Here is a 230,686-nt window from a genome sequence, read left to right on the forward strand (position 1 = left end):
GAATTCTTTCAGCCAAGGAATCCATTTCTAGTCAGATAACAATTAGTACTTTCTCCGTCAACATTTTACTATATGCAATTGATTATAAAAAACAAATGGGCTTGTGTCAATTGTCTGTGTCCATAAATTGATACGGAGTGACACCATTCATCCCTATTAGAGGGTCAACTACATGATAATTCTCTGCAGTTAAATAGGTCAAATCTGTTTGATTCTCTCTAGTTTCAGTATCACTTTTTAACTCTTTCTCTTCTGCGGGTTCTGCATCTTCTGTATGCGTTAAACGATCTTTTAATGTAGTCAATCGCTGAAGATCATCCGTTCGCTCTACTCCAAACTTAAATACTTCGGGGTCTCCACAAAGAATAAGGAAGTTTTTAGCGCGCGTAATTCCTGTATACAGTAAATTTCGTCTTAACATTTTCATATAGCTTCTCGTGATAGGCATAATAACCGTTTGAAATTCACTACCTTGTGACTTATGAACGGAGCAGCAATAAGCAAGTGTCAGCTGATTTAAATCATTTTTTTCATAGGTTACTTCATTACCATCAAATGACACAATTAGCATCTCTTTTTTCTCGACTGTTTCTGCAGCTTTAAATATACTAATAACTTCTCCCATATCGCCATTAAATACATGACTTTCTGGTTGATTGACGAGTTGAAGTACCTTATCCCCAATACGATAAATAGTTTCCCCAAAAATCATTTCTTTTCGTTTTCCATCCGTATTTGGGTTGACCATTTCTTGAATCATTTTATTAAGCGCGTCAATACCAGCAGGACCTCTATACATAGGAGCTAATACTTGCATATCTCGAATGGAAAGTCCTTTGGATAATGCGCTTTTCAGTACTTGCTCTACTACTTTTGGGATTTGCTCTGTAGAAGCCTTGATGAACGAACGATCCTTTGTTTTGTCTAATAAGGATGCAGGAACCGTCCCTTGTTTCATCTCATGAGCAAGTTCTATAATCGATGATCCTTCAGCCTGGCGATAAATATCCTTCAGTTCTACAGTAGGGATTCGATTGGAGGCAAGTAAATCCTTTAATACCTGACCTGGTCCTACTGGCGGAAGTTGATCTTGGTCTCCTACAAAAATAACTTGAGCATCTTTTGGAATTGCTTTTAAGAGCTGATGCCCTAACCATGTATCTAACATAGAAGTTTCATCAATAATAATTAGTTTGCCTTCGATTTCTTTTCCTTCCACATCCGAATCCTCTTGACCAGTAAAGCCTAATAGTCGGTGAATAGTCATGGCTGGCAAGTCTGTCGATTCACTTAGACGCTTGGCTGCTCTACCCGTAGGAGCGGCTAATACTACCGGAAATGGTTTCTTGTCTTTTAACCATTCTTTTGGATCCAGAGACAGTCCATGTAGTTCTGCATATAGTTCAACGATTCCTCGAACTACCGTAGTTTTACCCGTACCAGGACCTCCAGTAAGTAAGGTCATACTTGCATTTAATGCCGTTTCAATCGCATTGATCTGTGTTGGAGCATATTGGACACCTAGACGTTCTTCGATACCTCCAAGATGCTTTTTCATCTCGGCTAAAGGAAACTGATGATGTGTATCATTTTCGGCTAGTAGGGTTTCGATTTTGGATCCAATGCCAACTTCCGAATAATATAAAGACGGAATATAAAAACGATTCACTTCTCCGACGATCCGATTTTCTTCTGCAAGTTCAATGCAACATTTAGTAATTGCATCATAAGGAATTTCTTCATGTTGAGCATTTTCTAGTAGTTTTTTAACAGATTCCAATAATTGCTCTGCATAAAGAAATACATGACCTTCCCCTAAGGAAGCTGTTTGAAGCAAATGGTAGATTGCTGCTTTAATACGATCTGGATGGTTTCCTTTTATCCCTAATTTATAGCCAAGCTCATCTGCTCGAACAAAACCTACTCCCTCTACCTCTTCAATTAGACGGAATGGATTCTTCGTAAGCACAGCAAGTGTTTCTTCTCGATATGCTTGATATATTTTCATAGCAATCTGAGGACCAAATCCCCATTCATTGAGTTGAATCATTACTTTTTCCAAGCCTAAATTTTGTTCCAGAACTGCACGTAGCGTCACTTTTTTATCTTCTGAAAGGCGAGGCACTATATCTAAGGCCTGTGGGTCCTCTAATATTTTGTTAATGGCATTTGTGCCTAGCTTTTTCACAATTAGTTCAGCAGTTTTGCGTCCAATCCCTGTGAACATATCACTGGAAAGATAATGAATAATTCCTTGTTCTGTCGCTGGTACTTCTTTTTGGAATGTTTCCACTTGAAATTGCACGCCATATTTCGGATGATTTTTAATATAACCAATGAATTTGTATGGTTCTTCAAGTACTAACGGAGGGAAATAACCAGATACAATTACTTCTTTTTCTGTGTATGTAGTGTTAGTGGATTTTATTTTCAATTTGATGATAGAGAATAAGTTTTGAGGGTTATGAAAAATCGAAACGATAGGACGACCCGTAATAAATTGCTTTTCATTATTTATTTCGTTGGTCATACTACCGCCTCCAGAGTTTCATTAATTTCGTAGGGAAATCATGTCGTACACATAGCGTGCTTGATCATAATTGGGTTGTAAAGTAAAAGCTTCTTTTAAATGAGATAATGCCGCTTCAGTGTCAGAGGTTGAAACAGCATATAATACACCCAGATTATAGTGAGCATCTGCATTTTCAGCATCTAACTGGACTATTTCTTTAAAGACAGGTTCCGCTTGTTCGAACATCTCTAAACTAGCAAGGGCAATACCATAAGATAATTTAATTTGTATATCTTCAGGAGCTAGCTCCGAAGCTCTTTGTAAATATGGTAGCGAAAGCTTTGTTAGCCCTTCTTTTTCAAGACTTTTCCCAAGCATATAGTAGGCATCCGGTCCTTCAATTCCAGTCGCAATAGCTTTTTCATATAGCTTTGCAGCTTCCGCAAATCGCTCGGCATTGTAGTAAAGATTTGCAAGACTATAATAGGCTGTTGCTGCACCTTCATCTAAAGTAATTGCTTTTTGGAAAAACTTCTCTGCTCGTTCATCTTCGTTCATAGACGATAAAAGATTTCCAAAGTTAATATAACCAATTGCCTCATTTGGATTTTCTTCAATTGCTTTCGTAAAAAGCTCTACTGCTTTTTCATAATTTTCTTCTTGTATAGCTTGAATTCCTAATTCATTGTAATCCATAATATTACCTCCAGTTATCCGACATAATCCAGTTTAAGACCATCTTTGAATACTTCATCAATTGTAGCTCCACCTAGACATTCATCGCCTTGATAGAACACAACCGCTTGTCCTGGTGTTATTGCACGAACTGGCTCATCAAATATAACGCTCACTCGGTTATTATCTATCAATTCTACAAACACACCTATATCCTCTTGACGATAACGGAATTTCGCAGTTGCTTTAAAAGATTGTGGCTTTTCTAATGTAGTCGTAAAAGATAAATCAGTTGCAGTTAGGCTAGTAGAAAACAATGCGTCATTGTTAATGTTTTGTCCAACTAACAGGACATTTCTGTCCAAATCTTTTCCAATTACAAACCAGGGATCACCCGAACCACCGATTCCAAGACCATGACGTTGTCCAATTGTGTAATACATTAAACCATCATGTTGTCCCATTACTTTTCCATCCATCGTTTCCATAGCACCTTGTTGAGCAGGAAGATATTGGCTCAAAAATTCTTTGAAATTTCTTTCCCCGATAAAACAAATACCAGTGGAATCTTTTTTAGTCGCAGTAGCAAGACCTTGCTCTAATGCGATTTCACGGACTTTTTTCTTTTCTAAGTGACCAATTGGGAACATCACTTTTTCTAATTGTTCTTGATTTAATTGATTTAAGAAATAAGTTTGATCTTTATTGTTGTCTCTTCCACGTAGCATACGAGTTTGTCCATCACGAACCTCTACTTGCGCATAGTGACCTGTTGCTAAATAATCTGCTCCTAGAGCTAATGCATGCTCTAAGAACGCTTTAAATTTAATTTCTTTATTACACATTACATCTGGGTTGGGAGTTCGACCTGCTTTATATTCTTCTAAGAAGTAAGTGAAAACTTTATCCCAATATTGTTTTTCAAAGTTTACTGCATAATAAGGAATACCTATTTGATTGCAAACTTTTATCACGTCTTCATAATCTTCGGTTGCTGTACACATCCCGAATTCGTCGGTGTCATCCCAGTTTTTCATGAAAATGCCTATTACATCATAGCCTTGTTCTTTCAGTAAGTATGCTGCAACAGACGAGTCTACCCCGCCAGACATTCCAACTACTACTCGTGTATCTTCTATTTTTTTCATTGTATTCACTCATTTCGCTAAAATCTTTAACATCATGTAGTAATAGACAAACTCAAACTAAATGAAGTTAAACTTTTAGTTGGGTTTGTTCTATAATACTATCTTGCTTATTTTGTTTGCCGCTTCCAACACTTGTTCTTCCGTATTATTCAATCCAAAGCTAAAACGAACCGAATTTCGTAACTCGGGTGTACTTTCCCCATACATAGCAACTAGTACATGGGATGGATCGATAGAACCTGCTGTACAAGCCGATCCACTTGAAGCATCAATACCAGCTATATCTAATTGCACTAAAAAAGTTTCCACATCTGTATTAGGGATACTAATATTTAGCACATGAGGAAGCACTGATTCCTGAGAACCATTAACCTGAAAAGGAACTTTAAGTCTTTCCAATTCAGATAGAAAAACTTGTTTTAACTGATTATATTCTACGTTGCCATTTGTAAAAGTTGCTTGTTTCAATTGAACTGCCTTTGCAAATGCAACAATAGCCGGTACATTTTCGGTACCCGCCCGTTTTTTTCGTTCCTGCTGTCCTCCATAAAAAATAGGTTTTAACAAGATACCTTTTCTTTGATATAAGAAACCTATTCCTTTTGGTCCATTTATCTTATGGCTGGAAACACTCAATAAATCTATATGGGATGTAATCACGTCAATAGATAAACTACCATATGCTTGAACAGCATCTGTATGGAAATAGGCAGGATGATCTTTCAATAATTCACCAATTTCCACGATTGGTTGAATAACCCCTACCTCATTGTTTGCATACATAACGGAAACTAAAATAGTATCTTCTCTTAGTGAATTTTTCAAGTCATTGATACTGATCAATCCATTTTTATCGACTGGAAGATAAGTTACTTCAAAACCATCTTTTTCAAGCTGCTCACAAGCGTGAAGAACCGCATGATGCTCAATTTGAGTTGTAATTATATGCTTACCTTCGTTTTTTCTAGCGTAAGCAGTTCCAAAAACAGCGTAATTATCTGCTTCTGTGCCTCCACTAGTTATGGTAATTTCTGTTTCATGGGCTCCAATACTTTTAGCTAAAATTGTTCTTGCATCATCGACTTTTTTTCTGGCTTTTCTTCCAGTTTGATGAATACTAGATGGATTACCAAACACTTCTTTCATTTCAGCTGTATAGACTTCGATTACTTCCTCTGCCATTGGTGATGTGGCTGCATGATCCAAATATATTCTAGTCATTATAAACTCCTTATATATAAAACATATATCCAGGGTTCTCTGGATTTTCTTCCGTATATTTTGCTAAATCCTCTATTGTAGTTGTATCTAGCACATTTTTTACAGCGTCTCGAATACGCATCCATAACTCACGCTGCGGCGGGGCTTCCTCTTCAATTCCCTCAACGATTTGAATTGGTCCTTCCAGTACGCGAATAACATCTCCTGCAGTTATTTCACTAGGTGTTTTTGAAAGCATATAACCACCGTATGCCCCTCTTACACTCTTCACGATTCCTGCGTTTCTAAGAGGTGATACAATCTGCTCTAAATACGCTTCAGATAAATTATATTCAGCAGCAATTTGTCTAAGTGCAATCGGACCTTCTCCGTACTGCTTTCCTAGTGCTACTATAATTGTTAAACCGTATCTTCCTTTTGTTGAAAATTTCAATATAATTCACCTCATAAGATTAAAAAATTCTTTCCCTAGTATAGCATAATTACACACTATATCGACTTCAAAATGACTTTTTAGACAATCTTCTATATAATAAAAGAACAAACGTACGAAAAAGGAGAGATCATTTTGCAAAATGAACCTTTAGCATATCGGATGAGACCTCAAACTATTGATGAACTAGCTGGACAACAACATGTTATTGGAGAAAACACAGCTTTATATAAAATGATAAAAAACGGACATGTTCCCTCTATGCTTTTATACGGCGATCCTGGAGTTGGTAAAACATCTCTTGCATTTGCTATTGCAGGTACGACAAAATTGCCCTTTGTTGCGTTGAATGCCACTAAAGCTGGAAAAAAAGACGTGGAAGATGTAGTGGCTGATGCACGTATAAGCGGTAAAGTTATTTTGTTCTTAGACGAAATTCATCGTTTTAACAAGTTACAACAGGATACATTGCTTCCCCACGTGGAAAACGGATCGATTATTTTAATCGGTGCAACAACAGAAAATCCCTATCATGATGTAAACCCAGCGATCAGGTCACGTTGTGGAGAGATCAAACAACTCAAAAGACTAACAACCGATGATATAGATTTACTTTTAATGAGAGCTTTGGAAGATAACATAAAAGGACTTGGTCAACATAACATTCAAATAACAGAGCAACAAAGAAAACTAATAGCCGATTCAGCAAACGGAGATGCCAGAAAAGCTTTAACTCTTTTAGAATCTACTATTTTTGCAAGTTTTGAAGAAAATGGTGTAACCATTGTGGAGGATTCCACATTGAAAAGTCTTGTGGATCGTGTAGGAGTTTTTGGGGACAAAAAAGGTTCTCATTTTTACAACCTACTATCAGCTTTACAGAAATCTGTCCGTGGTAGTGATACTGATGCGGCACTATACTACTTAGCCCATCTATTGGAAAATGGTGATTTAGTAGCTGTATCCAGACGTTTACTCGTGATGAGTTATGAAGACATCGGCCTAGCTAATCCATCAGTAGGACCACAAGTATTAGCCGCTATTCAATCCGCTGAACGTTTAGGGTTACCAGAAGCAAGAATACCTTTAGCTAACGCAATAGTACTCATGTGTCTGTCGGAGAAATCCAATTCTGCATATTCTGCTTTAGATGCTGCAATAGCAAGCATTCATCAGGGGAAAACAGGTGATATTCCAAGTCATTTGAAAGATACACATTATGCAGGAGCTGCAGATTTAGGACATGCTGGATATATTTATCCGCATAATTATAAAATCGGGACGTTTGGGGGTTGGGTCAATCAAACCTATTTGCCAGACAATTTAGTAGGAAGTTCTTTCTATAAACCGATCGAGGCTGGTGAAGAAAAACGATTGGCTGCTATTTACAAGCGATTAGAGAATTTTAAAACAGAAAAAAAATGAGATAATCGGGCATAAAGGCGCCCAGTCCTTAAAAAATAAAAGCTTAGATAGGCCATTGATTGGAGCGAAGAGCGGACGCTTTCCGTGGGCACGGCTTCAGCCGCTTCCCTCGCTACGCTCAGTCCAGGGTCTTCAGCTCGCGCTGTTCCCACTGGAGTCGCCACACTGCGCTCCAATCAATTAGATCCACTCAATCTGATCGGAAAATTGGATATAAAACCGCCTAAATATATATGTTTCATCTTAAAATAAGTAAGGCTGAAAGGGACTCATATAAAAGAAAATCCATTTTCTACATTCTACGTTACAGAATAATCGCCCAATACTACGCAGACTGTTTAATCCCTAGATTAACTTTGACTACTCTTTTTATCCAAATGATAAGCTATGCTCTATCTTGTTGTTGAGTACTACCTACAGAATTGATTGAAGTGAAAGGTGGCGACTTCTGCGGGATGAGTGAGACAGATGAGATATCACAGCGACGCGCTAGCGACGGTGATAGCTCATCGCTCACCCCGCGAAACGCGCCCACCTGTAACGGAAATCACAGTATTCCCATTCTTTTAAGTCCAATTTTATATTCTTTCTTAATCTTTAAAAAATCCAGTCCCCTTAAGAAAGGGACTGGATTTTTTATGGATTAAACACCCATTTTGCGTCTTGTATTACTTACCTTTTTAGTTTGTTGGCTTTTCATTTTCTGATTTCCTGTAGAACCGTTAAGGGAAGTTTTACCACCTGCAGCTTGATTCTTTTTGTCTTCAAGTTTTTGCTTTACAGCTTCTTGAAGGGTCATTTTCTTTTTAGGTGTTTCTTGGTTATTTGTTTCAGTCATCGTATTTCCCTCCTTTATATATACATTAAGTATAAGTCATCAGGAAAAAACTTCAAGCAATTACTGTACGCGTGTAATATGAATATCTTTTGTAATGTCATTTATAACCCAGCTTGCACATATTAAACCTACTGTAGAAGGAACAAATGCATTGGAAGACGGTGGCATTTTTGCTTTTCTAATAGTTGCTTCTGGCTTACCAACCGTTTCTACTACGTCTTCTCTCACAACAATAGGACTCTCATCAGAAAACACAACTGGTATACCTTTTGTAATGCGGTCTTCTTTGCGTAACTTGGTACGTATCACTTTTGCAAGAGGGTCTGTATGAGTTTTAGAAATATCGACAATTTTAAAACGAGTAGGATCTGTTTTGTTAGCAGCACCCATACTTGAAATAATTTTGATATTACGTTTTAAACATTCTTTCATTAAATGAATTTTATATATAATTGTATCTGACGCATCAATAACATAATCTATATTCATCGCAAAAAATTGTTCAAACGTTTCTTCCGTATAAAACATATGCATATCGATTACTTCACATTCTGGATTAATGTCAGCAATACGCTCTTTCATCACTTCAGATTTTGAACGACCTATTGTTGATATGTAAGCTACTAATTGCCGGTTAATATTAGTAATGTCTACATTATCTTTATCTACTAAAATAATACGTCCAACACCACTTCTGGCGCATGCTTCTGCCGCGAAGGATCCAACTCCCCCTACACCTAAGATGGCTACTGTTGTATCTTTCAGTAATTCCACACCTTGCTTCCCTATCGCAAGTTCATTTCTAGAAAATTGATGTAACATAAAAACACTCCATATAAATCAGATTAGTAGGATTAAATCCCAAGAAAAAACCTCCAGCAAATGCGCCAGAGGATATTGAAAAAATGATACGAATCCCAATTGTGCCGACAAATAGAGCGTATCGTTTTGAACCCGCAAGATGCAGGTGGGTGTCCTCTTTATTAATCTTGGCGTCCCGATTAAGGGCATGTCATTCATAATAAAAGTTAGACTCCCAACGATAAAATTGTTCGGTCAAAACTGATTGGCAAATTGCGAACACATCAGGATTCGTGTTATTTAGATAATAGCATATGAAATATAAAACTTCAATCATTTTATCACCCTCTTTTCGGACTATTCTGAATAATAGGTAAATAGAATTATTAGTCTATCTTCTTCTCAAATTAAATTTTGCACCTTCAGTCGTAAGGTTAGTCCATCTCGAATATGATGCTTCATATAACAAAAATGGAGGACATGAATGAATTCCTTAAGTACATATTTCTTATTAGGGATATCCCTGGCAGCACCAATAGGACCTGTTAAAGCTACACTCTTAAATACTGGTATCAAAAACGGCTTTTTTCATGCATGGTTTTTTGGAATTGGTGCCATCGTAACCGACATAATTTATATGTTCATGGTTTATTTTGGTGTAGGTCAATTTATTGATTCCCCGTATATGCGAATATTTTTATGGAGCTTTGGTTTTTTTGTACTTATGTACACGGGCATCGAAAATTTGCTAACTATAAATAATATTTCTATGGATCCAAAATTCCGTAAAATTGTTCGTTTACGTCACTCACTACTGGCAGGAATACTAATGGCTTTTTTAAATCCGTTGACTATTTTATTTTGGTTAGGTATTTATGGATCTATTTTAGTTAGTGGCGGTGGTGAAATTTCTGGAATCGAAACGATTATAATTAGTATTGCTATTTTACTTGGTATCGCGCTAGTCGATTTCTTGATGGCCTTCTTTTCAAGTAGTTCACGAAACCTACTTTCCACTTCAGTATTAAAAGCTGTTTCATTCATTTCTTCTTTGTGTATGATAGGTTTCGGTATCTATTTTGGAATTCAAGCATTTCATGCACTATTTTAAAAAACTTTTGACGTATATTGTAACACGCAAAGGAAATCATACCTTAAAGATTATTAGTTGAGGTGTGGTGTGCAAATGATAAAGAATAACAATCAAACTGACAATGTAAGTATATGGTGTGTTATCAGTATGGCCTCTATTCCACTCGTCATGACTCTGGGTAATTCTATGCTCATACCGATTTTGCCTGTTTTAGAAAAGAAAGTAGGTATCAGTTCTTTTCAGTCAAGCATGATTATTACTAGTTATTCCATTGCAGCTATTTTTCTTATACCTGTAGCAGGTTATCTTTCCGATCGTTTTGGAAGAAAAATTGTCATCTTACCTAGCCTTATACTAGCTTTAATCGGGGGTCTTATCGCTGGTTTTGCTTCTTGGAAAATAGATGACCCGTTTTTTTGGATTATTATTGGAAGAATTCTTCAAGGTATAGGTGCGGCTGGTGCAATGCCAATCGTATTGCCACTCGTCGGAGATTTATATAAAGATGATGATGAAAAAACCAGTTCCTGTCTCGGCCTTATTGAAACCTCTAATACTTTTGGCAAAGTTTTAAGCCCAATTCTTGGATCTGTTTTAGCAGCAGTATTATGGTTTTTACCTTTCTTCTCCATTTCGGTCTTTAGTTTAATTTCTATTGTCATGATATTTTTCTTTGTAAAAGTACCAAAGGAAAAAGATGAACCAGTAAAGTTTAAAGACTTTCTAAGTAATACTAAAAAGACATTCAAGAAGGAAAGTAAATGGCTTTTTACTGTATTTATAAATGGTGCTTTTGTTATGCTTCTATTATTTGCCGTTTTGTTTTTCTTATCCGAAATGCTTGAAAAAACACATGATATAAAAGGAATAAAAAAAGGGTTTGTGATAGCTATTCCACTTCTGATGCTTTGTATTGCTTCATATATAACTGGCCGTAACATTAAGGGTAATGTTTCTACTATGAAAAAAATGACAATGATTTGTTTAGTTGTTATGTCAATCAGTGTAGCATTTATAGGATTTACTAAAGACAAACTAATTCTATTATTGATCGTTACGAGTATAATGGGTATTGCGATCGGCGCTTTGCTACCAGTGTTAGATGCACTCATAACGGAAAATATAAAAAAAGAAGAGCGTGGTACCATCTCTTCCTTCTATAGCTCAGCAAGATTCATCGGAGTTGCAGCTGGTCCACCAATCATGTCACTAGTTATGAAAAATTATCTCAATATTAGTTATATTATTGCTGGCACAATAGGAATTGTTCTTTTTTTCATAGCGTTGAAAATGATAAAAGTAGATGAAATTGAAGGGCAAAATCATAAGGCATAAATATAATGGACTGGGAAGCATTAAGCTAACCAGTCCATTTTTTAAATTCAATTTGATTTTAAACTATAAAGAATAAGTAATATCCCCGCAAATAAGCAGACCATTCTAGTTAAGGAAATTTTTTCAGATAAGCCTGTTAAACCAATTCCAGTTGTTACGATTAAAACGATCGGTCCTACTAAAGCTAGTAAGGAGTTAATATAAAATGCTTTTTCTAAATCATTAAATTTAATCATAAGCATTGCTGCAGATAACTCAATACTCCCAGAAAGTAACCTAAGTATTATAATAAATAATAACGCCTTCTCAATAATCAGTTCTTCTACTCCTCTTTACTAAAAGAATATGTACTATTGAGATTATATGTATACTGCTTAAATATTATATATATCAACTAAAATATATTCACAAGAAAATCCCAAGCCGCATTAATTTTAAACTTTTCCATATCTATGATCACCCTCTCTTTTCTCGATAACCTAATGGTGTTTGGCTGTGCATCACTAGACCACAACTTTTAGATGCAGGTTTTAAATGCTCTGTTAAAGGAAAAGTGATTACTCGCTAATGAGTATGTAGAACTTCTCCCCTCTATAAAGGTGAAAGTCATTACTTAGACGAACGAGGCAATTTAGTTACATAATGAAAAGTTGGAAACATCGATGTAAAGATATCTTTACATAGATGTTTTTTTATTTTATACTAAAGGTAAAGATATCTTTACATCATTCCAGAGAGGAAGTTAGTTGGATTTGAAAGTAAAAAACAGAATTAAAGAGATACGTCTAGCAAAAGGGATTAGCCAAATTCAAATGGCAGAAGATTTACAAATTACTAGACAAACGATAAACGCGGTAGAGAATCATAAGTATAATCCAAGCTTGGAGCTGGCACTCAAGTTGATAAAATATTTTGATATAACCTTAGATGAAATATTTACTTTAGAGGAGGAATAACATGAAAAAATTGCAAATCATCATAGTCTGTACACTGATTTTTTCAATGAGTATCGGTTTTTACTTGGGTAGTTTGATGGTCCCAGATTTACCTGTTGGAACGATGAGTGCAGGGATTATTGGTTCGGTTGTAGGTGTAGGTATTGTTCTTGGAACGATCAAATTTCGTGAAAGCCAAAAGAAACATAACATACCTGATATTGATGAAAGAACATGGATAAATATTAAAAATTTCTATGCAATATCATTGTATATAGTTCTATTTGGAAGCATGTTAATCGTTTGTTTACTAATTGCTCTTGGAACAGAAACAATTGAATTGGGTGCTTTAAGTATATATTTATTAATCCTATTTTTTTTATTAGTCATTGGAACACTAGTTGTTAGAAGACAATAAATGAGACAAGAACTATACTATGCAGTTTGAGTTTGCTATAGTAAAGAAAATTTGATTTGTGTTGGTTGTGAGTAGAACTGATCTAAACTTATTTCATTAACGGGTGCTTTACTTCACAAAGGAGTATGCCATTTTTTCTTATAGAAGTAACGAGCATTTTAGTAATAACAAGAAATGGGTGTTAAACATGAAAATAAAAACTTTGCCATTAAAAGTGGGACTCTTACTCTTGAGTATCTTTCAAGTCTATACAATTTTGACTAGATGGGGCGAGGACATCCAACAAATATTTTTTGCCAGCATGATTTTGGTAGGGTGTATATTATTGCTGATGACAGACAGGTTTTTTAAAAGAGACAATCGAAATAACCATTCAAAATAAAAAATTTTTTTTGAATGTATTTAAAGTCAACGTTAACGTTAAGTAAATTACTAAAATACAATTAGATGTAAATAGACTTAAAGAATTTAATTTTCCCAATAAAAAAGGTGAATATTAAATCGAAGTAAATCTCATTTCAAGTATTGGGACGGCTCAATATGTTGGAAGTATTCTAGTAGACTAATGGGGTTTCAACAATTGAAGTAATTTTAAAAGGGTGCTTAGTTAAAAGAGACAAGTAAAATGAACTTGGAAATAGATTTTCAAGTTCATTTTTTTATGAACATCTTTAAACAATCCTAATTTTAATATAGCCAAGATAAAAAAGGATTCCTCATGACTAGTGTCACGAGAAATCCTTTTGAAATTTACTTATTTTTTAATTTTAAGCTCAAGCTTAACTCATCTAACTGAGCCGTTGCTACTGCGCTAGGTGCTGATGTTAACAAATCACTTGCACTTGCTGTTTTCGGGAATGCAATTGTATCACGTAGATTTGTACTACCAGAAAGAAGCATTACCAATCTATCTAATCCAAATGCAACTCCGCCGTGTGGAGGTGTTCCATATTCGAAAGCATCCATTAGGAAGCCAAATTGAGCTCTAGCTTCTTCTTCTGAAAATCCAAGTATTTCGAACATTTTTTCTTGAACTTCTCTCGAATAAATACGTAGAGATCCTCCACCCAATTCATAACCATTTAACACTAAGTCATAAGCTTGCGCACGTACCTTACTTGGATCTGTATCCATTAATGCAAGGTCTTCATCAAAAGGTCTTGTGAAAGGATGATGTGCTGCATAGTAACGACCTTCTTTTTCGTCATATTCAAATAATGGCCAGTTCACAACCCATAAGAATTCATAGCGTGACTCATCGATTAAATCAAGTTCTTTTCCGAGTTTTAAACGTAAAGCTCCTAATGCATCTGCCACCACAGATGTTTGGTCTGCGACAAATACTAATAAATCTCCAGTTGTTGCCTCTAATGCTTGGATAAGGCTCGTTGCTGCTTCTCCTTCGAAAAACTTAGCAATAGGACCTTTCAATCCTTCTTCGTCCACTTTTAACCAAGCAAGTCCTTTGGCGCCGTAAACACCAACAAATTCTCCTAGAGCATCTATATCTTTACGAGAATAATTGGCTGCAGCACCTTTAACATTTATCGCTTTTACTTGTCCTCCTGTTTCCACGGCGGATGAGAACACTTTGAACGAACTATCTTTCACTATTTCCGAAAGATCTACTAGTTCTAGCCCAAAACGAACATCGGGTTTGTCTGATCCAAAGCGATTCATCGCCTCATCATAGTTCATCCGGTTGAACGGAATGGTAACATCAACGTTTTTAACGTCCTTCATGATTTTTTTCATCATACGTTCGTTCATTTCCAATATTTCATCCATTGATAGGAAACTCATCTCCATATCAATTTGTGTGAATTCTGGTTGACGATCCGCACGTAAATCCTCATCACGGAAACAGCGAGCAATTTGATAGTATTTTTCAAATCCACCAACCATTAATAGCTGTTTAAATAGCTGTGGCGATTGAGGAAGCGCGTAAAATTCTCCATCATGGACACGACTTGGTACTAAATAGTCACGTGCTCCTTCAGGGGTAGATTTAGTTAAAATTGGTGTTTCTACTTCTAAAAATCCTTCTTCGTCTAAGAAGCGTCTTACTGTTTTAGTAATATCTGAGCGCATTTTGAATGTATCATACATTACCGGTCTTCTTAAGTCTAAGTAGCGATATTTTAAACGGATATCTTCACCAACGTCCGTTTGGTTCTCTATCGCAAAAGGAGGGTTTTTTGATTCATTAATGATGCGAGCTTCCGTTGCATGTACTTCAATTGCCCCGGAAGAAATATTTTTGTTTACTTGATTGGCTGCTCTAGCAACTACTGTACCTGTAATTTCAACGATAAATTCATTACGCAATTTATCTGCAATTTGAATAGCTGATTCGGAAATCTCAGGATTGAAGACCACTTGCACTAGTCCTGTACGATCACGTAGATCCACAAATATTAATCCACCTAAATCTCTTCGTTTTTGTACCCATCCGATTAGTTGGACTGTTTCACCGATTTGTTGTTCGTTTAATTGCCCACTTGTATGTGTTCTTTTCATTATTCCTCTGCCTCCAACTGTGTTGAACTAGTTTTGATTTGATCTATTAATGAACTCAAAGGAACTAAGTTTTGAGTGCCAGTTGCCAGATCCTTTAACATAACACTTTCTTTTTCTAATTCATCATCACCAATTACAATTACATATTTTGCTCCTAAGCGATCAGCAGACTTCATTTGTGTTTTCATTTTACGATCTAAATAATCCATCTCAGCTGTGATTTTTTGCTGTCTTAGCTGATAAGTCAATTCGACTGCTTTTTTCTTAGCAGCTTCCCCTAATCCAATCACATATACGTCTAGAGTCGATTGTTCAGACCACTCATTGTTTTCTGCCTCAATAGCTAACAACAGTCTCTCAATACTCATAGCAAATCCGATGCCAGGAGCATTTGGTCCACCTAACTCTTCTACAAGTCCGTTGTATCTTCCGCCACCTGCTAGTGTAGTGATTGCCCCAAAACCTTCGGCCGCGCTCATAATTTCAAATGCCGTGTGGTTATAATAATCCAAACCACGTACCAAGTTAGGATCTATTTCAAATGGGATATTTAAGATTGATAAGTATTCCTTCACTTTATCGAAGTAAGCAGCAGATTCTTCATTTAGAAAATCTGCCAAAGATGGGGCTGTTTCCATTAACGGATGATTTCGATCTACTTTACAATCCAATATTCGAAGTGGATTTTTTTGTAATCTATTTTGACAATCTGAACAAAACTCTGCTATATGTGGCTCGAAGTGACTAACTAGTGCAGTTTTATGTGACACTCTGCTATCTGTATCTCCAAGTGAATTAATCACTAACTTAAGCTTTTTTAAACCTGCATTTTGATAGACAGACATTGCCAATGAAATAACTTCCGCATCAATTGCAGGATCTGCACTTCCTATTGCTTCTATTCCAAACTGTACAAATTGGCGATATCTTCCTGCCTGTTGTCGTTCATAACGGAACATTGGTCCCATATAGTAAAGTTTCACTGGCTGATCTGCGTAACCAAACATTTTATGTTCTACAAATGCTCTTACCGCAGACGCTGTACCTTCTGGTCGCAATGTAAGCGATCGATTCCCTCTGTCTTGGAATGTATACATTTCTTTTTGAACGATATCCGTTGTATCTCCAACACTTCTAGTAAATAATTCAGTATGTTCAAAAACAGGGGTTCTAATCTCTTTATACTGATACATTCTACATTGTTCTCTAATTAGTTCTTCAACTGCTTGCCACTTGCCTGTTTCTGATGGCAAGATGTCTTGTGTTCCTCTTGGTACTTTAATATCCATGGTAACTGCCCCTTTCAATAACATATAAAAAAGCCCTCATCCCCTGCTAAAAATAGCAAGGGACGAGAGCTTATATAAGCTTCCGCGGTTCCACCCTAGTTGGTCAAAAATATTGACCCTCTCAATTCTGGATAACGACCAGTTCCGTTTCTGCCTACTAAAGAAAAATCTCTTTCGACAAAAATCCTCTCGAATGTTGTTCACTGAATGCGTATGTAGGAAAGATTTCAGCCACGTCTTTCCTTCTCTTGTCATCCGTTTTAGACAGCTACTTTTTCGGTCATCGGTTTGTTTTAGTTTTTGATTATACTTTATCTTAATGACGTACGACAAATAAGTCAACCCTTTTGAAGAAAAGGTAGAATTTTTAGCTAAGACTATTTACAATGGGTATAGAGGTGATCCAATGAACACTAAAATAATACATAGAATAACTGTTATTTTTTTATCTACATTACTACTTCTACCATACGTACAAGCTGATGCACAGGAGAATGAAGTGACTGTTAATGTCGCATCCTTAAAAGTACGAACAGGTCCAGGTCTTACATATGACACGATTGGCGCTGTTACAAAAAACGACAAGTTAGACATAATAGGGAAAGAAAATGATTGGTTTCAAATTAATTTTGGAGGCACTACTGGATGGGTTGCTAGTTGGTACACAACGAAAGAATCGCTTAAATTAAGTAATAAGCAGATTGTGTCTAAAGTAAATCAATTGAATGTCCGTACCGAACCTACTACTTCTTCTGCAGTTATTGGTCAATTAAAAGAAGGTGATACTTCAACTGCATATCAATCTCAAGAGGATTGGGTAGAAATAGACTATCAGGGTCAAAAAGGTTGGGTCAATCAATCCTATATTACTGTTACGGAGCAAACGATAAAAGAAGATTCTCCCTTACCTTCTGGCAAAAACATATTTGAGGTTTCAGTCAATACCTTAAACGTTCGTTCAAAAGCAGATTTAACATCAAAAACAATTGGCCAGGTTAATAAAGGAGACCAATTTGCAGTTATTAACTCTGATCATAACTGGGTGCAAGTAGAACTGAAAAATGGCGATAAAGGTTGGTTGTATAGTTTTTATGGGACTTTCTCTAGTTCAGCAACAACTGGAACTGAGAAAGAAAATGGCACTATTACTATTCTCTATAACGGGACAAACCTTCGTTCTGATAGTACTACTAGTAGTGAGGTAGTCACCAGGGCCGATGCTGGCACGACATTTCCAGTAGCAGAAAAAACCAATGATTGGTATAAAGTTATGGTAGGTGATCAAACAGCGTATGTTGCAAGCTGGGTAGTTTCAGCGTCATCCACCACATCTAATGTGAAGAAGGATCCAGAAAACAAAGTCAAAACGGATAAAAAGAAAGCTGATCGTAAAAAAGGCACATTAAAAGGTCTGACTATTGTAGTCGATGCTGGCCATGGCGGGAATGACCGCGGGACAACCGGGGCACTTGGAACGGATGAAAAAGATATTACATTGATGACTTCAGAGTTATTATCATCCAAATTACAAGCAGCCGGCGCTAATGTAATTTTAACAAGGGAATCAGACGAATATGTAGATCTTCGAAAACGAGTATCAATTGGTCATCAAGTAGATGCAGATGCATTTATTAGCTTACACTATGATGCTATCGATAATAGTTCCATTAGGGGCTTCACGACCTATTATATGCATAGTTATCAGAAAGAATTGGCTACGTATGTCCATAATGGACTTGGTAATATGATTTCCTTAAAGGATAGAGGAACACAACCGGGTGACTATTTAGTATTACGAGAAAACAAACAAAAAGCTATATTAATAGAATTAGGTTATTTGAGTAACGCTTCTGAAGAACGGAATGTCACTACACAAAACTATAGAGAACAAGCGACACACGGCATTTATAATGGCATCATTAACTACTTTAATGCTCAGTTGGATTAACTCTTAGGTCATAAACTGTTTCTATCGTTTTAGATGAGCTTTGGACAGACGTTTTGCTATATGATTACCGAGTGATTTTAAAGTGCTATTGGTTGTGACGTTCGTTTGCCACAACCAATAGCACTTTTGTTCTGTAATCAGTTGAGCTATCACAACGACAAGTTAGTGACGGCGATAGCTCATCGCTCACCCCAGGAAAGCGTCACCTTTAGCCAGTAATCACAATGTTATTCAATATATACTTTCTAATTCTTAAAAAAAGTTGTACAAATTACTCCTAGTTAGAGTAATTTATACAACTTTTTTGTTTTTTAAGCTTCTAACATAATCGTTACTGGACCATCATTCGTAAACGTGACGTCCATCATTGCGCCAAATACGCCCGTTTCTACTTTTAGCCCTTTTGCTAGTAGTTTGTTATTGAAAAGTTCCCATAATGGTTTTGCCATTTCAGGTCGAGCTGCATCGGTAAAGCTTGGTCTTCTGCCTTTTCTTGTGTCCGCATATAAAGTGAACTGGGAAACTGACAAAATACTTCCTTGTACTTGTTCTATAGAGTGATTCATTTTACCTTCGGCATCCTCAAATAAACGGAGACCTACCACTTTCTCCACTAAATAATTTATTTCTTTTTCAGTATCTGTTGTAGTAATACCAACTAACAATAAATAACCGTTTTCTATCTTTCCAGTAACTTGTCCATCTACAGTCACACTTGCATTTTTGCAACGCTGCAACAATACCTTCATGAAAATAAACTCCCTTTAATTGATAATTCTTTGCACCGAATATATATCAGGCAATTGTTTTATACGATCGGCTACCCTATTTAAGTGGGCCGTATTGGAAATTAGGATGGTTAAATGAATAATTGCAATATCATTTTCTGATTTACCGTTCACTGCTGCAATATTCGTTTTAGATTCATTTACCACTTGTAATACCTCATTCAACAAGCCTGATCGGTCGTATGCCGACACTTCTATGTCCACTTGATACTCTTTTTTCGTTGGAGAGTCAGATTTTACCCATTCTACTTCAATGATACGGGAAACTGTGTCATCGTTGTGTACATTTGGACAATCCGCACGATGGACCGAAACCCCACGACCTTTCGTGATAAATCCGACGATATCATCACCTGGAACTGGGCTACAGCATCTGGATAAGCGAATGAGCATATTCTCAATTCCCTTAACAATCACACCTGATTCTGTTGTTTTGTTAACCGTTGGTGTTTGCATTTCAGTTGTTATTTTCTCTAAAGCTTCTTCTTGATCACGAATTTTCCGCATTTTTTCTGCTAGACGATTCACCACTTGCTGTGCAGTAATACCATTAAAGCCAACAGCTGCATATAAATCTTCTTCGCCAGCAAATGCGTATTTATCACATACACGCTTTATGTTTTCAGCTGTTAGTACTTCTTTTAGATCAAATTCTTGTGATTTAATCTCTTTCTCTACTTGTTCTTTTCCTTTAATAACATTCTCATCACGCAATTGTTTCTTAAAGAACTGCTTGATCTTATTTTTCGCTTGCGATGATTGAGCAATTTTAATCCAGTCTCTACTTGGACCAAAAGACTGTTTGGAAGTTAGAACTTCGATGATATCGCCTGTTTTTAGTTTCGTGTCTAGTGGCACCATTTTACCATTCACTTTTGCACCAATAGTTTTGTTTCCAACTTCTGAATGCACTCGATAAGCAAAATCTATTGGAACCGAACTAGCCGGAAGCTCTACTACGTCCCCTTTTGGTGTGAAAACATAGACCATATCAGAGAATAGGTCAAACTTTAAAGATTCCATAAATTCTTCTGCATTCGAAGATTCATGTTGATATTCTAAAATTTCTCTAAACCATGTTAATTGTGAATCAATTGTCTTTTTTTCAGCTTCTACTTTTTTACCTTCTTTATAAGCCCAGTGAGCAGCCACACCGAATTCTGCAATATTGTGCATTTCTTCTGTGCGGATTTGAACTTCTAAAGGCTCTCCGTTCGGGCCAATGACAGTCGTATGTAATGATTGATATAAATTTTGTTTAGGCATAGCAATATAGTCTTTAAAACGACCAGGCATTGGTTTCCACAGCGTATGAATAACTCCTAGAACAGCATAACAATCTTTAATACTATCTACGATAATACGCATAGCAAGTAAATCATATATTTCATTGAATTGTTTGTTTTGAACGACCATTTTCCGATAAATACTATAAATATGCTTTGGACGACCAGAAATATCAGCTTCCACTTCCATTTCAGCTAACTGTTTACTAATATCTTCCATGACATTACTTAAATAGGATTCCCGCTCAGTACGTTTTTTCTTCATAAAATTAACAATACGATAATATTGTTGAGGATTTAAATACCGTAAAGAAGTATCTTCTAGCTCCCATTTCACAGCGGAAATTCCCAATCTGTGCGCTAAAGGTGCAAAAATTTCTAAAGTTTCGTTGGAGATTCTACGTTGTTTTTCTTCTGGGAGATGTTTCAAAGTACGCATATTATGTAAACGATCCGCAAGCTTAATAAGAATAATACGAATGTCCTGTGCCATCGCAATGAACATTTTTCGATGATTTTCAGCTTGTTGTTCTTCTTTGGACATGTACTTAATCTTACCTAATTTAGTAACGCCCTCTACTAACAAAGCGACTTCTTCGTTAAATTGCTCCACAATATCATCACGTGTATATTCTGTATCTTCTACGACATCATGTAAAAAACCAGCAGCAACGGTTTCTGGATCCATTTGAAGATCAGCAAGAATACCAGCTACTTGAATAGGATGCAGAATATATGGTTCACCCGAATTTCGGAATTGTTCTCTATGGGCATGCTCTGCTAATTCGTATGCTTTCTTTACAAAGTTCACATGCTCTTCATTCATATAAGTAAAGAGTGTTTCAAACACATCTTCTGCTGTCTTCACTTGATCTTTTGCCATGCCAATTCACCTGATTTCGTTTTATATTTCTAAAATAGTTTATAAGCTATATTGTATAAAAAAAAAGAGGGACTTGTAAAGTCCACCCTAAATAAGCTTGCCTAATGCAAACATATATTCACAAAATGATCAATATTGCATCAATGTGCAAATATCATAATTCTCTAATTTGTTGCGACCTTCTAAGTATGTAAGTTCTATTAAAAATGCACAACCTACAACTAAACCGCCTAATTCTTCTACTAATCGAATTGTAGCATCTATTGTACCGCCTGTCGCTAATAAATCATCAACGATTAACACACGTTGTCCTGGTTTTACAGCGTCCTTATGCATAGTTAGAACATCTTTTCCATACTCTAAGCCATATTCTGCACGGATTACTTCACGAGGAAGCTTCCCCTCTTTACGAACAGGTGCAAACCCAACGCCAAGTGCATAAGCAACGGGACAGCCAGTGATAAATCCACGTGCTTCAGGTCCTACGATAACTTCAGCATTCACTTTTTTTGCATATTCAACAATTTGATCCGTTGCGTATTTATATGCCTCTCCATTATCCATAATTGAAGTAATATCTTTAAAACTAATACCTGGCTTCGGCCAATCTTCAACTGTTGTTACATACTGCTTCAAATCCATACTTGCTCCTCCTCAGGAACGGTTTGTACTGCTATTCGCTCTTCAAACCATTGTTTCAGCTCCACATATGGCGCATATAATAATTTTTGTTCTAGATCCATCTGTTTCTCACGCTGTTTGTATGAAGGTGCCTCTGATAAATCCTTTTTCACTGGACTTTCATTGAGCACTATCATCCCATTGTCTATTCTAACAAAACTAAGTTCAAAAAACACCCTCGACATAAAATTAAATGTATTTTGACTCCATCCAGTATGTTTAGACAATTCATGAATATGCTGTTTCAATGCAAATGTTTTTCTTTTTGTAAGGAAAGAAAAATACCATTTAAATTGATCTCTCGTCGGTAAGCCTTCAAAGTAAGAAGACTCGTTCGTAAAGAAGTGTGCATATATTCTTTTCCACGAATGAGATTGGATTAGTTTGACCAGTGATTCTTCCTCTTCCGGTAAATCTAGGAGCACTACATATTTCGCTTGTACCGGCTGTTCCAGTAGTTCACTCATCAGATATAATCTATGATCAATGATTGTACTAAAGTGCTTAATCGTATCCTCATTAAAAGCAACATATACGGTATCCTCTAAAGGAATTAGGGGTTGCCATCGAGTCACCTGGCGAATACCTCTAATATCAAAAAGCTGCCACTCATCTGTTTTTATATCCTGTATCATCAATTGCGCTTTTTTACGCCCATTCCATTCATTGATCTGTAAATCCCCAATAAAAGAAAGTTTAGTCGTTGGAGCTATTTCGTCCGCTAATTGCCCTTTTCCAAATCCAATTGCATCTAAAAGGATAGCCCCTTGTTTTAATTCCATTTTCAAATGATTTTGTGCTGAGCCTATTTTCCGCACAGTTGAAACTTCTACATTTTCTATGCAGTAGACTGGTTTTGCAAAACCCATTCCAAATGGAGCTAGTTTTTTTAGAGACTCAATGGATTCTGTCGATATTTCATCCATTTCTAATGGAACATCAATGGAAATAGTTGGTATTAATTGATCTTCCGATAAACTTACTTTCGCTTGTTCGTTTAATCTTAAACGAAACTCTTCCACATTTTCTAAAGGTAATGTCATACCGGCTGCCATTGGATGTCCACCAAAATGAGAAACAATATCTTGGTTTTTAGCAAGCTCTTTAAACATATGGAATCCTTCAATACTGCGTGCTGACCCTTTAGCAATCTTTTTATCTTCATCAAATCCTAGCACTATAGCAGGTCTATAATACTTCTCCACTAATTTGGAAGCAACAATACCTAAGACACCAGGATTCCATCCTATTTTCCCTACTACTATGACACTTGCCCCATCCAGAGGGGGAAATAGTTCAAGTTGCTCCATTGCTTCATCTGTAATTTGCTTGACGATTGCTTGACGTTCTTTATTTTTTTCATTGAGCATATTAGCCATCGCTAGTGCATGATTAGGATTTTCAGTTAAAAACATATCAACACCAGGTGCTGCTTCACCAAGTCGTCCTACTGCATTAATACGAGGCCCAAACATAAATCCGACTGTTTCTTCATCGATTGAACGAAGATCTACTCCACTTACATTCGCCAAAGCTTCAATGGCTACAGAGTCTGTATGTTGCATCTGTTTTAACCCTTGTTGAACTAAATAACGATTTTCTCCTGTCAATGAAACAAGGTCAGCTATTGTGCCAATGGCTACTAGATAATAGAATTCCTTTGGAATTTCCCCTAGTAAAGCATGAGCTACTTTAAAGGCTACACCTACTCCTGCTAAATGTGGGAAAGGATAAGTTGTCTCTTTTAAACTCGGATGGATTATAATATCTGCTATTGGCAAAATCTCCCCAGGTTCATGGTGATCAGTAACAATAACATCCATCCCTAATCCTTTTGCAAACTCAATAGGTTGTATACCTGAAATACCATTATCAACAGTAATGATTAGTTTTACACCTTCATCAAATGCTTCTTGGAACAAACGCTCACTCGGACCATAACCATCTATAAATCTATTTGGAATCTTATAGATGACATCTGCACCTAGCGACTCTAGTGCTTTAACCATGATCGTTGTGCTAGTAATACCGTCCGCATCATAATCACCATAGACCATTATACGTTCTTCTGTTTCCACTGATTGATGAACACGTGCTACTAACACTTCCATGCCTGGAAACAAAAATGGATTGTGTAATTGGTTTTCCGATACTTGTAAAAATGATTTTGCATCATCTATATTTTCAAACCCTCTAGAGGCTAATACTTTTGCACAAACACTCGGTATTGAAAGCTCTTTTTCTAACATTTCTACTACTTCTATATTAGGCCTTGAAACTTGCCATATTTTCTGAGATTCGATCATATTATTCACTTCCTTATAATCTATTATACCTCATCTGAGGTAGATACGTTGTGAAAAAGGTGTTTGCAAGGATCTAAATAAAAACCTTCTGACAGATGTCAAAAGGTTTTAGAGTTATATAGTTGAATTTTCATCTTTCACTGTCACTGGCTCTTCAAAAAACTCAATTGGCTTTTCTTTGTAAGCTACTACCTCATTTTGTAAAACACCGATGGTAGCATCTTTCTTTTCAATATCCTTCTCCAAGTGCTTCACTTTCCGCGATAATATGAACGACCGATAAATGGCAACGGACCCACTGAGTAACGCTCCTAATAATGCTGAGCCTAAAATCACTAGGATAAGAGGCCATTGTGCTGTTCCAAAAACATAGTTGACTGGAACAGTGTCGACATTATATATAGCAAATAAGGCAATAATAATAGCGAATATTAAACCGAATAATAATGACCATTGAAATTTCATATTGATCCTCCTCTTTTACTCATTTATAAAAAAATGGAACAGAGTATAGTAAAGTTATACCCTGCTCCATATTATACTAAAACATTAAACGACAGGCTCATCAGAACCCCATTTTTTCTCTTCTTTTTTCACTTCTATGCCGCCATTTTTACGCATTTCTTTCACTTTCAAATCAAACCAAATTTGCGCTGCAATGTAGATAGAAGAATACGTTCCAGCTAGTAAGCCGATTAATAGAGCGATTGAGAAATTACGAATTCCTTCCGCCCCGAATATCAATAGAGCTACTACAACTAAAATTACTGTAAGTACTGTATTTACAGAACGTCCAAGAGTTTGTCGTAGTGATTTATTTACAATCGTTGCAAGTTCGTCTTCTGAAGTAATCGTTTTACTACGATGCAAGTTTTCTCGAATACGATCAAATGTAACAATCGTATCATTTATTGAATAACCAACAATCGTTAATACTGCTGCGATAAATGTAATATCTACCTCTAATCGAAGGATACTAAATACAGCAACCATTAAGAATGCATCATGGAGCAACGAAACGATTGATGCTAGTCCCATTCTCCATTCGAAGCGGAAAGCAACATAAATAACTATTCCAAGAGCAGCAAACATTAATGCTTTTAATGCATTTTTGACAAGTTCTTTTCCAACAGTATCAGAAACCGTGCTTACACCAGGTTCAATACCGAATTGTTCGGTCATTTCTGTTTTTAATGTTTTTATTTCTTCTTGTGTAAAGTCATCTTTATATCTAACAACAGCGCTATCACCATTTTCTCCAGAAATTACAATATCATCTGATGGCATGCCTATGTTTTCGATTTTCTCAGTAACAATTTCTTGAGTTAGAGGTTGAGTAGAGTCAATTTGAACCCTTGTACCAGAAGAAAAATCTATACCCAGATTTAACTTGAACACACTCAAAATGATAATACCAGCAATAGTCAATGTTATAGAAGCAATATAGAAGATTTTACGACTATGAACAAAATCAAAACGATCAAATTTTGTTGTTAAGTCAAGTGTATCCACTTCTTCTTCTGGAGCATGTATTCTTTTCTTCGGAATACCAAACCAACCTGGTTTATTATCGAAGTAACCACTATGAACTAATAATCCAAGTAGAATACGGGAAGCCCATACTGCTGTGATGAAAATAACTAAAATACTAATTATTAACAGTGTAGCAAATCCTTTTACAGAACTTGTACCAAAGAAGAATAATACCGACGCTGCTAATAATGTAGTAATATTGGCATCGAAAATCGCGGTAAAGGATTCTTTTGCACCCGCATCAAATGCTTTCTTCACTGATTTACCAACACGTAATTCTTCTCTTACCCGCTCATAGGTTAGGATATTGGCATCTACCGCCATACCTACCCCTAGTACAATTGCCGCGATTCCTGGAAGTGTTAAAACACCATTAATCCAGTCAAAAATAACAAGGATTAAGAAAATGTATACTACTAAAGATATAACCGCAATAACACCAGGTAAACGATAATACCCAATCATGAAAATGAAGATTGCTGCAATACCAATAATACTAGCTAATATGGTACTTTTTAATGCTTCTTCTCCGAATTGTGCACCTACTGAAGTAGAGTAGATTTCTTCCAATTCAACCGGAAGAGCACCAGCATTTAAAATTCCCGATAAATGTTTTGTTTCATCAACTGTAAAAGCACCGGAAATTTCTACGCTATCTGAGCTGATACGTTGGGATACTCGTGGAGCTGAAGTGAATTTTTGTTCTTTTTCAGGCTTCAATGCTTCCGCTTTGTACGAGTCCACCCCTTCTTCAAAGTCTAACCAAATAACTAATACATTATCTGGTGCTGGCTTAGCAGCAATTTCTGAAGTAATTTCTGCAAATTTATTTGCATCTTTTAATTCTAGTGTAACAATAGGTTGTCCTTGCTGATCGAAAGCTGCCTTTGCTCCGCTTTCTTTCAAGTCCATCCCGTCTAGCATTATATTATCTTCGGAATCTCGGAACGTTAAATTCGCTTGTGTAGAAAGTAAATCTCTGGCTGAGTTTTGATCATCCACCCCAGCAAGTTGGACACGAATTCTGTTGCCATCTTCAATTTGAATACTAGGTTCACTTACACCTAATACATCAATACGACTTGTAAGTGCTGAAGCTGTATCTGCCACAACATCTTCCGTTATTTCTGTCCCGTCTTTTAATTCGTTTACTTGATAAAGAACTTCAAAACCACCCTGAAGATCTAAACCGAGTTTAATATTGTTCAAGACCCCTGTAACTGTTGGACTGATTGTACCTGCAAAAATAACAAGTAGTAATAAAAACGCAACTATGCGCCCTCTAGTTTTCATATGTAAATTTCCTCCTCAAAAAAAAAGCAACAACTTTATTATGAAACACGTTGCTCTTACTGTCAAATACCCGTCCATTTACTTTTCTTCAAAATCTGAATTTAATAACATTCGTAATTCATCTTGATTAATCTCAGCGAACCAATTAGAAGTGCGCTGATTATCAATTTGTTCAAATGTCATAAACTCTGCCGGAGAAATAGTTAGAATATCATTGATGATCTGATATAAAGGCAATAAAGATATATCCTTCTTCCTCCACTTCTTCGTCACACAATATTTCCAAATATCTTTTTCCGAAACTGTTTCGTATTGATACACGAAAAACTCATTTCTTTTACTTTCTATAGCTGGTAGTACGTGCGCAAATATTTCTTCATAATTATTTTCCATAATATCGCACCTCTTTTATAGAATAATGTACTAAGCAATAAGCATATTGTTATTGTATACGAAGTTCCTGTATTTGAGAAGGAAGTGTTTAATTGTCTACATTTTTAAAAGGTTCAATTTTGCTGATGATTTCCATTTTTTTGTCCAAGTTTTTAGGTTTTATTTATCGTATGCAGTTTGTTCGCTTAACTGGTGAAGAAACAGTTGGTATTTATATGACTGCATATCCAGCTTTTATTTTTTTCCTTTCTTTGGTACAACTTGGTATTCCGATTGCTATGGCTAAAATTATTGCAGAGCTCCGCGCAAGAAATGCCACAAAAGATTATTTCGCCGTTATGCGAACATCTGTTATTGTCACAGTAATTTCCATCTTAATATTCACACCATTATTTATTTTTGTCACTCCTTATATTTCGGGTAACTTATTAAAAAATGATGCAATTACGATGACATTATTCGTATCCATCGCAATAGTTCCGATTGCTGCCGCTGGCGGAATATTAAAAGGGTTTTTCCAAGGGATTGCTCGATTAGAAGAAACAGCTGTGGCCCAATTGATGGAGCAAATCGTTCGAATTATTTTAATCAGTTTTGCGCTTCCCTTCTTTTTAACTGCTGCTTCACCACAAGAAGCTTCTGCTTATGCAATGCTCTTAGCTCTAATCGCAGAACTTATCGCACTGCTCTATTTGAAATGGAAATATGACAGATGGAAATCTAAACAAAATACTACGAAATCTTCTAAAACGTATCCATTGTCTCCACTCTTTGCAATTGCCTTACCGTCTTCTGGTAGTCGACTATTCGGATCTTTCACATGGTTTTTAGAGCCAATTATTTTTATCAAAGCTTTAGCTATTACTGGAGTTACAGCAGTAGCCGCCACTACTCTTTACGGTGTCATTTCAGGTGTTTTAGTCCCTTTGCTATTGTTTCCTTCTTTCATCCCGTACGCACTATCTATTGTTCTTATACCAGCTGTTAGTGATGCATTTGCTCGGGGTAATTTTAAACTATTAAAAGAAAGAATTCATCTGTCCTTAAAGTTTTCTACTTTAACTGGCTGTTATGCAGCTACACTATTTTATCTACATGGTGGCGAGCTAGTAGAGGCCCTATTTCATGTTGAAAATGCTACTGTTTATATGAAAATTCTATCTCCAATTTTTTTCTTTTATTATATTCAAAGTCCTTTGTTTTCAATTTTGCAGGCATTAGACAATTCAAAGGCCGCATTTCTCAATTCTCTATATGGTGGTGTAGGGAAACTACTACTACTATTTTTTCTCGCTTCTCAAGTTGCTATTCAAGAAAAAGGCGCGATTGTTGCGATTGGATTTGGAGTATTAATTACTTCCTTTTTACATATCGCTTCTTTAAAAGAAAAAAAAGAAGCACAAATTGGCTTCTCATTTTTTGTCATTCCTTACGCTGTGTTTTTGTTAACGATCATTACCAGACCGTTAATATATTCTATTGGAAGTCGTCCTTTACTTATCGATTGCCTATTTACTATGCTATATTTAACAATCGCTTTAGTACTGTTTAGACAGATAAAACGCAAAGAGTTAAGTGTTATTTTCAAGATTGCCAAAAGTTCTAAAAATAGATTTTGATAAATCGCTATTTAAATGAAGTTTTAAGCTGAATATAGAGCTCTTCGTTTTCATAACTACAGTAAAATATTTTTTTATAACTCATAATTTGCTTTTGTTCTAGTTGGTGGATTAGCCATTTTTCATTTTTCCCAATATGCTCTAAATGTCTCTGTTGTATTTCGCCATCGATGATGAGAGGAAATACATATTGTTCCCCTTCTTTTTTAAAGACGGATAAGTTCCCTGATGACTCCAGAAATGCATAGGAGACAGACTGAATAGATCCAATTTGTTGTTCTCGTAATTGTTGAAGGAGATCATCCAAAGTATAGCGTTGTTTTCTCATTTCTTTTTCAACAATTATTCCCTCTCGTATAAGAATGGAAGGTTCACCTTCAATGACATCACGAAATTTTTTACTTTTTAATGAAAAGTAGGAAACGCCCATCTGAATGAAAAATAGCATAAGCACTGGAACAATTGCATTGATAAAACTACTTTGAGGATCATCCAATGAAAAGCCTGCAACCTCAGCTATTAATAGAAAAACAACCAAGTCAAAAATACTTAACTCACCCACTTCTCGTTTTCCCATTAAACGAAAAATCAGTAAAATAAACCAGTACAAAACAAATGTCCGAATTATTATTATGAGTATGTCCTGCACATAATCACCTCATTATTACCTTGCCCAAAGAAAAAGAACTTACTCATAAAATGAGCAAGTTCTTTTTTTATGTATTTTAGTAAAGATAAGCAATTAAGTATCTAAGCCTAGAATACTGCGAATTTATGTGGTCTGTCCAGGCATTTGAAGCATTTGTTTAGTGCTTCAGGATTTTGAGTAAACAAGGTACTCTTTTACTCAAAATCCTTCCAGTGCCTAACATAGACCCGTTCACTTTTTATTATACTTTCGACTCCGAAACTACTCGTCCTACTGCTACGCGCTCAAATTGTAAACGTGTTCCGTCTGCAACTGTAACGAAGATCGTTTGATCATCTACTGCATCAACTTTTGCGTGTAACCCACCTACTGTGATGATATCGTCTCCACGTTTAAGATTGTTTTGCATTTGTGAAGTTGTTTTTTGGCGCTTTTGTGCTGGACGAATGATGAAGAACCACATTACTGCGAACATAGCAATAATTGGCAACAAACCTACTAATGTATCCATGTATTTATTTCCCCCCTTTTAACTCTATCTTCTAGTATACAAGAATCAGAAGTTTTTTGCATTTGGTTTGTTATACCCATATTCTTCAAAAAATTCTTCTTTAAAATCTAGTAGACGATCCTCTCGTATTGCCTGTCTTACATTCTCCATTAATTTCATTAGGAAATGCAGGTTATGATACGATGCTAGACGCAATCCGAATGTTTCATCCGCTTTAAATAAATGGCGAATATAAGCACGCGAATAATTTTTACATGTGTAGCAATCGCATTTTTCATCGATTGGTCCAAAGTCGCGAGCGAACTTAGCACCTTTAATAACTAAACGACCTTGATGAGTAAAGAATGTACCGTTACGTGCAATACGAGTTGGCAGTACACAATCAAACATATCGACACCACGTATTGCTCCATCTATTAATGAGTCAGGTGAACCAACTCCCATTAAATAACGAGGTTTATTTTCAGGCATCATCGGTGTCGTAAAATCAAGGACACGGTTCATCACATCTTTTGGTTCTCCAACTGATAATCCACCAATTGCATATCCAGGGAAATCAAGAGAAACTAAGTCTTTTGCGGATTGACGACGTAATTCTTCAAATTCTCCACCTTGAATAATTCCAAATAGCCCTTGCTTATCTGTATTCGTATGCGCAGTTAAACAACGCTCTGCCCAGCGTGAAGTACGCTCCACTGATGCTTTCATATATTCAAACGATGCAGGATACGGTGGACATTCATCAAAGGCCATCATAATATCAGAACCTAAATCATTTTGAATTTCCATGGATTTTTCAGGACTCAAGAACAATTTGTCACCGTTCAGGTGATTGCGGAAATGAACGCCTTCCTCTTCAATTTTACGCATATCACTTAAACTAAATACCTGGAATCCACCGGAATCTGTAAGAATTGCACGGTCCCAGTTCATAAATTTATGAAGTCCGCCTGCCTCACGAATAATTTCGTTTCCTGGACGCAGCCATAGGTGATAGGTGTTACTTAGAATAATTCCAGCATTCATCTCTTTAATCTCTTCTGGAGCCATTGTTTTTACTGTTGCTTGTGTACCCACCGGCATAAATGCAGGAGTCTCAAATGATCCGTGAGGTGTGTGTACGACACCTAATCGAGCACCTGTTTGTTTGTCTTTTTTTATAAGTTCATACGTAACTGCTGTCATTTAATAATTCCTTCCTTTTATAAACATTGCATCTCCAAAACTGAAAAAGCGATACTTTAAGTCAACGGCTTCTTTATAGGCACTTAACATAAACTCTCTAGAAGTAAGTGCACTAACAAGCATGACTAAAGTAGATTTAGGTAAGTGAAAATTCGTAATCATCCCATCTATACATTTAAAGTCATAACCAGGATAAATGAAAATCGACGTCCAGCCACTATCAGCTTGAAGTTGTCCTTCAAATTTAGTTGCTACTGTTTCCAATGTTCTCGTCGAGGTAGTTCCGACTGCTACAATCTTTCCACCTGCGGCTTTCACTTGGTTAATAGTATCTGCTGTTTCTTGAGTAATTCGATAAAATTCCGAATGCATTTCATGATCATCGATTGAATCTACGCTAACTGGTCGGAAAGTTCCGAGACCAACATGTAATGTCACAAAGGCTATTTTAACACCTTTTGAGCGAATGTCATCCAATAATGCATCGGTAAAATGTAAGCCCGCAGTTGGAGCTGCAGCAGAACCTTGCTCTTTTGCATAGACCGTTTGATATCGATCCTTGTTTTCCAACTTTTCATGAATATACGGTGGAAGCGGCATTTCTCCTAATTGATCTAATACCTCAAAAAACACACCTGTATATTCAAAACGGAAAATTCGGCCACCATGATCTTTTATATCTGTACAAATCGCTTTTAACAATCCGTCACCGAAAGTGATTTCTGTTCCGACTTTTACCCGTTTAGCAGGTTTCACAAGTGTTTCCCAGTGATCGCCTTCTATTTGTGTTAATAATAGTACTTCTATATTGGCACCTGTTTCTTTTTTCATCCCCATCAGACGAGCAGGCATTACCTTCGTGTCATTTAACACGAGGCAATCACCTTCCTGTAATTCGTCTAATATGTCTTTAAAATGTGTATGTGTATATGACTGCTTTACGAAGTCTGCTATCAATAGCTTGCTACTTGTTCTGTCCAAAAGTGGTGTTTGGGCAATTAATTCTTCGGGCAATTCAAAATCAAAATCTTCTACTCTCATAATTAGGACATCCTTTTTTAGTCTTTTCTTTCTATTGGAAATGGAATTCCAAAATGTTCATAAGCAAGGGCTGTAACAATCCTTCCTCTTGGAGATCGTTGGATAAATCCAATTTGCAGTAGATATGGTTCATAGACATCTTCAATTGTCGTTGACTCTTCCCCAATACTTGCTGCAATAGTATCTAATCCAACAGGACCACCTCTAAAACGTTCGATCATGGACATAATTAGTTTATGGTCAATATGATCTAATCCACGAGGATCGACTTGTAGAAGCTCTAGAGCTTCTCTAGCAATTTCAAGTGAAATATAGCCATTCCCACGAACCTGCGCATAATCCCGTACTCTTTTTAACAATCGGTTCGCTATTCGCGGAGTTCCTCGAGATCTTCTAGCTATTTCTCCAGCAGACTCATGGTCAATGGAAGCATTAAATAAATCTGCACTGCGAACCACAATAGAAGTCAATGCATCTTCCTCATAATAATCCAGTCGCAATAATACTCCAAAACGATCACGTAATGGGGCCGATAATGCACCGGCTCTAGTAGTGGCGCCTATTAATGTAAATGGGGGCAAGTCAAGGCGCACACTTCTTGCAGCGGGTCCTTTTCCTACTACAATATCCAAGCAAAAGTCTTCCATTGCCGGATAAAGGACTTCCTCAATCGAACGATTCAATCGATGAATTTCATCTATAAATAATACATCTCCAGGTTCAAGTGAACTAACAATTGCCGCTAAGTCTCCTGGACGCTCAATAGCTGGTCCACTTGTCATTCGAATTTGTACATCCATTTCATTTGCAATTACAGCAGCAAGTGTTGTTTTACCAAGTCCAGGAGGTCCATATAATAGACAGTGATCTAAACTTTCACTTCTCATTTTGGCTGCTTCTATAAATATTTCTAAATTATGCTTAATCTTATCTTGCCCAATATATTGTTTAAGAAACTGAGGACGAAGTGATTGCTCGAAAGGTTCATCAAAATTTGAAATTTCGCTGGAAATAACACGTTCATCCATAGCAAGAACCTCCTTTCTTTTGTTTATTTACCTGAAAATAATAGCTGTAAGGCTTTTTTCATAAATTGATCGGTTGTTTGAAGTTCCGCTTCCGCTTTAAGGAGTGGGCGAATTTTAGCTAACTCTCTTTCGGAATATCCTAATGCTGTTAATGCTAGCATCGCTTCTTCTAGTTCGTGAGCAGCTTCTCCATTATCGAATAAGTTTGGCCCTTCATCCTCGTATTCTAGTTGTTCAAAATCTATTAAATCGTTTAGTTTTCCTTTTAAATCTAATATCATTTGACGAGCAGTTTTCTTTCCTACACCAGGAAATTTCACTAAGAAGGTTTCATCTTCTCGCTCGATTGCTTGAATAACATGAGTTGGCTCCCCACTAGCTAATATAGCCAAGGCACCCTTTGGTCCAATGCCCGAAACTAAAATAAGCTTACGAAATAATTCCCTCTGCGCTAGGCTAGGAAATCCCATTAGCTGTTGTGCATCTTCCCGAACATGAAAATGCGTATATACTTGGACCATTTCCTCACTTTTTCTGAAGGCAAACGGATTGGGAGTAAAGAGTTGGTAACCTATTCCCTGCTGTTCCACTACTACGTATTCTGGAGTAACTCGAGTTACTTGTCCTTTTATGTAATCATACATCCTTAAATCCCTCACAATTCATACTGTCCATTATAGCATAACAAACAAAGATGGCCGCTCAAATCTCGAGCGACCAACTCCTAAAAAGAACGATTAAAGTTTACTTAAAGTATAGCATAAATTGGGCCATTCTGTTAACGCTTTGTTCGTATAAGGTATTAACTGCTCGATAAATTTCTGTTTTCGCTCTTTCGGCAATGAGTACGCATATAACCACTCACGGTATAGTTCATTTGGATACATCATTGCTTCTTTATAGCGTCGAACTACTTTTTCAAGATGCGGAAATTCATGGATGAGCAACCGAATATCATAATTTATCTCTGGGAGGACCCGGTGCATCCATAGTATGTTTTCCATTTCCCTTGGACCAATCACTGCGAGATCAAAATCAATTATTTTGTAATCTGAGCTGTCTGATAAAAAATTATGATGAACAACATCCCCGTGTAACAAGGTGCGCTTTTCCATATTAAATGGTTTCATATTACGTAAAGCGATATCACCACAAAGCAAAAGAAATTTTGTCTGCTCCCAACCTAAATGTGACTCGATGAAAAAGGAGATTTCGTTCATCTTCCATTTCCGATTCTGCCATTTAGAAATAAGGTTAAAAGAATAAAATAGATTACTATCTTCCCAGTCAACCATTTTATTTGTCTCATGAATTTGACTTAGGAGTAAATGGACTGCTTTTCTGTCTTCCTTGAACCGATAGGAAACCGTATGATCCCCTTTATACCAGGGTTGAATAATAAAGTCTTCTTGGGTCGATTCTATAATAGGAAGTATAAAAGGTTTTTCCATGTATTCTAGTTCTTTATGAATTAGGCGAATTTTTTCTGCCTGCTCAACAGTCGGATATTTTTTTACAGAGAATATGCCGTTTTCATTTTTCCATTTCCATACATTTTTCTTGATTTGCCGTATATACGTACTCACGTTTTAATAATGTGGGTAGGGATATGGAGGACATGGATATACAGGAACGTAACATATCTGTACACAAGGATGCCCTCCGTACTCTGCTTGGTGGTGCATGTATGGATATGGCTGTACTGGTGGGCATGGATACATTACCGGGTATGATGGTGATGGTTCGAATGTTGGTGAAGCTTCTTGTGCTATTGGGCTTGTTAGCTGCGGTGTTGGTTGAATAGGTATTGGCTGGACAGGCTGCGGTGTTGGTTGTGCTTGCGGTGCTGTTTCCATCTCTATATCAAAATTTTGGATATGATTGTGTATATGAATAGATGTAGACTCCATTAATCTCCAACCTTGTGGAGACGGTGTCATATCAATATCTGGGACAGGCATCATATGGAATGGGAATGTATAAGCAGGTGGTTGCTGTGGCTGTTGTGGAAGCGGTTGTGGCATTTGTTGCTGCTTTGGTTGTTGTTTGGGTTGCTGCGGCATCTGATACGTAGGTGCAACGGGTTGAGTAGGCATTCTCGGTGGTGCAGGTTGCATTTTCGTTTTGTCCATAGGTTGCTGGATTTTCACTTCCTCCTTTTTCATCATTTCTTTATTCACCATTTCTTGCTTTACTGGTCGATTATCACTGTACGGATGAGTAGTCGATTCCATTTTTTTCGTGTTTGGTATAAATATTTTCATGCCAGGCACTATATATTCGGGATTGGCCAAATGCGCATTTACTTTCTTTAATTCCTCAAAAGAAACACCGTAATTTCTGGAGATTTTCCATAGAGTGTCCCCTTTTACAACAATATGAGTTTGCACAGTCTTCCTCCTTCCTTCTCCTTTAAATTATGTCTACCATCTTAAAATGGTCACAGATTTTAAACAAACAACCACCCCTTCATGATAAACTTATGAATAGCAACCAAGTCATTATGCAAGTTTGGAGGAGTTAATCGTGAAAAAGTTAAAAGGCGAGGAACGTAGGAATTGGATTTTCTCCTATTTAAAGGAACAACATGTACCCGTGACTGGCAATCAGTTAGCAAAGCTCGCTAATGTCAGCAGACAGGTTATTGTGAATGATATAACCTTATTAAAGGCAACGAATGCCGCTATTGTCTCTACTAGTCAAGGCTATATAGCTCTTCCGGATAAAGAAAGTACCCCTTATGTTCAGCAACGAGTTGCTTGCAATCATCAATCAATTCATTCCGAGGATGAACTCTTAGCTTTAGTTGATGCAGGAGTCACTGTAGAGAATGTTACGATTGAACATCCTGTATACGGAGAAATTACGTCATCCATTATGGTTTCAAATCGTCACGACGTTGAAATGTTTTTGAAGAAAGTGCGAGATACAGACGCTCCGTTTTTACTGGAGCTCACTGCGGGAATTCATTTGCATTTGTTATCCGCTCCAACCGAAGAAATTTTAAATAGAGGTATTCATGCAATTAGGGAAAAAGGTTATTTATTAGAAGGATAATTTCAAACATGGGGTTCGGGAAATGATGACATTCCGGTGATTTATCATTACTTTCTGGTGATTCCGGAGCTCATTCAGGTGATTCTCTCCTACATTCGAGTGTTTTTCTACACTTTTAAACAGTAGACATCAAAAAAACGAAGCGAATCCATTTATGAACGGATCGCTTCGTTTTTTGTTTCGTATGTATAATACGAGCCTAATGATTTTACGCCACAGCCTAGTGACTTTAACTCTTCTATAGCACCAATCATCATTGGCTTCTTTTCATCCTCAAGCACATCTATGATAAAGAAATATTGCCCTAAACCTGTTTTTAATGGTCGTGACTCAATTTTACTTAAATTGAGTTGTCTCCATGCAAAGACCGATAACACTTGATGCAATGCACCAGAGCGATCATCTTTAGGTAATGTAATCATAACAGTAGTTTTCACTTGATCGGTATGACCATCTCGGACAATACAATCATTCTTTTTAGAAATCACAAAAAATCTAGTGTGATTAAAATGAAAATCATGTATATTGTGCTCCACAATCTTTAATCCATATTCCGTTGCAGCTGAAGTATTTCCAATCGCAGCAATACATAAATCTTCGTTTTCCGAAACGTATTTAGCTGCTGCTGCAGTTGATGAAGATTGTTCTAATGGAACTTTCCCAAATCGATAATACAAATATTTATGGCATTGTGCTAAAGCATGTGGATGGGAGTACACTGTTGTCATTTCTTCCCATCGTCCCACATTACTTGGGTGAACCATTAAATGTTGTTCAATCGGAGATATTAGCTCAGCAGTCACGAACAGCTCTGCTTCATGGAACAAATAGTCGATTGTTAACGGAACTGTTCCCTCTAGTGCATTTTCTAGTGGAACGACCGCTATATCCACTTCTCCATTTGCAACTGCTTCAATACACTCGGGTATAGTCCGTATCGGTACTAATACATCCTCTTGAAATAATGATTTAGTTGCTAAATGTGTAAAAGAAGCTTCTGGTCCTAAAAAAGCAATTTGTTTGGTTGTCATTAGAAAAACCTCCTTATAGAGCACCAGAGCTAATCACTTCTGCAGATTCTACAAAATCAAGTCGTTTCATTTCATTCAAAAAATCTTCTAATTCCTTGTTCATCGCTGTTACATCAAGTGATAATGTTACACTTGCTCTTCCTTGAATCGGTATTGTTTGATGGATGGTCAACACATTACATGCGTAATTAGCCACCAATTGCAATAACCTAGCAAGTGTACCTTCTCTATCTTCTAATTGAAGAAAGACCGTTAAAATCCGTTCTTGAACAATCGAATGGAATGGAAAAACCGCATCACGATATTTATAAAAAGCACTGCGAGATAAATCTACTTCTTTTACGGCATCCCAAATCGAAGATGCCTTTCCAGATTGAAGGAGATGTTTTGCATCCAAGGTTTTTTGCATTGCCTCTGTTAGCACATCCTCCCGTACTAAAAAAAATCTCTGGCTTGTTACATCTTTCATGCGGTTCCCTACTTTCCTCTATTCGATAAATTCAAACTCAAATCTTAGTAATCGTACTATGTCGCCATCTTTAGCTCCGCGCTGACGTAGTGCATCATCAATACCCATCCCACGAAGTTGTCTAGAGAATCTACGAATAGAGTCTTCTCTACTGAAATCAGTCATTTTAAATAATCTTTCCACTGATCCGCCAGCAAGTACAAACGCTCCATCATCATCTCTAGTAACAGTAAAGTCGTCTTCTTTGGCTTGATATTTGTACATTACAGACGTTTCTGTTTCTTCTTCCACCAATTCTTCTAATGGGAATTCTGGTGCAACCTCTAACATGTCTGCTACTGCAAATAATAATTCTTGTAAACCTTGACGAGAAATAGCAGAAACAGGGAATACTTTCATATCTGCTCCAACTTTTTCTTTAAAGACTTTTAAATTATCTTCCGAGTCTGGCATGTCCATTTTATTGGCTACAATAATTTGTGGTCTTTCTGTTAAACGAAGATTGTATTGTTTTAATTCATCATTAATAGTCAAATAATCTTCGTAAGGATCGCGACCTTCCATTCCAGACATATCGATTACATGTACAATTACACGCGTACGTTCGATATGACGTAGGAACTGATGTCCTAGCCCTATTCCTTCATGAGCACCTTCAATTAGGCCCGGTAAATCGGCCATTGCAAAGCTGCGGTGATCTTCTGTTTCTACCATTCCTAAGTTCGGTACAATTGTTGTAAAGTGGTATGGAGCAATTTTAGGCTTAGCTGCTGATACAACCGATAATAATGTAGATTTCCCGACACTTGGGAACCCAACTAAACCAACATCTGCTAAAACTTTCAACTCTAACTCTACATTTAACTCAAAACCTGGCTCTCCTTTTTCAGAAAGCTCTGGAGCTGGATTTGCAGGTGTTGCAAAGCGAGAGTTACCTCTACCACCACGACCACCTCTTGCAATTACAGCTTGTTGTCCATGCTCTACTAAATCAGCAATTACTTCGCCAGTTTCTTCGTTTTTAACAACAGTTCCAGGTGGTACTTTAATGATTAAATCATCTGCATTGGCACCATGCATATTCTTACTACCACCATGAACTCCTCTAGTCGCTTTAAAAATGCGCTTATATCGGAAATCCATTAATGTACGAAGACCCTCTTCTACTTCGAAAATAACGTCTCCACCATTTCCTCCGTCCCCACCTGCAGGACCTCCTAAAGGAACATACTTCTCACGACGGAATCCAACCATACCATCTCCGCCGTCACCACCCTTGACATAAACTTTCACGTGATCTACAAACATTTACTTCACTCCAATCTTCCACTTGCAATTAGTTTTACTGTTATCGAATTGTTGGTTGCTTCTAATATTTCCAGCTGAAATAAATCTTCAATTAGTTCATCTCGCCATTTATTATTAGACCAATCTCCCCGAATATCTATTAGTATTTCCAAAAATTCATCTGAAATGATATGAAGTTTCAGGAACTGCTCTTGATATCCTCTAAAATGTGGGTATATAGCTTGTACGAATCTACTTAAATAATCTTTTAAGGCTTCATCGTACATACTTGCTTTTCTATTTAGAAGAGATGTTTGAACATCTAAAGTTAATTGATTATATTTAATACTAAATGTTTGTAGCCATTCATTTGTTTTATATAAACCAATATTATTTATATCAAAAAATTGGTTGCATTTTTGGGAATATTTTTTTATTAAAGCCTTAGCTTCCTCTGTTTTACCCATATCTAAGTTCATTTGCAAAAGATGCATATTATTTAAATAATCATGCATTGTATGACGAAGTATTTCATTTAAAGTAATCTCGTTATGATCCATGTAAGTTACACATCCCAACATTTACTATCCTCTACTAGTATAACAGGAATAGTTCTTTTATGCTCCCGGAGTATAGCTTACTTACACGAAATTTTTGAAATCAAAAAGGACTGCATAAATGCAGTCCTTTTATTATTCATTAAGCTTCTTGAGCTACAGGATATACACTTACTTTTTTCTTGTCGCGGCCGAAACGCTCAAAGCGCACTACACCGTCAACTTTCGCAAAAAGTGTGTCATCTCCACCACGTCCAACGTTTTCACCTGGATGAATTTTAGTCCCGCGTTGACGGTATAAAATTGATCCACCTGATACGAATTGTCCGTCAGCACGTTTAGCGCCTAGACGTTTCGATTGAGAGTCACGACCGTTACGAGTCGAACCTACTCCCTTTTTGGATGCGAAAAACTGAAGATTTAATTTTAACATATGTTCCACCTCCTACTTTTTGAAGGTTATTTTTATATACTTGGCATAATCTTGCTCAATCGTTTGTAAAGAGACAATCATCGCTTCCAAAATAAGCTGTATTTGAGCAGCTTTTTCTAGATTAGATATGCTTGGAACCTCGACGTATAAATAGCCTCCGTCCCCTTTTTGCGTAATTATAGGTGTGATTCCTGTAAGTGCGATCACCGCATTCACTGCACCAAATGATACAGCAGAAGCTCCTGCACACACTAAATCTTTTCCATGTTCCGCAAAATCAGCATGGCCTTTCATCTCGAAAGAATGTATATGACCGGATTGATCTTTTGTTATAATCACTTTAATCATCTTATAAACTAATAGATTCTACTACTAATTTAGTGTATGGCTGTCTGTGACCTTGTTTTTTGTGATAGTTCTTTTTCGCTTTGTATTTGAAGACTGTAATTTTTTTAGCTTTGCCATTTTTTACAACTTTCGCTGTAACTGTAGCACCTTCCACGAATGGAGCACCAACTTTTACATCTTCTCCACCTACGAATAAAACTTTTTCAAAAGTTACAACTTCATCAGCATTAGCATCTAATTTTTCAATGTAGATTTCTTGCCCTTGTTCAACTTTGATTTGTTTACCACCAGTTTCAATAATTGCGTACATACTTGCACCTCCTCTTAGACTAAGACTCGCCTTCCAAAAGGTGATTCAAAACTCGAATACTTATAACCTTTTCAGAGCGGTTGTAGCAACGGGTGCTGCTACAAATCATAACATTAAAATATTATCACATATATTATTCTTAGTCAAGCGCTTTTCGTTATCCAATCAAATGCAAGCTTATACTTACGAAATCTCCAATAAGAAAGATTTTGAAAAGCAAGAAATAAAAATATAATGGAGATAACCAAAGCCACAGGAAAATAAAACAAACTAACCACAAAAATAATAACACAAATACATCCCGAAAAGCCGATCAGCTCCTCATACAACTTCGGAAAAATAGAATGTATGATTCGCCCACCGTCTAACGGGAATATTGGTAATAGATTTAAGCTGAAAATTGATAATTGAATCATTATAAATATATTCGCTTGAGGAAAGTCTATAAGCATGCCAAATAAGAGCAAGAGAAGCGTACATAATGGTCCACCTAAGATTATACACACCTGTATCCTCTTAGGTTGCTTCGAGAATTGTTCCATCTTTATCTCTCCACCATAGGGCAAAATAGTACAAGATTGAACTTTAGCACCCATCCAAATCGCGACTAATAGATGACCTAACTCATGAACCAATAGCGATCCAAACACGAGTGCATACATAGCTATTTCTCCTGATAAATAAAAGAATAGAAAAAAAGGAATCATTATGGGGTGTACACGAAACAGTCGTTTATTCATAGAAGACGGCAAGCCACTCAATGAGCTCTTCGGTATCTAACATCTCTCCATCTTTTTCCACCTGGACATATAGCATGTCATTTTCAACAGAGGCAAATATATCTCCCGCGTTTACAGTCGTATATGGCAATTGATGAAAATCATCTACAAAACCGTATGTAGCAGTTTCTCCCGTATCATATAAAATAGATAACGTTTTACCAGTTTTCTTTCGATGACCAGTATAAATAATAAGACCATCTTCAGATGCATACAGGTCTTGGGATTTATCAATGGACAAAATTGCACCATCTTCTAAAGGCTGAATCGATTTATATTCGATTAAAGGAGGACTAGATACAGGTGCACTTACACTAATTAAGTCATCTGTTCGAGTAATCCAAGCAACTACATCCTCATAAATATCTGTTGGTTTTTGTGGTTCTAATAGTAGACTGGCATAATTGGTTGAGAGAGTACTATTACCCTCTAACTTTGCTAATAAAATAAATGAAAGTACAAATAGAAATGAAAGAACCCATTTTCTTTTTGAAAGCATAACATTCCCCCTAAGAAGAATATATGAAGGTTGAGGTTGTTTAATGAATTAGTTTTTGAAGTGTTGTAAGGAGTATAACTTGCTATCACGGAACCTATTAAGCCTTTTTTAAGTGAAACAAAAATAAACCGACTACCTCAAAACTGGGCAGTCGGTCTCCATTCTTATTTAGAAAAAATAGATTTGATTTTAGAGAAAACGCCAACTTTAGGAAGGTCCATGGACATTAATGGTACCGATTCTCCTAAAATACGTCTCGCAATGTTACGGTATCCAAGGGCCGCTCTGTTAGAAGGATCCATAACAACCGGTTCACCTTTATTAGATGAAGTTATAACACTTTCATCATCCGCGATAATTCCCAATAGATCAATAGATAAGTGAGTGGTAATCTCATTTATATCCAGTGCATCACCTTGGTTCATCAGATGCTGACGAATTCGGTTGATGATTAACTTAGGCGGATCTATTGTGCCTTCTTGCTCTAATAAGCCAATAATACGATCCGCATCACGTACAGCTGAAATTTCCGGTGTAGTAACTACTATTGCTTTATCTGCACCTGCAATGGCATTTTTATAGCCTTGTTCAATTCCAGCTGGGCAATCAATTAAGACATAATCATATTCGCGTTTTAACTCTAAAACAAGTTCTTTCATTTGTTCAGGATTAACAGCATTTTTGTCTACAGTTTGAGCTGCAGGAAGTAAATACAGTCTATCCTCGAAGCGTTTATCTTTCACAAGCGCTTGATGTATTTTACAACGTCCTTCGATAACATCTACTAAATCGTAGATAATTCTATTTTCCAGACCTAGCACTACATCCAAGTTACGTAAACCAATATCCGTATCCATTAAACAAACTTTTTTCCCTTGCAGGGCCAATGCAGTTCCAAGGTTAGCTGTTGTAGTCGTTTTACCGACCCCACCTTTACCTGAAGTTATAACGATTGCTTCTCCCACATTAGCTTCCTCCTTTAAATGTTGATAAATTTGGTCTTAACAGACGAAGATCTTGTAAACGATCAATTGCGATAGAACCATTTGTATGTAAATAAGCACATTCCATTTCAGGTTGCTCAGAAAGAACGGTCAACTCATCTGTCATCGTTTCAACCACACTATCGATGATTAAATGCGTTGCCTCTAGCCAAGATGCCGCTATAACTGCATCCTTGTTCCCAGATGAACCTGCATGAGCAATACCTTTAAGTCTTCCAAGGACAAAAATATTCCCACCTGCAACTACTCTACCATTGGGATTCACATCGCCAACAACTACTAAATCTCCCAAAGCAGTAATAACTTGTCCTGACCGAACAATACCTACATAAGTCTCTGACTGGTTTTCTAGTAATCTTCTATTACAATCTTCCACCGTCATAACTTCACTTTGAATTTTAGTCACACGCAGATGTTCTGTTTGCTGAACGCAAGAAATAATCTCTTTCGTCTGCTCATCGTTACAGTAACGATAACCTAAATGTAATAATACCTCCGCTTGACCTTCAAAACCTTCATCAGAAACCTTCTTCGCTAATTCATCTAAAAGCTCTGTATATGAACACTGATCGTCTAGGCGTAATACAAGGCCCTCTTTCGTTCCTTTGATAAATATTAACTGCTTCTTTGTCAATCAAGTCACCTCAGATTTACTGTTAAATCAACAAGCTATTTTTGAAGCAATAAAGCTTTTTGATTAAACCGATTTAGAAGAATATATTTAAATGCCCATCCGAACATCAATAAAAATACAGCATTTGCAATCATTGTAGGAATGAGATTATGTTGATAAAAATAAGTAAATGTCATCGTTTTAATACCGATGGACGTATAAAATAAGAATAATAACAACTCTACCCCTGCTACTAGAAGCAAGGTAAGAATAGTAGAAACCAACAGATGTTGGTGAATGTATTTAACCGTAAAGCTTGCGACTAAACACATGAGAGGATAAATAAAAGAATATAATCCAATAATATCAATGAAAAAGACATCATACAAGAGCCCAAAAAACAAACCATAAAGCATCGCTCGTTTTCTGTCATAATAAACGGCTACAAAAATTAGATATATAATGAGAAAACGTGGTACTAGTACATAAAAATCACTATTTAATTCAATTGGCGAAAAAAGACCAAAAATCGGTTCTAAATAGAATAATAGAACCGAAATGGCAATCACTAGAATACGAGTCATGAGCCGTCCCCTGCACCTTCTGTAAGATCAGCATCCGTATTTCCTCCGTCTGTACCATCTACATTAGTAATGGTGCGCTTAGAAACAATTACGTGATCTAAAATAGAGAAACTTGCAGCAGGTTTAACATACGCCAACTTAGTTAAGCCGTAGTCATCCGTTGTGACTTCCGTAACTTCACCGATTAATATACCTTTCGGGAAAATTCCACCTAAACCAGAAGTTGTTACTTTTTGACCTTTTTTCACTTCATACTCAGAATCAATTCTTTTTAGTATTAGTTCTTTACGTTTTTCATCATATCCTTCAATTAATCCAAAAACTTCTTTCCCTTCAGCAATTACAGCCGAAACTCGATAATTTGGATTTTGAGTAGACAAAAGTTCCACAGTAGATGTATAAGGTGTGGTCAAGGTTACTTTTCCAATTAACCCTTGAGCAGTCATCACAGCCATATTTACCTCTATCCCGTGAATCTCCCCTTTATCAATAATAATTTTTTCTTCCCATTGGTCGGGATTTCTAGCAATAACGGTTGCTTGGATAGGATTATACGCGCGAAGATCCTCTTCCTTATCAACAATTTTGCGTAGCTCATCATTTTCAAGACGTAGATCATTTACAGAAGCTTGAAGTGCTACATAATCTTCTAATCTTACTTTTAGTCGTTTATTTTCATCATATGTATTAAGTAAGGATTCTACATTATCAAATACACCCGTTATATATTGGGTCGGTTTGGAAAATATAGATTGTCCAAACCCGACCACATCTTTAATAACCTGTTCAGGTAAGGATGCATGATTTCGATCTCGCAAAGAAAAGCTGATGAGCGCCACAAGAAAAATCATCCCTACAAGCAGCAATATTAATCGCTTATTCGAAAAAAATTGTGGCATATCACACTTCTCCTTAGTGTTTTGTTTGTTGGCGTTTCAGTACATTCATATGATCTAACGCTTTCCCAGTACCAATTGCAACACAATCCAGTGGATTTTCTGCAATAAATACAGGTATATTCGTTTGATCGCTAATAACTTTGTCTAGATTTTTCAGTAATGCTCCACCGCCAGTTAACATGATTCCGCGCTCCATTACATCTGCAGATAATTCAGGTGGAGTTTGTTCTAATGTCTTCTTCACACCATCAATAATAGCGGAAATCGACTCACGTAATGCATTTGAAATTTCTTTAGAAGTAATTTCAATCGTTTTTGGCAGTCCTGTTACTAAATCACGTCCGCGAATATCCATTTTTTCTTCTTCATCAGATACTCTTGCAGAGCCAATCTCAATTTTAATTGCTTCTGCCGTACGTTCACCAATCGTTAAGTTATACGTTTTACGGATATATGCAGTAATGGCATGATCCATAGAATCTCCAGCAACGCGGACTGATTCACTTGTTACAATTCCACCAAGTGATATAACGGCAACCTCTGTCGTACCCCCACCTATATCAACGACCATACTACCAGTAGGTTCCCACACAGGTAAATTTGCTCCAATTGCAGCTGCAAAAGGCTCTTCTATTGTTAAAGCTTCTCGTGCACCAGCCTGCTTCGCAGCATCAATTACAGCACGTTGCTCCACAGAAGTAATACCAAATGGGACACAAATCATGACATTTGGTTTGCTCCATGACATTCCAGAAGCTTTCATCGCATTTTTCAAATAATACTCTATCATTGCAGAAGTTGTATCAAAATCCGCGATAACTCCATCCTTCATAGGACGAATTGCAACGATTGAACCAGGCGTACGACCGATCATATTTTTTGCATCGTTTCCTACTGCCACAATAGCTCCATTTTGTACATTTTTCGCTACAACCGATGGCTCTCTAAGTACAATACCTTTTCCTTTGATGAAAACTAGCGTATTTGCTGTTCCTAAATCTATTCCCAAATCTCTTGATCCAAATCCAAACACTATTATTTACTCCCTTTCTATCTCAAACAAGTTTTACTTCGTTGTCATAAAGTCATAACTCTCATTATAACTGATAGAACGGAAATTGCACAGTGTCACATATACCCTTTTTCTTTTAAGCTTATAAACTGGTGATCACCAATGATCACATGATCCAGGAGTTCTATGCCCATAAGTTGGCCTGCCTCAAATAGTCTTTTCGTCACATCAATATCTTCTGTGGACGGTGTTATTTGATATCAATAGTAAAGTGGGAGAAATATTATGAAAGCAATCTCTTGGCTTTGACTACATGTCTTCAGAGTTAGCATAACTAAATTATAAAATTACCTTTTTTATGAAAGAATTAGTCAAAAAAGATAAGAAAAACTGTTTAACTTTATGGGGGCACTTCAAATGAGTGGTCGCCTTTTTATTTCGTTTACCCCTGTAAATTTAGTTTTCGGTGGGGATCATGTCGTTTTGCCTTTATTAGAACAGGAACTTGTACCAACTGGATGGATAAACGAAGTCTGGTCGTTCGCTGTAAAGATACTTCGCACTAGGAATTGTTGATTAACTAATTAATTTAGGTATTAACGATAGAAAACTACATTTCTGTATTTTTAACTTAAAATGATTTGTAAATCAAAAGAACTGGAGGTATAATTCGATTATACATATTCAAACATTTGAATATGTATAATCGAATTTGTCAAAGGAGGAAAATTGATTGTGGACAGATATACAACAATTTAAAGCTGATTTTTTTAAAGCCTTGGCACATCCACTAAGAATACGGATTCTTGAATTACTGTCAGAAGGAGAAAAGAGCGTTACAGAAATTCAAAGCACTCTTAATAGTGAAGGTTCCGCAGTTTCCCAACAACTAAGTGTATTACGCTCTAAAAATATTGTAGTTGGTATCAAAAATGGTAAACGAGTTGTTTATTCACTTCGCGACCCATCCATTATAAAACTTTTAATAGTTACACGAGAAATCTTCAATAATCATTTAATTGATACCCTTTCTATGTTAGAAGAATTAGATGAAGAAGATACACTTTCTAAATCATAGAATCGGAGTAATCAATGGAAATTTAAATAGATATAACTCCCTAAACAATCAATAATATACAATCAATTTACTATTTTAATCATTCATAGAAAAAGAAGGGGTATAATGAAAAGCTTTTTTACAGGAAGATTTGATGACTATTCAATACGGCATTTCCAAAAAGATCTTCTTTCAGGCGTTATTGTAGGGGTAATTGCTATACCATTAGCTATGGCATTTGCTATTGCATCAGGTGTGAAACCAGAATACGGGATTTACACAGCATGTATTGCTGGTATCTTAATTTCTTTATTTGGTGGATCGAAATATCAAATTGGAGGACCTACTGGTGCTTTCGTACCTATTCTTTTTGGGATTGTCATAGCTTATGGATATACAGATTTATTACTTGCTGGTTTTTTAGCCGGTATTATCTTGTGTTTAATGGCGATTTTTAAAATAGGTTCTTTGATTAAATTCATCCCTCGTCCTGTCACAATTGGTTTTACTTCAGGGATTGCCATTATTATTTTCACAGGGCAAATTGAAAATTTCTTTGGACTGACAGGGCTTGAAAAACATGAGAAGTTCATTGACAACATGAAGGAAATTATCTTTCATATTGATACAATGAATTTTTATAGTATAGGAATTGCCATATTGTGTCTTTTCGTCATTTTACTCACACCGAAATTATTGCCGAAAGTTCCTGGATCACTAATTGGTTTAATCGTAACAACAATAATAGCAACAGTATTCTTTTCAGGCAATATTTCAACTATAGGCTCCACCTTTGGAGAAATTCCAAGCCAACTCCCTCATTTTCGCTTTCCCGATATAACATGGGAAAGAATACAGCGTTTAATAGTACCTGCATTTGTAATTGCTATATTGGGAGGAATTGAATCTCTCTTATCCGCTGTAGTAGCAGATGGGATGACGAATAGTAAACACAATAGTAATCGTGAATTAATGGGCCAAGGAATTGCAAATATCATTACTCCTTTATTTGGAGGAATTCCAGCTACAGGTGCAATTGCACGAACAGCGACAAATATTAAATCTGGTGCTACTTCTCCTATGTCAGGGATTATTCATGGGATTTTTGTTTTATTAACCCTCTTAATATTAGCACCCTATGCTTCACTTATTCCGTTAGCTAGTATGGCGCCTGTTTTAATGATAGTGGCTTGGAATATGAGTGAAAGAAAACAGTTTCTTCATGTGTTGAAAATGAAAAGTGGCGATTCTCTTATTTTATTGGTTACATTTCTTTTAACTGTCTTCACCAGTATTACGATAGCAGTTATGGTTGGTCTCATCTTAGCTGTCGTTTTATTCGCAAAACGCATGAGTAATATGTTGGTTGTTTCCAAAGTGTTACCAGACCACACTCATAAGAATGAAATTGTTCAATCCCATGTAGTTAACGAAGCTCATAACTGCCCACAAATTAGCATTTATACAATTGAAGGGCCACTTTTTTTTGGTGCTGCACAAGTGTTTGAACAACGCATAATGGATACAATTCATTATGAACCTACTGTCTTGATTTTACGTATGGGGAAAGTACCGTTCATCGATTCGACAGGTGAAGCGAATTTGAAGAATATTGTCAATTATTATAAAAAACAAGGTGGAATTCTTGTGCTTTCAGGTATAGTTGATGATTTGAAAAAGTCATTGAAAAAGTCTGGTCTTTATGATGAAATTGGTGAAAAGTATATATTTAGTCGTACAGGCGAAGCCATTGACTATTCCATCTCAGAAATTAACCATAATAAATGTTTAGGATGTAAGCATTTCGCTTTTCATGAATGCAATCAACTTTCACATACAGGAAATCTCGATAAAAAGGAGTCTAAATTACTAGAAATATAAAAAATAAAAGATAACTAAAAAGGATGGATATAAAATGGGACTAAACAACGCACTCAAATTACATTTTAATATAACACCTAGTCAACTAATAAAAATCGCTATCAAGCGTAAAGAGGTTCAACTTTCTTCTGGTGGCGCGATAGTAGCGAAAACAGGTAAATATACAGGCCGTTCACCTAAAGATAAATTTATTGTTAAAGAACTTGCCTCTGAACTTGCAATTGATTGGAAAACAAATCAACAAATGACGTCAGCAAATTTTGATCTTCTTTTAAAGGATGTTTCTAATTATCTAGAAGAAAAAGAACTATTTGTATTTGATGGGTTCGCTGGAGCCGATCAAGCATATCGTCTACCTATTCGAATCATTAACGAGTATGCTTGGCATAATTTATTTGCTCATCAATTATTTATTCGTCCAACAAAAGAAGAGTTAGCTGTACACAAAGAAGATTTCACTGTAATCTGCGTTCCTAATTTTGAAGCTACACCTTCCATTCATGGAACAAATTCCGAAACTTTTATTGTGATTAATTTCGATAAAAAAATCGTATTGATTGGAGGAACACAGTACGCAGGAGAGATTAAAAAATCGATTTTTACTATAATGAATTATCTTTTACCAATTAATGATGTTCTTTCTATGCATTGTTCTGCAAATAAAGGATTAAATGAAGATGTTGCTTTATTTTTTGGTTTATCAGGTACGGGAAAGACCACTCTCTCAGCAGATGCTAATCGTATGTTAATTGGTGATGATGAACATGGTTGGTCAGACAAAGGTGTATTTAATATTGAAGGTGGTTGTTACGCAAAATGCATCAACTTATCAGAGGAAAAAGAACCAGAAATATTTCGCGCGATTACTTATGGATCTGTTTTAGAAAATGTCATAATCGATCCTCATACACATTTGGCAGATTATAATGATTGTAGTTTAACAGAAAACACACGAGCAGCTTATCCGATCCATAACATTCCGCATGCTCTTAATCCGAGTACGGCAGGACATCCAAATGTTATTTTCTTTTTAACAGCAGATGCGTTCGGTGTTTTACCACCCATTTCTAAATTATCAAAAGAACATGCCATGTATTATTTTCTTTCAGGTTATACCAGTAAATTAGCTGGAACTGAAAGGGGCATAACAGAACCAGAAGCAACATTTTCAACCTGTTTTGGTGCACCATTCTTGCCATTATCACCTAGAGTTTATGCTGAAATGCTTCGAGAGAAAATTCGGAAACATGACGTGGATGTTTATTTAATTAATACAGGTTGGTCAGGAGGCCCTTATGGAATAGGCGAACGTATTTCCCTTTCCCATACTCGAGCGATGGTTACAGCAGCTATTGAAGGTCAATTAGCACATACAGAATTTGAAATGGAACGGAGTTTTGGTCTTAACATACCTAAAAGTTGTCCTAATGTACCATCTGAAATTCTTAACCCCCGCAATACATGGAAAGATAAAGAGGCTTATGATATCCAAGCAACAAAATTAACAAATCTATTTCGGGAAAATTTCGAGAAGTTTTTATAAAAATCATAAAATAAAGGGTAAGTGGAGAAAAACGAGTCGTTTTTCTCCACTTACTTTTGTATATTTTGATTTTTCCCCAAGGGAATGTTATCTATCCAGTAACATTAGCTGTAGTCTAACCATAGAAGATCTTCGGGAATGCCTTGCTCCATATTTAACAGAGTGCTTTTCTTGTTTTAATTTGCAATGTACTATTTTATCTTATTCAACAAGACCTCTAAAACAACTTGCCATGTAATTTTTGAACTTGATCCCTTAATTGTTTGTTTTCTTCTTCTAGTGCCTTTATTCGGATTTTTAATGTCTTAATTAAACTATCTTCTGAACGAAGGTTTTTACTCTGTTTACGGGGAACTAATTCACTTATTTGCATCCCTCTTAATGTCTCTATTCTAGTTCTAATGTCTTTTTGTTTGTACAGCCATGACTTTGAAACACTTGCTTTTTGTGCAACGGAATTAAAATTAATCTTCTCTTTTTTCAGTGCCATCTCTGAAATTGTCTTTTCAACCCTAATTCTTGTCTTCTCCGACTTTTCTTTGGATAGTTGAATTATGGCAGTTGTGTTACTCTTTCTAGTCATCTTAATTCGTCTCCTTTAACGAATGAATAATTTGCTCTAATCTATTTTTAACACGTTCGTTAGTTTCAACCTGACGCTGCCATTGGTTCTGTTTAGCCCTATTTAATATTTCTTTAGTTCGGTCTAAGTGCTCTTCATGTTCATTTAGAAATTGTTTACTTGTACAGAAGTTCGTACAATCTAAACAAGCATTTGCGTGAGGACACGGTCCCGCAATTACTGGTAAACGACAATAGCCATTAGGAAGTGCTTGTGCATTGATATTTTTTTTAAACCATTGAAGATCTGTATTGTCAGCTTCAGTATTTTCTTCGGTTAAATCCAGAATGCTACCGCTATTCGTCACCAAAGTTTCCTTAAACTTTATGAACTCTTTCTTTAGAGTTTCATCAAAAATATGGGCATATCTTGCAGTCATTTCTGGTGATTCATGCCCTAAGAATTTTTGAACAATATGCTGTGGCACTCCGTTGTTTATCATTCTAGTGCCAACTGTATGCCGAAAGGCATGAGCATGAAATCGGAAAATCTCTCCTTTATTATCCGTTATCTTTTCTTCATAAGCTAATTTATTTAATTTAACTCTAAAGGTATCTTGCTTCAATGGAGAACCATCTTTCCGTGGAAATACATATACACATCCATCGTCAAGTTCATAAGCCACTCTTTGCTCTTGAACCAATATCAATGCAGCAATTTCTTTAGAAATAGGAATGGTATGTTCTTTCTTCATTTTCCACTGATAATACTTTAAAAAGCAATCCCCTTCTTTATCTGTTATGACACTCCCTTTTTTCAATGTACAAAGTTCACCGATACGCATTCCGCATTCTTGAAGTACCATAACCATTGCAGCCATATAAGGTTCCAATTTATCCAATTTAACATTTAATTGTTCAAGGACATGTTCATCTATATAACGTGGTTGTGCCTTCGGCACTTTAGGATAATCTTCTCGAAAGATAAGGATTTGGGAAGGCGAATCCTTCCAATCAAACCTTTGAAGTGTAGAGAAAAAAACTTCTAAAGTAGATATTCGTCCAGTCGCAGTACTAGGTTTTAAACCTTTTAAATTAATTTCATTTAAATATTGCTCAACTTCATTCCTAGTTAATTGATGAATCCTTCGTATGCCTTCACAATTTGTATTTATAAAATTAAAAAACTCTCTTAATTTTGACGCCATATCAACTACATGGGAAAAGCTACGTGTATTTAACATTAACTTACAATATCGCTTGACGATTTCTTTAAAATAATCATTTTCAAAACCCTTGAAATTGATTGTATATTCGTAGGACGTTGGATTTATCTTATCTTCCGGCAATGAAAGTTTTCTTAGATCCCAAACATCTTTATCCCATTCTTCACCATCAAAATAGAAATCCTCATAGAACTCCATAAACTGTTTTAAATTAGTAACGTAGTAGGAGTTCGCTTGCACAGAAATTTTATTTTGATTTATATCAAGCTTGTAATTTTTAGTCGTAGATTTTATTCCTTGTTCTACTAAGTAAGTTCGGTATTCCGTCAAAGCTTTTACTATAGGTACTTCAGTTATAGAGGTAATATCGGGATATTTTAAATTTAAAAACCCCAACATTCGACTTATCACTGTTCCTTTTCTAATCCAAACAGTTTTTGCACTCCAAGTTCCATTATTTAAGAGAACATAATAAAAGTATTTTAATTCTGTTTTTAACCAGATGTTTTCTACTTTATCAAAATTTACCCAACGATTTCTTAACGAAGGATTCTTACTTAACTCTATCGCACTAGGATGTGGGCAAATTCTTATATCCCATCTATCTGCTGCCCAAAACCCTTGTAAGACACTAGTCATATCCGCTATTTTTTTATTAATCTCTGTGTTAGTGACGAGCTTTCGATTTGTTGCAACGCTTGGAAATTTCATTTTTTATGTTTCTCTCCCTTGGAGATACGCTTTATATTCATTTTTCATATCTTGATCAGAAAGATGAACGTATGTATCAAGTGTTGTTTGTACATGTGCATGACCTAACCTTTTTTGTACGTAAGCAGCATCCCATCCACTTCTAATGAGTTCTGTGGCATGCGTATGACGCAACATATGGGCAGTGAAGGTAATCCCTGTCCGTTTCACCAATCGCCTTATAAGATCTAATACACTTTGATATTTTAGAGGTTTCCCAAAATAAGATTCTTTGAGATTTATAAATATATAATCATGCTCCAAATCTTCCCCATATTCATGAACTAAATAATCGGTGTATAAAGCCATTAATTCCTTGCTAACATCGATTGTTCGTTCTTTTCTAAGCTTAATATAAGCCCCATTTTCGTTGTGATCTCTTGGCATGATATTAATCTGATTATCCCAAGTAGAAATATCTTCGATACGAAGGGATAATACCTCTCCTACCCGAAGTCCTCCTTCATACATAAGCATAATAAGTAACTTATCCCTTTTTGTATGACACGCATCGATTATTGCTTTAACTTGTTCGTGTTCTAATACTTGTACAAGTTTCTTTTTGACCCTAAGCTTTAAAATATTTTTTTGATAAGATTTACCTTTAGAAATATGGTGAAGAAACCCCTTGAAATTTCTTCCCCTCGCTTCTTTAGTCATATCTATAGCTTTAAAATCTCCTGTACGATTTAAATACTCTAAGAAACTAGTTACAGCATTAAGTATGGCATTAACAGATGTTTCTTCTCTTTTAGCCTTCTTTGGTTGTAAATCTATTACCTTTACCTCCCCCGTTGGATTTCTTAACCATCCCACAAAGTTTGACATTTCCTCGAATTTCAAATCTTCTAATCTAATTCCTCTTTGGCTCATAAATTCATAAAACAGCTTGAGATGATAACAATATGTTTTAATCGTATTTGGCGCTTTCCCCGTATTATCCAAGTACTTTATATATCTCTTAACCGGTTCTACCACTTCAAAATTTTTGTCTAATAGTATGTATAATGGATATGATTTTTCCTCAACAACTACTTTTTGAACTTTCATTTCTCCACCACCTTTAAATACCTTAACTCCTATAAATAATACCTATATTTATTCATTAGTTAAAGTATTGAATTAAAAAAATCCTAAACTTTAAGTACTTAGAGTACTCTAGTTTAGGATACTATGTTTATGGGATTACCGGAGGGATGATTATGTGCACAAATTATCGAGGCAGCTGAACGTTTTACAGCTTCGCGGAAGATTTCCCTCGGGTGCACAATAGAGGCATTAAGAGAGCCAATAAATATTGTTTGTTTATGAAGAATTTGATTTTTGACATTAAGGAAAAGTGTTACGAAATGCTCTTGGTTTAATGAGGTCATATCTGCCATTAAATAGGTAGCAGCGTCTTTCGGGGATCGTATAGTAAACTTGTCGTCTGTCTTTTGCTGAGATAGACGTTTACCAAGTTCGACTGCCGCAAGTAGTTGGACAGCTTTAGCTTGGCCAATACCTTTAACAGCAGTTATTTCTTCTATGGAAGCATTTTTTAATTCTTGGATTTGTTCAAAATAGTTGAGGACACGATTGGCGAGGTGAAGAACCGATTCCTGCTTCGTTCCGGTACGAAGCAGGATTGCGATCAATTCTTGGTTAGATAAACTGGAAGCGCCTTGTCTAACTAGTCTTTCTCTAGGACGATCAGATACATGAACATCGCGTATCATCAAAGAAGGTGGTAATTTAGTATTCATGTATTCACCACACGCTCCACTTCTATCAAGCTCAGTGACAATAACGCCCTAAACAAGCGACTGATCGGAAGTCCAATGACATTATTATAATCTCCCTGGATACTTTCAACGAACAATCCACCCATCGTTTGAATTCCATACCCCCCTGCTTTATCTAAAGAATCTCCCGTTGCCACATAAGCATCTATTTGATCTTCAGAGAGTTCAAAAAACTTTACAGAAGTAGTTTCAGCAAAGCTTACAGAAATATTCCCCCCATAAATAGCAACTCCTGTTGTCACTTGATGGGTATTTCCAGATAGTTTTTGAAGAAATGTTTTTGCTTCCGCATTATCTTTCGGTTTCATCAAAAACTCATTTTCAAAGCTTACAATTGTATCCGCAGCTATGACAATTGCGCTGGGATTCTCCTTTAGGATTGCAGTTGTTTTGCTAATGGCGATATTCCTAGCCACTTCTTCTACCGAAAGATTTTTTTCCACTATTTCCACCGCTCCTGAAGCTATCACTTCAAATGGAATACCGAATTTAGCAAAAAGCTCCTTTCTCCTAGGTGACTCACTAGCTAAAATAAAATGGTGATCAGATGTTAGTTTCATTTTATATTCCCCCTTTTCAATAGCATACAAAACTATTGAAAAAATGGAAATTGTGTATAAAAAACAGCAATTCAATTCTTCCCCCTAAAAAGGCATTAAAAATTCAATTTTATGCAATTGTTCGTCGAAGCATAATGGGAAAAAACATGCATTCTCAGAATAGATGGAGAGTCAGAAAACGCTGATATAGCTTGCACTATCTCCATTAAATCAGCTGGATAATCTTCTTTTTTAGCAATAGACTCAAAGAAATTTTTAGTCAAATTCTCTTGTTGTATTAAATCTATCACTTTTTTCACTTTAGGATCATCACACGTATTCGTTGAAACATACAAACTTTTCACAAAGGTAGGCAGCACCTCAGCTTCTTGCGTCGGTATCGTCGTAACATACAAATCACTCCACACAAAAAACTCATTCCCTACCTGAAAAACACTTGCTTTAGCAAGAGAGGGCTGAGAACCAATAAAGGACATCGCGCTATCTTTGGAAGTGAACATGCCATATTGTTTCGCTTGAAACGGAAGAGAGTTCCCCTCCACTTCACTTGTGGCTTCCACCTTATCTTTCTCATCGGTTGGAGTCGTAATTTTGATTTCTTCACTTTTTACTTTCTTATCATTCGCTAAGTTTAATATTAATCCGAACAATAGTACTCCAACAACGCCAATGATCAACCCTTGCACCCCTGCTAGTATTACTTTTTTTCGCGTATTACTGCGTCTACCAATTGGCATAGAATCACCTCTTTTTCATAACCTTATCACGAAGATTATAAAAAAAGACGAGACCCATGTCGGCTCGTCCAAAAAAGTTATCGAGTTAAAAAAACAAATTCACATACCAATCGACAAGCGACTCACCATAAAAATACACAATAATAGCGGCTATCGCTATCGATGGTCCAAATGGAATCGGTGTTTTTCTACCTTGTTTCGTTCGTCTCAAAGAAATAACACCAATAACCGTACCGATAATAGAAGCAAGGAATAGAGTTAGTAAAGTCGGAACCCATCCTAACACCAAGCCAATAACAAAGAATAACTTAATATCTCCTCCGCCCATGCCACCTTTAGACACAATCGCAATGAGGAATAAAACCCCAAACCCAACAACCGCGCCAACAATACTATCCCACCAAGTACTAAGTGGTTCAAATACGCGCAACACGATTAAAGGAATCAAAAAGAATAATAGAATTTTATCCGGAATAAGCATATACGCAATATCCGACACTGTAATAATAACTAAGAGAGAAATAAACAATAGCGCAACTACTAACTCCAATGTGAAGCCTAGCTGATAATAAGCAAAAGCAAATAATAGTCCAGTGGCTAGTTCCATTACCGGATACATCCAATGAATCTTCGTCCCACACCCACGGCACTTTCCTTTTAAAAATACATAGGAAAAGACAGGCACCAAGTCTTTAACCGTCAAATTACGATCACAAACCGTACAATGAGAAGGTGGCCGAACAATCGATTCTCCTTTCGGAACGCGTAAACCTACCACGTTAAAGAAAGAACCGAAAACTAGGCCGTATAGTAAAAATAGTACTGCATAGACAATTGTCATATTATTTCACCATCACAGTTCTTCATAGTAGTAGAAAGTAGTTACTTGAATTTCTGCTGCAATCGTTTCATCCGAGTCCATTTCGTAAAACTGTTCTTCCCCAGGCATCGAGAAACTTAATTGGTCTACTCGAACAATACGTTCCAATGCTTCTAGCTCTTCGATAAACAGTTTGAAATGATCATAGTCCTTTGTTAATACAGAAATATTAAAAGTAAGTAACCTTAACTGCGGTGGAAGGGCGATCCCTGCTACTGGGGAAACGGGAGTTTCGGTTTCAGTAGTTGCTTCGGTTTCTGTAGTATCAACTGTTGTTTCAGTCGTTTCTGTTGTTTCCACGCCTTCTTCTGTTTCTGTCGGTGCAAGTGCCGATTCAGCAACAACCCCATCATAATTATTAAAGTCGATGGACTCAACGATAGATTCACTCACTAGTTCTATTTCTTCAATCGAACGTAATAATTCATCCAAGCCTCGAGTAGGAGGAACTTTTTTCATCAAATCAAATGCATGCTCTTCCGGCTTGTCTTCCACTACAGGACCAACCAATTGTTCTTGTAGTACCGCAATCTCACTTTGAACGGTCAATACAGTAGATTCTTTGGCGTCTTTTTCTTCATTTAATGGGTATATATATAAATAATAAATCGCCCCAAGGATCAACGCTACGAATGCAGCTATTACTAAAGTAGCTGTCCTCTTATTACTCATTAAATCATTCATGGACGAGCACCCCCTGCACTCAAATAAGCTTGATCCATAATAAGTGTAAACGTTGCAGAATAGCGAGATTGCACATCAAAATTAGTCTTCGCACTATCCACAGTGTCTTCTGTGTTACCTGATGGTTCAAAAGTAGAAATTGATTGCACTTGGACATCTGTAAAATAGGTACTATTTAATAAGTTCTCTACAAATACGGAAAGATCATTCATCGTTTCGAAATCTACGACTAGATCCACAGCTGTTTCCCCAAACTGATAATCTCTTAAATAGGTGTTCTCTAGTATTAAACTATGTACTTCATCTATTAAAGGGCTTATGGGATAGGAAACACTCTCCACAAATGTTACTGAATTAGCAAGTGTGCCTTGCTCTTGTTGTGCAGAAGCAGATGAAGATACTTGGGCAACTAACCCTTCTCGTTGTGCTACTAACTGCGTTTCTTCCGAACTTAAAGTACTAATATCCTTTTTTAATGAAAATAACTGAATGCTTAAAAATAATAAAAGGACACCAAATAACACAACACCTAAAATAATGACAAGATTACTAGACTGCTTTCGTTCAATTTTAGGTAATAAATTAATTTCTGGAACCATTAATTGACCTCCTTATATACAAGACCAATAAGTGGAATATGTCTAGACTTCAACTGAGGATGTAGTGATTGAACTTCTTGATCTCCGAAATAAGTAATAGGAGTTTCATAGTTTGATCGTATTTCAGATAAAATATGATCAATTTCCGGTGAGTCTCCTAGAACGATTAATTCATCTACTGACTTTTCTCCTTTATAAAGAGAAAAACGATAGAAGTTTAGAATTCGGTCTATTTCCGCAATTTGATCGACTAATTGCATACGATATTCTGCTATTTCACCATCATAGGAAAACTGCACTTCCCCGTCATCTATTTGTTGACTTTGCCATTTATTCATCATCGTGTCGATCGTTTGATAACGCAGGAATTCTATCTTTCCAGGCGTATAAATACAAATCGAAACACCTGCAATCGACCAATCAGTAATTAAGTAACTCTTGAGATCTGCAAAAGTCTTCAGTGTTTCTAAATAGCGAATCGTCGATAACGTACGAACATCTGCGACAGTTGGATTTAAGGACACATCATCTAATAAACCAGCCAATTTACTCACTTCATCGGATGGAGCAGCAAAAAGCGTCGCTTCCCCGTCATCCGGTTTTTCATCATACACATCAATAAGGGGATTAGCAAAAGGCAAGTGAATCGTACGTCCAAGCTCCATCTCAACATAGGCTTTTAACTTAGCCGTTACGACATCAGCAGGATGTTCAAATGACTTCATCATCACCAAACTATCGGGCACAAAAAAACGCACATCATGTTGTTTAACACCCCATGCAGGTACAAGCTCTTTCAATTCCTCAAACAAAGCCATCTCATCTCGTATCGTATCGCCTTCAATGATTCCAGGTTTTAACGGATGTTCATACACAATGGCTTGTTTTATATCTGAGCTGTTCATCACAATTGCTCGGATGACATATTCATTCACTTCCAAAGCAACAAAACGATTCTTTTTACTTTTGAACATAGCCAGCACCCCCCTTAACTTTCTATCTATTTCTATTGTAGATTAGTTTCACGTTTCAGGAAACGAATTGTTCGTTTGCTCAAACGTGAAATTAAGAGAATACAGCAGACTTGGGTCTGCTGTATAATAAATTATTGATTCATAGCTTTATTAAGCGAAATTTCTGTAATAGTATCTTTAGCATTACCTGGCGTAAATCCAGGATCAGGGGTTGCTGCAGCAACTGTAAATTTACTAGTATTTTTTATATTCACTAAATTTGCGTATTTTACAGTCCAAATACCTTTAGTTGTAACCGGCGAAGTGCCAGTAGTAATAGTATCCACTGTTTTAGTTACTGCGTCATTTGTAGTTAATGTAATACCATCTACATATGGCTTAAGTTGGTCTGTAGTACACTTATAATCGCCAACTTTATCGGAGCCGGCTGCTGTTTTGATTTCGGTACAAGCACCATCCGCAACTGCTAATTTTGCTCCAGAAAGAATAGTTGAAGCATCAGCTAATATTGCTTTGTCTCTTGAGTTAGCAATTATATTCCCAATTGCAGGTGTAGCAATCGCAGCAACAATAGCAAGGATTACGATTACCGCTAGAAGCTCGATAAGTGTTAAACCTTTTTCATTTTTAAATATTTTCATGAATTTTTTCATTTTATTATTCCCCCTAGAATTTGTTGTTAAAATTTCGTTCGCTGTTTCATTCATCATTGTTTTCATGACTTATCACCTCCTTAAATTGAAAACAATGTATCAATTTTTCCTTGGCGTAATTGCGTCCAGATATTGAATCGTACTAGCACGATTCACTCCTTTCAAAATCTGTGAAATCCGCCGGAGGCTGTAACTCACTTCAGTATTTACTGAAGTAAGTTATATCTGTTCATACATACTAAACATCGGCAACATAATCGCCATAACAATCGTTCCTACTACTCCTGCTAAAATCACAATCATGAGTGGTTCGATGAGTGATTTTAACGAGTCTACTGTGCGGTCTACATCGTCTTCGTAAAACACTGCAATTCGTTCTAACATATAGTCAAGTGAACCTGTTTGCTCACCAATTGCAGTCATTTGGGTTACTAAAGGCGGAAAAATCCAACTTTTTTCTAATGGTGCTGTTAGGGTGCTTCCTTGCTCTAGGCTTGTCCGTGATTCACGCACTACTTTTGCAACTACTGGATTGCCGATCACTTTCTCCACGATTGTCAGTGCTTGTAAGATGGGCACTGAACTACTGAATAGAGAGGATAGTGTACGTGTCATTCGAGCGATTGCTGACTTTTGAAGCAATGTCCCGAATATAGGGATTCTCAACAGAATCATATTTATAGAGAAATTAAATGCTTCATTTTTTTTATAAAAATAGTTGAATACGACAACTAAGACTACAACTAGCGGAATGATAATATACCAAGAAGACTGAAGTATTTCACTAAAGCTCATGACTAATTTTGTAATCGTAGGTAGTTCGGCTCCCATTTCATCAAACATTGTCACAAATTGTGGGACAACCGTTAACATAAGAACACCAGCTACTACTACTGTCATAATGAGTAAAAAAATGGGATATACCATCATTGACTGTACTTTCTTTTTCAAGTTATATTGCTTTTCAAAGGAAAATGCTAATCTTTCTAAAGATTCATCCAAGTTCCCTGTCACTTCTCCTGCGCGAATCATATTAACAAATAGTGGTGGAAACACTTTCGGATACCTGGCTGATGCATCTGAGAATGACAATCCAGATTTTACATCTTCCGCCACTGATTGCAATGCTTTTTTTAAAGGTTTACTCGCCGTTTGGTCTGCTAGTATTCTAGTAGATTCTAATATAGAGACACCAGCTTTTATAAGTGTTGCAAACTGTCTACTATAAACAACGAAATCTTGGTTTTTCACCGATCCCCCAATAGAAAGCTCTTTGTGCAGAAGACTTTTCGACTCTTCCAGTTCCCTCGGGTTTATCCCTAGTCCACGAAGTTTCGTAATGGCAGCTTGTTTATTGATTGCATCTACCGTACCTTTTTTTACTGCTCCATCCGTAGTTCGACCGTTGTATTTAAAAACAACCATCAATACTCACCTACATTCATAAATGGTTTGGCAGATTCCAATGAAACTTTCCCTGTTGTTACCAAGTTTTGTATAGACGATTCAAGCGTATGCATTCCGAGCGCACGGCTTGTTTGCATGACGTTTTGAATTTGGTGTACTTTTTCATTGCGAATAAGGTTAGCTACAGATGGTGTTTGTACTAATATTTCCGTCGCAGCTACTCTACCTTTTGCATCGTGTCGAACAAATAACCGTTGTGAAATAATTCCTTGTAGCACATTCGCCAGTTGAATACGAATTTGCCCTTGTTGATGTGGTGGAAATACATCGATGATTCGGTCAATCGTTGTGGGAGCACTACTTGTATGCAGTGTCGCCATAACTAAGTGACCCGTTTCCGCTGCCGTAATCGCAGTGGAAATCGTTTCTAAATCTCGCATTTCCCCAACTAAAATCACATCTGGATCTTGCCTAAGTGCAGCACGTAAACCATTTGCGAAGCTTTGCGTATCCTCTCCTACTTCACGCTGATTGATCACCGATTTCTTATGCGAGTGTATATACTCAATTGGATCTTCTAGCGTAATAATATGCTTCGATGACGTTGAGTTAATGTAGTCGATCATCGCTGCAAGCGTCGTTGATTTCCCCGACCCTGTTGGACCTGTTACTAAGATGAGTCCTTGGGCTTTATCGGCAAGTGTTTTTAGTACATCCGGCATTCCTAATGTTTCAATCGCCGGTATTTTAGCATCTATCATACGAGCAGCAATTGCTATATATGTTTGTTGATGGTAGGCATTTATCCGAAAACGGCACAGACCTGGTAATTCATAACTAAAGTCCAATTCACCTTGTTCTTCAAATTCTTCCATTTTATGGTCAGGTAAAATTTCTTTTAGCATGGCTCTTGTATCAGCTTCATTTAATTTGACGTCACCAAAGTTTTGTAACACACCGTTTATTCGAAATACAGGGGGAAGTCCTACCGTGATATGCAGATCGGATGCTCGGTCATGATACGATTTTTGTAATAAGTCGATTATCGAAATTTCCATCCCATCCACCTCAATCAATTGTTGCAACACGAAGAATTTCTTCCGTTGTAGTTAATCCCTCTTGTACTTTTAATAGGCCATCTTCTAACAAATTATAATAACCATTTTCTTTCATATAGTCTCGAAGAGTTGCTGAGCTTTTCCCAGTTAAAATTGCATCTTTGACAAATTCATCCACAGCAAGTATTTCATGAATGGCTAAACGTCCTCTATAACCCGTATGACTACAAGCAGGACACCCTTTACCTCGTCGTACTTCCTTTATCTCCATACCGTGATCCATAAAAATAGCTTTTTCACGGTCATTTGGCATTTGCATGTCACTACAATCACGACAAACTTTTCGAACTAAACGTTGGGATAAAACTCCTACTAATGAAGAAGAAAGTAAGAATGGTTCTACTCCCATGTCTTTCAAGCGTGCAACTGATTCAACGGCACTATTTGTATGCAATGTACTAAGTACTAGATGCCCTGTTAAAGAAGCACGAACAGCAATTTGCGCCGTTTCTAAATCACGTATTTCCCCAACCATCACGATATCTGGATCTTGTCGCAAAATAGAACGTAGACCAGTTGCAAATGTCAATCCTACTTCTTCGCGAACTTGAATTTGGTTAACTCCGGCTAATTGATATTCCACAGGGTCTTCTACGGTAATAATATTGACATCTTCCCCGTTTAGTTCGTTTAGTCCTGCATACAAAGTAGAAGATTTACCCGAACCAGTTGGACCTGTGATTAAGACAATTCCATTCGGTTTTTTTATCATATTACTAAATGTTTGGTAATTTTTTTCATTGAATCCAAGTTTCGCTAGACTATTAAGCGCACTACTCAAGTCTAAAATACGCATAACTACTTTTTCCCCGTAAATGGTTGGTAACGTAGAAAGACGGATATCAATTGGTTTCATATTCACGTTAATTTTAATACGACCATCTTGTGGCAATCTGTTTTCTGTAATATTTAAATTACCTAAAATTTTAATACGAGCTAATATAACATTTTGCATATGTTTTGGTAGCGCACGTTCTGTTTTTAAGACACCATCTACGCGGTAACGTACTCGAAGTTCTGTTTCTTGTGGGTCAAAGTGAACGTCACTTGCACGTTGCGCGACACCGTTTGCGATAATCTGATTCACAAGTCGAACAATCGGCGAATCTTCATCCGTAATTTGTGTGTCATTTTCTATGTCTAGAGGAGTCAAATCCATCAATGCTTGATCCATGGACTCTTGCAGATCATAGTATTTCGAAATTGTGCGGAACAGGTCATCTTTCGCAGCGATACTTGTTTCAATTTGACATCCTGTTGCCATCCGAACTTCTTCAATGGCAAAATAGTCCATTGGATCGGCCATAGCAATCATTAATTTGTTTTTTTCCTTACGTATCGGCATAATATTCGCTCGTTTTGCCAATTCTTTCGGAACTAATTGAATAAGCTCGGGTTCAATCGCAAATTGGTTTAAACTAACGTGAGGAATCCCTAATTGAAACTCAAGTACTTCTATTAACTGTTGTTCGGTTAGTAGGTTTTCTCTAATGAGAAAGTCACCAAGTTTTTCGTTTCGACTTTTACTAGATAATGCATAGTCTAATTGTTCGTTACTTATAACAAATGATTCAACTAATAAGTCTCCTAAACGTTTCCTCGCGTTTGCTTTCATCTACGCTGCCCCCTTTCTTTGTTAATCATTTGTATTTGAATCGATAATATTTCCACCCTTGTCGTACTCAGTCCCAACAGGTAGTCCGGTCTCTTCGTCTATTTCTGGGTCTGTTTTTGTTCCTGTTGTTCCGTCTTTATTTGTGCCATCGACATTAGCTTTTGAATCCGTTTCTGTTGATGGTTTTGTAACTACATCTGGGAACCCGTCTCCATTAAGATCTATCGCTAAGTCTGGGTCTGTTACAGTCGGTGTTTCGGGTACTACAGATGACTTCATAATAACTTGATTGGTTGGCGGATAATAATCTGAACTTATTAACTCATCTTTTTCAAAAGGGCCTTTCTTTTCAGAGATAGTTCGGTATACAGAAACTCGCACCCCAGCTTTCCCTTCTTCTAAAAGTTTTTCTTGTCCTGCTTTTAACGTAGCAGAATACCGGTATATAGTGCGGGGCTTAATCTCTACTTTATCGACCACCCGGTAAGTCGCTTCCGTGTCTAATGGAACTGAGTAAATCTCTACTAATAGGTCAGTTCCTTTAAGCTGCATTTTCAAGACGATTGGAGCACTATTTGTATGGATAAATTTTAAATCTTTATTCGTATTTTTACGTATTTTCGCTTCTATACCCGGTTCCAGATAGTTTGGCATGATCCCTTGCGAATGTCGTTCCACTACTTCAACATTCGTTTGGAGTAATACACTATATAAAACCGAAGCAACGAAATCGACACTTTCTTTATTTGCATCTACATTTATTTCCTTCAAACCGTCTAACAAAGAAAATATTTCTCCACTTCTAATCACTCGTTCATTTAAAGCTGAGGCAATATTCGTTAACCCATTTGAATTAACCACTATATTTTCTAAACTAAAAGCTATACGTTCAGTTTGAAACATGGATAAATCAAGTGCAACAGTTTCAATAGGTTCCATTGATAGAACGCCAACTTGATTGTTTATATTGGCAATGGTTTCTTCTGTATTTAATTGAGCGGTTTCTTCTATTAATGTTATTAGTTCTGGATTCATCGTAAACTGTACAGGAATATGAATAGTTGGAGCAGATTTCCAAAAAGCAAACCAAGGTGTAGATACTTGATTTTCATACTGTTCGACAGTTGCTTCGACATTAAAGGTAAACCACTCTGGATCTAGCGAAATATCTGTATTATTTCCAGTTAATAGTATTGGATTTTGCTTCCACTCTACAATTTCCGCGTTTAATAAAGAAATTATTTCATCCTTTTCAAACGACTCAACTTCTTGCCCACCAATAGTAGAACCAGAAACCTCCCCTTCTGCTTTCACTTGCTGCTGTAAAGGAGCGAAATTACCGGACCACATATAAAAAAGAAACGATGTTAAGATTACTAAAGCAACTGTTTTCCAAATAATTTTCACTAGTTCACTTCCTTTTTAATATCTCTCACTATTATCATAGTATAACTTGCATAAATTAATCATTTAATAGGTATTAAGGATCTATTTTTGTAAAATTTAGTACTTTAAGACTATTATATATATATATACATTTGAATATATCGGAATTTAAATTGATTCTTTCTACTTATTTATATATGATTAAGGGACCAATTACAAGAGTATAAAAGAACAAATTACATTTTTTTATGATTCCCTATATGTTTTACAAGTAGATTATGAGTTTCCTCACTACAAGTATGATAAATATAGGCATTAAATAAAAGAAGATGCTAAATGAAGACAAATTTCGCATCTAAAAAGGAGGATTGCTTAATGTTCCATAATCTTAAAAATAACAGTGGGTTTACATTAATAGAAATACTAGCGTCTGTCGTGTTGCTAACCGTAGTACTCTCCATGTTTCTATCAATCTTCCCACAAATGGCGAACACGAATAATCGTACAGGGGATAACTTGGATGCGGCGAATGTGGGAAAAGAAGTTTTAGTGAAAATGAAAAAAATGAGTTATGAAAACATTACTTCAAAGACAAATTTACCAATTGATAATACAACTTACACTAACAGTACAAATAATATTCAAATCAAAGGAACTTATGTAACTAATGTTGAAAATTATAATGTTGAGATTAATATAAATAAAACACATGATGTAGAAATAAATAGCTCTACTACCAGACTTCGTAGATTTAGTATTAAAATATTAGATGATCAAAACAAAAATACTCTTACAACCACTTATGGATATTTACAAAAATGATACTCACATTGAGGTGAAAATAATGAAAGAAATTTACAGTGAAAGAGGAATAACCCTAGTAGAATTGCTAGCTGCTCTTGCATTGTTCGGTGTAATATCTGCACTTATATGGAATCTCTTTTTTCAAGCGTTGAATTTTAACGATAGAGCAGTTACACAAAATCAGTTGCAGCAAGAGGCGAACTTGATTGTAAATACTATTCAAAGTAAGCATACCAAGGACACTATCACTAAAATATCAATCTCTAATAATATTTTAACCATTACTTATAAGGAAAGTACTCAGGATGTTTTTGACAAAAAAAATATAATTTATGAAATAGAAATTGACGACTTAAAACGTAACGACCCATTTGTTAATGAAGCGAAACCACCTGTGCTAGAATTCGAGTTAAAAGTAATATTAACTTCCAAACTAGATGATACAGTAAATTTTGAGACTAAAACAACCTTTAGTAAATTAGTAGGAAAAAACCAATGAAAGGAGATGTTTCATGATGAAATCAATCCAAAATGAAAAAGGTTACACTCTTCTACTTACTATAGTAATCATTGCAATAATTGTAATTTTCTTTTCTTCATTTGCTTTAAGTGCAATGAATCAACAAAAACAAGTGGAAAAAACGGATGAGAATTATGAAGTTACGGCTATCGCTGAGATGGGTGTGGAATATTATACTGCAGAGATACTAAATTTAGTGAGTCTTTATGTAGAGAAGACTAAAAATGAAGTAGAATATATCAAATCTAAAAATGGACTTTCAGCTTCCGAAAAACATAATGAAATAATAGTTGTTAATGAAAATAATATGAATAAACTAAGATTAAAGGTTAAGGAGCTATATACTTCAACAGCCAGCTTAAAAACAACATTGGATAGTTCAAATTTCAAATATTTTAAACTTCAGACAATCCCATTGTTTACAGAACAAGATTTATCTGTATTAACAATAAAGGTGACAGGAAACCTTATGTCAGAAAGTAAAGTTTTATCAGCTATTTATAATTTTCCAACTAACTTAGTAATAATACCAGCTAATCTACCAGCTAATCCATCAGTGGTAAGTGGAATACAGTTGTTAACACCTCCGAACTTTTTAAATACTATACCTACTCCTTTTCCACCCTCAAATGTTAAGGAATGTACGGAAGTGCTAATAGATTCTGAGTGCTTTACTAAAAGTTTATATGAACTTAAAAAGACTGCATTTGACAAAGTTTATTATGTTAAATCTAAAACTCCAAACTTAGATGATAAAAAGTTAAATAATAACAACTATGATATCAATACAATCTATTCAGATGGCGGTATAGAAATGGGGAACTTAAATAATAAATCTAATGATAAGAAAAATTTTTATATAGATGGAACTATAAAGTTTGGAAATTTAAATAAAGCTAGCGATATGTATATACAAGGAACAGGAACTGGTGATTTCTCTTCGGGTATTGGAATAGAAAAAAATATTTCAATTTTTTTAAATGGTTATGGAACATTTAGCACAGTTGATTCAAACAATACACCTGATGGTGCACAGGGGTTAAATTTATACTCAAAAGGAGCTTCTTTTAAAAATATAAATGGTTTAAAGAATAGCATTTTCGAAATAGTTGGCAGCCTGACATTTACCGAACCCGCTTCCTTCAAGAACTCACAAATCCATAGCACTGGAGTAACGACTGGGAAACAAATTGACGGTGATAATTCTAGTAAATTTTACTTTGATAATGGCTTAATTCTCAGTTCATATTTAAATGCAAAAAATCTTTCTGAGGTTTATATAAAAGCAACAGATACCCCTGTAAGTGCAAATCAAATTGAAGTAGATAATTCTAAGCTATTTTTAGATGGACCAATAAATTGGATACAGAATGGTTTTAATATAGGAAATAATTCAACTGTTTGTTTAAAAAACACTACCATATCCAATTTGAGAATGAATATTAAAGATCAGAATAGTAAAGTTCATATTTTAGGAAATTCAAGTAGTGATTTTTATTATAATACTTCATACAAAACTGCTATTTTCTATACAGATGTTGCGGCGTTCAACAATGTTTGCAAATATACAACCAACTCATCAACAGGTGGAAATGTCCCATTACCTCCAAGTTACGATCCAAATCCTCCCCTCCAAAAAGGAGAGTTTATTAAATCCGTAAATTATGAATAAATTTGCACCAGATTTGAAGATGAGCCGAGAAAGCGTAGCATTAACTTTCTTGGTTCTTTTCTTCTTTTCAGAAAATCTGCTGGCTTCAGAAATCTAACGTTCTTTATTTCCAGCTAACTCCTTGGTGCGCTCCTACATGCAAATTTTTTGAGGATTGTTTGTGGAGCGCTTTCTTGTTTTAGCCACAAATTGAGGAACATTTGAGTCTAAAACAGGGGCGGGACAAAGTTTCTCCTATGGATAGATATACATCCACCTCTGCTACACTCTCTTGGTTCTTTCCTTCTCTTCAGAAAATCTGTTTGCTTTTATAAATACCAAATGAAACAGCGACCTTTCAGTGTTTCAGACTGAAAATGAGATTCGTTTAAATCGATATACGCCATAATTGTCATTATGTGCAAATGGGGACTATTCTCTTGTTTTTTCACTTAGTCTAAAATATGTCGTATGGTACTATTACGTATTTTAGAAATTGGAGACTTTTCTTTTGGTGGGTTGGTATTATGAGTGGCATTTCTGTATTAGCCGCAAATAGAATACAAGTATTCTTTATAATCAAAAAAGAAGTTATCTCACAATACACAATGAGACAACTTCTTTTTATTTCACATACTCCGCAACCCGATTTCTACCCGCCTGCTTCGCTCCAATATACAACGCCCTATCGGCATTACGAAGTAGAGACATTCCTTCGTCGCTGTCTTCTGGTGCTGTAGAGACCCCAATACTTGCAGTAATGAATATTATTTCATCTCTTGTTATTTCACCTAAATCGAGTGGTACGATAAATGGCGTTTGTTCGATTTTCCGACGTAGTTGCTCGGCAACATTCATCGCCTGTAATTTCGAATAATTTGGTAAGAGAACTACGAATTCTTCTCCTCCATACCTTCCTACCGTTCCGTTTGAACCTATTTCCTGTTTAATAATATTTGCAAATTCCTGTAGGATAATATTTCCGCTATGATGACCATACGTATCATTAACACCTTTAAACTTATCAATATCCATCATGATTAACGACACGGTCCTATATGCTCCACTATTTAACTTCGATATATCCGATTTTAATTGGCTATCTAAGTATCTATAATTATAAATCTTCGTTAATTCACAGATTTCACTTTTTTCAACTGCTTCTCTTACATATCTGGCTTTCTCTAAGGAAACGGCAAAATATGAGCACAGCAAGTGAATAATTTTAAGTTGATATGGCTCAAATGCAAACTTGTCCCTTGCAGCTAATATTAGAACTCCCTCAATTTTCTGATTTCTGTAGATAGGTACACACATTACACTCTCCATATCATCAGCTAAAAAAGGAGGTCGCATATGATTCCACTCAGTCTGCTTGTTATAGAGAATTGGTTCACCCTTTTCATATACTTTACCAGCTAAGCTATATTTTATATCTTCATGCCCAAATTCCAACTCTTTGTTTTGTCCATCTTCTCTAGCTCGTAGTACAAAAAAGTTATCTTCTATATTATCTACAATATATCCAGCGTTTAATGGGAACATATTAGATAATCTTTTCAAGAACATATCTAAAATTTCATTCGTCGTCATGCGATCCGCAAGTTGATGGCCAAACTCACTTGCCTCATTTAAATCGGCATTTACTTTTTCGGAATCACTATACATTCTTATCAACAATGTAATCGATAACAAAGGTAAACCTAATAACCACAAGGCAGTTGTGCCTGTTGTGTTTTCAAACAGATACAAACCTAAACCAAAAGGTAATGTTATAAACAGACATGCAAATTCCCAGTATAAATCCTTCGAGAAAAATATAGGGTTCATATCACATAAATATTCTCTCATAAAGAGGAAAAGATGATTAATAATTAAATAAGATATAGCAAAAATAGATCCATATACAATTACATCTTTTAACATAATACTACCAGTTTCATAGCCTAAATAAATAACTAAAGAACCACTTAAAACAGAAAGAGAAAAGAACATAAACGAATTATAAAAATACTTAAATAAGGTGTCTCTAGATATTTTCAAATGATAAACTAATGGAATCATACATATCTGCATAGAAATTAGCTCTGCTAAAATCCCATATTTTAAAAAGATGGCTATTTGAACCCATATTACTAAAATAAATGTAGTTCCTGCTATGAAAAACGGAAAAATACTCGATAATAACGCTAACAGTAAAAAAGCCCCGTAACCTTCCCAATCACCAGGCTTAGTGGGGGAATATAAATACACTAAGAGAGTTCCAGCTGGAACAAATAATAGCCACAAAGCAGACATAATTCTTTGTGCTTTTTTCGAAAAATTCATCTGACTATTAATCTCCTTTCCTACTAAATAACTACTACTAAGTTCTCATTATACTTAAATTATTATATCACTAATTACTCTGAATGTTTCAATTACTAAATTCCTGTTTTTTCTTTTAACTCAGCGATAAAATAAAAAGAACCAGTGACAATTGTAATAGAATCTTCAGAATTCTCATTAAAGTCCACTTCACTCGCATCTTTATTTATAACTTTCGAACTACTATTACATAAGTTATATAAAACAATTGCATCTAAAGCTCTCTCATGTTGGAAATTAACGAATTCAAAAGAACTACCAATTTCCTCTAACTTCCTTAACATAACACTATATTCCTTATCTTTCAATATACCTACGATAAAATGGATTTGCATATCTGGAAATCTCTCTTTTAACGTTTCTACTAGAGCATCCACACTTGCCCTATTATGAGCCCCATCCATATAAAGATTATCTCTAATTTTCTCCATTCTGCCTGCCAATCTTGCATTTTTCACAGCTACTTGGACTTGTGATTCTACTAGATCAAAACCACTTATAAGCAATGATGTTATAGCCAATGCCATATTTGATTGTTGGTGCTCCCCTATCATTTGGGGATTTAAATTTGCAAATGAATATTCTTTATATGTATACCGTTCTTTCACCACTCCAAAATCTTTGTCGTACTCTATTACAGTCGCATTTTTCTCTTCTGCTTCTTTGTACATGATTTTTTTCGCTGGTTCTAATAAGGACCCTATTACTAATTGGCTATTGGCCTTTAATATCCCTGCTTTATGCCAACTAATTTTTTCAATTGTATCTCCCAAGAAATTTGTATGGTCAATGGAAATGCTAGGTATAACAGCTATTGAGTTTTTCATGACGTTCGTACTATCGAGACGTCCTCCCATGCCTGCTTCAATGAATAAAACATCTAATTCCACCGTCTCAAATATTAAAAAGGCTGCCACTGTTAGCAATTCGAAATCCGTTAACATACCACTTATCCCTCTTTTTTTTATCAGGGCAAAAGCTTCGTCCATTTGTTTTTCTGTAACGGGTATACCGTTTATCTGAATTTGATCATGTACATCGACTATGCTTGGGCTTGTAAAGGATCCATAACTCAAGCCATGTTCGCTTGCTAATGCTGTCAAAAAAGCGATTGTAGAGCCTTTTCCATTTGTCCCAGCTACATGAATAACTTTATGCTTGTCCTGGGGATTGCCCAGTTTCTGCAGTGCGGCCTGGATCATTTCAAGGCCTGGTTTAATAATTGTTTCACTTTCTATATGCCATTTTGTTTTATATTTATTAAAATTTTTTATTTCCACGTAGTTCACCCTATTCCGTCTGATTAAATTTCGTGCTAAACTTCTTGTGAACACATTATAACACGTACTAGTGGAGGTCATTCATTATGCAAACATGTTGGATCGTATATAACGGTAGTCTTACACATGATAAATTTATCGATCAAGCTCTTCTGTTAAAGGAAGCGGCGGATAGACATGATATTCATGCCATTTTAGTGAAAAATTATGAAGTGCTGATGAATGTCCAGCAAAGGTTACATGCTAAACCAGATTTTGTCGTGTTTTTAGACAAAGATATTTTGCTTGCCCAGTATTTAAAAAATGAGGGTATTCCAGTATTTAATGATCCAAATGTTATTGAAATTTGTGATAATAAAGCAAGGCAATACATGATGTTGGCAAATGCCGGGGTGCCAATGCCTGTTACCATCGTTGCACCTAAAGTATATCCAGGATTTTCTATACAAGAATCAGGTTACTTCGAGCAAGTGTTGCAAGTAATTCCATTACCTATGATTATTAAAGAAGCACATGGCTCATTTGGTATGAAGGTGTATTTAATAGAAACTAGAGAACAATTCTTTGCAAAAATAGAGGAACTTGCAGGAATCGAATATGTCTTTCAACAATTTATCGCAAATAGTAGAGGTAGAGACATCCGTGTAAATGTAGTAGGCGGCCAAGTCGTTGCCTGTATGTTTCGCGAATCTCAAACAGATTTCCGTGCTAATATAACAAACGGCGGCTCCGCCTCCCCTATTATTCTCACGTCCCGACAAATGGAAGTGGCAATCCAAGCTGCAGAAGCTTTAGGTGCAGAGTTCGCAGGGGTAGATTTGTTGTTTGGGGATAATGAAGAACCACTAGTTTGCGAAGTAAATGGCGTTGCACATATTCGTAATATCTTTAATGTGACTGGCATAAATGTTGGGGATGCTATGATCGAATATATTCAATCTAAAATAGGAGCTGCTGTTATATGAATGGATTGCTCATTTACGAAAAAGCCGAAATAGAACGTAACCGAAGCTTCATTGATCGATTAATAAATGCTTCGAGTCAATATACATTAACGTTAAAAGTAGTAGATGATCAAAGTCCCATCCCAGAAGCAGACTTTATATTCTTTCGTTCCAGAAACCCACAACTTGCAAAACGATTAGAACAACGCAATATACCAATGTTCAATCGGGCAGAGGTAAATGTTATTGCCAATGACAAATTAAAAGCAATACAGCTTGTACAGCTTCTTGGTATTGCAACTGTTCCAACTAAAAAAATAGTAACTGATACTGAGATAAATGAATACCCAATTATACTAAAAACAATCGACGGGCACGGTGGGAAGCAAGTGGAATTAGTTAAAACCCAAAAAGAAGCCACTTCCTTCCTAAATACGTTTTCCGAAAACACTATTATCGCCCAGCAGTATATTGAAACAAATGCTACTGATGTACGTGTATTTATGCTTGGTGAAGAAGTAGTGGGTGCTGTAAAAAGAATTGGACCAACAGATAGTTTTAAATCTAATTTCACACTAGGTGGTAAAGTTGAAAAATACATGCTAGACTCACAACAACGTGCAGAAGTAGAGAAAATAGCTAAAGCGCTTAAAAGTGATTATATTGGTATTGATTTTCTTCTGTTACCGGACGAAACGTGGCTTTTCAATGAAATCGAGGATCCTGTTGGCGCAAGATCCTATTACGAAACAACTAAAGAAGATATTGCAGAGCCTATAATGGAATACATTCATAAGAAACTCACAAAAAAGGAGAGCGACGAGATTTAATCGTCCTCTCTCTTTTTTTGGCGTTTGAATGGAAACTCAGGAAAGTAGCGGAGAATCACCAGAATATGATGAAAAATCATTAGAATATTGACGAGAATCACTTGTATTTAAAGAAATATCCTCCGAATGTCACGAAAAATCACTGGAATCTGGAGAACTCTTCTCCGCAAAAAAGCATGCACCCAAATCATCGGGTGCACGCTCAAATTTTTAAAGATTATTTAATTCTTCCATACGCTTCAATACAGATGCGTGTTTCTCTAAATAGTCAGCTTCTTTTGCACGTTCTTCTGCAACTACTGCCTCTGGTGCTTTCGAAACAAAGCGTTCATTAGATAGTTTCCCTTGAACTAACTTCACTTCTTTAGCCCATTTTTCTAGCTCTTTTGTTAAACGAGCTTTCTCGGCATCAATATCGATTAACCCTTGTAGCGGAAGATATAAAACCGCTCCCGTAACTACAGCAGACATCGATTGACTAGGTGCTTCTAATTCTAATCCTATTACAAGCGGTTCTGGATTACAGAAACGCTCCAAATACTTAGCATTTGCTTCTAATACGGCTAATGTATTTGCATCCTTCGCGGAAACATATAAAGGAACTTTTTTGCTCATTGGCGTTTGTACTTCTGAACGAATATTACGAACCGAGCGGATAATTTCAGAAAGTAACTTCATATTGTCCGCTTCTTCTTTGTTTGAAAGTGCTTCGTTTACAGTCGGCCAAGCAGCAACTGTAATCGACTCGCCTTCATGCGGAAGGTTTTGCCAAATTTCTTCTGTAATGAATGGCATAAATGGATGTAATAGACGCATAGTATTGTCTAAAACATAAGCTAGTACGGACCGTGTCATTTTTTTCGCTTCTTCATCTTCCCCGTTAAGTGGAAGTTTTGCCATTTCAATATACCAGTCACAGAAATCATCCCAGATGAAGTTATAAAGCGCACGACCAACTTCACCAAATTCATAACGATCTGAAAGTCTTGTTACTTGCTCAATCGTTTCATTTAAACGTGTAAGAATCCATGCATCCGCTACCGATTTTTTACCATCTAAATTTATCTCTTCAAATTTCAAGCCATCCATATTCATTAATGCAAAACGAGATGCATTCCAAATTTTGTTGGCAAAGTTCCAAACTGCTTCTACTTTTTCTGTTGAGAAACGTAAATCTTGCCCAGGTGATGATCCAGTACTTAGGAAGTAACGTAGTGAATCTGCTCCGTATTGATCAATAATATCCATTGGATCAATACCATTTCCTAGCGATTTAGACATCTTACGACCGTCTTCCGCACGTACCAGACCGTGTATTAGAACATCATCAAAAGGACGAGTACCAGTAAATTCTATCCCTTGGAAAATCATACGAGAAACCCAGAAGAATATAATGTCATAACCAGTTACGAGCGCATTTGTAGGATAATACTTTTTGAACTCTTCATTTTCTGCATCTGGCCAACCTAATGTAGAAAACGGCCATAAAGCTGATGAGAACCAAGTATCTAAAACATCGTTATCCTGATTCCAGTTTTCTGGATCAGCTGGCGCTTCGTTCCCAACATATACTTCTCCAGTTTCTTTATGATACCAAGCTGGAATACGATGTCCCCACCATAATTGACGTGATATACACCAGTCATGAATATTTTCCATCCAACGCAAATACGTTTTTTCAAAACGATCTGGTACAAAATTCACTTTTCCTTCTGCTTCTTGAAGTTTAATAGCTTCTTTTGCAAGTGGTTGCATTTTAACAAACCATTGAGTCGATAGATATGGTTCTACTACTGCTCCACTTCGTTCAGAATGTCCTACTGAATGCGCATGTTCTTCAATTTTGAATAGAATTCCTGCATCTTGTAAATCTTTAACGATTTGTTTACGACATTCAAACCGGTCCATTCCATTATAAGTAGCTGCATTCCCATTCATCGTTCCGTCTTCATTCATCACTAAAATACGTTGTAAGTTGTGACGGTTCCCAATTTCAAAGTCATTCGGGTCATGTGCAGGTGTAATTTTCACTGCGCCACTTCCAAACTCCATATCAACATAATCATCTCCAACAATCGGTATTTCACGTCCAATAATCGGAAGTTTTACTGTTTTTCCGATTAAATGCTTATAACGATCATCTTCTGGATGTACTGCTACTGCGGTATCCCCAAGCATTGTTTCTGGTCTAGTAGTCGCAACGTCGATTGATCCAGTACCATCTGCAAGTGGGTAATGCATATGATAGAATGCACCCTGTACATCTTTGTGGATTACTTCAATATCGGAAAGTGCCGTTTTAGTTGCTGGATCCCAGTTGATAATGTATTCGCCGCGGTAGATTAATCCTTTGTTATACAGCTTTACGAATACTTCTTTCACTGCATTTGATAATCCTTCATCTAAAGTAAAGCGCTCACGCGAATAGTCTAAACCAAGTCCAAGTTTCGACCATTGTGCACGGATATGGCCAGCGTATTCTTCTTTCCACTTCCATGTTTCTTCGACAAACTTTTCGCGGCCCAAATCATATCTTGTAATATTATCAGCACGCAGTTTTTCTTCTACTTTTGCTTGTGTTGCGATACCTGCATGATCCATACCCGGAAGCCATAAAGCATCATATCCTTGCATACGTTTCATACGAACAATAATATCTTGTAGCGTAGTATCCCATGCGTGACCTAAATGTAGTTTACCGGTAACATTCGGTGGTGGAATTACGATTGTATAAGGTTCTTTATCGCTTTCTGGATGAGCTTCGAAGTATTTTCCTTCTAACCACCATTCATACCGTCCTTTTTCAATCGACTGCGGATCATACTTTGTGGACATCGTTGTTTCGTTTGTCATTGTCTGTTCCTCCTAAAAAAGAATATAAAAAAACTCCTATCGTCATTAAAGGACGAAGGAGTTTGTTCGCGGTACCACCTTTATTCGCGAATGCTAAAAAACGCATCACGCTCTCAATTCGATAACGGCTTCAAACCGGCATTTGCTACTTACGTTCACAAATACTGCTCGTGGGCTACCTTCAAATGGCGGTTAACAGAAACATTTCAGCAAATTGTTTCCTTTCTTTTGAGAACCAAATCATTCTACTCTTCCCATTCATTGCATCTCTATTCATTTGTTCCATTGTAAAGGATATTATTATATGCCGTCAAGTCTATATGGTGAAAGGAGAATTACAATGAGAAAAGGATATAACCCATATTTATTGCCCGATTGGTTACGTAAAACACGTTTCTATTGTAAGCATGTAAGTATTCCCATTTGTACTTTCCAATTAATACGAGTACTAATCGTGCCTACCACATGGGATTTCCTCTTATTGGTACTATTACTACTCATCTGTTTTTTGTTTTACAAGAACATTATTTGATGGGAATGTCAGCTTTGAATATCCATCATCCAAATCTAAAATGAATTGAAGCTCGAACTCCTCGCCTTGCGGTATTTTCACTTCCACTGGTTCAGCAGGGTTTGGTGCTTCTACTTCTGCAACTGGTTTAACTGGAACAGGTACAGGAGCTTCCTCGTATTCACAGTGTACAGTCCACCCAACTTCAATTGCCGCTTGCTCTGTTGGTTTCGAGTTAATATGGTTCACTTGAACTGTTGGCTTGGAACCTTCTTTTAATTTGTCCTTACCGAACTCAATACTCATTGGCACTGCATATTCAAAATAGCCGACCTCACCTTGCAGATCTAAGTCTTCAATCTCGGTGAATTCGCTCGTAGCATGATGCTCCTCTTCACCTTCCTCAAACTTAACGTGGCAGGTGATGTGGTATATACCTACTATTTGAATAATATTCTCCTTCTCAGTGACTTCGCATTGAGGAGTTACTGCAACATTTTTAATTTCTTTCGGAACCCCAAAGCTTGGTGGAAAACGAAATTGTTCTTTTACATCCCAGGTTTTTGTCGTCATAAGTCATCCTCCTTCTATAGGACAACTTATGAATAGAACAAAAGGGATAGAACATATTTCACTTAGAATTACTTTTTGTCGTTGTTTTTATCCACAATCTGCTTTAGTTCTAACCAATTTGTTAACCTTGGAATTGTAAGATGTTGGTTATACGATTGCGTTTTCACATAAACTTGTAATGTATCATCTGTTAATGTGTTTAATACGTCTGGCTTATCGTCGAAATAATAATCCAACTGTAAGTCCCGAATAATATTTACCTTTGCTTGGTCCTTCATGCCACAAAAGAATTTTTCTTCTGTGACTGGGAATCCTTGTTCCATTAACCAATTCATCGTTCTTTCACGATGTTCTGCTGGTCTAGCCGTAATATAGTATACCTCATGTCCCTGTTGTTGTAGATTTACTAACGTTTCTACAGCATCTGGGTATGCTGGACAATTAGTATAATATATTTGTTCCAATGTATCATTCCACATTTTAGAGCCGGCTTCATCGGACATTCCGAATAATTCATGTATTTCAACTCTATCTAACGCATGAAATTTATCTAATTCCACTTGTTGTCCTAACTTTTCGTTATAGATATGAAAAGCATGTTCTCTTAAATTGATCAATGTATCATCAATATCAAATCCAAATTTCATCTAATATGCCACATCCATTACATCTTATTTGTAAGTTGGATAACCAACAAACTTAAAGTCTTTCCCTATTTTTTGAATTTCCGTATCGATTAGCTCAACTGCATCACTCATTAAGTCAATACCGCTACCCTCCATAAAGGTCGGAGCATTTTTACCACCTATTAACTTAGGTGCAATATAAATAACTGCTTTATCAATTAATTTATTTTCCAAAAATGCTGCATTGATCGTCCCTCCACCTTCAATTAACAAAGAGGAGATAGACTTTTCACCTAATATTTGAACGACTTCTTGTACATCTACATGGGTAGTTCCAGTTGTATGGAACACTTGAACGCCTTGATTGATTAGCTTCTCTTTTTTATCATGGTCATAATTTACACTTGTAAAAATCCACGTCTGCGCTAATTGATCGGTTACAAGCTTGGCATCTAAAGGAATTTTCAATGTTGAGTCTAAAACGATACGAATCGGATTACGACCATTTTCAATACGAGTAGTTAGTTCGGGATTATCTTCCATAACAGTATTAACCCCGACTAAAATGGCCAAATGCTCATTCCTAAGATGATGAACATCCTCTCGTGCATCTGCAGACGTAATCCATTTACTATGAGCAGAGTGTGTGGCAATTTTACCGTCTAACGTTATCCCCGATTTTAATGTCACAAAAGGCTTCTCTGTTACGATAAACTTGTTGAATACTTCATTCATCCTTTTAGAGGCTTCCTCTTGAATACCGATAATCACATTTATCCCAGCATCCTCTAGAATTTTGACTCCTCGCCCTGATACGATTGGATTTGGGTCGAGCGTTGCAATGACAACGGTTTTAATACCAGCTGCAACAATTGCTTCAGCACAAGGACCGGTTCTTCCGTGATGGGAACATGGTTCCAGTGTGACATAAATCGTAGCACCTTTTGCATGCTCCCCAGCCATTCTAATAGCATGAATTTCTGCATGAGGCTCACCAGGTTTCATATGCGCACCAATTCCAACGATACGATTATTATTTACAATCACTGCTCCTACTAATGGATTCGGATCTGTTTGTCCTTTCATTGCTCTCGCATTTTGCAGGGCAAGATCCATATAAAATGCGTGATTAGTCATTTTGAAAAGTACCTTCTTCCTCCATATGACCTGAACGATTTATTTTCGTGTGTAAGTATTTTTCATTGTATTCCGAAACGTCCCCCCATAATGGAGTACGCCCCGCTACAGCCAAACCTGCGTCCTTTAATGCTTTTACTTTCTTTGGATTGTTCGTTATCAATGTAACAGGTTTCGAACGCAATACTTTTAAGACTTCGATCGCATCTCCATAATTTCTAGAATCGTCTACAAAGCCTAGTTTTTCATTAGCCTCTACCGTATCCGAACCATTTTCTTGTAGAATATAGGCCATTGCTTTACTAAATAGACCAATGCCTCTACCTTCATGATTTGCTAAATAAAATAAAGCACCAGCTCCGTTATTAACAATCATTTGCATAGACTGTTTTAATTGGAAACCACAATCACAACGCTTACTACCGAATATATCCCCTGTATGGCATATGGAGTGCATGCGGATTAGTGAATCCTCGGTCTCTTTAAAGTCTCCGTATACTAACACGCTAGACTGTTGGTATTCAGCTAAGTTAGAGGAGGATAAATTACTTATTATTTGATTGATATCTTCTGTGTATTCATCACTATTTAACCAGCTATACCACTGGAATATAACTGTATTACCATTTAAATTTACCGGCAGTCGAATTGGTCCGACTAGATAAATCGAACTTTCATCAGTCTTAATAACTTTAATTTTATCTTTTAATACATTTACTACATCATTAGATATTTCTTTCACATTTGGCATTCTATATCCTCATTTCTCCAAAACATAATAGTATCTCTATAGTATTCTTAGTAGATTACTTTTCGTAAGTAATTATATTTTAGTAATCAATATTTGTCAATTACATTAGACTAAAAGAGCCTTGCAACTAATGCAAGGCTCCAATTGCTATTTAGTTCATCGCAAGTTTTTCAAATACTGTATGGAATGCTTGAATTGTTTTTTCTATATGCTCTACAGTATGTGCACTGGAGAGGAATAATCCTTCAAACTGAGAAGGTGGTAAATAAATTCCTTCTTCTGCCATAAGACGGAAATACTTAGCGAATAATTCTAAATCAGACGTTTTCGCTGTATCAAAGTTTACCACATCTTCATTTGTTAAGAAGAAACCGATCATTGAACCTGCACGATTCACTGTATGCGGAATATTATATTTTGTCGCTGCTTCTCGGAACCCTTTTTCAAGTATATCCCCTAGCTCGATAAAATAATCATATGTTTGTTCATTTAAACGTGTTAATGTCTCGTAACCAGCTGTCATAGCTAAAGGATTACCTGATAATGTACCTGCTTGATAAACTGGCCCAGCTGGTGCAATCATTTCCATGATTTCACGTTTACCGCCAAATGCCCCTACAGGAAGTCCTCCACCTATTACCTTGCCTAAACAAGTTAAATCAGGTGTAATACCATAATAGCCTTGTGCACAGTTATACCCTACACGGAAACCGGTCATCACTTCATCAAAGATTAATACCGTTCCGTTTTTCTCCGTTAGTTCGCGTAATCCTTCTAAGAATCCTTCTACTGGAGGAACAACACCCATATTACCTGCTACAGGCTCTACGATTACAGCTGCCAAGTCGTCTCCAAAGTTTTCAAAGACATGACGAACGCTTTCTAAATCGTTAAAAGGTACGGCTATTGTATTTTTAGCCACTGACTCCGGAACACCAGGACTATCAGGTAAACCTAGTGTTGCAACACCAGATCCCGCTTTTATCAGTAAGCTATCTCCATGACCATGATAACTACCTTCAAATTTCAAAATTTTGTTGCGACCAGTAAAACCACGAGCTAAACGAAGTGCACTCATCGTTGCTTCCGTACCAGAAGAAACCATTCGAACCATCTCGATGGACGGAACACGATCCATTACTAGTTTAGCTAATTTATTTTCGATTAAGGTAGAAGCACCAAAGCTTGTCCCTGTTTCTGCAACCTGTTGAATTGCTTTCACAACATTTGGTTCCGTATGCCCTAAAATAAGTGGTCCCCATGATAAAACGTAGTCTATATATTCATTGCCATCGATATCTTTAATAATTGCACCTTTTCCACTCTCCATGAAAATAGGATCCATATCGACGGATTTAAACGCACGTACGGGGCTATTTACGCCACCGGGCATTAGTTCTTTTGCTTCTGTAAATGCCTGTTTAGACTGCTCATATGATTTTGTCATTATTTCCCCTCCAACCAACGGGCAACATCTTTAGCATGATAGGTTAAGATCATATCTGCTCCTGCACGTTTCATTCCTGTTAGTGTTTCAAGCACTGTTTCTTTTTCGTTGATCCAGCCATTAATTGCCGCTGCTTTTACCATTGCATATTCTCCAGATACATTGTAAGCAACAATCGGTGTAGCAAATGTATTTTTTACATCACGAATAATATCTAAGTATGCTAATGCTGGTTTTACAATTAGGAAATCTGCTCCCTCTTGTACGTCGGATGAAGCTTCACGTATTGCTTCCATACGATTAGAATAATCCATTTGATACGTTTTGCGGTCACCGAATTTTGGTGCTCCGTCTGCTGCTTCACGGAAGGGTCCGTAATATGCCGATGCATATTTTACCGCATAAGACATGATTGGTATATCCTTATACCCTGCTTCATCTAAACCAAGGCGAATTGCAGCTACAAAGCCGTCCATCATATTGGATGGAGCAATAATATCTGCGCCAGCTTCTGCTTGGCTTATAGCAGTTTTTGCTAACAAATCAAGCGAAGGATCATTTAAAATACGTTCGTTTTCATCTACTACTCCACAATGTCCGTGGTCTGTAAATTCACATAGGCAAGTATCTGCTATTACTATTAATTGCGGATGACGCGCTTTAATTTGACGAATTGCTTCTTGTACAATTCCGTGATTATGATAAGCCCCAGATCCAACTGCATCTTTTTCCGCAGGTAGCCCAAATAAAATAACAGATGGAATTCCTAAGTCTACTACTTCATCTACTTCCTCATTTAAACGGTCAAGAGAGAATTGGAAAACGCCTGGCATTGAAGATACTTCGTTTTTAATATTCTCGCCTTCCATTACGAATATAGGATAGATTAAATCTTCCTTATGTAAATAAGTTTCCTTAACCATTGCTCGAATTCCAGCTGATTGTCTTAAACGACGATGACGTTGAAAAAATAATTCAGTCATTGCACTCTTCCTTTCCATTCCGCTAATTTAACAATTACATCTTTTAAGGTATAAGTTTCTGGCATAACCTGCACAGTTACATTCATAGATTCTAAATAATTCTTGGTAATATGGCCAATTGCACATACAGTTGTATGATTATACCCAAAGGAAGCCCCAATACTGCGATGATACACTTCGGCGGTAGAAGGACTTGTGAAGATAATAGAACATTTTTCGCTGTTCTTTAATAGATTCTCCACTTTTTCTTTGTTTTCCTCTAACTCAACTGTTTCATAAATAGTCCATTCCTGTACATGATTGGACAGACCATTTTTTATTGTATCTTTCGCAAGATTTCCTTTAACAAATAAGCATCGCGCAGTGGAGGATACAACTTCCGGAAACTCCTGCACAAAAACATCTGCACTAAATATAGTAGGAGTAAAATTGACTGAAAGACCTAAGTCTTCAATGGCACTTGCAGTTTTTGTACCAACTACTGCAATTTTAGCTGTAAAAAAACTGGCATCTAGTTGGTATTTTACCATTTTCGAATGAAATGCCTTTACACTACTTTGACTAGTAAAGATAAGCCAATCATATAAGTTACAACTCTGTAAAAGGCTCAAATCATGAGAACTAACTATTTCCTTTGTAGCAATCATCGGAGCAATAACTGCATTCCCACCAAATCTTTTCACAAGATCTGATGCTTCCGTTGATCTAAGAATGCCCGTAAAAATGACATTCTCGCCTATCAAAGGAGTTTTATTAGACATTCAAATCGGCCTTCACTTGTTGGATTAAATCGTATGCTCCTTGTTCGGTCATAATACTTGCAAGTTCTTTCCCAAGTCTAGCTGCATCCATTCCAGTTAATACTTCTTTGAATACAACGGATGCATCCGGCGCTGCAATTAGTCCAGTCATCGTAATTTTACCATCACTAATTGTTGCATGGCCTGCGATTGGCACTTGACATCCACCGTCCATTGCAGATAAAAATGCACGCTCTGCTTCTATTGCAACCCATGTGTCACGGTCAGATAGTTTGCCAAGCTCATCGATTAATTCTTGATCATCTGCGCGACATTCAATACCTAGAGCCCCTTGTCCAACTGCTGGGATGCAATCCTCCGTAGTTAAGTATTCTGTAACGACCTCATCGCTCCAGCCTAAACGTTTTAAACCTGCTGCAGCTAAAATAATCGCATCATACTCGCCATCTTGCAATTTTTTCAAACGTGTCTCTACATTACCACGAATCCATTTAATCTCGATATCTGGTCTTAACAACAATAGCTGAGCACTTCTTCTCAAACTACTTGTTCCTACTACCGCTCCTGTTGGAAGATCAGCGAATTTCACATGTCCTGTAGATATAAAGGCATCCCGTTCGTCCACACGTTTTGGAATACATCCCATTACTAAACCTTCAGGTAATTCAGATGGCATATCTTTCATACTATGCACTGCAAAATCGATCTCTTTGTCGTAAAGAGCTTGTTCTATTTCTTTTACAAAAAGTCCCTTACCTCCAACTTTAGAAAGCGTAACATTTAAAATTTGGTCACCCTTTGTCACAATCTCTTTCACTTCAAACTCAAAAGGTGCCCCCATATCTTTCATCTGTTGAATGAACCAATTTGTTTGAGTTAATGCTAACTTACTTCGTCTAGATCCTACAATAATTTTACGCAAAAATGCCGCTTCCCTTCTTTAATACCAAATATGGAATTGTGATAATCGACTACCTAATAAGAAATTTATCAAAACAAATAGAAAGGCATAAATATGTATCCAAGCATAATTTGTCCCTATAATCTTTGCTGACTTTCTTATCAATAAAACAAGAATATAAATCACTAACACTATAAAAGAATTGACTATCTTTATATCATAAAGTGGAAAACCCTCTAATGATATATATGCCCATTCTAACCCAAGAACTAAACTTACAAACAATAATGGAATTCCTGTTAAAATGGACAGACTCATTCCGTTTGCAGCTTGTTGCAGTGAAGGCAATCGCGTGAATTGTTTTGTCCATTTTTTTTGTTTTAGCACTTTATATAAGATTAAGTATAATGTCGAAAAAACAAATGATAAAGCAAAAGCTGTATAAGCTAATAATCCAAACATAATATGGATGAATAATAATTCCGATTTAAGGTTATCTCCTACTAACGATTGAGACATCGGATTTGGTGCAAACGTATGTATCGTCATAAAAATAAACCCAATCAAATTCATAAAGAATGCTGGAAGGTCCAATCTAAATACTAACTGTAAAACAAGCGAAAGCATAATGATGAGCCAAGCATAAAAGTATATCCCTTCAAACAACGAAAGAATTGGAAAACGCTTCATCTCCACCATATACATAACTAAAAATATTGTTTGTAATGTACCAACCGCAAAAAGCAACCATACAGCTAACCGATGTGCTCGTTGATCCTTTTGTAAGTAATCTATAAAGTAAAAGACAAGGCTTATAGCTTGAAGAATGACCATAATCTCATGAAGCCTTGTCATCGTCAGATCAGTCATGTTATTCTCCTTTTACATAGTAAAAAGGCGTTTGTAATATCTATTTGTCTCCATACAGATATTAAAACGCCTCCTTTACTTAGTTATATAATAAATTCTCTTTTAAATTTTGCGAATCCATTAAAGTTTGCTTTAAATTGATTTTTGCTTTTTCTGCTTGCATAGCAACTTCCTTTTGTACATCTTCTTCTATACCAAAGATTTGTTGGAATAGTTGAAGCTGTGCAGCAGGATCTTTTGCTACTGATAATTCTTTTACTTGTAAAATTGGTTCTTTTAATAGCTGATTGACAATTGATTTAGTATGCTTATTTAATATTTTACGTTCACGATCCGTTAAATTAGGCATTTTGTTTTCAATTGACGCCATAGTTTCAGACTGAATCGTATTCGCTTTTTGACGTAAAGCAGAAATAATAGGTACTACTCCAAGCGTCGTTACCCAGTCATTAAACTGTTCAATTTCCGTTTCGATCATGAGATTAATCTGCTGAGCAGCACGTTCTCTTTCAGCTAAGTTAGCTTCCACGATTCCTTGTAAATCATCAATATCATACAAGAACACATTAGCAAGGTCGCCAATACGTGGATCTAAATCACGTGGTACAGCTATATCTACCATGAACAAAGGCTTCCCTTTACGAAGACGCTCTACAAATTGCATTAGTTCAAGATCAATTACAAATTCAGTTGAACCAGTTGAACTGATAAGGATATCAGCTTCTAATAATGCACATTGAAGCTCGTCCATCGGTTTAGCATTGCCGTCAAACTTAGAAGCAAGCTCCTTCGCTTTCTCAAAAGTACGATTAATCACCGTTACCTTTTCAGCTCCGCTACCATGAAGATTTTGGATCGCAAGCTCGCCCATTTTCCCAGCACCTAAAATTACGACGTGCTTATGATTTAGAGAACCAAATATTTTCTTCCCTAGCTCTACTGCTGCATAAGAAACGGAAACAGCGTTTTCTCCAATTGCAGTCTCTGCATGTGCACGTTTGGCAAACGTAACTGCCTGTTTAAATAATTGGTTGAAAACAGTTCCTGTAGTTCCGTTTTCTTGTCCATTTAGGAAGCTTTTCTTCACTTGTCCTAATATTTGTGTTTCCCCAAGTACCATCGAATCGATGCCCGCTGTAACGCGGAACAAATGATTATTCGCTTGGTCATCCTCGTGAACAAATAAATAGGTAGATAAACTTTCTAACGGAATATCAAACCAATTCGCTAAAAATTGCTTTACATAGTATTTACCCGTATGAAGTTGATCTACAGTAGCGTAGATTTCCGTACGGTTACAAGTAGATACGATGACATTTTCTAATATACTTTTTTGGTCTTGTAGTGCCTGCATCGCATTAGGTAACTCCGCTTCTACAAACGACAGTTTCTCCCGAATTTCGACAGGAGCAGTACGATAATTGACACCAACCACGATTGTATGCATGGAATAGGTCTCCCCTTCACGTTCAATTCATTAATCCAATTATATCATAGCTTCACGCTAGTTCCTTGCTTATTTGTGAACAACGTATGAAATCTTATTTAGAATTATTATAAATTAATAATAACAAACAATATTCGTCAATTCAAACATTCTGATTCAAATAATAAAAGTAGGACAATTCAAACAATATAAACGAATGTAAGCTTGGTATTCCCTGAATGGATAGTTTTTAATCTTTCATCTATGTACTTTCATAAAGAACTTAATAAGGTAGAAATTCCAATTAGGTAGATCTATGCCATTTAAGTTCTCTATCTTAATGTTAGGTGAAACAACCAAGGTATCTTTTGGTTGCTTTTAATGTCCTTAAAAAAGCAAGTCCTTGATCGACATATATCGCTCAAGAACTCACTCACTAAAATTCAATACTATTATTTATAAAGATAGTTACTATACTATCCATTAACCGGAAGTAGTCTTAGTCTAAAATTCTACTTTCAATCTCAGCCCAAGCTGCATCGAAACCTAAACCAGTGTCAGAAGAAAAAACAATTAATGGATCTGTTTTATCCATTTGCAGTTCATCTTTCACTATCTTTTTATGCTTATCCCATTTCCCTTTAGGAATTTTGTCAGCCTTTGTAGCAATAACAATACAAGGAATATTATAGTGCTTTAGGAAATCATACATCATGCAGTCATCACCTGTAGGTGGATGTCTTAAATCCACTATTAAAACAACTGCTTTTAAAATGTTGCGAGAGGTAAAATAAGTTTCAATCATTTTACCCCAAGCAGCACGTTCTGTTTTCGATACTTTAGCATAACCGTAACCAGGTACATCGACAAATATTAAAGACTCTTCCAATTTGTAAAAGTTCAATGTTTGTGTTTTACCTGGTTTAGATGAAATTCGGGCCATACTTTTTCGACCAATCATCTTATTGATAAAAGATGATTTCCCTACATTCGACCGTCCAGCTAAAGCTATTTCAGGTAAATCACCCTCTGGATATTGCGCTGGTCTTACTGCACTGATTAATAATTCTACATTATGAATTTTCATAATTATGCCTCCTCTAGAGCCAGTTGAAGCACCTCTTCAGCATCGGAAACAAAATGGAACGTCAATACTTCGCGAACACTTTCTGGTATATCTTCAATATCGCGCTCGTTGTCTGCCGGACAAATAATAGTCGTCAAACCTGCACGATGTGCACTTAGTGTCTTTTCTTTTAAACCGCCAATCGGTAATACTCTACCTCTAAGCGTTACTTCTCCTGTCATACCTACTTCACGTTTAATAGGTCGCTTAGACAATGCAGAAACAAGAGCTGTAACTATAGTAATTCCTGCTGAAGGTCCATCCTTCGGAACAGCACCCTCCGGAACGTGAATATGGATATCCTTGTTTTTATAAAATGTAGGATCAATTCCAAACTCTTCTGCTTTTGAACGTACATAAGATAATGCAGTCTGCGCAGATTCCTTCATCACATCACCTAGCTTACCAGTCAATTGGAGCTTGCCAGTTCCCGCAGATAACGAAACCTCAATTTGAAGAGTATCACCACCAACAGTAGTGTAAGCTAGCCCTGTTGCTACCCCTATTTGGTTCTCTGTTTCCGCTTGACCATACCTAAATTTGCGTTTACCGATAATGTTTTCAAGATTTTTCGTTGTAATGGAAACTCTCTTTTTATCACCTGAAACAATTTGAAGAGCAGCTTTACGACAGAGATTTGCAAGTACTCGCTCTAAACTACGGACTCCCGCTTCTCTTGTATAATGTCGGACTACATCTAGTAAAGCATCGTCTTTCAGTTGTAGTTGACCTTTTGTTAAACCATGCTCTTTTAACTGTTTAGGCAATAAATGATTCTTTGCGATAGAGAGCTTTTCTAACTCCGTGTAACCAGCAATGGAGATAATCTCCATACGATCACGTAAAGGCCCAGGAATAGTACTTAAATCATTTGCAGTAGCGATGAAAAGAACATTTGAAAGATCGTATGTCTCTTCGATATAATGATCACTAAATGAATTATTTTGTTCAGGATCTAATACTTCTAGCATCGCAGCGGAAGGATCTCCTCGGAAGTCATTCGACATTTTATCGATTTCATCCAGTAAAAACAGCGGGTTAATCGTTCCTGCTTTTTTCATCCCTTGAATAATGCGACCTGGCATTGAACCTACATAGGTTCTTCGATGTCCACGAATTTCCGATTCATCTCGAACACCACCAAGTGAGATACGTACAAAGTTACGCCCTAAAGACTCCGCAATGGATTTTGCCAAGGAAGTTTTACCAACACCTGGAGGACCTGCTAAACAAAGAATTGGACCTCTTAAAGATTTAGTTAACTGTCTAACAGCCAAATACTCTAACACACGCTCTTTGACAGATTCTAATCCATCGTGATCTCTATCCAATATTTTTTCAGAACGCTTTATATCTAACTGATCTTCCGTTGATTTAGACCAAGGAATAGAAACGATCCAATCGATATAGTTACGTATAACCCCACTTTCTGGAGCCTGCGTAGGAAGTTTTTCATAGCGATCTAATTCTTTTAACACATTCTTTTTTGTATCTTCAGGTAAACCTGCTGCTTCAATACGCTTTTTGAGTTCCGCTACTTCCCCGGTTTTACCTTCTTTATCGCCAAGTTCGGTTTGAATCGCTTTCATCTGTTCACGAAGATAGAACTCTTTTTGTGTTCTTTCCATCGCATTTTTGACTCGTGTATTAATCTTCTTTTCCAAGTCTAATATTTCTTGTTCATTGTATAAACGACTTATTAACCATTCTAAACGTTCTTTTACATCCATTATTTCTAATATTTCTTGTTTACCAGAAATTTTCAATGGCAGATGTGAAGCTACCATATCCGCCAAACGACCTGGTTCTTCAATATCAGTTACTGAATTGAACGTTTCTTCGGAGACACTCTTAGATGATTTTGAATACTTTTCAAAATTATGTACTAGCGTACGCATAAGTGCCTCGTCTTCTTGATCCACTTTTTTTGGCTCAATAAATGCAGTAACTGCAACTTCGTCGAATGTATCAAGATGATTAAAATCATCCCAAATACCACGTTGTAATCCTTCTACTAAAACCCGCATTGTACCGTTTGGCAATTTCACCATTTGTTTTACTTTTGCAATGATACCTACATCATACAGATCTTCCATATCAGGTTTTTCGATGGTCATATCTCTTTGAACAGATAGAAATAACTTTTCCTCTCGAATCATCGCCTCGTTGAGTGCAGCTATAGAACGTTCACGTCCTACGTCTATATGTAAAATCATCGTAGGATAAACAAGTAAGCCTCTAAGAGGCAACACTGGATAAAATACTTTATTTTCTTTAGTCATTTGGGTAGTCACCTCCAACTTATTCTGTCCGTAGTTTCATCAATAATGCTTGTTATAAAAAAAGTTCCTTTGAAGTTGAAAAAGCTGACATCCTTGCATGCGCTAAGCACGCGCAGATGGAAGCCAGCTTTTTCAATGGCTAATTAAGCCGATGTTTTTTCATTATCTTTATCTAATTCTGTACCATCCTCTAATAATAACTTAGGTTTGGCCTTATCTGTAATAGATTCTTTCGTTATGATACATTCGACAATGTCATCTCTAGATGGCAATTCAAACATTACATCTAGCATGATGTTTTCAATGATTGAACGTAGACCACGAGCACCAGTTTTACGTTCAATTGCCTCTTTAGCAATAGCTATCAATGCATCATCTTCAAATGTTAACTTCACATTATCCAACTCAATCATTTTTTGATATTGCTTAGCAAGAGCATTTTTTGGCTCTGTTAGAATTTGAACTAATGCGCTCACATCTAACTGCTCTAAGCTTGCAAGTACTGGCAGACGTCCGATGAATTCTGGTATTAAACCAAATTTCAATAGATCCTCTGGTATTAATTGCGAAAGTACTGAACCTTCAGCAACTTCTACTTTGTTCGGATCAGCTCCGAAACCAATAACTTTTTCACCTAAACGACGTTTGATAATTTGTTCGATGCCGTCAAAAGCTCCACCCACAACGAAAAGAATATTCGTTGTATCAATTTGTAAGAACTCTTGGTGCGGATGCTTACGGCCGCCTTGTGGTGGTACGCTTGCAACAGTACCCTCTAATATTTTTAGAAGTGCTTGTTGTACACCTTCACCAGAAACGTCTCGTGTAATAGAAGGATTCTCTGATTTACGAGCTACTTTATCAATTTCATCTATATATATAATTCCTTTTTCAGCACGTTCGATATCATAATCAGCTGATTGAATTAGTTTTAAAAGGATATTCTCAACATCTTCCCCTACATATCCTGCTTCTGTTAACGAAGTTGCATCTGCAATTGCAAATGGTACGTTAAGAATTCTTGCAAGTGTTTGGGCTAGCAATGTTTTACCACTACCAGTTGGACCTATTAATACTATATTTGATTTAGCTAATTCTACTTCGTCAATGACACTATTGGAATTAATGCGTTTGTAATGGTTATAAACTGCAACTGCAAGTGATTTTTTTGCTCGTTCTTGTCCAATTACATATTCATCTAATATAGCTAATATTTCTTTTGGTTTTGGAACTTCTTTAAACTCTACTTCTTCTTCAATTCCTAGCTCTTCTTCTACAATTTCAGAACAAAGGTCGATACATTCATCACAAATATATACGCCTGGTCCTGCTACTAGCTTACGAACTTGTTCTTGTGGTTTACCACAAAAAGAACATTTTAAGTTCCCTTTTTCATCATTGAATTTGAACAAAATATTCACCCCTATTCAAGCAATTATGTTACAAGATTCTCATCAAGTAATCAAATAATACGTTTAAGTATGTTTTTAATATTGAAAAATCTATGTATATGATAGAACAAGGCACAGTTCTGAATGCTGTACCTTGTTCTATTAGTATTAACAACGTATGAATTTAAAATTAAGAAATTTTAGCGTTTTCCACTAAGAATTCAACTGTTTTTTGGAAACGTAAGTCATTTGCAAGAACGTCTGTACCACCAAGTGCACGTTTAATATCTTCAAGCTTCATATTGAACTGTGCGCTCATTTTTTCTAGTTCTGCATCGATATCTTCTTCAGTTGCTTCAATTTTCTCTTCTTTAGCAATTGCTTCAAGTGTTAATGAAACTTTTACGCGACTTTTAGCATCTTCTGTCATTTGAGTACGTAATGCTTCTTCGTCTTGACCAGAGAATTGATAGTAAAGATCTAAGTTCATACCTTGTTGCTCTAAACGTTGACCAAATTCTTGTAACATGCGGTCCGTTTCAGATTTGATCATTGCTTCAGGAATATCAATTGTTGCATTTTCTGCAGCAGCTTCTACTAATGTATCACGTAGTGTTTGAGCAGCTAATTGTTTTTTCTCTTCAGCAGTTGCTTCTTTTAGTTTAGTACGTAAAGCGTCGATACCTTCTACTTCAGCATCTACTTCTTTAGCAAAGTCATCATTAAGTTCAGGTAATTCTTTACCTTTAACTTCTTTAACAGTTACTTTAAATGTAGCAGATTTCCCTGCTAACTCAGCAGCATGGTATTCTTCTGGGAATGTTACTTCAACATCTTTTGCATCTCCAGTTTTAGCACCAACTAATTGTTCTTCGAAACCAGGAATGAAAGAATTAGAACCGATTTCTAGTGGATAATCTGTTCCTGCTCCACCTTCAAAAGCTTCTCCATCAACGAATCCTTCGAAGTCGATTACTGCAGTATCGCCATCAACGATTGCATCTTCTTTTACTACTAATTCAGCTAAACGAGTTTGATTACTTTTTAATTGCTCGTCGATTTCTTCATCAGTAACAGTTTCTTCTAGTTTAGTTACTTCAAGACCTTTATAGTCTCCTAGAGTTACTTCTGGTTTTACAACAACTTTAGCAGTGAATACTAAAGGTTGTCCTTTTTCCATTGTTACGATATCGATTTCTGGTTGGTCTACTGGATCAATTCCAGCATCTTCAACAGCATGGCCATATGCATGTGGCAAGATAATATCTAAAGCTTCTTGGAATAATGATTCCACACCATACATTTTTTCGAACATTTGACGAGGCATTTTCCCTTTACGGAAACCTGGTACGTTAATTTGTTTAACTACTTTTTTAAAGGCTTGATCCAATCCTTTTGATACTTCTTGTGCAGTAACTTCTACAGTTAATAAACCATTATTACCTTCTTGTTTTTCCCATTTTACAGTCTGATCCATTGACATATATTCTACCTCCAAATAATAATTTACAATAATTTAGCACCCTGCATATACTTATACAGCGCAGTTTTTCACTAATTATATTGACAACTTGTATATTATAGCATAGATGAATAGAGTTTCAACATTATTCCTAACTCAAAACTTCTACTGATTTTTCCAGTTCAATGAGTAACTGAAAGAACTCATCAGGCTCCAATTCACTATTCCCAAATAATGCATCTATATATTCCATGTATTTATTGGCTACTGTTTCATTAGTATATCCTACCCAGTCAAACGGAAACAAGGTATATGCATGGCGATGAACCATTTCCAAGGTCATTTCAAGCTTAGTAGGATCTTTGGATAAGGAGTTCTCGATATATTGTTTGATAGATTCTACTCGATCAACCGCAGTGCTTTCTGGAGGTGCTGTCGGAATAACCGTTTCCTTAAACCCGAACTTTTCTACGGTAACCTCATTTTCTACTCCCGCTGCTCCAAGAAGTAAAAGAGCTAGTGATTTAATAGTAGGAATGATATCAGAGCTTTCGATGATTGTAATGATATCATTCGATATAACCATTACATCTGTTTGGAATGCCATTTGTAATAATTGTTCTTGTTGTCCATAAGGTAGTTCTTTAAAGTTCACTAATTTAAACTGGTCGTTGTCCATTTGAGTGTGGACCTCTTCATCTACTGAGAAGGTTGTGTCTGATAACATCTTGATGCTTAGTTCTTTAAGCTGTTTAAAATTTTTCTTCTGCTGAAAAGTATAGGTAGAATCCTTCATTAATCCATCTAATACTTCGTTTAACTGATTGTATTCTTTTAGGTCAAGTAATATTGTCAAATATAATTCTATAACCTGTTCAAAAAAAGGAGACTTTTTTTCATAAAGAGTTTCACATATTTTCTTGGCGTCTTTAGCTCTTCCTGTTTCTAGCAAAGATAAAATGTAGACACTTTGGACCATGTCACTCAGTTCCTTATATTTGTTAGCCTCGTCAAAACAAGAGACCGCTTCCATAAAGTTATTCTCTTCCGCAAATTTAAGTCCCTTTTCAACATAATTTTCTATCATTCCAGGGAATAAAATGACGTTTTCATCCTTCATAATGGGATGATTCTTTTTTTTCATTATAATTCGCCGCCTTCACTAGCTTATGTATGTACTCGATTATATACACTATATCATTTATTCTAGATACACCGATACAATCTTATAGAAATTTTGAATAGAACAAAGAAATGCGCCTAATCGGCAAGTGATCAGGAGCATCTCTTTTTAACACCTATATTATCGTCGTAAATTACTATCTTCTTGTGTACTAATTGTGTCTTCTTTGTAGTTTCCATCTTCTTGCTTTTCATGTTCTTTTTCTTTTCTTTTATCTATTTCTTCAATTTTGCTTGGCTGTTCTTGAGTAGTGTTTGGATCTTCATCGTTTCGTATTTTACGGTCTTGGTTAGTCATTTTTTATTCTCTCCTTTTTACAAAATTAATAAATGATTATATCTAGTAGATTCCCTGTATTTTGAGTTATAAACTTTTATTTAAATAATTGGCTTGCTAGTCTTTCACAGCTTCTTTGATCAAAATAATCTAAAAACCGTGTCCCCTCTTTGAAGTAGGGATTTGTTGAATGTCCATCTATTAGAATCAGATCCATATATTTTTTAACTTCCTCAGTCGTGTCGGCTTTATAGCCAAATAAGTCCTTGTCTAGATCGATATAAGAACCACGCATGTTCAAATACTCTTTTTGATCAAAAGTAAAAAAGATAATGGGTTTGTTCATATATAAAAAATCCCATGCAATACTAGAATAGTCAGTGAGAAGCATATCAGCTTCTTTCATTTCATTTCCAATGGAAATTTCATCGAAACTATAAAACTTAATATTTGTTGCAGGTGTTTGCATTTTAGTGAAATATTGTTCAAATTTTTTCATAAACGGGTGAAGGACTACTTTCACTTTTACTTGTCGATTTTCGAACAGAGCTAATAAATGATTATCAGAAAGAACTTCCACCGTTTTTTTAAAATAATCACTACTTAAAAAGTCTTCTTCTGAAAGATCGAATAACCATTCCCTCCATGTAAACATGATGAGAACATTTTCCACACGACTCGCTGGGCTATTATATTCATAATTATCAAATCGAGCCATTCCCGTTACTAAGAGTTTCTCCTCTGGTATCCCCCACTCCTTTAACTTAATGCCTTTCTCATACTCTGATACACAATTGAAATAATTGCATCGGGATAGTAAAGGTATATCTTCCTCTTGAATAAGTATTTTCTTAAACCCTTCAATACCATGACTAATATGAGTCATGATTGTTTTTCTGTTGAAAAATATGTATTTATCGATAGATGGTGCAATATCAAATGAAAGTGAATGTCCATGTATCGTATGGTCTGCTCTAAAAAATAGTAAGTAATTTTTTAGAGTTCCTAATTTAACAGCATTGGGTATATTTAGTTTGCGAACGTATGTAGTAGAAGGATCATACATCCAATGAATATCCAACTCCTTTTGATAGTTTTCTACTAGATATCGGTGAAAGACAGAAGCATTGTCTTCATATTTTTCTCCTAAATTTCCTCCTACAAGGACAATTTTTCTATCCGACTTTTTCCTTATTAATTTAGATAGACCAAACGCAAATACTACTTTTAGAAAAGTAGAGATATTTTCAAATCTTTCTTTCTTCTTAAGCTCCATCAATTATCTCCCCTTATTGTCATCTTTCTTTCTTAATCCCCAAAATATTTCTTTATTAAACAATTTAGATGTTTAAGTTATCAGAAAAAAAGGAATAGTAATCCACTAATCTATTAATTATTTAGTACTAGAAAGAAAGGGGAAATTCTAATGTTAAAAAAAATACTATTTATTTCTGATCACGGAGATCCATTAGCTCCTCTAGGCAGTGAACAAGCGGGGGGACAAAACAATTATGTTAAACAACTAGCATTGGCTCTTGAAAAACTTGGTAACCAAGTAGACGTTATAACACACTGGTCAAATCCAAAAAGTCCTCAAGTAGAGAAGTTTGGCCATTCTAGCAGAGTTATTCGTATTACAGCAGGTCATCGTAGGTATGTACCTAAAAATGAAATGTTCCAAATACTTCCTTCTTTTTATGAAGAAATAAAAGAGACTATCTCGATCTCTTCTTATGATATTTTACACACCCATTATTGGTTATCAGGTCTCCTAGGTTCTTATATTAAAGCAGAATATAATATCCCTTGGATTCATACAAATCATTCGCTAGGCATTGCCAAACAGCAAGCAACTGGAATTTTAGATACTATTCGCCTCTCTACGGAGAAAATGATCTTAACTTCGGCAGATGCTATAGTAGCTACTACAAAAAATGAAGAACAACTTATATCAAATTTCGTTAATAATCCTTCACCTATTTCTATAATTTCAATAGGAGTCCATCCTGCTTTTCACCCTAAAAGGTCGCAACTTCAAGGAACAACAGCACCATACTTCGCTTTTGCAGGCAGATTACAAACTACGAAAGGTATTTATACACTGATTAATTCGTTCAGAGCACTAGTAGAGTCTAACGATATAAACCCTTTAACGAAGCTAATAATTGCGGGAGGAGATTCTTCCAGTATTAGTACCTCAACCAAACTTCCGAAGGATTTAAAACTACGCAATGCAATTAAAGGGTTAGAAAACAAAATTGAATTTATTGGATCTAAAACACAAAACCAGCTTGCTACGCTTTTTCAGCATGCATCAGCAGTCGTAGTTCCTTCTTTTTATGAGTCATTCGGTATGGTAGCAGCCGAAGCACAAGCATGTGGGCGTCCAGTCATTGCTTCAAATGTAGGTGGTCTTTCTAACATAGTAAAAGATCGCGTAACCGGTCTTCATATTCAAAAAGCCAACGAAACTGATTTGACTAAAGCAATGACAACAATATTAACGAATAATTTATACACTGAAAAACTAGGTAAACAAGCAGCAATGTTTGCAAACAAAGAATTTAGTTGGGGATCAATTGTAAATAAGATGGAAAGATTATATGAGGTATTATTAGATGAAAAGAAAATTATATATGTTAGCAACAGATCTCGACGGTACACTAGTTGGGGATAAGGCAGCCCTGCAAAGGCTTTTGCATTACTATAACGAGTCATTTCAAGACATATCCTTAGTTTATATTACAGGTAGACATTTAAACTCTGCCCTTTCGCTAATTGCCTCGGAAGAGTTACCAACACCAGATATATTAATTACTGACTTAGGGACAGCTATTTATACATCCCCAATGCTTAAAATAGATAAAGATTGGCAGCAACAAATGCGTATTAATTGGCAACCAGATGAAATCCTTAAACTATCGGGGGATTTCCCCTCTCTAAAAAAGCAGGCACTGCCAAATACTGACCGAATTTCTTTTACAGTAAATAACGATTATGAAGTTGTTCAGAAATTCGAAGCAAGATTAAATGCGAAAAACATTCCACACAAGCTAGTCTATAGCTCGAATCGAGATGTAGATATCCTTCCTGAGAATAGCGGAAAAGGAAATGCCCTCATATATGTACTTAACAATTTCGCCTGCAAAGAAGTTCAAGTATTAGTCGCAGGTGATTCCGGTAATGATCTTGAGATGCTTTCCTTAGGTTATCCGTCAGTGGTAGTCGGCAACGCTCAACCAGAACTAGCAAATATAAAAAATCACAGCAAGCTATTTAAGGCAACCCAAAACTACGCGGCTGGCATCCAGGAAGCATGGGCACACTTTTATGAAACTAACGAAACAGAAAGTATTCTATAGCTAGCCGAGCAATTTTTAAAATATATGAAAAAAGGCAATCCCAAAACGATACTTAGGATTGCCTTTTAACTATGCAGTTTTTACGTCTTGGTTTTCTGACAGAATCTCGTATCGTTTTAAATCCGCTAAATATAACCTTTGATAAGTTGTTAAACTATGTTTCCTTACGTTACTTAAAGTAGAATGATCTACAAAATTAAAGTCTGCGTTAAGTCGTTCAGCATTCATCCACGCTGTCTCTTCAAATATAATATTCATCTCATGTTCTTCCATTAACATACTAAGTAATTCTCTATCGTTATAGATTTCACTCGCTAAATTACTATTTTTAGTTCGAAAGATTTCAATTGTCCGCTCCAATGATTCAAGTAGTGCAGCTCGATCCACTGCATGGCCTAATTCATGAATTGTTAATGTTTTTATATATGAATCCAAGGAAAGAGGCGCATCCATTTCTTCCCAGGCACTTATTAAGCGCGTAAAATCGACACCTATATAGTGTCCAATGAAATTGTAACTCATATTTATACCAGATTCGTCCGGTCTAATTTCCAGATTAATATTAGCCGTTGTCATAATGTATTGGATAATCTCTTTTATATAATCATTAGTGTATCTGTTTAACATATATCTTTTTAACTGCTCCTTGCTCTGTTTGGTTTTACTCTTTCAACAAGATACACTATAGAACAATAGGATTCTAATTTCAATTGAAAAGTTTAAGAAAATATAAAAATGCACAAAGCCAAATGGACTTTGTGCATCGCCTAAATTGTATTTTCAATTTCAATAATTATGATTATTAAAGGTTATATTTGTCTGCATCTCTTTGTTTGTTTTCTCTTTCAGCTTCTTCAAAAACACTATCATCAATCTCCATTGGTCTTTTCCGAGCTTCTCCGCCCTTACGACCTAATTCTTCATAAAACTTATAGTCTTGATTATTGGAGGTTGCTTCCCCGCCGTTATGTCCCGCATCATTAACTGACCAATTTGGATTACTGTTTTTGTTGCGATTGTCCTGGTTGTTTGGCATTTTTATAATTCCTCCTTTAATATTTTCGAGTTTTTTAGGCTCACTCTTTACATTCCCATATAGAAATGAATTAAACCTAAAATTCTTATTTTATTGGACATATCTTATGAAAGTTAAGGTTCTATCAATAGAGGTCTTTCTTCGGAGGCATTGTAGTCCCATTTTTTCCTCCATCCAATGATAATGCGGTAATTTACTACTTTTTTAAAAAATTACTTCCCTCAAAATGGTTTTGGTGATAAGATACGAAGGTAGGTAATTTCGGTGCGTAAATTAGTATGATCGAATCTTAAATACATAAGTACAATAATCATGTACCCTATTTGGGTAATACAGGTCTCAGTAGCTCAGCTGGATAGAGCAACGCCCTTCTAAGGCGTCGGTCGGGGGTTCGAATCCCTCCTGGGACATACAATAATAAATGCAATAACAAAAAAAGAAGTCCAAAATTGGACTTCTTTTTTTCTAACTAAATATATTCTTTAGATGCCACTTGAAATATGGCTTGTTCTCTTCATATCGAGCAATTTTCTTTTTAGGTGAGATATTGTATATGAAATAATCTTCTTCTGGAATGGAGGAGGATATATGTAATCTGCCTTGTCCATCGAATGCAATATATCCTTTACTATATAAAGCATCATGATTACAACAAAGGAGTATACCATTAAAAGGATTTATCCTTTCAATATGAGTACTATCTTTCCATGGTTTAGAGTGACTTGCTTGAAGTAAAATAGGTAATTCAATATCGCACAAAGCACATTTATTCGCCCATAATGGTAATAAGTCTTTCCTAAACTTTTCATGACCTTTTCGAATCATTAATTTAACTTCAGATTCCATTTCCGCAATCATAGGAATAAAGTTATTATGCTCGGTTCGACGTACAGTTCCAATGGCTAATTCCAGTTGCTCCACATCTACACGGTATATGTTCAGATCACTAATAAGTTCTAGTAATTTTATTACAAGTTGCTCATTACATGGATATAAATAGCCTGGGTTTCCATTACCATCTTGTTGAAAAGGTGAATACTTAATCGGAAGAAGTGGTGATATCTCACGGAAGTTTGATAGTACATTTAGAGGCTCTTCTAATTCATAGTAATCCAGCTCTACTAGATAGTCGTTATCAGACGTGTTCTTGTTCTTTTGACTTTCTATATCTAACGTTTTAGATATTACATGACAATCCGTTTTAGCCACACTAATTGCCACAATATAACCTTTGACATAATGAAAGATTCTGTCCCCGACGTCTATCTCCTTCATCCTTAGCCAAGAATGAGGTTCTTGGCCTCCACTATCTTTTTGTGGAGATGTGATAATACCTAGTTCTCTTTCCACTTGATATGTTTCTCCTTGCATGACAACAAAGCTTTGCATTTATTCTACACTCCCTATAATACAGTCCGATTCAAATCTCACAGTAAAACCCGTTATTATTCTTAATGTACATCATTTCATTTCAATAGATTCTTAATCCAATTATAGCATTTTGACTATGATTGAGTTACTTTTTATAAAATCTTAGAAATAAAAAAAGGGTTCAAGTCGCTTGGACCGAAGCCCTGACATAATCCCTTCCTAATAAACCAGTACTTCTTATATAATGTGCAACATTTTAATCGAGTACTTTTAACCCAGAAATAACTGGGCATTTTGTTCTATCGGAATATTAAAGCTACAGAGCTTATTGAGTAAAATCTGATATCTTCCTAATCTCATTCAGCTCTTCTAGTCGTGTGGAATCTTCTTCGAAATATTGAACAAGATTTTCAATTTTTATTATAGAACCCTTACTCATATGATGCTCGATTCCTTCAACATCCTTATATATATTTTCTTCATTAACCCCAATAATCCTTAAAAATCTTTCTAACAATTCGTGTAGGTGTACTAGACGTTTCCCCATATCGGTTCCTTTTAGAGTTAATATTAAGGGTTTATATTTTTCGTAGACTAAATATCCCCCTTTATCGAGTCTTTGAACCATTTTTGTGACTGATGAAGGATTAACCGACATAGCCTCGGCTATATCTGAAACTCGCGCGTGGCCCTTACTTTCGATGAGCAAATAAATTTCTTCAAGATAATCCTCCATGCTAGGTGTCGGCAATACAGGCCCTCCTTTACAATTGCACCATCAAAATTTCACTCTATTGTATGATTTCTTTTTGAAACTATAAATTAATTGTCCCTTGTACTGAAATCATATCAATATATTTTCATATGCTTATTTCTTATTTTTCTGTTAATCCACTTAAAATAATATCAATATTCCATTCCATCATTTTTATATAGGTGTCTCCGTCCTCCCCTGGTTTACCAATGGAGTCAGTAAAAATCTTCCCAAAAATCGGTACTCCGGTTTCATTAGAAACCATTTCCATGCTACGAGGGTCTAAACTTGTTTCAACAAATAAGACAGGGTTTGTTTTCGAACGGATAAAATCAACAACAGCCTTTACTTGCTCAGGTGACCCTTGGTTTTCTGCGTTAATTTCCCAAATGTAGGCAGCTTCAAAACCATATGCTTCAGAGAAATATTTAAATGCCCCTTCGCTTGTAATCAATAGTCGTTGCTCTTGGGGAATTTCACTAAAACGTTTAACAGCCTCCTGATGTAGTTTCTCCAGCTTCAAGATATATTCTTTCGCATTTTTTTCATAAACATCGGCATGTTCTGGGTCGACTTTTATCAACCCATTTTTCACATTCTGGGCATACTTAATACCATTACGAACATCTAACCATGCATGCGGATCTTCTTCTGATTCTTTTCCCTTGGATGTCAAATGTTTCGGCTCTACTCCTTCACTTAAACGAAATACCGGTGCCTCAATTCCCGTTTTACCTGCAGTAAGCAACAACTTTTCAAACCAGGAGTTCCCTCCTTCTAAATTTAGACCATTGTAAAAAACCGCATCTGCATCCGTTGTTAGTTGTACATCCTTTGGAAGTGGATCATATTCGTGTGGATTCGAACCAACTGGAGCCAAGGTATGAACTTCTACATGATTTCCACCAACATTCTTCACGATATCGTAGATAATTGAGTAAGTAGCAATAACGTGAATTTTATCATTTTTATCTTTCACTGAATTCACGGATTCTTTTCCACAGGCTGCAAGAAAGAAAACCAAGGCAAGACTCATAATAAATGGTAAAATTTTAAAAAATTTCATCTATATCCTCCATTTTATATTATTAACGAGATAGCATCTCTCTTTTTTTAATGTTCTTAATAACACGCCACACCAAGCCTTTTTTTGGCGAAAATACAAATGCAAGAATAAATAGTGCTGTGGCTGCAAGCACTATTGCGGCACCTGATGCTAAATTATAGGTATAGCTGAAATACAATCCTAATATGGACGATAACACTCCGATACCAGCCGAGAGGTAGAGCATAACCCAAAGACGATTTGTCAACAAGTATGCAGCCGCAGCTGGAGTGATGAGCATTGCTACAACAAGCACAATCCCAACTGTTTGGAGGGAAGCAACTGTCACCAATGTCAAAAGTGTCATTAAGAAATAATGAATAACTCTTGTTGGTAACCCATATGCCGCTGCCATAGTTGAATCGAACGAACTGACAAGCAGTTCTTTGTAAAAGGCATACACGCATACTAAAACAAAAATTCCGATAAGCAATGTTGACCACATTTCCGATGGTCGAACCGCAAGGACGTTTCCGAATAAAATATGATACAAATCCGTACTACTTTTCATAAGTGTAATCATAATAATCCCAGACGCAAATGCAGCAGTGAACATAATTCCAATAGAAACATCATTTTTAATCCGACTGTTCTGACCTATAAAACCAATACCAAGTGAGGTCAACACCCCGGTAAATACAGCTCCAAAAAAGAAGTTAATACCAAGCATATAGGACAACGCAACACCTGGTAGTACGGCATGAGAAATCGCATCTCCCATCAAAGCCATCCCTCTCAAAATAATAAAACAACCGATTACCCCGCAAATAACACCTACCATAATGGAGGTAGTAAGTGCTTTTTGTAAAAAGCCATAATACATAAGTGCATCAATAAAATTTATCATGCTTCCGCCTCCAGATTTGTCAAAGGGGAAAATTGAATGTTATAAGCCTTTTCTAGTACTTCTGGTCGAATAACTTTCTCAACCACTCCGAAGTCAATGAGTTCTTTGTTCAAAAGGATTAGTTCATTGAAATATTCCTTGGCTTTTCTTAAATCATGATGAACGACAACAACGGTTTTTCCTAGATCACGAAGTTGCTTCAATATCAATATAATCGTTTCTTCACTCGTAACATCGACACCAACAAATGGTTCATCAAGTAAATAGATTTCAGGCTCTTGTGCCAATGCTCTTGCAAGAAACACTCTTTGTTGTTGACCACCAGAGAGTTCTCCAATTTGCCGATTGCGAAATTCTGTCATTCCTACTTTTTCCAAACATTCATATACAAACGCTTTGTCTATTTTCTTCGGACGTTTAAATACACCTAATTTTGGATATGTGCCGAGTAGCACGGTATCAAAAACAGTAATAGGAAAATCCCAGTCAATGCTGCTTCGTTGTGGAACATAAGCTACTTTTGTCCTCATTTCCTTAATCGTCTTACCTAGAATAGCAACCTCACCTTTTTCCTTTTGAATAAGGTTTAATAACGCTTTTAATAATGTCGACTTTCCTGCACCATTTGGTCCAATAATACCTACTAACTTTCCTTCTTCAACTGTGAAACTGACATTTTTCAAAGCCTCGCTACCGAAGTAGGACACATATAATTCTTTTACAGCAATGGCTGTCTTCACAAATAACCCCTCCTACGCTAATGTTTAATACTCGAAATTTGCACAAGGGCAATTTTCTTTACGCAATATTCTTTCCCGAAGGAAACTTTTAAGCTAAAAAAAAGCAAACTATTTGTTAATGATGTTTGGAAAGTACATTTTTATCTTTTAAGTATATGAAGCTCAACTCATATTAGTTCCTCCAATACTAATATTAAAAAAATAATACACTATTTTAAGAAAATAATCGTCGTCCCATTTATTAAGCGTACGAATTTTTGTTTCCATAAAGAACTATTCCAGCTTAAATATTGTTACCAGTTACCAATTTTTCACTAATTATGACTACCGATGCTTTATCAATTATTCTTGAATTAACCCTCTGTATACCGTTTGATCGGGAAATAACATAATACTAGCTAAACCAATATTCACATCAAACGATCTTAATTTTTGTCATAACAAAAAAACCTCCATTCAATTGAATTGGAAGATAATATCATATTTTACTTAGCATAAAATAAGTGAGATAAAAAAAGGGATTAAGTCTGATGAACCGTAGTCCTGACTTAATCCCAAATTCTATTTACTATGTATTTCTACTCTAAACTATTATGTCCCAGGAGGGATTCGAACCCCCGACCGACGCCTTAGAAGGGCGTTGCTCTATCCAGCTGAGCTACTGAGACAAGTACTCCCCCACCTAAACTGATAGGAAAGACAAGATTTATTATATAATGAGAATGAAGTTAAGTCAATACTATTTCAAAAAAATTATAAAATAACTTTTTCAAGCAATTTATGTTCATCCGAATAAAACAAAACGGTCCAAATTTCCTCATTTCTCTCAGCAATTGCGTAGCTCTTTTCTTTCCGTCCACGGGGTTGCTGAAGACTACCTGGATTGATAAATAGAATACCTTGCTGCATTTCTGCTCCTAATAAATGCGAATGTCCAAAGCACACGACCGATGCTTGTACCTCTTGCGCTCGATAAAATAGTGGCATTAAAGTCGATTTCACATTGTATTTATGACCATGGACGACTAATACTTTAGCATCCTCAACCGGAAATAATTCCTCTAAAGGAAAACGATCGTCTATATCACAATTACCACGAACAATATGCACTGGGTTGTCAGCAAAATAATTCGCATTTAACTCGCTGTCTCCACAGTGGATAATTGCATCTACCTCGCCTTGATGGCGCTCAATAACCTGTTCCATTATTTTGGTAGCACTATGGGTATCGCTCATAATCAACAATTTCATTTTACTCACCTATCCTTCAGAAATTATATCTTCCAAAACGAAAGAAAGTTTTTTTATAGCAGTGCCTCGATGAGAAATAGCTCCTTTTTGTTCTGCTGTAAGTTCCGCCATCATTTTTTGTTCAGAAGGCACATAAAAAATTGGGTCGTACCCAAATCCATTTGTTCCTTTTCTTTCAGTCCCTATAAATCCTTCACACGTCCCTCTGACAGTGAAAGGTTCTTTGTTTGGGGAAGCAACAGCGATTGCACATACAAATCGGGCTGTTCTTTCCGATTCTTTGGTGCCTTCTAGCTCTTTTAGCGCTTTATCTATATTTGCTTCATCACTTTTCTCTTCACCCGCATAGCGAGCCGAATAGATCCCTGGGCGTCCATCTAGTGCATCAATTTCTAATCCACTATCATCTGCGATAACCATTGACTGCAAATGGTTTGCTAGCGAAGTAGCTTTTAATAGTGCATTTTCTTCAAAAGTGGTACCTGTTTCTTCTATATCCATTTCTTCCGCCACATCATGAAGTGTTTTAACTTCGTAACCAAGCGGGTTAAACAATGCTTCAAAGTCTTTGGCTTTTCCTCTGTTTTTTGTAGCTATAATAATCTGTTTCATATGATATCTCGTCCTTTTTTATAAATTTGTAAGCAGCTACCATTCTTGTAGTACGATATTAGCTTCTTTTGTATAACGCCCAATAAGCAAAAGAAGACCCCGCTATTCGAGGATTCTCAAGCTAACAGGGTCATTTAAATGAAATTGTTCGAATATCTACATTCGGTATTTCTAACCATTTTTCTACAATCGTCTTAAAAATAGGTACAGAACCAGTTGTGTAGAAAATTGGTGTTTCCTTTTGTTGATCCGGATTATTCAATTTATGATATTGTAAATACTCTTGAACATCATGCGCAGTTTCTTCTGCAGATGAAAGTACCTTCACATGTTCTCCAACTGCCTCTTCAATATGCTTTTGCAACAGCGGATAATGTGTACAACCTAAAATGACAGTATCAAACTGCTCTTTTTTTAATGGTGATAATGTTTCCATCACCATATTCCGAGCAAAATCACCTTCGTATTCATTACTTTCCACAAGCGGGACAAAAGTGGGACATGCGAGTGGAATCACTCTACTAGAGGAATTTAAATGCGCAATTGCCTCCTCATATGCACCACTTTTAATCGTACCGCTTGTACCTAGCACTACTATTTCATTACTTTTTGATGCTTTAATCGCCGCTCTAGCTCCTGGGAAAATTACACCTATTACAGGAAAAGGCATCTTCTTACTTAACGAATTAAGAGCTACTGCAGTTGCGGTATTGCATGCAATTACAAGCATTTTAATATTCATCTTCGCAAGAGCATTTGCCAATTGCCACGTAAATTTACGAACTTCTTCACTTGTTCTAGGTCCATACGGGCATCTAGCAGTATCACCAATATAAATTATTTTTTCATTTGGTAGTAGTTGCATAATTTCTTTTGCAACCGTTAATCCACCAACTCCAGAGTCTATAACACCAATTGGGGCTTTCACGTTAATTCCTCAGTTCTTCATCTCTTGATGTAATTTTTCTAATAATATTGCTAAATTTGCAACTTCAGCCTGATCGAATTGTTGAAGTACATCCTCTAAATACTGTTGTCGTTTATCTATAACCTCTTCTATGATTCGAGCGCCCTCTTCTAATAAATGTATACGAACAACACGACGGTCTTGTTCATCTCTTATACGCTTTACAAGTTCACTTTTTTCCATACGATCGATTAAATCCGTTGTTGTACTAAAAGCTAAATACATTTTATTGGATAAATCACCGATAGTCATATCACCCAACTCTAGTAACCATTGAAGCGCTACAAACTGTGGAGGCGTAATAGTATAAGTACTTAGTATTTCTCTACCCTTTTGTTTAATGATTCCAGATATATGTCGAAGCTCTTTTTCTAAAAAAGCAACTTGATCCTGGTCTAACATTGTCTTATTTATATCTTCTGCCATCTATTCCTTCACTCCTCAAAACAATAACCCTATTTCTATTATTGTGACGTGTTATGAGGAAAATGGCAAGGAATCATATCAATTTAACGATAGTTCACCTAATCGTAATAATTCTACAATCGCCTGTGACCTACCTGAAACGCCCAGTTTTTGTATTGTATTTGAAATATGGTTCCTTACTGTTTTTTCGCTTATCGTTAACAAAGTTGAAATTTCTTTCGTAGAATTATCTTCTACTAATAATTGAAAAATTTGACGTTCTCTACTTGTTAAAATCGAACGATGCTGTTTATTGTCGTACAATGCCATAGCCCCCTATCCACTCTCCTACTAACGTATGTAGCATGGGGATGGTAGGTGACGGCTAGTTAATACTCTTTTTAAAAACTTCTCGTTCCTCTTCAGACCACTTTGCTGCACGACCAGTTTTCTTCTCAATTTGAACAATAGAACCACGACCAATAAAGACAATTTCATCCTTATCGTTCTTGGCCATATAATGGATATCCACTGAAGAAGAGCCTATAGAATTTGCCTTCACATAAATGCGGAGCTTTTCGTCAAAGAATACTTGTTTTACATAATCACATTGCAAGTCAGCGACGACTGGTATTTTTTCTCCCTTTGGATTTAACCAATCATTCATAAGCTGTATATGCTTGAAGTATTCAATACGAGCATATTCAAAATAAGCAAAAGTCACCGTATTATTTAAATGACCATACATATCTGTTTCTGAAAAACGCACACTTACTTCCGAATAAAAATGGAAATCAGATTCCCATAACTCCATATCTTCTATGTATTTAGCTCTCATATAAATTACCTCTCCTTTAAAATGAATGAATATTCATTTATTGTAACAGAGATAGAAAAAATCTGCATAGAATAAAAATATTCTACACAGATTTCCTTATTTTATCTATTGTCTAGCTTCAGAGCCTTTCCCCTCGAGGTTAAATGGGAATCTTTTCCGTCCAAATAAGTTGGACTACAAATCTTCCCATTTACTTGTCGGAGGTCCGCAGGAAGCGGGTCATACAGTCGTTGCGACAGGATGTCGAGTACTTAGACTGTATACCTCTCAAAGGCGCTTACGCATTTCTATTAATCAACCATACGGTCGCTTCCGAAGAAGTCTTTGAACATTTGAACAGTTGTATCACGGTTCAAAGCAGCGATGGAAGTTGTTAGTGGAATACCTTTTGGACAAGCAACTACACAGTTTTGTGCGTTACCACAGTTTGCAAGACCACCGTCTCCCATAATTGTATTTAGACGCTCATCCTTGTTCATAGAACCAGTTGGATGTGCGTTAAATAAACGTACTTGTGAAAGTGGTGCTGGTCCCATAAAGTTAGAACCACTGTTTACGTTCGGACAAGCTTCTAGACATACACCACAAGTCATACATTTAGACAATTCATATGCCCATTGACGTTTGCGTTCTGGCATACGAGGTCCTTCTCCAAGATCGTATGAACCATCTATTGGAACCCATGCTTTTACTTTTTTCAAAGAATCAAACATGCGCGAACGGTCTACTTGTAAATCACGTATTACTGGGAATGTTTTCATTGGTGCCAATTGAATCGGTTGTGTCAGTTGATCGATTAAAGCCGAACAAGATTGACGTGGACGACCGTTTATAACCATTGAACATGCTCCACATACTTCTTCTAAACAGTTCATATCCCAAGTTACAGGACTAGTAGCTTTCCCATCTACATTTACCGGATTTTGACGTATTTCCATTAATGCAGAAATAACATTCATATTTGGACGGTAATTTACTTCAAATTTTTCAAAGTAAGGTGTAGATTCAGGTGTATCTTGACGTAAAATTTCAAATTTTACTTTTTTTGTTTCCGTTGCTGTAACCATTATTAATTATCCCCTTTCGCAGAATAATCGCGTTTACGAGGTGTAATCAGTGATACATCTACTTCTTCATAATGGAATACTGGAGCTCCTGTAGCTGGATCAAATTTAGCCATTGTTGTTTTCAAGAACTCTTCATCATTACGTTCCGGAAAATCAGGTTTGTAATGTGCTCCACGGCTTTCATTACGATTAAGCGCACCTAATGTAATAACGCGTGCTAAATATAACATATTTTTTAACTGACGTGTAAATGATGCGCCTTGGTTAGACCATTGTTGTGTATCATCCATATTAATATTTTCAAAACGTTCAAGAAGTTCTTGGATTTTCTTGTCTGTTGCTTCAAGTTTGTCGTTATAACGAACAACCGTTACGTTATCTGTCATCCACTCACCAAGCTCTTTATGAAGTAAGTACGCATTTTCCGTACCTTTCATAGACATAACCTTGTCCCACTTCTCTTGTTCTAATTTAAGTTCAGCTTCAAAGATAGAATCATCCATGTCAATAGCATGAGTTTTTAAATGACTCATATATTTAACTGCATTCGGTCCTGCAACACTTCCGCCGAATACTGCAGAAAGTAAAGAGTTAGCTCCTAAACGATTAGCTCCATGCTGTGAAAAATCACATTCACCTGCAGCAAATAATCCAGGAATATTAGTCATTTGATTATCATCTACCCACAGTCCACCCATAGAATAATGAACTGCTGGGAAGATTTTCATAGGTACTTTACGAGGGTCATCACCTGTGAATTTCTCGTAAATTTCAATGATACCACCAAGTTTAACATCTAGTTCATGTGGATCTTTATGTGAAAGATCTAGATAAACCATGTTTTCTCCGTTGATACCAAGTTTTTGGTTAACGCATACATCAAAGATTTCGCGTGTTGCAATATCACGAGGAACCAAGTTACCGTATGCAGGGTATTTTTCTTCTAAGAAGTACCAAGGTTTGCCGTCTTTATAAGTCCAAATACGACCACCTTCACCACGAGCAGATTCAGACATTAATCGTAATTTATCGTCACCAGGAATGGCAGTTGGATGAATTTGAATAAATTCTCCGTTCGCATAATATGCTCCTTGTTGATATACGATTGATGCAGCAGAACCAGTGTTGATAATAGAGTTAGTAGTTTTCCCGAAAATAATCCCAGGGCCACCAGTGGCCATAATTACAGCATCACCACGGAATGCTCGAATTTCCATAGTTAGAAGGTTTTGCGCTTTAATACCACGACATACGCCTTCGCTGTCTTTAATTATTCCAAGGAATTCCCATCCTTCGAATTTAGTTACTAAACCATCCACTTCAAAACGACGAACTTGTTCGTCCAGCGCATAAAGAAGTTGTTGACCAGTTGTTGCACCAGCAAATGCTGTACGGTGCATCATTGTCCCACCAAAACGGCGGAAATCTAATAATCCTTCAGGTGTACGGTTAAACATAACACCCATTCTATCAAACAAACTAATAATTCCAGGTGCTGCATCTGTCATCGCTTTAACTGGTTTTTGATTTGCTAAGAAATCTCCACCATATATAGTGTCATCTAAATGTACTGCAGGAGAATCACCTTCACCTTTAGTATTTACAGCTCCGTTAATACCACCTTGTGCACAAACAGAGTGTGAACGTTTTACTGGAACGATAGAAAATAGGTCTACGTGCGTGCCATCTTCGGCAGCTTTCATTGTTGCCATTAAGCCAGCTAATCCACCGCCGACAACAATCAGTTTACTTTTTGCCATGCTATTCTCACTCCTCAATTTAATAGTAGTTGAACGACTTTAAAGTTTCTTAAACGAATGCTAGAAGAGCTTGTACGCCAACTACAGATAACGCTAAGAAGATAATTAATGTTACATAAGTAACAATTTGTTGTGATCTTGCAGATTGTGTAATACCCCAGCTAACTAAGAATGACCAAATACCATTAGCTAAATGGAAAGTGGCTGAAACAACACCTACAATATAGAAACCTAACATCCATGGGTTAGATAAAATCTCTGCCATCATGTTAAAATTAACTTCTTTTGCTCCAATAGCAGCTTGGAAACGTGTTTCAAAAACATGCCAAGCGATAAATACAACTAAGAAAATGCCAGTAAATCTTTGTAATATAAATAAATAGTTTCTCAACGTTCCAAATTGCTTCGGATTATTTTTTGCAGTAAATGCAATGTAAATTCCGTAAAATGCATGGAACATTAATGGAATATAAATTACGAAGATTTCTAACATTAATCGAAATGGTAGACTCTCCATGAAGTGAGATGCACTATTAAATGCTTCTGCTCCTCTTGTAGCAAAGTGATTTACTACTAAATGCTGCGCTAAAAACAGACCTACCGGTATAATACCAAGTAAGGAATGCAGTCGACGCCAATAAAATTCGCGATCGTTCGACAAAACAATTACCCCCTCAAATTTCTGACTGAAAAGAATGAAAACTATCTCAAAAAAGCAAAAGTTCTCAAAAATTTCACATCATCAAGTTACGTATTTATGACATATCCATTGTACTCTCATCATTTTGGAGCGTCAAGGTATCTTTCCGTATTTTAAAATGGATTCCTTTACCTTTTTCGGATAATAAATTGTTAAATTAATCACAATCTAATCAAGTCCCCATTTGTAATTTTTTTATGATAAAATAAATAGGCAATATTGATTTTTGGAAAGAAGGGTTGCTACTTGAATGAAAAGGAACATTCACATGTAACTTCCTTTGGATATGAGTTACTAAGAGACCATGTGCTTACTTCTATTCTCGGAAAACATGAAAAAGATATATTATATTGGGCAGGGAAAGATTTAGCCCGCAAATTTCCCCTATATTCATTGGACGAAGCTATCACTTTTTTCAACGAAGCTGGCTGGGGCACTTTACATTTAGAAAAAACTACAAAAGACTCCGCTTTCTATACGCTAAGTACATATAATCTACCTCAGAGTGGTCAAAGTAGAAGTCATCGATTAGAAGCAGGCTTTTTAGCTGAACAACAACAAAAGATTACTGGTTTTTTAACCGAATGTTATGACGAAGAAGTAAAAAAGAATGGCCTTGTCTCTTTGCAAATAAAATGGGATTCTAAAACAAAAGGGTAACGGGATAGTCGCATACGACTTTTCCTGTTACCCCTCTTTAATAGTGAAACTATTGTGAAAACCTTTTTAACAGATTCAAATAGTTAATAGAAAATGAATTTTAACATAAAAATATTATACGGATTGATGAGTTAGTGCAAGTTCAAATTCATCATGTAAGGCATTTGCTGCTTCGATCATATTTTGTTGGGGTACAACGACTGACACTTTTATCTCTGAAGTACTTACCATTTTCACAGGAATATTTTCTTTTCTTAATCGATCAAACATTTGAGCTGCTACCCCGGGATTCGATACCATTCCCGAACCGACAATAGAAACCTTTGAAAGACCAACTTCAAAATCTGCGAAAGTAAAGCCTAGTGCTTGTTTGTGTGTCTCTAAAACTGTTATCGCTTCAGACAAGGATTCCTTTTTAATAGAAAAGGATACTGCAGGTTTCACTCCTTCTACGATTGACTGTACAATAATATCTACGTTTATATGATTTGCTGCTAAAGTCGTAAAAATAGAAGCGAGGGAACCATTAAAAGGTACTTCATATTCTATAGTCAATCGGACGATATCTGATTCAAATGCCACTCCACGAACCACTAAATTATTTTCCACATCTACTTCCTCCTTCAAAATCGTTCCTTCTCCATCTTTAAAGCTCGGGCGCACTCTTAATGGAACCTTATAATTTTTAGCAAATTCAACTGCACGTGGATGTAATACTCCCGCACCTAAATTAGCGAGTTCTAACATTTCGTCATATTCAAGCTGTTCCAGTTTACGCGCACTTTCAATATAGCGAGGATCAGACGTGTAAATACCGTCTACATCTGTATAAATATCGCAAATTTCCGCTTCAATAGAAGCAGCAATAGCTACAGCAGTTGTATCAGATCCTCCTCTGCCAAGTGTAGTAATCTCTCCTGCTTCAGATATTCCTTGAAAACCAGCTACAATAACTACTTTATTTGCTGCAAGTAATCCATCAATTTTTGAAGGATCCATTCTCATTACTTTTGCATTTCTATGTACACTATCTGTTATCAGACCTGCCTGGGCACCTGTGAGAGAAATGGCTTCTATACCAATTGCGTTTAACTTGAGAGAAAGTAATGCCATTGTAACTTGCTCCCCAGAAGATAAGAGCATGTCCATTTCACGTTTGGACGGCGAATCTGCTAATTCGAAAGCCAATTTTGATAATTCATCTGTCGCTTTACCCATTGCGGATACAACAACCACAATATCATGACCATTTTCTTTTTCACCTTTTACCCGATTAGCAACATTTGTAATCTTTTCAGTTGATTCAACCGAAGTACCGCCAAATTTCATTACAATTTTAGTCATGATCATCCGCTCCCTTATTAACTGAAAGGATTAAAAAATGCTTTTCACATATTGTGAAAAGCATTGTCTCATACACGGTCCAAAAAATCTGTCCATGTGAGATAGCCCTCCAGAATATCAAATTCTGACAATCCTACATCTATTAAATGCAGAACCAACAACAGAATAGGAAAAGCTATTCTATGTTTCGGCGAAAAACCCTTTCTTCAGCTATTCTAGGAACTTTTCTTCCTCCTGCTGAGTACTGATGTCTAATCGCACCTCTATCTTCACCTATAATAGTGAATATTAAATTGTTACAACCATAACATATGATTATTCAGAAGACAATACATTTTTCTGATAATGGTCAATTACTAAATCTGCTTGCTTACTCGGTAATCCTGCAGCCATTAATTCTTCTTTGCTAGCAGCTTGTATTTTCTTTAAAGAACCAAATTGTTTTAGTAATAATTTTTTCCTTTGAGGACCGATCCCTTCGATACCATCTAGCGAAGATGCAATTGTGTGCTTTCCACGCTGTTGTCTATGGAATGTTATAGCAAAACGATGGACTTCATCCTGAATTCGTTGAAGTAAATAAAAACCTTCGCTCGTCCGCTTCATCGGAATTATCTCCAAAGGGTCACCATAAATAAGTTGAGAAGTCTGATGCTTGCCGTCCTTTGCAAGTCCTGCAATCGGTATATCAAGTCCTAATTCATCCTCAATAATTTCACGCGCTGCCTCAATTTGCCCTTTTCCGCCATCAATGATTACTAAATCGGGTAGTGGTAAATTCTCTTTCAAGACTCTTGTATATCTTCGCCGAACAACTTCACGCATAGCACCATAATCATCATGTTTGGCAGCCGTTTTTGTCTTGTATTTACGATAATCTTTTTTGCTTGATCTTCCATCAATAAATACAACCATTGCAGATACAGCATCTGTACCATGAATATGCGAGTTATCGAAAGCTTCTATTCGCATTGGAGGTGCAATCCCCATGGAATCACCAAGCTGTTCAACCGCCCCAACAGTTCGCTCTTCTTGTCTTTCGATTAAATGAAATTTCTCCGTAAGAGCTATTTTTGCATTTTTTTCTGCTAACTCGACTAGATTTTTCTTTGTGCCTCGTTGTGGAACGAAAACTTTCATTTCTAGAAGATTTGAAGCTAAGTCAAGATCCGTAGTTAATGGAACATAAATTTCTTTTGGTTTAATATGCTCTGGCTTCGCATAGAACTGACCTAAAAATGTGATGAATTCCTCTTCTGGATCCCGGAAGATCGGAAACAATGACACATCTCTTTCGATAAGCTTTCCTTGTCGGATAAAAAATACTTGAACACACATCCAACCTTTATCAACATGGAAACCAAATATGTCTCTGCTCGTGAAATCATTCATCGTCATTTTTTGTTTTTCCATCACTTGTTCGATATGTGAAATCTGATCACGATACTCTTTTGCTCGTTCGAATTCAAGAGTCTCAGCAGCTGAATTCATCTTTTGAACCAATTCTTTTTTCACTTGCGTATGCCCACCATTTAAAAAGCTGGCTATTTCTTGAATAATTGTCTCATAAGTATTCTCTTCTACTTTTTTCACACAGGGGGCTAAACATTGTCCCATATGGTAGTATAGACAAACTCTATTCGGCATTTTTTGACATTTTCGAAGTGGATATAGACGATCTAGAAGTTTTTTTGTTTCATGTGCCGCATGAGAGTTGGGATATGGACCAAAGTATTTACCCTTATCTTTTTTCACCTGTCTTGTAATAATCAGACGAGGATCTTTTTCAGCAGTAATTTTAATGTATGGATACGTTTTATCATCTTTTAACATAATATTGTATTTTGGATCATGCTTTTTAATAAGGTGGAGCTCCAGTATTAAAGCTTCCAACTCAGATGATGTGACGATATATTCGAAGTCAACAATTTCTTGCACTAATCGGAGTGTTTTACCATCGTGTGCTCCTTTAAAATATGAGCGTACACGATTTTTTAATATTTTAGCTTTGCCGACGTATATAATAGTTCCTTGTCGGTCTTTCATCAAGTAACATCCTGGTTCATCCGGTAGGATGGAACATTTTTGTTCGATCAAATTATTCATATTATCACCTGTTTAAAAAAACCGGGTACTATGTAGCACCCGGTTTTAGATTATGCGTTTTTTTCTACAAGTTGTACTAATGCTTCTTTTGGTTGGAAACCTACTGCTTTATCAACAGGTTTTCCATCTTTAAATAATACTAATGTTGGAATTGACATAATACCGAATTGACTAGCAGTAGCTTGGTTTTCATCCACATCTACTTTTACGATTTTAACTTTATCGCTCATTTCAGCATCCATTTCTTCTAGTACAGGAGCAATCATTTTACAAGGTCCGCACCATGTTGCCCAAAAATCTACTAATACTAAACCTTCTTCTATATCTGTGTTAAATGTTTGATCTGTTCCATGAACAATTGCCATATTAAAATTCCTCCTTTATCTACTATGTAATGATTATAACAGACAGAAATACCAACATCTACATATTAGCTTGAAAGTAAATCTTAGCATACCATAAACATTCAAAGCATTGGAACAAAATTGAAACGACTATAGCTCCAGCGAATTGTGGAAGAGTTTTTATACAAGAGAAAATAAAATAAATATATAAACAATTTATAAAAAATTTCAACTTTGATCAATTACATGAACAAGCACAATATTTTAATCATTCTTACACAAAAAGGCTGCCCAAAAGTTTTTCTTTTGGACAGCCTCATCTATTATTATGCGTTTACTTTAAGTTTTTTGAACTCTTCAGTAAGCATTGGAATAACTTCGAATAAATCTCCTACGATCCCGTAGTCTGCAACTTTGAAAATGTTTGCTTCTGGATCTTTGTTGATCGCTACAATAATTTTCGAGTTAGACATACCAGCTAAATGCTGTATCGCTCCAGAAATACCTGCTGCAATATAAAGGTCCGGAGTAACTACTTTTCCAGTTTGACCGATTTGTAATGAATAATCACAATAATCCGCGTCACAAGCTCCACGAGAAGCTCCAACTGCTCCACCTAATACATCTGCAAGCTCTTTTAAAGGTGCAAAACCTTCTTCACTCTTTACACCACGACCACCAGCAATAACAACTTTTGCCTCAGATAAATCTACACCTTCAGTAGATTTACGAACTACTTCTTTAATAATCGTACGTAGGTTTGTAATGTCTACAGACATAGATGAAACGTCCGCTGACTTACTGTCATCTTTTGCAAGTGGAGCAATATTGTTAGGACGGATAGTGATAAATTCAATACCATCCTTCACTTTAACTTTTTCAAAGGCTTTACCAGAATAGATCGGGCGGATATATACAGCAGCATCGCCTTCACCCTCGATAGAAGTTACATCTGATACCAAACCAATTTGAAGCTTGCTTGCAATTTTAGGAGATAAATCTTTCCCAAGTGCTGTATGACCAAAAACAATTGCTTCTGGATTTTCTTGCTCAATCACCGCTAACAATGCTTGACCATAGCCATCTGAAGTATATTGTTTTAAATGTGGATGCTCCACAGTAATTACACGATCAGCGCCATATTTACCAAGCTCAGTAGCTAGTTCTCCCACTGAATCTCCTAATAGAACACTAACAACTTCTCCGCCGCTTGAAATTTGTTTAGCAGCAGCGATTGCTTCATATGATACATTACGAAGAGCACCTTCACGTGCTTCTCCTAATACTAATACTTTTTTAGACATGCTATTTTCCTCCTAATATTAAAATTAATTCGATTCAAATATGCCTTGGCATATCTTTTGTGTACAAAATAATCTCTTCTGAATAAGTTAAACGACTTTCGCTTCCGAGTGTAGTAAATGAACTAACTCTTTTACTTGATCAGCTAGCTCGCCTTCTAATACTTTTCCAGCTTCCTTTTTAGGAGGTAGGTAAATCTCAATTGTTTCTGTTTTTGCTTCTACATCATCTTCATCTATATCTAAGTCATCTAATTCCACTTCTTCTAAAGGCTTTTTCTTTGCCTTCATAATTCCTGGAAGAGATGGGTAACGAGGTTCATTTAGACCTTGTTGCGCAGTAACTAATAATGGTAAAGAAGTTTCTAATACTTCTGTATCTCCTTCAACATCACGTTTAATCGTAACAGTAGTACCATTAATCTCTAAGTTTGTGATAGTAGTTACATAGTTAATACCTAAACTTTCAGCAACACGTGGTCCTACTTGTCCAGACCCTCCATCAATCGCTACATTACCTGCTAATATTAAATCTGCATTTTTATCTTTTAAGTATTCCGAGATAATATGTGCAGCTGTAAATTGATCTAACTCTTCTACATCATCTTCAATATTTATAAGAACCGCTTTATCTGCGCCCATTGCTAATGCTGTACGAAGTTGCTTCTCAGCATCCTCTCCACCCATCGTAAGAACTGTTACTTCTCCACCTTGAGCGTCACGAACTTGAATTGCTTCTTCAATTGCATACTCATCGTATGGATTAATGATGAACTCGGCACCATCTTCTTGAATTTTCCCCCCGCTAACAACGATTTTCTCCTCAGTATCAAACGTACGCTTTACTAATACATAAATGTTCATTTAGATATCCTCCCAATGTAAAATATTATTTACCTTTAAATACAGGTTCTCTTTTTTCAATAAATGCAGAAATACCTTCTTTCGCATCTTCTGAAACAAATACAGTTCCAAAAGCATTTGCTTCTGCTTTCACACCTTCATAATAAGATGCTGGTTTAGCAAACTGAAGCATTTCTAATGCGTTTTTGACAGCAATAGGGCTCTTCTTCGCAATTTTCACTGCAAGCTTGCTTGCCTGCTCGAATAATTCTTCTTCTGGGTAAGCATGATTAGCAAGTCCTAACTGAGCTGCCTCTTTACCACTAATCGGATCACTTGTTAGCAACATTTCTGCTGCTTTCGCAAACCCAACATAGCGAGGTAGTCGTTGCGTTCCTGCAAAGCCTGGTATTAAGCCTAACTGTAACTCAGGTAATCCGAGCTTCGCATTATCAGCTACAAGTCGAATATGACAACTCATCGCAAGCTCCAGTCCTCCACCAAGTGCAGCACCATGAATTGCTGCGATTACAGGTTTCGAGAAAGTTTCCACTCTTTCGAAAATTGTTTGCCCACTTGCAGCAAGCTCAGAGAATGCAGCTCCTGATGTAATAGAAGTGAATTCTTTAATATCAGCACCTGCAGAGAAAAATCTGCCTTCCCCTTTGAGCAAGATTGCTCGAACGGCATCATCATTTTCTACTGCATCTAGCAGCTCATTTACTTCTAAAATAACCCCTCTTGCTAAAGCGTTTGCTGGCGGACGATTCAGAATGACGGTAGCTACGCCGTCTTCTATAGTCCATGATAGAAATTCCATCTTCCCACTCCCCTTCGTTAACCTTTCACACCATTTAACAATAGACGATGTACTTTACCGGTCAGATCAACTAAGTTGTATTTATGCTCGTTCATGACCCAAGTAGTAGTCGTCTCATCAATTGTACCAAAAACCATTTGTCTTGCTAAGCGAATATCAATCGTACGATCAAATTCGCCTTGCTCTATTCCTTCTTTTAAAATGGTATCTAACAATACTAAGTAATTTCTTAAAACTGCATTTATTCGTAATCTCAACGCTAAATTGGCTTGTCTCAATTCCAACTGGGTGACCGTCGCTAAATGATGATCACTTGATAACACTACGAAATGATTTTCAATCATTTTATATAGCTTTTCGGAGGAACTAATTTCCTGTTGAATAATTTCTTTTAAATTGTGTGCAAATATCTCCATTTTTTCTTCAAAAACCGAGACTAAAATTTCTTCTTTGTTTTTAAAATACAAGTAAATTGTCCCATCAGCTACTCCAGCTTGTTTAGCTATTTTAGAAACCTGTGACTGGTGATATCCATTTTCAGCGATAACAATAATTGCCGCGTCAATAATTTGCTTATACTTTGGTTTGTCCTTCTTCATTATGAATTCACCACCAATTGTTCAATTACCTCAAAGAATTATTCGTCTAGATTTTGAAATGTATAAGGTCTGCATATACAGTTAAATAGCTGTTGTCGTATGAATACGGTTCTCGCCCTTTTCCAATGACTCCAAAATCTCTGACATTCTTCAGAGGCTTTTACTTTATTTAGATAGTTTAATACCTTATTTAAATAAAATAAAAATATGAATGATGATTCATTCATATTTTTATATTATATTCAATTTTGTCGATTGTCAATAATCAATTAACTTTGTACCGTTACTTTTTGTTTCGCTTTCTCTTCTTCTATTAAAGTTCTTCTCAAAATCTTACCTACTGCAGTTTTCGGAAGTTCCGCTCTGAACTCGTAAATTCTTGGTACTTTAAACGCTGCCAAGTTTTCACGACAAAAAGTATTTAACTCTTCTTCTGTCACAGAAGCTCCCTCTTTAAGTACGATAAATGCTTTTACCGTTTCCCCTCTATATGGATCTGGCACTCCAGCAACAACACATTCTTGAATTGCAGAATGTTCATATAGAACTTCTTCAACATCCCTCGGATAGATATTATAACCACCCGCAATGATTAAATCTTTTTTGCGATCAACTACATAAAAGTAACCGCTTTCATCCATATACCCCAAATCACCAGTTAAGAACCAACCATCACGCAGAGTCATTGCAGTATCCTCTGGACGATTCCAGTATCCCTTCATCACTTGAGGCCCTTTAACTGCTATTTCTCCAATTTCCCCAAATGGTAATGGTGTTGTTGAATCGACTGCGAAAATCGCTGCTTCTGTATCTGGCCAAGGAATTCCTACTGAGCCTTTAATACGATCTTCTGCATAAATTAGGTTCGCATGTGTCACTGGAGAGGTTTCTGTTAAGCCATATCCCTCTACCAATCTACCACCAGTAACTTTTTCAAACTTTTCTTGTACCTCTAATGGTAAAGGAGCAGAGCCACTTAAACAAGCTACAATTGAAGATAAATCATATTTTTGTATATCTGGATGATTCAATAATCCAATATAAATCGTTGGAGCTCCTGGGAATATCGTTGGTTTTTGCTTATCAATTGTTTTTAGTGCAGTTTCTACATCAAATTTAGGTAACAATACCATTCTATTACCTAGCATAACAGAAAAGATTAATACAGTAGTCATTCCATATACATGGAAGAATGGAAGAACTCCTAATATACTTTCTTCGCCTTCTATTGCCTTGTAATTCCACGCCGTACACATAGTAGTATTTGTTACTAAGTTTTTATGCGTAAGCATAACTCCTTTTGGAAATCCTGTTGTACCACCAGTATATTGTAAAAGTGCTATATCCTCGTCAAAATCAAAAGACATACTGATCGGTTCAGCTTTTCCAACTTTCATAATTTCAGTGAATAGATGATTGATGCCTCGATGCTCTACCTTTACACTAAACCCATATTGTTTCTTCTGGATAAAGGGATAAACAAGATTTTTAGGAAATGGTAGGTAATCTTTAATACCAGTAACAATAATATTCTCTAGGCTCGTATCTTTTAAAACTTTTGTAACCCGTGGATATAATATATCCATAGCTAAAATAACTTTTGCACCAGAGTCCTTCATTTGATAAGCTATTTCTCTTTCCGTATAAAGAGGATTTGTTTGAACAACTATTGCCCCCGCATATAGTGCTCCGTAATATCCGATTACCCCTTGTGGACAGTTCGGTAGCATAATTGCTACTCTATCTCCTTTTTGAATACCAATGGATTGTAAATAGTTAGCAAATTTTAAAGAAGACTCATATAGCTCTTTGTACGATAAATCTCTCCCCATGAAATGTATCGCAATTTTTGTCGGAAATTTCTTATACGCTCTCGTCAGATATTCTTGAACAGGAATGTGTTCATAGTCAAGCGTATGTGGAATTTCTGGTGGATATTGTGCTAACCACGGCTTTTCAGTCATATTAATGCCCCCTTTGTTTTTAATAGCGTGAATATTCCTATTTTTAATTATAGAGAAAAATGAATGACAATTCAATTCTTTATTGAAAAGAGTTTTCAAAGTTTTCTAGTCTAATAGTTTTATCTGCTTTTTAAAAAACTAATCCTTCCTTACTACAATATAAATACCTTACCTAAACGCACTTTTGACCGTCTTTTTCTCGTTTAAAACAGATATTTCTTTCTCACGCTTAACATAAAATATAAAAAGACTGCAAAGTTCACTTCTTTATCATTAAGATGAAAAGTGTTACATCACAGTCTTTAAATACGTTATTAAGTTATTATATTAATTTGTTACGACATATATTATACCTACTAAGACAAAAAGTAAGCCAACAGCCAATAAAATTTTCGACAATTTTTCCATTTCAACCGCTCCTAAGAAATACTTGCACCAATAACAAATGATAGCCCAACAGAAATAACAAGTGAAATAAATCCAATTGAACGATTATCGTTTTCGATTTCCTTATCAACATTAAAGGTTGGCGTTAAAAATTCAAACAATAAGTAAGCAATTATTAATAGTGTAAAACCAAATAAACCCCAACCAACCATTTCGAATAATGAGTTATGTTGTTCAATGGAATACCTAAATATATTACATACACCAAAAATTTTCCCACCAGTAGCAAGTGCAACTGCTACATTACCTTTTCTTATTTCTTCCCAATTTTTATACTTCGTGACTATTTCAAAAATAACCATCGAAACGAGTAAGCATAAAATTACCACACTAAAATAACCTGCAGACTCTACGAGTGGGTTTGACCAAAAACTGGATAGAAGCATGTTTAAAACCCCTTTTACACTTTTCCTTCTATACGGAGAGCCCGCAAAAAAGTTTCATTTTTTCTACTTTATTTTAGTTCAACAACCGTTACACCATGCCCACCTTCACCAGCTTCGCCGAAACGATAACTTTTCACGCGAGAATGGTTTTTCAAAAACTGTTGTATTGCTTGTCTTAACACACCTGTGCCTTTTCCATGAATAATAGAGATTCTTGGGTAGTTTGAAAGAAGTGCATCGTCTAAATATTTTTCTGTACGCATGATGGCATCCTCATAGCGTTCTCCTCGAAGATCTAACTCTAATTTTACATTAGTGTCTCTTCCACGGATTGAATTCACTGAGACAGTTTGCTTTTGTTTTTCAGGTTTTACAAACTCAAGGTCAGATTCGTCTAATTTCATTTTTAGCATACCAATCTGAACAGACCACTCTGTCTTAGACAATTTCTCAAGTAGAGTCCCTTTTTGTCCGAAGCTCAATACTTTCACTTCATCTCCAGATTTCAATTCTTTTGCCATTTCGTTTAATTTCTTTTGCTTCTTCAATACTGGATTATCTGGTAAAGCAGCATCTAAACGCTTTTTAGCATCGATTAGTTCATGCTCTTTAACGAAGTTATGTGTATTAGACTGCATTTTCCGCAGTTCACTTATGATATCTTCTGCTTCTCGTCTAGCTTCATCTACAATTTTCTTCGCTTTATCTTTTGCTTTTTGTTCTAGTTTTTCTTTGCTCTGTTCTAGTTCTGCTAATCTCAGTTCAACATCCGCTTTAACTTTACGTGCTTCTACTAAGTGGGCTTCCGTTTCTTCTGCATCTTTTTCTGCTTGTCGACGACTGTTCTCCAGAGATGCAATCATAGAGTTCACTTCACCACGATCTGTCCCTGTAAAAGTTTGTGCTTGGTTAATAATATACGCTGGTAACCCAAGTCGCTCGGAAATTTCAAAAGCATTACTTCTACCAGGCACTCCTATTAACAGTTTATAAGTTGGACTTAACGTTTCAATATCGAACTCAACACTTGCATTGGCAACGCCAGGTCTATTGTATCCATAAGCCTTTAGTTCAGGATAATGTGTTGTAGCCATTACTCGTGCTCCGGTCCCATGTACTGCATCCAATATAGAAATAGCAAGCGCAGCACCTTCTTGAGGATCGGTTCCTGCTCCAAGTTCATCAAATATGATTAATGATTTATCGTCATACTTTTTTAAAATATCCACAATATTAACCATATGAGAAGAAAAAGTACTTAAACTTTGTTCAATAGATTGCTCATCTCCGATATCTGCAAATACCGATTCAAATAATGCCACTTCTGAGCCATCCAATGCAGGAATAGGGAGTCCACTTTGCGCCATTAATGTACAAAGTCCAACTGTTTTCAGTGTAACTGTTTTACCCCCAGTATTCGGCCCAGTGATGACTATAGTGGTAATGTCTTTGCCGAATTCAATCGTATTTGGCACAGCTGTTTCCAGTGGAATAAGTGGGTGTCTAGCCTTTACTAAACGAATATATCCCTCATTATTAATGATTGGCATCGTACATTTTTGGGCTTGACCATATTTTGCTTTAGCTAAAATAACATCAATTTCACCTAGTACACTTACTAAAACAAAAATATCATGACCAACTATTTCTACTTCAGCTGTCAATTTGATAAGGATACGATTAATCTCTTCCTGTTCTTTCACTCTTAAACTTCTGATATCATTATTTATTTGCACTACTGCTGAAGGTTCCACAAACAATGTTTGTCCAGAAGAGGATTGGTCATGGATAATTCCACCGTAATGACTACGATACTCGGATTTTACAGGAATCACATATCGATCATTTCGGATAGTAATAATCGAATCTGATAACATTTTCGCAGCATTTGCCCCTCTAGTATAACTTTCTAGCTTTTCACGCACACGACTTACTTGAATGCGTAATTGTTGGCGAATAGAACGCAAAGTACTACTTGCGCTATCTAACACTGCGCCGTTTTCATCAATACAATCATTAATCTCATGTTCAAGGGCAGTTAAAATCGGAATAGCCTCTTTTTTCTCTATAAAGTGGGGGATCTTCACATCTTCGGATTCCGCTACATTTTCTAAAAATTGACGTAAGATTTTACTAGCTCTAATAGTACTTGCGATCTCCATTAGTTCTGTTGGACTAAGCATACCCCCAATTTGGGCACGTTTAGCATGAGGTCGAATATCTGTCATCCCACCCATTGGAACATTGCCTCGTAACCGAAGTATTGTCATTCCTTCATCCATTTCCTCTAACAACTTTTTCACTACTGTAAACTCAACGGAAGGAATTAGATTATCTATATGGCTTCTCCCAATAGATGAAGTACAATAATTGGAAACTTCATCTCTAATTTTAAAATACTCTAATGTCCTTAATGCTCTTTCAGCTATCAACTGAGTCACCTCCTAATTATTTCTGTATATATTCTTTAAACTTCTCCAACGACCAAGTGTTCACTATATTTTCTTTGTGTAACCAGGCTTTTTGTGCATAACGTACACCAATATCCATATATTTTAGCTGATCGATATGATGTGCATCTGTGTTTATCGCTATTGGTACGCCTTTTTCTTGGGCTAACTTTAAGTATTCCGTATTCAAATCGAGACGATAAGGACTAGCATTTAACTCTAAAATCTTACCGTTTTCCTTAGCCCATTTTATCAGAGTAGGAACATCGGGATTATAACCATCTCTTTGTTCGATTATTCTTCCCGTTGGATGAGCAATCATGTGTACATATGGGTTTTTCAACGCATTTAAGAGTCTTTCCATAATCTTTTCTTGCGGCTGGCTAAAACTTGAATGGATAGAAGCTATAACAAAATCTAGTTGTGAAAGCACATCATCTTCAAAATCGAGTGAACCATCTGGTAGTATGTCCATTTCGGTCCCCGTAAATATTTCAATATCAGTGTACTTTTCGTTTAGAGAGTGAATAATATCTATTTGGTTTAATAATCTTTCCTTCGAAAGTCCGTTAGCAACTTTGAGATAATTAGAGTGATCAGTAATCACCATATGTGAGTAGCCTTTTACTCGGCAAGCTTCCACCATTTCTTCTATAGAATGAGCCCCGTCCGACCAAGTGCTATGCATATGAAAATCGCCTTTTATATCATTTAACTTCACTAATGAAGGCAGCTGATCTAATTTGGAAAATTCCGATCCATCTTCTCGAACTGTTGGAGGTATGAAAGGCAAATCAAAGTAAGCATAAAAGTCTTCTTCCGATTCAAAATGCTCAACACTTCCATCCGCTAATTCCACACCGTATTCACTAATTTTCTTTCCTTGGTCTTTGGCAATTTGACGCATTTTTATATTATGGTCCTTTGAGCCAGTGAAATGATTTAATGCAGATGCAAATTGTTTTAGTTCCACTAGTCGGAAATCGACATCTATTTCGACTTCTACATCTAGCGTGACAGAAACTTTCGTATCTCCAGCTGCAATTATTTTCTGTACAGGAAGTATTTTTAACAATTCTTCTCTAACTTCTTGAGGAGAACTTGTAGCGATGATAAAGTCAATGTCCTTACTCGCTTCTTTAACTCTTCTATAAGACCCGGCAACAGAAAACTTATCAATTAAAGCTATAGAAGCCAATTTGTGTTCGATAAGATCTACGATAGGTTCAATTTGCCATACAGCAGTTCTTTCTGGTTTAGACTGAAGGTTCACTATTTCTAGTAATATTTTTTCTTCTGTCTTCTTAGCAAATCCAGGAAGACTTTGGACTTTACCTTCTTCACATGCAAGCTTTAACGCATCAATGGAATCGATATGTAATTCCTTGTATAGCTTGGCAATTTTTTTACCACCAAGTCCAGGTATTTTAAGCATCGGAAGTAATCCACTAGGAACTGTTTGTTGTAATTCTACAAGCAAAGAAGATTCCCCTTTAGTGATTAAATCCTCTATTACAGCTCCTGTTGCTGCTCCAATCCCTTTTAAGGAGGAGATATTATCCATTTCAGAAAGGCTTCGGTCATCTAATTCCAACACCTGTGCAGCCTTTCGAAAGGCAGATACTTTAAAAGGATTTTCACCTTGCAATTCCATATATAAAGCTATTCTTTCTAATGTTTTAATAATCGTCTTCTTATCCAACGAAAACACCTCTTTCTTCTCAATTAACCAATATAGCTAACTTCAAAAAAACTTCCCTCTATTGAGAGAAGTTACTTTTCAATATAAATATACCACCAATTTTTAACCATCTCCGATAGGATAGGCGTGTGTTCTAACATCCATCCAGTTAAAACTGAACCTGATATTAAATTTTGAATCATATCGATTGGTAAAAGAGCAAGTACATACAATAAGACAAACATAATAAAATAAAATTCAATAAGTCCTAAAACTGCACCCACCATATTGCTTATAAACCCTAAAATCGGTAAATACTTCAAAAAATCAAACATAGATGCAATCATTTGCAAGGCGAACTTCACCACTATAAAAATGAGTGCAAAAGCAATAATCCGATAAAAAGTTTGTGCTAAATCTAAACTCTCCACGGCGATTGTCAATTTAGCACCAGCCGTTACAGCAGGAAACGGAATCCATAAAACAAATTTATCTGCAAGTGGTTTATAATAAGAATAAGCCACTACTAATGCAATGATAAAGCCAGTCATGTGGATTAGTTGAACGATTAACCCTCGTTTTGCGCCAGTGATTAAACCACCGACAAGTAATATTAATATAATTATATCTAACATGTTTTCAGTCCTTTAATCTTTTCAATTCTTCTTCTAAGAGTTCTAATTGTTCTTTTACTTTTATGTAATCATTTACAGCATTCACAGCTGTGAGTACAGCAAGTTTTGCAATATCTAGTTGACTGTTATGTGAATTTATTTCTCTCATTTTATCATCAACCATTGATGCTACTAGTCTCATATGGCCCGACGATTCAGAACCTACCATTTTATAATTCTGTCCATATATATCAACCGAAATTCGTGTTTTTTCTTGTTCTGACAAAGCCATAACCCTCCTCAGAAAATCCTAATACTAATAATAACACGAAATAGATTGCTATGTGAAGAAAGGAACGAACGAATGTCAAATACAGTCTTATTATTGAAACCAAACGAAATCGAAAAAGTTAAATCGCATTATATGAAATTTAAGGTAGAGAGGTCTGCTCCTGGTGTTATTTTTGCAGCAAAGCTTGCAGATACAGCCATTACTATTTATAAATCTGGCAAGGTGATGTTTCAAGGAAACGGTTCTACGCGCGAAGCTTCCCTTTGGGGTACAAGTTCGACTAAAACTACAACAACTGGTGCGAAGGGGGATCTTTTACCTCCTAACTTTGCAACCTTATCGGTTCTAGGTTCAGATGAAACTGGTACTGGAGATTATTTTGGTCCCATTACAGTTGCAGCATGTTTTGTCAGTTCAGAACAAGTCGAGCTAGTTAAAGCTTTAGGAGTGAAGGATTCCAAAATGCTTACAGATGACATAATGCGTAAAATGGCACCTGACTTAATGGCGACTTTAACACATAGTGTCCTCGTATTGAAAAACGAAAAATACAATGACATACAGTCTCGTGGGTCGTCTCAAGGTAAGATAAAAGCACTTATGCATAACCAAGCATTAAAGCATGTACTGAAAAAAATGGACTCAGAAAAACCGGCATATATATTAATCGATCAGTTTGCGGAGCGCGGTATTTACTATAATCATATTAAAACGGAGAAAGAAATCGTCCGAGAAAATGTTTTGTTTTCTACAAAAGCAGAGCAACTTCACGTATCTGTTGCAGCAGCATCAATCATAGCGAGATATGCTTTCTTGAAGGAAATGGATCGTCTGACCGAAATAGCGGGTACGACGATACCTAAAGGAGCAAGTGCTAAGGTTGATGAAATAGCAGCGAAAATTTATTTGAAGCATGGAGAAGAGTTTCTCATGTCTATTACAAAGTGGCATTTTGCCAATACTGGGAAAGCGATTAATATTGTGAACAAGAAACGATTTTAGCTTGGGAGTTGTACAACATGAAAGTTATTGGTGAAACAGAGCGATTATATTTATGTGTATTTGAACAATCACATGTGGAAGCCGCTCAACAATTTTGGGGGGACGAAGAAGTCATGTCATTATGTGATGGGCCTTCTGCACATGAATTACTTCCCAAAGTTATAGAGGGATATCGTAAATTACATGAAGATAGAGGTTTATCCGTTTATGCAGTAATAGAAAAAGAATCGGATCTAGTAATAGGAGCAGCTGGTTTTAATCCAACTGATTCGACGAGAGTAATAGAGTTAATTTATCATTTTAGTAAGAAATCTTGGGGAAAAGGTTTTGCATCTGAAGCAGCTGCAGCTTGCCTTAAGCTAGCTAAAAACAAAGGAAATATTAGAATAATCACTGCATCAGCAGATCCACAAAACATAGGTTCATTAAAGATTTTAGAAAAAATCGGGTTCACCTATGTGAGTATGAAGTGGTTTGAGGATACAAAACAAGAAGAGCCTTATTATGAATATTTAATGTAATCTACAATTTATACAAAGTAAATTTGGGTAATTCTAAATAATAAATTTAGATAACACAAAACCATTCAAATGCATAACATGTATAAGTGCGTGTTTAAATAGCGATGGAGGTTTGAGTATGGTAAATTTTCAAGCTTTTCAGGGTACCGTTACCAGGATTAGTGATTTTATGATAGGGGCTAATGGTGAAGGCGAAGGTTGTTATACATTAATGTCGGTTGATAATGGCAACGGAAATTCAGTAAATTTCGTGGTGTCCCCCACTACTTATTTTGTAGACCATGCAGTGGTAGCAGTGGGCGATAGGGTAACTGGATACTATGATGGAGATGCCCCTGTTCCTCTGATTTTCCCACCACAGTACCGGGCACTTATTATAGTAGAAGAAAATACAAATCGAAATGTTAAAGTGGACTTCTTTAATAGCCAATTGGAAAGCAGTGATGGGCAGTTAAGACTAAATGTAACACCATATACTCCAATATTATTGACTAATGGTCAGCCTTTTACGAAAAGTCCTGCGAATCGAAATTTAATTGTTATTTATGGTCCAACTACAAGAAGTATACCTGCCCAGACCACACCATATGAAATTATCGTTTGGTGTTAAACTTTCTGGGGAAAATCTGGATCCAAATTTCTTTGCACGAAATGTCAATTACATTTCGTGCTTTTCCTTTTCACAAAGAAACTAACGAGTTTATACGACTTTCATAAAAAAACCTATCTCACTTTAGGAATACTTTTATACCAGTGGAGTGCTTGTTTTTCAATCTCTTTGGCTAATTTATCTTTCCCATTAATATAAGCGTCAATGTCATATGGAAATTGCTCTGCTAGTGCTTCTTTTAAATCTCCGTACTGCCTTGCATCAATAGAATGTACTCTTAAAAAGTCCCGAAACGCAAGATGTCTTTCAATTTCAGGATTACCCAATTCATACATATGGACATGATGCGATCGATTATCTCCACCTTTTTGGAAGTATCTACGACCAGGAAGTCCATTTTCACCTTTAGGTTCATAACCAATCGCAATCATTGCGCTGTTATAAGCGTCAATTTTTCTTATATCTCGGACTATAGGCATCATATCGATAATTGGTTTTGAACTCAATCTTTCTACAGACGTGCTTCCAATATGATGGATAATTTGAATCTCCAAGCCGAAAATATGTTGAAGAAGAATTGCTTCCTCATCAAACTTTTTCTTCCAACCCTCTGAATATGCCACTACCTCCACTTTACGCATTTAAATCTCTCCCTTTTAAAGAAGTCTCGTTAATAGTTCTTTATGAACTGTGGAATAATTAAGTAACCCAAAATTATTTCCCACAATACTAGTAGTAATTTCTTTTGCTTGATGCCATGCCAAGTTATACATGCTTTGATCAACCCAACCGTTTATTAATGCCTCTTCCAGTTCATCTGCATCCTGTTGAATAATCTCTCCCGTAGGAAATACGATAATATCTAAAAACAAGTCATCCCACCATGGAATATTATGCTCTATTCCTATTTCGTTGCAAATATCGATATACCACTGTATCACTTTCCCATTAGCATCAAACATAGTAGTTACAGAATAATGTTTTCCTTTAGGAAAGTGTTGTAACCACATAAATCCATCATCTACAATGCACACACTTTTTTCATCATACTTCACCCATAAGGGCTCCGACACCTGAACCATGTTAAGAAGTGTTATATATCCAGTGAATTCCTCTTTCTCAACATAAGATTGTGCATACTCTCTCTTCTTAATCCGTTGCCAATCTGAACGATCTCCATATCTTCTTTTTAACATGCCTACCCCCTATTGAATTCAGACAATTAAGTACTTAACTTCTCTTTTAATAGAAATTATAGCCGATTTAGTATTCTAACTTATTGGTTAATTTAAATTCCATAGTTTATTCTATTAAAAACGGCTATTTACCATTTAAATCAGTTACAATAATTAAGTTAATAATTGAAATCATATTTTATTTGTTTTTAGAAAAGGAGAATTCTTCTTGAAGGTACATGTTTTATTAAAGGGATATAATTTTTTGTTTTTTGGTTTGCTTGCAGTTTTTATACCGTTCTTGCCTGTGTATTTAGGGGAACAAGGATTATCTACAAGTGAAATAGGGATTATCGTAGGTACTGGGGGTTTTGTAACTTTAATAGCCCAACCGTTGTGGGGGTTCATCAGCGATAAAACAAAAACAATTCGCAAGGTGATGTTGCTACTTGTTGGATTGACTGCTATTTCGGGTTATTTTTTATTTAACTTCGATAACTTTGTGTTACTAATTATTTTCGCGTTGTTAGTTTATTTTTTCCTTATGCCACTCGATCCATTAACGGAGAGTTTAAATTTTACTGTTTCAGAGATGGCCCGTATTAGCTATGGATCTATCCGTACATATGGTGCACTTGGCTATGCCATTTTATCTTTAATTGCTGGGTTTACAATGGATTATTTTGGAGTGAGTAGTCTATCTATTTTATTTGTTCTTTTGGGGCTTCTCTCATTTGGAATTGTTTGGTTTATGCCGGATGTGCAAGCTTCCCCAAAACCTGTGACGATAAAAGGACTGAAACAAGTATTACGTAACAAAGAGATGCTTCTATTCTTAGCATTAGTATTCATAAGCTCTGTCCCTGCACGTATGAACGATACATTTCTAGGAATACATATCAAAGCACTGGGAGGAGACACATCCTTAGTAGGGATTGCTTTTTTCTTAGCAGGTGGTAGTGAAATCATTATTTTTGCACTCAGCTTTTGGTGGCTTCGAAAAGGTAAAGAGTTGGAGATTATTACGATTGCTACCTTCTTTTACTTCTTACGTTTTTTTATATCAGGCTATGTCACAAACCCTGTTACTCTAACTGTCTTACAAGTATTACAAATGTTAACATTCCCTATTTTCTACACCGCCGCTATTCAATATTTATATAATATTATGCCTAAGGAATGGCGAGCTACTGGACAAACTGTTTTAGCATTATTATTCTTTGGCTTATCTAGTATAATTGCGTCATATGCAGGTGGTTTCCTCTATAAAGAATTTGGTGGGCAGACTTTTTACTTTATCATTTCAGCAATGTCCTTCATCGGAGTCTTATTTGGAATACTACTGACTATACGGAAACATAAAATAAACGGATGATTATTTTATGTGAAAATGGGTATTAAACATATATAGAGTTGAAATTAGTACCTTTTACTAAACTTTCTTTATGGAAAGAGATTTTGGTGGGAGGTGATTAATTGAGAAGAGCCTATGGAGTTAAAAAGCTATCTTTATATTTAGATACCGTAGGATATCCACTTACTGAAGAGGAAATCGACATACTAATTATAAAAAGAGAGATTCCTCATTTAAAACCAATGGCAAATATGATCGTTTTCAATTTAGATCATGTGGATTGGTGGATTAGTCATAATCTACCTCCATCCAAATGATAAGCCCTGCGAAAGCAGGGTTTTTCATTTGGATGGAGGTTTTTTCCACCTAACTAATCATTGTTTCTTTCGAAGGTAAAAATTTCGAGAAAACTATTGTCATAATAACTGATGCAAGGACACCCCATAATATTCCTATTGTTAAAGAAACAACTGCTCCAGCCAAAATACCAGTACGTGCTCCCCAAACAGAAACACGACTATTTCTTGTTCCCATTTCAAAGGCGGAGGTTTTCTTATTCTTCCATATTAACCCTACTATTAATACCGGAACAACTCCACCACCGGCCATCGAATATGCAAGAGAAAATAAGTCAATAATAGAATCTGCCCAAATAGCAGTAACTATCGTGAACATACCAAACACAACCACACTAACTCTTGTTAACTTAAGATAAAATGCATCTTCCTTTTCTTTCATATTTGGGATAACCAAATCATTGATGATTACAACAGCAGCAGAATGCAGAAGAGATGAAGCGCTAGAAATGGCAGCCATGAAAATCATGATAAAGAAAGCCAACGCTGCAAATTGCGTCATTTCTTCTAATATCAACCACGATATAGCATTTTTTGCATCGAGCGTGGGATTTTGAATCTTAACTATCAACCCACTAATAGTTGCTAGAATCGTAAAGATAATTGCAACAACCCCACTGATAAGCATGGCACGACTTGCTGACTTAGAACTTTTTGAAGCAAAGCAGCGTTGCCAATACACTTGTGCAGCTAAGACACCCAACGTTCCTGTCACAAACAGCGTTAACACTTCCATTACAGATAAATTCATTTGAATTAGTTCACCCGATCCAACATCTGCTAAACCCGATTTAAGAGTTGAATAGCTAAAATCAATTCGATTAAATACTTGAAAGTAAAACCACACTGCTATTGCGATAAGAATTGCTCCTTGAATAAGGTCTGTCCATACCACTGAATACATACCACCTACAGCTGTGTAAATGATAAACACTGCCGAGAATACTAATATCATTAGAATAGGATCAGCCCCTGTAAAAGTCGAGAACAAGGCACCCATACCCATAGCCTGGCCACTGACCCAAGCAATCATAATAGATGAAGTCAAAATGGCAACTAGACTTCGAGTGATACGATCGCGTACGATTAAATCATTCATCATTTCTGCTAATGTTTTGTATGTAAATTTTGCAGCAAATCCCGCAAATACGAGAGCAAATATGATTTTGGCTCCTTGCTCACCAATAACAAAAGGTATATTAGCTATCCCAATCTCATATCCCTTAGATGAATGACCAACAAAATTTCCAACGCCCATAATAGTAGCAATATCAGTAAATAATAATAAGAAAAAAGGCAGTGTCCCTCCAGCTATCGCATAATGAGCAAAACTTGCGTCCGCCTTCTTTTTAAAGAAAAACGACATACCAATAAAGAACAAAGATAATATAATGGTTATCGTCCATGTCCAAAAACCTAATCCCATAAAACCCCTCCCCTTTTTTTCTATTCCCTATGCACCGCACAATTCAAACACTATTCTGAATTATTTTTAATTGATAAAAAAAGAGCAGCACCATTTGGCACTGCTCTAAATGTATTCATTATCCTCTTAACTCTGCTCCTGCTTTTTCAGCAAGTGCTTTTAATACTTTGTTATGAGCATTTACTACTTCTTCATCTGTAAGTGTACGCTCTGGATCGAAATATGTTAGGGAGAATGCAACCGACTTCTTGCCTGGTTCCATTTTTTCTCCTTCATATAAATCGAATAGATGTACATTTTTAAGTAATCTACCACCAGATAAATGGATAATTGCTTGCAGTTCTCCAGTAGCTTTTTCACTATCTACGACTAATGCAATATCACGTGAAATGGACGGGAATTTAGAAACTGGTGCATAATACAATGCTTCAACTTCTTTGTTTAGCACTTTGGCTAAGTTCAATTCCAATACATAGGTTTCTTTTAAATCACGAGTTTTTTGCTCTGATGGATGTAATTGAGCGATTAACCCAATTTCCTCTCCAGCTAATTTGATAGAAGCAGTACGTCCAGGATGTAACCCGTCTACTTCAGTACGTTCAAATACAACTTCTTTTGAAAGACCAAGAAGTTCCATTAATCCTTCTACAATTCCTTTTAACACAAAGAAATCAACTGCTTTTTTCTCACCCTGCCAGCTATGATCTAACCATTTACCAGAAATTACTGCTGCTAGATGCTCTTGCTCATGAGGTAAACCTGATTCTGTTTCGCCTAAGAAAACAGATCCTACTTCATAAAGCGCAACTGTATCTGCTTGGCGCGCTGTATTATATGTTACTGCCTCTAGTAAATGTGGTATCAAGCTTTGACGAAGGATACTACGATCTTCACTCATTGGCATTAATAACTCGGTTACAGGAGCAGTTTCTAAAGCAAGTTTTTGAGACATTTCTTTAGAAGTTAATGAATACGTAATCGCCTGGTAAAGACCTGCACCTTCTAGATATGCACGTACTTGACGACGTTTTGCTTGGTAAGATGATAATCCGCCTGGTTTAGATTCCTCAACTGGTAAAGTCATTGGGATTTCATCATAGCCATACATACGAGCAATTTCTTCTATTATATCTTCTTCAATTTTAATATCTTGACGACGAGTTGGCGCTTTAATGTACAAAAGACCATTCGCTGCTTGGTAGTCAAATTTCAATCTAGTTAAAATTGATGTCATATCCTCTAAGGATATTTTCATCCCTAAACGGTTATTGATGAAGTCCGGAGATACAACCACTTCAGCTGGAGTTTTGTCTAGCTCATCAACCATTACTGAACCAGCTAACACTTCTCCTCCTGCTAACTCTGCAAGAAGACTTGCTGCACGTTCTGCCGCAAGAATTACACGGTTAGGATCGACACCTTTTTCAAAACGCGCACTCGCATCACTGCGTAGGTTGTGATCTTTTGAAGTTTGACGAACTGATCCGCTAGCAAAGTATGCTGACTCGATAACTACCGTTGTCGTACCATTATGAACTTCCGAATTAGCCCCACCCATTACACCGGCAATGGCAATTGGCTCTTTACCGTTTGTAATAACTAAATGATTCGATTTTAATGTACGTTCTTGATCATCAAGGGTAACAATTTTTTCCCCTTCACTTGCAAGACGAACAACAATTTCTTTCGTTTCTAGACGATCATAGTCAAATGCATGTAGAGGCTGACCGTATTCCATCAATACATAGTTCGTAATATCTACTACATTATTATGTGGACGAACACCTGCAGCCATTAAACGATGTTGTAACCAAAGTGGTGATTCTTTCACTTGAATATTCTTCACAACTTTTGCAATATACATTGGATTTTCTTCCATTGCCTCTACTTTTAAGTTCAAATAATCAGAGGCTTTTTCATTGCTTTCCGAATAAGATGCTTCAGGATACTGCATATCCTCAGATAAAATTGCACCAACTTCATAAGCAACTCCGAGCATACTTAATGCGTCCGAACGGTTAGGCGTTAACCCAAGTTCTAAAACTACATCATCTAAGCCTAGTAATGGGAGTACACTTTCCCCTGGAACTGCTGTTTCCGGAAGAACATAAATTCCATCCGCATACGCTTTAGAAACAAGGCGTCCTTCAATCCCTAATTCTTGAAGCGAACAAATCATACCGTTTGATTCTTCTCCGCGAAGCTTGGCTTTTTTAATCTTCATGCCGCCTGGAAGTACTGCTCCTGGACGAGCAACGATTACTTTTTGTCCTGCTTCTACATTAGGTGCTCCACAGATAATTTGAGTAGTCTCTTCGCCAACATCTACCTGACAAATATTCAGCTTATCCGCTTCCGGATGTTTCACTTTTTCTTTTACATACCCAACGACAACATTTGTCATTCCATGAGAACGATCAATCACAGCATCCACTTCAATACCTGCACGTGTGATTTTCTCTCCTAAATCTTTTGGATCTAACCCTTGTGTATTTACATATTCTGATAACCATTTCGTCGAAACTAACATGTCAAATTCCTCCTTACACTTCTGTTCGGTGGAATTGCGATAAGAAACGCACATCATTCGTATAGAAATGACGAATATCTTCCACTCCATATTTCAACATTGCAATACGTTCTGGACCCATACCAAATGCAAATCCAGAAAGTTTTTTAGAATCATATCCAGCCATCTCTAAGACGTTTGGATGAACCATACCTGCACCTAAAATTTCAATCCACCCTGTTTTCTTACAAACGTTACAACCATCGCCGCCACATTTAAAACAGGAAATATCCATTTCAACCGAAGGCTCTGTGAATGGGAAAAAGCTTGGGCGCAGACGAATTTCACGATCGTCCCCGAACATTTTCTTCGCAAATATAGAAAGAGTACCTTTCAGGTCGCTCATTCGAATATTTTCACCGATTACAAGCCCTTCAATTTGTGTGAATTGATGTGAGTGCGTTGCATCATCATTATCACGACGATACACTTTACCAGGGCATATAATTTTGATCGGTTGCCCTTCTTTTGCTTCCATCGTTCTTGCTTGAACTGGAGAAGTATGTGTACGTAAAAGAATATCCTCTGAAATATAGAAAGAATCCTGCATATCACGAGCTGGATGACCTTTTGGTAAGTTCAACGCTTCGAAATTATAATAGTCTTTCTCTACTTCTGGACCTTCCGCAATTTCATACCCCATGCTGATAAATAAATCTTCAATCTCTTCTACTACACGAGTAAGTGGATGATGATTTCCAGTCTTAATAGGGCGACCTGGTAATGTTACATCAATAGATTCTTTTTCTAGCTGTTCATTAATAGCTTGTTCTTGAAGTAAAGTCATACGAGCTTCTAATACAGTAGTTACTTCTTCACGTACTACATTTACTAGTGCCCCCATTTTTGGACGCTCTTCTGCTGGAAGTTTACCCATTCCTTTTAGAAGGTCCGTAATCGGTCCTTTTTTCCCTAAGTAGGCAACACGCACGTCATTTAGTTCTTTGACGCTTGCTGAAGCTTCAATTTTTTGTAGTACTTCTTCTTTTAACTGTTGAAGTTGTGCTTCCATGTTAATGATCTCTCCTTAATCAAATTCGCCTTGTCTGATTGGACAACAAATTTTGTACCTTATCTCGCTAAGAAGTATCCCTTCTCAAAATATGTACAAAATAAAAAATCCCCGCCCCTATAAAAGGGACGAGGACTAATTTCGCGGTACCACCCTGATTATTGCACAAAAACAGTGTGCAATCACTCAATTCGACTAACGGCTCTACACCGGCACACCTTTACAGCAATTGCTGGTCCCGGTGGCAGCTAACGGGGTGAACTTCTATATGCATTCTCTAGTTACACTTTCAGTCAAGGTGTAAAATCCCTTATGTCGAATTGGCATATATACTTTTCCCGATGACAGCTTTTATATATCATATTACATCTATTATACGGACTTTAGTATTTTTGTTCAAGTCTGATTTATTTTAAAGTAAGGCCATATAACAGAATACCAGTAGCTACTGCAACATTTAGTGATTCTGCTTGTCCCAATAGAGGAACGATAATATTTTGATCGGTTTGCTCGAGAAGCTCTTTGTTCATACCACTACCTTCATTTCCAACGATTAACGCAAACGCATCCACTTTTTTCACTTCATGAAAAGGAGTAGAATTTTCAAAAGCTGTGCCAAATACGGTTACTTTTCGTTCTTTCAACTTCTCAACCCAGTCAGGAAGATTTCCTTTAATAATTGGCAAATGAAAATGTGATCCTTGTGCTGACCGTAACGTTTTTGAATTGTAGGCATCTGCAGATCCTTTTCCAAGAATAACAGCATCAATCCCAGCAGCATCTGCAGTCCGAATCATTGTACCGATGTTCCCTGGATCCTGCACAGCATCTATTAACAATAGACGACTCCAGTTATCATGCTCTTCTTCCTTCACAGTTTGTTGCTTACAATGTGCAAATATACCTTGTGTATGCTCTGTTTCCGCAAGTTCTTTCTTAATCACATCATTTATTTCGACAATTTCTAAATTGTCTACATCCCAATTGTTAGGAATTTCACTATTATCACTGATCATGATTGTTAACACATTTTCTTTTTGTTTTATCGCTTCTTCAATTAGGTGATAACCTTCTATTAGAAATTCGCCACTTTTATCTCGCTCTTTGCGTACGCTTAATAATTTTTTCCAATGCTTTACTAGCGTATTTTGGGGTGATTCAATTCGTTTCATCTATATGTAACCGCCTTTTTTATATAAGTGTAACAAAATCATGTATAACTGGCGAGAGTTTGGGGAAGATAATTGCGAGGAGTGATGAAAATGGATTTTCAAATTAGAGAAGCGATAACTGCTAATATGAAAGGTCACACTGCATCTGACATTCGCGGTGTAGTAGAAGATGCTATCCAAAAAGGCGAAGAACATTTACTACCTGGACTTGGTGTATTTTTTGAGAAATGGTGGAACATGACAGACGAATCTAACAAACAATCTGTATTAAACGAATTGGCAACTGCATTTGCAAAATGAATGAAATTCCGTGGAGCTAAAAAATCTTCGCGGAATTTTTGTTTAGTCAAAATATTTTTAAAATTAAATAAAACGCTTACAACACTATTACATTAGTTTTTAAAGCCAATATGCAATATATTAATTTACTTTTATATCCATATAATACAATTTCCTTAGTTTACCTTTTCATTATTAATGATTATAATCATTTTATTGGAATCCTTCTAAATATTCTAATAAATATATCATTCTATTAAAGAGGCGAATAAAGTGAGTACATCTATTGAAAATATTTTACCTGAACTAAAAAAAGTTTTAAAAGAAGACCAGGTTTCAATCAATCTAACCGTAAGAGAATTACATAGCAAAGATGAGTCGTATCATGAGATATGTCTTCCTGACATAGTTGTATTTCCGAAAAACACGAATGAAGTTAGTGAAATTATGAAACTAGCCAATCATTATCAGATTCCCGTCGTCCCTTTTGGACGTGGTTCCAGTTTAGAAGGTCATATAATTCCGTATGATAACGGAATTACAATTGACTTCTCTTTAATGGATAAAATATTAGAGGTGCGAGAAAATGATTTACTAGTAAAGGTACAACCTGGGGTGACACGTTCACAATTAAACAAAGAACTAAAAAAGTATGGACTGTTCTTCTCCGTAGACCCTGGAGCAGATGCAACACTCGGTGGAATGGCTGCTACTAATGCAAGTGGGACTACAACTGTTAAATATGGTGTCATGCGTGATCAAGTTCGTGATTTAGAAGTTGTCCTTGCAGATGGAACTGTTATACACACGGGAAGTTTAGCGGCAAAATCAGCATCTGGGTTCCACTTAAACGGACTATTTGTTGGCTCGGAAGGGACACTAGGTTGTTTTACTGAGTTAACACTAAGAGTATATGGTATACCTGAATTTACTACTGCAGCTCGAGCAGTATTCCCTTCTGTTCAAAGCGCGGTAGAAGCCGTCACTTCTATTTTACAGACTGGAATTCCAATAGCACGCGTAGAATTAGTCGACGAAGAATCGATTCGCCAAGTAAATCGTTTTAGCGAAACGAATTATGTAGAAAGCCCAACCTTATTTTTAGAATTTGACGGAAATGAAGCAGGACTAAAACAAGATGTCGAGTTTACAAAAGAAATAATGGAAGACCATGGCTGCGTGGATATTCAATTTGAAACGGATAATACAGCACGGACAAAGCTTTGGGATGCTAGACATAACCTAGCTTATGCTTATATTCACGGGAATGTCGGCAAAAAGATGATGGTTACCGATGTGTGTGTTCCTATTTCGGAACTAGCTGATGCAGTCGTATATGCACGTAATGAATTAAGCTCGATTGGACTCATAGGCGGACTTACTGGGCATGTCGGAGATGGAAATTTCCACGCGATTCTGATGATTGACATGACTGATGCAGCGGAAGTTGCGAAGGCAGAATCTTTCAATGAAAAAATTGTTCATTATGCTTTGGAGCGTAACGGCACTTGTACAGGAGAACACGGGGTTGGTATTGGCAAACAAAAATACCAAGCTTTAGAGCACGGAGCAGCCTTACAGGTGATGGAAAAAATTAAAATAGCTCTCGATCCAAATAATATATTAAATCCCAAAAAAATCGTAAATATAGAAAGTTAGGTGTATAACATGAAATTGTTAGAGTCCATAAGTAATTTTGCAGGTAAGTATTTTGCTTTTCTCGTAATTATTGTTGCAGTTGTAGCATTTTTAATACCGGAAACATTTTTACCATTTGGAAAGTATATTACGATTTTACTAGGTATTGTTATGTTTGGGATGGGTTTGACTTTAAAGGCTGTCGATTTCAAATTAATCGCAACACACCCTAAACCAGTAATATTCGGCGTAATTGCACAGTTTCTAATAATGCCAATTACCGCTTTTGCCATTGCATATTTGTTGAATTTGCCTAGTGAATTAGCAGCCGGACTAGTATTACTTGGTTCTGTACCCGGAGGGACTGCATCTAATGTAATGGTTTATTTGGCTAAAGGTAATGTTCCACTTTCTATAACGATGACATCCTTCTCCACGCTACTAGCTCCTTTACTAACACCAGCATTATTACTTTTATTTGCAGGACAGTGGATGCCAGTAAATGCAGTTGATATGTTTAGGTCCATAATACAAGTAATTATTGTTCCAATCATCCTTGGATTATTAGTGAAGAAGTTGTTCCCTACTGTTGTAGAGAAAAGTATAAACGTAGTACCCTTAATTTCAGTATTAGCAATTATCACGATTGTTTCTGCTGTTGTTGCAGGAAATGTAGATAATATTGCTTCTGCTGGGTTACTAGTATTTTTAGGAGTGTTCTTGCATAATGGAGCAGGCTTACTGCTAGGATATTATGCCGCAAAAATCATGGGATTATCGGAGTTAGATCGACGAGCAATTTCTATTGAGGTAGGCATGCAAAACTCTGGATTAGGAGTAGCACTTGCAACTGCTCATCTAGGACCACTTGCAGCATTACCAAGTGCATTAGGTGCTGTATGGCATAATATTTCTGGACCGATCTTAGCCACTTACTGGTCTAAACGTCCTGTGAAGGAAGAAGCAAAAGAGAACACTGTAAATTCTAGTGACAGCACAACAACAAAAGCCCAATTTGAATAAACTTCATTATTTTGAGTAGAGTGCAGGCCACTCTACTTTTTTATTGGACTGGCCGACTTGTATTGCCTAAACAAGATAATTCGATAGTGAAATGAAGCATAAAAAAATTGTCTTAATCGTCGACATAATCGACAACTAAGACATTTTTTATGTAATAAAGAGTGATTCAGCGTCTCCCGAATCACTCTTCCTATGTAGTGATGAAGCTATCCATCTTGATAAGCAGCATCACGGAAATATTTATACTTACAAATGAATAGACAAACCCTGCCTTCTCCATTTGGTGAAACCTTTTTAAGCCATAACCGATGCAAGTACTGCTTTTTGTGCATGCAAGCGATTTTCTGCTTGTTGGAAAATATAAGAATTAGGACCATCAATTACAGAGCTCGCAACCTCTTCCTCACGATGAGCAGGTAAGCAATGCAAAAACATATAATCGTCTTTTGCATTTGACACTAATGCATCATTAATCTGGAAGTCTTTAAAATCAGCTAGTCTTTTTACCGTTTCATCTTCTTGACCCATCGAAGTCCAGACATCTGTATATACAACATCCGCATTAACTGCTGCTTCAATTGGATCATTCGATACGAACAGCGACCCACCATTTTCTAAAGCAATTGCCTTAGCTTTTTCTAGTATTTGCTCATTAGCTTCATAGCCAACTGGTGTTGCTACCGCAATATGCATTCCCATATTGGCAGCTGCTATCACAAGTGAATGTGCGACATTGTTTCCATCCCCTATATATGCAAGCTTCAAGCCAGCGGTATATCCTTTCACTTCATGAATCGTTAAGATATCTGCAAGCGCCTGGCACGGGTGAAAAATATCTGTTAATCCATTAATTACAGGAATACTAGCATGCTCGGCAAGTTCTTTAACCATCTCATGTGAATTTGCACGGATCATGATTCCCTCTAAATAACCAGATAATACGTGCCCTGTATCATATACAGATTCGCCACGCCCAATCTGTAAATCGCGTGCATTCATGAACATACCATTACCACCTAGCTGCTTCATGCCTACTTCAAAGGAGATTCTTGTACGGGTTGAATGTTTTTCAAAAATCATCCCTAAAGTTTTACCTTCCAATAAAGGAGGACATTTACCAGCCTTCGTCAACATCTTCAAGTCAACTGCTAACTGGATTAGGTCCGTTATTTCCTCCTTAGAGTAATCTAAAAGTGTTAATAGGTCTTTCCCCTTTAAACTATCCACTACTTTTAAATTCACCCACTCAAGTAACTTCATTTATAAAAACTCCTTTTTCCGTATATTTATGTAATTTTTATTATATGTCTGAATAAATATAAAGTCAAGTGTATTTATATACATTAATTAAATTTAAATTCCTTCCTATTCTTTTCGCCTCTTTATGCTTCCCACTTCATGGTTTTACTTCATTTTCTGATTTTGGAAAATCTAATGAACACCTAAAAATATGTGGCAAGAGAAGAAGCGCATAACAATAAAAATAAAATAAAAAGGCTAAGTTAAAGGCTATGGTTGTTTTTTTGTGAAGCGACGTAGTTTGTGAGATGTTACACTTAAACTACGAAGCGGGGCAGTTTAATGAGATAACTAAAGGAGTGTTTTTTGTGGAAAATCAATATACATGTAATTTTGATATAGATAAATACAGAGACGTTAGAATTAAATCAAATGGTGATGGTCAAGAACTCGAATTCACATTTATGGTTCCATTCGTTTCAATTCCTCATTTCTTCGAGGTGCTTTTACAGCTATGGACTGGAAAAGTGAACAAAACTAAAATAGACGGTTACGGTTTTGCAGTGACATATTATTTAACGGTGGAGGAGAAAAACCTATGTGTTGAACGCCTTACTTCTAGCGAAGATGGTCGTAAACCTATTTTTCGTAATTATAAATTTGATTTTGAGAGATTTGCTAAAGAATTAGATAAAGGATTCTCTGAATATCTCCAAGAACAAAGGAATAAAGGATTATTTCCCCTTGAAGTTGAAGAATACTCTCACCACTTATCGAAGGAAGTAATTGAAAGCTATGAAGAATTCTCGACCATCATCAACGAGAGTGAATTGAGCATGATTAGGCCAGTGGAAGCGGAGAAAGGTAATACTTTGTTAGATGAATCCCTTGCGTTTTTCCTTTTAAACTCCGAAAAGGAAGGTATAGAATTTCTCCTAAAAAACGATTACAAAAAAGTAAATGGTTTAGGTTATTTTGTTGTATCATTCCACGGAGAAGGATTAGAAGAAACAGTGTTACAAACTGTATTTGAAGATGTGGAAGATGCCGTAAATTGTATGGAGTTACTGGTGCAAAGCTTAGATAATGGTTATGGTAGAGATATAATAGGTATTTAAAAGAGGATTTTAAATCAACCTTTACCTTTAACATAGCCAATAAAAAAGGGAATCGCGTGAGCGGTTCCCCTTTTTTATTTAAACCCATAGTTAATAAAAACCCAAAAATATCTCTTTACAAAATAGAATGGAATTTTATTATTTCTATTCTTTCACACTTGTCGGTGTAGCTTCTTTTACAATAATGATACCATCATATGCCTCATTTGGCGTCATTTCTATTGTGTAAAACATCTTTAAAAATTTATACCACATGCGGAAATCATCGCCGATGTTTGCCATCTTTTGCTCCTTCGAAACTATCTCCTCTAAATCACCGGACTCACTTGCCCTTTCAAAATCCACGTAAAAAATATTTGATTCCACCTCTTTGAAAGCATCTACTAAATCATTGTGATTTTTCACTTTATAATTTTTACGATCTCCAGAGCTGCTATTTTTTGACTGAAAGTTGCTCTCTATAAAATCCGTACCAATTGCAAAATACTCATCCCCGTATAACTCATCTAAATAATTGCCCATCGATTTGTAGCCGGCTAATGACGCAGAAGTTTTTTCTATATGTCCATTATGACCGTTAAAAAATACTTTCTCGTTACCTCTGGCTGCTTCAAATTGCATAATCCATTGCATATTGTCCTTCAAATACTCATCTCGCAGCTGCATATAATCTTTATCATTTAAGAACAATTGCGTACGCTGCTTCATGATTTGTGCGTATTGTAGGGCAAAAGTGTACATTTCCTTTGTTGATTTTCCCACATAAGCTGCTTCATTCGATTGTAAATCTAGAATTATCTCATCTATTGTTTGCTTGGTCTCGTTTAACTGTTCCGTAGTTAACTCACGCATTTTCTCATTCGAGACATGTTCAAGTTTTAATTCATAATTTTTAAATGCATCTTGGTTTACTGTTTTGTAGTATTTAAGCACTCCTTCTTTACTGTAGTTATAGCGCTGCATGTCATTTCCATAAAAGTAAACCTTCTCTTGCTCGTTAACTGAAGCGTTATAATCATGCAGCCATTGAACAAGTTCGACCATTTGCTCTGTTTGATAAATACCATAGTCTAGCGTATTTACTGCCTCTTCGGCGGTCCCATTTCCATGTAAAATGAATTCGTTTATTTGCTGCCCGCCTCCAAAGTCGCCTTCTATAACAAATACGCGGACGTTTTCAAGTTTAATTAGCGTTTTAAATACATCTTTTTTCAGTTCTTGAAATTCCACATTCCCATGTGTTGCCTCTCCTAAACCGATCAGCTTAACATGATCCGGGATATCCATAGCATCCACTGTTGAAATATATGATTCTGCATTATCAACCGCTTTGCCACTGCTACATCCTGCCAAAAAAATAGAAAGCAAGATAGCAGCACATACTATATAGCTCTTATTCAACATTATTATCATCCCCTTAAACTGCTTTCCTTTGAAAATATAAATACCCTCCGACAAAAAATAAGATAAAACTTCCGCCTACAACGGTTAATAATTGTACCCAAGGAACGAAAAAGGTATCGCCCGTGTCTCCCCCGATATACATCATTAAAAATGGCTGTGCCCACGGATAGAAAGAACTAAAACGCTCAGAGTTTACGACAAGTATAGTAGGCAATGTAAGAATCACATTAATGGCAAATGGCGCTGCAAAGCTCTTGAACAGTATGGACATCCATAACTGTAAAGCAATTAATGGTAAAGTCGCTACCCATCCTCCAACTAAGCTTTTCCAAACAATCACCATTGGGAAAGGATCAGTGAATCCCTTTATCATTCCGACTATGTATAAAGCGACAAAAAATAATACTTGCATAACTAGGACTAGCACTATTAACAATACATACTTCGCGATGAATACCCTTCCTCTTGTCACAGGTAATGCCAGTAGCTGTTTCCACCCACCTGCCTGATGTTCGTATCTACAAATAGCACTTGCTAAAACTCCTGTTATCAAAGGTAAAAATAGTAAAGCATAGGTTAAATTCATAGATAGCAAAGACAAATACCACTCATTGATTTCAAAATCCTCATTAGAAAATCTGCTTGTGAATCCAAGGAATATACCTATAATCGGTACAGTCAAGATGATGAACATAATCTTTGAATGTCGAAACTTAAACCATTCCGATTGTAAAATCGATACCATTTATTTCACATCCCTTCTCGTAAAGTCGAGCATTCCAACAATATACAATAGTGTGCCTACTCCGATTCCAAGCATGACATTGATCAATGGTTCATCCCACTCGTTCATTAAAGAAGGCCACTTCCAAATCATCCAATCAGGTAATATAAAAGCAGAGTACGCAAATATGACACCTAATACCCCTGTCGTAATCGGAATTCCCTGATTTTGGCTCACAGAGGAAATCCAGAGCTGTAATGCAAGTACAGGCAACGCTGCTAAGTATGGATAGAAGCTATACTTTAATAACTCCAAGTAAGGTATTTGATCTCCTAAGTTTAATAGAATGCCATAGCCTAAAGAAAATACCCCTAACAGAAGCGAAGATACAAATAACAAGCTACCAAGTACCATGAATTTCGATAAATACACACTCATTTTGGAAACAGGCAATGAAATCAGCTGCTTCCATGCGTTCGTTTCATTTTCTATACTTACCATAAATGAAGTTAAAATCGCAATTCCCAAAACCAGTGCTAATGGGGTAAAGGAATGTACATATTCTAAAAAATATCCCCAATCATCATCACTCTGGTTTAGCAAATAATCCTTTCGAACTCCGTAGTTGACCATCTGCAGCGCAATAACTCCGAAGGGACCTAAAAATGATAGGAACCATAGTCCTTTTCGTTTAATTTTCAAAAAATCTGCCCGTAAGAGGTTACCGATCATATGACCTTCTCCCTTGTGGTCATTTGAAGGAAAGTATCTTCCAATGATCTTTTTTCCTCTTCTACACGGTAAATAGAGTAGCCTTCATGTACAAGAGTATGGATCGCCTTAGCAACTTTTTCATCGGAATGCTCAGACAATAAAATAATACCGTCCTCCCAATCTGCTTTTATACCGTTGCCTAGTAGTGAACGCCACGCTTGCTCACTGTCACTAACCTTTAATAAAACCTTTTGTTGGGCATACATGCGCAAACTTTCGATGGAATCCTGATAAATCAATTTCCCTTTCGTAACGATTCCAACTGTCGTCGCCATTTGGTCGATTTCTGATAATAAATGACTGGAGATTAAAATGGTCATTCCAGTTTCCGCAGGCAGAAGTTTGATTAGATTACGAATTTCTATAATGCCTGATGGATCTAGTCCGTTAGTTGGCTCATCTAGGATTAGTAACTCTGGACTGTTTAATAGGGAAGCGGCAATCCCTAATCGCTGCTTCATTCCTAGGGAAAATCCTTTTACCTTTTTATTTGCAACCTCAGTCAATCGAACTATTTCTAATACCTCATGGATTCTCGCTTTAGGAACGCCTAGTATTTTTCTTAATGCCTCTAAATTTTCAAACGCAGTTAAATGCGGATAATAGGACGGGTTCTCTACTAGGGAGCCCACTCTTTTTAAAATATTTATTTTTTCTTTATTTAAATCCTTTTCAAAGATTTGAATCGTTCCAGACGAAGCTTTCATCAGGCCTAAGAGCATACGAATGGTTGTTGTCTTCCCCGCTCCATTAGGCCCTAAAAATCCGTATATTTCTCCTTTACGTATTTTCATATCCAGCCCTATCACGGCACTTTCCTTCCCAAAACGTTTGGATAGATTGGTTGTCTGTACTACATATTCCATTTCCCTCACCTCATTATCTATGTTAGAGATAGAATGTTAAAACTAGGTAAGGGGTAAGTTTAAATTTTGTTTAAAACCGGGTAAAAAAACGCCCGGCCATTTAAGATCTAAACCTGTTTCTATTGTTTCCGAAGCGCTTTGGACAGACTTATTGCTTATATGATTACCGTTTGATTTTTTAAAGAGGCTTTCTTAGTCGTAGAGGAAGCTCTCGAAGATACAATTTCGTTCGCTCTTTCGCTTCTATATTCAGGGAGCACTTACTATTTCTCTTTAATTCCACTAGATAAGGGAAAATCCGCTTTCTTCCTCCCTCCTTGCAGAATAGTATCCCTAATTAAAAAGACGATTTTATCCTGACATAATTCGGACTACTCTTATCATCTAAGCGAGAGGCTATGATCAATTATGGTGCAGTACTACTCACTTAATTGATTAGAGTGAAATGTGAGGACTCCAGTGGGAACAGCGCGAGCTGAAAGCCCCGCAGGAAAGACATTGATCAAAATTTGTTTGATCAATGTCTTTGCGACGAGTAACCGCAGGAGCATATGTTTTCGTAGTGACGAGGAGATTGAAGCCGTGCCCACGGAAAGCGTTCACATGTAACGGAAATCATTAGTATTATTCATTTATAATTCAGTGTTCAAGCTTTATTTTTATATACTTTCTTATCTTTTAAAAAAAGGTGTACTTGAAAGGCCCCCCCTTTCAAATACACCTTCACTTGTATTTCTTTATTTTGATAGTTGTTCCCTTTTCACCGGATTCAATATCCCAATCCAGCTTCATGCCCTTGACCATCATATCAACAATGGACAAGCCGATACCTGCTCCCGCTTCGTTGGATGCATTTTTCATTCCATTTCCTCTGTCTAAAATGACGATCGCATCATAGAGATTGGTAGATTCTGTTTTGACACAAATATATCCGCCTTTTTTTGCATGGCGAAGCACATTTTGCAATAAGTTATCTACTATGCTTCCTAACCAAATCGGGTCAACCTCCCATTTGTTTTGCTCAAATGGAACCAGATGGACTTCCACTTCAAATCCTTCCTTTTCGAAGACGGGGTACCATAAAGCTAAACTTTCTCGGATGTAGCGAATAACGTCCATTTCCTGTGATTCAAATTTATATTTACTAGCCATGAGCAATGTATACGACATCAAGTTTTCCATTAGCCTGTCAATATTCACAACAGAAGCTTCCAATGACTTAATCGCTTTTTGACCATCCTCTGATAAAGTCTCTTTAGCAATAGAATAGGTTTGCGCCCTCACCTTCGTTAAAGGGGTACGCAAATCATGAGAAAGATTAGCAATTAGCTCTCGACGTAGCTGTTCCTCCTGCTGTTCTCGCTGTTTACTTTCCCTCAGCTCACATACCATTTGATTGAACGTTTTTTCAAGCTGTCCAATTTCGTCCTTCTTTTTCACCGCAATCTCGATCGGTAGCCCATCCACGTCCCGTATTTCCATGGCCTCCTGCAAGTGTAATAAACGCTTTCTAATACTACGAAAGAATAAAAAGGAAACGAATATAAATAGGAAAATGATAAAAACAATACCAAACACGAAAATGATTCCATATCGATCATAAATATGTGCTAGCGGCGGATCAAACTCGGACCTCTGCATCTCCAGTACAACGAAACCATTGCTTTCTTCTTGCCCGACAAACGCAATAACCGTAAATGGGTCTCCCCCATAATGCTCTTTTATAAATTTAGCTGTATATGCAGATGACCACTTGGCCGGCAGCTGCTCCATCACGTCTTCTTGGTTAGCGAGTGTCCCTTGACCGTCCACCCAGAACATCGATGCTTTTGGATGCTGCTGTTTCCAATTGTCAAAATGCTGTTGAATAGAATCACTTGTAACGTTTTGCAAAGCGTTTGCTTCCTGATGCCATTTCCCCTCAATTTCACTTTCATCTAGCATATCTTGCATTTGGATTGGATCCTCTCCATTTTTCGAAATACCAAACACAAATAACGCGATAATTAAGTAGGAAATTTGAACAATGAAAAGAGCTAATAAAATAAGGAACATATACTTTGCTAATAATGATTGGAAAAAACGCTTCATATTTTTACCCTATACCCGATTCCACGAATCGTTTCAATGATAGTTGGTTTTGCTGGGTTCCTTTCAATTCTCTCTCGTAAATAACGAATATGCACCATCAACGTCTTATCTCCCTCGATATAACGCTCTCCCCATACTCCCTCATACAACTGCTCTTTCGTTAGTATTTGATTTAAATGACGAACGAAAAACTGCAAAAGTTGATACTGCTTACCCGTTAATTGAATTTCCTCATTCGTCTCTTGATCAGCAATTCTCATATCTTTTGTATAAACCATCAAATGCTGAAGCTTTAATACATCATCATTCTTTTGGTATCTCCGTAATAATACCTCTACACGTGCTGCAAGTTCATCCGGATGAAACGGTTTCGTTAAATAATCATCTGCAAAGTTTAGACCCTCTATTTTATCTTCCACCGCAGTCCGCGCAGAAAGCATTAAAATAGGCAGGTCTCCCTTTTCTTTTTTCATACGTCTTCCATTAGAGAAGCCATCTAACCCAGGAATCATTACATCTAAAATAGCCATATCCACTTGTGAAATATACTTTTCCGCATCCTCCCCAGATTTCAGCCATGTCACCTCATAGCCTCTCTCCGTTAAATCCTTTCTCACCCAGCTCCCTATATCAATTTCGTCTTCTATGTAAAGAATATGTACCATTTTCATCCTCCTTAGTTTTGACTGTGATTGGCTCGTCGGTTATTTATCACCATAGTGGCGCGCAAAATTTATAAAATTGGACTTACGATACACTCAATTTAAAAGGCATTCTCAAATTAGAGAATGCCTTTTATAAAATATAGTCATAATTCTCTAACCCCTATTCTAGGATTAATATCATTTACTATAATAGCTATATCCCACTCCTCCTCGCAAGATATGTAGGTTATCTCTTTTAAATGCGCTCCAGTATTGGTTTAAATTACCATAACTATAACATATATTTTATTTGAATTGAAAGTTTATTTTCATTACTATTTCCTTTATACACTATCAATTACGTGTCAATCGATATACTCCAAGATTTTCTTTATTAATTCACTAATTTAACAGTTGAATAAATGTCTTATTTTAATTCACATCTAATAATTCAGTTCTTTTAGACACGCAAAAAACCTTCCGACATTGTCAGAAGGTTTTTTGCATTTTGTCCTAAAATTTTGCGAATCAGCCTTACCCTATAAACACCTACATTTAATCGAAAGTTATTTTGTTTACTGCATCGCGATCTAATTTTTTTATAACTTCAACGATTAGTTTCACTGTGTTTTCATAATCATCTCTATGCAAGATCCCTGCATGAGAGTGTATATAGCGAGTAGCAACTCCAATCGCTAGAGAAGGAACACCATTTACAGAAATATGCATAGAACCTGCATCAGTTCCTCCACCTGGTATCGTTTCAAATTGATAAGGTATATTATGCTCATCTGCAGTATCCGTTACGAAATCACGTAACCCTTTGTGGGAAACCATGGATGCATCAAACAATACGATTTGAGGACCTTCTCCCATTTTGCTTGTCGATTCTTTTGCCGTAATTCCAGGAGTGTCTCCAGCTACACCTACATCTACTGCAAAGCCGATATCTGGTTTAATTTTGTTTGTAGTTGTTTTCGCTCCTCGAAGGCCAACCTCTTCTTGGACATTTCCTACTCCATAAACGATGTTTGGATGTTTTTCATCTTTCAGTGCTTTTAATACATCGATTGCAATTGCACAGCCAATACGATTATCCCAAGCTTTTGCTAAAAGAAGTTTTTCGTTGTTCATGACTGAAAACTCAAAATAAGGAACTACCATATCTCCTGGTAATACGCCCCATTCCATTGCTTCTTCTTTAGAAGATGCACCTATATCAATGAACATATCTTTTACGTCAGCTGCTTTTTTACGAGCTTCTGGAGATAGTATATGAGGAGGTTTTGAGCCAATAATACCAGTAATTGTATCCCCTTTACGCGTCACAGTTGTTACTCGTTGTGCTAGCATAACTTGAGACCACCAACCACCAACTGTTTGGAAACTCAAGAATCCTTTGTCATCAATCTTGGAGATCATAAATCCTACTTCATCTAAATGTCCTGCTACCATTATCTTAGGACCATTCGGATCTCCAACTTTTTCTGCAATAAGACTGCCTAAATTATCGTATTCAATTTTATCTGCGAAAGGCGCGATATATTTTTCCATCACTTCTCTTGGTTCACGCTCATTACCAGGAATTCCTTTTGCATCTGTTAAATCTTTTAACATCGTTAATGTTTCATCTAGCTTCGGCATTATTTCGACCTCCTAAATATATGTACCATTTAATTATATTCTAAATTAATGGCATTTTCAAAATTTAAAACACCTCAGTCAGCTCCTGCTCCACCACCGCCACCACTATCTCCTCCCCCTCCGGACGAATCTCCTCCAGAAAATCCGCCATCAGAAGAGGACGTCGAATCTTTGGTCCACCACCAAGACTTTCTAACATAGTCTATAGGATCTGTACTTGCGAGTAACACTGTAGCAAGGGGAATAGTGAGTTTCTCAACTGGAATAGCAATATTCTTTCTGCCTAGTAAATAAGCTCTAACTAGCCATTTTTCTTGTTCGATTTCATTCAAATTAGTTGGTATGCCATTCTTTAACTCTTTTCTATAGGATCGTACTGCATCCTTTGCTCGCACAGCATTCATCGAAAGAATATACTTTGGTAATACCAGGTATAACATGGTAAACAATAGCAGTAACCCAATGATTGAATTGACTGCATCTTCATTGCCAATGGATAGGGAAAAGAAAAACAACAGTACAGTATATATACTGAAAAATAATGTGGAACGTTTTTTTATCCATAGTATGACTAAGAAAATAATCGTAAATACTCCAATACAAGCAATGGCTAAATTGCTTTGTACATTAGCGTAATATGCCAACATAGTAATCATTGAAACTATTAGTGTAGCTAAAGTGATAATTAGCAATGGAATTCTACTATTAATAGCTCCCGCCTCTTCTAGCTCTTTTTCTACTAAATGATGCCACTCTGCTTGTTTCTTTTTAAAGTTCTTTACTTTAGTATGAAAGTATTTTGAGTTCTTATTATCCCTCGCGGCCCCTGCAGCATCATGTAAATGAAATGCCCACTTCCTAGATCCACTTCTAGTGACAAAAAGCCAACTAATCATTTGTTTTTCAAATATAGCAGTTGCTGTTTCCCCTTTTGTAAGCCTGAAATCTAGCGTTTCTTCAGGAGCTTTTGGATCATCTTTAAAACGAAGAGCAGACTTTGCTAGTTTTACCTTAACTGCCCCTTTTTCTACTAATGAAAAAAGACCTGCAAGGAAAGCTTTTGGGTGGGTTTTCCCGCATTTTTCTATAAAAAATAAATATAATACATCTGTACTTAAAACTTCATCGCTACTTCCTCTTCTCCAGAAATGTCTTTGTGGTAAGAATAAGAGAAAGCTCACAATAATGATTAGAATTGCAAACGCCACTTTCGGTATGAAGGAGAAAAGTTTATCCATGTAGGAGATTCTTTTATTCCACTTTATTTGTTCATCTATTTCATATGTCAATGCGTCTTTGTAAGATATCGATGCTTTAGATTTTTCGGTTAGCGAAATCAGGTCAGCTGGAAATATTAAACTAGTTTTCGTTTCAGTATAGGCTCTTGACATATGACTATAAAACCGAATCCCAAAAGTATTTTTTTCCGTTAACCCTTTTACTTTATTATACAAAACACCTTCAAACTTATTCGTTTCAACTGTTTCCGGTAAAATATAATCAATCGTTATATTAAAGTAATCCTGATCGTGTGCCTCTCCATCTTCAAAGTAAACAACATCCAGCTCATTATAATTGTCGTAAGCAGTGACAGCATTTTTAAGTGTATAGGCATACAAAAATGATACTTGTTGATCACGAAGATCTATTCCCGAATAGAATGTTCCCTTTTCTTGAGTCACTTCCAAGGGTGTCATCAAAGACTGTTCTATAAACCCAGGTTCCAAGTTTACTTGACCAAGCTTATACGCATAAAATTCCTCTACGTTTTTTCCGTGATCTTCAGGGAAAGAACGACGTAAATTAAAAAATGCCCCTTTAAAATTGTATGTAAAAACTTCATTTACTAAAAGATCTCCGTTTGGTTGAATCCAAGATTTTATATGTACTCTTTCAATGGCATAGGACTTTGCTTCCGCTACTAATCCAAAAGAGAGCGAGATTAATACTAATATAATAGAAACAAGAAACCTTTTCATCAATTACACCACCATTCCATGACATGTTGCTATTTTACGGTTTGTCTGTGAAAAGGTTTCAACTAATATTAATAACCGTTTTTTTGTCGTTCATAATTCATTTCATTTTTTGCAATATAAGCCTGTAATACATCCGCACTACTAAAACCTAATTTTCCAGCAATTGCTCCGTACATCATCCACACTTTTTCGTAGTGAATTTTCGTTGGTTCTTCCAAAAATATCAGAATAGATTTATTGGTACCTATGAAAAGGGCAGTTAAATCACCCTCAATATCCTCAAGTGGCCACTCCTCTAAATCTTCTAGCTCTTTCTCTATACCAAGAGACAATATAAAGTGAATCGAATCGACATATTCCTCTAATATAACACTACGTTCGGAAGGTCCTTTTTCACTCCAAAATTTAAAACATCTCGTTTCATTTGCTAATTCGGCAAGTTCCACAATTAGTGCCAGACCTTTTTTTATAAAAACATCCTCTTTCACTTGCTTGTTCGATTGAATATATTGATCTAAAGCACGCTGCATCGTAAAAAGTTTATGTAAATTCATCATTTCCTCCAAATATTTTAATTTATTTTGAAACCAAACTACCTCTTCTATCGTATAGCAAGTACAATGTATTTTACAAGGAGGACATTTGAGATGTTCTATATCTTAAGATTGTTTATATTGGCACTGATTATATACGTTTTTTATAAAATCCTTCGCTATCTATTTGACCCTATGCGTAAACTAGATGAAGCATATGAGAAGGAACAATATTATTTTTATGATGAGGTAAAAAATGTTCGTAAAAACTTCTTTATCACATATAAAGGTGCCCTATTTGAAGGTGAAAAATATTTAGGTACGACTGACCAAGCATTCGAAGTCGTTTCTATTTTCATATGGACTAAGGATCCCGCTAAACTCCAAGGTTTGACGAAAGATGACTTACGTTTTTTACAAAATGAAATTAAGATGAATTATCCAGATGCCAAAATCAACTGGAAAAGCCCTATCGAGCAATTAATGCAAGATGAATAGAAATATAAAAAAGTCGGTTGAGAAATTTCAACTGACTTTTTTTGTTTAAGCGATAATCGGTAGATTTATAATAATTGTTCCTACACGGATGTGTGCTTGCCCCTACGCAAGTGCCTTCAGGGTATGACTTGTATGACTTACCTCTGTGGAAATTCTATAACTCCTTTGCAGAATCATCAGTCCCCCCTTAGATAACTGACAATTCCAAAAACTAATTGACGTATGTATCCATGAATATTACTATAAAGAGGAACCTAGTGTTCATTCCTGATTTCTAAGGAGGATTAAAAGATAATGATACTGTTTTTACAAAATTACTTTCAAAATTAATAAATTCCCCGAGAGTATTGTGTTTACAATGTTACTTTGCCATTTGCAATACTACATTTGAGGGAGTTTTAAAAATGAATGATAAAATAATAAATAATACGGATAAAACAAATCTGCAATTGCTTTTAGACAATGCAATTGAATTGCGTGAAGAAGGACGCGCTAAGCAAGACCAAGATATTCTGAAAGAAGCACGTACTCTACTTTTAGAAATGGTCGCTACCTATCCAGATCACGCTGAAGTCAACTATCAGACGGGCATTGTTCATGATAACTCTGGATATTCGAAGGAAGCTATCCCCTATTATGTAAGGGCTCTCGAGCTAGGTCTCACAAAACAAGATCTTCAAAGATGTTTACTAGGTCTTGGCAGTACCTACCGAGCTTTGGGGTACTATCCAGAAGCAATTGAAACTTTAGGACGAGGTGTGACAGAGTTTCCCGAACATCGCGGACTACAAATTTTTTACTCAATGGCTCTATACAATTCCAAAAACTATAAACAAGCAATGGAAATTGCTTTGACTAACTTGATGGAAACAACGTCTGATGAAAATCTTCAATACTTCAAAAGAGGAATTTCCTACTATGCTCAACACCTTGACGAAACCTGGTGATAATTGAAAATTATTAAGCCAGAGATTCTAATTTGATTCGAATTCGTTCTCTTTTAAGATTGTTAAATAACCTATTTTAATGCAATTAAAACGCAGTAATTCGTGAATGAATTCCTGCGTTTATTTATTTATAAAAAGTTTTTTATAAGAGGTGTTTTCGATTTTGTAATAGTCAATGCTCGTGGTCCTCTACTTGTTCCTTCATGACGCTTAAGATTGTGAAGCTTTCAACGGGGGGATCTTGCTGACACCCTTCCAGTGTATAGGTGAATAATTGCTGTCCCTCCTCTGATACTAGCTCCGCACAGGTTATGTTCACTTTAGCAGGGTTGTCTCCCCGATCCTTATTTTTTGAACGATCAATTTCCAAATCGAATAAAGATCCGTCGAAAGTTAAATTGTACAATGTTGGGTCTCCTTCTAGCGTATAATTGGTAATCCTTACGGAGGCCCCTTCTTTCGCTTCGATGTTGTCCAAGAATCGTTCAAAGCGCGGGAAATTGTAAACAGGTCCATGCATATTAATGACATCGCCGTTTTTAACCGCTGTTTCGCTATCATAGGAACAAGCGGATAGTATACATGTTCCGAGAAACAGTAGTAGATACAAAAGTTTTCGCATTTTAATCCTCCCATGGTATCCATGATATATCACCTTCAATGTATGCGCTAAACCATGAATCTATCCCGTAGCAATGCATAAAAAACATTTCAGAAGACTTTTTTATGTTACCTTCCGCAAATGTCATATACTGTTCACAGACAAAATAGCATCATTCTATGCTTCTTTGGTACTATTGGTATCATCGTCTGCTTATTCACGCTATAAAAACCGCCATGAACCCTGGCGTGGGTATGTGGTATATAGGGACCTATGTACAAGCTTTGCCTTTGCTATCTTCTTTCTATTATTCTTATTAACAAAAATTGGATGGAATCCGAGATATTGCTGGTGCATTTTGAAGGTGGGTGGATGCAGTTGGAATCCCCCTGTTTTTTTCGATGGCAATTTGAACTTGAAGGAATTTGTAGACGAGGAGAACGATTGAAGGCTTTGATTGAAAATTTTTTTACCGAAGTGCCTCCAACCTAATTTCAACAGAATAAGAGTTAATCCTTTCATTAACTCCAAAATAAAAAAACGCTCAAAACCTTTATAAATTGCTCGTTTTGAGTGTTCTTAATGCTAGTCTATTTTCGTTAATGAAATGTCAAATAAAATACGTTACTTATTCAACGGCATATGGATTGGTTCAATAGTGTATGGTTCTTTAACCAGTTCAAGTAAAGTATCATTCTCTTTCTTCTTATATATATTAACAATTGGCGTGATGGTTAGAAATGTTGCTTCCTCATGGAAGTTTGTAGTAGTTAATCTAGGATAGCTATGACGAGTCTTCGGGAAATCTGTGCTATGGCCTATATCTCTATAGTGAATAGTGTTGTATTTATTTCCTAAGTTATCTAACACAGTGTATTCAATTTGCACAAGACGAAGTTCTTCCTCTTCTTCTGCTATTAATCGTATGTCAACGCCTTCTGAAAAGTAAAGTGTTGTAGAAATAGGTGTTTCTGTCATTTTTGTTACTAAGATTTCAATACCTTCATCTTCCGTTATAATACTACCACCAGTGAATTTTTTTGTTTCACTTTCAAGTGCATTTAATGTGAATTGGAATGACCAGTCCCCTAGAAAAGCATTGTTAACATTTTTTAAATCTTTGATTGTGTCACCTTGCCAGGTAATATGAACCTCGTCAGGTTTGGGACCTTTGATTAGTTCGTGTATATATACTACTGCATATTCGTTTTCACTTAGCTTTTCTACTATATAATTTTCAGCATATCCACCATGCTCATACTTGTCTCCAAATTCAGCAGCAACCAAATTCCCCTCTAAAACTGGTCTATCACCTAAATCATGTTCACTTTTTATCGTATAAGCTATCGTAATATTTTCCCCATCGTATACCGCATCTGTTACGGTTAGATCAATCCCATTACTTTCTTTGGATATCCCAATATCAGTGGAATATGTATCATATTTTTCAAATACATACTCCTCGTCATTATTAAATAATTTAAATATATCTCCCATAATAGGAAGATTTGCGGCAATGGTAGGAAATGCAAAACTAAAAGTGATACTTGAAGCAATTAAAAGGGCAGCTGCTACAGATAAGTTTCTTGAAGTATGTCTTTTCTTTTTACCTTTCATTAAACTCTTTTTAATCCTTTCCATTTCGAGATCACTTACTTCCATCGGTTCGATATCCGTTTCAATATTTAGGTTATTAAATTGTTTATATAATTTTTTCAAGTCAATATACCTCCCAAACGAATTTGTTGTAATCTTTTTTTTCCACGATATATTCGATTATCAACAGACGCCTTTGTTAAACCAAGGTGCTGGGAAATTTCTTCATTTTTCATATTTAAAAAGAATTTCATCGTAAAAATATCACGGTCTAGTGGTTCTAACTGCGTCATCATTTTTAATAAATCTTGTGTTGATGACCTTACCAAAAATTCATCTTCAGCAGATTTCACTGAGTTCTTCATTTCGTTATCTTCTGTAGCAATTTCAGTTTTCATCAGTTTTCTTTGTTTATCAATTGCTTTAAATTTAGCAATTGTACAAATCCATCTTCTGAAGTCTTCCTTATCACCTTCAAATTGTTTGGAATTATCATAGACACCTAAAAATGTATCATTTATACACTCTTCCACCGACTGAGGATCGTTGTAGGATTTGAGGGAATTGTAGATAGTTGCTTTTACAATGCCGATATATTCCTCCATTACATACTCAAGTGCATCTTCTCTCTGTTTTTTAAGATGTTTTATAAAATTTTCACTTGTAATTTTCATACGACAACTCCTACTTTGATTGTAAAGGCCCTTACACTTAATACATCGTTTTAAATTGGATATATTCTCATATTAACCAAAAAAATTTATTAAATAAATTCAATAAGAACAAAACAGTTGAAAAAATATTTGTTATGAAAATTATTTGGGATAGAGATGGTCTAATTAATTGGCATTTCATTTAAGAACCTCCCTAATGTCCTTAATTGAATATCTTCATCTTCTTTCCCGTTAATGTGAAAGAAGTCATTGAGTTCATATAGATTCATTATTTTTTTCTATTGTAGTTTTGTTACCTTGGCAATCTTCCATAGTCTATTATGTAATATTAAACATCCTTCATTTTCAATAAGCTCTTAAAGGTCATTTAATTAGTGGCGTTCAACACAGTTCTGTCTGCTCTGCGGAAACCAGTGCAAAAAAAAGACAGCCTCTATGCAATGATAGAGCTGTCTGTTGTGAATATGTAAAATATCAAAAATGCATATAAAATCAGTAGCATCAAAAAGCCTACTCGAAAATTTGTATGCTTCGTTTTATGGCGAAATAATTGCATTCCAACATATGCACCGATTCCTCCACCCATAATTGCAAGTGTCCAAAGGGTTTTTTCTGATATACGTTGGCCATTTTTTTTTGCCTGTGATTTGTCGTAACCCATTACAAAAAAAGCAATAATGGACATGATTAATATGAAAACAAGAATAACATTAGTCATATTTTCTGCTCCCTGTACAAAAAAAGCTGATAGAATCTCTATCAGCTTTTTTAACTTAAATTATTTTGCGATTGCTTTTTTAGCTAAATCTGCAAGTTGTGTGAATGCTTGAGTATCAGTTACTGCAAGATCCGCTAACATTTTACGGTTAACTTCGATTTCAGCTAACTTCAATCCGTGCATTAAACGGCTATAAGAAAGACCGTTCATACGTGCTGCCGCATTGATACGTGTAATCCATAATCTACGGAAATCACGTTTTTTGTTACGACGATCACGGTATGCATACATGAATGATTTCATTACTGCTTGGTTAGCAACTTTGTATAATGTATGTTTAGAACCGTAATAACCTTTTGCTAATTTTATAATTTTTTTACGACGATTTTTAGTTACTGGTGTGCTTTTTACGCGTGGCATGATTCATTACCTCCTGCTATCTGTTATTATTTCATGTAAGTTAATAAAGTTTTGATACGTTTGTAATCGCCTGAAGATGCTACTTTAGATTTACGTAGTTTACGTTTAGCTTTAGTAGACTTGTTAGCGAATAAGTGGCTTCCAAAAGCACGGTCATGTACTAATTTTCCAGTTCCGGTTTTTTTGAAACGCTTTGCAGCTCCACGGTGAGTTTTCATTTTCGGCATGTCGAATTCCTCCTAAACAATTGTACTCTTTATTGTTTCTCGTTTTTTGGTGCAAGCACTAAAAACATACTACGGCCATCCATTTTCGGTTTTGACTCGACAGTGGATACTTCCGTACAAGCTTCTGCAAATCTATCTAAAACTCGTTGTCCAATCTCTTTATGAGTGATGGCACGGCCTTTAAAGCGGATAGAAGCTTTCACTTTATCTCCTTTTTCAAGGAACTTTATCGCGTTTTTCAATTTCGTTTGGAAATCATGTTCATCTATTGTTGGGCTCAAACGAACCTCTTTCATTATGATGATTTTTTGATTTTTACGAACTTCACGATCTTTCTTTTGCTGCTCAAATTTGAATTTACCATAGTCCATGATACGAGCGACCGGCGGCTTGGCTTGAGGAGCCACAAGGACAAGATCCAAATTTACACGACCTGCAATTTCAAGTGCTTCGTTACGTGTTTTTAATCCTAATTGATCGCCGTTCTGATCAATAACTCGTATTTCGCGTGCTCGAATGCCATCGTTTACATACATGTCTTTGCTAATAATGATCCACCTCCAAATAGTGTCGCGAATACATGGTTTGGGCATAAAGTTCGTAAAAACGAACTAGTTACACCGTTTTGATCCATAAAAAAAGCAGACAGACATATGTTGTATGTCTGCCCGCCGATATGAGTACATGTAGAAAACTACATGTTACAGTCGATCACATGCTTACCAGTCAACAACACTTGTAGGTGTCAAACAGGTGAGAAGCGGGCAGCCTCTTCTTATACCGCAAACTTGTATTCAATAACCTTAATAACTATAGCATGTTGATACATTCATGTCAACACTAAATCTATTAATGTGCTACTTCTTCTTTCAAACGTTCTAAGAACTCCGCAAATGGAATACTTTCTGACTGTTGTTCTCCGTATTTACGAACGTTAACATTACCAGCTTCTAGCTCTTTATCTCCTAGTACAAGCATATACGGTATTTTTTGCATTTGAGCCTCGCGAATCTTGTAGCCTAGCTTTTCTTCACGGTCATCCATCTCAACACGGAGACCTGCAGCTACTAGTTGCTCTTCGATTTGTTTTGCAAATTCAAAATGCACTTCATTGGAAACAGGTATGATTTCTACTTGAACAGGAGCCAACCAAGTTGGGAATGCACCTTTATACTCTTCAATTAGGAATGCCACAAAGCGTTCCATTGTCGAAACTACTCCGCGGTGAATAACAACTGGACGGTGATGTTTGCCATCTTCTCCAATGTAATTTAAGTCAAAGCGCTCTGGTAATAAGAAATCTAGTTGAACAGTTGATAAAGTTTCCTCTTTACCAATAGCAGTTTTTACTTGAACATCTAATTTGGGACCGTAGAATGCTGCTTCATCTTCAGCTTCAAAATAATCTAAACCAAGCTCGTCCATTGCTTCTTTTAACATATTTTGTGCTTTTTCCCACATCTCATCATTATCAAAGTATTTCTCTTTGTTTTGAGGATCACGATAAGAAAGGCGGAAGGAATAGTCTTCTAAGTTAAAGTCTTTATAAACTGAAATAATTAATTCCACGACTTTTTGGAATTCTGATTTAATTTGGTCTGGACGTACAAATAAATGTGCATCATTCAAAGTCATACCACGAACACGTTGTAGGCCTGATACGGCACCTGACATTTCATAACGATGCATAGTTCCTAATTCGGCAATACGCAACGGAAGGTTTCTGTAAGAATGCATTCCGCTTTTGAACACCATCATATGATGTGGACAGTTCATCGGACGTAGCACTAATGTTTCATTATCCATTTCCATCGGTGGGAACATAGAATCTTGGTAATGATCCCAGTGACCAGAAGTTTCATAAAGCTCTTTCGATCCTAATACCGGTGTATATACATGTTTATAGCCAAGTTTTAACTCTTTGTCTACAATATAACGCTCAATAACACGACGGATAGTAGCTCCGTTTGGTAACCAAAGTGGAAGACCTTGACCAACTTTTTGTGAAGTTGTAAATAATTCTAGTTCTTTCCCAATTTTACGGTGATCACGTTCTTTTGCTTCTTCTAGCATATTTAAATGATGTGTAAGCTCTTCTTTTTTAAAGAATGCTGTACCATAAATTCGTTGAAGCATTTTGTTATCACTATTTCCACGCCAGTATGCACCAGCAATACTTAATAGCTTGAACTCCTTAAGCTTACCTGTTGACGGCACGTGAACACCACGGCAAAGGTCAAAGAAATCTCCTTGCTCATAAATAGAAACTTGTTCTCCCTCAGGGATTGCTTCTAAAAGTTCTACTTTGTATTCATCTTCTTTAAATTTGTCAAAAGCAACCTGACGAGATACATCATGACGAATAATTTCAATATTTTCATTAATAATTTTTTTCATTTCTTTTTCGATTAACGGTAGGTCTTCTGCAGTAATCGGTACCGGTGAATCAATATCATAGTAAAAACCATTTTCAATAACTGGCCCAATACCTAGTTTAACATCTTTGAAAAGGCGTTTAACTGCTTGTGCAAGTAAATGTGCCGAGCTATGGCGTAAGATTTCTAGCGCTTCGTCAGATTCAGGAGTAATGATTGAGATATCTCCATCCTCCATTATTGGTGATTTAAGATCGATTAGTACTCCACTAAGTTTTCCGGCAAGTGCCTTTTTACGTAATCCAGGACTGATCGATTGTGCTATTTCTTCTGTAGTTGTCGAAACAGGAAATTCCTTCACCGCTCCATCTGGAAACTTCAATTTAATAATTTCTGCCATTTTGAACACTCCTTTTATAATTAGAAAAGCGCAAGCGCCCGTTTTTAGCCCCGACAAGCACTGGAGCTAGACATTGTGAAAACAACAAAAAAACCCCATCCCTAGAAAGGGACGAGGTTAAAGTCGTGGTTCCACCCTTCTTCTGTCTATCCATTACTTAAGAAGTAATGATGAATGAAATAGACGAAGCTCTGCATCGGCTAACGGGCCGGTGACCGGTAATTGCTATATAAATTCACAATCACTGCTCGGAGGTGGTAAATCGATTGCCGATACTTAAGAAGCTTACAGCCAAGGCTTCTCTCTCTTAAAAGTCGTACAAACTGATTGTTGTCCTCTTCTTTGCATTTTAACTATTCTTATGAAAATAATTATACGCCACAGAAAAATCAATTGCAAGATAGAATCAATTTTCGCCCTGCCGTCTCCCTCTTTTTCATTAACTTTCTCTCCAATTTTTACCTTGAAGTGAGATTGGTGTCGTAAGTGCTTTAATCCGTTCCATAATTCGACCAGCTTTTACTACTTCCTTTTCCCCACGCTGTGTGAAAGATAAATGATGTTGTAATTCATCATAATTGAAGTTAGAAGACATAAAAGTTGGCAGTTGTTCCGACATTCGGTAATGCAGGATTGTCCCTAGTATTTCATCACGGGTCCAACTCGACATAATCTCCGCTCCAATGTCATCTAACATTAAAACAGGAGCACGTTTCACAAATTCAATCTTCTCAGCAAGTGAATGATCTTGAATCGCTTGTTTCATTTCTCTTAGAAATTCAGGTACATATACAACAACGGAATGAATATGTCTAGCGGCTAACTCATTTGCCAAAGCACCAAGTAAATAAGATTTCCCTACACCAAACTTCCCGTAAATATATAAACCTTTAGTTGGAAGTACGTTTGTACGCTCCCATTCATTCAAAAAGTCTTTAGCTGCGCGAACAGCAACTACCCTACTGCCATCCTCTAAATCTACTCCGGCAAGCGTTGCTTCCATAACCTCTTTAGGCATATGAATACTGTCAATCATGGAAATAACTTTCTTACGCTCGTCTTCAATAATGCCTCGTTTGCAACGAACAAAATTATTATCTATCAAATTTCGATCAAGGACTAGTTTAGGTTCATACCCCTTCATGTAATTCTGACACTGATCTAGCGATGGACAAGAACCACAATCATGGGATTGAGAAATAAATTCATATAACTTACTCAAACTACGATCGACTATCTCTTTATTAATATCTGAGGCGTTCTCCTCTAGAAACTTTTGCACTCTCGTGTCTTCCAAAACTTCTTTTTTCATATCGTTAAGTCGTGTAGTAAATTCAGGAGATATAACTCTTTTTAAGGTTTCATTTATACGTTCCACTTTTGCCACCTACCTTTTCAGCATGCCTAGCTCTGCTAATAATTTTTGCCGTTCTTCATCAATATTTTGTATTCCATTTGTATTTTTACCAGTTGATTTTTTCGTTTCCCCATCTTTTTTATAAAACCAATCAGGCACTTTTTCCTCGCGAGTCGGTTTTTTACTATATGTTTTTTGTGGAGAACCTTCATTTTTCCATTTTACATATTGTTCATGTTCGTTTCGGGCAAGCTCCATTGCTTCTTTGGCTGTTTTGACATTCTTCCTCATCCAATGAGAAGCAATTTTCTCTGCATAATTTTTCGTGAGTTTCATATCTGTACGTAGTAATACATATTGCAACAATACATTTACAACTCCAACTGGCATTTTAAAATGAGTAACAAAATGATTCGCCAACTGAACGTCTGCAAGAATTGGTTCTTTCCCATTCGCAATATCTTTTAATACAGATATCGGAGGCGTTGTTTCTAAATAATGTATTAACTCACCTTCTTTTGTTAAAGGCCCCGTAGGTTCAGAAGGTACAGTTTTTTTCTCAATCTTTTCAATAATAGGCGCTACTTTCGAAACAGTCAGCTTGTAATAATCTGCACACGCTTTCTTTAATCTCGCTTCGGATAAATGCAGATCATCATCTAACGCTAGTATAACAACTTTTTGCATTTCCACAGGACTTAAATTATATAAAAAAGAGAGTTTTGCAATTACTTCTTTCGCTTCTATTGTCATCGCTGATTTAGGCACTAATTGTTCTGAAAGACCTTCTTGAAGTAACGAAAAGTCAAAGTCATTATAATAAAAAGGAACAGAAGACTTTCTTTCCTTCGATTCGAAATCTTCATCGTAAGATACAGTATTATTCATTTTAGTAGACGGTTTAAATACATCAACAAAAGTTCTAGAGACGTCCGTGAAACCGTCATTCCAATTAGAACTTAGTATAAATCGATTACGTAGTTGTTTAAAGGCATTTTCTCCTACTTTATTGAGCAAAAACATAGAAAGTAATGGATCCTTTAAAAATGACTCAGCATCTAATGGTGCTGCAAGTTCATAATGGAATACACTTCCATCCTCCATTGTTTTTTTCCAAGTACGGAGAAGACCAATTGCTTCCAGAGCAAGACGGGCCTGAAAAATTTTCCCTATTGGCATTCCAAGGACATTCATCAGTTGATAATGTGACCATCGCTCTTTATCATTATGTTCTCCGTCTGCCCAAAGTGTTAAATACAAACTTATGCTTTCTGCTCCAACTAACGGTTGATAAAACAAAGTTAACAATTGCCGATCATAATCTGATAAAGAATATGGTAAGCGAATCATATACAAATCTGCTGGCTGTAGTTCTTTATATAACATCGACAATTGTATCTACTCCTTTATATTGATAAGTATTAAAATAATGCTATTTATAAGGAAGGGTTTTTCTTTAAAATTTCCTTTAATTCATCGATAAATACATTTATATCTTTAAATTGGCGATAGACGGAAGCAAAACGAACATAAGCTACTTCATCTACTTCTGCTAGCTGGTCCATGACAATCTCTCCGACGTCCTCTGACCTAACTTCTGCATTTCCCATTCTTCGCAATTCTTTTTCTATAGAGAAAACAATATTTTCTAGTCGTTCTAACTCCACTGGTCTCTTTTCACATGCACGAATTAGCCCACGCAATACTTTTTCTCGACTGAACTCTTCTCGAGAACCATCTTTTTTAATAACGATTAATGGTGTCTCTTCTACTTTTTCGAATGTGGTAAAACGAAATCCACATTCTTCGCACTCTCTTCTTCTTCGGATTGCCTTATTGTCATCCACAGGACGAGAATCGACAACTTTTGTGCCATTGTATTGACAAGTTGGGCATCTCATATAGATCTCTCCTAATTCTTCACGGTATTTTTATGTATGTATCTATTATAACAATATTCTTCTATAAAATCGAAAAAGCAGAGGAATCACTCCTCTGCTCACTCAGTCAGGTATAAATTTATTACGCTTGAACTGTCAAACGTGATGCAGGCTTTTTAACTGGTCCCATACCACGTGGCATTTCTAACGTTTCGCGAATTCCAGCGTTAAGAGCATCTGCAATATAGTTAGCTGCGATTGATGGATCCAAATCACCACATGTATACACATCAATGCTCGCATAACCATGCTCTGGAAAGCTGTGAATCGTTAAATGCGATTCGGAAATAATAACGACTCCACTTACACCTTGTGGCGCAAATTTGTGAAATGCAACTTCTCTAACTTCTGCACCAGATTTTAGTGCAGCATCAACAAATGTTTGTTCGATAAATTGCATATCGTTAAGTTTGTCGAAATCGCACTCCCATAGTTCTGCAATAATGTGACGTCCCATTGTTTCCAATGTCCGTTTCCCCCTTTGATAAGTTTATTTTTAACCTCAAAGTTGACTACCACGGGGGAAAGTTAGTCCAAAGAGGTCCTAACCCTTTAAGTAGTCGGTGTTCTAATAAAGTAACACGATTCTCATTATATGTTGTTTTACAGAATTATGCAAGAACTAATAAATCCTCTTTCTATCATCTAGAAAGAGGATAAGATAAATTACAGTGATAAAGCTACTTTTTTAGTAAGGTCCACTACTCTAGCAGAGTAACCCCACTCGTTATCATACCATGCAAGAACCTTCACTTTACGGTTACCAATTACCATAGTAGTTAACCCATCTACTGTAGTAGATAATGTAGAAGTATTAAAGTCGATTGATACTAGCGGCTCCATCGTAATTCCTAAAATCCCTTGCATTGCCCCTTCAGATGCTTTTACAAAAGCATCATTTACTTCTTCAACAGTAACATCCTTCTGTAAATCTACTACTAAATCTACTAAAGAGACATTCGGAGTCGGCACACGTAACGCCATACCATGAATTTTCCCTTGAAGCTCAGGCAACACAAGTGAAAGTGCTTTCGCAGCGCCAGTGGAAGTTGGAATGATTGATTGGCCACAAGCACGTGCACGCCTTAAATCTTTATGAGGATTATCGAGATTGTTCTGATCGTTTGTATATGCATGAACAGTCGTCATTAACCCATTTTCAATACCAAATGTATCATTTAATACTTTAACTACAGGTGCTAAGCAATTTGTAGTACAGCTAGCGTTTGAAATAATATGGTGAATCGATGAATCTAATTTATCATCGTTAACTCCCATAACAATTGTGGCATCTTCGTTTTTTGCAGGAGCTGTGATTATTACCTTTTTCGCACCAGCTTCGATATGTGCTTTAGCTTTTTCTCCATCATTAAATTTTCCAGTAGATTCAATTACAATATCCACGTTTAACTCTTTCCAAGGTAAATTTGCTGGATCTCGATCATCCACAATTTGAACACGCTGACCATCAATGATTAGTGCGTTTTCTGCTAATGAAATATCTCCAGTGAAAGTACCATGTGTAGAATCATATTTAATAAGGTGTGCCAACGTCTCTAATGGGTATCTCGCATTTATCGCTACCACATTTAAATCCTCTTGTGCTATTGCTTGACGAAAAACCATACGTCCGATACGTCCAAAACCATTAATCGCTACTGAAACTGTCATGTGAAAAGTCCTCCTGTAACTGTGTGATACTTAATTGTTTATAACCTTGAATTAGTATAACACATTTTCTTTATTGTGTAGCCCCTAAAGTATACATTATAAATGTTAGTATTTTCAAATAACTTTGCAGTTGGTTAGTGAACAGCTGAAGTTAGGAAAGCGAAAACCTGTTACTATAGTTTTTTGTTGGCTATGAATCGAATTATTTCTCTACTATTACCGAGTATTTTTAAAAGGCTGTTTATGACTAACGTCACAAACAACCTTTCTTTTTCCGAAAATATGATGGCATTTACCTGTACGCAAATCCTCTTCAACAATACTATTTAGGAATAATAGAAGGAAATTTTTCCTTATACATAGAAAAAGCATCTGAAGATACAAATTCAGACGCTTCTCTTCTTCTTTATTTCCACTTGCGAAAAAATAGTATCACTTTTCGAATTCTACTGCTTAAAATGTTATTAACTAACCTTTAGTTTGTTTGCTCCCAAATCGCCAATATTTTTTGCAATTGTTGTTTTGTTTCCTCGATGGTTTCATTATTATAAATAACCGCATCCGCACCTTCTTCTTTAACAGACAAAGGTAATTGTGATTGAATACGTAATCTGGCTTCTTCATGTGTAAAACCATTTCGAGCCATCAATCTTTCTAATTGTTTTTGTTCAGTTACAGTCACAACAAGGATTTTATCGACAAAAGATTGTAATCTACTTTCAAAAAGCAATGGTATATCCATAATAATTACTGGATTCCCTTGTTGCACAAGCTGTTGCCTTTGCACTAACATTTCTTCCCGGATAGCAGGATGCATAATATCATTTAACTGCTTACGTTTGGAAGGATCTGAAAAAATTAATGCCCCTAATTCTTCCCTATTTAACGTTCCATCCTCATGGATAACTTGTGTACCAAAAACTTCTTTAATTGTCTCTAGAGTCGCAGTTCCTTTTTCAACTACTACACGCGCGACAAGATCTGCATCAATAATGGGAAAGCCCATTTCCGATAACATATTCGCAACGGTGCTTTTCCCACTAGCAATACTTCCCGTTAATCCAATAATCATCTGGTTGCTCCCTTATTTTTGACATGCTGGGCAATAGGTAGATGTCCGACCACCGATTGTCTTCTGTTTCGTTTTCGTGCCACAGAATCCACATTCCTTTTTGCCATACATTTGAAGTCTATTTTGCATATTTCCTGCTCCGCCATTAATAGTACGATAATCAGAGATCGTACTACCCCCATTTTCTATACTATCAAGTAAGACAATTACAATTTCTTGAAACAAATGAATTTTCCGCTCTCTACTAATTCTTTTTACTGCCCGAGCCGGATGTATTTTCATACGAAATAATGCTTCTGTTGCATAAATATTGCCACAACCAGATACAACATGACCATCCATGATAAATTCTTTTATGGCCTTATTTTCGTATTTTGGCAATGCACTCATATGCAGAAAATGATCTAATGCATGCTGATCAAAAGGCTCAGGTGCCATTAATAGTAGAGGTGGGTAGTCCGCTTCTGTTTCTAAGAATCGCAGTTCGCCAAACCGTCGGATATCCGAATAGACTAACAGATCCCCTTCTTCAAAATAGATTGTAACATGCGCATGCTTTCTAAACTTAGCTTCTGTAATTTCATGCAAGTTTTTCACAGAAAACCATGCCCCTGACATGCCCAAATGCGATACAAGCATATAAGGGAGTCCATCCTTTAGAAGATGAAAATAAATATATTTGGACCTTCTTTCTAGATGGTCGATCTTTGTGCCAGGTAAAACTAGACAAAACTGCTCTACATCTAACCCTTTAATAATTGCTTCTTTACCAATTGCTTTGGAATTATAAATGGTTTCAGAAACTTCTACTGACTTAATAGTCTTTCCAGTTACAATTGGTTGAAGGGCGCGTAATACGCCCTCTACTTCTGGTAATTCCGGCATACAAGTTACCCCCTACTTCGTGTCATACCAAGATGAACCAAAGGCATAATCCACTTTCAAAGGTACAATCAGTTTAATAGCGTTTTCCATCACCTCTGGCACTATTTTTTCTAGCATTGCAATTTCCTCTGGTGGAGCCTCAAAAATTAATTCATCATGTACTTGTAGTAGCATTTTGGTCTGCATATTTTCTGATATTAATCTTTCCGCCATATCGATCATTGCTTTTTTAATAATATCGGCTGCACTCCCTTGAATTGGTGTATTCATAGCAGTACGTTCTGCAAAACTGCGGAGATTAAAGTTAGAACTTGTTATTTCAGGCAAATATCTTCGTCTATTCAAAATTGTTGTAACGTAGCCTGTTTGTTTCGCATCATGAACGATATCATCCATATATCCTTTTACACCTGGGAAGCTATTTAAATAATTCTCGATAAATGTCGCCGCTTCTTTTCTAGTAATATCTAGGTTTTGTGATAAACCATAATCACTAATACCATACACAATCCCAAAGTTAACTGCCTTAGCAGCACGGCGCATATCGGACGTTACTGCTTCCTGCTCCACATGGAATACATCCATAGCCGTTTTAGTATGAATATCCAAATCATTATTAAAAGCTTCTACCAGGTTTTCATCCTTAGACATATGGGCAAGAACACGCAATTCAATTTGAGAGTAATCCGCCGCAAACATTACCCATCCCGGTTGTGAAGGAACAAATGCTTTACGTATTTTTCTACCTTCTTCTAAACGAACTGGTATATTTTGAAGGTTTGGATTGATCGAACTCAAACGCCCAGTTGAAGTTAAGGCTTGTTGATATCGGGTATGGATCTTCCCATCATCTTCATGAATCTCTTTTAATAATCCTTCGATATATGTGGAATTGAGTTTACCTAATTGACGATATAGTAGAATTTGCTCTATTATTTCATGTTCACTTGCTAGTTTTTCCAAAACATCTGCTGCAGTTGAATAGCCCGTTTTTGTCTTTTTAATAGGGGTAAGACCAATTTTTTCAAATAGTATTACACCTAATTGTTTAGGTGAATTAATATTAAACGTTTCACCAGCTAACGCATAAATGTCTTGTTCAATCGCTCGTAACTTAATATTAAGCTCATGACCCATTTCTACAAGAATTTGTTTATCCACCAGTACCCCATCTGATTCCATCGTACCAAGGATAGATGCAAGCGGTAGCTCTATTTCTTTATACAACGCATATTGTTCATTTTCTTCCAGTTTTACTTCTAACTTTTCTTTCAAGTCCCAAATAGCCCTTGCTTTTCTTACGGCATGTTCTGCAATTTTCTCGATTTCGGGTGCGGTTTTTTTGGCACCTTTTCCATAAACACTATCGTTTGTCAGCAAGTTAAAATATCCAAATTCTTTTGCAATAGCCGCAACATCCTCTGAAGAAATAGCAGGATTTACTATATACGCTGCTAAAAGAAGGTCGAATTCCACTCCATGTACATTCACATTATGTTTTCTACTCACTGCTTGTGTCGCTTTGGAGTCTGCTAAATACTTTTTATTCGTAGCATTTTCTAACCAAGAACAAAAATCCTTCGACTGAAAAGCTATATCAGCAGGAGCAAAATAACCCTTTTCTCCATCTGATAAAGCAATACCTAATAATTCGCTTGTATGATATTGCCCATCATACATTTCTAAATGGACTGACATTACTTTATCTAATATTGTAGAGTCAATTTTTTCAACAATCTCGAATGCAACTTCTGTAGTTTCGGATTCCTCAGAAATATAGTCAGATTTCTCAAGAAGAGTTTTAAAAGCTAGTTCCTTCCAAACTTCAATTACTTCTTCCATATTAGGACCAGTATATGAAAGATCGTCTATAGAAATCTGTATCGGTGCAGCTGTTTCAATCGTAGCTAATGCCTTACTCATAATTGCCTGCTCTTCGTTGGCGATGAGTTTTTCCTTTAGTTTAACGCCACTAACTGTATCAAGTGCTTTATATAAATCCTCTACCGAACCATGTTCTTTTAAAAGCTTAATAGCTGTTTTTTCTCCGACACCAGGAACTCCTGGAATATTATCAGAAGCATCTCCCATTAAACCTTTCATGTCTATAATCTGTAATGGAGTTAAGCCATACTTTTCTTGTACATGTTCAGGTGTATATTTTTCAATATCGGTTATGCCTTTTCTTGTGATATACACAGTTGTTTTATCTGTTGCTAGTTGCGTTAAATCTTTATCACCTGAAACAATTACAACTTGCTGCCCTTTTTCGTCTGCACGCTTGCTCAAAGTACCGATAATATCGTCTGCTTCATACATTTCCAGTTCGTATCGCTTAATACCATAAGCATCGATTAACTTGCGTATATAAGGGAATTGTTCCGATAGTTCTGGTGGTGTTTTTTGTCTTCCACCTTTATAATCGCCAAAAGTAGAGTGACGGAAGGTCGTTTTCCCGGCATCAAATGCCACGAGCATATGAGTAGGATTTTCTTCATCCATAATTTTTTGTAGCATCATTGTAAAGCCATATACTGCGTTTGTATGTATTCCATGTTCATTTGTTAATAAAGGTAGGGCAAAAAAAGCTCGGTATGCCAAACTATTGCCGTCTAATAATAGGATTTTCTCGGTTGACAAATACATTCACTCCTTAATAATAAAAACCGTCATTCCCTATATCTTACCATGACAGTAAGGAGAATGACGATTCATATACTATTCTAGATAACCTGATAGGATGTTTGCATATGGTGAATCAGAAGGGATAATGATCATCGTTTCACTTCCAATTGTTTTCTTATAAGATTCTAAAGTTCTGTACAGTGAATAGAACTCGGGATCCTTTGAAAAACTTTGGTTATAGATTTTTGCTGCCTCTGCATCCCCTTCAGCCGCTATGACAGATGCTTCTTTATTGGCAGATGCCAACATTTCACGAACCTCGCGATCAGTTTCCGCTTCAATTCTACGTTTATCTGCATCTCCGGTAGAAAGGAATTTTTGAGCAATACTTTGTCTTTCTGAAATCATTTCATTGTATACAGATTGCTCATTTTCCAGAGGAAGATCTGTTCGTTTAATACGAACATCTATTACTTCAATTCCATAGTTATCTTTTTTCAATAACTCATTAACATGGTTTGTTATTTGATCATTCAAACTACCACGAGATGAATTTTCATCATTAATAATTTCACTATATTCTAATTGACCTAGCTCCGAGCGAACAACTGAGTAGATGAATTCCTCCATACGGGAGCCAGCTCCAACTAATGTACCCGCACTAGAGATCATCTCTTTTGGATTTACCACTCTCCACACTGCGTAATTATCAATAATGATTCGACGTTTGTCTTTCGTATTTATTTCTGCCTCAGATATATTATAATTCATTTGATATTTAGGTACTGTAGTGACAGATTGAACGAATGGTATTTTCATATGAATTCCGGGATTTTGTTTAATGTCTTTGATCTCCCCGAACTGACGAATAACTTTAAATTCTCCCTCTTTGACCACATAGATATTCACAAGGGCGATAATGAACAAGACAAAAACTAAGAAGATGGCGATAAATGACTTCGTATATTTTTTGTAATCTATCGGTTTTTTCTCTTTAGGAGCTTTACTTGCTTTGTTATCTACAGTCTTAAACTTTGCTTCTAGATTGGAGAATGGATTTTTGTTTTCAGTCATTACTTTCCGCTCCCTTCTTCTGTTTCTGTCTCTGTTTCAGTTGTAGTACTAGCTGGTGGAGTTGCTTGTTTAGTAGCTTCTAGTGATTGAAGAGGAAGATATTTCATCGTCCCACCATCATCATTCATAATATACAAATTAGCATTTGGTAGTACTGCATCTAATGTCTCCATAACTAAACGCTGTTTTGTAATCTCTTTGTTATTTTGATATTCTACATAGAGTTTATCAAATAGTGCTATATCCCCTTTTGCTTGTTCTATACGAGCGGTTTTATATCCATTCGCATTAGATATAATCGCATCTTTTTCACCTATTGCTTCACTTAACTTTTGGTTCTTGTATTTATCGGCCTGATTTACTTTTGTATTTTTCGTTTCTTCAGCGTCCGTTACCGCTGTAAATGCTGAACGAACTTCTGCATTGGGAAGCTCCACATCTTGTAGCTTCACTGTTAATACAGAGATACCAATATCGTACTTTTCTATTAACGAGCGCAGCAAATCATTTGTATCACTCTCAATTTGAGCTTTCCCAGATGTTAAAGCATCATCAATTTTAGAGTTCCCAATAATGGAACGTATCGAAGCTGAAGTTGCATCATGAAGTAGTTCTCTTGGATTTTCCGCGTTAAATAAATATGATTTAGGATCTGTTATTTTCCATTGAACGACTAAATCCGTTAAGACAATATTGTCATCCCCTGTAATCATTTTTGTATCCTTATCAAATGATTCGATTTCTCCATCAGCAGATTGACTATAACCAAATTTCAGACTAAACGTTTCTTTAGACAGTTTTTCTACTGTTTGAATTGGCCATGGCATTTTAAACTTCAATCCCGGATCCACTATTGGCTCACTCGCTTCACCAAATGTGATGACGATTGCTTGTTCCGACTCATCTACCGTATACCATGAAGTAAAAACTACAGAAATTAACATAATGCCAATTAAGCTCAAAGCGATAATAGTTAATAATCTTTTAGTACTCATATTATTTCCTCCTTTTTATGTATACTTCCTTTTACGGTTTAAGTTGGTAATTAGTTTCAAAATTAATAGAATACTTGTTTCCTTTACTTTTCTTGGGTTTTGTTTTTTAGTTGGAATAGGTTATTTGAGCCAAATAAAAAAAGCTAGCAAAAATGCTAGCTTTTTAGGTACATCGTTTGGAAAAGGGGTCTTTTTAAATATAGCAAACAATTGTAAACCCCTTGTGAATAAATTGTAAATATTTCCTTACCAATTATTATTTTTATACTTCTTATAATAATTGAACTGACGAGCAACTAAAAATAATTTACGCGTAAAATGCTTGTCCTTCTTGTAGAAAAGTGGATTTCCCCATTTACCAGACCTCAATAGCATTCTAACCTCTTGTTGAATCTCTTCATTTTCAACAAATTTCTTTAATACTATTTTAGGTACTACCGTAAACAAATAATGCTCATTCAACAAAGTAAGGGCTTTTTCCTTTTGATAAATAACATCATCTACAAAATATCTAGCCATATTATGTCCAAGAGCAGTTGTATAATAACTAGAACGACCTTGTCTAATATTTACTTCAAATACTTTGAACTTGCCATCTCGCTCATCAAATTTTAAATCGAAGTTAGCAAAACCTACATAACCGACTGCTTCTAAAAAGTGCTGTAGCTTTTTCATTAGTTCCTCATTATATCGAGTAATAAGCGCTGTATAGTTACCAATAGCAGTTACAGTATGCTCTTGTAGCACCACTTGTGCAAGAGTGCTAAGTTCAGCTTTACCTTTAGAATTCATATAAAATACGGAATCCCACATATATGTATCATCGCCTGGGATGTAATCTTGAATGATCAAGTCTTCCGTATAACCACTTGCATTTACTTTTTCTAAAATAGCATCTAGTTCCGCTTTAGACTCTACTCGATAAACTTTTTGCTGGCCAGGGAACTTGTTTTTATAATACATCACACCATTACTTGGTTTTATAATTAGCGGATAGAGTACTTCCTCTGTAAATGCCTCTTTTTTTGCACATGAATAATAATAAGTTTTCGGTGCATCAATTCCATGCTCTTCACAAAGCTTATAGAAATTTGATTTCACTAGTAGATTGTTCATTAATTCTTCTGACATATAGTTAAAAACATACATTTTCTTTAAAGCATCGGCATTTTCAATTATTAATCGCACATAAAAATCATTTGTTCCTATTAATAGCAATTGCTTATCGTTTGTTTTATATTTTTGTGCGACTTCAGAAAGTACTTGAACAAATGCAGATTTATCCCATAAGTTTGGCTGAATCTCAATATGTTCAATCACACTGCTCCATTTAGTAAAAGACATTTCTTCTTTACCTACTAATATTGGCTTAATATTGTATTCCTCATGAAAAGAAATTGCCATATTATAAGCATTCATATCTGTCCCAATAATTATTGGGATAAAGGGTTGGTTATTCATAAATACCTCCGTTATCTTTTAACAAGCGGAATAGATACCGTAAAGACAGTACCTTTTCCTACTTCACTATCTACTTCTAGTAAGCCATGATGCGCTTCCACTAGATGCTTAACAATTGCTAAGCCTAGCCCAGTTCCTCCCGAGTTTCTGCTCCTAGCTCTATCTACGCGATAAAAACGCTCGAATACTCGGTTAATCTCTTCTTTTGCAATTCCAATTCCTTCATCCTGAATACGTATTACTCCACATTTTTTAGTCTGACTAATGGTTATAGTAACAGTTTTATCTTCAGGGGAATAAGTCAGTGCATTCATCAATAAATTCATCGTTATTTGGATTAAACGATTTAAATCACCTAATACAAAGACTGGCTCTTCAGATATTATCTCCAGGCGCATATTCTTTTCCTCAACAATATGACTAGTCATTTCTTTACTTCGCGCAACGACATCCAATAAGTTGACCTTTTGTAAGTCTACTTCATATCCTACTTGTTCCACTTTGGAAAGATCTAACAAATCATTAATGAGCATTTGAAGTCTATTGCTTTCTTTATGAATTATCTCTAGGAAAGAAAGTAAAGTTTCTTCATTTTTATACGCTCCATACAATAATGTTTCGGAAAAGCCTTTAATACTAGTAACAGGTGTCTTCAATTCATGAGAAACATTTGCTACAAAGTCTTTTCTAACTTGCTCCAGTTTCACAAGCTCTGTCACTTCATGCATGACTATCACTATCCCAAGCCATTTTCCATGTTCACCGATGACAGGAGCTCCGTAAGCATCCATATAATAAGTATGTATGTTTTTCTTAATGGATATTTGTTCCCGGCTAGAAGCCTCAGTTAAAAATAGTTGATCAATGAAATCTTCAATTTTTTTAGGAAGCCCGATTTTATTAAATAGCTTTCCATCCACATCTTTAAACGAAATATCAAGCTGCTTAAGAAACGAACGATTTACGATCGTAATATAACCATTCCGATCAATCATTATAAGCGCACTACCCATATTCTCGATTAACGTTTTTAACCTCTCTTTTTCCGTTTCCCTCATGACCGATATATCATGTAGACTGCGTGCGAGTATATTAATAGAGTTGCTTAGCTTCGACATTCCAGAAAATTCATCTTCAAATGCACGAATTCGATAATTACCTCTAGCTAATTCCATAGCGGTTTCTGTCAGATGCTCGATTGGCTGAGCATACTTTTTGAAAATACTAGAACCTAAAAAGAGTGCAATGAGAAATGTAATAGCTAAAATGATAAACAAAAAAATCCATAAGGAATGAGGATTAAGCATCTCCGCTTGGTAAAAAGAAGTAGCTATCGTCTCACTAATATCTCTCTGTTCATCAACTGTTAGTCCTTTAGTTGCTAAGTCTTTAGATAATTCTTCTAATTTAATATTAATGACCTTTTCGGAAGCGTTTTTTGCATAAATAGGAAAAAGCTGCCCAAGTACTAGTCCTAGACAAGCTAATATTAACCCTATCATAATAGAATAAGTTCTAAAAAGTTTGGAATGAAATGATTTCATTAGCTCTTAGGCTCCTCAAACTTGTATCCTAATCCTCTAATTGTTTTAATGAAATGAGGTTTTCTACTATTAACTTCAATTTTGTCTCGTAAATGGCTAATATGTACATCTACTATGCGAGTGTCACCTGCAAAATCATAATTCCAAACGGCACTTAATAGCTGATCTCTTGTTAAAACTCGATTTTTGTTTTCGATTAAATAGACAAGTAATTCGAATTCTTTTGGCGTAAATTCAATGACTTCATTGTTTAAAAGTACTTCGAAACGTTCTGGAAATACTTGTAGTGGACCGAAAGTATACATTTCTTCTTTTGTTTTCTCTTGTTTTTTCTCAGTAGAAATGCCAGAACGACGGATCATAGCTTTAACTCGTGCTGTTACTTCTCTAGGACTGAATGGCTTGGTCATATAATCATCTGCACCTAGTTCAAGACCTAATACTTTATCGAATTCTTCATCTTTAGCTGTTAACATGATTATTGGAATTTGCACCTTCTTAATACGAAGCTCTTTACAGACCTCCATGCCATCCATATGAGGCAACATCCAATCCAGTAAAATCACATCGGGCTTTTCTTCCAAGGCTTTATTAAGCCCCTCTAAGCCATCATTTGCTGTTATGACTTCAAAGCCTGCTTCTTCAAGATTATATTTTAAAAGAGTTACGATTGAACTTTCATCATCCACAACTAATACTTTTCTCATTTTATCGGCCTCCAAGGTTGATTTGAAACCCCCATTCCAAATCGATGTTAGCTACAATATTTGTTACTTTTCTATAATCGGATGCAGTACAGGAAATTCGCCATCCATAACACTTTCATTTTGAGCTAGCATTGTACCTTATACTAATTCTATATTAACAATAAACCAACGCAAAGCGCAAGGTGATGATAGGACCTGTTAAGTGTTGGAGAACTTATGGCTAAAGACACTTTATCAAGCAGTAAGCTATTCTTTTTTCCTCAATAAAAAATCGAGTAGGTTTCCCCACTCGATTCATGACAATTATTATTATTATGCTAAGACTTTCATAACCGCCTGAACGGCTTCTGCTGATTTGTTTAATAATGCTTTTTCTTCTTCTGTTAACTCAAGTTCGATAATTTTCTCGATACCACCAGCACCCAATACTGTTGGAACACCAAGGTAAATTCCATCCATACCATATTCACCTTCTAAATATGCAATAGATGGTAATACTCGTTTTTGGTCTTTCAGAATTGCTTCAGCCATTTCTACTAAAGATGCAGCTGGAGCATAATAAGCAGAACCATTACCAAGAAGATTTACAATCTCCGCTCCACCCTTACGAGTACGATCTACAATTTCCTCTAAGCGAGTAGCATCAATTAAAGTTTCTAATGGAATTCCACCAGCGAATGAATATCTAACTAACGGTACCATATCGTCCCCATGCCCACCAAGTACAAACCCAGTTACATCTTTTACGGAGAGGTTTAATTCTTTCGCAACGAATGTTCGGAAACGAGCAGTGTCAAGTACTCCCGATTGGCCAATTACACGTTCTTTTGGAAGGCCAGATTCCTTATAAACTGTATAGGTCATTGCATCCACAGGGTTCGTTAAAACTAATATTGTCGTATTAGGAGAATATTTTACGATTTCAGATGTAACAGATTTCATCACTTTTTGATTTGTCTGCACTAAATCATCGCGGCTCATTCCTGGTTTACGAGCGATACCAGCCGTAATAATTACTAAATCCGAGTCTTTCGTATCTTCATAACTAGAAGTGCCTATGATATCAGCATCAAAGCCTTGGACGGGTCCCGCTTGTGCCATATCCAAAGCTTTACCTTTAGTAGCATTTTCGGATTGTGGAATATCTACTAAAACAATATCACCAAGTTCCTTTTGAGCAAGTAGAAAAGCAGTTGTTGCACCTGTAAATCCGCCACCAATTACTGAGATTTTACTTCTTTTCAATGTCATTAGAAAACACTCCTTTAGTTAAGTATTAGTAGAATCCGGCAATAAGATGCCTGTTCTATATGGTCAAATCCTAATTCGACATATGATTTTACCATTATATTTACTCTGTCTACTCTTACCATCTAAGCGAAAGGCTATGCCCTCTCTTATACGCCTTCGTGACCAACATCCTGTTGGCCTGAGGAGGCTCGGCCTCGGAAAGCGGCCGCCTGAAGCGAAGATCTGCATTATTATTTATTCTGAAACATCTTGAACCCAGTGTTCAATGCACATTTTTAAATATTTTCTTGTCTATTAAAGAAAAGGAAGGGAATATTCCCTTCCTTTAAACCAAGATTCAATTGATATTACATGTTTTTAATAAGTTCATCAGCGAACTCAGAACATTTAACTTCTTTAGCGCCATCCATTAAACGAGCAAAATCATAAGTTACCACTTTAGCAGCAATAGATTTCTCCATTGAATCCATGATAAGTTTAGCAGCTTCGTTCCATCCTAAATGCTCAAGCATTAAGACACCTGAAAGAATAACAGAAGATGGGTTAACTTTGTCTAAACCAGCATATTTAGGAGCTGTACCATGAGTAGCTTCAAAAATAGCATGTCCAGTTACATAGTTAATGTTCGCTCCAGGAGCAATACCGATACCACCAACTTGTGCAGCAAGTGCATCAGAAATATAATCTCCATTTAAGTTCATTGTAGCAACTACATCAAACTCTTTTGGACGAGTTAAAATTTGTTGTAAGAAGATATCAGCAATAGAATCTTTCACTAAGATTTTACCAGACGCAAGTGCATCAGCTTGTGCTTTATCAGCAGCTTCAGTTCCTTGCTCTTCTTTAATTTGATCGTATTGGTTCCATGTAAATACTTTATCACCAAATTCTTGTTCTGCTACTTCGTAACCCCAAGTTTTGAAAGCACCTTCAGTGAACTTCATGATATTCCCTTTATGAACTAAAGTTAAAGAAGTACGACCTTCTTTAATAATATAGTTAAGAGCAGCACGAACTAAACGTTTTGTACCCTCTTCAGAAATAGGTTTGATACCAAGACCTGAAGTTTCTGGGAAACGAATATTTTTAACTCCAAACTCAGTTTGTAAGAAGTTGATAAGTTTTTTTGCTTCGTCTGTACCTTGTGCATACTCAATACCAGCGTAGATATCTTCAGTGTTTTCACGGAAAATAACCATATCAGTATCTTCAGGACGTTTAACCGGAGATGGAACACCAGTGAAATAACGAACTGGACGTAGGCAAGTGTATAGATCAAGTTCTTGACGTAATGCTACGTTTAATGAACGAATTCCTCCACCGATTGGTGTAGTTAAAGGTCCTTTAATAGCGATTAAATATTCATTAATAACATCTAAAGTTTCTTGAGGAAGCCATTCGCCAGTTTTATCGAATGCTTTTTGACCAGCAAGAACCTCTTTCCATTCAATTTTCTTTTCGCCATTATAAGCTTTTTCTACTGAAGCTTCTAATACACGTGACGCTGCAGCCCAGATATCTGGACCCGTTCCGTCTCCTTCTATAAAAGGAATTACCGCTGTGTTTGGTACGTTAAGTACACCGTTTTCTACTGTAATTTTACCTGTTGTCATTTGTTATTTCCTCCTACCATCATAATCATAGGGCAGTAAACACAAAAGTGTTTAAGCCCTATCTTACTAAGATAATACTACTATTATCTTTCTTCAATTGGAATATACTTTTGCATTCCAGGTCCAACATATTCTGCACGTGGACGGATTAAACGATTGTTTGCATATTGCTCAAGAATATGAGCACTCCAACCAGATACACGTGATACTGCAAAAATAGGTGTAAATAGATCATGATCAATTTTCAACGAATGATAAACAGATGCAGAATAGAAATCTACGTTTGGTGGTAAATTCTTTTGTCCTGTAACTATTTCTTCGATACGAATAGACATATCATAAAGTTTAGATTCACCATTTAGTGTAGTTAGTTTCTGAGACATTTCACGTAAATGTTTTGCACGTGGGTCTCCTTTTCTATATACACGGTGACCGAATCCCATAATCTTAACTTTGTTATCTAATTTATCTTTGATATAAGCGTCCACATTATCAAGTGTACCAATTTCTGTTAACATTTTCATTACTTGTTCGTTTGCTCCACCATGCAATGGTCCTTTTAAAGCTCCAATAGCTGCTACTACACCAGAATAGATATCTGAAAGTGTAGCTACACATACGCGAGCAGTGAATGTAGAAGCATTTAACTCATGATCTGCGTGTAAAACAAGTGCTTTATCAAACGCTTCAACTTCTATATCCTGTGGTAATTCTCCGTGTAACATGTATAAGAAGTTAGCTGCATATCCCAAATCTGCTTTAGGTGCTACAGGCTCTAAACCTTGACGAACACGTGAGAATGCTGTCACTAATGTCGGCATTTTTGCTTGTAATTTAATAGCTTTTAAGTAATTTGCTTCGTCGGACATATCTTCTGCTGCATCATCATATAATGCAAGCATAGAAACTGTTGTTCTAAGAGCTGTCATTGGATGTACGTCATTGATAGGGAATGTTTTGAAATGATTCAAAACTTCTTGTGGTACAGCCATATTGTCAGCTAATTGCTGTTTCAATTCAGCTAATTCTGTCGCATTTGGAAGGCGTTTATGCCAAAGCAAGTAAACTACCTCTTCAAAGCCCGCATTATTTGCTAAATCATCAATATCGTATCCAACATATGTAAGTGTATCATCGATGATTGAACTGATTGACGTCTCTGCCGCTACAATTCCTTCTAAACCTTTAGTTGTTGTCATATCATAGTCTCCCCTTTACAACATAAATCTACTGATCAAATCTTTATAAATCAGAAGAATTATATGTATATATTAATGTTCCTAGCATTGCTTACTTAATCAGTATAATCAATTTTGGCGTTTTTGTGAATGAAAACGCTTAAGTTTGTTGAAATTTATCTTTAAATCTCCTAATTAATTGAAAAGATTGGATGAAAATGATTACTCTACAAGAAAATAAAAAAGATTTCTTATTACAATGGCTACCATTTGGAATAATTATACTAATATCATTTGTTGCTTACCCTCTCACTTTGGCAATTATTGGAGGTTATTTTCTTTTTCCCTTAACTAATTTATTACATAAAAAATTTAAACTCCCAGTTTTCTTAAGTGTTTTACTCACAGTTATTTTAATATTAGGTAGTTTTTTAGTCGTATTATTTTTTCTCATTCAGACATTTATTGATTTAATACCTTTTTTACACGAGCATGTTGTTTTGTTGCCAGTGATGGAATTACAAAGTCATCCTGTATTTACGATGTTTGAAGGTAAATTTCAAACAATACTAAATAAGCTATTGAATGATTTATTATTAAACGTAACCCATTTACCATCTTATTTTTTTGAAATCTTTTTGTTTAGTATTGGATTGTTTTTTTCCTTGTTCGAATCTATAAAAGACCGCGAATGGTTTCTAGTTTACTTTCCAAAAAAAATGAGAACTCTTTGCCACAGAGCCTTGCTTAAATCTTCCACTGTAGTAAATCAGTTCATTCACGTGGAGCTTAAACTATTTGTTTTAACGTTCATTTTAATTGCTATTGGATTCTCGGTACTAGGATTGCATAACCCAATTAAATATGCTTTTCTAATCTCTTTAGTCGATAGTATTCCTTTTTTAGGTACAGGCTTGATATTGATTCCGTTAAGTATTTACTTCTTTTTAATGGAGATGCAAATGGTAGGCACAATTGTCTTGCTTTTATACCTTTTTGTTCAGTTAACCAGACATATCGTCGAATCAGTACTCTGGTCCTCCACCACACAAATAAAGGCTGTCCACGTCTTTTATTTGAGCGCAGCAGCCATTTTAATCTTTGGTTTTATAGGAATTTTGTTTAGTCCATTTATTTATCTATTCGCCCACAAATGGGAGAACTTTACGAAGACTTCATCACAATAACTTGACCGTTTTTCATCTTCTTGCGAATCCATCTATAAACAAGCGGTTTAAATAAATTACGGGTTGGAGCAAACAAAAGCATGAACCCAATAATATCGGATATAAATCCTGGAAGTACAACTAAAATAGCTCCGATAAATATACTTATACCATTTATGGCAGCTTCACCGGGCGCTTGATAGTTTTTAACGCTTTCCGATACTTCACGAAATGCTTTTAGGCCCTGTCTTTTTGCAAAATATCCGCCAATTACACCACTTGCAATGATCAATAAAAATGTGTATCCCGCTCCAATAGTTTTCCCTGATAACATGAGGAGATACAATTCAATCGCCGGGATTAAGATAAACAAACCAATAATCCATTTCATCATTTCACCTTCCTTTAATAAATGCGCAGGGCATCTTCTATGTTCATAACCTGTTTCCAGCGTTTCCGAAATACTCTGTACAGATTGGTTGCTATAATATTATCGATTAATTTTTGAAAGGCTGGTCGTGACTGATGTCACAACCAGCCTTTCTTTGCTCGGTAATCTTATGCCATCTATCTGTCCGTCACCATTCAAAAACTTTGGCAAACAGGCAAGAGCGCTGTAAAGAAAATCAGCAGTATTCTTGGATAAATACCTTATATACTAAAAGCTATTTTTCATTCAATAAAAGCCCCACCTTTTATGGTGAGGCATCTTCTTAAATTATGCTTGCACGACCATGATAGATAAAACCACTTTCGGCATCTATCGTTAACTCTTGGCCATTTCTAATAAGTGTCGTAGCATCTTTCACTCCAACGATTACTGGTACCCCTAAGCTAAGTCCAACGACAGCGGCATGGCTAGTTAAACCACCCTCTTCAGTGATTAAACCTCTGCACTTTTCGATACTCGGAACCATATCACGATCAGATCCTAATGTCACAATAATGCTATCTGTTGTATCTTGTCCTGCTAATTCTTCTGCACTATTCACAACTATTGCTTTTCCGAATGCAGTATTCTTACCAATACCTTGCCCTCTTGCAACTAAGTCTCCAATAACATGAACCTTCATCAAGTTAGTTGTGCCTGCTTCTCCTACAGGTACTCCGGCAGTTATCACTACTAGATCGCCATGAGTAACATATTGATGTAAAATACTTTCCTCCACAGCATCCTCTAAAACCTCATCTGTAGAGTGAGCTTTTTTCCCTACAATCGGATATACTCCCCAAACTAATGTAAGTTTTCTAGAAGGAGTTTCTGATGAAGTTACCGCGATTATTGGAACTCCCGGTCTAAATTTAGCAATCATTTTAGCAGTATATCCACTTTCAGTTGGTGCAATAACCGCTTTTACTTTCAAGTTAATCGCTGTGTGCGCAACCGCTTGACCAATAGCATCAGTTAAGTTTACATCGCGTGCTTTACTAATCTTGGTAACATTTTCACGATAATCTACTGCATTTTCAGTACGACGAGCAATTTTATCCATTGTTTGCACAGACTCTACTGGATAAAGTCCCGCAGCTGTTTCTCCAGAAAGCATAATTGCATCCGTTCCATCAAAAATAGCATTTGCGACGTCACTTGCTTCTGCACGAGTAGGTCTCGGATTACGTTGCATAGAATCGAGCATTTGAGTAGCTGTGATAACAGGTTTTCCTGCCTCATTACATTTTGCAATTAGTTTCTTTTGTACTAAAGGAACTTCTTCTGCTGGAATTTCTACTCCTAGATCTCCCCTTGCAACCATTAAACCATCAGATACCTGAATAATTTCATCAATATTATCCACACCTTCTTGGTTTTCGATCTTCGGAATAATTTGAATATGTGCTCCATTATTTCCTTCTAGCAGTTTGCGAATTTCTAACACATCTTTTGCACGGCGAACGAAAGAGGCAGCAACAAAATCTACATCCTGCTCAATACCAAAAAGGATATCCTGCGCATCTTTTTCTGTCATGCCAGGTAATTGTACGGATACACCAGGTACATTTACACCTTTGTTGTTCTTTAACGTTCCTGCATTTTGAATAAAAGTGGAGATAATTCCATTCTCTTTATCAATTTTTTGAACGATTAATTCAATAAGGCCATCATCTAAAAGAATGACCGAGCCTTCGTTAACATCCTCGATTAATTTATCATAAGAAATAGAGAAACGTTCAAGTGTACCTAACACTTCTGTCATCGAAATCTCGATGGTTTCTCCAGACTGAAGTTCAAGCGCACCATTTTCCATTTTATGTGTACGGATTTCTGGTCCTTTTGTATCCAATAATATCCCAACAACTTTACCTATTCTTTTAGAAACTTTACGAATCGTTTCAATTCTTGCTGCATGTTCTTCATGATTACCATGCGAGAAATTTAATCTGGCAACGTTCATTCCAGCATTTATTAATTTCTCTAACATTTCTTCTGATTCACTTGCGGGTCCAATTGTACATACAATTTTAGTTTTTCTCATAGTACATTCCTTTCTTTAAGGCAATATATTTCCTAATTAAATGGATAATTCTTTAGATAATTGATACATAGACATATCAAATTCTTCATGATTATCAAAAGCTTCATTCATATCATAGTCTACCACTTGATGATTCTGGATGCCAATCGCACGCCCACCATTTCCTGCTATTAAAACCTCAACAGCTTTAGCGCCAAATAAACTTGCTAACACTCGATCACGGCCCGTTGGGGAACCTCCACGCTGGATATGTCCAAGCACGGAAACTCGTGTTTCAATATCTGCTAGGTCTTTAAGCTTACTAGCAAATTCTGCACCACTCATCACACCTTCAGCGACAATAATTATACTATGCTTTTTCCCACGTTCCGAACCGCTTTTTAGACGTTCGACAATCTCATCCATATTTATCTCTACTTCAGGAATAATAATAGTTTCGGCTCCACCAGCAAGGCCAGCCCATAATGCCAAGTCACCAGCGTCTCTTCCCATTACCTCTACGATAAATGTTCGTTCATGCGATGTAGCAGTATCTCTAATTTTATCAATACTCTCAATCACTGTGTTTAAAGCTGTATCAAAACCTAAAGTATAATCCGTACCTGGAATATCATTATCGATTGTTCCAGGAATTCCTACGCACGGAAAACCACTTTCTGTAAGCTTCATAGAACCTCTATAAGAACCGTCCCCGCCGATAACTACTAATCCTTCAATACCATGTGCCTTTAGCTGCTCTATTGCTTTTTGTTGCCCCTCCTCCGTACGGAATTCGGGACATCTAGCAGAAAACAGTTTTGTTCCACCTCTTTGAATAATATCACCTACAGAACCTAAGTCTAAAACTTCCATCTTACCATCGATCAGTCCTTGGTAACCATGGAATATACCGACTACTTCAAGCCCTTCATAAATAGCTTTTCTTACAACCGCTCGAACAGCAGCATTCATACCGGGAGCGTCTCCTCCACTTGTTAACACACCAATTCTCTTCATCTTTTTTCCCTCCAAACAACGAATTTCATATTATAAGCTTATCACGAAATGAATTAAAAAAAAATGCGTCGTTCTTGACGCATTTTATTCATTAAATTCTCCAATATTTTTGAACTTAATATATCTATTTTGGATTAGCTCATCGGGAGTTAATTTCTCTAATTCTTTCAACGAGTTAATAAGGGTTTCCTTCATATATTCCGCCTGTGCCTCTATATTTTTATGAGCTCCCCCATGGACTTCTTGGATGACAGTATCAATAATCTCCATCTTCTTTAAGTCTGGAGCTGTAATTTTCATCGCTTCTGCAGCTTGTTTCGCCAAAGATGCATCCTTCCAAAGAATAGATGCTGCTCCTTCAGGAGAAATAACCGAATACGTAGAGTTTTCTAGCATATGAATATGATTAGCCACACCTAATGCTAAAGCTCCTCCACTACCACCTTCTCCAATAACAATACTTATTACTGGTACTTTTAAACCAGCCATCTCCACTAAGTTTCTAGCTATTGCTTCACTTTGTCCACGTTCTTCCGCAGCTTTCCCAGGATAAGCACCTTTCGTATCAATCATACATATAATGGGGCGCTTAAACTTTTCTGCTTGTTTCATTAATCGTAATGCTTTACGATACCCCTCTGGATGAGGCATACCAAAATTACGTTTAATGTTCTCTTTTGTATCTATCCCTCTTTGATGTCCAATAATTGTTATTGGTCTTCCTTCAAATAAGGCAATTCCCCCAATAATCGCTGCATCGTCTCCGTAAAGTCGATCTCCATGGAGTTCCATAAAGTCTGTACATAATAATTGAATATAATCTCTTGTAGTAGGACGACTCGGATGACGAGCGACCTGAACACGGTCCCAAGGCTCCATATTTTCATAGATTTCATGTTCTAACTTCTTAAGTCTAGCTTCTAGATGAATGATTTCAGCTGACATATCTACATCAGCACTAGCTGTATATTCTTTTAACTCTTCTATTTTTGTTTTTAATTGGACTATTGGTTCTTCAAAAGGTAGTACTTTTATCATTTTGTGACCTCCTTAGTCGTATGAAGATGGACGATGGAAGCTACTTTTTCTCGCATCTCTTTACGATGAATAATGGCATCTAGCTGACCATGATTCATTAAAAACTCAGCTGTTTGAAAATCCTCTGGCAGTTTTTCTCGAACTGTTTGTTCAATCACCCGTCTACCAGCAAACCCGATTAAAGCTTTAGGTTCAGCGATGTTAATATCACCTACCGAAGCAAAGCTCGCAGAAACTCCACCCGTTGTAGGATGGGTAAGAATAGAAATATAAAGTAGTCCATGATCACTGTGTCTTCTCAAGGCAACAGAAGTTTTCGCCATTTGCATTAAGGACAGAACGCCTTCTTGCATTCTCGCTCCTCCACTTGCAGTGTAAATAATAAAAGGAATTCCTAGCTCTGTCGCTTTCTCCACAGCTCTTGTAATTTTTTCTCCTACTACTGAGCCCATTGATCCCATTCGGAAATGTGAATCCATAATCGCTACGGCGACCTGTTGACCATCTAACTTTCCAATTCCAGTAAGAACAGCCTCATTTAATCCCGTCTTTTGTCCATCTGCTTTTATCTTTTCCGTATAACTTGGGAAATTCAATGGATTAACTGTTTCTAAATGATCATCCATTGATACAAATGAATCTTCATCTAAAAATATGTCTACTCTCTCCCATGCAGTCATTTTCATATGGTGATCACAAGTAGGACAAACCTTTAAATTCTTCATCAAGTCTTTTGTAAATACATTTTTTCTACACTCAGGGCATTTCATCATTATGCCTTCTGGTACATCGTTTTTTGCTTTTTCAGTCGGTATAGTTGCATATCTTTTCTTTTGATTTTTTCTAAATATATCTCGAATACTCATTTATACATCTCCCCTATTAAGCAACAAGAGCCATTCATTATAAAGAGATAACGCTTGTTGTTGTTCTCCATTTTGCAAAGCCATCAAAAGCTGAATCCAAATAGTTTTCTCTTCTAAACTCATATTTTCTTGGTAAGGCTCTCCTGCAAACTGTTTTAATAAAAACCATATTTTTAAACCTAATCGATTATCGGAAATGATAATAATCTCTCGAATAATATCTTCACGAACTACGTCTTCTTCTATCAGTTTTTCTTTAAAGGCATCCCATATATGTAGCGCGTAAAGCCTCTTGGACATACAAATTGTATGAATTGCATCCTTCTCTAATGCTTCTCGCGTTGTATGCACATCTTCCTTCGATTTAGATTCTTGAAGGATAAATGTAGATAACAGCTCGACTAGCCGATGCTTTCGATAATCCGATAAAAAGGTACCTTCTCCTCGGCGTGTTTCTATTAAACCGAGTAATTCTAAGCTCCTCAGCGCTTCCCTAACGGTTGACCTACCTACTTGAAGTCGCTCAGCTAGTTCCCTTTCAGATGGCAATTTACCACCAACAGAAACATTTTCATCTGCAATGAGCTGTCTCAACTGCTTTACAATTTCTAAAAACATTTTTTTAGGATTATTCGTTTGGTCCATTACGCCTCACTCTTCCATAAATTACAAAGTGGTCAGACCACTCATAATTATTAGCATACAAAAGATTTGTTCAAACGTAAAGAAAAAACTGCATAATAATCTATGCAGCTTAGTTCTCTATATATTTAGTAATGATTTGTGAACGACCATTTCTACGTTCTGACTTCCCTGAAATAACGAGCATCTCTTGCTCTTTTAATAATGCGTTGAACTTTGCATATTCCTCTGGAAATAACGTTACCGATAGACTACCCGTATCATCCTGTACTGTTAGAAAAGCCATTGCTTCTCCTTTTTTTGTCCGAATACGTTTTATGTCTTGAATAATTCCAACTATTTTCACTTGGATATCTTTTGTTGCCTGCAAAACATCCCAAATATCAACGAGTTTATCATTTAACATTTTCTTTTTAGATACAGTAGGATGCTCCGAAAAGTATTGACCCAAAACTTCTTTCTCAAATTGCAATTTCTCCATTATTGGAAGTGGTTCGGATTTAATATGTTTAGACTTTCCAAAATGAGAAGCATCTCCACCAAACAAATCAGATTCTTCTGTAGGACTTATCAATTCAGCATATTTAACAGCTGCATCTAAAGTCGATAATAGAGTGGCTCTATCGTAACCAAATTCATCTAAAGCCCCAGCTTTGATCAATGGTTCAACATTTTTTCTAGTGAAATAAACTGCAGATAAATCGGAGGCAAGTTCAAAAATATCTTCCCACTGTGATTCTCTCTCCTTGCGTTGTTGTAATAATTTTTGAATAAAATTATGGGAAACGCCTTTTATAGCTTGTAAACCGAAACGAATACCTCCGCTTTCCACTGTGAAAAAGCGTTGACTACTAAATATAGATGGAGCGAGAATAACCATGTCTTTTTGTCTCATTTCCATCATTAGTTCATTAATTTTCACTTGGTTTCCTGTAGCAATGCTTAATAGTGCACTATAAAATGCTACAGGGAAATGGGCTTTTAAATACGCCATTTGAAAAGAAATTACACTATAGGCGACAGCATGACTTTTTGGAAAACCATAGTCAGCAAATCGGACGATTAAATCATAAACTGCTGTCGCAGACTGATCTGAATGCCCTTCTTGAATTGCTTTTTGAACAAAGTGTACACGTTCACTTTGTAAGACTTCTCGATTTTTTTTGCTCACAGCTCTGCGTAACAAATCAGCTTCCCCGAATGTAAAGCCAGCCATTTTGGAAGCAATTTGCATTATTTGCTCCTGGTAAACAATAATGCCATATGTTTCTTTTAAGATTGGCTCTAATATGGGATGTTCATACGTTACTGGTGCTTGACCAGCTTTTCGCTTGGCGTATAAAGGAATGCTATCCATTGGCCCTGGTCGGAATAGTGCATTCACTGCAACAACATCTTCAAACTTAGTTGGATTGATTTGTTTAAGGGCTTGACGCATTCCTGCCGATTCTAATTGAAATACCCCCGTAGTATCCCCTTGCTGCAATAACTGAAAGGTCAGTTCATCATGGAGCGGTATTTCCGCTAACTTGAATGGGTCAGTTTGTCCATAATTAATGATCTTTAAAATTCTTTCAATAATCGTCAAATTTCGCAACCCTAAAAAATCCATTTTAAGTAAGCCGACTTGTTCTACTTCTTTCATTGGCCATTGGGTCAAATAGATATCCTCATGCCCACTTTGAATAGGGATAACATCTACTAGAGACACTGGTGATAATACTATACCCGCTGCGTGTGTGGAGGCATTTCTAGGTAACCCCTCTAAAGCTAGTGCCACCTGAAACCATTTTTTTCGGATTTCCTCTGTTTGTATAAATTCACGTAATTTCTCAGACATATCAAATGCTTCTTTTAACGTGATCCCAGGCTTTGCGGGTATGAAAGAAGAAATAGCTTCTAAAGTGGTAGATTCAAATCCAAACACTCTAGCAACCTCTCTTGCTGCTGCTTTTGCAGACAATGTACCAAATGTAATTATTTGAGAAACATAGTTCTGGCCATATTTCTTTACGACATATTGAATAACTTCCATCCTTCTAGAATCTGCAAAATCGATGTCAATATCCGGCATTGTGATACGTTCAGGATTTAAGAATCGTTCAAATAGTAAACCATATCGCAGGGGATCTATATCTGTTATATTCAAAGAAAATGCTACTAGTGAACTGGCAGAAGACCCACGGCCAGGTCCAGTTAATATATTTTGTTGTTTTGAAAATCTCATGAAGTCCTGAACGATTAAAAAATAATCCTCATAATGCATTTGGTTAATAATGGATAGTTCGTAATTTAAACGTTCAACATATGGCTTCGTAATTTCATTTATCCGTTTCTTCAATCCCTCTTCACAAAGTTCTCTTAAGTAGTCCTTAGAATTTTTCGTCTCGGGTAATGGGTACTTAGGCATAATAGAAGCAGACTTTTCAATAGAGACATTACAACTATTTAGCATTCTCTCCGTGTTTTCAATCCATGATTGGGCATCAAAAAACCATTCACTCCATTCCTCACTAGAAAGTATGTGAAGGGAGTCTGAAGATGGTTTTAGGCGAGTGTGATCATTCATTTTAAGTGATTGATCCATTGCATTTAACACTTCATATGCAAAAGCATCTTCTTTTTCTATGTATCGACTCATATGGAAAGCAGTAATAGGTATAGATAACTGTTCACTGTACTGGATGATGGTTTCTTCATGCTCCATTTTTTCCCCATTTGGGCGTTCTATTGCTAGATAAAATTGACCATTCCCAAAAATCATCTGTAATTCGCTAAGCAGCTCAAGCTCTGTGGAAGACTCTCCTTTGTAGACAGCGACTAATCCATTCTTATATGCTTCTAACCATCTTTTGGGGAGCACTGTAATTTCTCTTGTCTCGATACTGCTCGATATTTTCAGCAAATTTTCATATCCATTATTATCTTTTGCATAGAGCACCAAACTTACAATACCAGTTTCAAGTTGTACATTAACAGTGAGACCAAGTACGGCTTTAATCTGTTGTGCATGTAATGCATGCCAAAAAGGCAGTAAACCATACAATCTACTATTTGTAATGGCTGCTGCCCCTGCATTATTTTGTTTTAACTTTTGTATAAGTTGTTCCAACTGAATTGTGCTTTTCAGCATATCCGCCGATGTCACAATTTGTGGATATACTGTTTTCATATTAACACCTCAATTTACAGCTTTTTTAAATCTTCTATTACTAAAGCAGCTTCTTCCCATGTCTTTACAGCAGCTCCCGAGGCAAGTGGATGTCCCCCGCCACCATACTTTTTGGCTATTCCATTAATAACCGGACCTTTTGAACGCAGTCGAACTCGAATTTCTGAAGAATCTTCTATAAAGAAAACCCAGCATTTCATGCCCTTTACATCAGCTAATGCACTAACCAGTAAGGATGCTTCTGATTGGTCGACTTGATATTTTTGTAGAATTTCTTTCGTAAGTTTAATATGACCTACACCAGTTTCATCCATTTCAAAATTAGCATATACATAGCCTTTTAGCTGAAGAAGATTCCGTTCGACTTCATACATGCCATTAAATAAATTCGTACTATCAAAACCATATGTAAGTAATTCTCCTGCAAAATCCATTGTCTGTTTAGTTGTACTTTGGAACATGAATCTACCTGTGTCTCCTACTATTCCTGCAAATAATAATCGTGCAATGGACGCATCCATTTTCCACTGTTTATAGTTTTTTGCTTCTTCGAATAGTTCACAGATCATTTCACTTACCGAACTCGCCTCTGTATTTACCCATAGTAAATCGCCATAAGCATCATCATTAGGATGATGATCTATCTTCACAATATAACTTCCTAATTTATATCGGTCATCATCAATTCTTTCGGTATTTGCTGTATCTGTGACAATGATTAAAGCATCCTGAAAGTCCTCATCAGAAACCTCGTCAGGGTGAGCTAGGAAATTTAGCGTTTCATCATGGGTTCCAGTGGCAAAGACTTTTTTCGATGGATAATTTAGCTGAATGAGTTCTTTTAATCCTATTTGGGAACCATAGGCATCTGGATCGGGCCTAACATGCCGATGCAATATAATTTTTTCGTACTTCTCGATTGTGTCTATGATTTGTCTTTTCATCCCATATAACCTCGCTTGTCTGTTTTTTCTATTCGCATTTTTCCACTTTTCCCTTTACAATAGATAACAGCTTAACTTTTAGATGGAGGGTCATTATGCTTAATATACTATTAGTAGCAGTTATAGTAGTTACATTTGTTTGGTATTTTTATTTTAAAACGAAGCAATTCCGTACACCACTGCCAATACGCAAAAAATGGCTTGGCGCAAAAGCTTCCGTATGTCTAGGAGCATTTTTATTGTTTTTTGGTATTAACTTTCTAATCGTTTATCAATCTTCTATAACATATGTCGTTGCCGGTCTGTTTATTTTACTTGGAGCTTATTTCACATATCACAATGTAAAAGTAGCCAAACACTACGGGCAATTTGTAAAAGAAGAATTATCTATAAATCAATGATGCAGCTAAATTAGCTGCATCATTTTTTTGTCCTATGACTAGAACCAATTACAAAAAAAGCTTGAAATGCTTATCTTTCTAATAACTGATAAGTGACCATAGCTTTTCCTACTAGTAATTTATCATTAAAGATTTCGATATCCATCTTCGCAACTTTTCTGCTCAGTTCTAATACTTTCGCTTGAATGCGTAGAATACTTTCAAGCTGAATTGGTTTCGTATAGAAGATGGTCATATTCTCAACGACACTTTCCCCACGTTTACGAATCTTCAATGTTTGTGCCCCTGTTTCCGTTACTAATATCGTAAAAGCTCCATTGGACATAGCACCGTAATGATCCGTCATTTGAGGTGTAACGACAAATTCAAATATAAAATCCTCTGTAGAAATAATTTTTATTTGCTGTTTAACAATATCATCTATCGTTTCGCCATTTTGTGGTTGTCGAGCTGCAGCCTGTAATGCTTTTAAGACATCTTGTCTACTGATGACACCCTCCAAATAATTGGTATCTCGCACAACAGGTAAAAGGTCTACACCTTCCCAAATCATTCGATGACTTGCTGACGATACACTTGTTTTCATCGTGACGGAAATAGGATTTTTCGTCATAACTTTTTCAATCGGTTCATTGTTAGATTTACCAATAACATCTCTAGCTGTTATTATTCCTACTAATTTCTTCGAGGCATCCACTACCGGGAAAACACCGTGCGTTGTACTATTATTTAGTACTCGGTATTGTTTCACTTGATCAGTAGCGTATAAATACGACGTTTCTTGTAGCGGAACATATATATCTTCGATTAATAACACATCTTTTTTTATGAGTTGATCATCAATTGCACGATTGATCATTGTAGCCACAGTGAATGTATCATAACTGGTAGAAATGACGGGGAGCTCTAGTTCGTCCGCTAATCTTTTGGTGTTCTCAGTTACATCAAATCCACCTGTAACTAGAACTGCAGCACCGGCTTGTAACGCAGTCTCATGAACCTTTAATCGATTCCCTGCTATTAACAGATTGCTCGGCTCTACATACCGCATCATGTCTTCTAGTTGCATTGCCCCAATCACAAACTTGTTTAACGTTTTGTGCAATCCGGTTTTTCCACCCAATACTTGACCATCCACAATATTTACTACTTCTGCATAGGTTAAACGCTCGAAATTTTCTTTTTTCTTTAGCTCGATGCGAATTGTCCCTACTCGTTCAATAGTGCTGACTATTCTTCTCGTTTCTGCCTCTTTAATCGCACGATAGGCTGTCCCTTCACTGACAGTTAAATCCTTTGCAATTTGTCTAACGGATATTTTATCGCCTACTGGAAGTTTTTCTATATATGCTAGTATCTGTTCATGTTTTGTTGTCATGTAGTCACATCCAAACGATTATTATACGTTTATTGTACCACATAAGCCTTATTTTCTAGTCACGAATCCATTGAACGTGATCACCAGCACTCAACACTTGTACTTCTGCAGTTTCTACAAGGTTCTTAAATATTTGAGGATCCTGTTTTATAGGTGGAAACGTATTATAATGTACCGGTACAACAATTTGAGGTTTTAGTAGCTGTACCGCGTATGCTGCATCCTCTGGACCCATTGTAAAATTATCTCCAATTGGAAGGAATGCAACATCTATATTATTGCGTTCACCGATTAGTTTCATATCTCCAAACAAAGCCGTATCGCCTGCGTGATAGATAGTTTTGCCCTCCGATGTGAAAAGTACTCCAGCAGGCATTCCGCCATAAATAATTTCTCCATCTTCTGTTGTAAACGAGCTACTATGAAATGCTTGCGTGAATTTTACTGTTCCAAATTCAAAATCATAAGATCCACCTATTCCCATGGCATGCACATTAATGCCGAATGATTCTACATAATTGGCAAGTTCAAATGTTGCGATTACCGTGGCATTATTTCTTTTTGCCAGGTCTACTGTATCTCCTAAATGATCATTGTGACCATGCGTCACTAAAATTACATCTACTTTCTCTTTGGCCGCATCTAAATCAGTTTGTCCATTTCCAGTGATAAAAGGATCTATTAAGATTGTGTGTGTATCGGTCATAATTTTAACTACCGAATGTCCGTGATAGCTGATTTCCATATTGTATTCTCTCCTTTTGAATCATTATTTAAAAGTAGTACTCCTTATAATTCATTCAACGTAGATGTCAGAAATCCTTTATTCTGATATGCTTATAGTATTAAATTTAAAAGAGGTGCCCATATGAATCAAACAGAAAAAATACAATCCTATCTACAAACACATCAAATTGATGCAGCATTTATCACTACTCCAGATAACGTTTTTTATTTTACTGGATTTAAAAGCAATCCCCATGAGCGTCTTTTAGGTGTAGCCATCTTCAAGGAAGCTGCACCGTTTATCATTTGTCCTAAAATGGAAATTCCAGATGCAAAAGCAGCAGGTTGGAATGGAGAAATAATTGGACATCAAGACACGGACAATGCATGGGATATCTTAGTACAAAAAATGAATGAAACGGCTAGTAATATTCAAAGCCTAGCGGTTGAGAAATCACATATGACAGTTGAAAGATTAGAAGCACTAGAAGAACGACTTTCAAATCTGCAAGTTTCTAGAATCGACGAAAAAATCAATGACCTACGTGTTATTAAGTCTGAAGCAGAATTAGTCAATATGCGTAAAGCGGCCGAGCTTGCGGACTATGCAATTGAAGTTGGTTGCAAGGAAATTGCAGAAGGTAAAACGGAGATTGAAATTTTAAATGCCATTGAATTGGCCGTAAAAGAAAAAGGAGCTGCACAGATGTCATTTGACACAATGGTGTTGAGTGGTCCTAAAACAGCTTCACCTCACGGAACTCCTGGTGACCGTAAAATCCAAAAAGGAGATTTCATTCTTTTTGACTTAGGCGTAGTGTATAACGGCTATTGCTCAGATATTACGCGTACAGTAGCATTTGGAGAACCTTCTCCAGACAAACGCGAAATTTATGAAACAGTACGTCGTGCAGAAGAAGCTGCGGTGGCGGCAGTAAAACCAGGCGTTACTGCTATGGCGCTTGATAAAACTGCAAGAGATATTATTACAGAAGCTGGTTACGGAGAATACTTTACCCATCGTCTAGGACATGGACTTGGAATTTCTGTCCATGAATTCCCTTCGATAACTGGTGTGAATGACATGAAGCTAGAAAAAGGAATGGTATTTACAATCGAACCTGGAATATATCATCCTGATATTACCGGCGTTCGTATTGAAGATGATGTAGTAGTGACAGAAAGTGGCGTTGAAGTGTTAACGAAGTTTCCGAAAGAATTACAAATTTTATAAGATATCTATCAAAGCACTGCGAACATGCAGTGCTTTGTTTTTTTAAAATGCTTTAACAAGCGGCCACATTCTTACCTCGATCTGTTTTGAATAATGCAGGACTACACTGTCATTCTCTACAACAATACCTCGACTACTAAGCATTGTATTTTCTTTAATATTTGCTTCTGCCAGTTGAAGTTCCCATGGGTGATGTAAAATGTCACATCGTAATGGAACTCCTTTGGGGTTTAGTGTATATAAGCAGTAACGTTCCACGAGCCACTCTTCGAAAGAACCTTTTTCTGCAAAATATTTCTCAGATACTGGACGATAATCTGCCACAAACCGAGCATCCTCAGATTTTCTTACACTCTCATATTCAATCATATCCCCTTGCTTTTCGACCTTCATATTTGCACGAACATATGGTAAGTGATAAAAAGTTCTAGCAACTTTTATCGCAAGTAGATTTGTGGCGTCCAAACTAAAAAAATATACTCCTGGTTTACCATCGATTGTTACATATGTTCGAACATTCAATTCTGGAAATTTATCAGTTCCTGGAATAGGAGGTAATCCACGTAAACGAATATCTGTCATATGGAATGGTACTACTCCGACCCAACACACGCCATCATAAGTGTCCAATGGGAATATGTTAGGAACTAGTTTTCGTAAGACATTAAAATTAACTGGAAAATGAGCAAAAAGCAAATCATTCCAAGTTTGTTTCATTGTCCAAGGCATATTTGGCAATGGCCATAATCTGTGTCCATCATCCCAGTTCGTTTCTTTAGATTGTTTATAATCTGTCATTATTAATAGCTCCTATTCCGAAATGATATTTTCACAAAAATAGTAAGTATCCAACATATGCAAAAACTAAGCCCCCTACATAAGTAATAAGAAAATACATAAGCCAAGTTTTAGGATATTTTTGCAGGGAATATAGTTCTTTATTTAAAGTAGAGAAAGTCGTCAGAGAACCTAGTAATCCTGATCCAATAAAAACCATATAAATTTCTCCCGCTTGACTACCGACCAATAAACCAAGCAAAAATGCCCCTACTAAATTAACTAATAGTGTACCAAATGGGAAGGAACCACTTGCGCTTTTGTTTAGTTTTTTGGAAAGGATATATCGTAGATTAGCACCGATAAATCCCGCAATACCAACTAAGATGAAATTCATGGTCCCACCTCTTTTTTCCATCCAAGATTGCTCATCATAATTCCACCTACAATACTTACTGTCATATAAAGAATGGCAATACCAATTTGGTTAGCTTCTATCATTGTGATCGTTTCCACACTGAATGCTGAAAAAGTTGTAAAAGATCCGAGAAAACCTGTACTAATGGCAGACTTTAGTCTACTCGAAAATCGGAGCCTTCTAGACATTAGATATGCCAATGCATAACATCCAATCAAGTTTACCAGTAAAGTTGAAAATGGAAAACCTGAATCATGTACCATAATAATACTAATAGCATACCTTGCAACCGCCCCTAACGAACCTGCAAGTCCTATGTATAAATACATCAATAATATCGCCCCATTAACTAGAAATCACTCAAAGCATAATTGCTTTGAGTGATTATTTTATCATATTATTTTAAAAGTGTAGCTACATCTACATAAGGTAAATCTTGTGCTTCTGCAACCGCTTTAAAAGTAACATGTCCCGCTAAAGTGTTAAGTCCTTTTTGAAGTGACAGGTTATCTAGACATGCTTGTTTATAGCCTTTGTTGGCAATTTGTAACGCATACGGAATTGTAGCATTTAAAAGCGCCATTGTAGAAGTTCTTGGAACCGCTCCAGGCATATTTGCTACAGCATAATGTACTACCCCATGTTTTTCATATGTTGGATTATCATGTGTTGTGATGCGATCAGAAGTTTCGAAAATTCCACCTTGATCGATAGCAATATCAATTACGACAGAACCAGGAGACATCGTTTTAATCATTTCTTCTGTTACTAATTTCGGAGCTTTTGCACCGGGAATTAATACACACCCAATTACTAAATCTGCTTCCTTAACTGCCTCTGCAATATTATATGGACTAGAAATTAATGTTTGGATGCTTGACCCAAAGATATCCTCTAATTGACGAAGACGATCCGGATTTAAATCGATGATCGTTACTTGTGCTCCCATCCCAATAGCTACACGCGCTGCGTTGGCCCCAGCAATCCCTCCACCGATGATTGCTACTTTTGCGCGAGGAACTCCTGGAACTCCACCAAGTAATATTCCTTTTCCACCATGTATTTGCTCTAAGTACTGTGCACCAATTTGAGTTGCCATACGGCCAGCAACCTCACTCATCGGAGACAACAACGGTAATGTATTATTAGGTAATTGTACTGTTTCATATGCTATAGCTGTAACTTTTTTATCTATTAGTACTCTTGTTAAATCCGCTTCAGGAGCTAGATGTAAATAGGTGAAAAGAATTGACTCTTCACGGATTAACTCATATTCAGCATGAGTAGGTTCTTTTACTTTCATGACCATCTCCTGATCCCATGCTTCTTTTGCAGTGGATACAATTTTAGCACCTGCAGTAATATAGTCCTCATCTGTAAAGCTTGATCCAAGCCCAGCTCCGGTTTCGATAAAAACTTCATGTTGGTAATGAGTCAGACTCACTACTCCAGCTGGTGTCATTGCTACGCGATTTTCATTGTTTTTTGTTTCCTTTGGAATCCCAATACGCATTTCTTGCATCCTCCTATGTAAATCATGTTGGTATGAAGATGACACAATATTTCATACAAATTCATTTTATCATTTATATATTTAAAATACTGCAACTATTTAATTTTCAATTTTAAGTATTCACAAATATGACTTAATATACAGAATTAATATGAATAAAAAGAAGGAATATGTCTAACAATCTCGAATACTATATATATAACCAACAAGGAGGTTTTTAAAATGACATTAAAATATAATCAAATTTTAGTTGCAGTCGATGGTTCCAAAGAAGCGGAATATGCATTCAAAAAATCTGTTTCTATTGCCGCACGTAACAATGCAACATTAAATCTTATTAATATTATCGATACTCGTTCATTCGCTGCAATTGAAGCTTATGACCGCTCTATCGCTGAAAGAGCTCAAACATTTGCAGAAGATTTACTAGGTGGATATAAAAAAGAAGCGCTTGCTGCTGGAGTACAAAATGTAAATGTTGTTGTGGATTACGGTTCACCAAAAACAATGATTTCTAAAGACATTGCTAAAAAAGTAGAAGCAGATCTTATCATCTGTGGAGCGACTGGTTTAAATGCAATGGAAAGATTCTTGATCGGTAGTGTATCCGAATATATCGTACGTTCCGCTACATGCGACGTATTAGTAGTACGTACAGAAGAACGTCCAGAAGTATAAACTCATAGATTAACAAAATGGCTAGACGTGAAACTTCTCACGTTTAGCCATTTTTTATTTAAGCTTTGTTTTTCTTCTACCATGCTATAATCTAATTCTTCTTTAACTCACACATACATTAATACCCAAACAGTGTAGCTTCTCCCACTATGCGCAGCTACTCGCCATCAAAATAAGAAAAGTCTATCTCTTTCAAAACTATTTTTTTCTTTATACTTACTCCTATATCATTCTCTATCATTAGTCTTGCAAGTTTTCTTCCACCAATTAATATAATTTTTTTAGATTCAAGACGCTCAACATATTCTTCTGCTCCTTTAGAAAAAGATGATGTTGTTATAAAAATGCCTTTTCTAGCTGCTTTCGCATCCAATGCTCCAGAAAAACTCATAACTTCCGGTCTACCAACCGTATTTTCCCATCTTTTTGCTTGAACATAGATATTATCTAAACCTAGTTTGTCTTCTTTGATTATTCCATCTAATCCACCATCATTAGTTCTTTGTGTTACCTGTCCATCTCCGTAGCCCATCGCCGTGAGTAATTCAACAACAATTGTTTCCAGTCTTCTCCAATGGGCTTTTTTCAATTCATTCACTAACTTATTTACAAGTTCTTCTTCGATCTCCTCGACATTTTCTTGAATTACTTCTATAGGATCAATAACCTTTTCTAACTCTTCAATTTCTTCGTTTATATCCACGTTGTTATTATTTAATAGTTCTATTCCTTCGTTGGTAATTTGATAAGTATGAGTACTTACTTCTTCAATATAACTTTGTTTTTGCAAAGAAAACCTCGATGCTCTCATCCTAGACGTAAAAATAGTTTCCTTACTTTCAGGGTAAGCAATACTTAATTGATCATCAGTTAGTGAAAGATACTCAGCAACACCTTTATTTAACATTGATGCTATGAAGGGTTTTCTATCCCTCATGACATTCAATAAAGGAATAATAAGATCTTTTAATGAAGGGATTGAATCAACTAGAGCTTGTCCTAGTTCGTCTAAAACTGAATATTCTTTAATTATTTTTTCTACCTCATCTACAGTTTCAGGAACGCCTTCTTCCTTAAAAATCTCTAATATTTTCCCTCTGGTGAATCTTTTATCAGAAAGTTGTTTAATGGTAACTAAAACTTTATACGCATTATCATCATACATTTTACTTTTGCCTACCATTTTAGGCGGAACAAATTCTTGAAACTCAGTAATCCATTTCCTACCGGTAGCCTCTGACCACCCTAATTTAGAAGATAATGTACTCTGATTAATATAAGTTTTACTCACTATTACATCTCCATTTATTTGCATATTTTAATAAAACTATAACATGTCTATCACCTGACCTTTCATATAGCCTAATAATCTTTTGCTAATTTATACTCAAGGTTATGTTTTCAAGACTCCATTTTTTATCTAGTTCATTTTTATTTATTATAAAGTCAATTCGTTTGATTGGAGCGGAAGGCGGCGACTCCAGCGGGACAGCGCGAGCTGAAAGCCCCGCAGGAAAGACATTGGGCAAACTTTATTTTGACCAATGTCTTTGCGACGAGTAACCGCAGGAGCATATGTTTTCGCAGTGACGAGGAGATTGGAGCCGTGCCCGCGGAAAGCGACCGCCTGAAGAGGAAATCAATATTAGGAAGATTACACTTTTTTACATTGACTTATATAGATTATTTTCTATAAATGTCTATTAAATTAATCAAATTTTACTTAGGGATAAAACAAATATAAAAAGGAGTAGTTCATCAAATATAGTTGATGAGGCCTACTCTCATTTTTAAAAATTCACTTTTGTATATTGCATAACTATTAGAACTATTACCTTCTATATCCTTTATTTATCCGGATTTAAACTTTACACAATTTGAAATCACTCATTCTAGCTACAATCCCGCTATTCTCACCGTATCTCTAGCAATCATAATCTCTTCGTTTGTCGGGATAACTATCACTTTAACCGGTGAATGCGGGTAGTTGATGAAATTTTCTTTTCCGTTTATTTTATTTAGATCGGGATCCATATACACGCCCATAAACTGCAGTCCTTTTAAGACTTTTTCACGAATAACCTCACTATTTTCACCGATTCCTGCAGTGAAAATAATGGCATCCACACCATTCATACGTGCAGCATAGGAGCCGATGTACTTATGAATTCTATTAGCAAATACATCTAAAGCTAACTGTGCCCGGTCGTTCCCTTTTGTAGCTTCCGTAACGATATCACGCAAATCACTAGAGAATCCGGAAACACCTAGCATTCCTGATTTCTTATTTAAAATATCTAAAATACCTTCTGCATCTTTCCCTGTTTTCTCCATCAAATAAGGGATTAGAGCAGGATCTATATTACCTGACCTGGTTCCCATTGTTACCCCTGCAAGCGGAGTAAACCCCATAGATGTGTCGATAGATTTACCATGGTGAATAGCCGCAATACTTGCCCCATTGCCAAGATGACAGGATATAAATCGAGTTGTTTCCAAAGGTCTGTTTAATAAAATTGCAGCTCTCTCTGAAACATACTTATGGGAAGTCCCATGAAAACCATATTTTCGAATACCATACTTTTCATAATAATTATATGGGATGGAATATAGATAAGAACTTTCTGGCATCGTTTGATGAAAAGCAGTATCAAAAACAGCAACCGCTGGCACATTAGGAAGTTCTTTTTTAAATACTTTTATACCAGTAACGTTCGCTGGATTATGAAGCGGCGCTAACTCCGATAGTTCTTCTAGCTTCTCTAATACTTCAGTTGTTATTAAAACAGAGTCACTGTAAACCTCTCCTCCATGTACAACTCGGTGTCCAATTCCATCAATATCATCTAACGATTCTATTACATTCTTTTCAATTAACATATACATCAATAGTTTTACCGCTTGTTCGTGATTGTCCACCTGTTCAATAATATTTATACGTTCCTCGTTTGTCGTCATTGTAAAAATTGGATTTCCTAGACCAATTCTTTCTATTAATCCTTTAGCAATTACTTGTTCGTCTACCATTTCAAAAACTTGGAATTTTAATGAAGAGCTTCCTGCATTTATAGCTAATATTATTGGCATAAAAAACGCTCCTTCGTTGAACTAGTACTTTAATTGTACCGTTCAACGAAGGAGCTAGCAACTCACTTAGTATTCTCTTCTTGCCAAATTTCGACCTTTTTCAAAAACAGTTCCATAGATTCTTTGTTCATCATGTTTGGAACTTTTGCTAAAAGAACCTCTCTTGGCGCTTTTAAGTCACTGCTTTTCTTTTGTAATATTAGCAAGCTTTTTTCTTGTCCCTTTGTTTTAAAAATAGAAGTTGGAAATTGAATGACTGCTTGAATCCAACCATTTTCCTTGATGAATTCATGAAGCTTCGGTGCTTGTTTCGATTCAAATATAGTATCTGGTACTAGGAAGAAAAGATAGCCACCTGGTTTAACGTGTTTCATCGACTGCTCCATAAACAAGTGATGGGCATACGACATTTCCTCTGTACTATGAAGGAAATAATCTTGAGAAGTTTCCGAATCTGGATAATATCCAACCGGTAAATCACTTACTACAATATCCACAGGATCAATTAAAAGAGGCTTTAATGCATCTTGCCTAAATAACTGTACGTCGTGTGTAAGGAGCTCACCAGTTTGCGCAGCCAATTGAATTAACAACTCATCAATTTCTACACCAAATGCGTAGTTTTCCGTTGGTAGTGCATTCATAATCGTAAATAACAAATTCCCTGTTCCTAGGGCAGGATCTAAAATCGATAGTTCTTTTCTATCCTTAGTCATTTCTTTCACAAAGTAACTTACTAATAATCCTATCGCATCCGGTGTCATTTGATGATTAACCTGAACGGACTTCTTCATTCCTTTTAAGATTGCTAATTGAATTGCTTTGCGTACTTCTTCTTTATCTGCGTCCCGAACAGATGGCACTTTTTTTTCATTAAGCCATAGCTCTAACGCATAAACGACACCTTCTAAATAAGTAGCAGAAGCTTCATTTTCAATATAATTACTCTCTTGATCAATAAACGTAAAAATTTGTTCTACATGTGTATGCATAGTATCCCTCATAGTAAAACCCACTCCTTCTTCAGAGTGGGTTTGCATTTTTTTAAAGATAAGAAAGTATATACTTTTTTACCCTTTATCTGTCTAGCTCCTGCGCCTAACCCTTCAAGTCGCTTCAGACTTGCAACGCTAGGCGCTTGCGCTTTTCTTAGTTCGTTAGTGCTTTTACTGCTTCTAATGCTTTTTCATAATTTGGATGATCTGTACCTTCTCCAACATATTCAACATAAGTTACAACATCGTTTTTATCTACTACAAATACAGAACGAGCTAATAAGCGTAATTCCTGCATAAGTACCCCGTAAGCTTCTCCGAAAGCTGCATCACGGTGATCTGATAAAGTTTGAATTGCATCAGCAGCATTAGCCCCGCACCAACGTTTTTGAGCGAAAGGTAAATCCATCGATACTGTTAAAATTGCTACATCTTCACCTAAACTAGCAGCCTCTTCGTTAAATTTGTTTGTTTGTGTAGAACAAACTCCTGTATCTAGGGAAGGAACTACACTGATTAAACGAATTTTACCAGCAGAATCTTGTAGAGTCACAGGTGATAAATCATTTGCTAGCACAGAAAAGTCAGGTGCCTTACTACCAACTACCACTTCTTTTCCAACTAATGTGACCGGACTATTTTTAAATGTTACTTTTGCCATAATATGTAGCCTCCTTTTTCATTATCTTTATCTTACTAGAATACGTTCGGCTCATGCAACTCTTTTGCAGGAGCGTTCTCATATGTGACTTTCTCTTTTAGATCAAATACGGTCTCATGGACAACAAGCGTATCCGCGATAAAATCATGTACCCCTTGTTTTTTAGGAGTAAAAGCTACCACTAAATAAGGTATATTCAATGGAACAATAGAGATTAAGCGACCAATCCATTCTCTAAATATAACAGTACTCCATTTTAGTTTTCCACCGTCTTTGGATATAACTTTAATACCAAAAATCATCTTTCCTACTGTCTGGCTACAAAGCTTTGTCATCAACACAAAGTATGCGTAAAAAATAGCTGCTGTGATTAATGTAAAAGGCGCATACCATACAGGATTATTTAAGTCTAATGAAAACAACCGAAATATAGGTTTGATCAATAACATACCAACAGATGCCAAAATGAGAATATCTACTGTATATGCCCAAAAACGAATCCAAAAGCCCGCAGCCTTCTGTTCATATTGTGCCGTTCGATGAACAATTACTTGCTGGGTTGCAGAGGTGTTCGCTTGCACATGCTGCTCTTCTGATTGTACAAATTCACTCATCTTAAACCCTCCTTATTCATTCCCGTATAAATACATCATTTTTGGTGAGCTATTTTCTGTGATTAACTTCGCAATAAGCTTGGATTCCAAATCTAAACCTAAGAATGACTGTGCTTTCACAGCAAATAGGGAAGCAAAACTTTGTGAATAGCCATATTCAAATACTTCTGCATCTTGTAAGTCATAATCTGTTTTAATAGATTGAATTACATCCTCTACAAAGCCATATTCATCAGCTAAGCCAGCTTCAATTGCTTGTCGACCATTTAAAATTCGTCCATCCGCAACTTTTTTCACTTCTGCTTCGGTCATATTTCTACCTTTTTCGATAATATCAACGAAGTCCTCATACGAGTCATTTAACATTTCTTGAAGCATTGTTCTTTCAGCTTCTGTCATTTCTCTAGTAGGGCTCATAATATCTTTGTATGGACCAGATTTAATTGTTACAAATTCTACGCCATATTTTTCTGCTAGTTTACCATAGTTAACACTTTGCATAATGACACCAATAGAACCTGTCATCGTCTCTTTGTTCACAAATATTTTATCAGCAGGTGCAGATATATAGTATCCACCTGAAGCAGCCATACTTCCCATAGAAACATAGATCGGTTTCTCAGTTTCTTCTTGAAGTTCAATAATTTCTTTATAAATTTGTGCCGATTCGACAACTCCGCCACCTGGTGAATTTACTTGTAACACAATCCCTTTTACAGTGTCATCGACTTTTGCTTGTTCTAATTGTTGCATGAAGAATTGATGATTATATCCTTCCGCTGCAAAAAGCGAGCTTGCACTTCCAGTATCTTGAATAGTCCCATCTACCGTAAGTACTACGATTCGTTCGTTCATACTACCTTCTTCCAAAACAGTTTCAAAAAACTCTGAGCTAGAAGCAGATGCAAAGTCCTCTAAATACGATGTCCAATCTGTTGAAAAAGCAGTGGAAACAGTATTGACGAAAATAGAAATAAGCAGTAACAGTGATGCTCCTAAAATAGCAAACCAGCGTTTCATATTCATATGTACAATTCCTCCTTTAATACTCCTCTTTACATACGTAAAGAATATCTAAATGTTTCACGAAATGTTAAAATAAATATATACAATAGTAAAGGAGAATGTTTATGCCCTCCAAAAACGCAATATATTTATATACTAAGAATGACACAAAATCTTTGCAAAGAAAAGAAAGTATCGCTGAAGCCATACATACTCATGGTTTTACAGTCGTGGAAGACCCTCAGCTTGCTTCCATAATTGTTAGCATCGGGACGGATGGTTCTTTTTTACAAGCAGTCCGTAAAACAGGATTTAGGCAGGATTGCTTATATGCTGGAATTTCTACAACAGATACGCTAAGCATGTACTGTGACTTTTTAGCGGATGATATAGAAGCAATGGCTGAAGCAGTTCTTACAAAAAATATCCAAGTTCGGAAATATCCTTTACTAGAAATCTCGGTAAATAATGACCCTAAATTTTTATGTTTAAATGAATTTACGATTCGTTCAAATATTATCAAAGCATTTGTACTAGATATAATTATTGACCACAAGCATTTTGAGTCCTTTAGAGGAGATGGTATGGTGATTTCCACTCCGACCGGAAGTTCAGGTTATAACAAGTCACTAAATGGGGCAGTGGTTGATCCTCTTCTACCTTGTATTCAAGTTGCGGAAATAGCTTCTGTGAATAGCAATGATTATAGAACGCTAGGTTCCTCTTTTATATTAAGTGGAGAAAGAACACTAGAACTTCGACTGCATAAAGACTGGAATGATTACCCTTCGATGAGCACAGACAACGAGGCTCTTAGTATTCAGCATGTTGAAAATGTATCTATTTGTTTGAGTGATAAAATCATTAAAACGGTTAAAATGAAAAATAATAGTTACTGGGAAAAAGTGAAAAGATCGTTTTTATAATTTGAACTAGATAGTCCATTTGCTAATTACTTGTTTCATAATTTTATAGCGGATGTTGGTTGGATGTGACGAGCGTCACATCCAACCAGCATCCCTTTTTTATAAAGTTTGTCATTCCGTCACCTGAAATGTAATTAAATGTTGTCGGTATTTCACTTATGAACTTGTACTTTTCTCACTTGCATTATTTTGGAAACCGTAAATAATATTAACGCAAGCCAGATACATGAAAATGATAAAAACTCTATTTTACTAAATGCCTCGTCGTATAAAAATACCCCAACGAGCAGCATTAACGTTGGTGCAATATATTGAAAAAACCCTGACATATACAGTGGCATTGTCTTAGTTCCCTTAGCAAACAAGATCAAAGGCACGGCAGTTGCAACACCCGTGAAAATGAGTAGGATGGCAGTAGGAGCATCGGTATTAAAAAATACCGCCTTGTCTGATACTACTAAATAGACAAAGTATACGAGAGCAACAGGTAAAACAAAAAAAGTTTCAATCGTTAATCCTCTTAATGCATCTATTTTAATACTTTTCTTAATCAGACCATATAAAGCAAATGTTATGGCAAGCGTAAAAGCTATCCACGGAATTCCACCGTAAGAAACAGTTAGAATAATCACTCCTACAGCAGCTAGTAGTACAGAAAACTGTTGTGCTCTGGATAGTCTTTCTTTTAAAAATACAATCCCCAATAATATAGAAAGAAGTGGGTTTATATAATACCCCAAACTTGTTTGTACGATATAACCTGCGTTTACTGCATATATGTATGTAAACCAATTTCCTGATACAAGATAAGAAGCTAGAAATAGCCCCCAAAAAGATTTTTGATTAGCCCATAAATCCTTCAAATCTAATCTCAGCTGATTTAAATTTCTACCTACAATTACTAACATGAAGGTAAAAATGAATGACCAAATTACTCTACCTGAAAGTATTTCATCACTAGAAACATGCTCTAATAACTTCCAATAAATTGGCATGAAACCCCAAAATACATACGCCAGTACTACAAATATGATTCCTTGTTTTTCTTCTGAACCCAATAAAAGCACCTCTTTACTTTGTAACTCGAAATATTAAATCATTATATTGCTTTAGAGCATTAAAGTAAATAAGAAAACACGAAGAGGTATGATCTCTTCGTGTTTTTAAACCATTTTAATTAATTTTTATGATCGACTTTTACTCTGTTCTTTTTGTCGTAAATCTAATCTTCTAATTTTCCCAGATGTTGTTTTTGGTAATTCGTCGATAAATTCAATTTCTCTTGGATATTTATAGGGTGCGGTTATTTGTTTCACATGATTTTGTAGTTCTTTTATTAAATCCTCAGATCCTGCTAAGGATGCATCACGTAACACAACAAATGCTTTAACAATGCTGCCTCTTTCCGGATGCGGCGCCCCAATTACTGCACATTCTTGAACAGCTGGGTGTTTTGTCAATGCGTCTTCTACTTCAAAAGGTCCAATTGTATAGCCTGAGCTAATAATAATATCGTCTCCTCGCCCTTCAAACCAGAAGTATCCATCTTCATCTTTTTTCGCTCGGTCACCTGTAATATAATAATCTCCTCTAAATTGCATAGAGGTTCTTTCAGGATCTTTTAAGTACTCTTTAAATAGTGCTGGCGTTTCAATATGAACAGCTATATCTCCAACTTCTCCAGTAGCACAAATCTTCCCTAAATCATTGATAATTTCCACTGTATTACCAGGTGTTGGTTTGCCCATGGAACCAGGTCTTGCCTCCATGCCCTTCATCGTTCCAACAAGCAATGTATTTTCAGTTTGGCCATAGCCATCTCGGACCTCTAGACCAAATACTTTTTCAAACGTTTCAATTACTTCTCTATTCAATGGTTCTCCTGCAGAAACAGCACTCTGAAGCGAAGAAAGATTATACTCGTTTAATGTATCTACTTTAGCCATAATCCGGTACTCAGTAGGTGTACAACAAAGAATATTTACTTTTTGCTCTTGAATGATTGTTAAGTATTTTTTGGGTTCAAATTTACCGTTATATACATAACCAATTGCTCCGCTACCCAGTGTCGCTAAGAATGGACTCCAAATCCATTTTTGCCAGCCCGGACTTGCTGTAGCCCACACTACATCTCCTTCTTGTATTGCCAACCAGTTCGGCCCAGAAGTGCGTAAATGTGCAAACGCCCATCCATGGGTATGGACTACACCTTTAGGATTTCCGGTAGTACCACTCGTATACGATAGGAATGCCATGTCATCCCTTAGCGTATCAATTGTTTGAAATTCATCTGATTCGGCTTGTATTTCTTCCGTTAAAGATATCCAATTGTCTTTCTTATTACCGATTACTAATAATAGTTGCTCGTCTAAATTCCGAACATCTTCAAATTGATCTAAAAATGGTTCGTATGCAATAATTGCCTTCGCTTCACTATGTGTCAAGCGATATTCAATATCCTTTGCGCGAAGCATTTCGGAACTTGGGATAACAACTAGCCCGGCTTTTAGTGCACCTATATAAATTTCATAAGCCTCGATTAACCGTGGTACCATTATTAATACCACATCTCCTTTTTGGAGACCTTTACGGGTAAAAAGATTAGCTATCTTATTAGCTCTCTGTATTAAATTTTTATATGTACTTTTTTTCTGCAGACCATCTTCAGATTCCCATATTATAGCTAACTTTTCATCGTCTACTGCATACTTTTCGAACTCAGTAATGAGATTATAATGTTCTGGAGCAATTAAATTTTGATTATTCATTTGATTTCCTCCTTTATAATATTTTAATTATAGAGGAAAATTAGCCACTTTGGTTAATAAAATTTAAATTTTCAGATAGTATACAACTATTATTGATGAATTTGGCAGAGTTCATATTGTTCGGTTGGAATGAACACCTAAATATTTAAAAAAACCGGCAGCTTAGGCTACCGGTTTTCTTAATTCACTTATTTTTGGAATCCGTTCATTTGTTGTTGGGCTTGTGCAACTAATCGCTTAGTAATTTCTCCGCCTACGGATCCGTTGGCACGCGATGATGCTTCACCACCAAGTTGTACTCCAAACTCTTGAGCGATCTCATATTTCATTTGATCAAGTGCTTGTTTTACTCCAGGTACTAGAAGTTGATTTGAGTTGTTGTTGTTTGGCATGTTCCTCACCTCCTTGTGAAATTAGATTGTTCATTTTCATCTAATTCATACATGGAGGATAAAAGGTATATTTTGTCATTTACTATAGGAGGTTTGAAAAATCATTAGCCTTCTTCATAGGGAATGAAAGAATCTCTCTATTTTGCACTGCTTCTGTTATTAATTCATCAAAATCCTTAAAGCTCTCGTAGTATTCCACTTTCTCGAGTTTAGGTTTAGTTTTTGGACAAGATGGTGTAAAGATAGTACAACAATCCTCGTAAGGCAAGATGGAAGTTTCGTAAGTCCCTATTTCCCGGGCAATATCAATAATATCAAGCTTATCCATAGAGATTAGTGGTCTGAAAATTGGCGTAGACGTAACTGCATTTATTGCAGTTAAGCTTTCCAAAGTTTGACTTGCTACCTGACCTAAGCTTTCCCCAGTAACAATTCCTAATGCTCCTATTTCTTCTCGAACAAGATCAGTAATTTTCATCATTAACCGTCTAGTCGTAGTCATGGATACATTTTCAGGTATTTGAGCTTGTATACTTTGTTGTATATCTGTAAAAGGTATGACATGTAGTCTTACAGTCGCACCAAAATGACTTAACTGATTGGCTAGATCCATTACTTTTTCCTTCGATCTTTCACTTGTGAACGGTGGACTATGAAAATGTATTGCATCGAGGCGAACACCACGTTTTAATAACATGTATCCAGCTACAGGACTGTCAATCCCTCCTGATAACATAAGCAACGAACGACCATTTGAACCTAAAGGCATTCCACCTGCTCCAGGAATAACCTGTGCCATCATATATACTGCATCATTTAATACTTCAATACGTAAATCTATTTCTGGTTTCTTCATTTGAACTTTTAAACTTGGGTATTGTCTTAATACATTACTTGCTACGACACTTTGTAACTCGTATGTATCCAGTGGAAAAAACTTATCTGAACGTTTTACAGTAACACGAAACGTTTTATCTTGACTGTCTAAACTATCCATAATTTGAAGTGCAGTTGCTTGAATATCATCCATTTCTTTAGAACAAGAAGCTACTGGACTAAACGATTGAATCCCAAAGATTTTAGGTAATCGTGTTATTAGTGCCTCAATTTCCGAATCATCAGTTGATGTTAAAAACATGCGATCTCTTTCCGCTTGTATTTTAATATTTGGCAAATCAACAAATGAAAACCTAATATTATTTCGTAAATGTGAAATAAATTGCTTTCTATTTTTCCCTTTCGTTGATAGTTCACCATAACGTACTAATATTTTTTCCCATTTCATCCTATTTTAATCTCCTTTAATTACATTCATGACACGCTTGAATACAATTTTAAATTGGTCTATTTCTTGTTGGTTATTAAGGGTACTAAGGCTTACTCTCAATACGCCTTTTATATAATCATCCGAAATATGCATAGCCTTTAGTACATGACTTGTTTTTGTTTGTCTGGAGGAGCATGCACTACTAGTGGATACAATGATATCCTGTTCCTGCAATGCATTAATCATTACTTCACCTTTAACTTTTTGCACCGAAAATGTAACTATATGTGGTGCTTTTTTTGCTGGAGATATTACCTTAACAGAAGGAAAAGTATTTAAATATACCATCAAATCGTCAGAAAGTGTTTGTAATTTTAAAATGTTGTTTTGTAAGTCTGTTACAGCTAATCTTATCGCTTTCGCTGTAGCAACTGCCAAAGGTACGGAGGTTGTACCACTTCGAATACCCGATTCCTGTCCTCCACCGTATATTATCGGTTCTATTTCTATGAATTTTTTTAATGCAAGTAATCCCGAGCCTTTTAAACCGTGTATTTTATGAGAAGAGATCGTAATAGCATCAATATCCAAGATTTTAAAGTCAACTGGAATTTTCCCGAAGCTCTGAACAGCGTCCATGTGAATAAGCGCTCTGCTTTGTGCTCTAACAATTTTAGAAAGTTCTTCTATTGGTTGTATAGCACCTGTTTCATTGTTCACGTGCATAACACTAACCAATATAGTATCTTTTCGAACCAGTTTTTCTAGTGTATCCAATATAATGATGCCCTCTGAGTTGACGGGAATCCACTCAACGTCAAACCCTATTTCGCTCAATTTTTTAGCTGTTTCTATAATAGAAGGATGTTCAATCTCAGAAATTAATACATGCTTCCCTCGTTGCTTATATTTATGAGCTAAACCGAATATCGCTAAGTTATTGGACTCCGTTCCCCCAGATGTAAAAAATATTTTTTCATTTGACGTTTTCAATATGTCTGCAATTTGTTCTCTAGCAGATTGTAACAATTCATTTGTCTGATGTCCAAATGTATGAATTGATGCAGGATTTGCCCAAAATTTTTCGTTCACAGCGACGAACGTATTTAATACCTCTGAGTGTACTTTGGTCGTCGCACTATTATCTAAATAAATCATTTCAATAACTCTCCTTTTCGGAAAAAAACCACCGTCACATAGTGAGGTGGTTCACGTTTGTATACAAAATATGATTTTCAAACATCTCAATTTCATACTGTTCTTTAAATCGTTTGATTATGTACGCCAAGCGTCTTCCTTCACTAATGTATCAATTTTCTTTAATGCTCCCGGTTCTACCTCTTCGACAGCTGTCGCTGCATCCTCAAGAGCCTTAGAATATCGCAGTTGCCTAAACGCTTCCTCTGCTTCTAACAGTTTTGCATGAACTTGCGGGTGACTTGCACGATAGCGATTACCATATTGAATAATTTTTTCTGTTAGTAAAACATTTTCAAGCATTTCTTTTGCTCTGCTATGTACTTCTTCCATACAAGCCTCTGCTTTTTCTAAGTAATTATCTACTAGAGACATATTTAAAGGTACTTCTTGTAGACTTTGCATTGCTACATAAATGTGCTCTTCTGCTTCTTCTAAACGAACGTCCATATCTTCTGGGATTCCAGGTATATTGGCTTTTTGTAACATACGATCGGTATCATGTAATAAATCCTTTAGTTCATCCAACTTTTCACGTGCATTATTTTCATCTATTCGAAGATTTTTCAATCGATTTGCAAATCGGTCTTGTTCTTCATATAGTCGATCAATTTCTTCAGCAATTTCATTTAACTCTTCTTGTAGGCTTGAGTACGCAGATTGCTCTTCTTCTACGCGACTGGAAAGCAATTCATACTTTTTCTCTAATTCCTCTAGCTCTTTTAAACAACTTTGGGGAATTTCCGCCTCTTTTTCTGGCAGACGATAGCTCTGTTGAACATACGCAGCTTCTTCACTAACAGCTCGTGTAACAGTAGTAACTTCTCGTAAGCGAGAGCCTGTTTGCTCTTTATATTGATCCACATATTTTTTCGCAAGCACTTCTTTTTCCAGTAAATCATAAAATGTATCTAATTCATCTTTTAACTCTTCCACTCTGCTCATTGTTTTCCCGACATGCAATTCAATAATTGCTTGTTTTAATTCCACAAGTTCAGCTTCTATGGAGTCTAATTTTTGATTCATTTCGAGATGCTGTAAGTAGTAAGAACTCTCTTCCATCTCTTTTTGTCCATTACGCAACTCATGAATAATGGCTGGTATTTTATGTTGGATATCAGATAATACTGTAGGAATATCATGTAATTTAGGGAAGAATTTTTGGCCATCTTCTTGGACAGTAATAACTAGTTCACGTGCACTTAAATAGTTACCTGTATCCGTTAGTCGATCGAACTCATCAAACAGTGGAATGAAAGACTCCAGCTTTTGTTCCAACGCCTTCACTGCTTCTCCAAATGAATACTGATGTGCAAGAAGTGTTTTTCTAGCTGCACGATGTTGATCTTTTAATTGTTCCATCTCGATACGGTTTTTTTCTTCACTACCTATTAAATCTTCGAGTTCGATTAAAATTTCGGACATTTTCTTATCACAAAGTGTTATCAATATTTGAATTTCTTTTTCAATTTTAGTCGCTTTCGGAAATATAAATCTATCTATACTTTCTTCTGCGTCAAATAAAAGAACATCGATTTTTGGCATATGCACATCCATTACTTCTGTCCATGCATTTCTCCATCTTTCAAACATTTCCTCGGTTTGCCCATTCATATTCAGCTGTTTTACTTTTGTCATTTCTTCTAAAATCGGTTTATTTTGAATTTGATGTTTCTCATGTTCTAATCTTTCTATTTCTACGTTATGTTTTCGTCTTATGATAAATGCAAAAATTGCAATTCCTAAAAGTATAATAACTGCTGGGATGATATACTTCATCGTAAGCCCCCTGTTCCAAATTCAAAAAGTTCTATTTCCAATACTACTCTATATCTTACCATGCTTTTTATGTTATTGTTTCATAAACAAGAGAAAAACTGTTAATTCTTTTTAAAAATTATATTTCTATAGTTTGGAGGCTGATTTTTATTGAAAAAGGATGGGCATATCCACACACCTTATTGTCCACATGGAACAGAAGATTCCTTTCATCTGTATATTGAAAAAGCCATACAAAGTGGTTTTGACACCATTACATTTACAGAACATGCTCCTCTACCTTTAGGTTTTATAGATCCCACCCCTGATAAGGATAGTGGAATGAGCATGACCCATTTAGAGTCTTATATTACCAAGTTACAAAAGTTAAAAAAAGAATACAAGAAAGATATTGTTATTTCTACAGGCTTAGAAGTTGATTTTATATCTGGGTTTGAACAAAATATTACTTCTTTTTTAAATACATATGGAAAATATTTAGATGACTCTATTTTATCTGTTCACTTTTTAAAATTTGAAAATGACTATACTTGTATTGACTTCTCTAAATCTACATTCACAGAATTTGTCGAACGGCTTGGAAGCCCAATGGCTGTGTATAAATTGTATTATAAAACATTGATAGATTCAATAACGAGTAATCTGGGCGACTATAAACCACGGAGAATAGGTCATATTACGTTAGTGCATAAATTTCAACATACACTTACGGAAGTAGTACAAGACCATGAAGATATAGTAAATATTTTAAAAGAAATCAAATATCAACAGCTAGAACTGGATGTTAATACCGCTGGATTAGCTAAGCCATATTGTTTAGAAGTGTATCCTCCGCTTCCTTATATAAAGCTTGCGAAGGAACTAGAAATCCCTCTTGTTTTTGGGTCAGACGCACATCAAGCAAAAGATCTACATCAGTTTTATAATAATATAAGTAACTTTCTATAGAATGGAGAATGAAAATATGTTCACGAAATCAGCATACTCTGAAGATGTAACTGCAAATTATAATATGCTTTCTAAACAACTGGACGCTCTTTTAACGGGAGAAACTAATGCAATTGCTAATTTTAGTAATGCTTCGGCATTATTAAATCAATTTTTTGATCAGATTAACTGGGTTGGTTTTTATTTAATGGAAGATGGAGAGCTTGTCTTAGGTCCATTCCAAGGATTACCGGCTTGTGTTAGAATCCCACTTAGTAGAGGTGTTTGTGGAGCTGCCGCTACAAAACAAGAGACAGTTATCGTACCAGACGTACACGCTTATCCAGGTCATATCGCCTGTGATGCAGCATCACAATCTGAGATTGTGGTTCCCATTACTAAAGACGGTAAGCTAGTAGGTGTTTTGGATATCGACAGTCCTATTAAGGATCGATTCTCCGAGCAGGATGCAGAAGGACTGGAACAGTTTATCGAAGTATTAGTGAAGCATATTTAAAATTGAAATTGGTATACGAAAAAAATAAGGCACTTTCTGTTCATGTTGAATAGAGGGCGCCTTATTTTTTTCGTAAAGCTCTAACATGTCGCCTGGACGGCTTTTCACTCATAAGCTGTGTAAATATTTTACTTTTGGAAAAAAAAGGTGTATAATAGGACTTGTATACTAAATACTTTGAAGCGAATGCTTGATAATTGTTATAATAAAACTAAATCTATTTCTTATCGAACATCTATTTCCCCTTTTATTAGGGTGTACCAGATGTTCTTTTTTTATCTAGAAAACAGATTTACTTGGAGGTAAGGTCAATGAAGAAAAATGCAATTATTTATTGTGAGGCCCAATTTAGTTCGATGGATGGAAAGACGGCCAATGGATTAATACGTGAACCTGGCAATTATTCTATAACTGCCGTTATCGATAGTACAAAAAACGGCCTAGACTCAGGACAATTTTTAGATAACAAAAAGAATGGCATTCCATTGTGTAAAAACTTAGAAGATGCTATCGAATGCTCACCTCAAAAACCTACTTATTTCATATTTGGAATCGCCCCCTCAGATGCTTTCTTAAAAGACAATGAACGAGAAGTTATTATATCCGCAATGCAAGCAGGTCTTCATATTATCAATCCACTTCAAGAATTTCTTACAGAAGATGAAGAAATGATGAGCATTGCTACACGTTATGGGGTAGAAATCCAAGATATTCGAAAGCCTAAACCAAAAGATTCATGGAAGTTATTTACCGGTGATATCCTTAAAGTAACCACTCCTATTATTACAGTTTTAGGAACCGATGGGGCTTGTGGGAAGCGAACATCTGCAGTGATTATTGAAAAAGCATTGAAGGCAAGAGGATATAAAACTGCTTTTATAGCAACCGGACAAACTGGGCTTATACAAGGGGCTGCTTATGGCTTTGCAATGGATGCTTTTCCATTACAATACGTTATTGGTGAACTTGAAAGTGAAGTAGTACGTGCAAATAATACAGATAATCCCGATATTATTATTGTTGAAGGACAAGGCGCTCTAAGTCATCCTGCTTATGCAAGTTCATGTGGTATTTTAAGAGGGTCTAGACCAAAAGCTGTTATTTTACAACATCCCCCAAAAAGAAAAGTGCTAGGAGATTTCCCTTTTGTGAACATGCCAAGTGTCCAAAGTGAGATAGACCTTATTGAGCATTTCAGTGAGACAAAAGTAATCGGTATTACCCTTAATCATGAAGGTATGGACCATCAGGAAGTTAATACCACTATTCGTGAATATGAGCAAACCTTCCAACTACCAGTAACGGATTTATTAACTACAGGTTCTGATAATATAATTGACTCTATTATTGAATTTTTCCCATCTCTACAAAACAGTGCGAAACTGGTTGTATCTTAAATGGCATCTAACCCTAGAATTGAAATTAACTTAGATAAAATTAAGCATAATGCGACAATATTAAGAGAGTTGTATGAAGCAAAAGGCGTTCATATTACAGGAGTCGTCAAAGGGGTATTTGCCAAACCAGAAGTAGTAAAAGTGCTGATAGATAGTGGGATTAAGAGTATTGCAGATTCCAAAATTTCTAATATAGAAAAAATGAAGATGGCAAATTTACAAGCAACATTCATATTATTACGTACTCCTGCAATGAGTGAAATTCAAAAAGTTATAGAGTTTGCAGATATTAGTATGAATACAGAAATCGAAGTTGTTCGTGCCCTCTCAGCTGAAGCGAAGAAACAGAAGAAAATACATCAAATTATTATAATGGTTGAAATGGGAGATTTACGAGAAGGCATATTGCTAAATGATGTTGCTGCCTTTATTGAAGAAGTGATTATATTCCCTAATATTCAAATTGCGGGTATTGGTGCAAACTTTGCTTGCTTTGGTGGAGTCATCCCTACAGAGCACAAAATGCAATTGTTTTCTTCACTCGTAAAAAGAATGAAACGAAAGTTTAATATCCCCTTCCCTTATGTATCAGGGGGGAACTCCGCAAACCATAATTGGCTTATGAATACGACGGATGTAAGAGAAGTCAATAATATGCGTCTTGGTGAATCTATATTTTTAGGCTGTGAGACGGTAAAAGGCGAACCTATTCCCAATTTATTCACAGATGCATTTTCCTTTTTTGCAGAAGTAATTGAGTCGAAACTAAAGCCTTCTGTACCGACCGGCATGAGGGGTAAAAATGCTTTTGGAGAATTTATATCATTTCCGGACAACGGAATAATTAGAAGAATAATTGTGGGTGTTGGGCGACAAGATGTCCTCGTCTCTGGATTAACACCCCTCCTCCCACTTGAGATAATTGGTTCGAGTAGTGATCACATTATTTTGGATGCTAATAATAATTATTTAAAATCGGGTGATGAAGTTGCATTCTCCCTCAATTACGGAGCTCTGCTAACTGCTATGACTTCGCCTTCCATTTATAAACACACCACATTTAGTGCTTTAGTTAGCAGAGGGTCTGCGAGAAAATAAGAAGCTAAGATCTCTTTGCAAATGGTTACCGGGAGTATTCTTACTTCCGACACCGTTTTCTTTTTCCACAATGGTTGAGTATGTTTCATTTGGAATATTTGAAAATAAAATTTCCATTTACCTCCTTAATTATTCAGACTCGCATATCCCTTCCCTTAGACACATAAAGATGTTCCCTCATAAAAGCTCCACGTCTTTTAAAAAGACTCTTATTATGCAGCAAAAAGTGGAAGGAGATATCTCCTTCCACTTTTTACATATTAGATAAAGCTTGCTGTAAATCTTCTATAATATCACTAGAGTTCTCAAGCCCTACAGAAAGTCTTAACAGGCCGCCTGTTATCCCCATCTCTAATCTTTCTTTTTCCGGTACAACAGAATGAGTCATTGTGTAAGGATGTTGGATCAATGTCTCAGCATCTCCTAAACTAACTGCAATTTTTATCAGTTTTAGTTCATTCATCAATTTTTGTGCCTCTTTCACTCCTCCTTTTATAGTGAAAGAAATAAGACCGCCACCGGCTTTCATCTGTTTCTTCGCTACATGATATTGTGGATTATCTACATCAAACGGATAATAGATATGTTCAACAGATGGATGTGCCTTTAAAAAGTCGAATACTTTACTAGCATTTTCCGAATGTCTGTCCATGCGAACATGCAATGTTTTTAATCCGCGTATTAATAGCCAAGCATCGAATGGCGAAATAATGCCGCCAAAGTCTTTTTGTACAGTACCGCGAATTGTCTCCATTTCCCCTTTATCTCTTCCTACTAGAATTCCAGCAATAACATCACCGTGCCCATTAATGTATTTTGTCGCACTATGCAGTACGAAATCTGCTCCTAGTTCTATCGGATTTTGTAAGTATGGGGAGGAAAAAGTATTATCTACAACTACCGGAATACCATGTTTTTTAGCAACTTTTGTTATTTGCTCGATATCCACAATTTCCATCGTTGGATTAATTGGTGTTTCTATATATATACAAGTTGTATTTGGTTTAATAGCATTTTCTATCTCTTCTTCAGTCATTAAAATCTTTAAGTCATGTGAAATATCATATTTTTCTTTCAAAATTTTTAGCAATCCAAATGTACAGCCATAAATCCCTCTCGTACATAGGATATGATCACCTGATTTAGTAAGGTGAACTAATATAGTACTCACCGCTGCCATTCCAGAACCAAAAGCTAGTGCGCCTTCCCCTAGCTCCATTGCGGCAATCCGTTCCTCTAATACTTGTACGGTCGGGTTCCCTAACCTTGAATAGATTCCCCCTGGCTCTTCCCCCGCGAACCTTCTTTCACCCTGTTCCGCAGTGTCAAATGCAAATGTCGACGTCTGATAAAGTGGAACAGCTAGGCTATCTTGATGATCTCCCGTTTTATACCCCTTATGGATATACATTGTCTCTTTTGAAAAATTTGAATTACTCATAAAAAACACCCCTTATTGTAAACGCTTACATCTAGTGTACATGGAATTCTATAAAAAGAAAAGACACCTCATCAAGAAGAGTGAGATGCCTTATAAATACATAGCTGATTTTTCCCATTATTTTTTGCTTCGTACAATACTGTATCCGCATTGTGAAAGAGATTATTAAAACTCAAATTATCACTTCGAGACCAGTGCGATATACCAATAGACACTGTTACAGAAGGGTTGGTCTTTTGAGGAATGGCCGCCAGTAACTGTTTGCTCATTTCCACTCCTTGCTCTAGGGACATATGAGATAAATAGAGGGCTAACTCTTCTCCACCCCATCTCGCACTAACTCCTTTGTTTTTAATCATTCCTTGTATGACTCTTGCTATTTGTTTTAGAATCTCATCCCCAATTTGATGCCCATGTGTATCATTAATACGTTTAAAGTTATCGATATCAATAAGGACAAAGACACCTTGGTCATCTGATTCCATCGCATCTTCAACGAACCTATCTAAATAATTTCGTGCAAAAAGATTCGTTAAATGATCTCGATCCACCATTTTTTGTAGCTTGTATCTTAATGTAGAATTACTTATAGCTAAAGATGAATGTTGTATCAAAGACTGCATTAATTTGTAGTTGTCAAAAGAGAAAAAATAGGGTTCCTTATGCAAGATTATACTAAACCCGGTTATATTATTTTGTTCTTTTAAAGGAATTGCCACTAATGAGCGGTACTCATATTTTGACTCTATTAGACGATTGAAATCGGCGATAAATAAAGAATCCTTCTCACATTTAAAGTGATTCGTGACATATTGAATATAAAGATGCCCTTCCATCGTATGAAATACATCCGTACTTGCTGGTGAAATTTTATATTCGTCATTTTCTATAAACACAAAACCTACATGCTCTGGGTGGAAAAACTTCATTAATTGATTGCGTAAAAAAACAACCATCTCATCTAATGATAAATTCATATTCAATTTATGCGAAGTTTCGTTGATTAATTGTAGATCGGAAACTAACCGATGTGATTGGATGTATAGTTTAGCATTTTCTAATGCATTGCCTGCTGCTCTAGCAAGTAAAACTGCAAATTCTTTTTGTCTAATTGAAAATAAATAGTCTAAAGGTGTGGACATTTGTAAAATACCATAGATACCTTGCTTTCCGACAATAGGAATATTCAGTAATCTTACGCCTAAATCTTGCGCTAATTCTGTCGTTATTTCACCAGATACATATGCCTCCACGGTAGTATTTCTTTCTGTTGTATAATCGAATAATTTATATGGAGCAGACGTTTTACGATCCTGATCATTCGATAAAATAAGTATAGATTTAAATTTTGGAAATGCATTTTCAATAGAGTTTAATGTACCCTCTAATATTTGACCGATATCTAATGTCGAATTAAACATTTTCGTTACATTGAACAAATTTCTAAACTGGCTCTCCTGCTGTGTTAAATATACAGATTTTCTAATCGTTTTAACTAATTTAGTAATAGTAGTCAAGAATATATCTAGTTGAGTTGTTTTTGAAAACTCTATCCACTTTTCTGAGGATTCCATTATGATTAATCCTAATGGATGCAATTCTTTATCTCTTAACAATAAAGCTACATCATTTTCAGTACAGTCTTTTAGTTGTAGTTTGTGAGCATCTATTATGTCTTTATCATAGAACAATGGCTCTATCTCTACCCATTTAATAGCATTGAGCTTTTTCGCAAAAGAGTGATTCCATGAAAGTTGTAAAAAAGTTTCCGCATCATATATGTAATACTTCGCTTCTTTTATATCAAAAAATTCAAATAAGATATTTTTCAAGTCATCAAACCATTTAATACTGGATTCATGAGTGAATACATTTTCATTCCAAATGTCAAGTATTCTACTTTTAAGACCAATTATTGTATTTTCGCTTTCCATTAGTTCACCTCTCAGCTTTCCAAGAGTAAATTATGATACTTTTAGCACAGTTACTAATAATTCAATATAACTATATTTTATCCTATTTATCCTTTCTATGTCTATGCTATTTTCGTAATTATTTTTGAATTTGATTATCGTTTGACTTTCGATAGATATAGAGATACAATGAAATTTGTGTAAAATAAATGCAGCAGTTGTATGGCCTAGATTGCTCATTTTGTTCCTCTATACTATAGATGGTGTATCCCGTAACCCTCGGCTGCTAGGGCGATGATACATGAAAACAAAATGTCTGCTAGTCTGAATACATCTGGTCTTATTTTACAACAAAATAAAACCAACATAGAGGAGGAGACATATATGTCTCGTTATACAGGTCCATCATGGAAATTATCACGTCGTCTTGGTATTTCACTAAGCGGTACTGGTAAAGAATTAGAAAAACGCCCTTACGCACCAGGACAACACGGTCCTAACCAACGCAAAAAATTAACTGAGTACGGTATGCAATTACAAGAAAAACAAAAACTTCGTCACACTTATGGTGTAAACGAACGTCAATTCCGTACATTATTTGATAGAGCTGGTAAAATGCCAGGTAAACATGGTGAAAACTTCATGATTCTTCTTGAAACTCGCCTTGATAACATTGTTTACCGTTTAGGTCTTGCTCGTACACGTCGTGGAGCACGTCAATTAGTAAACCACGGTCACGTTATGGTTGATGGTAAACGCGTTGATATTCCTTCATTCCGTTTAAAAGCAGGTCAAGAAATTTCTCTTCGTGAAAAATCTCAAAACCTTGATGTTGTAAACGAATCAATGGAAATTAACAACTTCGTACCAGAATACTTAACTTTTGATGCAGACAACAAAGTTGGTACTTTCGTTCGTAACCCAGAACGCGGAGAATTAGCTGCTGAAATCAACGAAGCTCTTATCGTTGAGTACTACTCTCGTTAATATTATTGCTCTATTAAAAGCCTTCGAAACCTTGTTAATACAGGGTTTCGAAGGCTTTTTCTTATCATTCGATAATGCAAGATAAAGCATCAAAAAGCAAGTTATTGGTGCTAATTATGTAATTAAGAAAGGTAGATCTTCAACAAACGGATCAGGTTATGGAACAACAAAATGTTAATAAAGGAATGAGCCTATGGAAGTCCTTATGAATTTAGACCACGCAACTTTTCATGTAGAAAAAACGAAAACACTGAAACTAAAAGAAGTAAATTTTAAGATTAAACCTAACATTAAAGAACAAAAAAGGTTGTTTAGAACACCATTATATAAATTAACAATTATCGTAGAAGTAAATAATCAAGTTTATGAATTTGTAGGTTATAATCTCAACCATGAGCTGATTTCACAGCTGGAAAAAGATCCTTCAAGATTTTTAGTTGGAGCAGAGCCCCCATTTTTAAGTGGAACTAACTGGCCGGATAGTGGAATATCTGAAGTCGTAATGGCAAACAATGTCCCTTTGGATTCCCTGATTATAACTGATGGAAATAATGTCATTGCTACAATTTATAATGATGAGATCCCTATACTGATTAACTGGTTTAAAAATTTAATCAATTAAATAATAAGAAGAGAAAAGGAGATTTACTAAAGATATTTAAGCGATATTCACGATAATGTTTTAAACTATGTTGAATAAACGTTTTAGAAAAGAGTAGCTCTAGCTACTCTTTATTTGTTTTTTTCTTCCCCTTATTTAAGGTTGAGGTGATGTCGGATTTAATAGCAAGAATTTTTATGAAGTAAGTGAGATCAAACGAGATTTTTTGCCCGGAAATGAGAACAGTATTGACATTCCTCTATTGTCATTACCTATTTAGCTAAAGATATATACCGGGAGTACAATGCTCTCGGTAATATGATTGCGCAAAGAGTGATATTAAAAGCCTATGGAACCTTGATAAAACAAGGTTCCATAGGCTTTTTTCTTTATTGATATAGTATCTGTATATAAAAAAACACCTCTAGGATGAAGAGGAACTTTCTCCTCTTTCCAACAGAAAGGTGTATAGACTGAATGAGATTAGTTTTAAAATCGGGAGTTATTTCTTTTTCATACTCTCAATTAAGTCTAATAATCTTTTTTTCGTATTATCTGTTTCTTCTTCTAGCATTTTAAAATTATAACCTGATTTATCTTGATTTATCTCTACCTCTAATAAATCTCCCTCTTTTGCATTCACTGTAAATTTGTCTTTTAAGATAACTAATTTATTTGCTTTGTTATCCTTTTCGAATAGAACAACAAAAAAGTCATCGAAATGATGTAACAGGTATCTCTTTGCACTCACTAATAACGTCCCCTCAATCTAATAATAAAAAAATGTGTTTATATTTCCAAACCTTTATCCTATTTATCATTTTATACTATTTCATGTACTTTTTTAACTAGTAATGCTTTCTTTTTGAATCTTCTTGTTAAATTTGTGACTAATTACACAAAACTGGTCAATACTAACGAAGAACTTTTAAGAAACAGGAGGATTTTCTATGAAAACAGGTAAATCGGTTAATACATCTAATAAGAAGGAAAAAGACAATGTTACAGGCGAAAGTTATTTGGAATACCAAAAGTTAAACGAGCACGAAAAGAAACAGTTACAAGTTAAAGATGGACAAAATAATCATCACGTAGATGAACGTGGTGGTTTTTAACTAATCATCTAGCTCTATAAAAAGCTACTTCCCTTATAGTATTGGGAAGTAGCTTTTATCTTATACAAACTTAATCATTTTATAGTTCTTTTTACCACGACGAATAATCATAAACTCATCTTCTAACCGGTCTTCCCCACTTACTACATATGCAACATCCGTAACTTTTTCTCCATTAATAGAAATAGCACCATTTGTTACATCTTCTCGTCCCTGGCGCTTAGATGGTGACACCGTAGCCTCAACTATGAAGTCAACAATAGATTTTTCATCTTTTGTCATCTCGACAGAAGGTACATCTTTAAATGCATCTTTCATTTCTGATGCAGTTAAGGCTTTCAAATTGCCACTAAATAATGCTTGTGAAATTCGAATTGCTTGATCCAATGCTTCTTGTCCGTGGATCAGACGAGTCATTTCCTCTGCTAAAGTTGCTTGTGCTTTTCTTAAATGGGCTTCGTTTTCAACGGTAACTTCTAAAGCTTCAATTTCTTTACGTTCCAAGAAGGTGAAGATTTTCAAGTATTTAATAACATCTGAATCTGCTGTATTAATCCAGAACTGATAAAACTCGTATGGGGATGTTTTCTTCGCATCCAACCAAACAGAACCTGATGCAGACTTACCAAATTTGGTCCCATCAGCTTTCGTTACTAATGGTATAGTAATACCGAAAGCCTTTGTATTGTCATCATGTGTTTTACGAATTACCTCTAAACCAGTAGTAATATTTCCCCATTGGTCAGAACCCCCTACTTGAACTCGGCACCCAAAATGATCGTATAGATGATTAAAATCAATTCCCTGAATTAGCGTATAGGCAAACTCAGTAAAAGAAAGTCCTGTGTCTAAACGTGAAGAGATAGAGTCTTTTCCCAGCATATAGTTAATGTTAATTAGTTTTCCAAAATCTCTCAGGAATTCAATAACATCCATAGAGCCGATCCAATCTCTGTTATTCACCATTTGTGCACCATTATCGGTATTGAAATCAAAAATTTGCTCCATTTGTTTTTTAATACCTTGAACATTCAAATCAATCTGCTCTGTTGTTTGTAATTGGCGTTCTTCTGAACGACCAGAGGGATCCCCTATCATTCCAGTTGCACCACCAACTAAAAGAATTGGTCTATGTCCATGCATTTGGAAACGTCTTAAAGTAAGAAGCGGCACAATATGTCCTATATGCATGCTATCTGCTGTAGGATCTACTCCACAGTATAATGATACTTTTTCCTTACTAAGAAGCTGTTCCATGCCCTCAGCATCGGTTTGTTGGTATAGAAGACCTCTCCAAGCTAAATCATCCAATAAATTCGTCATTAATATTGCCTCCTTAAAATAAAAAAGTCCCCACATGATAAAAAATCATGCAGGGACGCTTAATCAATTAGCGCGGTACCACCCAGCTTGAAGGAATTATTCCCTCCGCTTCAATCACCGTATCGTTGTGAGTACGTTTAACTCCAAGCCTGTAATTCGCATAATACACTGACTAGCTCTCACCAACCGCTAGCTCTCTTCACAGTATGTATAATTACTACTTCGGACTTTTCTTCGTTAAAATATATATCTATTTTACCTAATCTACATTGTATGTCAATAACTATCGTCTAACAATTAGGCTTATGGTATAATAATTCAAGATTTAGGGGGCGAGAACTGAATGAAGAAATGGCAAGAAAATATACAGAGATACAAAGAAAAAATTGATATGTGGGAGTCTACTAAATGGGCTAAGGGATTAAGAGTCTCTTCTAGTGTCATCTGGAATTTAAGTTTACTTCTTATGGTGGGTATTCTGACACTCGGAGTATTCGGTTTATCTGTAGGCGCAGGATATTTTGCTTCATTGGTAAAAGAAGAACCACTTCGTGGTAAAGATGAAATGCGCAGTGCTGTCTTTAACTATGAAGAGACATCGGAAGTTTACTTTGCCGGAGACGTGTATTTAGGTAAACTACGCACTGATTTAGAAAGAACGGAAACAAATCTATCAGAGGTTTCTCCTTATGTAATAGATGCAGTTTTAGCGACGGAAGATGAATACTTTGAAGTACATAAGGGAATTGTTCCTAAAGCAATTTTCCGTGGATTGCTTCAAGATGTATCTAACTCTGATACACAAACTGGTGGTTCTACATTAACTCAACAATTAATCAAAAACCAAATTTTAACCAATGAGGTTTCTTATGAACGTAAAGCAAAAGAAATACTATTAGCTATGCGCTTAGAACACTTCATGAACAAAGAAGAAATATTAGAAGCATATTTGAATATAATCCCCTACGGCCGAAATTCAAATGGACGAAACATCGCTGGAATTGAAACAGCGGCGAATGGAATATTCAATGTAAAAGCAAAAGATCTGACCTTACCACAAGCAGCCTACATAGCTGGTATTCCCCAAGCTCCATTTGCTTATACTCCTTTTAGACAAGGTGGAGAGATAAAAGAAGGAGAAGCTCTCCAACTTGGGATTGAACGGATGAAAATTGTTTTATTCCGAATGAATGAAACTGGTTATATTACGGATGAGGAATATAAGAATGCTGTTAGCTACGATATTACGAAAGATTTTAGAGAGCCAGAAACACTTCCTGAAGACAAGTATCCTTGGTTAACAGCTGAAGTGGAAAATAGAGTGAAAGAAATTTTAAGAGATCAGTTTGCACAGGCAGACTCAATTGATCCTGCTCGATTAGATAATGAAAAAAAGCTTTATCAAAAGTATGATATTTTAGCACAACGTTCCATTAGTACCGATGGTTATCGTATTCATACCACTATTAACAAAGACATGTATGAAGCTATGTTAAAAGTAAGAGATGAATTCGAATATTACGGACATACCTTCCAGAAGGAAGTAAAGGATGAAGATTCAGGCGAGATAGTGGTAAAAGACTTCCCTGTTCAAGTTGGTGGGATGATGATTGAAAATGGTACGGGTAAAATACTTTCCTTTTTAGGTGGACGAGATCATACAATTGAAGCTCAAAATAGTGCTACACAAGGTATCCGGCCAATTGGATCTACCATCAAACCACTGCTCGTCTATGCTCCTGCGATTGAATATGGTGTAATTGGAGCTGGTAGTCCCGTAGTCGATTTGAAGCTAGAAAAATTAGGTAGTACTACGTGGTCAAAATCACCATCAAACTATACAACTGAACAAGAGCTAGGTATTATCTCTGCTCGAGATGCTTTGACAACCTCACAAAACTTGTCAACGATACGATTATACGATTTAATCATGGATCGCAAGCCAACTCAATTCCTAACAAAAATGGGATTTGAGCATATAGATGAAGCAGAGTATGCTAATCATGCTCTCTCTATTGGTGGAATGACAAATGGTGCAACACTCGAGGAAAATACAAATGCCTTTGGAACATTTGCAAATAACGGGCAGTTTATTGATGCTTATATGATCGAAAAAATTGAAGATGTTGACGGTAATGTTATTTATCAACATGAAGTGGAACCTGTGCCAGTATTCAGTGCTGCTACTTCCTATATTATTACCGATATGTTAAGAGATGTTATGTCTGATGGGACTGCAAAACTAGCAAAAGCTAGGTTGAAATTCCAATCAGATTTTGGTGCAAAAACAGGTACAACACAGAATCATAATGATTCATGGCTAGTTGGCTATAACCCTAATATTTCTTTAGGAGTTTGGTTAGGTTACGGTGATGATACCCAAACCTTATATTATATGAATAATCGTTACAATCATCCGAGCGTGCGTATTAATATGCTCTGGTCTAATATGATGAACGCAATGTATGATGTAAATTCTGAAATAGTAGATGCACCAAATAACTTTACTGCTCCTGAAGGTGTCGTTACTAGATCCTTCTGTGGAATTTCAGGATTAGCAGTGTCAGATGCATGTTCACAAGCTGGTTTAGTGAAGTCAGATTTATTTAATGCAGCTGTTTTATTACCAACTGCAAAGGATGATAGTTTAATCTCTTCTTCCTATGTACAAATAAACGGAAACAGATATCGCGCACTCGATTCCACTCCTGGGGAATTTGTAGTAAGTGGTGGGTATGGAGTAAACCAAGATTTTATCAATCGGATGCTTGGTAAATTTGGAGGCAATGCTTCTAAGTTATTCCCTGCCAAATCAGCCTTTGGAGGAAATGTAGTGTCTGAGGAAGTATTTAATGCTGACGGCAGTGCACCAGCCGCAGTGTCTGCTACAATGTCTAATGGGACGATTACTTGGTCTAAGTCGACTTCTGGAGATGTTGTAGGTTATCGAGTTTATGAAGTTATAAACGGGCAAAGAACTCTACTCTCATCCACCAAAGAAGCTGCCGGAAACAGTCTATCTATTAATAGAGCTGGCCAATTTATCGCTGTTGCAGTCGATATCACAGGATTAGAATCTGCAGCATCTAATATAGTATCTATAGAAGCTGTAGTACCTACAGAACCAATAGTGCCTCCAACAGCACCGGAAGAGAATGAAGAGCCTACAACGCCTCCTATTGTTGTAGAACCCGTTACTCCCCCACCTGTTGTAGAACCTGTAACTCCTCCTGTAGAGGAAGAACCACCACCGACTAGTGGTGGCGAAGAATAATAGAACAAATACCGTATCGAAAGAGCCCAAATTTCATAATTGGGCTCTTTTTTGTTTGTTAAATTGACCATCTTTCGCTCATATAATTTCGAAATACACATAAAACAGAGCATAATGTGCAAATTAATGTTACAGTTAGATAGAATATTTAATAGTGAGAAGGAGAACAAACATGATTGAGGTAAAAGTATCTCCACTAAGTGATGGAGAGTTTAATAGAGGGGTATTTGCTAAATGTGATATCAAAAAAGGACAGCTTTTTCATGAAGCACCTGTCATTTCATACCCAAAC

General features: G+C 36.2%; 216 protein-coding genes, 2 tRNA genes, 1 other RNA gene, 2 pseudogenes, 1 riboswitch and 6 other annotated features (2 of these 228 cut by a window edge). Of the genes and pseudogenes, 45 read left to right on the top strand and 176 right to left on the bottom strand.

All coding sequences use genetic code 11. The annotated features are described in order from the left end of the window. Positions 1–70: a binding site (T-box leader), on the bottom strand (it extends 144 nt beyond the left edge of the window). Between the two features lie 36 nt (positions 71–106). The 5 genes from recD2 to cymR form a co-directional block, all read right to left on the bottom strand. Beyond that, entirely contained in the window at positions 107–2,530 is a 2,424-nt protein-coding gene (gene recD2 / locus MKX39_RS11370) for an SF1B family DNA helicase RecD2 (RefSeq protein ID WP_340769623.1), read from the bottom strand. A gap of 21 nt (positions 2,531–2,551) precedes the next feature. Then, a complete protein-coding gene (locus MKX39_RS11375; protein ID WP_093537050.1) occupies positions 2,552–3,208 on the bottom strand; it encodes a tetratricopeptide repeat protein in 657 nt (218 codons plus the stop codon). Positions 3,209–3,222: 14 nt separating this feature from the next. After that, a complete protein-coding gene (gene mnmA / locus MKX39_RS11380; protein WP_340762778.1) occupies positions 3,223–4,335 on the bottom strand; it encodes a tRNA 2-thiouridine(34) synthase MnmA in 1,113 nt (370 codons plus the stop codon). Between the two features lie 90 nt (positions 4,336–4,425). Further along, entirely contained in the window at positions 4,426–5,556 is a 1,131-nt protein-coding gene (locus tag MKX39_RS11385; protein WP_340769624.1) for a cysteine desulfurase family protein, read from the bottom strand. Between the two features lie 10 nt (positions 5,557–5,566). Continuing rightward, a complete protein-coding gene (gene cymR, locus MKX39_RS11390; RefSeq protein WP_093537047.1) occupies positions 5,567–5,989 on the bottom strand; it encodes a cysteine metabolism transcriptional regulator CymR in 423 nt (140 codons plus the stop codon). Between the two features lie 135 nt (positions 5,990–6,124). Here cymR and MKX39_RS11395 point away from each other — a divergent pair, with 135 nt between their 5' ends. Further along, positions 6,125–7,414: a replication-associated recombination protein A gene (locus tag MKX39_RS11395; protein WP_340769625.1), complete on the top strand. Its 1,290-nt coding sequence runs from the start codon at positions 6,125–6,127 to the stop codon at positions 7,412–7,414. A gap of 643 nt (positions 7,415–8,057) precedes the next feature. On the opposite strand, the gene MKX39_RS11400 is transcribed toward MKX39_RS11395, so the two are convergent. The 3 genes from MKX39_RS11400 to ssrS form a co-directional block, all read right to left on the bottom strand. After that, the gene (locus MKX39_RS11400; RefSeq protein ID WP_093537044.1) at positions 8,058–8,252 is read right to left on the bottom strand and encodes a hypothetical protein; all 195 of its coding nucleotides are present in this window, start codon (positions 8,250–8,252) and stop codon (positions 8,058–8,060) included. 60 nt (positions 8,253–8,312) lie between these two features. Next, a complete protein-coding gene (locus MKX39_RS11405; RefSeq protein WP_340769626.1) occupies positions 8,313–9,074 on the bottom strand; it encodes a tRNA threonylcarbamoyladenosine dehydratase in 762 nt (253 codons plus the stop codon). A gap of 88 nt (positions 9,075–9,162) precedes the next feature. Next, positions 9,163–9,347: non-coding RNA, 6S RNA (gene ssrS / locus MKX39_RS11410), on the bottom strand. Between the two features lie 190 nt (positions 9,348–9,537). Between ssrS and MKX39_RS11415 the strand changes: the two genes are divergently transcribed. Together MKX39_RS11415 and MKX39_RS11420 are read left to right on the top strand one after the other, a co-directional pair. Further along, positions 9,538–10,164: a LysE family transporter gene (locus MKX39_RS11415; RefSeq protein ID WP_340769627.1), complete on the top strand. Its 627-nt coding sequence runs from the start codon at positions 9,538–9,540 to the stop codon at positions 10,162–10,164. A gap of 75 nt (positions 10,165–10,239) precedes the next feature. After that, positions 10,240–11,481 carry an MFS transporter gene (locus tag MKX39_RS11420; RefSeq protein WP_340769628.1) on the top strand — a complete coding sequence of 414 codons (1,242 nt, stop codon included), beginning with the start codon at positions 10,240–10,242 and terminating at the stop codon, positions 11,479–11,481. A 47-nt stretch (positions 11,482–11,528) separates the two neighbouring features. Here MKX39_RS11420 and MKX39_RS11425 read toward each other — a convergent pair whose 3' ends face one another. Beyond that, the gene (locus MKX39_RS11425) at positions 11,529–11,795 is read right to left on the bottom strand and encodes a YqhV family protein (RefSeq protein WP_340771425.1); all 267 of its coding nucleotides are present in this window, start codon (positions 11,793–11,795) and stop codon (positions 11,529–11,531) included. Positions 11,796–12,233: 438 nt separating this feature from the next. Between MKX39_RS11425 and MKX39_RS11430 the strand changes: the two genes are divergently transcribed. Both MKX39_RS11430 and MKX39_RS11435 read left to right on the top strand, forming a co-directional pair. Continuing rightward, positions 12,234–12,437, top strand: a complete 204-nt coding sequence (locus MKX39_RS11430; protein WP_093537085.1) for a helix-turn-helix transcriptional regulator — start codon at positions 12,234–12,236, stop codon at positions 12,435–12,437. Between the two features lies 1 nt (position 12,438). After that, complete coding sequence (locus MKX39_RS11435) at positions 12,439–12,834, top strand: hypothetical protein (RefSeq protein ID WP_340769629.1); 396 nt, start codon at positions 12,439–12,441, stop codon at positions 12,832–12,834. 750 nt (positions 12,835–13,584) lie between these two features. On the opposite strand, the gene aspS is transcribed toward MKX39_RS11435, so the two are convergent. Continuing rightward, entirely contained in the window at positions 13,585–15,357 is a 1,773-nt protein-coding gene (gene aspS / locus MKX39_RS11440; protein WP_340771429.1) for an aspartate--tRNA ligase, read from the bottom strand. Then, on the bottom strand, positions 15,354–16,643 hold the full coding sequence (hisS, locus tag MKX39_RS11445) for a histidine--tRNA ligase (protein ID WP_340769630.1): 1,290 nt from the start codon (positions 16,641–16,643) through the stop codon (positions 15,354–15,356). The genes aspS and hisS overlap by 4 nt, the downstream gene beginning before the upstream one ends. 55 nt (positions 16,644–16,698) lie before the next feature. Further along, positions 16,699–16,936 (bottom strand) — a binding site (T-box leader). A 113-nt stretch (positions 16,937–17,049) separates the two neighbouring features. On the opposite strand from hisS, the gene MKX39_RS11450 reads away from it, so the two are divergent. After that, positions 17,050–18,591, top strand: a complete 1,542-nt coding sequence (locus MKX39_RS11450; RefSeq protein WP_340769631.1) for an SH3 domain-containing protein — start codon at positions 17,050–17,052, stop codon at positions 18,589–18,591. A 311-nt stretch (positions 18,592–18,902) separates the two neighbouring features. Here the strand turns inward: MKX39_RS11450 and dtd are convergent, their stop codons facing one another. The 7 genes from dtd to MKX39_RS11485 all read right to left on the bottom strand — a co-directional run bounded on the left by dtd (position 18,903) and on the right by MKX39_RS11485 (position 27,754). Next, complete coding sequence (gene dtd, locus MKX39_RS11455) at positions 18,903–19,340, bottom strand: D-aminoacyl-tRNA deacylase (RefSeq protein WP_093537036.1); 438 nt, start codon at positions 19,338–19,340, stop codon at positions 18,903–18,905. A 15-nt stretch (positions 19,341–19,355) separates the two neighbouring features. Next, entirely contained in the window at positions 19,356–21,548 is a 2,193-nt protein-coding gene (locus MKX39_RS11460) for a RelA/SpoT family protein (protein ID WP_340769632.1), read from the bottom strand. Positions 21,549–21,677: 129 nt separating this feature from the next. Then, a complete protein-coding gene (locus tag MKX39_RS11465) occupies positions 21,678–22,190 on the bottom strand; it encodes an adenine phosphoribosyltransferase (protein WP_093537034.1) in 513 nt (170 codons plus the stop codon). After that, the gene (gene recJ / locus MKX39_RS11470) at positions 22,181–24,535 is read right to left on the bottom strand and encodes a single-stranded-DNA-specific exonuclease RecJ (RefSeq protein WP_340769633.1); all 2,355 of its coding nucleotides are present in this window, start codon (positions 24,533–24,535) and stop codon (positions 22,181–22,183) included. Before recJ ends, MKX39_RS11465 begins: the two co-directional genes overlap by 10 nt. A 114-nt stretch (positions 24,536–24,649) precedes the next feature. Further along, entirely contained in the window at positions 24,650–25,000 is a 351-nt protein-coding gene (locus MKX39_RS11475; protein WP_340769634.1) for a LapA family protein, read from the bottom strand. An 84-nt stretch (positions 25,001–25,084) separates the two neighbouring features. Continuing rightward, a complete protein-coding gene (gene secDF, locus MKX39_RS11480; protein WP_340769635.1) occupies positions 25,085–27,361 on the bottom strand; it encodes a protein translocase subunit SecDF in 2,277 nt (758 codons plus the stop codon). A 78-nt stretch (positions 27,362–27,439) separates the two neighbouring features. Continuing rightward, a complete protein-coding gene (locus MKX39_RS11485; protein WP_093537030.1) occupies positions 27,440–27,754 on the bottom strand; it encodes a post-transcriptional regulator in 315 nt (104 codons plus the stop codon). 92 nt (positions 27,755–27,846) lie between these two features. Here MKX39_RS11485 and MKX39_RS11490 point away from each other — a divergent pair, with 92 nt between their 5' ends. Next, positions 27,847–29,373: a putative polysaccharide biosynthesis protein gene (locus tag MKX39_RS11490; RefSeq protein WP_340762795.1), complete on the top strand. Its 1,527-nt coding sequence runs from the start codon at positions 27,847–27,849 to the stop codon at positions 29,371–29,373. A 7-nt stretch (positions 29,374–29,380) separates the two neighbouring features. Here MKX39_RS11490 and MKX39_RS11495 read toward each other — a convergent pair whose 3' ends face one another. The 8 genes from MKX39_RS11495 to safA form a co-directional block, all read right to left on the bottom strand. After that, entirely contained in the window at positions 29,381–30,022 is a 642-nt protein-coding gene (locus tag MKX39_RS11495; protein WP_340769636.1) for a DUF421 domain-containing protein, read from the bottom strand. A gap of 241 nt (positions 30,023–30,263) precedes the next feature. Beyond that, positions 30,264–30,533 (bottom strand): preprotein translocase subunit YajC, encoded by a 270-nt coding sequence (yajC, locus tag MKX39_RS11500; protein WP_093537027.1) that lies wholly within the window; start codon positions 30,531–30,533, stop codon positions 30,264–30,266. Positions 30,534–30,578: 45 nt separating this feature from the next. Further along, positions 30,579–31,718: a tRNA guanosine(34) transglycosylase Tgt gene (gene tgt / locus MKX39_RS11505; protein ID WP_340762797.1), complete on the bottom strand. Its 1,140-nt coding sequence runs from the start codon at positions 31,716–31,718 to the stop codon at positions 30,579–30,581. Next, positions 31,719–32,759, bottom strand: a complete 1,041-nt coding sequence (gene queA, locus MKX39_RS11510) for a tRNA preQ1(34) S-adenosylmethionine ribosyltransferase-isomerase QueA (RefSeq protein WP_340769637.1) — start codon at positions 32,757–32,759, stop codon at positions 31,719–31,721. It abuts the gene before it with no gap. 17 nt (positions 32,760–32,776) lie between these two features. Next, positions 32,777–33,787, bottom strand: a complete 1,011-nt coding sequence (gene ruvB / locus MKX39_RS11515; RefSeq protein ID WP_340769638.1) for a Holliday junction branch migration DNA helicase RuvB — start codon at positions 33,785–33,787, stop codon at positions 32,777–32,779. Between the two features lie 23 nt (positions 33,788–33,810). After that, a complete protein-coding gene (ruvA, locus tag MKX39_RS11520; protein WP_093537023.1) occupies positions 33,811–34,431 on the bottom strand; it encodes a Holliday junction branch migration protein RuvA in 621 nt (206 codons plus the stop codon). Between the two features lie 93 nt (positions 34,432–34,524). Beyond that, complete coding sequence (locus MKX39_RS11525; RefSeq protein ID WP_340769639.1) at positions 34,525–35,238, bottom strand: phosphotransferase; 714 nt, start codon at positions 35,236–35,238, stop codon at positions 34,525–34,527. Positions 35,239–35,376: 138 nt separating this feature from the next. Continuing rightward, positions 35,377–36,177 (bottom strand): SafA/ExsA family spore coat assembly protein, encoded by an 801-nt coding sequence (gene safA, locus MKX39_RS11530; RefSeq protein WP_340769640.1) that lies wholly within the window; start codon positions 36,175–36,177, stop codon positions 35,377–35,379. A 136-nt stretch (positions 36,178–36,313) separates the two neighbouring features. Here safA and MKX39_RS11535 point away from each other — a divergent pair, with 136 nt between their 5' ends. Further along, on the top strand, positions 36,314–36,844 hold the full coding sequence (locus tag MKX39_RS11535) for a transcription repressor NadR (RefSeq protein WP_340769641.1): 531 nt from the start codon (positions 36,314–36,316) through the stop codon (positions 36,842–36,844). 152 nt (positions 36,845–36,996) lie between these two features. Here the strand turns inward: MKX39_RS11535 and pheA are convergent, their stop codons facing one another. From pheA to MKX39_RS11610, 15 genes and pseudogenes are all read right to left on the bottom strand, one after another. Beyond that, positions 36,997–37,875 carry a prephenate dehydratase gene (gene pheA / locus MKX39_RS11540; RefSeq protein WP_340769642.1) on the bottom strand — a complete coding sequence of 293 codons (879 nt, stop codon included), beginning with the start codon at positions 37,873–37,875 and terminating at the stop codon, positions 36,997–36,999. A 13-nt stretch (positions 37,876–37,888) separates the two neighbouring features. Further along, positions 37,889–38,344, bottom strand: a complete 456-nt coding sequence (locus MKX39_RS11545) for an ACT domain-containing protein (protein ID WP_093537018.1) — start codon at positions 38,342–38,344, stop codon at positions 37,889–37,891. 18 nt (positions 38,345–38,362) lie between these two features. Then, positions 38,363–39,652, bottom strand: coding sequence for a GTPase ObgE (gene obgE / locus MKX39_RS11550; protein WP_340762808.1), 1,290 nt, complete (start codon positions 39,650–39,652; stop codon positions 38,363–38,365). Positions 39,653–39,657: 5 nt separating this feature from the next. Next, a complete protein-coding gene (locus MKX39_RS11555) occupies positions 39,658–40,191 on the bottom strand; it encodes a Spo0B domain-containing protein (RefSeq protein WP_340762809.1) in 534 nt (177 codons plus the stop codon). Positions 40,192–40,330: 139 nt separating this feature from the next. Continuing rightward, positions 40,331–40,621: a 50S ribosomal protein L27 gene (rpmA, locus tag MKX39_RS11560; RefSeq protein WP_090564003.1), complete on the bottom strand. Its 291-nt coding sequence runs from the start codon at positions 40,619–40,621 to the stop codon at positions 40,331–40,333. A 12-nt stretch (positions 40,622–40,633) separates the two neighbouring features. Beyond that, positions 40,634–40,969, bottom strand: coding sequence for a ribosomal-processing cysteine protease Prp (locus MKX39_RS11565; RefSeq protein WP_093537015.1), 336 nt, complete (start codon positions 40,967–40,969; stop codon positions 40,634–40,636). 1 nt (position 40,970) lies between these two features. Continuing rightward, the gene (gene rplU, locus MKX39_RS11570) at positions 40,971–41,279 is read right to left on the bottom strand and encodes a 50S ribosomal protein L21 (protein ID WP_093060533.1); all 309 of its coding nucleotides are present in this window, start codon (positions 41,277–41,279) and stop codon (positions 40,971–40,973) included. A 12-nt stretch (positions 41,280–41,291) separates the two neighbouring features. Then, positions 41,292–41,371: a sequence feature (ribosomal protein L21 leader region), on the bottom strand. Positions 41,372–41,422: 51 nt separating this feature from the next. Continuing rightward, positions 41,423–42,019 (bottom strand): metalloprotease, encoded by a 597-nt coding sequence (locus MKX39_RS11575; RefSeq protein WP_445678024.1) that lies wholly within the window; start codon positions 42,017–42,019, stop codon positions 41,423–41,425. After that, entirely contained in the window at positions 42,012–42,557 is a 546-nt protein-coding gene (locus MKX39_RS11580) for a hypothetical protein (protein WP_340769644.1), read from the bottom strand. Before MKX39_RS11580 ends, MKX39_RS11575 begins: the two co-directional genes overlap by 8 nt. A gap of 164 nt (positions 42,558–42,721) precedes the next feature. Next, positions 42,722–43,522 carry a septum site-determining protein MinD gene (gene minD / locus MKX39_RS11585; protein ID WP_093537012.1) on the bottom strand — a complete coding sequence of 267 codons (801 nt, stop codon included), beginning with the start codon at positions 43,520–43,522 and terminating at the stop codon, positions 42,722–42,724. 1 nt (position 43,523) lies between these two features. Continuing rightward, positions 43,524–44,195 (bottom strand): septum site-determining protein MinC, encoded by a 672-nt coding sequence (gene minC / locus MKX39_RS11590; protein WP_093537011.1) that lies wholly within the window; start codon positions 44,193–44,195, stop codon positions 43,524–43,526. A gap of 35 nt (positions 44,196–44,230) precedes the next feature. Further along, positions 44,231–44,758 carry a rod shape-determining protein MreD gene (gene mreD, locus MKX39_RS11595; protein ID WP_340762817.1) on the bottom strand — a complete coding sequence of 176 codons (528 nt, stop codon included), beginning with the start codon at positions 44,756–44,758 and terminating at the stop codon, positions 44,231–44,233. Then, positions 44,755–45,657: a rod shape-determining protein MreC gene (mreC, locus tag MKX39_RS11600; RefSeq protein WP_093537009.1), complete on the bottom strand. Its 903-nt coding sequence runs from the start codon at positions 45,655–45,657 to the stop codon at positions 44,755–44,757. Before mreC ends, mreD begins: the two co-directional genes overlap by 4 nt. A gap of 13 nt (positions 45,658–45,670) precedes the next feature. Next, entirely contained in the window at positions 45,671–46,690 is a 1,020-nt protein-coding gene (locus MKX39_RS11605; RefSeq protein ID WP_093537008.1) for a rod shape-determining protein, read from the bottom strand. A gap of 95 nt (positions 46,691–46,785) precedes the next feature. Further along, positions 46,786–46,920: pseudogene (locus MKX39_RS11610) on the bottom strand (JAB domain-containing protein); the annotation flags it as partial. Between the two features lie 482 nt (positions 46,921–47,402). Between MKX39_RS11610 and MKX39_RS11615 the strand changes: the two are divergent. The 3 genes from MKX39_RS11615 (at position 47,403) to pckA (ending at position 51,150) form a co-directional block, all read left to right on the top strand. Beyond that, positions 47,403–47,747, top strand: coding sequence for an ArsR/SmtB family transcription factor (locus tag MKX39_RS11615; protein ID WP_340758911.1), 345 nt, complete (start codon positions 47,403–47,405; stop codon positions 47,745–47,747). 105 nt (positions 47,748–47,852) lie between these two features. Then, on the top strand, positions 47,853–49,607 hold the full coding sequence (locus tag MKX39_RS11620; RefSeq protein WP_340758912.1) for a SulP family inorganic anion transporter: 1,755 nt from the start codon (positions 47,853–47,855) through the stop codon (positions 49,605–49,607). Positions 49,608–49,641: 34 nt separating this feature from the next. Beyond that, complete coding sequence (gene pckA, locus MKX39_RS11625) at positions 49,642–51,150, top strand: phosphoenolpyruvate carboxykinase (ATP) (RefSeq protein ID WP_340758913.1); 1,509 nt, start codon at positions 49,642–49,644, stop codon at positions 51,148–51,150. A 217-nt stretch (positions 51,151–51,367) separates the two neighbouring features. On the opposite strand, the gene MKX39_RS11630 is transcribed toward pckA, so the two are convergent. From MKX39_RS11630 to MKX39_RS11700, 15 genes and pseudogenes are all read right to left on the bottom strand, one after another. After that, positions 51,368–51,733, bottom strand: coding sequence for a DUF6262 family protein (locus tag MKX39_RS11630; protein ID WP_340758914.1), 366 nt, complete (start codon positions 51,731–51,733; stop codon positions 51,368–51,370). A 1-nt stretch (position 51,734) separates the two neighbouring features. Beyond that, the gene (locus MKX39_RS11635; RefSeq protein WP_340758915.1) at positions 51,735–53,648 is read right to left on the bottom strand and encodes a tyrosine-type recombinase/integrase; all 1,914 of its coding nucleotides are present in this window, start codon (positions 53,646–53,648) and stop codon (positions 51,735–51,737) included. 3 nt (positions 53,649–53,651) lie between these two features. Further along, the gene (locus tag MKX39_RS11640) at positions 53,652–54,737 is read right to left on the bottom strand and encodes a tyrosine-type recombinase/integrase (protein ID WP_340758916.1); all 1,086 of its coding nucleotides are present in this window, start codon (positions 54,735–54,737) and stop codon (positions 53,652–53,654) included. 131 nt (positions 54,738–54,868) lie between these two features. Beyond that, positions 54,869–55,405, bottom strand: a pseudogene (gene radC, locus MKX39_RS11645) (RadC family protein); the annotation flags it as partial. A gap of 23 nt (positions 55,406–55,428) precedes the next feature. Then, the gene (locus tag MKX39_RS11650; RefSeq protein ID WP_340769646.1) at positions 55,429–56,031 is read right to left on the bottom strand and encodes a Maf family protein; all 603 of its coding nucleotides are present in this window, start codon (positions 56,029–56,031) and stop codon (positions 55,429–55,431) included. 95 nt (positions 56,032–56,126) lie between these two features. Next, on the bottom strand, positions 56,127–56,768 hold the full coding sequence (locus MKX39_RS11655; RefSeq protein ID WP_340769647.1) for a hypothetical protein: 642 nt from the start codon (positions 56,766–56,768) through the stop codon (positions 56,127–56,129). 85 nt (positions 56,769–56,853) lie between these two features. Continuing rightward, complete coding sequence (locus MKX39_RS11660) at positions 56,854–57,609, bottom strand: prepilin peptidase (RefSeq protein ID WP_340769648.1); 756 nt, start codon at positions 57,607–57,609, stop codon at positions 56,854–56,856. A 12-nt stretch (positions 57,610–57,621) separates the two neighbouring features. Next, on the bottom strand, positions 57,622–58,332 hold the full coding sequence (locus MKX39_RS11665) for a potassium transporter (protein WP_340769649.1): 711 nt from the start codon (positions 58,330–58,332) through the stop codon (positions 57,622–57,624). Next, positions 58,329–58,931 (bottom strand): PilN domain-containing protein, encoded by a 603-nt coding sequence (locus MKX39_RS11670; RefSeq protein WP_340769650.1) that lies wholly within the window; start codon positions 58,929–58,931, stop codon positions 58,329–58,331. The genes MKX39_RS11665 and MKX39_RS11670 overlap by 4 nt, the downstream gene beginning before the upstream one ends. After that, positions 58,931–59,905 (bottom strand): type IV pilus biogenesis protein PilM, encoded by a 975-nt coding sequence (gene pilM, locus MKX39_RS11675; RefSeq protein ID WP_340769651.1) that lies wholly within the window; start codon positions 59,903–59,905, stop codon positions 58,931–58,933. The genes MKX39_RS11670 and pilM overlap by 1 nt, the downstream gene beginning before the upstream one ends. Before the next feature lie 131 nt (positions 59,906–60,036). Beyond that, positions 60,037–60,558: a type II secretion system protein gene (locus MKX39_RS11680; RefSeq protein ID WP_340771431.1), complete on the bottom strand. Its 522-nt coding sequence runs from the start codon at positions 60,556–60,558 to the stop codon at positions 60,037–60,039. Positions 60,559–60,777: 219 nt separating this feature from the next. After that, the gene (locus MKX39_RS11685) at positions 60,778–61,983 is read right to left on the bottom strand and encodes a type II secretion system F family protein (protein WP_340769652.1); all 1,206 of its coding nucleotides are present in this window, start codon (positions 61,981–61,983) and stop codon (positions 60,778–60,780) included. Next, positions 61,983–63,023 (bottom strand): type IV pilus twitching motility protein PilT, encoded by a 1,041-nt coding sequence (locus MKX39_RS11690; RefSeq protein WP_340769653.1) that lies wholly within the window; start codon positions 63,021–63,023, stop codon positions 61,983–61,985. The genes MKX39_RS11685 and MKX39_RS11690 overlap by 1 nt, the downstream gene beginning before the upstream one ends. A 10-nt stretch (positions 63,024–63,033) precedes the next feature. After that, entirely contained in the window at positions 63,034–64,698 is a 1,665-nt protein-coding gene (locus MKX39_RS11695) for a GspE/PulE family protein (RefSeq protein WP_340769654.1), read from the bottom strand. A 21-nt stretch (positions 64,699–64,719) separates the two neighbouring features. Next, positions 64,720–66,105: a VanW family protein gene (locus MKX39_RS11700; protein ID WP_340769655.1), complete on the bottom strand. Its 1,386-nt coding sequence runs from the start codon at positions 66,103–66,105 to the stop codon at positions 64,720–64,722. A 354-nt stretch (positions 66,106–66,459) separates the two neighbouring features. Here MKX39_RS11700 and MKX39_RS11705 point away from each other — a divergent pair, with 354 nt between their 5' ends. From MKX39_RS11705 to MKX39_RS11715, 3 genes are read left to right on the top strand one after another with little or no spacing between them, the layout of a single operon-like run. Beyond that, on the top strand, positions 66,460–66,906 hold the full coding sequence (locus tag MKX39_RS11705; protein ID WP_340769656.1) for a PulJ/GspJ family protein: 447 nt from the start codon (positions 66,460–66,462) through the stop codon (positions 66,904–66,906). A 22-nt stretch (positions 66,907–66,928) separates the two neighbouring features. Next, positions 66,929–67,387 carry a prepilin-type N-terminal cleavage/methylation domain-containing protein gene (locus MKX39_RS11710; protein ID WP_340769657.1) on the top strand — a complete coding sequence of 153 codons (459 nt, stop codon included), beginning with the start codon at positions 66,929–66,931 and terminating at the stop codon, positions 67,385–67,387. 13 nt (positions 67,388–67,400) lie between these two features. Next, positions 67,401–69,080, top strand: coding sequence for a hypothetical protein (locus tag MKX39_RS11715; protein ID WP_340769658.1), 1,680 nt, complete (start codon positions 67,401–67,403; stop codon positions 69,078–69,080). A gap of 603 nt (positions 69,081–69,683) precedes the next feature. Here MKX39_RS11715 and MKX39_RS11720 read toward each other — a convergent pair. Both MKX39_RS11720 and MKX39_RS11725 read right to left on the bottom strand, forming a co-directional pair. Beyond that, the gene (locus MKX39_RS11720; protein ID WP_340769659.1) at positions 69,684–71,387 is read right to left on the bottom strand and encodes a sensor domain-containing diguanylate cyclase; all 1,704 of its coding nucleotides are present in this window, start codon (positions 71,385–71,387) and stop codon (positions 69,684–69,686) included. A 95-nt stretch (positions 71,388–71,482) separates the two neighbouring features. Beyond that, entirely contained in the window at positions 71,483–72,706 is a 1,224-nt protein-coding gene (locus tag MKX39_RS11725; protein ID WP_340769660.1) for a bifunctional folylpolyglutamate synthase/dihydrofolate synthase, read from the bottom strand. An 86-nt stretch (positions 72,707–72,792) separates the two neighbouring features. Here MKX39_RS11725 and MKX39_RS11730 point away from each other — a divergent pair, with 86 nt between their 5' ends. Continuing rightward, complete coding sequence (locus MKX39_RS11730) at positions 72,793–73,671, top strand: ATP-grasp domain-containing protein (RefSeq protein ID WP_340769661.1); 879 nt, start codon at positions 72,793–72,795, stop codon at positions 73,669–73,671. Further along, positions 73,668–74,480: an ATP-grasp domain-containing protein gene (locus MKX39_RS11735; protein WP_340769662.1), complete on the top strand. Its 813-nt coding sequence runs from the start codon at positions 73,668–73,670 to the stop codon at positions 74,478–74,480. The genes MKX39_RS11730 and MKX39_RS11735 overlap by 4 nt, the downstream gene beginning before the upstream one ends. A 210-nt stretch (positions 74,481–74,690) precedes the next feature. Here the strand turns inward: MKX39_RS11735 and MKX39_RS11740 are convergent, their stop codons facing one another. The 18 genes from MKX39_RS11740 to MKX39_RS11825 all read right to left on the bottom strand — a co-directional run bounded on the left by MKX39_RS11740 (position 74,691) and on the right by MKX39_RS11825 (position 96,315). Then, a complete protein-coding gene (locus MKX39_RS11740) occupies positions 74,691–77,333 on the bottom strand; it encodes a valine--tRNA ligase (RefSeq protein ID WP_340769663.1) in 2,643 nt (880 codons plus the stop codon). A 45-nt stretch (positions 77,334–77,378) separates the two neighbouring features. Continuing rightward, positions 77,379–77,604, bottom strand: a binding site (T-box leader). Between the two features lie 222 nt (positions 77,605–77,826). Beyond that, positions 77,827–78,417, bottom strand: coding sequence for a hypothetical protein (locus MKX39_RS11745; protein WP_093536987.1), 591 nt, complete (start codon positions 78,415–78,417; stop codon positions 77,827–77,829). A 68-nt stretch (positions 78,418–78,485) separates the two neighbouring features. Beyond that, complete coding sequence (locus MKX39_RS11750) at positions 78,486–79,064, bottom strand: 5' nucleotidase, NT5C type (protein WP_093536986.1); 579 nt, start codon at positions 79,062–79,064, stop codon at positions 78,486–78,488. A 24-nt stretch (positions 79,065–79,088) separates the two neighbouring features. After that, entirely contained in the window at positions 79,089–80,180 is a 1,092-nt protein-coding gene (gene ribD / locus MKX39_RS11755; protein WP_340769664.1) for a bifunctional diaminohydroxyphosphoribosylaminopyrimidine deaminase/5-amino-6-(5-phosphoribosylamino)uracil reductase RibD, read from the bottom strand. After that, the gene (locus MKX39_RS11760) at positions 80,173–80,931 is read right to left on the bottom strand and encodes a GTP cyclohydrolase II (RefSeq protein WP_340769665.1); all 759 of its coding nucleotides are present in this window, start codon (positions 80,929–80,931) and stop codon (positions 80,173–80,175) included. Before MKX39_RS11760 ends, ribD begins: the two co-directional genes overlap by 8 nt. Positions 80,932–81,082: 151 nt before the next feature. Next, positions 81,083–82,378, bottom strand: coding sequence for a glutamate-1-semialdehyde 2,1-aminomutase (gene hemL / locus MKX39_RS11765; protein ID WP_340769666.1), 1,296 nt, complete (start codon positions 82,376–82,378; stop codon positions 81,083–81,085). After that, positions 82,378–83,361 (bottom strand): porphobilinogen synthase, encoded by a 984-nt coding sequence (gene hemB, locus MKX39_RS11770; protein WP_093536982.1) that lies wholly within the window; start codon positions 83,359–83,361, stop codon positions 82,378–82,380. Before hemB ends, hemL begins: the two co-directional genes overlap by 1 nt. Further along, entirely contained in the window at positions 83,358–84,122 is a 765-nt protein-coding gene (locus MKX39_RS11775) for a uroporphyrinogen-III synthase (RefSeq protein ID WP_340762845.1), read from the bottom strand. The genes hemB and MKX39_RS11775 overlap by 4 nt, the downstream gene beginning before the upstream one ends. Continuing rightward, positions 84,115–85,044 carry a hydroxymethylbilane synthase gene (hemC, locus tag MKX39_RS11780; protein ID WP_340762846.1) on the bottom strand — a complete coding sequence of 310 codons (930 nt, stop codon included), beginning with the start codon at positions 85,042–85,044 and terminating at the stop codon, positions 84,115–84,117. Before hemC ends, MKX39_RS11775 begins: the two co-directional genes overlap by 8 nt. An 18-nt stretch (positions 85,045–85,062) precedes the next feature. Beyond that, positions 85,063–85,893, bottom strand: a complete 831-nt coding sequence (gene ccsA, locus MKX39_RS11785; RefSeq protein ID WP_340769667.1) for a cytochrome c biogenesis protein CcsA — start codon at positions 85,891–85,893, stop codon at positions 85,063–85,065. Positions 85,894–85,972: 79 nt separating this feature from the next. After that, on the bottom strand, positions 85,973–87,340 hold the full coding sequence (hemA, locus tag MKX39_RS11790; protein WP_093536978.1) for a glutamyl-tRNA reductase: 1,368 nt from the start codon (positions 87,338–87,340) through the stop codon (positions 85,973–85,975). A 478-nt stretch (positions 87,341–87,818) separates the two neighbouring features. Beyond that, positions 87,819–88,406: a ribosome biogenesis GTP-binding protein YihA/YsxC gene (gene yihA / locus MKX39_RS11795; RefSeq protein WP_093536977.1), complete on the bottom strand. Its 588-nt coding sequence runs from the start codon at positions 88,404–88,406 to the stop codon at positions 87,819–87,821. A gap of 2 nt (positions 88,407–88,408) precedes the next feature. Beyond that, complete coding sequence (gene lon / locus MKX39_RS11800; protein WP_340769668.1) at positions 88,409–90,727, bottom strand: endopeptidase La; 2,319 nt, start codon at positions 90,725–90,727, stop codon at positions 88,409–88,411. A 143-nt stretch (positions 90,728–90,870) separates the two neighbouring features. Beyond that, a complete protein-coding gene (gene clpX / locus MKX39_RS11805) occupies positions 90,871–92,139 on the bottom strand; it encodes an ATP-dependent protease ATP-binding subunit ClpX (protein ID WP_093536975.1) in 1,269 nt (422 codons plus the stop codon). Positions 92,140–92,308: 169 nt separating this feature from the next. Then, positions 92,309–93,595, bottom strand: coding sequence for a trigger factor (gene tig / locus MKX39_RS11810; RefSeq protein WP_340764498.1), 1,287 nt, complete (start codon positions 93,593–93,595; stop codon positions 92,309–92,311). Positions 93,596–93,731: 136 nt separating this feature from the next. Next, complete coding sequence (locus MKX39_RS11815; protein ID WP_340769669.1) at positions 93,732–94,724, bottom strand: hypothetical protein; 993 nt, start codon at positions 94,722–94,724, stop codon at positions 93,732–93,734. A 159-nt stretch (positions 94,725–94,883) separates the two neighbouring features. After that, a complete protein-coding gene (locus MKX39_RS11820; protein ID WP_340769670.1) occupies positions 94,884–95,060 on the bottom strand; it encodes a hypothetical protein in 177 nt (58 codons plus the stop codon). Positions 95,061–95,136: 76 nt separating this feature from the next. Next, the gene (locus MKX39_RS11825; RefSeq protein WP_340769671.1) at positions 95,137–96,315 is read right to left on the bottom strand and encodes a CDP-glycerol glycerophosphotransferase family protein; all 1,179 of its coding nucleotides are present in this window, start codon (positions 96,313–96,315) and stop codon (positions 95,137–95,139) included. Positions 96,316–96,465: 150 nt separating this feature from the next. On the opposite strand from MKX39_RS11825, the gene MKX39_RS11830 reads away from it, so the two are divergent. Next, positions 96,466–97,716: a glycosyltransferase gene (locus MKX39_RS11830; RefSeq protein ID WP_340769672.1), complete on the top strand. Its 1,251-nt coding sequence runs from the start codon at positions 96,466–96,468 to the stop codon at positions 97,714–97,716. Next, positions 97,658–98,401 carry an HAD-IIB family hydrolase gene (locus MKX39_RS11835; protein WP_340769673.1) on the top strand — a complete coding sequence of 248 codons (744 nt, stop codon included), beginning with the start codon at positions 97,658–97,660 and terminating at the stop codon, positions 98,399–98,401. The genes MKX39_RS11830 and MKX39_RS11835 overlap by 59 nt, the downstream gene beginning before the upstream one ends. A gap of 69 nt (positions 98,402–98,470) precedes the next feature. Here MKX39_RS11835 and MKX39_RS11840 read toward each other — a convergent pair whose 3' ends face one another. Beyond that, positions 98,471–99,028: an integrase gene (locus tag MKX39_RS11840; protein WP_340769674.1), complete on the bottom strand. Its 558-nt coding sequence runs from the start codon at positions 99,026–99,028 to the stop codon at positions 98,471–98,473. A 175-nt stretch (positions 99,029–99,203) separates the two neighbouring features. Beyond that, entirely contained in the window at positions 99,204–99,437 is a 234-nt protein-coding gene (locus MKX39_RS11845; protein ID WP_340769675.1) for a stress-induced protein, KGG, repeat-containing protein, read from the bottom strand. Between the two features lie 336 nt (positions 99,438–99,773). Here MKX39_RS11845 and MKX39_RS11850 point away from each other — a divergent pair. Beyond that, positions 99,774–99,847 (top strand) — tRNA-Arg (locus MKX39_RS11850). A 55-nt stretch (positions 99,848–99,902) separates the two neighbouring features. On the opposite strand, the gene MKX39_RS11855 is transcribed toward MKX39_RS11850, so the two are convergent. The 15 genes from MKX39_RS11855 to MKX39_RS11925 all read right to left on the bottom strand — a co-directional run bounded on the left by MKX39_RS11855 (position 99,903) and on the right by MKX39_RS11925 (position 111,815). After that, entirely contained in the window at positions 99,903–100,826 is a 924-nt protein-coding gene (locus MKX39_RS11855; RefSeq protein ID WP_340769676.1) for an HNH endonuclease, read from the bottom strand. Between the two features lie 307 nt (positions 100,827–101,133). Further along, a complete protein-coding gene (gene mntR, locus MKX39_RS11860) occupies positions 101,134–101,559 on the bottom strand; it encodes a transcriptional regulator MntR (protein WP_340769677.1) in 426 nt (141 codons plus the stop codon). Positions 101,560–101,683: 124 nt separating this feature from the next. Then, positions 101,684–102,628 (bottom strand): metal ABC transporter solute-binding protein, Zn/Mn family, encoded by a 945-nt coding sequence (locus MKX39_RS11865; protein WP_340769678.1) that lies wholly within the window; start codon positions 102,626–102,628, stop codon positions 101,684–101,686. A 22-nt stretch (positions 102,629–102,650) separates the two neighbouring features. Further along, positions 102,651–103,511 (bottom strand): metal ABC transporter permease, encoded by an 861-nt coding sequence (locus tag MKX39_RS11870; RefSeq protein ID WP_340771433.1) that lies wholly within the window; start codon positions 103,509–103,511, stop codon positions 102,651–102,653. Next, positions 103,511–104,254, bottom strand: coding sequence for a metal ABC transporter ATP-binding protein (locus MKX39_RS11875; RefSeq protein WP_340769679.1), 744 nt, complete (start codon positions 104,252–104,254; stop codon positions 103,511–103,513). Before MKX39_RS11875 ends, MKX39_RS11870 begins: the two co-directional genes overlap by 1 nt. Positions 104,255–104,848: 594 nt before the next feature. Further along, a tRNA-Arg gene (locus MKX39_RS11880) sits at positions 104,849–104,922 on the bottom strand. 85 nt (positions 104,923–105,007) lie between these two features. Beyond that, positions 105,008–105,505: a metallophosphoesterase family protein gene (locus tag MKX39_RS11885; protein ID WP_340769680.1), complete on the bottom strand. Its 498-nt coding sequence runs from the start codon at positions 105,503–105,505 to the stop codon at positions 105,008–105,010. Between the two features lie 9 nt (positions 105,506–105,514). Then, positions 105,515–106,117, bottom strand: a complete 603-nt coding sequence (locus MKX39_RS11890) for an XTP/dITP diphosphatase (RefSeq protein ID WP_340769681.1) — start codon at positions 106,115–106,117, stop codon at positions 105,515–105,517. A gap of 130 nt (positions 106,118–106,247) precedes the next feature. Beyond that, on the bottom strand, positions 106,248–107,045 hold the full coding sequence (gene racE, locus MKX39_RS11895) for a glutamate racemase (protein ID WP_093536963.1): 798 nt from the start codon (positions 107,043–107,045) through the stop codon (positions 106,248–106,250). Between the two features lie 9 nt (positions 107,046–107,054). Further along, positions 107,055–107,510 (bottom strand): MarR family winged helix-turn-helix transcriptional regulator, encoded by a 456-nt coding sequence (locus MKX39_RS11900; protein ID WP_340769682.1) that lies wholly within the window; start codon positions 107,508–107,510, stop codon positions 107,055–107,057. 78 nt (positions 107,511–107,588) lie between these two features. Then, complete coding sequence (locus MKX39_RS11905) at positions 107,589–107,813, bottom strand: helix-turn-helix domain-containing protein (RefSeq protein WP_245762675.1); 225 nt, start codon at positions 107,811–107,813, stop codon at positions 107,589–107,591. A gap of 61 nt (positions 107,814–107,874) precedes the next feature. Then, positions 107,875–108,327 carry an acyl-CoA thioesterase gene (locus MKX39_RS11910; RefSeq protein WP_340769683.1) on the bottom strand — a complete coding sequence of 151 codons (453 nt, stop codon included), beginning with the start codon at positions 108,325–108,327 and terminating at the stop codon, positions 107,875–107,877. A gap of 290 nt (positions 108,328–108,617) precedes the next feature. Continuing rightward, positions 108,618–109,394 (bottom strand): succinate dehydrogenase iron-sulfur subunit, encoded by a 777-nt coding sequence (gene sdhB / locus MKX39_RS11915; protein WP_093536959.1) that lies wholly within the window; start codon positions 109,392–109,394, stop codon positions 108,618–108,620. A gap of 2 nt (positions 109,395–109,396) precedes the next feature. Beyond that, positions 109,397–111,154 (bottom strand): succinate dehydrogenase flavoprotein subunit, encoded by a 1,758-nt coding sequence (sdhA, locus tag MKX39_RS11920; RefSeq protein WP_093536958.1) that lies wholly within the window; start codon positions 111,152–111,154, stop codon positions 109,397–109,399. Between the two features lie 49 nt (positions 111,155–111,203). After that, positions 111,204–111,815, bottom strand: a complete 612-nt coding sequence (locus tag MKX39_RS11925) for a succinate dehydrogenase cytochrome b558 subunit (protein ID WP_093536957.1) — start codon at positions 111,813–111,815, stop codon at positions 111,204–111,206. Between the two features lie 285 nt (positions 111,816–112,100). Between MKX39_RS11925 and MKX39_RS11930 the strand changes: the two genes are divergently transcribed. Next, complete coding sequence (locus MKX39_RS11930; protein ID WP_093536956.1) at positions 112,101–112,514, top strand: YslB family protein; 414 nt, start codon at positions 112,101–112,103, stop codon at positions 112,512–112,514. A 114-nt stretch (positions 112,515–112,628) separates the two neighbouring features. Here MKX39_RS11930 and MKX39_RS11935 read toward each other — a convergent pair whose 3' ends face one another. The 13 genes from MKX39_RS11935 to zapA form a co-directional block, all read right to left on the bottom strand. Then, entirely contained in the window at positions 112,629–113,858 is a 1,230-nt protein-coding gene (locus tag MKX39_RS11935) for an aspartate kinase (protein WP_340769684.1), read from the bottom strand. Positions 113,859–113,952: 94 nt separating this feature from the next. Beyond that, a riboswitch (Lysine riboswitch) is annotated at positions 113,953–114,132 on the bottom strand. Positions 114,133–114,173: 41 nt separating this feature from the next. Further along, positions 114,174–115,964: an excinuclease ABC subunit UvrC gene (gene uvrC / locus MKX39_RS11940; RefSeq protein WP_340769685.1), complete on the bottom strand. Its 1,791-nt coding sequence runs from the start codon at positions 115,962–115,964 to the stop codon at positions 114,174–114,176. A gap of 50 nt (positions 115,965–116,014) precedes the next feature. Next, positions 116,015–116,329, bottom strand: a complete 315-nt coding sequence (gene trxA / locus MKX39_RS11945; RefSeq protein ID WP_093536953.1) for a thioredoxin — start codon at positions 116,327–116,329, stop codon at positions 116,015–116,017. Positions 116,330–116,634: 305 nt separating this feature from the next. Beyond that, a complete protein-coding gene (locus MKX39_RS11950; RefSeq protein ID WP_093536952.1) occupies positions 116,635–117,612 on the bottom strand; it encodes an electron transfer flavoprotein subunit alpha/FixB family protein in 978 nt (325 codons plus the stop codon). A gap of 87 nt (positions 117,613–117,699) precedes the next feature. Beyond that, complete coding sequence (locus MKX39_RS11955; protein WP_093536951.1) at positions 117,700–118,473, bottom strand: electron transfer flavoprotein subunit beta/FixA family protein; 774 nt, start codon at positions 118,471–118,473, stop codon at positions 117,700–117,702. Positions 118,474–118,498: 25 nt separating this feature from the next. Further along, complete coding sequence (locus tag MKX39_RS11960; protein WP_093536950.1) at positions 118,499–119,272, bottom strand: enoyl-CoA hydratase; 774 nt, start codon at positions 119,270–119,272, stop codon at positions 118,499–118,501. A gap of 17 nt (positions 119,273–119,289) precedes the next feature. Further along, complete coding sequence (locus MKX39_RS11965; RefSeq protein ID WP_093536949.1) at positions 119,290–119,871, bottom strand: TetR/AcrR family transcriptional regulator; 582 nt, start codon at positions 119,869–119,871, stop codon at positions 119,290–119,292. Between the two features lie 269 nt (positions 119,872–120,140). Next, positions 120,141–121,835, bottom strand: coding sequence for a long-chain-fatty-acid--CoA ligase (locus tag MKX39_RS11970; protein ID WP_093536948.1), 1,695 nt, complete (start codon positions 121,833–121,835; stop codon positions 120,141–120,143). 419 nt (positions 121,836–122,254) lie between these two features. Then, entirely contained in the window at positions 122,255–122,668 is a 414-nt protein-coding gene (locus MKX39_RS11975; RefSeq protein WP_340762876.1) for a DUF350 domain-containing protein, read from the bottom strand. A 68-nt stretch (positions 122,669–122,736) separates the two neighbouring features. Continuing rightward, the gene (locus MKX39_RS11980) at positions 122,737–125,100 is read right to left on the bottom strand and encodes an endonuclease MutS2 (RefSeq protein ID WP_340769686.1); all 2,364 of its coding nucleotides are present in this window, start codon (positions 125,098–125,100) and stop codon (positions 122,737–122,739) included. A gap of 16 nt (positions 125,101–125,116) precedes the next feature. Continuing rightward, on the bottom strand, positions 125,117–126,820 hold the full coding sequence (gene polX, locus MKX39_RS11985; protein WP_093536945.1) for a DNA polymerase/3'-5' exonuclease PolX: 1,704 nt from the start codon (positions 126,818–126,820) through the stop codon (positions 125,117–125,119). Positions 126,821–126,891: 71 nt separating this feature from the next. Next, positions 126,892–127,434 carry a CvpA family protein gene (locus MKX39_RS11990; protein ID WP_093536944.1) on the bottom strand — a complete coding sequence of 181 codons (543 nt, stop codon included), beginning with the start codon at positions 127,432–127,434 and terminating at the stop codon, positions 126,892–126,894. 4 nt (positions 127,435–127,438) lie between these two features. Further along, entirely contained in the window at positions 127,439–127,699 is a 261-nt protein-coding gene (gene zapA, locus MKX39_RS11995) for a cell division protein ZapA (RefSeq protein WP_093536943.1), read from the bottom strand. Positions 127,700–127,777: 78 nt separating this feature from the next. On the opposite strand from zapA, the gene rnhC reads away from it, so the two are divergent. The 3 genes from rnhC (at position 127,778) to MKX39_RS12010 (ending at position 129,838) form a co-directional block, all read left to right on the top strand. Next, the gene (gene rnhC / locus MKX39_RS12000; protein WP_340769687.1) at positions 127,778–128,707 is read left to right on the top strand and encodes a ribonuclease HIII; all 930 of its coding nucleotides are present in this window, start codon (positions 127,778–127,780) and stop codon (positions 128,705–128,707) included. Positions 128,708–128,724: 17 nt separating this feature from the next. Next, complete coding sequence (locus MKX39_RS12005) at positions 128,725–129,228, top strand: GNAT family N-acetyltransferase (RefSeq protein ID WP_340769688.1); 504 nt, start codon at positions 128,725–128,727, stop codon at positions 129,226–129,228. Positions 129,229–129,346: 118 nt separating this feature from the next. Next, on the top strand, positions 129,347–129,838 hold the full coding sequence (locus tag MKX39_RS12010) for a hypothetical protein (protein ID WP_340769689.1): 492 nt from the start codon (positions 129,347–129,349) through the stop codon (positions 129,836–129,838). A 113-nt stretch (positions 129,839–129,951) separates the two neighbouring features. On the opposite strand, the gene MKX39_RS12015 is transcribed toward MKX39_RS12010, so the two are convergent. Together MKX39_RS12015 and MKX39_RS12020 are read right to left on the bottom strand one after the other, a co-directional pair. Beyond that, entirely contained in the window at positions 129,952–130,479 is a 528-nt protein-coding gene (locus MKX39_RS12015; RefSeq protein WP_340769690.1) for a GrpB family protein, read from the bottom strand. A 15-nt stretch (positions 130,480–130,494) separates the two neighbouring features. Continuing rightward, complete coding sequence (locus MKX39_RS12020; RefSeq protein ID WP_340769691.1) at positions 130,495–131,034, bottom strand: DUF402 domain-containing protein; 540 nt, start codon at positions 131,032–131,034, stop codon at positions 130,495–130,497. A 208-nt stretch (positions 131,035–131,242) separates the two neighbouring features. On the opposite strand from MKX39_RS12020, the gene MKX39_RS12025 reads away from it, so the two are divergent. Together MKX39_RS12025 and MKX39_RS12030 are read left to right on the top strand one after the other, a co-directional pair. Next, positions 131,243–132,388: an MFS transporter gene (locus tag MKX39_RS12025; RefSeq protein ID WP_340762885.1), complete on the top strand. Its 1,146-nt coding sequence runs from the start codon at positions 131,243–131,245 to the stop codon at positions 132,386–132,388. 101 nt (positions 132,389–132,489) lie between these two features. After that, positions 132,490–132,684 carry a hypothetical protein gene (locus tag MKX39_RS12030; RefSeq protein ID WP_093536936.1) on the top strand — a complete coding sequence of 65 codons (195 nt, stop codon included), beginning with the start codon at positions 132,490–132,492 and terminating at the stop codon, positions 132,682–132,684. 49 nt (positions 132,685–132,733) lie between these two features. Here the strand turns inward: MKX39_RS12030 and MKX39_RS12035 are convergent, their stop codons facing one another. From MKX39_RS12035 to MKX39_RS12050, 4 genes are all read right to left on the bottom strand, one after another. Beyond that, positions 132,734–134,149, bottom strand: a complete 1,416-nt coding sequence (locus MKX39_RS12035; protein WP_340762887.1) for a sodium:solute symporter family protein — start codon at positions 134,147–134,149, stop codon at positions 132,734–132,736. A 118-nt stretch (positions 134,150–134,267) separates the two neighbouring features. Beyond that, a complete protein-coding gene (gene pheT, locus MKX39_RS12040; RefSeq protein ID WP_340769692.1) occupies positions 134,268–136,679 on the bottom strand; it encodes a phenylalanine--tRNA ligase subunit beta in 2,412 nt (803 codons plus the stop codon). Positions 136,680–136,692: 13 nt separating this feature from the next. Further along, a complete protein-coding gene (pheS, locus tag MKX39_RS12045) occupies positions 136,693–137,730 on the bottom strand; it encodes a phenylalanine--tRNA ligase subunit alpha (RefSeq protein ID WP_093536933.1) in 1,038 nt (345 codons plus the stop codon). A 121-nt stretch (positions 137,731–137,851) separates the two neighbouring features. Beyond that, positions 137,852–138,085 (bottom strand) — a binding site (T-box leader). A gap of 52 nt (positions 138,086–138,137) precedes the next feature. After that, on the bottom strand, positions 138,138–138,902 hold the full coding sequence (locus tag MKX39_RS12050) for a TrmH family RNA methyltransferase (RefSeq protein ID WP_093536932.1): 765 nt from the start codon (positions 138,900–138,902) through the stop codon (positions 138,138–138,140). A 90-nt stretch (positions 138,903–138,992) separates the two neighbouring features. Here MKX39_RS12050 and sspI point away from each other — a divergent pair, with 90 nt between their 5' ends. From sspI to MKX39_RS12065, 3 genes are all read left to right on the top strand, one after another. Next, positions 138,993–139,202 carry a small acid-soluble spore protein SspI gene (sspI, locus tag MKX39_RS12055; protein ID WP_093536931.1) on the top strand — a complete coding sequence of 70 codons (210 nt, stop codon included), beginning with the start codon at positions 138,993–138,995 and terminating at the stop codon, positions 139,200–139,202. Between the two features lie 252 nt (positions 139,203–139,454). Further along, on the top strand, positions 139,455–140,840 hold the full coding sequence (locus MKX39_RS12060) for an FAD-binding oxidoreductase (RefSeq protein WP_340769693.1): 1,386 nt from the start codon (positions 139,455–139,457) through the stop codon (positions 140,838–140,840). Between the two features lie 9 nt (positions 140,841–140,849). Then, entirely contained in the window at positions 140,850–141,842 is a 993-nt protein-coding gene (locus MKX39_RS12065) for a bile acid:sodium symporter family protein (protein WP_093536929.1), read from the top strand. Between the two features lie 294 nt (positions 141,843–142,136). On the opposite strand, the gene argF is transcribed toward MKX39_RS12065, so the two are convergent. After that, positions 142,137–143,102, bottom strand: a complete 966-nt coding sequence (gene argF / locus MKX39_RS12070; protein ID WP_340769694.1) for an ornithine carbamoyltransferase — start codon at positions 143,100–143,102, stop codon at positions 142,137–142,139. A 347-nt stretch (positions 143,103–143,449) separates the two neighbouring features. On the opposite strand from argF, the gene MKX39_RS12075 reads away from it, so the two are divergent. Beyond that, positions 143,450–144,199 carry a hypothetical protein gene (locus tag MKX39_RS12075; protein WP_340769695.1) on the top strand — a complete coding sequence of 250 codons (750 nt, stop codon included), beginning with the start codon at positions 143,450–143,452 and terminating at the stop codon, positions 144,197–144,199. A 144-nt stretch (positions 144,200–144,343) separates the two neighbouring features. Here the strand turns inward: MKX39_RS12075 and MKX39_RS12080 are convergent, their stop codons facing one another. The 9 genes from MKX39_RS12080 to MKX39_RS12120 all read right to left on the bottom strand — a co-directional run bounded on the left by MKX39_RS12080 (position 144,344) and on the right by MKX39_RS12120 (position 154,879). Next, positions 144,344–145,603, bottom strand: a complete 1,260-nt coding sequence (locus MKX39_RS12080; protein WP_340769696.1) for an erythromycin esterase family protein — start codon at positions 145,601–145,603, stop codon at positions 144,344–144,346. Positions 145,604–145,616: 13 nt separating this feature from the next. Beyond that, positions 145,617–146,348: an ABC transporter permease gene (locus MKX39_RS12085; RefSeq protein ID WP_340769697.1), complete on the bottom strand. Its 732-nt coding sequence runs from the start codon at positions 146,346–146,348 to the stop codon at positions 145,617–145,619. Continuing rightward, the gene (locus MKX39_RS12090; protein WP_340769698.1) at positions 146,349–147,059 is read right to left on the bottom strand and encodes an ABC transporter permease; all 711 of its coding nucleotides are present in this window, start codon (positions 147,057–147,059) and stop codon (positions 146,349–146,351) included. Then, on the bottom strand, positions 147,056–147,967 hold the full coding sequence (locus MKX39_RS12095) for an ABC transporter ATP-binding protein (RefSeq protein ID WP_340769699.1): 912 nt from the start codon (positions 147,965–147,967) through the stop codon (positions 147,056–147,058). The genes MKX39_RS12090 and MKX39_RS12095 overlap by 4 nt, the downstream gene beginning before the upstream one ends. A gap of 723 nt (positions 147,968–148,690) precedes the next feature. Next, entirely contained in the window at positions 148,691–150,058 is a 1,368-nt protein-coding gene (locus MKX39_RS12100) for a HAMP domain-containing sensor histidine kinase (RefSeq protein WP_340769700.1), read from the bottom strand. Further along, positions 150,055–150,723: a response regulator transcription factor gene (locus MKX39_RS12105; protein WP_340769701.1), complete on the bottom strand. Its 669-nt coding sequence runs from the start codon at positions 150,721–150,723 to the stop codon at positions 150,055–150,057. The genes MKX39_RS12100 and MKX39_RS12105 overlap by 4 nt, the downstream gene beginning before the upstream one ends. A gap of 534 nt (positions 150,724–151,257) precedes the next feature. Continuing rightward, complete coding sequence (locus tag MKX39_RS12110) at positions 151,258–152,346, bottom strand: M42 family metallopeptidase (protein WP_340769702.1); 1,089 nt, start codon at positions 152,344–152,346, stop codon at positions 151,258–151,260. A gap of 74 nt (positions 152,347–152,420) precedes the next feature. Continuing rightward, complete coding sequence (locus MKX39_RS12115) at positions 152,421–154,325, bottom strand: DUF2207 domain-containing protein (protein WP_340769703.1); 1,905 nt, start codon at positions 154,323–154,325, stop codon at positions 152,421–152,423. A gap of 68 nt (positions 154,326–154,393) precedes the next feature. Continuing rightward, positions 154,394–154,879, bottom strand: a complete 486-nt coding sequence (locus MKX39_RS12120) for a dUTP diphosphatase (protein WP_340771434.1) — start codon at positions 154,877–154,879, stop codon at positions 154,394–154,396. A gap of 93 nt (positions 154,880–154,972) precedes the next feature. On the opposite strand from MKX39_RS12120, the gene MKX39_RS12125 reads away from it, so the two are divergent. Next, a complete protein-coding gene (locus tag MKX39_RS12125) occupies positions 154,973–155,356 on the top strand; it encodes a sigma-w pathway protein ysdB (RefSeq protein ID WP_093536918.1) in 384 nt (127 codons plus the stop codon). Positions 155,357–155,760: 404 nt separating this feature from the next. Continuing rightward, positions 155,761–156,303: a tetratricopeptide repeat protein gene (locus MKX39_RS12130; RefSeq protein ID WP_340769704.1), complete on the top strand. Its 543-nt coding sequence runs from the start codon at positions 155,761–155,763 to the stop codon at positions 156,301–156,303. A 172-nt stretch (positions 156,304–156,475) separates the two neighbouring features. On the opposite strand, the gene MKX39_RS12135 is transcribed toward MKX39_RS12130, so the two are convergent. From MKX39_RS12135 to citZ, 24 genes are all read right to left on the bottom strand, one after another. After that, a complete protein-coding gene (locus MKX39_RS12135; protein ID WP_093536917.1) occupies positions 156,476–156,925 on the bottom strand; it encodes a DUF4362 domain-containing protein in 450 nt (149 codons plus the stop codon). Between the two features lie 603 nt (positions 156,926–157,528). Beyond that, positions 157,529–158,623, bottom strand: coding sequence for a DUF4179 domain-containing protein (locus MKX39_RS12140; RefSeq protein ID WP_340769705.1), 1,095 nt, complete (start codon positions 158,621–158,623; stop codon positions 157,529–157,531). Then, complete coding sequence (locus tag MKX39_RS12145; protein WP_340769706.1) at positions 158,620–159,174, bottom strand: sigma-70 family RNA polymerase sigma factor; 555 nt, start codon at positions 159,172–159,174, stop codon at positions 158,620–158,622. The genes MKX39_RS12140 and MKX39_RS12145 overlap by 4 nt, the downstream gene beginning before the upstream one ends. A gap of 433 nt (positions 159,175–159,607) precedes the next feature. Further along, complete coding sequence (locus MKX39_RS12150; RefSeq protein WP_340769707.1) at positions 159,608–159,892, bottom strand: DUF1294 domain-containing protein; 285 nt, start codon at positions 159,890–159,892, stop codon at positions 159,608–159,610. Between the two features lie 60 nt (positions 159,893–159,952). Beyond that, a complete protein-coding gene (rplT, locus tag MKX39_RS12155) occupies positions 159,953–160,312 on the bottom strand; it encodes a 50S ribosomal protein L20 (protein ID WP_093536915.1) in 360 nt (119 codons plus the stop codon). A gap of 26 nt (positions 160,313–160,338) precedes the next feature. After that, positions 160,339–160,539: a 50S ribosomal protein L35 gene (rpmI, locus tag MKX39_RS12160; protein WP_093536914.1), complete on the bottom strand. Its 201-nt coding sequence runs from the start codon at positions 160,537–160,539 to the stop codon at positions 160,339–160,341. 29 nt (positions 160,540–160,568) lie between these two features. After that, positions 160,569–161,090: a translation initiation factor IF-3 gene (gene infC, locus MKX39_RS12165; protein WP_217646099.1), complete on the bottom strand. Its 522-nt coding sequence runs from the start codon at positions 161,088–161,090 to the stop codon at positions 160,569–160,571. A 298-nt stretch (positions 161,091–161,388) separates the two neighbouring features. Beyond that, positions 161,389–163,314, bottom strand: coding sequence for a threonine--tRNA ligase (gene thrS / locus MKX39_RS12170; RefSeq protein ID WP_093536913.1), 1,926 nt, complete (start codon positions 163,312–163,314; stop codon positions 161,389–161,391). Positions 163,315–163,753: 439 nt separating this feature from the next. Further along, the gene (gene dnaI, locus MKX39_RS12175) at positions 163,754–164,692 is read right to left on the bottom strand and encodes a primosomal protein DnaI (protein ID WP_340762908.1); all 939 of its coding nucleotides are present in this window, start codon (positions 164,690–164,692) and stop codon (positions 163,754–163,756) included. Positions 164,693–164,701: 9 nt separating this feature from the next. Then, positions 164,702–166,057: a replication initiation and membrane attachment family protein gene (locus MKX39_RS12180; RefSeq protein WP_340771438.1), complete on the bottom strand. Its 1,356-nt coding sequence runs from the start codon at positions 166,055–166,057 to the stop codon at positions 164,702–164,704. A gap of 50 nt (positions 166,058–166,107) precedes the next feature. After that, positions 166,108–166,572, bottom strand: coding sequence for a transcriptional regulator NrdR (gene nrdR, locus MKX39_RS12185; protein ID WP_093536910.1), 465 nt, complete (start codon positions 166,570–166,572; stop codon positions 166,108–166,110). 121 nt (positions 166,573–166,693) lie between these two features. Next, positions 166,694–167,077 carry an adenosylmethionine decarboxylase gene (speD, locus tag MKX39_RS12190; RefSeq protein WP_093536909.1) on the bottom strand — a complete coding sequence of 128 codons (384 nt, stop codon included), beginning with the start codon at positions 167,075–167,077 and terminating at the stop codon, positions 166,694–166,696. Positions 167,078–167,277: 200 nt separating this feature from the next. After that, positions 167,278–168,282 (bottom strand): glyceraldehyde-3-phosphate dehydrogenase, encoded by a 1,005-nt coding sequence (locus MKX39_RS12195; RefSeq protein ID WP_093536908.1) that lies wholly within the window; start codon positions 168,280–168,282, stop codon positions 167,278–167,280. 475 nt (positions 168,283–168,757) lie between these two features. Continuing rightward, complete coding sequence (gene coaE / locus MKX39_RS12200) at positions 168,758–169,354, bottom strand: dephospho-CoA kinase (protein ID WP_340769708.1); 597 nt, start codon at positions 169,352–169,354, stop codon at positions 168,758–168,760. A 12-nt stretch (positions 169,355–169,366) separates the two neighbouring features. Continuing rightward, positions 169,367–170,239, bottom strand: coding sequence for a bifunctional DNA-formamidopyrimidine glycosylase/DNA-(apurinic or apyrimidinic site) lyase (gene mutM, locus MKX39_RS12205; protein ID WP_340762911.1), 873 nt, complete (start codon positions 170,237–170,239; stop codon positions 169,367–169,369). Between the two features lie 12 nt (positions 170,240–170,251). Continuing rightward, positions 170,252–172,879, bottom strand: a complete 2,628-nt coding sequence (gene polA / locus MKX39_RS12210; protein WP_340769709.1) for a DNA polymerase I — start codon at positions 172,877–172,879, stop codon at positions 170,252–170,254. A 78-nt stretch (positions 172,880–172,957) separates the two neighbouring features. Then, entirely contained in the window at positions 172,958–173,938 is a 981-nt protein-coding gene (gene hflC, locus MKX39_RS12215) for a protease modulator HflC (RefSeq protein WP_340769710.1), read from the bottom strand. After that, positions 173,938–174,933: an FtsH protease activity modulator HflK gene (gene hflK, locus MKX39_RS12220; protein WP_340769711.1), complete on the bottom strand. Its 996-nt coding sequence runs from the start codon at positions 174,931–174,933 to the stop codon at positions 173,938–173,940. Before hflK ends, hflC begins: the two co-directional genes overlap by 1 nt. 246 nt (positions 174,934–175,179) lie before the next feature. After that, positions 175,180–176,394, bottom strand: a complete 1,215-nt coding sequence (locus tag MKX39_RS12225) for a carboxylate--amine ligase (RefSeq protein WP_340769712.1) — start codon at positions 176,392–176,394, stop codon at positions 175,180–175,182. 11 nt (positions 176,395–176,405) lie between these two features. Further along, a complete protein-coding gene (gene pnpS / locus MKX39_RS12230) occupies positions 176,406–177,938 on the bottom strand; it encodes a two-component system histidine kinase PnpS (protein ID WP_340769713.1) in 1,533 nt (510 codons plus the stop codon). Further along, positions 177,938–178,645 (bottom strand): response regulator transcription factor, encoded by a 708-nt coding sequence (locus tag MKX39_RS12235; RefSeq protein WP_093536900.1) that lies wholly within the window; start codon positions 178,643–178,645, stop codon positions 177,938–177,940. The genes pnpS and MKX39_RS12235 overlap by 1 nt, the downstream gene beginning before the upstream one ends. Positions 178,646–178,957: 312 nt before the next feature. Further along, on the bottom strand, positions 178,958–179,896 hold the full coding sequence (gene mdh, locus MKX39_RS12240; RefSeq protein ID WP_093536899.1) for a malate dehydrogenase: 939 nt from the start codon (positions 179,894–179,896) through the stop codon (positions 178,958–178,960). 347 nt (positions 179,897–180,243) lie between these two features. After that, positions 180,244–181,509 (bottom strand): NADP-dependent isocitrate dehydrogenase, encoded by a 1,266-nt coding sequence (icd, locus tag MKX39_RS12245; protein WP_093536898.1) that lies wholly within the window; start codon positions 181,507–181,509, stop codon positions 180,244–180,246. Positions 181,510–181,592: 83 nt separating this feature from the next. Next, positions 181,593–182,708 carry a citrate synthase gene (citZ, locus tag MKX39_RS12250; protein WP_093536897.1) on the bottom strand — a complete coding sequence of 372 codons (1,116 nt, stop codon included), beginning with the start codon at positions 182,706–182,708 and terminating at the stop codon, positions 181,593–181,595. 197 nt (positions 182,709–182,905) lie between these two features. Here citZ and MKX39_RS12255 point away from each other — a divergent pair, with 197 nt between their 5' ends. Further along, complete coding sequence (locus MKX39_RS12255) at positions 182,906–183,874, top strand: AI-2E family transporter (protein WP_175496239.1); 969 nt, start codon at positions 182,906–182,908, stop codon at positions 183,872–183,874. On the opposite strand, the gene MKX39_RS12260 is transcribed toward MKX39_RS12255, so the two are convergent. The 8 genes from MKX39_RS12260 to MKX39_RS12295 form a co-directional block, all read right to left on the bottom strand. Next, a complete protein-coding gene (locus tag MKX39_RS12260; protein WP_245762673.1) occupies positions 183,852–184,247 on the bottom strand; it encodes an FxsA family protein in 396 nt (131 codons plus the stop codon). The two genes, MKX39_RS12255 and MKX39_RS12260, sit on opposite strands and share 23 nt — an antisense overlap. A 319-nt stretch (positions 184,248–184,566) precedes the next feature. Then, positions 184,567–186,327 carry a pyruvate kinase gene (gene pyk, locus MKX39_RS12265; protein ID WP_340762918.1) on the bottom strand — a complete coding sequence of 587 codons (1,761 nt, stop codon included), beginning with the start codon at positions 186,325–186,327 and terminating at the stop codon, positions 184,567–184,569. 36 nt (positions 186,328–186,363) lie between these two features. Continuing rightward, positions 186,364–187,323 (bottom strand): 6-phosphofructokinase, encoded by a 960-nt coding sequence (pfkA, locus tag MKX39_RS12270; RefSeq protein WP_340762919.1) that lies wholly within the window; start codon positions 187,321–187,323, stop codon positions 186,364–186,366. Between the two features lie 84 nt (positions 187,324–187,407). Then, on the bottom strand, positions 187,408–188,361 hold the full coding sequence (gene accA, locus MKX39_RS12275) for an acetyl-CoA carboxylase carboxyl transferase subunit alpha (protein WP_340769714.1): 954 nt from the start codon (positions 188,359–188,361) through the stop codon (positions 187,408–187,410). Further along, the gene (gene accD, locus MKX39_RS12280) at positions 188,358–189,227 is read right to left on the bottom strand and encodes an acetyl-CoA carboxylase, carboxyltransferase subunit beta (RefSeq protein ID WP_340762923.1); all 870 of its coding nucleotides are present in this window, start codon (positions 189,225–189,227) and stop codon (positions 188,358–188,360) included. Before accD ends, accA begins: the two co-directional genes overlap by 4 nt. Beyond that, entirely contained in the window at positions 189,228–189,872 is a 645-nt protein-coding gene (locus tag MKX39_RS12285; protein WP_093536890.1) for a FadR/GntR family transcriptional regulator, read from the bottom strand. A 109-nt stretch (positions 189,873–189,981) separates the two neighbouring features. Continuing rightward, positions 189,982–193,041, bottom strand: coding sequence for a DNA polymerase III subunit alpha (gene dnaE / locus MKX39_RS12290; RefSeq protein ID WP_340769715.1), 3,060 nt, complete (start codon positions 193,039–193,041; stop codon positions 189,982–189,984). A 14-nt stretch (positions 193,042–193,055) separates the two neighbouring features. Further along, on the bottom strand, positions 193,056–193,985 hold the full coding sequence (locus MKX39_RS12295; protein WP_093536888.1) for a DHH family phosphoesterase: 930 nt from the start codon (positions 193,983–193,985) through the stop codon (positions 193,056–193,058). Positions 193,986–194,080: 95 nt separating this feature from the next. Here MKX39_RS12295 and MKX39_RS12300 point away from each other — a divergent pair, with 95 nt between their 5' ends. Next, positions 194,081–194,386, top strand: a complete 306-nt coding sequence (locus tag MKX39_RS12300) for a YtpI family protein (protein ID WP_093536887.1) — start codon at positions 194,081–194,083, stop codon at positions 194,384–194,386. 70 nt (positions 194,387–194,456) lie between these two features. Here MKX39_RS12300 and MKX39_RS12305 read toward each other — a convergent pair whose 3' ends face one another. Then, complete coding sequence (locus tag MKX39_RS12305) at positions 194,457–195,764, bottom strand: DRTGG domain-containing protein (RefSeq protein ID WP_093536886.1); 1,308 nt, start codon at positions 195,762–195,764, stop codon at positions 194,457–194,459. Between the two features lie 55 nt (positions 195,765–195,819). Then, on the bottom strand, positions 195,820–196,509 hold the full coding sequence (locus MKX39_RS12310) for a metal-dependent hydrolase (protein WP_340769716.1): 690 nt from the start codon (positions 196,507–196,509) through the stop codon (positions 195,820–195,822). A gap of 123 nt (positions 196,510–196,632) precedes the next feature. On the opposite strand from MKX39_RS12310, the gene MKX39_RS12315 reads away from it, so the two are divergent. After that, positions 196,633–197,724, top strand: coding sequence for a M24 family metallopeptidase (locus MKX39_RS12315; RefSeq protein WP_340769717.1), 1,092 nt, complete (start codon positions 196,633–196,635; stop codon positions 197,722–197,724). Positions 197,725–197,766: 42 nt separating this feature from the next. Here the strand turns inward: MKX39_RS12315 and MKX39_RS12320 are convergent, their stop codons facing one another. From MKX39_RS12320 to ald, 4 genes are all read right to left on the bottom strand, one after another. Next, positions 197,767–198,522, bottom strand: coding sequence for a YqjF family protein (locus MKX39_RS12320; RefSeq protein ID WP_445678025.1), 756 nt, complete (start codon positions 198,520–198,522; stop codon positions 197,767–197,769). A 31-nt stretch (positions 198,523–198,553) separates the two neighbouring features. Continuing rightward, positions 198,554–198,898 carry a fluoride efflux transporter FluC gene (locus MKX39_RS12325; RefSeq protein WP_340769718.1) on the bottom strand — a complete coding sequence of 115 codons (345 nt, stop codon included), beginning with the start codon at positions 198,896–198,898 and terminating at the stop codon, positions 198,554–198,556. Next, a complete protein-coding gene (gene crcB, locus MKX39_RS12330) occupies positions 198,895–199,248 on the bottom strand; it encodes a fluoride efflux transporter CrcB (protein ID WP_340769719.1) in 354 nt (117 codons plus the stop codon). Before crcB ends, MKX39_RS12325 begins: the two co-directional genes overlap by 4 nt. A 68-nt stretch (positions 199,249–199,316) precedes the next feature. After that, positions 199,317–200,432, bottom strand: coding sequence for an alanine dehydrogenase (gene ald / locus MKX39_RS12335; RefSeq protein WP_093536880.1), 1,116 nt, complete (start codon positions 200,430–200,432; stop codon positions 199,317–199,319). 222 nt (positions 200,433–200,654) lie between these two features. Here ald and MKX39_RS12340 point away from each other — a divergent pair, with 222 nt between their 5' ends. Next, positions 200,655–201,110, top strand: a complete 456-nt coding sequence (locus MKX39_RS12340) for a universal stress protein (RefSeq protein ID WP_093536879.1) — start codon at positions 200,655–200,657, stop codon at positions 201,108–201,110. Between the two features lie 157 nt (positions 201,111–201,267). Here the strand turns inward: MKX39_RS12340 and MKX39_RS12345 are convergent, their stop codons facing one another. The 6 genes from MKX39_RS12345 to sppA all read right to left on the bottom strand — a co-directional run bounded on the left by MKX39_RS12345 (position 201,268) and on the right by sppA (position 207,493). After that, the gene (locus tag MKX39_RS12345) at positions 201,268–202,401 is read right to left on the bottom strand and encodes a restriction endonuclease (RefSeq protein WP_340769720.1); all 1,134 of its coding nucleotides are present in this window, start codon (positions 202,399–202,401) and stop codon (positions 201,268–201,270) included. Positions 202,402–203,006: 605 nt separating this feature from the next. Further along, a complete protein-coding gene (locus tag MKX39_RS12350; protein WP_340762931.1) occupies positions 203,007–204,197 on the bottom strand; it encodes an acetate kinase in 1,191 nt (396 codons plus the stop codon). Between the two features lie 62 nt (positions 204,198–204,259). Further along, complete coding sequence (locus MKX39_RS12355; RefSeq protein WP_245762672.1) at positions 204,260–205,201, bottom strand: class I SAM-dependent methyltransferase; 942 nt, start codon at positions 205,199–205,201, stop codon at positions 204,260–204,262. Positions 205,202–205,346: 145 nt separating this feature from the next. Further along, the gene (gene tpx, locus MKX39_RS12360; protein ID WP_093536877.1) at positions 205,347–205,853 is read right to left on the bottom strand and encodes a thiol peroxidase; all 507 of its coding nucleotides are present in this window, start codon (positions 205,851–205,853) and stop codon (positions 205,347–205,349) included. 35 nt (positions 205,854–205,888) lie between these two features. Beyond that, the gene (locus tag MKX39_RS12365; protein ID WP_340762932.1) at positions 205,889–206,467 is read right to left on the bottom strand and encodes an RDD family protein; all 579 of its coding nucleotides are present in this window, start codon (positions 206,465–206,467) and stop codon (positions 205,889–205,891) included. 12 nt (positions 206,468–206,479) lie between these two features. After that, positions 206,480–207,493 (bottom strand): signal peptide peptidase SppA, encoded by a 1,014-nt coding sequence (gene sppA / locus MKX39_RS12370; protein WP_340762933.1) that lies wholly within the window; start codon positions 207,491–207,493, stop codon positions 206,480–206,482. A 104-nt stretch (positions 207,494–207,597) separates the two neighbouring features. On the opposite strand from sppA, the gene MKX39_RS12375 reads away from it, so the two are divergent. Further along, positions 207,598–208,398 (top strand): NAD kinase, encoded by an 801-nt coding sequence (locus tag MKX39_RS12375; protein WP_340769721.1) that lies wholly within the window; start codon positions 207,598–207,600, stop codon positions 208,396–208,398. 152 nt (positions 208,399–208,550) lie between these two features. On the opposite strand, the gene rarD is transcribed toward MKX39_RS12375, so the two are convergent. The 6 genes from rarD to ezrA all read right to left on the bottom strand — a co-directional run bounded on the left by rarD (position 208,551) and on the right by ezrA (position 215,801). Further along, positions 208,551–209,456: an EamA family transporter RarD gene (rarD, locus tag MKX39_RS12380; RefSeq protein ID WP_340769722.1), complete on the bottom strand. Its 906-nt coding sequence runs from the start codon at positions 209,454–209,456 to the stop codon at positions 208,551–208,553. Positions 209,457–209,582: 126 nt separating this feature from the next. Beyond that, entirely contained in the window at positions 209,583–211,166 is a 1,584-nt protein-coding gene (mbcS, locus tag MKX39_RS12385) for an acyl-CoA synthetase MbcS (protein WP_340769723.1), read from the bottom strand. 188 nt (positions 211,167–211,354) lie between these two features. Further along, positions 211,355–211,558 (bottom strand): alpha/beta-type small acid-soluble spore protein, encoded by a 204-nt coding sequence (locus tag MKX39_RS12390; RefSeq protein WP_093536871.1) that lies wholly within the window; start codon positions 211,556–211,558, stop codon positions 211,355–211,357. 82 nt (positions 211,559–211,640) lie between these two features. Further along, positions 211,641–212,843, bottom strand: coding sequence for a tRNA uracil 4-sulfurtransferase ThiI (thiI, locus tag MKX39_RS12395; protein WP_340769724.1), 1,203 nt, complete (start codon positions 212,841–212,843; stop codon positions 211,641–211,643). A 6-nt stretch (positions 212,844–212,849) separates the two neighbouring features. Next, complete coding sequence (locus MKX39_RS12400; protein WP_340769725.1) at positions 212,850–213,983, bottom strand: cysteine desulfurase family protein; 1,134 nt, start codon at positions 213,981–213,983, stop codon at positions 212,850–212,852. 117 nt (positions 213,984–214,100) lie between these two features. Beyond that, positions 214,101–215,801 carry a septation ring formation regulator EzrA gene (ezrA, locus tag MKX39_RS12405; protein ID WP_340762940.1) on the bottom strand — a complete coding sequence of 567 codons (1,701 nt, stop codon included), beginning with the start codon at positions 215,799–215,801 and terminating at the stop codon, positions 214,101–214,103. Between the two features lie 150 nt (positions 215,802–215,951). Between ezrA and hisJ the strand changes: the two genes are divergently transcribed. From hisJ to MKX39_RS12425, 4 genes are all read left to right on the top strand, one after another. Continuing rightward, entirely contained in the window at positions 215,952–216,749 is a 798-nt protein-coding gene (gene hisJ / locus MKX39_RS12410) for a histidinol-phosphatase HisJ (protein ID WP_340769726.1), read from the top strand. Positions 216,750–216,765: 16 nt separating this feature from the next. Next, on the top strand, positions 216,766–217,245 hold the full coding sequence (locus tag MKX39_RS12415; RefSeq protein WP_093536866.1) for a GAF domain-containing protein: 480 nt from the start codon (positions 216,766–216,768) through the stop codon (positions 217,243–217,245). 311 nt (positions 217,246–217,556) lie between these two features. Next, positions 217,557–218,642: a DUF1611 domain-containing protein gene (locus MKX39_RS12420; protein ID WP_340769727.1), complete on the top strand. Its 1,086-nt coding sequence runs from the start codon at positions 217,557–217,559 to the stop codon at positions 218,640–218,642. After that, on the top strand, positions 218,643–219,740 hold the full coding sequence (locus MKX39_RS12425; protein ID WP_340769728.1) for an alanine/ornithine racemase family PLP-dependent enzyme: 1,098 nt from the start codon (positions 218,643–218,645) through the stop codon (positions 219,738–219,740). 253 nt (positions 219,741–219,993) lie between these two features. Here the strand turns inward: MKX39_RS12425 and megL are convergent, their stop codons facing one another. Together megL and MKX39_RS12435 are read right to left on the bottom strand one after the other, a co-directional pair. Further along, positions 219,994–221,181: a methionine gamma-lyase gene (gene megL / locus MKX39_RS12430; protein ID WP_340769729.1), complete on the bottom strand. Its 1,188-nt coding sequence runs from the start codon at positions 221,179–221,181 to the stop codon at positions 219,994–219,996. A 71-nt stretch (positions 221,182–221,252) separates the two neighbouring features. After that, entirely contained in the window at positions 221,253–223,115 is a 1,863-nt protein-coding gene (locus tag MKX39_RS12435; protein WP_340769730.1) for a diguanylate cyclase domain-containing protein, read from the bottom strand. Between the two features lie 363 nt (positions 223,116–223,478). Between MKX39_RS12435 and rpsD the strand changes: the two genes are divergently transcribed. Both rpsD and MKX39_RS12445 read left to right on the top strand, forming a co-directional pair. Next, positions 223,479–224,081, top strand: a complete 603-nt coding sequence (gene rpsD / locus MKX39_RS12440; RefSeq protein WP_093536861.1) for a 30S ribosomal protein S4 — start codon at positions 223,479–223,481, stop codon at positions 224,079–224,081. Positions 224,082–224,274: 193 nt separating this feature from the next. Next, the gene (locus MKX39_RS12445) at positions 224,275–224,703 is read left to right on the top strand and encodes a hypothetical protein (protein WP_340769731.1); all 429 of its coding nucleotides are present in this window, start codon (positions 224,275–224,277) and stop codon (positions 224,701–224,703) included. A 481-nt stretch (positions 224,704–225,184) separates the two neighbouring features. On the opposite strand, the gene MKX39_RS12450 is transcribed toward MKX39_RS12445, so the two are convergent. Next, positions 225,185–225,433, bottom strand: a complete 249-nt coding sequence (locus tag MKX39_RS12450) for a DUF3006 family protein (protein ID WP_175496237.1) — start codon at positions 225,431–225,433, stop codon at positions 225,185–225,187. Between the two features lie 199 nt (positions 225,434–225,632). On the opposite strand from MKX39_RS12450, the gene MKX39_RS12455 reads away from it, so the two are divergent. Next, positions 225,633–225,797, top strand: coding sequence for a hypothetical protein (locus tag MKX39_RS12455; RefSeq protein ID WP_175496234.1), 165 nt, complete (start codon positions 225,633–225,635; stop codon positions 225,795–225,797). Positions 225,798–225,857: 60 nt separating this feature from the next. Here the strand turns inward: MKX39_RS12455 and tyrS are convergent, their stop codons facing one another. Then, positions 225,858–227,120, bottom strand: coding sequence for a tyrosine--tRNA ligase (gene tyrS, locus MKX39_RS12460; RefSeq protein WP_340769732.1), 1,263 nt, complete (start codon positions 227,118–227,120; stop codon positions 225,858–225,860). Positions 227,121–227,168: 48 nt separating this feature from the next. After that, positions 227,169–227,364 (bottom strand) — a binding site (T-box leader). A 99-nt stretch (positions 227,365–227,463) separates the two neighbouring features. On the opposite strand from tyrS, the gene MKX39_RS12465 reads away from it, so the two are divergent. Both MKX39_RS12465 and MKX39_RS12470 read left to right on the top strand, forming a co-directional pair. After that, positions 227,464–230,394 (top strand): transglycosylase domain-containing protein, encoded by a 2,931-nt coding sequence (locus MKX39_RS12465; RefSeq protein ID WP_340769733.1) that lies wholly within the window; start codon positions 227,464–227,466, stop codon positions 230,392–230,394. 172 nt (positions 230,395–230,566) lie between these two features. Then, positions 230,567–230,686, top strand: the 5' end (the start) of a protein-coding gene (locus MKX39_RS12470; RefSeq protein WP_340762952.1) for an SET domain-containing protein. 258 nt of this gene lie beyond the right edge of the window; the window shows 120 of its 378 coding nt (coding positions 1–120); the start codon lies at positions 230,567–230,569; its stop codon lies beyond the right edge, outside the window.

This window comes from Psychrobacillus sp. FSL K6-1464 (genome assembly GCF_038003145.1).
Classification (GTDB): Bacteria; Bacillota; Bacilli; order Bacillales_A; family Planococcaceae; genus Psychrobacillus; species Psychrobacillus psychrotolerans.

Bases quoted from the DNA above. Each gene is read 5' to 3' on its own strand.
- recD2 (WP_340769623.1), bottom strand. From the start codon at position 2,530: ATGACCAACGAAATAAATAATGAAAAGCAATTTATTACGGGTCGTCCT.
- MKX39_RS11375 (WP_093537050.1), bottom strand. From the start codon at position 3,208: ATGGATTACAATGAATTAGGAATTCAAGCTATACAAGAAGAAAATTAT.
- mnmA (WP_340762778.1), bottom strand. From the start codon at position 4,335: ATGAAAAAAATAGAAGATACACGAGTAGTAGTTGGAATGTCTGGCGGG.
- MKX39_RS11385 (WP_340769624.1), bottom strand. From the start codon at position 5,556: ATGACTAGAATATATTTGGATCATGCAGCCACATCACCAATGGCAGAG.
- MKX39_RS11400 (WP_093537044.1), bottom strand. From the start codon at position 8,252: ATGACTGAAACAAATAACCAAGAAACACCTAAAAAGAAAATGACCCTT.
- MKX39_RS11405 (WP_340769626.1), bottom strand. From the start codon at position 9,074: ATGTTACATCAATTTTCTAGAAATGAACTTGCGATAGGGAAGCAAGGT.
- MKX39_RS11415 (WP_340769627.1), top strand. From the start codon at position 9,538: ATGAATTCCTTAAGTACATATTTCTTATTAGGGATATCCCTGGCAGCA.
- MKX39_RS11420 (WP_340769628.1), top strand. From the start codon at position 10,240: ATGATAAAGAATAACAATCAAACTGACAATGTAAGTATATGGTGTGTT.
- MKX39_RS11435 (WP_340769629.1), top strand. From the start codon at position 12,439: ATGAAAAAATTGCAAATCATCATAGTCTGTACACTGATTTTTTCAATG.
- hisS (WP_340769630.1), bottom strand. From the start codon at position 16,643: ATGGATATTAAAGTACCAAGAGGAACACAAGACATCTTGCCATCAGAA.
- MKX39_RS11450 (WP_340769631.1), top strand. From the start codon at position 17,050: ATGAACACTAAAATAATACATAGAATAACTGTTATTTTTTTATCTACA.
- dtd (WP_093537036.1), bottom strand. From the start codon at position 19,340: ATGAAGGTATTGTTGCAGCGTTGCAAAAATGCAAGTGTGACTGTAGAT.
- MKX39_RS11460 (WP_340769632.1), bottom strand. From the start codon at position 21,548: ATGGCAAAAGATCAAGTGAAGACAGCAGAAGATGTGTTTGAAACACTC.
- MKX39_RS11465 (WP_093537034.1), bottom strand. From the start codon at position 22,190: ATGGATTTGAAGCAGTATGTAACAACAGTTGAAGATTGGCCGAAGCCA.
- recJ (WP_340769633.1), bottom strand. From the start codon at position 24,535: ATGATCGAATCTCAGAAAATATGGCAAGTTTCAAGGCCTAATATAGAA.
- MKX39_RS11475 (WP_340769634.1), bottom strand. From the start codon at position 25,000: ATGAAATTTCAATGGTCATTATTATTCGGTTTAATATTCGCTATTATT.
- secDF (WP_340769635.1), bottom strand. From the start codon at position 27,361: ATGAAAACTAGAGGGCGCATAGTTGCGTTTTTATTACTACTTGTTATT.
- MKX39_RS11485 (WP_093537030.1), bottom strand. From the start codon at position 27,754: ATGGAAAATAATTATGAAGAAATATTTGCGCACGTACTACCAGCTATA.
- yajC (WP_093537027.1), bottom strand. From the start codon at position 30,533: ATGGATACATTAGTAGGTTTGTTGCCAATTATTGCTATGTTCGCAGTA.
- tgt (WP_340762797.1), bottom strand. From the start codon at position 31,718: ATGACAGCAGTTACGTATGAACTTATAAAAAAAGACAAACAAACAGGT.
- queA (WP_340769637.1), bottom strand. From the start codon at position 32,759: ATGAGAGTAGAAGATTTTGATTTTGAATTGCCCGAAGAATTAATTGCC.
- ruvB (WP_340769638.1), bottom strand. From the start codon at position 33,787: ATGGATGAACGTGTTATTTCCAGCGAAATTTCAAATTTTGATGAACCT.
- ruvA (WP_093537023.1), bottom strand. From the start codon at position 34,431: ATGTATGATTACATAAAAGGACAAGTAACTCGAGTTACTCCAGAATAC.
- MKX39_RS11525 (WP_340769639.1), bottom strand. From the start codon at position 35,238: ATGGAAAAACCTTTTATACTTCCTATTATAGAATCGACCCAAGAAGAC.
- pheA (WP_340769642.1), bottom strand. From the start codon at position 37,875: ATGACAACCAAACAAATTGCTTTTTTAGGACCAGAAGCTTCTTTTACA.
- MKX39_RS11545 (WP_093537018.1), bottom strand. From the start codon at position 38,344: ATGAAAGATGTAACAAGCCAGAGATTTTTTTTAGTACGGGAGGATGTG.
- obgE (WP_340762808.1), bottom strand. From the start codon at position 39,652: ATGTTTGTAGATCACGTGAAAGTTTATGTCAAGGGTGGTGACGGCGGA.
- MKX39_RS11555 (WP_340762809.1), bottom strand. From the start codon at position 40,191: ATGGATCATAACGAGATTACTTTAAATGAAATACTTCGTCATACAATG.
- rpmA (WP_090564003.1), bottom strand. From the start codon at position 40,621: ATGTTAAAATTAAATCTTCAGTTTTTCGCATCCAAAAAGGGAGTAGGT.
- MKX39_RS11565 (WP_093537015.1), bottom strand. From the start codon at position 40,969: ATGATTAAAGTGATTATAACAAAAGATCAATCCGGTCATATACATTCT.
- rplU (WP_093060533.1), bottom strand. From the start codon at position 41,279: ATGTACGCAATTATTGAAACTGGTGGTAAACAAATCAAAGTTGAACAA.
- MKX39_RS11575 (WP_445678024.1), bottom strand. From the start codon at position 42,019: ATGAATAAACGACTGTTTCGTGTACACCCCATAATGATTCCTTTTTTT.
- MKX39_RS11580 (WP_340769644.1), bottom strand. From the start codon at position 42,557: ATGCTTTCAAAAAGAAAATGGGTTCTTTCATTTCTATTTGTACTTTCA.
- mreD (WP_340762817.1), bottom strand. From the start codon at position 44,758: ATGACTCGTATTCTAGTGATTGCCATTTCGGTTCTATTATTCTATTTA.
- mreC (WP_093537009.1), bottom strand. From the start codon at position 45,657: ATGCCACAATTTTTTTCGAATAAGCGATTAATATTGCTGCTTGTAGGG.
- MKX39_RS11620 (WP_340758912.1), top strand. From the start codon at position 47,853: ATGAAAAGCTTTTTTACAGGAAGATTTGATGACTATTCAATACGGCAT.
- pckA (WP_340758913.1), top strand. From the start codon at position 49,642: ATGGGACTAAACAACGCACTCAAATTACATTTTAATATAACACCTAGT.
- MKX39_RS11630 (WP_340758914.1), bottom strand. From the start codon at position 51,733: ATGACTAGAAAGAGTAACACAACTGCCATAATTCAACTATCCAAAGAA.
- MKX39_RS11635 (WP_340758915.1), bottom strand. From the start codon at position 53,648: ATGAAATTTCCAAGCGTTGCAACAAATCGAAAGCTCGTCACTAACACA.
- MKX39_RS11640 (WP_340758916.1), bottom strand. From the start codon at position 54,737: ATGAAAGTTCAAAAAGTAGTTGTTGAGGAAAAATCATATCCATTATAC.
- MKX39_RS11650 (WP_340769646.1), bottom strand. From the start codon at position 56,031: ATGAAACTAACATCTGATCACCATTTTATTTTAGCTAGTGAGTCACCT.
- MKX39_RS11655 (WP_340769647.1), bottom strand. From the start codon at position 56,768: ATGCCAATTGGTAGACGCAGTAATACGCGAAAAAAAGTAATACTAGCA.
- MKX39_RS11660 (WP_340769648.1), bottom strand. From the start codon at position 57,609: ATGACAATTGTCTATGCAGTACTATTTTTACTATACGGCCTAGTTTTC.
- MKX39_RS11665 (WP_340769649.1), bottom strand. From the start codon at position 58,332: ATGAATGATTTAATGAGTAATAAGAGGACAGCTACTTTAGTAATAGCT.
- MKX39_RS11670 (WP_340769650.1), bottom strand. From the start codon at position 58,931: ATGGTTCCAGAAATTAATTTATTACCTAAAATTGAACGAAAGCAGTCT.
- pilM (WP_340769651.1), bottom strand. From the start codon at position 59,905: ATGTTCAAAAGTAAAAAGAATCGTTTTGTTGCTTTGGAAGTGAATGAA.
- MKX39_RS11680 (WP_340771431.1), bottom strand. From the start codon at position 60,558: ATGAAAAAATTCATGAAAATATTTAAAAATGAAAAAGGTTTAACACTT.
- MKX39_RS11685 (WP_340769652.1), bottom strand. From the start codon at position 61,983: ATGGTTGTTTTTAAATACAACGGTCGAACTACGGATGGAGCAGTAAAA.
- MKX39_RS11690 (WP_340769653.1), bottom strand. From the start codon at position 63,023: ATGGAAATTTCGATAATCGACTTATTACAAAAATCGTATCATGACCGA.
- MKX39_RS11695 (WP_340769654.1), bottom strand. From the start codon at position 64,698: ATGAAAGCAAACGCGAGGAAACGTTTAGGAGACTTATTAGTTGAATCA.
- MKX39_RS11705 (WP_340769656.1), top strand. From the start codon at position 66,460: ATGTTCCATAATCTTAAAAATAACAGTGGGTTTACATTAATAGAAATA.
- MKX39_RS11710 (WP_340769657.1), top strand. From the start codon at position 66,929: ATGAAAGAAATTTACAGTGAAAGAGGAATAACCCTAGTAGAATTGCTA.
- MKX39_RS11715 (WP_340769658.1), top strand. From the start codon at position 67,401: ATGATGAAATCAATCCAAAATGAAAAAGGTTACACTCTTCTACTTACT.
- MKX39_RS11720 (WP_340769659.1), bottom strand. From the start codon at position 71,387: ATGAATTTTTCGAAAAAAGCACAAAGAATTATGTCTGCTTTGTGGCTA.
- MKX39_RS11730 (WP_340769661.1), top strand. From the start codon at position 72,793: ATGCAAACATGTTGGATCGTATATAACGGTAGTCTTACACATGATAAA.
- MKX39_RS11735 (WP_340769662.1), top strand. From the start codon at position 73,668: ATGAATGGATTGCTCATTTACGAAAAAGCCGAAATAGAACGTAACCGA.
- MKX39_RS11740 (WP_340769663.1), bottom strand. From the start codon at position 77,333: ATGACAAACGAAACAACGATGTCCACAAAGTATGATCCGCAGTCGATT.
- MKX39_RS11745 (WP_093536987.1), bottom strand. From the start codon at position 78,417: ATGACGACAAAAACCTGGGATGTAAAAGAACAATTTCGTTTTCCACCA.
- MKX39_RS11750 (WP_093536986.1), bottom strand. From the start codon at position 79,064: ATGAAATTTGGATTTGATATTGATGATACATTGATCAATTTAAGAGAA.
- ribD (WP_340769664.1), bottom strand. From the start codon at position 80,180: ATGACTAATCACGCATTTTATATGGATCTTGCCCTGCAAAATGCGAGA.
- MKX39_RS11760 (WP_340769665.1), bottom strand. From the start codon at position 80,931: ATGCCAAATGTGAAAGAAATATCTAATGATGTAGTAAATGTATTAAAA.
- hemL (WP_340769666.1), bottom strand. From the start codon at position 82,378: ATGACAAAATCATATGAGCAGTCTAAACAGGCATTTACAGAAGCAAAA.
- hemB (WP_093536982.1), bottom strand. From the start codon at position 83,361: ATGACTGAATTATTTTTTCAACGTCATCGTCGTTTAAGACAATCAGCT.
- MKX39_RS11775 (WP_340762845.1), bottom strand. From the start codon at position 84,122: ATGTCTAATAAAACTCCTTTGATAGGCGAGAATGTCATTTTTACGGGC.
- ccsA (WP_340769667.1), bottom strand. From the start codon at position 85,893: ATGACTGATCTGACGATGACAAGGCTTCATGAGATTATGGTCATTCTT.
- hemA (WP_093536978.1), bottom strand. From the start codon at position 87,340: ATGCATACAATCGTGGTTGGTGTCAATTATCGTACTGCTCCTGTCGAA.
- yihA (WP_093536977.1), bottom strand. From the start codon at position 88,406: ATGAAAATTCATAATGTAGAATTATTAATCAGTGCAGTAAGACCAGCG.
- lon (WP_340769668.1), bottom strand. From the start codon at position 90,727: ATGACTAAAGAAAATAAAGTATTTTATCCAGTGTTGCCTCTTAGAGGC.
- tig (WP_340764498.1), bottom strand. From the start codon at position 93,595: ATGGATCAGACTGTAAAATGGGAAAAACAAGAAGGTAATAATGGTTTA.
- MKX39_RS11815 (WP_340769669.1), bottom strand. From the start codon at position 94,724: ATGAAAAAAAAGAATCATCCCATTATGAAGGATGAAAACGTCATTTTA.
- MKX39_RS11820 (WP_340769670.1), bottom strand. From the start codon at position 95,060: ATGACTAACCAAGACCGTAAAATACGAAACGATGAAGATCCAAACACT.
- MKX39_RS11825 (WP_340769671.1), bottom strand. From the start codon at position 96,315: ATGGAGCTTAAGAAGAAAGAAAGATTTGAAAATATCTCTACTTTTCTA.
- MKX39_RS11830 (WP_340769672.1), top strand. From the start codon at position 96,466: ATGTTAAAAAAAATACTATTTATTTCTGATCACGGAGATCCATTAGCT.
- MKX39_RS11835 (WP_340769673.1), top strand. From the start codon at position 97,658: ATGAAAAGAAAATTATATATGTTAGCAACAGATCTCGACGGTACACTA.
- MKX39_RS11840 (WP_340769674.1), bottom strand. From the start codon at position 99,028: ATGTTAAACAGATACACTAATGATTATATAAAAGAGATTATCCAATAC.
- MKX39_RS11845 (WP_340769675.1), bottom strand. From the start codon at position 99,437: ATGCCAAACAACCAGGACAATCGCAACAAAAACAGTAATCCAAATTGG.
- MKX39_RS11855 (WP_340769676.1), bottom strand. From the start codon at position 100,826: ATGCAAAGCTTTGTTGTCATGCAAGGAGAAACATATCAAGTGGAAAGA.
- MKX39_RS11865 (WP_340769678.1), bottom strand. From the start codon at position 102,628: ATGAAATTTTTTAAAATTTTACCATTTATTATGAGTCTTGCCTTGGTT.
- MKX39_RS11885 (WP_340769680.1), bottom strand. From the start codon at position 105,505: ATGAAATTGTTGATTATGAGCGATACCCATAGTGCTACCAAAATAATG.
- MKX39_RS11890 (WP_340769681.1), bottom strand. From the start codon at position 106,117: ATGAAACAGATTATTATAGCTACAAAAAACAGAGGAAAAGCCAAAGAC.
- MKX39_RS11900 (WP_340769682.1), bottom strand. From the start codon at position 107,510: ATGGCAGAAGATATAAATAAGACAATGTTAGACCAGGATCAAGTTGCT.
- MKX39_RS11910 (WP_340769683.1), bottom strand. From the start codon at position 108,327: ATGAGAGCTAAATACATAGAAGATATGGAGTTATGGGAATCTGATTTC.
- sdhB (WP_093536959.1), bottom strand. From the start codon at position 109,394: ATGGTTACAGCAACGGAAACAAAAAAAGTAAAATTTGAAATTTTACGT.
- sdhA (WP_093536958.1), bottom strand. From the start codon at position 111,154: ATGGCAAAAAGTAAACTGATTGTTGTCGGCGGTGGATTAGCTGGCTTA.
- MKX39_RS11935 (WP_340769684.1), bottom strand. From the start codon at position 113,858: ATGACTAAAATTGTAATGAAATTTGGCGGTACTTCGGTTGAATCAACT.
- uvrC (WP_340769685.1), bottom strand. From the start codon at position 115,964: ATGAATAATTTGATCGAACAAAAATGTTCCATCCTACCGGATGAACCA.
- trxA (WP_093536953.1), bottom strand. From the start codon at position 116,329: ATGGCAATTGTTCATGGAACAGATCAAACATTTAACACAGATATAGAA.
- MKX39_RS11950 (WP_093536952.1), bottom strand. From the start codon at position 117,612: ATGTCTAAAAAAGTATTAGTATTAGGAGAAGCACGTGAAGGTGCTCTT.
- MKX39_RS11955 (WP_093536951.1), bottom strand. From the start codon at position 118,473: ATGAACATTTATGTATTAGTAAAGCGTACGTTTGATACTGAGGAGAAA.
- MKX39_RS11960 (WP_093536950.1), bottom strand. From the start codon at position 119,272: ATGGAATTTCTATCATGGACTATAGAAGACGGCGTAGCTACCGTCATT.
- MKX39_RS11965 (WP_093536949.1), bottom strand. From the start codon at position 119,871: ATGAAGAAGGACAAACCAAAGTATAAGCAAATTATTGACGCGGCAATT.
- MKX39_RS11970 (WP_093536948.1), bottom strand. From the start codon at position 121,835: ATGACTGAAAAGCCGTGGTTAGCACAATATCCACCAGAAATTCCACAT.
- MKX39_RS11975 (WP_340762876.1), bottom strand. From the start codon at position 122,668: ATGCTTCTATCCAGTTTTTGGTCAAACCCACTCGTAGAGTCTGCAGGT.
- MKX39_RS11990 (WP_093536944.1), bottom strand. From the start codon at position 127,434: ATGTTAGATATAATTATATTAATATTACTTGTCGGTGGTTTAATCACT.
- rnhC (WP_340769687.1), top strand. From the start codon at position 127,778: ATGTCAAATACAGTCTTATTATTGAAACCAAACGAAATCGAAAAAGTT.
- MKX39_RS12005 (WP_340769688.1), top strand. From the start codon at position 128,725: ATGAAAGTTATTGGTGAAACAGAGCGATTATATTTATGTGTATTTGAA.
- MKX39_RS12010 (WP_340769689.1), top strand. From the start codon at position 129,347: ATGGTAAATTTTCAAGCTTTTCAGGGTACCGTTACCAGGATTAGTGAT.
- MKX39_RS12015 (WP_340769690.1), bottom strand. From the start codon at position 130,479: ATGCGTAAAGTGGAGGTAGTGGCATATTCAGAGGGTTGGAAGAAAAAG.
- MKX39_RS12020 (WP_340769691.1), bottom strand. From the start codon at position 131,034: ATGTTAAAAAGAAGATATGGAGATCGTTCAGATTGGCAACGGATTAAG.
- MKX39_RS12035 (WP_340762887.1), bottom strand. From the start codon at position 134,149: ATGGGATTAGGTTTTTGGACATGGACGATAACCATTATATTATCTTTG.
- pheT (WP_340769692.1), bottom strand. From the start codon at position 136,679: ATGTTAGTTTCGACGAAATGGTTATCAGAATATGTAAATACACAAGGG.
- pheS (WP_093536933.1), bottom strand. From the start codon at position 137,730: ATGGAAGCACAACTTCAACAGTTAAAAGAAGAAGTACTACAAAAAATT.
- MKX39_RS12050 (WP_093536932.1), bottom strand. From the start codon at position 138,902: ATGAAACGAATTGAATCACCCCAAAATACGCTAGTAAAGCATTGGAAA.
- sspI (WP_093536931.1), top strand. From the start codon at position 138,993: ATGGATTTTCAAATTAGAGAAGCGATAACTGCTAATATGAAAGGTCAC.
- MKX39_RS12065 (WP_093536929.1), top strand. From the start codon at position 140,850: ATGAAATTGTTAGAGTCCATAAGTAATTTTGCAGGTAAGTATTTTGCT.
- argF (WP_340769694.1), bottom strand. From the start codon at position 143,102: ATGAAGTTACTTGAGTGGGTGAATTTAAAAGTAGTGGATAGTTTAAAG.
- MKX39_RS12080 (WP_340769696.1), bottom strand. From the start codon at position 145,603: ATGTTGAATAAGAGCTATATAGTATGTGCTGCTATCTTGCTTTCTATT.
- MKX39_RS12085 (WP_340769697.1), bottom strand. From the start codon at position 146,348: ATGGTATCGATTTTACAATCGGAATGGTTTAAGTTTCGACATTCAAAG.
- MKX39_RS12090 (WP_340769698.1), bottom strand. From the start codon at position 147,059: ATGATCGGTAACCTCTTACGGGCAGATTTTTTGAAAATTAAACGAAAA.
- MKX39_RS12095 (WP_340769699.1), bottom strand. From the start codon at position 147,967: ATGGAATATGTAGTACAGACAACCAATCTATCCAAACGTTTTGGGAAG.
- MKX39_RS12100 (WP_340769700.1), bottom strand. From the start codon at position 150,058: ATGAAGCGTTTTTTCCAATCATTATTAGCAAAGTATATGTTCCTTATT.
- MKX39_RS12105 (WP_340769701.1), bottom strand. From the start codon at position 150,723: ATGGTACATATTCTTTACATAGAAGACGAAATTGATATAGGGAGCTGG.
- MKX39_RS12110 (WP_340769702.1), bottom strand. From the start codon at position 152,346: ATGCCGAAGCTAGATGAAACATTAACGATGTTAAAAGATTTAACAGAT.
- MKX39_RS12115 (WP_340769703.1), bottom strand. From the start codon at position 154,325: ATGAAAAGGTTTCTTGTTTCTATTATATTAGTATTAATCTCGCTCTCT.
- MKX39_RS12120 (WP_340771434.1), bottom strand. From the start codon at position 154,879: ATGAATTTACATAAACTTTTTACGATGCAGCGTGCTTTAGATCAATAT.
- MKX39_RS12125 (WP_093536918.1), top strand. From the start codon at position 154,973: ATGTTCTATATCTTAAGATTGTTTATATTGGCACTGATTATATACGTT.
- MKX39_RS12130 (WP_340769704.1), top strand. From the start codon at position 155,761: ATGAATGATAAAATAATAAATAATACGGATAAAACAAATCTGCAATTG.
- MKX39_RS12135 (WP_093536917.1), bottom strand. From the start codon at position 156,925: ATGCGAAAACTTTTGTATCTACTACTGTTTCTCGGAACATGTATACTA.
- MKX39_RS12145 (WP_340769706.1), bottom strand. From the start codon at position 159,174: ATGAAAATTACAAGTGAAAATTTTATAAAACATCTTAAAAAACAGAGA.
- MKX39_RS12150 (WP_340769707.1), bottom strand. From the start codon at position 159,892: ATGACTAATGTTATTCTTGTTTTCATATTAATCATGTCCATTATTGCT.
- rplT (WP_093536915.1), bottom strand. From the start codon at position 160,312: ATGCCACGCGTAAAAAGCACACCAGTAACTAAAAATCGTCGTAAAAAA.
- rpmI (WP_093536914.1), bottom strand. From the start codon at position 160,539: ATGCCGAAAATGAAAACTCACCGTGGAGCTGCAAAGCGTTTCAAAAAA.
- thrS (WP_093536913.1), bottom strand. From the start codon at position 163,314: ATGGCAGAAATTATTAAATTGAAGTTTCCAGATGGAGCGGTGAAGGAA.
- MKX39_RS12180 (WP_340771438.1), bottom strand. From the start codon at position 166,057: ATGTTATATAAAGAACTACAGCCAGCAGATTTGTATATGATTCGCTTA.
- nrdR (WP_093536910.1), bottom strand. From the start codon at position 166,572: ATGAGATGCCCAACTTGTCAATACAATGGCACAAAAGTTGTCGATTCT.
- MKX39_RS12195 (WP_093536908.1), bottom strand. From the start codon at position 168,282: ATGACAGTTTCAGTAGCGATTAATGGTTTTGGACGTATCGGACGTATG.
- coaE (WP_340769708.1), bottom strand. From the start codon at position 169,354: ATGATTATTGGATTAACGGGAAGTATTGCTAGTGGGAAAAGCACCGTT.
- mutM (WP_340762911.1), bottom strand. From the start codon at position 170,239: ATGCCGGAATTACCAGAAGTAGAGGGCGTATTACGCGCCCTTCAACCA.
- hflC (WP_340769710.1), bottom strand. From the start codon at position 173,938: ATGACTGAAAACAAAAATCCATTCTCCAATCTAGAAGCAAAGTTTAAG.
- hflK (WP_340769711.1), bottom strand. From the start codon at position 174,933: ATGAGTACTAAAAGATTATTAACTATTATCGCTTTGAGCTTAATTGGC.
- MKX39_RS12225 (WP_340769712.1), bottom strand. From the start codon at position 176,394: ATGAATAACCAACCCTTTATCCCAATAATTATTGGGACAGATATGAAT.
- pnpS (WP_340769713.1), bottom strand. From the start codon at position 177,938: ATGAAATCATTTCATTCCAAACTTTTTAGAACTTATTCTATTATGATA.
- MKX39_RS12235 (WP_093536900.1), bottom strand. From the start codon at position 178,645: ATGAGAAAAGTATTAGTTGTGGATGATGAAAGTTCAATCGTAACTCTT.
- mdh (WP_093536899.1), bottom strand. From the start codon at position 179,896: ATGACATTGAAAAGAAGTAAAATCTCAGTAATTGGTGGCGGATTTACA.
- icd (WP_093536898.1), bottom strand. From the start codon at position 181,509: ATGACAACAGGTAAAATTACAGTAGAAAACGGTGTACTTAACGTACCA.
- citZ (WP_093536897.1), bottom strand. From the start codon at position 182,708: ATGACAACAACTAAAGGTTTAGAAGGAATTGTAGCGGCAGAGACGTCA.
- MKX39_RS12255 (WP_175496239.1), top strand. From the start codon at position 182,906: ATGATTACTCTACAAGAAAATAAAAAAGATTTCTTATTACAATGGCTA.
- MKX39_RS12260 (WP_245762673.1), bottom strand. From the start codon at position 184,247: ATGATGAAATGGATTATTGGTTTGTTTATCTTAATCCCGGCGATTGAA.
- pyk (WP_340762918.1), bottom strand. From the start codon at position 186,327: ATGAGAAAAACTAAAATTGTATGTACAATTGGACCCGCAAGTGAATCA.
- pfkA (WP_340762919.1), bottom strand. From the start codon at position 187,323: ATGAAGAGAATTGGTGTGTTAACAAGTGGAGGAGACGCTCCCGGTATG.
- accA (WP_340769714.1), bottom strand. From the start codon at position 188,361: ATGATAAAAGTACTACCTTTTGAAGAACCAATAGTCCAATTAAAAACA.
- accD (WP_340762923.1), bottom strand. From the start codon at position 189,227: ATGAGTATTCGAGATATATTTAGAAAAAATCAAAAGAAAAGATATGCA.
- MKX39_RS12285 (WP_093536890.1), bottom strand. From the start codon at position 189,872: ATGGACCAAACGAATAATCCTAAAAAAATGTTTTTAGAAATTGTAAAG.
- dnaE (WP_340769715.1), bottom strand. From the start codon at position 193,041: ATGAAAACAGTATATCCACAAATTGTGACATCGGCGGATATGCTGAAA.
- MKX39_RS12295 (WP_093536888.1), bottom strand. From the start codon at position 193,985: ATGAAAAGACAAATCATAGACACAATCGAGAAGTACGAAAAAATTATA.
- MKX39_RS12300 (WP_093536887.1), top strand. From the start codon at position 194,081: ATGCTTAATATACTATTAGTAGCAGTTATAGTAGTTACATTTGTTTGG.
- MKX39_RS12305 (WP_093536886.1), bottom strand. From the start codon at position 195,764: ATGACAACAAAACATGAACAGATACTAGCATATATAGAAAAACTTCCA.
- MKX39_RS12310 (WP_340769716.1), bottom strand. From the start codon at position 196,509: ATGGAAATCAGCTATCACGGACATTCGGTAGTTAAAATTATGACCGAT.
- MKX39_RS12315 (WP_340769717.1), top strand. From the start codon at position 196,633: ATGAATCAAACAGAAAAAATACAATCCTATCTACAAACACATCAAATT.
- MKX39_RS12320 (WP_445678025.1), bottom strand. From the start codon at position 198,522: ATGACAGATTATAAACAATCTAAAGAAACGAACTGGGATGATGGACAC.
- MKX39_RS12325 (WP_340769718.1), bottom strand. From the start codon at position 198,898: ATGAATTTCATCTTAGTTGGTATTGCGGGATTTATCGGTGCTAATCTA.
- crcB (WP_340769719.1), bottom strand. From the start codon at position 199,248: ATGTATTTATACATAGGACTTGCAGGTTCGTTAGGGGCGGTTGCAAGG.
- ald (WP_093536880.1), bottom strand. From the start codon at position 200,432: ATGCGTATTGGGATTCCAAAGGAAACAAAAAACAATGAAAATCGCGTA.
- MKX39_RS12340 (WP_093536879.1), top strand. From the start codon at position 200,655: ATGACATTAAAATATAATCAAATTTTAGTTGCAGTCGATGGTTCCAAA.
- MKX39_RS12350 (WP_340762931.1), bottom strand. From the start codon at position 204,197: ATGCCAATAATATTAGCTATAAATGCAGGAAGCTCTTCATTAAAATTC.
- MKX39_RS12355 (WP_245762672.1), bottom strand. From the start codon at position 205,201: ATGAGGGATACTATGCATACACATGTAGAACAAATTTTTACGTTTATT.
- tpx (WP_093536877.1), bottom strand. From the start codon at position 205,853: ATGGCAAAAGTAACATTTAAAAATAGTCCGGTCACATTAGTTGGAAAA.
- MKX39_RS12365 (WP_340762932.1), bottom strand. From the start codon at position 206,467: ATGAGTGAATTTGTACAATCAGAAGAGCAGCATGTGCAAGCGAACACC.
- sppA (WP_340762933.1), bottom strand. From the start codon at position 207,493: ATGAATATGAAACGCTGGTTTGCTATTTTAGGAGCATCACTGTTACTG.
- MKX39_RS12375 (WP_340769721.1), top strand. From the start codon at position 207,598: ATGCCCTCCAAAAACGCAATATATTTATATACTAAGAATGACACAAAA.
- mbcS (WP_340769723.1), bottom strand. From the start codon at position 211,166: ATGAATAATCAAAATTTAATTGCTCCAGAACATTATAATCTCATTACT.
- MKX39_RS12390 (WP_093536871.1), bottom strand. From the start codon at position 211,558: ATGCCAAACAACAACAACTCAAATCAACTTCTAGTACCTGGAGTAAAA.
- thiI (WP_340769724.1), bottom strand. From the start codon at position 212,843: ATGAAATGGGAAAAAATATTAGTACGTTATGGTGAACTATCAACGAAA.
- MKX39_RS12400 (WP_340769725.1), bottom strand. From the start codon at position 213,983: ATGATTTATTTAGATAATAGTGCGACGACCAAAGTACACTCAGAGGTA.
- ezrA (WP_340762940.1), bottom strand. From the start codon at position 215,801: ATGAAGTATATCATCCCAGCAGTTATTATACTTTTAGGAATTGCAATT.
- MKX39_RS12415 (WP_093536866.1), top strand. From the start codon at position 216,766: ATGTTCACGAAATCAGCATACTCTGAAGATGTAACTGCAAATTATAAT.
- MKX39_RS12420 (WP_340769727.1), top strand. From the start codon at position 217,557: ATGAAGAAAAATGCAATTATTTATTGTGAGGCCCAATTTAGTTCGATG.
- MKX39_RS12425 (WP_340769728.1), top strand. From the start codon at position 218,643: ATGGCATCTAACCCTAGAATTGAAATTAACTTAGATAAAATTAAGCAT.
- megL (WP_340769729.1), bottom strand. From the start codon at position 221,181: ATGAGTAATTCAAATTTTTCAAAAGAGACAATGTATATCCATAAGGGG.
- MKX39_RS12435 (WP_340769730.1), bottom strand. From the start codon at position 223,115: ATGGAAAGCGAAAATACAATAATTGGTCTTAAAAGTAGAATACTTGAC.
- rpsD (WP_093536861.1), top strand. From the start codon at position 223,479: ATGTCTCGTTATACAGGTCCATCATGGAAATTATCACGTCGTCTTGGT.
- MKX39_RS12445 (WP_340769731.1), top strand. From the start codon at position 224,275: ATGGAAGTCCTTATGAATTTAGACCACGCAACTTTTCATGTAGAAAAA.
- MKX39_RS12455 (WP_175496234.1), top strand. From the start codon at position 225,633: ATGAAAACAGGTAAATCGGTTAATACATCTAATAAGAAGGAAAAAGAC.
- tyrS (WP_340769732.1), bottom strand. From the start codon at position 227,120: ATGACGAATTTATTGGATGATTTAGCTTGGAGAGGTCTTCTATACCAA.
- MKX39_RS12465 (WP_340769733.1), top strand. From the start codon at position 227,464: ATGAAGAAATGGCAAGAAAATATACAGAGATACAAAGAAAAAATTGAT.